The sequence below is a fragment of the Sulfitobacter sp. CW3 genome (assembly GCF_019392245.1).
Taxonomy (GTDB): domain Bacteria; phylum Pseudomonadota; class Alphaproteobacteria; order Rhodobacterales; family Rhodobacteraceae; genus Sulfitobacter.
The window spans coordinates 1-177,839 of sequence record NZ_JAHXRL010000008.1; the positions used below are offsets into that span (position 1 = coordinate 1).

At 56.8% G+C, this 177,839-nt stretch carries 146 protein-coding genes, 3 tRNA genes and 9 pseudogenes; 71 read left to right on the forward strand and 87 right to left on the reverse strand.

Annotated features, from left to right (window positions below):
- Window positions 1-299 precede the first annotated feature (299 nt).
- Window positions 300-3,737, reverse strand: coding sequence for a YhaN family protein (locus KZZ06_RS16090; RefSeq protein WP_219581148.1), 3,438 nt, complete (start codon window positions 3,735-3,737; stop codon window positions 300-302).
- A complete protein-coding gene (locus tag KZZ06_RS16095; RefSeq protein ID WP_219581149.1) occupies window positions 3,734-4,963 on the reverse strand; it encodes a DNA repair exonuclease in 1,230 nt (409 codons plus the stop codon). Before KZZ06_RS16095 ends, KZZ06_RS16090 begins: the two co-directional genes overlap by 4 nt.
- Window positions 4,964-5,106: 143 nt before the next feature.
- Between KZZ06_RS16095 and selD the strand changes: the two genes are divergently transcribed.
- On the forward strand, window positions 5,107-7,275 hold the full coding sequence (gene selD / locus KZZ06_RS16100; RefSeq protein WP_219581277.1) for a selenide, water dikinase SelD: 2,169 nt from the start codon (window positions 5,107-5,109) through the stop codon (window positions 7,273-7,275).
- Here selD and mnmH read toward each other — a convergent pair.
- The gene (mnmH, locus tag KZZ06_RS16105; protein ID WP_219581150.1) at window positions 7,268-8,314 is read right to left on the reverse strand and encodes a tRNA 2-selenouridine(34) synthase MnmH; all 1,047 of its coding nucleotides are present in this window, start codon (window positions 8,312-8,314) and stop codon (window positions 7,268-7,270) included. The genes selD and mnmH overlap by 8 nt on opposite strands.
- Window positions 8,315-8,575: 261 nt before the next feature.
- Between mnmH and KZZ06_RS16110 the strand changes: the two are divergent.
- From KZZ06_RS16110 to KZZ06_RS16120, 3 genes and pseudogenes are all read left to right on the forward strand, one after another.
- Window positions 8,576-8,821: pseudogene (locus tag KZZ06_RS16110) on the forward strand (glucose-1-phosphate thymidylyltransferase); the annotation flags it as partial.
- A gap of 74 nt (window positions 8,822-8,895) precedes the next feature.
- Window positions 8,896-9,687, forward strand: a complete 792-nt coding sequence (locus KZZ06_RS16115; protein WP_308340029.1) for a DUF2189 domain-containing protein — start codon at window positions 8,896-8,898, stop codon at window positions 9,685-9,687.
- Between the two features lie 240 nt (window positions 9,688-9,927).
- Entirely contained in the window at window positions 9,928-10,443 is a 516-nt protein-coding gene (locus KZZ06_RS16120; protein WP_219581152.1) for a DUF421 domain-containing protein, read from the forward strand.
- A 52-nt stretch (window positions 10,444-10,495) separates the two neighbouring features.
- Here KZZ06_RS16120 and phnE (KZZ06_RS16125) read toward each other — a convergent pair whose 3' ends face one another.
- The 7 genes from phnE (KZZ06_RS16125) to KZZ06_RS16155 form a co-directional block, all read right to left on the reverse strand.
- Window positions 10,496-11,302 (reverse strand): phosphonate ABC transporter, permease protein PhnE, encoded by an 807-nt coding sequence (gene phnE / locus KZZ06_RS16125; protein WP_219581153.1) that lies wholly within the window; start codon window positions 11,300-11,302, stop codon window positions 10,496-10,498.
- A complete protein-coding gene (phnE, locus tag KZZ06_RS16130) occupies window positions 11,299-12,099 on the reverse strand; it encodes a phosphonate ABC transporter, permease protein PhnE (RefSeq protein WP_219581154.1) in 801 nt (266 codons plus the stop codon). The genes phnE (KZZ06_RS16125) and phnE (KZZ06_RS16130) overlap by 4 nt, the downstream gene beginning before the upstream one ends.
- Entirely contained in the window at window positions 12,096-12,914 is an 819-nt protein-coding gene (gene phnC, locus KZZ06_RS16135; protein ID WP_219581155.1) for a phosphonate ABC transporter ATP-binding protein, read from the reverse strand. Before phnC ends, phnE (KZZ06_RS16130) begins: the two co-directional genes overlap by 4 nt.
- A 66-nt stretch (window positions 12,915-12,980) precedes the next feature.
- Window positions 12,981-13,889, reverse strand: coding sequence for a phosphate/phosphite/phosphonate ABC transporter substrate-binding protein (gene phnD / locus KZZ06_RS16140; RefSeq protein WP_257884426.1), 909 nt, complete (start codon window positions 13,887-13,889; stop codon window positions 12,981-12,983).
- A gap of 606 nt (window positions 13,890-14,495) precedes the next feature.
- The gene (locus tag KZZ06_RS16145; RefSeq protein WP_308340030.1) at window positions 14,496-14,912 is read right to left on the reverse strand and encodes a response regulator; all 417 of its coding nucleotides are present in this window, start codon (window positions 14,910-14,912) and stop codon (window positions 14,496-14,498) included.
- A 28-nt stretch (window positions 14,913-14,940) separates the two neighbouring features.
- Window positions 14,941-16,719, reverse strand: a complete 1,779-nt coding sequence (locus KZZ06_RS16150; RefSeq protein ID WP_308340031.1) for a CHASE domain-containing protein — start codon at window positions 16,717-16,719, stop codon at window positions 14,941-14,943.
- Between the two features lie 266 nt (window positions 16,720-16,985).
- Window positions 16,986-17,483: an Lrp/AsnC family transcriptional regulator gene (locus KZZ06_RS16155; protein WP_257884410.1), complete on the reverse strand. Its 498-nt coding sequence runs from the start codon at window positions 17,481-17,483 to the stop codon at window positions 16,986-16,988.
- Window positions 17,484-17,579: 96 nt separating this feature from the next.
- Between KZZ06_RS16155 and KZZ06_RS16160 the strand changes: the two genes are divergently transcribed.
- Window positions 17,580-21,008, forward strand: coding sequence for an indolepyruvate ferredoxin oxidoreductase family protein (locus KZZ06_RS16160; protein WP_219581158.1), 3,429 nt, complete (start codon window positions 17,580-17,582; stop codon window positions 21,006-21,008).
- 61 nt (window positions 21,009-21,069) lie between these two features.
- On the opposite strand, the gene KZZ06_RS16165 is transcribed toward KZZ06_RS16160, so the two are convergent.
- A complete protein-coding gene (locus KZZ06_RS16165) occupies window positions 21,070-21,963 on the reverse strand; it encodes a DMT family transporter (protein WP_219581159.1) in 894 nt (297 codons plus the stop codon).
- A 299-nt stretch (window positions 21,964-22,262) separates the two neighbouring features.
- Here KZZ06_RS16165 and KZZ06_RS16170 point away from each other — a divergent pair, with 299 nt between their 5' ends.
- Both KZZ06_RS16170 and KZZ06_RS16175 read left to right on the forward strand, forming a co-directional pair.
- Complete coding sequence (locus KZZ06_RS16170; RefSeq protein WP_219581280.1) at window positions 22,263-23,357, forward strand: carboxynorspermidine decarboxylase; 1,095 nt, start codon at window positions 22,263-22,265, stop codon at window positions 23,355-23,357.
- Window positions 23,358-23,385: 28 nt separating this feature from the next.
- Window positions 23,386-24,627 carry a saccharopine dehydrogenase family protein gene (locus tag KZZ06_RS16175; RefSeq protein WP_219581160.1) on the forward strand — a complete coding sequence of 414 codons (1,242 nt, stop codon included), beginning with the start codon at window positions 23,386-23,388 and terminating at the stop codon, window positions 24,625-24,627.
- Window positions 24,628-24,677: 50 nt separating this feature from the next.
- On the opposite strand, the gene KZZ06_RS16180 is transcribed toward KZZ06_RS16175, so the two are convergent.
- Window positions 24,678-25,904 (reverse strand): GAF domain-containing sensor histidine kinase, encoded by a 1,227-nt coding sequence (locus KZZ06_RS16180; RefSeq protein WP_219581161.1) that lies wholly within the window; start codon window positions 25,902-25,904, stop codon window positions 24,678-24,680.
- 347 nt (window positions 25,905-26,251) lie between these two features.
- On the opposite strand from KZZ06_RS16180, the gene KZZ06_RS16185 reads away from it, so the two are divergent.
- From KZZ06_RS16185 to KZZ06_RS16195, 3 genes are read left to right on the forward strand one after another with little or no spacing between them, the layout of a single operon-like run.
- Entirely contained in the window at window positions 26,252-26,884 is a 633-nt protein-coding gene (locus KZZ06_RS16185; protein ID WP_308340032.1) for a hypothetical protein, read from the forward strand.
- Window positions 26,853-28,319, forward strand: a complete 1,467-nt coding sequence (locus KZZ06_RS16190; protein ID WP_219581162.1) for a DNA polymerase Y family protein — start codon at window positions 26,853-26,855, stop codon at window positions 28,317-28,319. Before KZZ06_RS16185 ends, KZZ06_RS16190 begins: the two co-directional genes overlap by 32 nt.
- Window positions 28,319-31,621, forward strand: a complete 3,303-nt coding sequence (locus KZZ06_RS16195) for an error-prone DNA polymerase (protein WP_219581163.1) — start codon at window positions 28,319-28,321, stop codon at window positions 31,619-31,621. Before KZZ06_RS16190 ends, KZZ06_RS16195 begins: the two co-directional genes overlap by 1 nt.
- A 64-nt stretch (window positions 31,622-31,685) precedes the next feature.
- Here KZZ06_RS16195 and KZZ06_RS16200 read toward each other — a convergent pair whose 3' ends face one another.
- The 3 genes from KZZ06_RS16200 to KZZ06_RS16210 all read right to left on the reverse strand — a co-directional run bounded on the left by KZZ06_RS16200 (window position 31,686) and on the right by KZZ06_RS16210 (window position 34,530).
- A complete protein-coding gene (locus tag KZZ06_RS16200; protein ID WP_219581164.1) occupies window positions 31,686-32,705 on the reverse strand; it encodes an LLM class flavin-dependent oxidoreductase in 1,020 nt (339 codons plus the stop codon).
- A 393-nt stretch (window positions 32,706-33,098) separates the two neighbouring features.
- On the reverse strand, window positions 33,099-33,428 hold the full coding sequence (locus tag KZZ06_RS16205; protein WP_219581165.1) for a cytochrome c: 330 nt from the start codon (window positions 33,426-33,428) through the stop codon (window positions 33,099-33,101).
- Entirely contained in the window at window positions 33,418-34,530 is a 1,113-nt protein-coding gene (locus tag KZZ06_RS16210; RefSeq protein ID WP_219581166.1) for a sorbosone dehydrogenase family protein, read from the reverse strand. Before KZZ06_RS16210 ends, KZZ06_RS16205 begins: the two co-directional genes overlap by 11 nt.
- A 1,429-nt stretch (window positions 34,531-35,959) precedes the next feature.
- On the opposite strand from KZZ06_RS16210, the gene KZZ06_RS16215 reads away from it, so the two are divergent.
- Window positions 35,960-36,343: a hypothetical protein gene (locus KZZ06_RS16215; protein ID WP_219581167.1), complete on the forward strand. Its 384-nt coding sequence runs from the start codon at window positions 35,960-35,962 to the stop codon at window positions 36,341-36,343.
- Window positions 36,344-36,384: 41 nt separating this feature from the next.
- Window positions 36,385-37,191 carry a CsgG/HfaB family protein gene (locus tag KZZ06_RS16220; protein ID WP_308340035.1) on the forward strand — a complete coding sequence of 269 codons (807 nt, stop codon included), beginning with the start codon at window positions 36,385-36,387 and terminating at the stop codon, window positions 37,189-37,191.
- Window positions 37,192-37,671: 480 nt separating this feature from the next.
- Here the strand turns inward: KZZ06_RS16220 and KZZ06_RS16225 are convergent, their stop codons facing one another.
- Both KZZ06_RS16225 and KZZ06_RS16230 read right to left on the reverse strand, forming a co-directional pair.
- Window positions 37,672-38,694: a hypothetical protein gene (locus tag KZZ06_RS16225; RefSeq protein ID WP_219581169.1), complete on the reverse strand. Its 1,023-nt coding sequence runs from the start codon at window positions 38,692-38,694 to the stop codon at window positions 37,672-37,674.
- Between the two features lie 188 nt (window positions 38,695-38,882).
- A complete protein-coding gene (locus KZZ06_RS16230) occupies window positions 38,883-40,154 on the reverse strand; it encodes a hypothetical protein (RefSeq protein ID WP_219581170.1) in 1,272 nt (423 codons plus the stop codon).
- A 528-nt stretch (window positions 40,155-40,682) separates the two neighbouring features.
- On the opposite strand from KZZ06_RS16230, the gene KZZ06_RS16235 reads away from it, so the two are divergent.
- A complete protein-coding gene (locus KZZ06_RS16235) occupies window positions 40,683-41,291 on the forward strand; it encodes a helix-turn-helix transcriptional regulator (protein WP_219581171.1) in 609 nt (202 codons plus the stop codon).
- A 39-nt stretch (window positions 41,292-41,330) separates the two neighbouring features.
- Here KZZ06_RS16235 and KZZ06_RS16240 read toward each other — a convergent pair.
- A pseudogene (locus KZZ06_RS16240) lies at window positions 41,331-41,777 on the reverse strand (IS3 family transposase); the annotation flags it as partial.
- 390 nt (window positions 41,778-42,167) lie between these two features.
- Here KZZ06_RS16240 and KZZ06_RS16245 point away from each other — a divergent pair.
- A complete protein-coding gene (locus KZZ06_RS16245) occupies window positions 42,168-42,902 on the forward strand; it encodes a TSUP family transporter (RefSeq protein ID WP_219581172.1) in 735 nt (244 codons plus the stop codon).
- Window positions 42,903-43,155: 253 nt separating this feature from the next.
- Here KZZ06_RS16245 and KZZ06_RS16250 read toward each other — a convergent pair whose 3' ends face one another.
- Window positions 43,156-43,569: a universal stress protein gene (locus KZZ06_RS16250; protein WP_219581173.1), complete on the reverse strand. Its 414-nt coding sequence runs from the start codon at window positions 43,567-43,569 to the stop codon at window positions 43,156-43,158.
- A 906-nt stretch (window positions 43,570-44,475) separates the two neighbouring features.
- Here KZZ06_RS16250 and KZZ06_RS16255 point away from each other — a divergent pair.
- The gene (locus KZZ06_RS16255; protein WP_219581174.1) at window positions 44,476-45,084 is read left to right on the forward strand and encodes an exopolysaccharide biosynthesis protein; all 609 of its coding nucleotides are present in this window, start codon (window positions 44,476-44,478) and stop codon (window positions 45,082-45,084) included.
- A 2-nt stretch (window positions 45,085-45,086) separates the two neighbouring features.
- Here the strand turns inward: KZZ06_RS16255 and KZZ06_RS16260 are convergent, their stop codons facing one another.
- The 6 genes and pseudogenes from KZZ06_RS16260 to KZZ06_RS16280 all read right to left on the reverse strand — a co-directional run.
- Window positions 45,087-45,590, reverse strand: a complete 504-nt coding sequence (locus KZZ06_RS16260; RefSeq protein WP_219581175.1) for a hypothetical protein — start codon at window positions 45,588-45,590, stop codon at window positions 45,087-45,089.
- Complete coding sequence (locus KZZ06_RS22740) at window positions 45,587-46,006, reverse strand: GTPase (RefSeq protein ID WP_219581282.1); 420 nt, start codon at window positions 46,004-46,006, stop codon at window positions 45,587-45,589. The genes KZZ06_RS16260 and KZZ06_RS22740 overlap by 4 nt, the downstream gene beginning before the upstream one ends.
- 195 nt (window positions 46,007-46,201) lie before the next feature.
- A pseudogene (locus tag KZZ06_RS16270) lies at window positions 46,202-46,890 on the reverse strand (IS3 family transposase); the annotation flags it as partial.
- 9 nt (window positions 46,891-46,899) lie between these two features.
- Entirely contained in the window at window positions 46,900-47,754 is an 855-nt protein-coding gene (locus tag KZZ06_RS22670; protein ID WP_308340033.1) for a transposase, read from the reverse strand.
- On the reverse strand, window positions 47,747-48,259 hold the full coding sequence (locus KZZ06_RS22555; protein ID WP_257884413.1) for a transposase: 513 nt from the start codon (window positions 48,257-48,259) through the stop codon (window positions 47,747-47,749). The genes KZZ06_RS22670 and KZZ06_RS22555 overlap by 8 nt, the downstream gene beginning before the upstream one ends.
- Before the next feature lie 242 nt (window positions 48,260-48,501).
- Window positions 48,502-48,744: pseudogene (locus KZZ06_RS16280) on the reverse strand (transposase); the annotation flags it as partial.
- A 172-nt stretch (window positions 48,745-48,916) separates the two neighbouring features.
- On the opposite strand from KZZ06_RS16280, the gene KZZ06_RS16285 reads away from it, so the two are divergent.
- The 6 genes and pseudogenes from KZZ06_RS16285 (at window position 48,917) to KZZ06_RS16310 (ending at window position 57,547) form a co-directional block, all read left to right on the forward strand.
- Window positions 48,917-49,624 carry an ABC transporter ATP-binding protein gene (locus tag KZZ06_RS16285; RefSeq protein ID WP_219581177.1) on the forward strand — a complete coding sequence of 236 codons (708 nt, stop codon included), beginning with the start codon at window positions 48,917-48,919 and terminating at the stop codon, window positions 49,622-49,624.
- A gap of 5 nt (window positions 49,625-49,629) precedes the next feature.
- The gene (locus tag KZZ06_RS16290; protein WP_219581178.1) at window positions 49,630-51,993 is read left to right on the forward strand and encodes an ABC transporter permease; all 2,364 of its coding nucleotides are present in this window, start codon (window positions 49,630-49,632) and stop codon (window positions 51,991-51,993) included.
- A 4-nt stretch (window positions 51,994-51,997) separates the two neighbouring features.
- Window positions 51,998-53,209, forward strand: a complete 1,212-nt coding sequence (locus KZZ06_RS16295; protein ID WP_219581179.1) for an efflux RND transporter periplasmic adaptor subunit — start codon at window positions 51,998-52,000, stop codon at window positions 53,207-53,209.
- Window positions 53,206-53,331, forward strand: a pseudogene (locus tag KZZ06_RS22745) (poly-beta-hydroxybutyrate polymerase N-terminal domain-containing protein); the annotation flags it as partial. The gene KZZ06_RS16295 and the pseudogene KZZ06_RS22745, both read left to right, overlap by 4 nt.
- Window positions 53,332-53,453: 122 nt before the next feature.
- Window positions 53,454-54,857: pseudogene (locus KZZ06_RS16305) on the forward strand (PHA/PHB synthase family protein); the annotation flags it as partial.
- A 113-nt stretch (window positions 54,858-54,970) separates the two neighbouring features.
- On the forward strand, window positions 54,971-57,547 hold the full coding sequence (locus KZZ06_RS16310) for a cation-transporting P-type ATPase (RefSeq protein ID WP_219581181.1): 2,577 nt from the start codon (window positions 54,971-54,973) through the stop codon (window positions 57,545-57,547).
- Here the strand turns inward: KZZ06_RS16310 and KZZ06_RS16315 are convergent.
- On the reverse strand, window positions 57,535-58,539 hold the full coding sequence (locus KZZ06_RS16315; RefSeq protein WP_219581182.1) for a sodium:calcium antiporter: 1,005 nt from the start codon (window positions 58,537-58,539) through the stop codon (window positions 57,535-57,537). The two genes, KZZ06_RS16310 and KZZ06_RS16315, sit on opposite strands and share 13 nt — an antisense overlap.
- Before the next feature lie 331 nt (window positions 58,540-58,870).
- Between KZZ06_RS16315 and KZZ06_RS16320 the strand changes: the two are divergent.
- Window positions 58,871-59,876 (forward strand): annotated as a pseudogene (locus KZZ06_RS16320) (IS3 family transposase).
- 182 nt (window positions 59,877-60,058) lie between these two features.
- Here KZZ06_RS16320 and KZZ06_RS16325 read toward each other — a convergent pair.
- Together KZZ06_RS16325 and KZZ06_RS16330 are read right to left on the reverse strand one after the other, a co-directional pair.
- The gene (locus KZZ06_RS16325) at window positions 60,059-60,490 is read right to left on the reverse strand and encodes a DUF2267 domain-containing protein (protein ID WP_219581183.1); all 432 of its coding nucleotides are present in this window, start codon (window positions 60,488-60,490) and stop codon (window positions 60,059-60,061) included.
- Between the two features lie 20 nt (window positions 60,491-60,510).
- Complete coding sequence (locus KZZ06_RS16330) at window positions 60,511-61,692, reverse strand: hypothetical protein (RefSeq protein ID WP_219581184.1); 1,182 nt, start codon at window positions 61,690-61,692, stop codon at window positions 60,511-60,513.
- A 144-nt stretch (window positions 61,693-61,836) separates the two neighbouring features.
- On the opposite strand from KZZ06_RS16330, the gene KZZ06_RS16335 reads away from it, so the two are divergent.
- A complete protein-coding gene (locus KZZ06_RS16335; protein ID WP_219581185.1) occupies window positions 61,837-62,676 on the forward strand; it encodes a universal stress protein in 840 nt (279 codons plus the stop codon).
- A gap of 75 nt (window positions 62,677-62,751) precedes the next feature.
- A complete protein-coding gene (locus KZZ06_RS16340) occupies window positions 62,752-63,189 on the forward strand; it encodes a hypothetical protein (protein WP_257884432.1) in 438 nt (145 codons plus the stop codon).
- Window positions 63,190-63,570: 381 nt separating this feature from the next.
- Here KZZ06_RS16340 and trxC read toward each other — a convergent pair whose 3' ends face one another.
- Window positions 63,571-64,005, reverse strand: a complete 435-nt coding sequence (gene trxC, locus KZZ06_RS16345; protein ID WP_219581187.1) for a thioredoxin TrxC — start codon at window positions 64,003-64,005, stop codon at window positions 63,571-63,573.
- 325 nt (window positions 64,006-64,330) lie between these two features.
- Here trxC and KZZ06_RS16350 point away from each other — a divergent pair, with 325 nt between their 5' ends.
- The 6 genes from KZZ06_RS16350 (at window position 64,331) to KZZ06_RS16375 (ending at window position 71,994) form a co-directional block, all read left to right on the forward strand.
- Window positions 64,331-66,793: a Lon protease family protein gene (locus tag KZZ06_RS16350; RefSeq protein WP_219581188.1), complete on the forward strand. Its 2,463-nt coding sequence runs from the start codon at window positions 64,331-64,333 to the stop codon at window positions 66,791-66,793.
- A complete protein-coding gene (locus tag KZZ06_RS16355; protein ID WP_219581189.1) occupies window positions 66,790-67,584 on the forward strand; it encodes a hypothetical protein in 795 nt (264 codons plus the stop codon). Before KZZ06_RS16350 ends, KZZ06_RS16355 begins: the two co-directional genes overlap by 4 nt.
- Complete coding sequence (locus tag KZZ06_RS16360; protein ID WP_219581190.1) at window positions 67,574-68,824, forward strand: APC family permease; 1,251 nt, start codon at window positions 67,574-67,576, stop codon at window positions 68,822-68,824. Before KZZ06_RS16355 ends, KZZ06_RS16360 begins: the two co-directional genes overlap by 11 nt.
- A gap of 102 nt (window positions 68,825-68,926) precedes the next feature.
- A complete protein-coding gene (locus tag KZZ06_RS16365; RefSeq protein WP_219581191.1) occupies window positions 68,927-69,793 on the forward strand; it encodes a helix-hairpin-helix domain-containing protein in 867 nt (288 codons plus the stop codon).
- A gap of 16 nt (window positions 69,794-69,809) precedes the next feature.
- Window positions 69,810-70,520: a L,D-transpeptidase family protein gene (locus KZZ06_RS16370; RefSeq protein WP_219581192.1), complete on the forward strand. Its 711-nt coding sequence runs from the start codon at window positions 69,810-69,812 to the stop codon at window positions 70,518-70,520.
- 76 nt (window positions 70,521-70,596) lie between these two features.
- Window positions 70,597-71,994 carry an MBL fold metallo-hydrolase RNA specificity domain-containing protein gene (locus KZZ06_RS16375; RefSeq protein ID WP_219581193.1) on the forward strand — a complete coding sequence of 466 codons (1,398 nt, stop codon included), beginning with the start codon at window positions 70,597-70,599 and terminating at the stop codon, window positions 71,992-71,994.
- 294 nt (window positions 71,995-72,288) lie between these two features.
- Here KZZ06_RS16375 and KZZ06_RS16380 read toward each other — a convergent pair.
- The 3 genes and pseudogenes from KZZ06_RS16380 to KZZ06_RS16390 all read right to left on the reverse strand — a co-directional run.
- Window positions 72,289-72,489 (reverse strand): annotated as a pseudogene (locus tag KZZ06_RS16380) (ATP-binding protein); the annotation flags it as partial.
- 22 nt (window positions 72,490-72,511) lie between these two features.
- Window positions 72,512-72,721 (reverse strand): annotated as a pseudogene (locus KZZ06_RS16385) (IS3 family transposase); the annotation flags it as partial.
- A gap of 75 nt (window positions 72,722-72,796) precedes the next feature.
- Window positions 72,797-73,926, reverse strand: a protein-coding gene (locus KZZ06_RS16390; RefSeq protein WP_219581194.1) for an IS3 family transposase whose coding sequence is annotated in 2 segments (ribosomal slippage) — window positions 72,797-73,653 and window positions 73,653-73,926 — 1,131 coding nt in all. Because the reading frame shifts where the segments join, the coding sequence is not laid out codon by codon here.
- A gap of 99 nt (window positions 73,927-74,025) precedes the next feature.
- Between KZZ06_RS16390 and KZZ06_RS16395 the strand changes: the two genes are divergently transcribed.
- Window positions 74,026-74,166 carry a hypothetical protein gene (locus tag KZZ06_RS16395; protein WP_219581195.1) on the forward strand — a complete coding sequence of 47 codons (141 nt, stop codon included), beginning with the start codon at window positions 74,026-74,028 and terminating at the stop codon, window positions 74,164-74,166.
- A gap of 3 nt (window positions 74,167-74,169) precedes the next feature.
- Here KZZ06_RS16395 and KZZ06_RS16400 read toward each other — a convergent pair.
- The 3 genes from KZZ06_RS16400 to KZZ06_RS16410 form a co-directional block, all read right to left on the reverse strand.
- Window positions 74,170-74,246: transfer RNA gene (locus tag KZZ06_RS16400), tRNA-Met, on the reverse strand.
- Between the two features lie 198 nt (window positions 74,247-74,444).
- Entirely contained in the window at window positions 74,445-75,548 is a 1,104-nt protein-coding gene (locus KZZ06_RS16405; protein WP_219581196.1) for a mandelate racemase/muconate lactonizing enzyme family protein, read from the reverse strand.
- Window positions 75,549-75,559: 11 nt separating this feature from the next.
- Window positions 75,560-77,176, reverse strand: coding sequence for a GMC family oxidoreductase (locus KZZ06_RS16410; RefSeq protein WP_219581197.1), 1,617 nt, complete (start codon window positions 77,174-77,176; stop codon window positions 75,560-75,562).
- A gap of 270 nt (window positions 77,177-77,446) precedes the next feature.
- Between KZZ06_RS16410 and KZZ06_RS16415 the strand changes: the two genes are divergently transcribed.
- The 5 genes from KZZ06_RS16415 to KZZ06_RS16435 are packed head-to-tail and all read left to right on the forward strand — an operon-like array spanning window position 77,447 to window position 82,762.
- A complete protein-coding gene (locus KZZ06_RS16415) occupies window positions 77,447-78,895 on the forward strand; it encodes an amidase (protein WP_219581198.1) in 1,449 nt (482 codons plus the stop codon).
- Between the two features lie 46 nt (window positions 78,896-78,941).
- Window positions 78,942-79,997 (forward strand): ABC transporter ATP-binding protein, encoded by a 1,056-nt coding sequence (locus tag KZZ06_RS16420; RefSeq protein ID WP_219581199.1) that lies wholly within the window; start codon window positions 78,942-78,944, stop codon window positions 79,995-79,997.
- Entirely contained in the window at window positions 79,994-80,908 is a 915-nt protein-coding gene (locus KZZ06_RS16425) for an ABC transporter permease (protein WP_219581200.1), read from the forward strand. The genes KZZ06_RS16420 and KZZ06_RS16425 overlap by 4 nt, the downstream gene beginning before the upstream one ends.
- Window positions 80,901-81,707 carry an ABC transporter permease gene (locus tag KZZ06_RS16430; protein ID WP_219581201.1) on the forward strand — a complete coding sequence of 269 codons (807 nt, stop codon included), beginning with the start codon at window positions 80,901-80,903 and terminating at the stop codon, window positions 81,705-81,707. The genes KZZ06_RS16425 and KZZ06_RS16430 overlap by 8 nt, the downstream gene beginning before the upstream one ends.
- A gap of 29 nt (window positions 81,708-81,736) precedes the next feature.
- Window positions 81,737-82,762, forward strand: coding sequence for an extracellular solute-binding protein (locus KZZ06_RS16435; protein WP_219581202.1), 1,026 nt, complete (start codon window positions 81,737-81,739; stop codon window positions 82,760-82,762).
- A gap of 70 nt (window positions 82,763-82,832) precedes the next feature.
- On the opposite strand, the gene KZZ06_RS16440 is transcribed toward KZZ06_RS16435, so the two are convergent.
- The 8 genes from KZZ06_RS16440 to KZZ06_RS16475 form a co-directional block, all read right to left on the reverse strand.
- The gene (locus tag KZZ06_RS16440; RefSeq protein WP_219581203.1) at window positions 82,833-83,906 is read right to left on the reverse strand and encodes a DUF1513 domain-containing protein; all 1,074 of its coding nucleotides are present in this window, start codon (window positions 83,904-83,906) and stop codon (window positions 82,833-82,835) included.
- Window position 83,907: 1 nt separating this feature from the next.
- Window positions 83,908-84,924 carry an imelysin family protein gene (locus KZZ06_RS16445; RefSeq protein WP_219581204.1) on the reverse strand — a complete coding sequence of 339 codons (1,017 nt, stop codon included), beginning with the start codon at window positions 84,922-84,924 and terminating at the stop codon, window positions 83,908-83,910.
- Entirely contained in the window at window positions 84,921-86,423 is a 1,503-nt protein-coding gene (locus KZZ06_RS16450; RefSeq protein WP_219581284.1) for a di-heme oxidoredictase family protein, read from the reverse strand. The genes KZZ06_RS16445 and KZZ06_RS16450 overlap by 4 nt, the downstream gene beginning before the upstream one ends.
- Before the next feature lie 174 nt (window positions 86,424-86,597).
- Window positions 86,598-87,605 (reverse strand): hypothetical protein, encoded by a 1,008-nt coding sequence (locus tag KZZ06_RS16455; RefSeq protein WP_219581205.1) that lies wholly within the window; start codon window positions 87,603-87,605, stop codon window positions 86,598-86,600.
- A 60-nt stretch (window positions 87,606-87,665) separates the two neighbouring features.
- On the reverse strand, window positions 87,666-88,928 hold the full coding sequence (locus KZZ06_RS16460; protein ID WP_219581206.1) for an imelysin family protein: 1,263 nt from the start codon (window positions 88,926-88,928) through the stop codon (window positions 87,666-87,668).
- 12 nt (window positions 88,929-88,940) lie between these two features.
- On the reverse strand, window positions 88,941-89,411 hold the full coding sequence (locus KZZ06_RS16465; protein WP_219581207.1) for a hypothetical protein: 471 nt from the start codon (window positions 89,409-89,411) through the stop codon (window positions 88,941-88,943).
- Window positions 89,408-89,575 (reverse strand): hemin uptake protein HemP, encoded by a 168-nt coding sequence (gene hemP, locus KZZ06_RS16470; protein WP_219581208.1) that lies wholly within the window; start codon window positions 89,573-89,575, stop codon window positions 89,408-89,410. Before hemP ends, KZZ06_RS16465 begins: the two co-directional genes overlap by 4 nt.
- Before the next feature lie 262 nt (window positions 89,576-89,837).
- The gene (locus KZZ06_RS16475) at window positions 89,838-90,440 is read right to left on the reverse strand and encodes a TetR/AcrR family transcriptional regulator (RefSeq protein WP_219581209.1); all 603 of its coding nucleotides are present in this window, start codon (window positions 90,438-90,440) and stop codon (window positions 89,838-89,840) included.
- Window positions 90,441-90,552: 112 nt separating this feature from the next.
- Between KZZ06_RS16475 and KZZ06_RS16480 the strand changes: the two genes are divergently transcribed.
- The 7 genes from KZZ06_RS16480 to KZZ06_RS16510 all read left to right on the forward strand — a co-directional run bounded on the left by KZZ06_RS16480 (window position 90,553) and on the right by KZZ06_RS16510 (window position 102,391).
- Window positions 90,553-91,629 (forward strand): efflux RND transporter periplasmic adaptor subunit, encoded by a 1,077-nt coding sequence (locus KZZ06_RS16480; RefSeq protein WP_257884414.1) that lies wholly within the window; start codon window positions 90,553-90,555, stop codon window positions 91,627-91,629.
- 4 nt (window positions 91,630-91,633) lie between these two features.
- A complete protein-coding gene (locus KZZ06_RS16485; protein ID WP_219581210.1) occupies window positions 91,634-94,684 on the forward strand; it encodes an efflux RND transporter permease subunit in 3,051 nt (1,016 codons plus the stop codon).
- Window positions 94,685-95,021: 337 nt separating this feature from the next.
- On the forward strand, window positions 95,022-95,267 hold the full coding sequence (locus tag KZZ06_RS16490; protein WP_219581211.1) for a YdcH family protein: 246 nt from the start codon (window positions 95,022-95,024) through the stop codon (window positions 95,265-95,267).
- A gap of 329 nt (window positions 95,268-95,596) precedes the next feature.
- A complete protein-coding gene (locus tag KZZ06_RS16495; protein ID WP_219581212.1) occupies window positions 95,597-96,898 on the forward strand; it encodes a cytochrome c in 1,302 nt (433 codons plus the stop codon).
- Window positions 96,899-96,914: 16 nt separating this feature from the next.
- On the forward strand, window positions 96,915-97,388 hold the full coding sequence (locus KZZ06_RS16500; protein WP_219581213.1) for a (2Fe-2S)-binding protein: 474 nt from the start codon (window positions 96,915-96,917) through the stop codon (window positions 97,386-97,388).
- Window positions 97,381-99,702: a xanthine dehydrogenase family protein molybdopterin-binding subunit gene (locus KZZ06_RS16505; protein ID WP_219581214.1), complete on the forward strand. Its 2,322-nt coding sequence runs from the start codon at window positions 97,381-97,383 to the stop codon at window positions 99,700-99,702. Before KZZ06_RS16500 ends, KZZ06_RS16505 begins: the two co-directional genes overlap by 8 nt.
- A 247-nt stretch (window positions 99,703-99,949) precedes the next feature.
- Complete coding sequence (locus KZZ06_RS16510) at window positions 99,950-102,391, forward strand: mechanosensitive ion channel domain-containing protein (RefSeq protein ID WP_219581215.1); 2,442 nt, start codon at window positions 99,950-99,952, stop codon at window positions 102,389-102,391.
- Window positions 102,392-102,465: 74 nt separating this feature from the next.
- Here KZZ06_RS16510 and KZZ06_RS16515 read toward each other — a convergent pair whose 3' ends face one another.
- From KZZ06_RS16515 to KZZ06_RS16535, 5 genes are all read right to left on the reverse strand, one after another.
- Window positions 102,466-104,034: an acetolactate synthase large subunit gene (locus KZZ06_RS16515; protein WP_308340034.1), complete on the reverse strand. Its 1,569-nt coding sequence runs from the start codon at window positions 104,032-104,034 to the stop codon at window positions 102,466-102,468.
- 16 nt (window positions 104,035-104,050) lie between these two features.
- Entirely contained in the window at window positions 104,051-105,619 is a 1,569-nt protein-coding gene (locus KZZ06_RS16520; protein WP_219581216.1) for a class I adenylate-forming enzyme family protein, read from the reverse strand.
- A 105-nt stretch (window positions 105,620-105,724) separates the two neighbouring features.
- A complete protein-coding gene (locus KZZ06_RS16525) occupies window positions 105,725-107,446 on the reverse strand; it encodes a SulP family inorganic anion transporter (protein ID WP_219581217.1) in 1,722 nt (573 codons plus the stop codon).
- 92 nt (window positions 107,447-107,538) lie between these two features.
- Window positions 107,539-109,218: a bifunctional protein tyrosine phosphatase family protein/NAD(P)/FAD-dependent oxidoreductase gene (locus KZZ06_RS16530; protein WP_219581218.1), complete on the reverse strand. Its 1,680-nt coding sequence runs from the start codon at window positions 109,216-109,218 to the stop codon at window positions 107,539-107,541.
- A gap of 15 nt (window positions 109,219-109,233) precedes the next feature.
- Entirely contained in the window at window positions 109,234-110,118 is an 885-nt protein-coding gene (locus KZZ06_RS16535; RefSeq protein WP_219581219.1) for an MBL fold metallo-hydrolase, read from the reverse strand.
- A gap of 109 nt (window positions 110,119-110,227) precedes the next feature.
- On the opposite strand from KZZ06_RS16535, the gene KZZ06_RS16540 reads away from it, so the two are divergent.
- Together KZZ06_RS16540 and KZZ06_RS16545 are read left to right on the forward strand one after the other, a co-directional pair.
- Complete coding sequence (locus tag KZZ06_RS16540) at window positions 110,228-111,139, forward strand: MBL fold metallo-hydrolase (RefSeq protein ID WP_219581220.1); 912 nt, start codon at window positions 110,228-110,230, stop codon at window positions 111,137-111,139.
- Window positions 111,140-111,141: 2 nt separating this feature from the next.
- Entirely contained in the window at window positions 111,142-112,086 is a 945-nt protein-coding gene (locus KZZ06_RS16545) for an MBL fold metallo-hydrolase (RefSeq protein ID WP_219581287.1), read from the forward strand.
- Between the two features lie 3 nt (window positions 112,087-112,089).
- On the opposite strand, the gene KZZ06_RS16550 is transcribed toward KZZ06_RS16545, so the two are convergent.
- The 10 genes from KZZ06_RS16550 to KZZ06_RS16595 form a co-directional block, all read right to left on the reverse strand.
- Window positions 112,090-112,527 carry a DUF302 domain-containing protein gene (locus KZZ06_RS16550; RefSeq protein ID WP_219581221.1) on the reverse strand — a complete coding sequence of 146 codons (438 nt, stop codon included), beginning with the start codon at window positions 112,525-112,527 and terminating at the stop codon, window positions 112,090-112,092.
- 163 nt (window positions 112,528-112,690) lie between these two features.
- Window positions 112,691-113,749 carry a c-type cytochrome gene (locus KZZ06_RS16555; protein WP_219581222.1) on the reverse strand — a complete coding sequence of 353 codons (1,059 nt, stop codon included), beginning with the start codon at window positions 113,747-113,749 and terminating at the stop codon, window positions 112,691-112,693.
- A complete protein-coding gene (soxC, locus tag KZZ06_RS16560) occupies window positions 113,733-115,004 on the reverse strand; it encodes a sulfite dehydrogenase (RefSeq protein WP_219581223.1) in 1,272 nt (423 codons plus the stop codon). Before soxC ends, KZZ06_RS16555 begins: the two co-directional genes overlap by 17 nt.
- Before the next feature lie 32 nt (window positions 115,005-115,036).
- Entirely contained in the window at window positions 115,037-116,740 is a 1,704-nt protein-coding gene (gene soxB / locus KZZ06_RS16565; RefSeq protein WP_219581224.1) for a thiosulfohydrolase SoxB, read from the reverse strand.
- 97 nt (window positions 116,741-116,837) lie between these two features.
- Entirely contained in the window at window positions 116,838-117,692 is an 855-nt protein-coding gene (gene soxA, locus KZZ06_RS16570) for a sulfur oxidation c-type cytochrome SoxA (RefSeq protein ID WP_219581225.1), read from the reverse strand.
- A 27-nt stretch (window positions 117,693-117,719) separates the two neighbouring features.
- Complete coding sequence (gene soxZ / locus KZZ06_RS16575; RefSeq protein ID WP_219581226.1) at window positions 117,720-118,049, reverse strand: thiosulfate oxidation carrier complex protein SoxZ; 330 nt, start codon at window positions 118,047-118,049, stop codon at window positions 117,720-117,722.
- Between the two features lie 22 nt (window positions 118,050-118,071).
- Entirely contained in the window at window positions 118,072-118,491 is a 420-nt protein-coding gene (gene soxY / locus KZZ06_RS16580; RefSeq protein ID WP_219581227.1) for a thiosulfate oxidation carrier protein SoxY, read from the reverse strand.
- Between the two features lie 37 nt (window positions 118,492-118,528).
- Window positions 118,529-119,002: a sulfur oxidation c-type cytochrome SoxX gene (gene soxX / locus KZZ06_RS16585; RefSeq protein WP_219581228.1), complete on the reverse strand. Its 474-nt coding sequence runs from the start codon at window positions 119,000-119,002 to the stop codon at window positions 118,529-118,531.
- A 139-nt stretch (window positions 119,003-119,141) separates the two neighbouring features.
- Window positions 119,142-119,699 carry a thioredoxin family protein gene (locus tag KZZ06_RS16590; RefSeq protein ID WP_219581229.1) on the reverse strand — a complete coding sequence of 186 codons (558 nt, stop codon included), beginning with the start codon at window positions 119,697-119,699 and terminating at the stop codon, window positions 119,142-119,144.
- A 25-nt stretch (window positions 119,700-119,724) separates the two neighbouring features.
- Window positions 119,725-120,465: a cytochrome c biogenesis CcdA family protein gene (locus KZZ06_RS16595; RefSeq protein ID WP_219581230.1), complete on the reverse strand. Its 741-nt coding sequence runs from the start codon at window positions 120,463-120,465 to the stop codon at window positions 119,725-119,727.
- A gap of 71 nt (window positions 120,466-120,536) precedes the next feature.
- Between KZZ06_RS16595 and KZZ06_RS16600 the strand changes: the two genes are divergently transcribed.
- The 6 genes from KZZ06_RS16600 (at window position 120,537) to rpe (ending at window position 127,513) form a co-directional block, all read left to right on the forward strand.
- Window positions 120,537-120,914 carry a hypothetical protein gene (locus KZZ06_RS16600; RefSeq protein WP_219581288.1) on the forward strand — a complete coding sequence of 126 codons (378 nt, stop codon included), beginning with the start codon at window positions 120,537-120,539 and terminating at the stop codon, window positions 120,912-120,914.
- Between the two features lie 69 nt (window positions 120,915-120,983).
- On the forward strand, window positions 120,984-121,319 hold the full coding sequence (locus tag KZZ06_RS16605; RefSeq protein WP_219581231.1) for a helix-turn-helix transcriptional regulator: 336 nt from the start codon (window positions 120,984-120,986) through the stop codon (window positions 121,317-121,319).
- 6 nt (window positions 121,320-121,325) lie between these two features.
- Window positions 121,326-122,402, forward strand: coding sequence for a YeeE/YedE family protein (locus KZZ06_RS16610; protein ID WP_257884418.1), 1,077 nt, complete (start codon window positions 121,326-121,328; stop codon window positions 122,400-122,402).
- A gap of 113 nt (window positions 122,403-122,515) precedes the next feature.
- A complete protein-coding gene (locus tag KZZ06_RS16615; RefSeq protein ID WP_219581232.1) occupies window positions 122,516-125,719 on the forward strand; it encodes a 4Fe-4S double cluster binding domain-containing protein in 3,204 nt (1,067 codons plus the stop codon).
- Window positions 125,716-126,717 carry an NAD-dependent epimerase/dehydratase family protein gene (locus tag KZZ06_RS16620; RefSeq protein WP_219581233.1) on the forward strand — a complete coding sequence of 334 codons (1,002 nt, stop codon included), beginning with the start codon at window positions 125,716-125,718 and terminating at the stop codon, window positions 126,715-126,717. Before KZZ06_RS16615 ends, KZZ06_RS16620 begins: the two co-directional genes overlap by 4 nt.
- Before the next feature lie 106 nt (window positions 126,718-126,823).
- The gene (gene rpe / locus KZZ06_RS16625) at window positions 126,824-127,513 is read left to right on the forward strand and encodes a ribulose-phosphate 3-epimerase (protein WP_219581234.1); all 690 of its coding nucleotides are present in this window, start codon (window positions 126,824-126,826) and stop codon (window positions 127,511-127,513) included.
- Window positions 127,514-127,591: 78 nt separating this feature from the next.
- Here the strand turns inward: rpe and KZZ06_RS16630 are convergent, their stop codons facing one another.
- From KZZ06_RS16630 to KZZ06_RS16680, 11 genes are all read right to left on the reverse strand, one after another.
- Window positions 127,592-129,085, reverse strand: a complete 1,494-nt coding sequence (locus KZZ06_RS16630) for a class I adenylate-forming enzyme family protein (RefSeq protein WP_219581235.1) — start codon at window positions 129,083-129,085, stop codon at window positions 127,592-127,594.
- 77 nt (window positions 129,086-129,162) lie between these two features.
- Window positions 129,163-129,936, reverse strand: a complete 774-nt coding sequence (locus tag KZZ06_RS16635; protein WP_219581236.1) for an oxepin-CoA hydrolase, alternative type — start codon at window positions 129,934-129,936, stop codon at window positions 129,163-129,165.
- A complete protein-coding gene (locus KZZ06_RS16640) occupies window positions 129,933-130,361 on the reverse strand; it encodes a PaaI family thioesterase (protein ID WP_219581237.1) in 429 nt (142 codons plus the stop codon). The genes KZZ06_RS16635 and KZZ06_RS16640 overlap by 4 nt, the downstream gene beginning before the upstream one ends.
- On the reverse strand, window positions 130,342-131,475 hold the full coding sequence (locus KZZ06_RS16645) for an acyl-CoA dehydrogenase family protein (RefSeq protein WP_219581238.1): 1,134 nt from the start codon (window positions 131,473-131,475) through the stop codon (window positions 130,342-130,344). The genes KZZ06_RS16640 and KZZ06_RS16645 overlap by 20 nt, the downstream gene beginning before the upstream one ends.
- Window positions 131,472-132,677, reverse strand: coding sequence for an acyl-CoA dehydrogenase family protein (locus KZZ06_RS16650; protein WP_219581239.1), 1,206 nt, complete (start codon window positions 132,675-132,677; stop codon window positions 131,472-131,474). The genes KZZ06_RS16645 and KZZ06_RS16650 overlap by 4 nt, the downstream gene beginning before the upstream one ends.
- Window positions 132,678-132,725: 48 nt before the next feature.
- Entirely contained in the window at window positions 132,726-134,822 is a 2,097-nt protein-coding gene (locus tag KZZ06_RS16655; RefSeq protein ID WP_219581240.1) for an FAD-dependent oxidoreductase, read from the reverse strand.
- Between the two features lie 24 nt (window positions 134,823-134,846).
- Window positions 134,847-135,623 carry an IclR family transcriptional regulator gene (locus KZZ06_RS16660; protein WP_219581241.1) on the reverse strand — a complete coding sequence of 259 codons (777 nt, stop codon included), beginning with the start codon at window positions 135,621-135,623 and terminating at the stop codon, window positions 134,847-134,849.
- Window positions 135,620-136,960 carry a TRAP transporter large permease gene (locus tag KZZ06_RS16665; RefSeq protein ID WP_219581242.1) on the reverse strand — a complete coding sequence of 447 codons (1,341 nt, stop codon included), beginning with the start codon at window positions 136,958-136,960 and terminating at the stop codon, window positions 135,620-135,622. Before KZZ06_RS16665 ends, KZZ06_RS16660 begins: the two co-directional genes overlap by 4 nt.
- On the reverse strand, window positions 136,960-137,493 hold the full coding sequence (locus tag KZZ06_RS16670; RefSeq protein WP_219581243.1) for a TRAP transporter small permease: 534 nt from the start codon (window positions 137,491-137,493) through the stop codon (window positions 136,960-136,962). The genes KZZ06_RS16665 and KZZ06_RS16670 overlap by 1 nt, the downstream gene beginning before the upstream one ends.
- Before the next feature lie 28 nt (window positions 137,494-137,521).
- Complete coding sequence (locus tag KZZ06_RS16675; protein WP_219581244.1) at window positions 137,522-138,577, reverse strand: C4-dicarboxylate TRAP transporter substrate-binding protein; 1,056 nt, start codon at window positions 138,575-138,577, stop codon at window positions 137,522-137,524.
- A 174-nt stretch (window positions 138,578-138,751) separates the two neighbouring features.
- Complete coding sequence (locus tag KZZ06_RS16680) at window positions 138,752-139,240, reverse strand: class I SAM-dependent methyltransferase (RefSeq protein ID WP_219581245.1); 489 nt, start codon at window positions 139,238-139,240, stop codon at window positions 138,752-138,754.
- A 160-nt stretch (window positions 139,241-139,400) separates the two neighbouring features.
- Here KZZ06_RS16680 and KZZ06_RS16685 point away from each other — a divergent pair, with 160 nt between their 5' ends.
- The 4 genes from KZZ06_RS16685 to KZZ06_RS16700 are packed head-to-tail and all read left to right on the forward strand — an operon-like array spanning window position 139,401 to window position 145,258.
- A complete protein-coding gene (locus tag KZZ06_RS16685; RefSeq protein ID WP_219581246.1) occupies window positions 139,401-141,170 on the forward strand; it encodes an ABC transporter ATP-binding protein in 1,770 nt (589 codons plus the stop codon).
- Window positions 141,163-143,082: an ABC transporter substrate-binding protein gene (locus tag KZZ06_RS16690; protein ID WP_219581247.1), complete on the forward strand. Its 1,920-nt coding sequence runs from the start codon at window positions 141,163-141,165 to the stop codon at window positions 143,080-143,082. The genes KZZ06_RS16685 and KZZ06_RS16690 overlap by 8 nt, the downstream gene beginning before the upstream one ends.
- On the forward strand, window positions 143,079-144,104 hold the full coding sequence (locus tag KZZ06_RS16695) for an ABC transporter permease (RefSeq protein ID WP_219581248.1): 1,026 nt from the start codon (window positions 143,079-143,081) through the stop codon (window positions 144,102-144,104). The genes KZZ06_RS16690 and KZZ06_RS16695 overlap by 4 nt, the downstream gene beginning before the upstream one ends.
- Window positions 144,104-145,258 carry an ABC transporter permease gene (locus KZZ06_RS16700; RefSeq protein ID WP_219581249.1) on the forward strand — a complete coding sequence of 385 codons (1,155 nt, stop codon included), beginning with the start codon at window positions 144,104-144,106 and terminating at the stop codon, window positions 145,256-145,258. Before KZZ06_RS16695 ends, KZZ06_RS16700 begins: the two co-directional genes overlap by 1 nt.
- A 92-nt stretch (window positions 145,259-145,350) precedes the next feature.
- Here KZZ06_RS16700 and KZZ06_RS16705 read toward each other — a convergent pair whose 3' ends face one another.
- The 3 genes from KZZ06_RS16705 to KZZ06_RS22565 form a co-directional block, all read right to left on the reverse strand.
- On the reverse strand, window positions 145,351-146,121 hold the full coding sequence (locus KZZ06_RS16705) for an MBL fold metallo-hydrolase (protein WP_219581250.1): 771 nt from the start codon (window positions 146,119-146,121) through the stop codon (window positions 145,351-145,353).
- 77 nt (window positions 146,122-146,198) lie between these two features.
- Window positions 146,199-148,643, reverse strand: a complete 2,445-nt coding sequence (locus tag KZZ06_RS16710; RefSeq protein WP_219581251.1) for a mechanosensitive ion channel family protein — start codon at window positions 148,641-148,643, stop codon at window positions 146,199-146,201.
- A 200-nt stretch (window positions 148,644-148,843) separates the two neighbouring features.
- Entirely contained in the window at window positions 148,844-148,966 is a 123-nt protein-coding gene (locus tag KZZ06_RS22565) for a hypothetical protein (RefSeq protein ID WP_257884419.1), read from the reverse strand.
- A gap of 70 nt (window positions 148,967-149,036) precedes the next feature.
- Here KZZ06_RS22565 and KZZ06_RS16715 point away from each other — a divergent pair, with 70 nt between their 5' ends.
- From KZZ06_RS16715 to KZZ06_RS16740, 6 genes are all read left to right on the forward strand, one after another.
- Window positions 149,037-150,242, forward strand: coding sequence for a glycosyltransferase family protein (locus tag KZZ06_RS16715; protein WP_219581252.1), 1,206 nt, complete (start codon window positions 149,037-149,039; stop codon window positions 150,240-150,242).
- A complete protein-coding gene (locus tag KZZ06_RS16720) occupies window positions 150,239-151,480 on the forward strand; it encodes a glycosyltransferase family 4 protein (protein WP_219581253.1) in 1,242 nt (413 codons plus the stop codon). The genes KZZ06_RS16715 and KZZ06_RS16720 overlap by 4 nt, the downstream gene beginning before the upstream one ends.
- A 65-nt stretch (window positions 151,481-151,545) precedes the next feature.
- Window positions 151,546-152,556, forward strand: coding sequence for a glycosyltransferase family 4 protein (locus tag KZZ06_RS16725; protein ID WP_219581254.1), 1,011 nt, complete (start codon window positions 151,546-151,548; stop codon window positions 152,554-152,556).
- On the forward strand, window positions 152,553-153,134 hold the full coding sequence (locus KZZ06_RS16730) for a histidine phosphatase family protein (protein ID WP_219581255.1): 582 nt from the start codon (window positions 152,553-152,555) through the stop codon (window positions 153,132-153,134). The genes KZZ06_RS16725 and KZZ06_RS16730 overlap by 4 nt, the downstream gene beginning before the upstream one ends.
- Window positions 153,131-154,279, forward strand: a complete 1,149-nt coding sequence (locus KZZ06_RS16735) for a glycosyltransferase family protein (protein WP_219581256.1) — start codon at window positions 153,131-153,133, stop codon at window positions 154,277-154,279. The genes KZZ06_RS16730 and KZZ06_RS16735 overlap by 4 nt, the downstream gene beginning before the upstream one ends.
- Complete coding sequence (locus KZZ06_RS16740; protein WP_219581257.1) at window positions 154,270-155,019, forward strand: polysaccharide deacetylase family protein; 750 nt, start codon at window positions 154,270-154,272, stop codon at window positions 155,017-155,019. Before KZZ06_RS16735 ends, KZZ06_RS16740 begins: the two co-directional genes overlap by 10 nt.
- Window positions 155,020-155,025: 6 nt before the next feature.
- Here KZZ06_RS16740 and KZZ06_RS16745 read toward each other — a convergent pair whose 3' ends face one another.
- Window positions 155,026-155,523: an alkylphosphonate utilization protein gene (locus tag KZZ06_RS16745; RefSeq protein WP_219581258.1), complete on the reverse strand. Its 498-nt coding sequence runs from the start codon at window positions 155,521-155,523 to the stop codon at window positions 155,026-155,028.
- 708 nt (window positions 155,524-156,231) lie between these two features.
- Between KZZ06_RS16745 and KZZ06_RS16750 the strand changes: the two genes are divergently transcribed.
- A complete protein-coding gene (locus KZZ06_RS16750; RefSeq protein ID WP_219581259.1) occupies window positions 156,232-156,822 on the forward strand; it encodes a hypothetical protein in 591 nt (196 codons plus the stop codon).
- Window positions 156,823-156,945: 123 nt separating this feature from the next.
- Here KZZ06_RS16750 and lepA read toward each other — a convergent pair whose 3' ends face one another.
- Window positions 156,946-158,745: a translation elongation factor 4 gene (gene lepA, locus KZZ06_RS16755; protein ID WP_219581260.1), complete on the reverse strand. Its 1,800-nt coding sequence runs from the start codon at window positions 158,743-158,745 to the stop codon at window positions 156,946-156,948.
- A gap of 356 nt (window positions 158,746-159,101) precedes the next feature.
- Between lepA and KZZ06_RS22570 the strand changes: the two genes are divergently transcribed.
- From KZZ06_RS22570 to KZZ06_RS16765, 3 genes are all read left to right on the forward strand, one after another.
- Window positions 159,102-159,356: a porin gene (locus KZZ06_RS22570; RefSeq protein WP_257884420.1), complete on the forward strand. Its 255-nt coding sequence runs from the start codon at window positions 159,102-159,104 to the stop codon at window positions 159,354-159,356.
- On the forward strand, window positions 159,322-160,200 hold the full coding sequence (locus KZZ06_RS16760) for a porin (RefSeq protein WP_257884421.1): 879 nt from the start codon (window positions 159,322-159,324) through the stop codon (window positions 160,198-160,200). The genes KZZ06_RS22570 and KZZ06_RS16760 overlap by 35 nt, the downstream gene beginning before the upstream one ends.
- Before the next feature lie 159 nt (window positions 160,201-160,359).
- Window positions 160,360-160,719: a hypothetical protein gene (locus tag KZZ06_RS16765; RefSeq protein WP_257884422.1), complete on the forward strand. Its 360-nt coding sequence runs from the start codon at window positions 160,360-160,362 to the stop codon at window positions 160,717-160,719.
- Window positions 160,720-160,736: 17 nt separating this feature from the next.
- Here the strand turns inward: KZZ06_RS16765 and KZZ06_RS16770 are convergent, their stop codons facing one another.
- The 6 genes from KZZ06_RS16770 to KZZ06_RS16795 form a co-directional block, all read right to left on the reverse strand.
- The gene (locus tag KZZ06_RS16770; RefSeq protein WP_219581261.1) at window positions 160,737-161,201 is read right to left on the reverse strand and encodes a low molecular weight phosphatase family protein; all 465 of its coding nucleotides are present in this window, start codon (window positions 161,199-161,201) and stop codon (window positions 160,737-160,739) included.
- Complete coding sequence (locus tag KZZ06_RS16775) at window positions 161,202-161,681, reverse strand: UPF0262 family protein (RefSeq protein ID WP_219581262.1); 480 nt, start codon at window positions 161,679-161,681, stop codon at window positions 161,202-161,204. It lies immediately after the preceding gene.
- A gap of 74 nt (window positions 161,682-161,755) precedes the next feature.
- Window positions 161,756-163,057: a histidinol dehydrogenase gene (gene hisD, locus KZZ06_RS16780; protein ID WP_219581263.1), complete on the reverse strand. Its 1,302-nt coding sequence runs from the start codon at window positions 163,055-163,057 to the stop codon at window positions 161,756-161,758.
- Between the two features lie 96 nt (window positions 163,058-163,153).
- Window positions 163,154-163,624 (reverse strand): DUF2948 family protein, encoded by a 471-nt coding sequence (locus KZZ06_RS16785; RefSeq protein WP_219581264.1) that lies wholly within the window; start codon window positions 163,622-163,624, stop codon window positions 163,154-163,156.
- On the reverse strand, window positions 163,621-164,892 hold the full coding sequence (murA, locus tag KZZ06_RS16790) for a UDP-N-acetylglucosamine 1-carboxyvinyltransferase (protein WP_219581265.1): 1,272 nt from the start codon (window positions 164,890-164,892) through the stop codon (window positions 163,621-163,623). Before murA ends, KZZ06_RS16785 begins: the two co-directional genes overlap by 4 nt.
- 3 nt (window positions 164,893-164,895) lie before the next feature.
- Entirely contained in the window at window positions 164,896-165,066 is a 171-nt protein-coding gene (locus KZZ06_RS16795; RefSeq protein WP_219581266.1) for a hypothetical protein, read from the reverse strand.
- Window positions 165,067-165,150: 84 nt separating this feature from the next.
- On the opposite strand from KZZ06_RS16795, the gene KZZ06_RS16800 reads away from it, so the two are divergent.
- Window positions 165,151-165,225 (forward strand) — tRNA-Thr (locus KZZ06_RS16800).
- 52 nt (window positions 165,226-165,277) lie between these two features.
- On the opposite strand, the gene KZZ06_RS16805 is transcribed toward KZZ06_RS16800, so the two are convergent.
- A complete protein-coding gene (locus KZZ06_RS16805; RefSeq protein ID WP_219581267.1) occupies window positions 165,278-165,553 on the reverse strand; it encodes a hypothetical protein in 276 nt (91 codons plus the stop codon).
- A gap of 23 nt (window positions 165,554-165,576) precedes the next feature.
- Here KZZ06_RS16805 and KZZ06_RS16810 point away from each other — a divergent pair, with 23 nt between their 5' ends.
- From KZZ06_RS16810 to KZZ06_RS16825, 4 genes are read left to right on the forward strand one after another with little or no spacing between them, the layout of a single operon-like run.
- Window positions 165,577-166,590 carry an Ldh family oxidoreductase gene (locus KZZ06_RS16810; RefSeq protein ID WP_219581268.1) on the forward strand — a complete coding sequence of 338 codons (1,014 nt, stop codon included), beginning with the start codon at window positions 165,577-165,579 and terminating at the stop codon, window positions 166,588-166,590.
- Window positions 166,587-167,567, forward strand: coding sequence for a membrane dipeptidase (locus tag KZZ06_RS16815; RefSeq protein WP_219581269.1), 981 nt, complete (start codon window positions 166,587-166,589; stop codon window positions 167,565-167,567). Before KZZ06_RS16810 ends, KZZ06_RS16815 begins: the two co-directional genes overlap by 4 nt.
- Window positions 167,564-169,243 (forward strand): hypothetical protein, encoded by a 1,680-nt coding sequence (locus tag KZZ06_RS16820; protein WP_257884423.1) that lies wholly within the window; start codon window positions 167,564-167,566, stop codon window positions 169,241-169,243. Before KZZ06_RS16815 ends, KZZ06_RS16820 begins: the two co-directional genes overlap by 4 nt.
- 26 nt (window positions 169,244-169,269) lie before the next feature.
- The gene (locus KZZ06_RS16825; protein WP_219581270.1) at window positions 169,270-169,893 is read left to right on the forward strand and encodes a DUF3726 domain-containing protein; all 624 of its coding nucleotides are present in this window, start codon (window positions 169,270-169,272) and stop codon (window positions 169,891-169,893) included.
- Between the two features lie 10 nt (window positions 169,894-169,903).
- Here KZZ06_RS16825 and urtE read toward each other — a convergent pair whose 3' ends face one another.
- From urtE to KZZ06_RS16855, 6 genes are all read right to left on the reverse strand, one after another.
- On the reverse strand, window positions 169,904-170,599 hold the full coding sequence (gene urtE / locus KZZ06_RS16830; protein WP_219581271.1) for an urea ABC transporter ATP-binding subunit UrtE: 696 nt from the start codon (window positions 170,597-170,599) through the stop codon (window positions 169,904-169,906).
- The gene (gene urtD, locus KZZ06_RS16835; protein WP_219581272.1) at window positions 170,592-171,344 is read right to left on the reverse strand and encodes an urea ABC transporter ATP-binding protein UrtD; all 753 of its coding nucleotides are present in this window, start codon (window positions 171,342-171,344) and stop codon (window positions 170,592-170,594) included. The genes urtE and urtD overlap by 8 nt, the downstream gene beginning before the upstream one ends.
- Window positions 171,341-172,507, reverse strand: a complete 1,167-nt coding sequence (urtC, locus tag KZZ06_RS16840) for an urea ABC transporter permease subunit UrtC (protein WP_219581273.1) — start codon at window positions 172,505-172,507, stop codon at window positions 171,341-171,343. Before urtC ends, urtD begins: the two co-directional genes overlap by 4 nt.
- Window positions 172,508-172,510: 3 nt before the next feature.
- Window positions 172,511-174,445 (reverse strand): urea ABC transporter permease subunit UrtB, encoded by a 1,935-nt coding sequence (urtB, locus tag KZZ06_RS16845; protein WP_219581274.1) that lies wholly within the window; start codon window positions 174,443-174,445, stop codon window positions 172,511-172,513.
- Window positions 174,446-174,506: 61 nt separating this feature from the next.
- Window positions 174,507-175,796 (reverse strand): urea ABC transporter substrate-binding protein, encoded by a 1,290-nt coding sequence (gene urtA / locus KZZ06_RS16850; protein WP_219581275.1) that lies wholly within the window; start codon window positions 175,794-175,796, stop codon window positions 174,507-174,509.
- 475 nt (window positions 175,797-176,271) lie between these two features.
- On the reverse strand, window positions 176,272-177,078 hold the full coding sequence (locus KZZ06_RS16855; RefSeq protein ID WP_219581276.1) for a crotonase/enoyl-CoA hydratase family protein: 807 nt from the start codon (window positions 177,076-177,078) through the stop codon (window positions 176,272-176,274).
- A gap of 460 nt (window positions 177,079-177,538) precedes the next feature.
- Between KZZ06_RS16855 and KZZ06_RS16860 the strand changes: the two genes are divergently transcribed.
- Window positions 177,539-177,613: transfer RNA gene (locus tag KZZ06_RS16860), tRNA-Phe, on the forward strand.
- Window positions 177,614-177,839 lie beyond the last annotated feature (226 nt).

The window sequence follows — 177,839 nt, forward strand, 5'->3', positions numbered from 1 at the left end:
GTGTCTGCTTGTCTGCGTCTCCGGTAAGGGGGGTTCTAAGGTTTGTTCCAAATACCCGCAACCCCTTTTTTCGGTTTTTTCGTCTTTAGTCAAAAAACCTTCACAAAAGCCTGTTTTACTGGCGTTTCAGGCATTCGATTTCTTGCTGTGCCACGCAAGCCAGCAGCCGGAAACTCCATTTTTCAATCATTTCGGGTGTTTTGGTGGTGTGAAGCGATTCACATTCGGTGGAATCGCACCGGAATCGGCGACTCGTTCACAGAATTTGGCAGGAATCAGGTCCCTGCCCTATATGCGCCCTATAATTGATGGACGCGCAGCTGATCACCGCAGGTTTTGCGCGCTATATCCACGACGTGCTGGTGATGGGTCAGATAGATCGCCTGCCCGGTCTGCCCAACACGCTGCATCAGCATACAAGCCGCGCGGGTTCGGGCCTCATCAAAGGTTTCGAACACGTCGTCACAAAAGAACGGCAGGATGCGTCCGTTCTGCGCCATCTGATCATAGGCCGCGGCACGCAATGCCAGATACAGCTGGAACCGTGTCCCCTTGGACATGTCGGCGGCCTCTTTCAGCGTCATGTCGGATGTCTGCACAGCTTGCAGAATATCCCCGTTCCGCGTCGGCACTGTTTTCAGTTGCCCATAGGCCCCGTTTGTCAGTTCCTTAAATGCCTGCTCGGTCGCTGCCAGCATTCCGCTTCTGTGGGCATCACGATACCGGCGGATCGCTTCTTCCGCGAGGATATGACCAAAGCGCCCCTCAAGGTATCGCAGCACCGCGTCTTCCATCTGTGCCTCGATTGTCCGCTTTTGCGCGACAAGCGATGCAACCGCGTTATCAGCCCCCACACCATTCAGGGCTATTTGCGCAGCCATTCGTGTTTCAATCGCCCGTTCCAATGAAGTGCGGCTTCGCAGCAAGTCTTGGGTGACAGTACCCAGCGCGACCTCGGACGCATCAGCTGGGTGACTATCTAACAACGCGGTGGCCGCTTCGGATGATGATACACCCAAGACCGACAATAGTGTGGTCAGCGTATCTTGTACCTTGGCCCGCAGATCGATCGCATTTCGGGCAACGGTTGTCGCGGTGCGCAGGTCTTCTAGGGTTTGCGTCGGAATCGCCGCATCAAACACCTGCGCGATCAGCTGCACCTGTTCATCCAGCACCTTGATCTGCTGCGCCGCTTCCTTTGCTGCAGTCTGGTGATGGGCATGTCGTGTTTCCAGCTCTCGGCTTTGGCGGGCAAGCTCCTTGGCCTCGGCAATCTGCGCTTGATAAGCGGCATAGCGTTCCAGGCCGGTTTTGCCGGTGTCACTCTCCAGCTTGATCTCATCCAGGCCGCGCTCGAACTCGGTGATATTGGCGGACATGGTTTCGACCTGACGGCGCAGCTTGCGGATGGTTTTGTCGGTCTGTGCAATCTCGCGCAGGGCGCGGGTTCCGTCCCATGTCAGCGGGTCCGTTTTTAGGTCTGGTATATAGTGTGTGACCGCATCTGCCCAATTGCGCCGCGCCGCATCTCTTGTGCTTTGGTTTTTTTCCTCGGCAGCACTGCGGCGGTCGGCTTCGGCTTTGGCGGATCTTGCGCCTGTTTGGGCAGATGCCAGCGCTTGTTTATGGGCCTCGTCCCCCGCCAGCTGTGCCTTGGCCAGTTTCAGCACGCCAGCAAGTGATCCGCTATCCACACCTAGTATAGTGTATAGGGTCTCTTTCAGGCGCTGCACCTGCGCACGCAAATCTGCTTGTCCGGTCTCAAGCGTGACAAGCTGGGCGGCGGCCTCGCCCGTTTGGTAGGCGTCACTTACCCAACGTGCGAAATCATCTGCATCTAGGGCAAGGGGCAACCCGTGCTGTTCTAGATAGCCGCCCAACTGCGCGTTCAGCTTTTCCACGGTCTCCAGCGCCGCATCATGCCGGGCCTTGGCCTGCTCATGTTCCTCGCGCGCCTCGATCTCGTGGCGCTGCGCCTGACGGGTTTCGGCGATCTCTTTGCTTTGGGTGGCGCGCAGCTTGGTCTGGGCATCATCTGTCTGCATCGCCGTCTCGAACGCATTGGCCGATGCGGCGTCCAGCTTGGCCTTGTGGACCTGCCACAAGCCGTCGCGGGTTTCGCGTGTGGCAGCGGCTGTTGCGTCATCAATCAAATCGGGCAGTGCTTGCGACAGCTTGACCTGCGTTCGCGCGTGATCCCACCGCGTCTGCGTCGCCGCCCGCTGTTGCGCGGTGGTGTCGGCAGCCCGCTGTGCCTGCGCCAACTCCGCGTTTAGCTGGGCAGCTTGGGCCGGGGTCACCTGTATCTCGGGCAGCGTATCGAATTTCACACCGGGTCGGGCCAACTTGCGCAAAGCATCAACATGCGCCTGCGTTGCTGTTGCAAGCCTATGCTCGGCCTCGCCGTGCCGCGCCAAAATGTCTTCAGCATCTGCTGTCGCGATCACCCGATCCAAGCTCGGATCGCCCGTCACGTTCAGGCCAGCCTCTTCGACTTGGCGCATGGCCTCTTGCAGCTTGGCTTGCGCGTCCTGTGCTTCTTGGCGGGCGGTGGCAAATGCCTTGTCCGCATCGGTCAGTTCTGCCTTTAGCCGCTCCATCGTCGCGAGATCAGCTTCGCCTAGAACATAGCGGCCCAAATCACCCGTGGTGGGCAACAAGGTTCCGGACAACTGCGCACGTAACTCTGCCTGTTCGTGGTCAAGCTCGGCCTGACGCCGTGGCAAATCCAGCAATCCAGTTTGCGCACGGCTTTTCAGTTCTTCCAGCGCGCCAAGCTGATCCGCCGCATCCAGCGCATTCGGATCAACAACCACACCGCCGCGCTGCGCAGTAATCGCTTCTATCTCGTGAACCGCCTGATCATATGCCGCCGTCAGCGCCACGCGCTTGGTCATCAGATCAAGCAACTGCTCAGGATCGATATCCAATGCGGTTGGGTAATGGGCGATGGGTTTCAACTGCGCCTCAAGCTCGCGCAACTGTGCTGCCAAAGGATGCGCTTTTAGCAGGTTTTCCAGCTCTAGCTTGCGCAGGGCCAGATCTTTCTCTTCGCCCCGCAATCCGGTCTCAAGCGTTTGGGCATTCTCAAGGTCACTGCGCAAGGCACGGTAAGCGGATGCGCTGACATCTTGGTCTTTTATCTGCTGATTGACCTCGGCCAATTCCGCCTTCAGCGCCGCGAATTCTGATTTCGTGCCACCTTTGCGATAAATCTCAAGTGATCTGGCGTTCACATCTTCCAACACCTGCGACAGATCACTGATCCCCGCCGCCGCCGAAAACAACAGCTTGCCGATATCACCTTTGCTTTTGGTGATCTCCTCGCCGCCGGCCTCGATGGTTTCATCGTCCAGACACAACAGCTTGCGATATTCATCGACCGACAGATCGCGCAGCGCATTCGTTAGTACAGTATCAGGAGTAACCTGCCCTTGCGCGTCCAGTAAATTCGGTTCGCGTTTGGACAGCCGGGTAAAGCTGTGTGCGGCCCCATCAATTTCGACCACACCGCCAACACGCAGATTGGCACGCTGATGCTTGAACGCATAAGGATCATTTTTCGGAAAGCCGAAGAGAAGACGCAGATAGCCTTCCATCAACGTGGTTTTACCCGCCTCGTTGGGGCCAAAAACGATGTGAAAATCCGATCCGCCTGCCGGTGCTTCGCCAAAATCGATCTTGCGGTCGGTGAAGTGACCAAAGGCGTCCAGATCCAGCTGGCGCAAGCGCATCATTCGCCCTGCCCCCGCATCTTGGCGACCATCGACAGGATGGCATCATCCGTCAGGCGGGCCAGCAACGCGTCTTGCGCCGCTTCATCTGGTACCAGATCGCGGCGGCGGTCGGCGGGTAACAGCGCCAACATCTGATCCAGCTCTTTGCCCAGATTATCCCGCGATGCAGGCGATGTGGCAACGTCATGCATCAGGTGCTCGACTTCGCCCACAGCACTGTCTGCGCGCGCCGAGGATGGCGGCGATACATCTAATAAAAGCTTCTCAAGCCACAGCCCGCCGATGTTTTCGGCCATCTGCGCGATTTCAGCCTGCCAGAAATCCGCAAGCTGCCGGACACGCCAAGCCATCGTGGTTTGCCCCGTCAACCGCAGCCGCAAGATCGCAGCGCCCCTGCCCGCCTCGGCCTTTAAACAGTGCCGCAAGGCATCGCGCACGTCGTCATCTGTTTCAGCGCCCTCGACCACACAGGCGCAGGCGCGAAATTCCAATAGGGATGTGGGCAATTCCGATACGTCGATTTTCCCGTCCTGCACTGTCAGGATGGTGGCGGATTTCGGACCAGCCTCGCCGATGTCGCGCCCTTGGGGCATGCCCGGCATCACGATCCAGGGGTTCTGCCCATGCACCTGCCGTTTATGCACATGCCCAAGCGCCCAATAGTCAAAATCGGTCTGCGCCAGTTCCGCCACCGAACAGGGCGCATAAGGATCATGGCCCGCCGCCCCCATCAGCGACGTATGCATCATTGCGATGTTCACCGCCCCCGGCACCGGGGCCTTGTATTTGGGCAGCAAACTTTCGGGCGCATGGCGGCCCCGAAAACTGACGCCATGTATATAGACAGGATGATCGCCCAACTGGACCATGCCCCCCTTGCCATCAAACACATGCACATTGGCGGGCAATGCAATTTCGCCAGCAACGGGGTTTTCCGCGTCGTGGTTCCCTTTGATATAGAACACCTGCACATCCGCATCCGCCAGCCGCTGCATTTGCCCAGCGAGATAGGCGGCGGTTTTGGCGCTGCGTTCCTGACCGTCGTACAGATCACCCGCAATCAAGAACGCCGCGACGCCTTCGTCGATACAGTACTGCACCATCGTTTCCAGCGCATGACGGCTGGCACCTCGCACCTGCGCGGCAAGGCGGTCATCCTTTAACGCCAAGCTGCGCAAAGGCGAATCCAGATGCAGGTCGGCAGTGTGCAGAATGCGAAGTGTCAAAAAGATCGGCCTTATCGCAGGAAAAAGTGCTGTGCATTCTTTGTCACGCAGTTCACTTTCGGTTGCAACCACTGGCTGCTGCTTTGATCCTTGGGGATCAACGCGATATGACAACCGCAGCCCTGATCCAGAAAGCGCGCAACATGAATACGCCTGATGTCCCCCTGACCCAAGACCTTCTGTTGGTTGGGGGCGGACATGCCCATGCTTTGGTGCTGCGAAAATGGGGGATGAACCCGCTGCCCGGTGCGCGGCTGACGGTGATCAACCCCGGCCCGACCGCGCCCTATACCGGCATGTTGCCCGGCCATGTGGCGGGTCATTACAGCCGTGACACCCTCGAGATTGATCTCGTGCAGCTGTGCCGTTTCGCTGGGGCGCGGCTGATTTTGGCACATGCCACAGATATTGACCGCACCGCCCGCCTGATCACAGTCGAGGGACAAGGCCCGATCGCCTATGATGTCGCGTCGATCGACATTGGCATCACGGCGGAAATGTCGATACCCGGCTTTGCCGATCATGCCGTCGGGGCCAAGCCGCTGGATGTCTACGCGCAGCGCTGGCGTGATTTTGTCACGGCTGCAAAGGATGGGTCCGTCGCCCCCACAGTTGCCGTTATCGGCGGCGGGGTTGCAGGATGCGAACTGGCGCTCGCGATGTCGCACGCGTTGCAGCAAGCGGGCGTCGAACCCGCGGTTACGGTGATCGAGGCGGGGCCGCAGATATCAGGGGTCGGCGACATTGCACGGCGCAAATTGATACGCGCAATGGCACAGGCCGGCATTACCCTGCGCACCGACGCGCGGGTCACTGCTATTGAGCCATCGCAGGTCCTGTTGAACGGCCAAGACCCGGTACAAGCTGCATTGACAGTGGGTGCTGCGGGCGCATTTCCGCACCGGTGGCTGGCCGATACTGACCTGCCCCTCATCGACGGGTTTATTGAGACAACACCCGATCTGAGCATCAAGGGGGATACATCCATTTTTGCGGTCGGCGACTGTGCGGCGATGCCCTTTGCGCCGCGCCCCAAGGCCGGTGTTTTTGCCGTGCGCGCAGCCCCCGTGTTGCACCACAACCTGCGCGCGGCATTGACGGGTGGCCCCCGCAGGACATTCCAACCGCAAAAGAACTACCTCAAGCTGATTTCCCTTGGCGGTAAATCTGCGATGGCGGAAAAATTCGGGCTAGCGTTTTCCGGTCCGCTGCTGTGGCGCTGGAAGGACCGTATTGACCGCGCGTTTATGGACAAGCTTGATCACCTGCCCCACATGAAACCCGCCCGGCTCCCCGACGCAGTAGCCCTTGGCGCGCGCGAGATCATGCAAGAAAAACCCCTGTGCGGTGGCTGCGGGGCCAAGGTGGGCGGGGCGCTATTGGCCGATGCCCTGTCGACCCTCGATATACGCACAAACCCGCAGGTGGTGACAGGCGTGGGCGACGATGCCGCCGTCGTCAAACTGCCGGGCGGCGGGTTTCAGGTGCTCAGCACGGACCACCTGCGCGCCATGATCCACGACCCCGTTCAGATGACCCGCATCGCGGCTGTTCATGCTTTGGGCGATGTCTGGGCAATGGGGGCCGCACCACAGGTTGCCCTGTCCAGCCTGATTTTACCGCGCATGTCCCCACCCCTTCAGGCTCGCAGCCTGCGCGAGATTACAGATACAGCCCGCGCAGTCTTTGACGCCGCGGGGGCCACGTTGGTTGGTGGGCATACAACGATGGGGGCTGAACTGACAATTGGTTTTACCGTCACCGGCACGCGCGACACGATGCCCATCACTATTTCCGGCGCGCAGCCCGATGATGTCTTGCTGCTGACCCGCCCGATCGGATCTGGCGTCATGATGGCGGCGCATATGGACGGAACAGCCCGTGGGCGCGATGTTGCCAGCACCTTGGCGATTATGGAGCAACCGCAATCACAGCAAGCCGAAATCCTGCGCGATGCCCACGCCATGACAGATGTGACCGGATTTGGTTTGGCAGGCCATGTGCTGGCGATGTGCAAAGCGTCAGGTTTGCGCGCAACCCTACGCCAAGCGGATATTCCGGTTTATCAGGGTGCGCGCGCCTTGTCCGACGCCGGTGTCGCTTCCTCGCTTTTGCAGGCAAACCGCGAAAATGCGCCGACCCAAGGGATTGATGATCCGTTGATCCATGACCCTCAGACGGCTGGTGGGCTGCTCGCAGCGCTCCCCCAAAAGGCGGCCGAAAATGCCCTAAGGCAGCTTGAAAGCAAGGGATTGCATGGTTGGATTATCGGCACGCTTCAAGACGGTACGCCTTCTGTAACCCTCAAGTAACGCGCCGCGCCAAATCCTGTGCCGCTTGCGCCAGGGTGCTTTCGTCCAGATCATCCAGCGCGATCACCTGATCCGCCGTGACGGACCGCGCCATGGATTTGGCATAGCGGGGGTCGTAATGCGCTTGCATCAATCCGGCGGCCAATTCTTCCCACGCGCCCTCATCCGCTAACGCATGCCACGCCGCGATGACATCGGCAGCGTGATACGGGCGCAGCATATCAATCTGATCATGCAACCGTCCGCTGTTATTCGTCAAATCCGCATAGGCAGTGGCCAAAAACCGGGCACGCGCGGCAATCGGGGCCTGCACTTCGATCCGGGGGGCATCGCGCATCGCGTGCCACAGGGCCGATGGCACCACCCGCGCCCCGATCTTACTGCTTTCCGCCTCGATCCACGTCATGCGGGTCGGGTCCATATTCTCTAATTGCGCTGCAAGCCGCGTCTCGAACATCTTTTGCGACGGCTGCCCACCATCGCGCGCACCGAACAATGACCCCCGATGGTTCGCTAGCCCCTCAAGGTCGATGACCTGCGCCCCGGCTTGGGCAAGATGATGCAGCAGCCGCGTTTTTGCGGTGCCCGTTCCACCTTCGATCAGGGTCAGCTTGTGGGGCAGCGGGGTGTCGTACATCTTATCAACCACCAACCGCCGATAGCTGCGATATCCGCCCTGCAACAACTGCACCCGCCAGCCGATCTGATCCAGAATCGTGGCGAAGGACCCCGACCGTTGCCCGCCGCGCCAGCAATAGACCAACGGCTGCCAGCCTCCGGGTTTGTCCGCTAGCGGCCCCATTAAATGCCGCGCCGCGTTCTGCGCCACCAAAGCCGCGCCAATCTTGCGCGCCATAAAGCTGCTGTCCTGTTTGTATATCGTGCCGACCTTTGCACGTTCCGCATCCGACAGAACCGGCAGATTGATCGCGCCGGGAATGTGATCTTGGGCAAATTCAGCGGGGGATCGCACATCAATGATCGTATCCGCCCCGCAAGAGGCGATATCAGGCAGATGATTTAGGCGAAGAAGGTTCATTGCACGCTTTCACAGCTGGGAAGCTTCAGTTTTAACTTGTCCGTTAGGAACGTCCAGCGTCTTGCAGCCGACAAATGCGCGTTGGCCAAGCATGGCATTGCCATTCCCTTTGTGCAGGACAAACATTCACTGTCAATGACGCCGGGGGGGGGGCTTTGTCACCCGCGCCCGAGGCCAAGATTATCAATAAATGTTCCGACTATTACGCCCGGTCCATCAAGGGCGCGTGCCCGGGACGATCCGGATATCGTGATCGGCTGGCGCATGGGCCGCGGCTATGCCTGGCTCGATACCGGCACCCACGGCAGCCTGCTGGACGCGGGGAATTTTGTCCGCACGCTGGAAACCCGCCCGGGCCTGCAAACCGGCAGCCCCGACGAAATCGCATTCAACCAAGGCTGGATTAGCGCAGCAGAACTGCAAGAACGCGTAAAGCTGTTCGCTAAGAACGACTATGGGAACTATCTTGAGGGGTTGTTAACACAGCCAAATCACGGCCGGTTTTAGGTTGATCCACGTCAAGGACCCGCGCGCAAATCATGTCATTGTGGCACCACCGAAACTGGGGGAGCGTGCCAGCCGTGACAGAAACCGCAAGTAATCGAACGCCGGCCCTAGGTGCGCCACAGTTTCGCGCTGTCACCGTCGCAGACCTGTTGCAGGCGCTCAAACTTGGATGGGCGGACTTGCGGCGCGCGCCGTTATTTGGGCTTGGGTTTGCCGCGGTTTACGTGATCGGCGCTTGGGCGATGGCGTGGATCACCTGGCAAACTGGAACGACCTTCTGGCTGGTTCTCGCCGTGTTCGGCTTTCCGCTACTTGGTCCCTTTATCGCTGTCGGCCTCTACGAAGTGTCGCGCAAATTACAGGCAGGGCAGCGGCCCGGCGTATCGGAAGTTTTGGGCGTTGTCATGTTACAGCGTAAACGGTCTCTTCCCATGATCGGGGCCATCAGCATTGTGATTTTTTTGTTCTGGTTCTTTCTGGGCCATATGATCTTTGCGCTGTTTCTGGGCCTCTCGCCGATGTCCAACATTTCATCCTCGGCCGAGGTGTTTTTGACCCCCAACGGGCTGGCTATGTTGACAGTCGGCACCATCGTAGGGGCGATATTCGCGCTTCTTTTATATATGATCACGGTTCTGGCCATCCCCATGGTGCTGGACCGAGAGGTCGATTTCGTCACTGCAATGGCGACCAGTTTTAGCTATGTCGCACGCAATCCGGTCGTCATGCTCGGTTGGGCTGTTTTCATCGCCACGCTGACTTTGGTATCGCTAGCGCCACTGTTTCTAGGGCTTTTTGTCGTGCTGCCGCTGCTGGGCCACGCCACGTGGCATCTATACCACCTGCTGATCGTTCAGCCGGAATAACTGGCCAAACCATCACGCAACGTAAGCTCCGCAAGCCCAACCATAGGCTGCCCTTCCTTTGACACTGCAAGGCCTCTGCATCGGAAAAAATCCCGGCTTGCACGATAGTTTTGGATGTCTCTCTGGCGGGCTTGGCTGATTGCCCTACATCGAGACGTGCAGGGCGCGTTGCCGTGCAGCGGCTTTCAGCCCCTCAGTGACGCGGCCCATGAGGCCCTATGCCAAACAAGGAGTAGACACGTGTTTTTTGACAATTCCATGCTTGATGCCATCGCCCGCGGCGGATTTTTGAGTGTTTTCGCCCTGTGCTGGATCATTCTTTTGGTGCGCATCGTCGGTTTGCGATCGTTTTCCAAGATGACGAATTTTGATTTCGTCATGACGGTTGCAATGGGGTCACTTTTGGCCGGCGCATCCCAAGCCAGCGACTGGACAGGGCTTGTCCAAATTCTAACCGCGATGGTCAGCCTTTTTGCAGTGCAGTTCGTGGCATCCATTCTTCGTCAGCGTAACGAAATGATCGCTAATATATTGGAAAATACACCTGTCTTTCTGATGCGTGACGGTGTGATCTTACATGACGCATTACGCGCAACCCGTGTGTCGGAAAGCGATCTGATCGCCAAGCTTCGCAATGCGAACGCGTTGGACCTGTCCACCATCCACGCCGCCATTTTGGAAACCACGGGCGACGTATCAATTCTGCACGGTGACAAGATGGATCAGATTATTATCAAAAATGTGGTCAACGCTTAGGTAGGGCGGATATCTCAGGTGGCGGGTTTGCCCCGCCACCTGAGATCGCGGATTAGATAATAGCCTTGCGTACCTGCGCGGAAATCCATTCGCTAAGCACCACAGTCGCAAGGATAAGCAGCAGGATTACGAACACCTGATCCCACGCCAAGATGGCTAGTGATGCGTTCATCTTAAGGCCCAGCCCGCCCGCGCCGACCAGCCCCAGAATGGCGCTTTCGCGAATGTTGATATCCCAACGAAAGACAGAGATGCTCCAGAATGCGGGCAGGATTTGGGGGACGATCCCATAGGTCAGAACTTGCGCAGGCCCTGCCCCGGTTGCTGTGATCGCTTCGATCTGGCGGGGGTCTGTTTCCTCGATCGCCTCGTATAGCAGTTTGCCCACAAAGCCGATCGACCGCAGCGCGATGGCAATGATCCCCGCCAACAAGCCGGGCCCGATAATCGCCACCAACAGCAACGCCCAGATCAACGAATTGATCGACCGCGAGGTCACGATGATAAACAACGCAACGGGCCGCAGGAACGTGGTTGAGGGTGTCGTGTTCCGCGCGGCCAGAAAGGCGACCGGAATCGCGATAAGAACACCACCAACAGTGCCCAAAGTCGCGATATTCAACGTATCCCACAGCGGTTTCATCAATTGCGGCAGGTAGGCCCATTTGGGCGGCATCATGCGGCTGCCGATATCTAGGGCCTGATCGGGGGCATCCCACACAAAGGCCCAGATCGTGTCTTTGGACATGATCTGCCAGCACCATACAAACAGCGCCACAAGAGCAAACCAACCCAGCCACAGGATCGCCCGCTGGGCGGGGGCGCGGTGCGCCCATTCACGAGGTAATGTTTGGGTCATTGCAGGAACTTCCGCAGATAGCTTGAACTATATTCCGCCACCATCACGATGGCGATGATGATCAGCAAGATTGCCCCGGCGCTGTCATATTCGTACCGGTCAATCGCAGTATTCAGCGTCGCACCAATGCCGCCTGCACCAACAATTCCGATCACCGCGCTTTCGCGGAAATTGATATCCAGACGGTACAGCGACAACCCGATCAGACGCGGCATAATCTGCGGCTGGATCGCGTAATTCAGCATTTGCAGCCAAGACGCACCGGTGGACCGGATCGCCTCGACCTGCGCTTCGTCGATCTCTTCGATCTCGTCGGCCAACAGCTTTCCAATGAAACCGATGGTCGCGAATGAAAGCGTCAGAAAGCCCGCAAAGGGACCAAAGCCGAACATCGCCACCAGAAAAATCGCCACAATCAATTCCTGCAACGACCGGCTGATCGCAATGACGGCGCGGCAAAACACATAAATCTGGCGCGGAACGATATTGCGCGAGGCGCCGATGCCAAACGGGATCGACACCAGCACCCCCACGACGGTTGACGTCAACGTCATCGTCAGGCTTTCGGTCAACCCTTGGCTGATGTCCTTCCAACGGCTGCTGAAATCAGGCTGCAGGAACCCCATGATAAACCTTTGCCCGCGTTCCAAACCTTCGGAAACGCGTTGCCAGTTCACCTCGACCGACCCAAGCGCCAGCACCAGATACACCAAGACGCCCAATTGCAGGGCAAGGCGAACACGCTTGTCCGACACAATTTGTGGTGGGCGCCGCCATGTGCCGGGATAGCTGCTCATGCCATGACCTCAGCGGCGTCTTGGATATCCAAAGGGACGCTTGCGTCGTCGTCATCTTCGCGGCGCATCGTGTTCCAGTCTTCGGCACCGTAAATTTCGGTCAACGCAGCTTCGCTCAGATCGGTTGGTGGTCCGTCAAATACCACCGTGCCTGCGCGCAGACCGACAATGCGTTCCATAAAGGATTGCGCCAAAGGCACATCGTGAATGTTGACGATGGCGGGCAACCCCCGCTCGGCGCAAATCTCGGTCAGCAGACGCATGATCTGACGGCTGGTTTTCGGGTCCAGGCTGGCTGTCGGTTCGTCCACCAGCAGCAGATCGGGTGTTTGCATCAGGGCGCGGGCAATGCCGACCCGTTGGCGCTGGCCACCAGACAACGCATCGGCGCGTTTATTGGCATGCTGTAACAGCCCCACGCGGTCCAGCAGCTCATACGCGCGGCGAATATCCTCTGCCTCGAAACGGCGCAACCAACTGCGCCAAAACGGAACATATCCCAGCCGCCCGGACAGAACATTTTCCATCACGGTCAAGCGTTCAACCAAGGCATATTCCTGAAAGATCATCCCGATCCGGCGGCGCTGGTGGCGCAGATCCGCGCGGCCCAGCTGGGCAAGGTCGACATCTCCCAGCCATACCTCGCCCGAGGTCGGTTCAACCAACCGGTTGATGCATCGGATCAGCGTCGATTTACCGGCCCCCGATGGGCCGATCAGCCCCACGAGCTGGCCTTTGTCGATCTCGAGCGTCACATCGCTCAGGGCTGTGTCACCCGTCTTGTAGGTTTTCGACAGGTTTTTCAATTTCAGCATTCTGAGCGCTCCGAAATGCAACAGGCGGGCTGTATTGCCCGCCTGTTTTGGTTAGTTCTGAGAAAGTTACTGGCAGTTATAAACGACGCCGTTCGCATCGTCGATTTTGCGGATCACTTCCCAGTCTTTTTTGAACGAGATTTCGATGAACTGCGCTTCGCCGCTTTTGCCGAACTCTTCTTCCAAGGCAGACCCTTCCCAATCGAACGAGAAGAAAGCCTCTTTCACTTTGGCTTGCAGGTCGGGCGTCAGGTTATGGGCCACGCCATAGCCCGTGGTCGGGAATGTTTGCGAGGTGTAAAGGGTGGTAAGCTGGTCGTTGCTGACCACGTCACGTTCCACCATCCGCGCTCGGACAGAGTTCGCGATGGCCGCGGCGGGATAGTCTTTGTTCGCAACGCCCAGGATCGAATTGTCGTGCTTGCCCGAAAAGACAGGTTCGAAATCACGGCCCGCTTCCATTTCGAAATCCGCCTTGAGGATCGCTGATGGTGCTTTGAAACCCGAATTCGATGTCTCGGAGGTAAAGGCGAGCTTGTTGCCTTTAATGTCTTCGATTTTTTCGATGCCGGAACCGGGGTACGAGATAATTTCCATCTCGTAGCCAAACGACCCGTCTTCGGCCGCCATCATAGCAAAAGGACGCAGACCGCCACAGGCCACAGCCAACGGGTTTGACCCTGTGTTAAAGCCCGCGACGTGCAAACGACCAGCGCGCATCGCCTCAATCTGGGCGGCATTGGATTGAACCGGGAAGAACTGAACTTTTTTGCCGGTTACTTCGCTCATGTGGTCCAGAAAACCGGCCCAGACTTCGGCGTAGACCGCAGGGTCTTCGACAGGGGTATAGGCGAAAATCAGCGTCGACGGATCAATTTGATCAGCGGCATCTGCCGGAATGTCTGCGATCAGATCACCATCGGTATCGGAGTAACGATCACTTAGCTTGAATTCGGCAAAAGCGGGTGCTGCCATGGTCGCGAGCAGCGCAACAGCAGAGGCAGCCTGTTTGAAGTATGTCATTGTATCTCCCTAAAAATATTCATCCTAATGCCCTGACAGAGCTTGATATTTCCGGCCATGTTTCAAGGGTAATGCCCTTGCTTCCAATGCCCTCCACATCGATACCTGTCACGCATCCAACGCCTAATTCCCTACATCCGCCGCCGAATTTATGTCAAACGCAAACGTTACTTAAATCATTGATTTTACAAAACTTTCACATTTCTCGACTGGGGTTATTAGCCGCGATCCTTGCTGCCATTCGGACATTAGTCAACGAAAAATCACGCAGGCAGCGGGGCCGCCGATCGAAACACCGTGCAATCGCAGGCTCTGGCGCAACGCCACGCAACGGCGGGTCAAGCAAGCACAAACCCCAACTTGGCGACCAAGTCCGGAGAGGGTGAAATTCCGTAAATTGGCTGGGCCGCCAGACAATACCTGAAACAGGCGCGCTTGTTCGGGCAGCGTGGTATCGGCCGGAAGAGTGGTGTGTGGCCCAGACCCCATTTGAACCGGCGCCTGTACCCGCGAACATATCCCGACAAACCTATCACCGATGGGAATGGGTTTACCGGTTCACGCTAAAAATAGGCTTTGTTCGTTTGGCCCGCATGGCAGTTCGCAAGTCGTCCAATAGCTTTGCAAGGTTTGCAGGACAGACTTCATGCCTTCTTTATTGTGGCGCTTCACAATATAGCCGTTCACTCTTTCAGCATAGGCTTTCTCGATATCTTGCGCGCTATCTGACGTTGTGAACATGAAAACGATGCTGCTGGACGCGCCGCTGTTCGATCGAAGCTCTTTCAGAAACTCGTGCCCGTTCATCCGAGGCATATTGATGTCCAGCAAAACCATAAACGGGATCGGCAGCGTCCCAGAGTTAATAACCTCCAACGCCTCTATTCCGTCTTCCGCCCGCTCGATAAAGGTACCCGGCGCAATTTTTGAAATGGTCCGCTCGACAATCATTGCATCAAGCGGGTTATCCTCCACCAACAAGATATTCATCTGTCGCGCCATGTTAAGCAACTTCGCTCAACTTAGGGTCTTCGGATGATTGAGTGTTCGGCCAGAAAAACGTGAATTCAGCACCTTCTTTTTCGGATGATGATACTCCGATATTATAGCCGTGCCGCTGTACTGCCTTTTTAACGATGGCCAATCCGATACCGGTGCTTTCCGGCTCTTCTCCTTTGCGAAGTGTCTGGAAAACGTCGAATATTCTGGCATGGAACTCCGGTGAAATACCGTTTCCGTTATCCCTGACGGAAACTTTCAGCCGGCTGCCCTGATCTTCTATGTTCACGTCAATCTGCGCTGCCGCAGGATCGGGGTGGTACTTGAATGCATTCGTAATCAAACTTTCGACGACACGGCGGAAGTTATGGCTGTCGCATGTTATTTTATCGACCTCTGAGGAAAGCCGTATCTGAGACCGATCAACACCGATATCTACCACGAAATCTTCGATCAACTCCTCAAGAGGCATGACGGGTGGTGCCTCGGCTTCATAGTTGCCGATGCGGGAGAATTCCATAATTCCCCTGGTAAGATCATTCATCCGGTTTACCCGCTCGCGGATCATCTTGAACTGGGCTTTAATTTCGACCTGGTCATCAAGGGGGCCGTAAATTTCCTCGAGGTCCTCCTCGATCACGTCAGCCAAATAGCCTATTCCTCGTACCGGTGTCCTCAGATCGTGCGATGCGATATACACGAATTGTTCGATTTCAGCGTTAGCTTGTTCAAGGTGTTTGGTTTTTGCGCGCAAATCCACCGTAAGCTGGCGCGCATAGCTTTGTGCGCGACGGTTGGAACGCGCGAGCATCACCAGCAAGGAAAACACCAAGATTTCGATGATCAACCCACCAATCAGGATCAGCGTAGGTTGTTCTGAACCGTTTTGTTGCCGAAAGGCCTTGTTCGTGCGGATATCAAGGATCCAGTTACGCCCATACATATCAAGGGTAACGGTGTCGGAGAACATCGGATTATCGTCTCGCAAAGGATCATCGCCGCTGTGTTCATCATAAATCACTTTATCACCGTCGCGAATGCTGAACCGGACCTCGCGCAGGCCTTTTGACAACAGCCCCTCGACCAATTTGGGCACAACGAATGCCGCATATACGACACCGGCAAAGCGTTCCTGCCTCGCCTGAACCGTTTGTGGCTTCCCGCCGCGATAAAAAGGCGTGTAAAATAGAAAACCCGGAGTGTGACCGGTGTCTTGCATCAGGACAATCGGCCCCGTGATCTGGGCGTTGCCACTGTCGCGAATGGCCAGCACGCCCTCCCTGCGATTTGTCTCATGGGCCACATCAAAGCCGACCACCGCGGTGTGTAACTCTTCGGGTTCAATATAGGTAATCGGCAGCATGAAATCTTGATCATGTTCCGGATGGGCCGCAAAGTCGGGCCCTTCCGCAGATCGCGCAGCCTGAAACTCTGGATAATCATCCCTTTCAACATAAGAGATTACGCCAAAGGTATTCGCGCCGGGATACCGCTGTCGTATTTTCAAAGAGTTGGCAAAGGCCTTCCAATCCAGACGGGTGGTCTGACCGTTGAGGGCATCGACATGTGCCACACCGGACCACAACGCGTCTTCGTATCGGGACATCCGATCAACGATCAGGCCAACGGTACGATCCTTGGCCGCGTGAAACCGGTTTTCAACCTGTATATCAATTTGATGCCTTGAGTAGAGATATGCACCAACCGTCATTGCCAAAGACATCAGAACGATGGTGATGTGCAAAATGGAAACTCCCCCCATATGCGGTTCTGAAGACTTCACAGTGGGCACCCTTTGAAAAAGTCGAAACGACTAGATTTGACAGGGTATTCATCCGGCATACGTGTTAACTTTTGGTGAAAATGCGGCATCCCGACATCGCATTCATCAGGGTTTGACCCCTAAAATTACCATCAAAAGCAGATAGAAAATTGCGCGGCGCCTTTTGCCCGTTGATTGCCGACGGGCTACAGACGCGCCCTGCCGGGAACCGCACGAACCGTTTCGTTGATGACGGGGTCGCCAAGCTGACGGCGTAAATTACCGTTTTAAACGGGAATTTTGCTCGTGTGCTTTATCCGGCGCAACGCGAACAAGGTCGAGGTGCCCGCGACGCAATCAAGATCAAGCAAGCGGCGCATCAATACGTCTTCGAAATCGGCGATATCCTGCACCACCATATGCAGCATATAATCCCAATCCCCGGTGACCGAATACGCCTCAATGATTGCGGGTTCCGCGTCGATTGCCTGCTGAAAGGCAGCGCGCGCTTGGGCGTCCTGAGACTTCATCCGCACTTGGCAATACACGTCCATTCCGCGCCCGACTTTGGCCGGATCGACAAGGCGCACGGGCGGGCCAATGATACCGTGTTCTTCCAGACTGCGGATGCGTCGCCAGATCGTGGCGGCAGAACTGTTCGTCGCCTCGGCAAGGTCCGCGACGCTCATCGAGGCATCCTCTTGCAGGATCGAAAGCAGCTTCGACTCGATTGAACTAAGCGACGCCATATCGTTCATAAACTCACCATATTTGAAATGATTCATTCATCAGTATCGCCATCATACCCACCATTGAACGGTATTTTCAATGCGGACGATGTATTTAAATCATAACCAATCCACACCGATGCGAGGCTGCCCGTGACCGATCAAACCCCAATCCTGAAAGACTACGAACTTAGCGACAGATATACGCGGACCACGGGCCGGGTGTTCATGACCGGAACCCAAGCCATTGTGCGTATGGCGCTGGATCAGGCGCGCCGCGACCAGGGCAACGGGCTGGACACGCGCGGCTATATCTCTGGCTATCGCGGATCGCCGGTGGGGGGGATCGATCTGGAAATCGGGCGCAATGCTGAAATTGTCAAACAGGCTGGCGTGACTTTTCTGCCCGCTGTGAACGAAGAATTTGGCGCGACGCAGATGATCGGCACGCAACAAATTGAAAGCGACCCCGACAAGCAATGCCTTGGGGTGTTCGGCCTGTGGTACGGCAAGGGGCCCGGCGTGGACCGCGCTGGTGATGCACTGAAACACGGCAATGCCTATGGGTCGTCGCCCCATGGCGGCGTGTTGGTGGTCGCCGGCGATGATCATGGCTGCGTATCGTCTTCCATGTCTCATCAATCCGACGTGGCATTTATGAACTTTTTCATGCCAACGCTGAACCCGGCCAACGTGGCAGAATTCCTGCCCTTTGCCGAATGGGGTTATGCGCTCTCGCGGTTTTCGGGGATGTGGGTGGGGTTCAAAGCCATCTCTGAGACCGTCGAATCCGGCATGTCCTTTGATCTTTTACCCCGGCGAGAGTTCACATCACCCGATGACTTTACCCCGCCTCCCGAGGGGCTGCATTACCGCTGGCCCGACCTGCCCGGCCCCCAGATCGAGGCGCGGCTTGAGCATAAAAAGGCAGCCGTTCTGGCATTCACCCGCGCCAACCCGATTGATCGGGCCGAATGGGACCATCCTGCGCGGTTCGGCATCGTCACAACCGGCAAGGCACATCTGGACGTGCTAGAGGCCCTGCGCCTGCTGGACATTGACCAGACCCGCGCCGCCGAGCTGGGCATTGATCTGTACAAAGTCGGCATGGTCTGGCCGCTAGAGCATGAAGGCGCGTTGGCCTTTGCCCAAGACAAGGATGAACTGCTGGTTATCGAGGAAAAGCGAGGCATTATCGAAAGCCAGCTGAAAGAGCATTTCTATGACTTCCCCGGCCGCAAACCGCGCCGTATGGTCGGCAAGCGCGATGAAAATGGCGACCGGCTGATCCCGTGGACGCAGGAATTGGGCCCGGTCATGCTGGCGCGCCACATCGCCAACCGGTTAGAGCGTAATTTTCCCGACCTTGACCTGACCAGCGTCACTGACAAGGCCAGCGCCACGCCCAACCCGATTCAAATCCCCGGCGCGACCCGCACGCCCTATTTCTGTTCGGGTTGTCCCCATAACACATCCACCAAAGTCCCCGAGGGCAGTCAGGCCCTTGCGGGCATCGGGTGTCATTTCATGGCAAGCTGGATGGGCCGGAACACAACGTCGCTGATCCAGATGGGCGGCGAAGGTGTGAACTGGGTGGCCCGGTCGCAGTTTAACGGCAATCGTCATATTTTTCAGAACCTTGGCGAAGGTACCTATTATCATTCGGGGTCACTGGCCATTCGCCAAGCCATCGCAGCGGGCACCAACATCACCTATAAGATCCTGTTCAATGATGCCGTCGCCATGACCGGCGGACAGTCGGTGGACGGCCCCATTTCGGTCGAGGCAATTGCCACTTCGGTTCTGGCCGAGGGGGCCAAGAAAGTGGTGATCGTTTCCGATCAGCCCGACCGTTTTCATCGTGCCGATCTGCCGCGCGCCGTCACAGTGCATCACCGCCGCGAACTGGACCGCATCCAGCGCGAATTGCGCGACGTTCCCGGCACCACAGTTCTGATCTATCAGCAGACCTGCGCCACCGAAAAACGCCGCTTGCGCAAACGTGGCAAGATGGAGGACCCTAAGAAATTCGCCGTCATCAACCCGCTGGTGTGTGAGGGCTGCGGTGATTGTTCCGTTGAATCCAACTGCCTGAGCGTTGAACCGCTGGAAACCGAATTTGGCCGCAAACGCAAAATCAACCTGAACACCTGCAACAAGGACTTCACCTGCGTCAACGGTTTCTGCCCCAGTTTCGTCACCGTCGAAGGTGGCACGCTGAAACGCGGCGAAGCCCGTGGCACGGCGGCGTTTGACCGACTATCGAAAACCTTGAAAGACCCGGTGCAACCCGATCTGTCAAAGCCTTGGGATATCGTCGTGACGGGTGTCGGCGGCACCGGGGTCGTGACCGTCGGGCAATTGGTCGCCATGGCCGCCAACCTTGAGGGGAAAGGCGCGTCGGTGCTGGATTTCATGGGGTTTGCCCAAAAATTCGGCCCGGTCATCAGCTATATCCGCATGGCCAACAGCGCTGCGCAGGTCAATCAGGTGCGGGTCGAACCCGGCTCTGCCGATGCGTTAATCGGCTGCGATATCGTGGTCAGTTCATCCCCCAAGGCCTCAACGACCTATCACGCGGGGACGCGCGCTGTGGTGAATACCGCCGTAATGCCAACCGGCGATTTGGTGCAAAACCGCGATGCGGACCTGAACGCCGATACCCGCCTAATGGCCATATCCAAGGGTGTTGACGGCGCGCAGTTGCACACGCTTGATGCCAACGCCCTGTCCGAGGCCTTGCTGGGTGACACGGTGTTTGCCAACGTCATGATGCTGGGGGCCGCGTGGCAAGCCGGATTGGTCCCGCTATCGCTGGTGGCGCTGATGAAAGCCATTGATCTGAATGGCGTCAAACCGGACCAGAACAAGCGTGCCTTTGGCTGGGGGCGGTTGGTGGTGCAGGACCGTGCAGGGGTAGAGGCCGCCGCGACCCTGCCGATCAGCGCGGTTCAGACGCTGGACCAAATGATCGAACGTCGGGCGGCATTTCTGGCCGAATATCAAAATGCAGCATGGGCAGACACCTTCCGTGATGCGGTCGCAGACGTCCGCGCCGCTGAAACCGCCGCCACCGGAGCGGCAGGCCCGCTGACCGAAGCAGCCACAAAGGGGTTGTTCAAGCTTATGTCCTATAAGGACGAGTACGAGGTCGCCCGCCTGCACAGCCAGACGGGATTCATTGAGGGGCTGAAAGACAGGTTCGATGGCGACATCACCATCCGTCACCACCTTGCCCCGCCCATGCTATCGGGTGCGAAAGACGCCCGTGGACGCCCGGTCAAGCGCAGTTTCGGCCCATGGATGCAGGTTGCATTTACCCAACTGGCGCGGATGAAACGCCTGCGTGGCACCCGCCTGGACCCCTTTGGCTATACCGAAGAACGCCGGATGGAACGCGCCTTGATCGCTGAATATCGAACGGTTCTGAAAACGCTTGCTGTAGGCCTGAACGCCAGCAACGCCAAGGAAGCAGCCCGCATCGCAGCCATGGTCATGGATATCCGCGGTTTTGGCCCCGTCAAAGCCGAAGCTGCGGCGCGTGTACGTGGCCAAATTACGGAAAGTTTGCAGGCGTTTTGAAAGGCCCGCTAGCAACTGCGGTGGGCATCACAACATATGCGCCGCTGCCGGCCTGACCTGATCAGGCCGGCAGCGGTTTGCGTTTGCGAACACTGATCAACAATCCGATCGTCAGCACCACAAGCGCGAAAATACCGACCAGGCTTAGGCTTTCGCCCAAAATCAGGGCACCCAATATGGCCCCGCCACCCGGCACCGCCGCAAGGATGAAAGACGTGTTTCCGTTGCCGATTGTCCGCGAGGCATAGGCGATAAAGAGAAGACCGATCAGGTTCGGCACAAAGCCTTGATAGATGGCTTGCAGCACCAGCGGCCCCATGGGTGCCGTGGCTATGCCGGACGGCAGCCAAAGCGCCCAGATCGGCAGATAAAGGACCGCATTCACGATCGTTCCGCAGAAAATAATCTGCATCGCGCCAAGCTGCCACCGCTCGGACAGGATGACGTAGGACGAGAAAAACAGCGCACCAATCAGAAACAATATGTCACCAATCCATGCGTTTTCCCCACTGCTGGCGCTGGCGTCAAAGGACAGCGCGACCGCGGAAACAAGGATCAGACCCGCCCCAATCATTTGCCGAAAGCTGGGCCGCATCTGCGTTATAAAGACGGCGAAAATGATGCTGATCAGCGGCAGTAGCCCGTTCATGAAAATCCCGCCATGCGCGGCGGGCGCGTATTTAAAGCCGGAAAAGACAGTGAGGATATAGATCGGGCCCAAGATAAACGAGACAACGGCGATCTTTTTCAGGCTCAGCCCCCGCCACGGTTTATAGTACAAGCAAAGCGGCACAGCCACCAGCGACGCCAGACCATAGCGGAACGCAGCCAAATCATAGATCGTCAGCCCGCTGTTATTGGCAACCCGGCTGACGATCAGCCAGAATGACCAAACAAATACGATGCTCCACGCGGCGGCATAACCGGTGAGGTTGCTGGGAAGGTTGATTGGCATATGCGAAGTGTTTGACCTGATGGGGAAATAATGGGCCGTGGCCCTAGCAGTAGGTTTAGGCCACCCCATAAGCAAGGGCATGCCCGCAGAAAAGACAAGCAGCGCCAGGTGTATGGGTCAACCTGTTATGGATTTCGAACAGTTTTCAGCGTTGCCTTGTTCAGGCAGAGCCGCTAAACGCCCCTTTCGAAAAAGCGGCAGACGACGTACCATATCGCCACATCATTGAAATGATGTTCCAATATTTCCTTAGGGTCAGCGCGCAGGCGCACGACATGGACCCAATGAAAGGTTTTGCTGTGCAGACCCCCTATTACCTGATCGACAAATCCCATCTCCTTGGCAATCTTGAAAAGATCGCACAGCTGCGCGCGGCCTCCGGGGTCAAATGTTTGCTCGCGCTGAAATGTTTTGCGACGTGGTCGGTCTTTGATTTTATGTCTGAGTATATGGACGGCTCGACGTCGTCGTCACTCTACGAGGTTCGGTTGGGCCGCGAAAAGTTCCCGGGCGAAACCCATGCCTATTCAGTCGCTTATGCGGATCACGAGATTGATCAGGTGCTGGCCCATTCCGACAAGATCATTTTCAATTCCATCGGCCAGCTGTCGAAATTCGATCGCGCGTCCCAAGGGCATGTACGCGGGTTGCGGGTCAATCCGGGCGTGTCCACGTCCGAGTTCGACCTGGCCGATCCTGCCCGCCCCTTTAGCCGCTTGGGCGAACATGACCCGTCCGAGATCGCCAAGGTTGCCGATCAGATCAGCGGTTTGATGTTTCACAACAATTGCGAAAACGACAGCTTTGACCGTTTCGACGAGATGCTGACGTTGATCGAGGACCGCTTTGGCGCGTTGATCCACGACATGGACTGGATCAGCTTGGGCGGCGGCGTTCACTTTACCGGCGAAGGGTATCCGCTGGACCGTCTTGCCGCGCGCCTGAAAGCATTTGCCCAGACCTATGGCGTGCAGGTTTACCTTGAGCCGGGCGAAGCGGCGATTACCGGCGCAGCAACGCTTGAGGTGACGGTGCTGGATACGATGCATAACGGCAAAAACCTTGCCATCGTCGACAGCTCGATCGAGGCGCATATGCTTGACCTGCTGATTTACCGCGAGCCTGCAAAGATCGCCCCGAATGTGGGGGAGCACGAGTGGATGATCTGCGGTAAATCCTGCCTTGCTGGCGATATCTTTGGCGAATTCCGCTTTGACGCACCGCTCAAGGCCGGGGATCGCATTTCGTTTCAGGACGCTGCCGGATATACCATGGTCAAGAAAAATTGGTTCAACGGCGTCAAGATGCCCAGCATCGCAATCCGCGAGCTTGATGGAACCACACGCATGGTGCGCGACTTTGACTATGACGACTTTGCCGCAGCACTGTCCTGAACACACTAAAAAGAGGTCTTTTGAATATATGAAACGCAATGTTCTGATCATCGGCGCAGGCGGTGTTGCACAGGTTGTAGCCCATAAATGCGCACAAAATAATGATGTCTTGGGCGACCTGCATATCGCAAGCCGAACCCTGTCAAAATGCCAAGAGATCATTCAAAGCGTCCACGACAAGGCGGCGATGAAACAGGACGGCGTTTTTGATGCGCATCAGGTTGACGGCATGGACAGTGCGGCGGTCGCGGCACTGATCACCAAAACCGGCGCGCAGATTGTGATCAATGTGGGATCCCCCTTTGTGAACATGACAGTGCTTGAGGCCTGCATTCAAACCGGTGCCGCCTATATCGACACCGCCATTCACGAAGACCCGACAAAGATCTGCGAAACCCCGCCATGGTATGGCAACTATGAATGGAAGCGGCGCAATGACTGTGCTGCTGCTGGCGTAACTGCGATCTTGGGGGCCGGTTTTGATCCCGGCATGGTCAATGCCTTTGCCCGCTTTGCCGTGGACGAGTTCATGGACGAAGTGACCTCGATCGACATTGTGGACATCAACGCTGGTAGCCACGGTAAATATTTTTCGACCAACTTTGACCCCGAGATCAATTTCCGCGAATTCACCGGTACCGTTTACAGCTGGCAGCAAGGCGCGTGGCAAGAGAACAAGATGTTCGAGGTTGGCCGCGAATGGGATCTTCCTGTTGTCGGCAAACAAAAGGCCTATATGTCCGGCCACGACGAGGTTCATTCCCTCGCCGCGAACTATCCTGAGGCCGATATCCGGTTCTGGATGGGCTTTGGCGATCATTACATCAACGTCTTTACTGTCCTGCAAAACCTTGGGCTGTTGTCCGAACAGCCGGTCGTGACAGCAGAGGGCCTCGAGGTTGTGCCCCTCAAGCTGGTCAAGGCCGTGCTGCCGGACCCGTCCAGCCTTGCGCCGAATTACACTGGTAAAACCTGCATCGGTGATCTGGTCAAAGGTATCAAAGACGGCAAAGAAGTCGAAGTGTTCGTCTACAACGTGGCTGACCACAAGGACGCCTATAACGAGGTCGGCAGTCAGGGTATTTCATACACGGCGGGCGTGCCTCCGGTGGCCGTTGCGATGCTGATCGCCGATGGCACCTATGACCAAGGCACCATGATGAACGTAGAGGAGCTGGACCCCAAACCGCTCTTTTCCTTGCTTGATAAGATTGGCCTGCCGACACGCGTCAAAGACGCCAAGGGCGACAGGGAATGGGATCGCGCCTAACCACCCCTGCCCCTGCGCGGGCTTTTGAACACCGTTGCCGGTGCGGCGTGCTAATATGGCAGCTGCACCGAAAACACCGTGCTGGCACCGTGGCTGTCGACTGTGATCAGCCCGCCATGGGCCCGCGCAATGGTCGACGCAATATGCAAGCCAAGACCAAGGCCCTCACCCTCTGAACTCCGGCCCCGCTGGAACGGACGAAACAGGTTGTCTCTTAGCTCGGCCGGGATTTCTTGGCCGTGATTGGCGACGCTGATGATGACCTGACCCGCACTACATTCGCCGGCGACTTTGATCGGGGTTCCGGGTGTGCCATGCGACATTGCATTTGACAGCAGGTTCGAAACGGCTTGCGCGATGCGCGATGCGTCACATGTGATCGGGCGGTCAAAGCGCAGGTCCAGCTCGATCTGCCGTTCAGGTGCCACGGCGCGTATTTCGTCAACCACTTCGGTTACGGCGACAGCCAATGGTGCATCTTCGGTCGTACGGATATTGATCCCACCGCCGAGCCGCGATTTCGCGTGCAGCATCAGGTTATCGATCAGCTCGTTCATGCGGTGCAACGGCGCGCGCATCAGGTTCAGCGTTGAACGTGCCTTTTCAGGCATCGGTTCTTTGCCCAAAAGCCGCAGACCTGACGCAAATGCAGCGACCGGGTTGCGCAAATCATGCCCCAATATCGCGACGAATTCCTCTTGGATATGCACCAGCTTGCGCTCGTGTTCCAACTGCACTTCCTGTGCCTCTATCCGTTCCTCGGCTGACAGACTGCGCCCGATCAAATTGGCAAACATCTTGAGCATTGCATGGGCACGCAGTCCGGCCAGATCACGCGGTTCGGTATCGATTGCACATAGCGTCCCGAAAAAGCTGCCGTCATTGCGGTAAATCGGTATGGAAGCGTAGCTGACGATGCCGAATTTCGCCGCGATCGGATCGTCGCAATAGACTTTATCTGTAGCGACATCGTTAAAGATGACTTCGCTGCCTGTGTCCCTGACGGTTTGGCAAAACGTCGATTGAATTTCGATTTCGTCACCTTCGGCGATGCCGAAATTCACCTCGTCCACCGAACGGCACGCGACCCAGCGGTCGTTTGTGACACGCGCAACAGCTGCAAACCGCGCATTCGTCGCCAACATCACCGTCTCTAGGATTATTCGAACAAGATCACTCTGAACCAACCGTTCAATATCAACCTGAAAATCATGTGTGCCGGCTAGATATGCTTGGTGATCTTGGATCACGGACATTTGTGATGGCTGTTCGCTCATTTATGACCCTCGCAAATATAACGGCTGTATGGCCCGTCAACTTAGTTCGCGACGAAAATATGTGGGAAAATACGTGGATGCCAGCGAAATCTTAACACCTTTCTCAGGGCCGCTGGCTGGCCTCGGATCAGGGAAGTGGTCAGATTGGTCCTTGTCTGTTTCCAGAATAAAATCCGCCGTAAAAACTGGCCAAAGCCTAATGGGCATTACAATTTGCGCGCACGCCCTGCCCGATCACAAGTTGCCAACACCCCCACATCTGAATTAGAACATACCATGAACATGTGGAATCATCTGTGTCGTGCAAACCTACAAATATAAGAAAGCTCAGCAACAGGCCCGTTTCGGTGCCTGCACAGACGCAATCGCATACTTTGTCGGAAATTTTCCCGACAGCCGTAACGGATACAGCCGGTTTGGGCTTTCTATTGGCCAAGCTTCCCCCCAGCACCGCGCCTGTTTTCTGGGTCCAAGACCGGCTTTCGCGGCAGGAAACGGGGCACCCCTATCTGCCGGGTTTACCGGATCGGCCCATCATCCGTATCGATGTGAACCGTCCCGTCGATGTCCTGTGGGCGATGGAGGAAGGGTTAAGATGCACGTCCCTCGCTGCGGTAATCGGCGAGGTATGGGGCAATCCAAAAGTACTGGATTTCACCGCCAGCAAGCGGTTGGTGCTGCGGGCGGAACGCTACGGGATACCCTGCTGGCTGGTACGGCGCGCCGCGTCGCCCGATCTGAGTGCTGCGCGAAACAGGTGGCGTGTGACATCGCTGCCATCCTTGCCACATCCCGACGATCCAAAGGCCCCCGGCGACCCGCGCTGGCAGGTCGAACTGTTCCGCGCGCGCCATACGCAGCCCGGCACATGGATAGCGACCCATGACCGAACGGCGGATCGTGTCGATATATCTGCCTCAGTTCGCGATGGACCGATGGCAAAGAGCGATGGAAAGGCACAACACCGCGCCGCCCGATGACTTGGCCATTGTTCTGACCTGCGAGGGGCAGCATGGTCCGGTCATCCACGCGGTCAACCGTCCGGCACGCCTTGCGCGGGTCAACGTCGGGGCGCGCGTCGTCGATGTGAAAGCCGCCTGCCCCGATCTGCGCGTTGAATACGCCGATCTGGCCGGAGACGAGATTGCCCTGAACCGCCTGATGCTCTGGGCGCGGCGCTGGTGCCCCTGGACTGTCGTGGATGGTGCGGACGGATTGATACTGGATACAACAGGGGCCGATCATCTGCTGGGCGGCGAGGCGACGATGTTGATCGAGATGGAACAGCGTCTGTCCCTTTTGGGTCTCACCTCTAGGGTGGCTGTTGCGCCGACATGGGGGGCCGCATGGGCGCTGGCGCGATACGGTCCGGTTAGGGCAATTTGCCCACCCGCGCAATTGGCGGCACAGCTTGCGCCACTGCCAGTTTCCGCGCTGCGTCTGGACGAGGCAACCCTGATCTTGCTGCGCCGTCTTGGCCTCAAGACCATCGGAGCCCTCGCCGATGTGCCGCGCCTGTCCTTGACCCGCCGTTTTGCACGCGAGACCCTGCGCGCGAACCCACTGCTCAGGCTTGATCAGGCCATGGGGCATCTGGCCGAACCCGTCGCAAGCAAGGAAACGCGCCCAAGGATCAAGGCACAGGCCCAACTGGCCGAACCGATCCAAGACCCAACAGCCTATCTGCCTGATCTTTGCGAGGATCTTTGCAACCGGCTGACCCATCACGGGTTGGGCTGTCGCCGCCTATCCCTAAGCGTTTACCGCACCGATGGCGAGGTCAGCACGATCACAGCGGCCATTACAGCCCCCAGTCGCGACCCCGTTCACCTTAGCCGTCTTTTTGATGACAAGCTGGAGCGGATCAAACCAGGCTTCGGGTTCGACCTGATCACGCTCGAGGCAGAAACGGTAGAGCAAATAGCCATTGTTCAGAACCGGTTTGATGGCGGATCGGACGAGGAACTGCACCTTTCGCAACTCATTGATCGTCTGGTGGCCCGCTTAGGTGAACGGTCGGTCAAGCGCCCTGTGCGTTTGGCCAGTCACCTGCCCGAGCGCGCCGAGGGCATGGCCGGCGCGTTGAGCGACGCGCAGGGCATGATCGCCACCTTGACCCGCGAACGCCCTATCCGCCTGCTGTCATCACCAGAAGAGGTGCGCGTTGTCTATGCCGTCCCGGAAGGGCCGCCCGCCCAATTCATCTGGCGGCGACAAACCCATACGGTCGCCCGTTATGTCGGCCCCGAACGCATTGCACCGGAATGGTGGAAGGACCGCCCCGGCACACGGTTGCGCGACTATTTCAAGATTGAGGACCAGCTCGGCAAACGCCTTTGGCTTTACCGGGAAGGGCTGCATGGGGACGGGCGTGGCGGCACCCCCCGCTGGTTCGTGCACGGGATGTTTGCGTAATGCCCGAGATGGACCATCAGCACCCACGGCGCACGCTTGACACAGATGGGTTCACCCCTAATCCACCCGCCGCCTTTGTTGAGCTGGGCGTTACCACCTGTTTTTCGTTCCTGCGCGGTGCATCGGATGCAGTGGATTTATGCGCGACCGCTTGGGCGCAGCGGCATGACGCGCTTGGCGTGGCTGATTTAAACACAATGGCAGGCGTTGTTCGTCTTCATGCCGAAGCGCGAAAATCCTGCCTGCGGCCCATTATAGGCACCCGTCTGAAGCTCGTGACCGGCGAGGAATTTCTAGCCTACCCACGGGATCGCGACGCCTACGGGCGGCTTTGCGAATTGTTATCGCGTGGCAAGATGCGCGACGAAAGCGGCGATTGGCAAGCAAAGGGCGTATGCGACATCAGCCTTAAGGATTTGGCAGCACAAGCGGACGGCATCCAATTGATCATTCTGCCGGATGAAGACCTTGGCCGGTTTGCCGCCCGACTACGCCACCTAACCCAAACCTTGCCCACGCTGCGCCATGTTGCTGCAAGCCATCTTTATCGCGGCGACGATCGGGCCCGTATCAATCGGTTGGATCATCTGGCAAAAGAACATGGCCTGTCGATCCTGGCCACGAATGACGTGCATTATCATACCCCCGACCGCCGCCCCTTGCAGGACGTGATGACCTGCATCCTGAACAAAACAACCATTACCAAGGCGGGTTTTCTCTTGGCGGCCAACGCGGAACGGCATCTAAAATCGCCCGCGCAGATGGTCGAACTTTTTGCCGAATGGCCCCATGCGATCCGCGCCACCCGCAAGGTTGCCGATGCCTGCACATTCGACTTGCGCCAACTGTCCTATGAATATCCGCAAGAAACGATCCCGGCGGGCCGCACACCGCAGGAATATCTGTCTGAACTGACGTGGAAAGGTGCCGCCGAACGCTATCCGGATGGCACCCCCGATAAGGTGCGCGCAAGCCTGCAAAAGGAACTGACCCTGATCGGCAAGCTCGACATCGCGCAATATTTCCTAACGATATACGACATCATCCAATTTGCACGGCACGAGGTCAGCCCGCCAATTCTGTGTCAGGGACGTGGCTCTGCCGCCAATTCTGCCGTGTGCTATGTACTGGGTATCACTGCGGTCGACCCGGACAAGAACGACCTGCTGTTCGAACGCTTCATCAGCGAGGAACGGATTGAACCACCCGATATCGACGTCGATTTCGAACACGAGCGGCGCGAGGAGGTGATCCAGCATATCTACAACAAATACGGGCGCGACCGGGCCGGTCTCTGCGCCACTGTCATCCATTATCGCCCTCGTATGGCCCTGCGCGAAGTGGGCAAGGTGATGGGTCTGTCAGAGGACATCACCTCGGCCTTGGCCAAGACGATCTGGGGCAGTTGGGGCCGAGAGGTTGGTGTAAAAGAGGCGACAGAGGCCGGGCTTGACCTGCGCGATCCGCTGATTGCGCGCACGATCAAGCTGGCTGATATGATGATCGGCATGCCACGGCATTTAGGGCAGCATGTCGGTGGTTTTATCCTGACAGAAACCCCACTGACCCGCACCGTGCCCATCGGCAACGGTGCCATGAAGGACCGCAGTTTTATTGAGTGGGACAAAGATGACATCGACGAGCTGCGCATTCTCAAGGTCGATGTTCTGGCGTTGGGGATGCTCACCTGTATCCGCAAAGCGTTCGACCTGATCGCAGCGCACCACGGCAAGCGGTTTGATTTGGCCACGGTCCCAAAGGAGGACCCCAAAGTCTACGATATGCTGTGCAAGGGCGACAGCGTCGGCACATTCCAAGTCGAAAGCCGGGCGCAAATGAACATGCTACCCCGCCTGAAACCGCGCCAATTTTACGATCTGGTCGTTCAGGTCGCCATTGTGCGACCGGGGCCAATTCAGGGCAACATGGTGCATCCTTTCTTGCGACGGCGCAGCGGCAAGGAAGCGGTGGAATACCCATCCCCCGGCCCCGAACACGATCCGGACGAGCTGCAAAATATTCTGGGCCGAACGCTAGGCGTTCCGATCTTTCAGGAACAGGCTATGAAGATTGCGATGGTAGCTGCCGAGTTTTCCCCCAAGGAAGCAAATGAGCTACGCAAGGCGATGGCAACTTTCCGGTCCCGTGGCACGATTGGCGAGCTGGAGGATAAAATGGTCGGGCGCATGATCGGCCGCGGCTATGATCCCGAATTTGCAAATAGGTGCTTCAACCAGATCAAGGGGTTCGGGGATTATGGCTTTCCCGAAAGCCATGCAGCAAGCTTTGCCCTGCTGGTCTATATATCGAGCTGGATCAAGTGCCACTATCCGGATGTGTTCTGCGCCGCTCTGCTGAACGCGCAACCAATGGGGTTCTATGCCCCAGCCCAACTCGTACGTGACGCGCGCGAACACAGTGTCGAGGTCCGGGCACCCGATGTGAATTTCAGCGACTGGGACACCACGCTCGAACCCGTGGGGCCTGCAAAATTTGCCGTACGTCTGGGCCTGCGGCAGATCGATGGCATGTCGCAAGCCATGGCGGAACGTTTGATGAAAACACGCTGGATGCCATTTCGCACCCTTAAAGAGGTCAAGACCCTCGCGCGGCTGGATGCGGGCACGATCCGCAAACTCGCCGCCGCAGATACGTTCCGGTCGATGGACCTTGATCGCAGGCAGGCGCTTTGGGATGCACGCGCCTTGCGCGACGCGCCTGACCTTCCCCTGTTTCGCGACACTCAAGACGAAGGGGCCGAGATGGCGTTCGCATTGCCCCAGATGCCCACCTGCGAACATGTCGTTGCAGATTACCAGACGATGCGATTATCCCTCAAAACCCATCCGATGGCATTTTTCCGGCGCAGCATGGCACGACAAGGATATGTTTCCGCCTCTGATCTGCCACGGATGCGCAACGGACAGCATGTCTCGCTCGCCGGTATCGTGCTGATCCGCCAGCGCCCCGGCAGTGCCAAGGGGGTATGTTTCATCACACTGGAGGATGAAACCGGCGTCGCCAACCTTGTTGTCTGGCCCAAGGTGATGGATTTGTTTCGCAAAGTCATCATGCAATCCCGGCTGATCAACATATCCGGAATGCTACAACGCAGCGATGAGGTAATCCATGTCGTAGCCCACCAACTGACGGATCGCAGCGATGCGCTTGATCGGCTTTCAAACGACGTTCTCGACGTTCCGCTTGCGCGTGCCGACGAGGTGCGCAAGCCGCTTCCAAGCGGCACGCACACGCACCCCCGAAACGCGCGGATCATCCCAAAGTCGCGGGATTTCCACTGACGCCTCAGCCCTGCCGTTGGCACGAAAGTAAACTCCGCCAAGGTCGGGGTACGACCGCCTGATCTTAGCGCCAGCCCAAAGCCGGCGCGACTTGGGTCAGGATGCTTTCGATGATGTGAGCGTTGTAATCGACACCCAGCGTGTTCGGGACCGTCAAAAGCAGTGTATCGGCCTCGGCAATCGCCTCATCCTGGCGCAGTTGCTCGATCAGTTTGTCAGGTGCGTCGGCATAGCCGCGGCCAAACACCGCGCGGGTCTGGTCGATAATCCCGAACTGATCGCCTTCCGTGCCGCCACGCCCGAAATACATCCGGTCGCGGTCATCCATCAGCGGAAAGATCGACCGGCTGACCGAGACGCGCGGGGTGCGCGCATGGCCCGCCGCATCCCATGCCGCCCGATAGGTGCGGATCTGTTTCGCCTGCTGAACGTGAAATGGCTCGCCAGTTTCGTCAAACTTCAGGGTCGAGCTTTGCAAATTCATCCCCATTCCGGCCGCCCATTCCGCTGTGGCGTCGGACGCTGCACCCCACCAGATGCGATCCCGCAACCCTTCGGAATGCGGTTCCAACCGCAAAAGGCCCGGCGGGTTCGGAAACATCGGCTGTGGGTTCGGTTGGGCAAAGCCCTTGCCCTCCAGCATTTGCAAGAACACCGTCGCGTGCCGACGCGCCATGTCAGCCTGGGTCTCACCCTCGGCTGGCGCATAGCCGAAATGCTGCCAGCCATCGATCACCTGTTCGGGCGACCCGCGGCTGATGCCAAGTTGCAAGCGCCCACCGGCGATAAGATCGGCAGAGCCTGCATCCTCGACCATATAGAGCGGATTTTCGTAGCGCATGTCGATGACGCCAGTGCCGATCTCGATCTTCGAGGTCCGCGCGCCGATGGCCGCCAACAATGGGAAAGGCGAGGCAAGTTGCCGTGCATAATGGTGTACCCGGAAATAGGCACCATCAAGGCCCAACTCTTCTGCCGCAACAGCAAGCTCAATCGATTGTAGCAGCACATCGGCGGCCGACCGCACCTGAGAATTAGCCCCGGCGCTCCAATGGCCGAAACTGAGGAACCCTATATTTTTCATTGCAGACCTCGTTGATCAGGCCAGCAGTAGCAGACCCAGTTGAACCCAAGCTATGCGCCGCATCAGGCCACCACAATAGCGCCCCCCTGCGCGCTGCCGCGCAGAGCCTGTGCACAAACCCGTTCCGCCAACGACATATATACGAATACTGCAAGGGCGGATGATGGTCGAAACGAGAGCCGATCAGCCTTGGGAAGGGTTGAAACTGGCTGGCCGTCTCGGATCCACGCCCGTTGTGTTCTTGTATGGCCTCTCGGGCCGAAAAGCCGAAAATCCGAATGACGGGCCTCACCGCAGCGTCAGGTTGTAGTTGCGAACGGCGACTCTGGGCCGTGAACCATCGTTGCCAACTTCTGATCAATGCAAAACGATGGCCCGGCCCACGAACATATCTCAGTCCAATTCCGGTGCCGTTACCTCGATCTTAATTTTGGCGAACCATGCCGAGAGATCGGCAATGTCCTCGTCCGTCAATCCGGACGCGATGATCGTCATCTGATGATGTTCCCGCTTGCCGTCCCGGAACGCCTTGAGCTGCGCCGCGACATAAGACGCATTTTCACCTGCGAGGTTTGGCGCGTTGGGCACTTTCGCGATCCCCAACTCACCGTGGCACAGGCTGCATTGCTGCGCTTTGTCCCGCCCTGCTTTGGCATCCTGCGCCAAAGCCAGAGCGGTAGAGGCGAGCACCAGCCCGCCTGCAAGGAACAACTTAGCGATCATAGCTGATCCGGTAGACGACATTCGCAAAATCGTCGGAGACCAGCAATGATCCGTCTGCCATTTCCGCGATGTCCGTCACACGGCCCACAGCGCTTTCGCCTTGTAACCAGCCGTCGGCAAAGACTTCTTTGCCCACTGCGTTCCCCGCGTCATCGAACTTGATCCGCATGATCTGATAGCCGACAGGTGACGTGCGGTTCCACGACCCGTGCTGGGCGACAAAGGCGTCGTTCTGGTACTCGGACGGGAACATGGAGCCGTTGTAGAATTCAATCCCAAGATTGGCAGAATGCGCCTGAAATTCAATCACGGCAGGAGTGACGGCCATGCTGGGCTCTTTCTCTTCATAGCCCGTGATCTTGGTCTCCTTGCCGCCAAAATACGGAAAGCCGAAATGCGCGCCCTCGGTCGTCACGCGGTTCAGCTCATCCGGGGGCGTGTCATCGCCCATGCCGTCCGCGCCATTGTCAGTGAACCACAACTCGCCTGTAACGGGATGCCAGTCAAAGCCAACGGAATTGCGCACGCCGTCCGCGACAACCTCAACGTCTGAGCCATCGGCGTTCATGCGAATGATCTTGCCGGTGTTGTCGGCCAAATCGCAGATGTTGCAAGGCGCGCCGAGGGAGACATAGAGCTTCCGGTCCGGCCCGAATTTGATGTAGCGCCAGCCGTGCAGGAATCCGGAATCTATATTCTCATGGACGCTCACCAGAGGATCAAGCGGTAAAGCGGTGTCAAATTCTGCTGGAATTGGCCACATTGCAATGCGGTCCTGCATACCAACAAAAAGCATCCCATCCTGCATCGCAACGCCATTGGGTACATTCAAGTCGGTGACACGTTCGCTGACTTCATCGGCCACACCGTCGCGGTTGGAATCCACCATCGAATAGATGTTGCCGTGCCGCGAGCCGACGTAGACAACACCGTTCGGCTTGCCCACCACAATGGACCGGGCTTTGGGCATTTCAGCGAAAACTTCGATCTTGAAGCCGTCAGGCAGATTAATCTTGTCAAGAACCCCTGAAAAGTCTGTTTCGGCCAAAGCCGGAATTCCAGCAGCGGCCAAAGCAATCGCGGCGCATGCAGTCTTTCTCATATTATCCTCCCAGATATCTCGCCCTTGGTAGGGGCAGGAAGGAAAGGCTATCGGAATTGAGGCTTTTTTCAACTTATTCGTGCGTCAAGCTACAACCCTGAGCCATTGACGATGCTAATTGGCCTTAGATTTTTGTTACTCCAAAGCATAAATAATAGTGGCTGAAGCGACAAATGCAGATCGTTGCGGCTTCAGCAAAGGCGTCATTGGTGAACAGTAGTTGACCAAACATAGCATGCCAGCGTCTTCGCCAATCAATAGCGTGCTGTCGTTCAGCGTGACAACGCTGTCGGGGTTTGCAGACAGGTCCGCATCGCAACGGCCTTTGGTCGACAACATCCAGGTCCAATCGGGTGATTGTTATAACCGCCCCCGATTGTAGCAGAATAGGTAACGCCGTAGGCTTCAGCATTAAATGCAGTGTGACCACCATTGGCGGAGCCGATCTTTATGGCCCGAGCTTTTATTCACAGTAAAAGAAATCACATAAACACAGATGTGGTTGCCGTGAAAGGTCACAACTCCGACTTCTGCGTTTTTGTGTGAAACGTTCGTTGCCGATACTTCAAGACTTACACTCTGTCATTACCAAAAGACGAAAGTGTTGCATCGACCGATTGAAGCCAGACCTCAGGACCGCGATATTGCTGCGCGATGAGCGAATTGCGGCTTTGGGAAAGCTGCACTGCAGAGGTCGAGTCCAACACCAGCGTCCGCTAATGGGCCGGAACCGTCAGTCTGGGCGAGGTCGAATATCACTTTTCCATTTAGCTAGCCCGCTGCTAAAGTATTTTAGTAAACTAGGGGTCGGTCTTCTTGTAACCTCTTGTAAAACAACGCGCCGACAAAAGTGGAAATCTCTTCCTTCGCGTCCGCCATTGCGCCTTAGATTAATAATTATAGATAACTATATTTGTGCGTATTACATTTATGCCGCCCCTAATTTGCCCCTCATTCGAAATGTTTGCCATGGACCGCATGGTTAGATGTATCGAGTTTCCTAAACGCCTGCTTTTTTCCGTATCCACAAAAGGCCTGACACACGGCTGCATCTGATCAAATGTTCCAAGGCACTCTGAAAAAAATTGTATTACAATGGGCATTCACACACGGATTTTACAGTCCATGATTGCCGTCATTTAACTTTGGCTAGACAACCCCACCGCAGTCCAACGAAAGTGGCAAAAAGGAGGACCTATAGCGGCATAAAACTGGGGTTTGGCCAGTCGGGTTCAGTAGGGAATTTTACCCCAGACATCGTGCTGGGCCCGCTCAACCGGGTGTACTGAGCTATTAACGCTCAATTTTCTTGCTAATGTCATCTGACCTGTGCATATTTTAACTTTAAGAGTAAATTTTCGGTCCACTCCATTGTTCTCGTTGAATTGTGGCTTTTTTCGGACATCACTTTATTGGGTTGGAGTAATTGATGTTAAAATATCTAATGTGTTTCACGTTGTTTGCTGGCACCGCATCAGCAAATGGGTTGAGCGAGTCTGGATCATGGCAATTTAGGACGCCGTCGGAGCGCCAAATTCTGCTGAGCGGCGAGCAAACGCGTCTAAATTTCAAAATTTATGAGCGTTCTCTGACAGCAGCGGGTGCTGCCGCGGGAGGCCAAACCGGGAACTTGCTTTCGATTACGATTAACGGGAATGGCGACAACACCATTGACACTGGACAAGACAACAACGGCAATCAAACGATTCAAGAAGCGAGTGGGGAAGCCAACGCTACAATCACTGATGACACTTCGGCCGCAGTTGATGACGCAGCCAGCCGTCTCTCCAGTATCGGGAGTACGGAAAATTGAGTCCTATTAAATACACGGTCGGGGTCTTGGTCTCCGCTTTGGTGTCCGGATGCGAAGGCCTGCCGCCACAACTGGTTCAACCCGAAGCTCCATATAATGGCGCAATACCAGTTACGATTGACACGCCCGCTGATCAAGCGCTCGAGTGTCTCGCGGGGTCTTCTGCAGTAAAGCGGAGCCGTACAGTTTTTGCCGTTCATTCAATCAGCGATTTGACCCAGAAATTTTCGGTAGACGAGGACGGACCCTACGTCCCACGCGACACGGCTGGTATGCTGGTGACGGCGCTATCCAAAGCCGGTGTGAAACAGGTTAACCGGGTAAACACCGTCGTTACCGAGTTCGAAATCGCCCGGGCACGTGAACAAATACTCGGCGACGGCCAAGACGCGGTGGTCGAGGGGGAACGGCTTCCTTATCGCCCGCTCGAACGAGGCGCATTGCTTGGGTCCGATCTGGTGATCGACGGTGCGGTAACACAACTTGATTTCAATACATATTCAGGGGGCACCGAAGCATCTTTGTTTGGCATTGGCGGCGGCAACCGTAAGTTCGCCCTGACCGTTGGTGCGGACATTCGGGTCACCGACACGAGATCAACAGAGTTGGTTATGGCCGAGGCATACTCAAAGCAAGCTGTGGGTGTCGAAGTGTACGGTTCGATTTTCCGGTTTTTCGACAGTGAGCTTTTTGATGTAAAAATTGGATCGAAGAGCCAAGAAGGTCTTCATTCAGGCATTAGATGGATGCTCGCCGAGGCTGCATACAATATTGTGTCAACCACCCTGAAGCATGATGGAAGCTGTGATCGTTTGCTGCCCAAGAACTACGTAGAGGTTGCGGGATGAGGCTCACACGGTGTTTCGCGCTTTCATACGGGTTGCTGGCGGGCTTTTCAGGCATCGCCACAGCACAAGAAGCCGGGAGTGCGGCTGCCGGGAACGACGTTTACGACCCTAAAGTTTTTCTTGAATCGATGGTGAGTTATCGGTCTTTGGCATTGACCTGCGAGGATGTCATTCCTGGCTCTCCGATGTCGGATTCCGGTGAGGTTCTGACCTTCTTTACTGCTTTAGGGATGGCGGAGCCTTTGGCAATTGACCAAAAGATGCGGCGCATCACCACCAGATTGGTGAGGGCGCAGAGTGCGTCTATCTGTACTGAAAAACTGCAAGATCGTGCCGTAAGGTACGGAGAACTGGCGGTTGAATATACGACGAAAAGACCAAAGTCCTGGCCCGAAGCACCCCGGATATTGTCGGGGCCTTGGTGCCGGTCGGAATCCTGTTCTGAATTGTCCTATTAATTCTACATCAATTGCGCTCAGGTTATCTGATGATTGATGTAGAATTACCAATTTGCGAATGCGTTCCGTTGTTGCTTTGAACGCGTTGCGGTTGGTTGGCTGTCTGGGTCGCGCTTATCGTCGTGTTTTTAATCATGACATGATCCGACGATGTCGGCTCATTCACTTCCAGCAGGTTTACGACGCTTGTGCTCGAGTAGCTGTGGTCGGTCACGCGATTGTTTATTTCCGCCAACGAATGGTCATCGCCCGAGTTTTCAACGATTTGGGTGCCGTCGGAAACCTGCGAAAGCCCGTCAACTCTGGTCGCGCTTACAAAGTTTGCAATGTTCAAACCAGTTTGCGTTAGGCGAATTGGTACGTTTCCTTGGGGATAGGTCACAATATTCCTGACGGTCTGGGTGCCGCTAAACACTCTCGTCACATTCTTGACCTCATCTGCGACGAGAACGTTGCCGATGTTGGCCCCTGACTGAACGATATCAAAAGCGTTCCCCAAGGGATTGATAACAGCCACTCTGTTTTCAATCAGTTGCGACGTGTCGCGGGGGAAGTATTGTCCGCCAGATCCGATCGATATCTCGGCGGTTGCAACGTTTGCTGTGTTCCTACCGATTTGGCTCACACTCCCAAGTGCCGCCCCTGCGCTGCGCAGATTATTAAACACGCCTTGGGCGGCTCCAGGGCCAAAAGATTGAGTGACGTTGTCAATGCGATTGGCAATCACGATGTTTGAAAGGTTTTCGCCAGTCTGAACCGAAACGAGGGGAACATCAAAATTATAATTCTCAGCGGTATTGGTCGCAATCTGGTTACCCTGCATGGATTGACGAATGCTATCCACGTTGGTTCCCGTCGCCAAAAGAATGTTTGCTGCGTTCAAAATAGATTGGCTGAGTTCTTGGGACGTCAACGAAACTGGAGCCAGCTCGTAAACAGCATCTCGCCCGAAAGCCTGATTTGGAGTAGCTTCTGTCGGGCTCCCATTCAGTATAGATGACCGCCGGTTGTTGAGGTAATTCAACGAGGTTTGGTCACCAGCCATGCTTTGGTTCGTAATAAGTTTTGGGTCGAACCCTGTCTGCGCATTAGCGGATGTGGAAATACTGAAAAAGGCCAAGACGGATAAGCATTTGCGTATGGAGCGTACCATATTCTTATCACCTGACTGGCCGAATTAATTTAGTTCGGAGCGGCAAGATCCTCGCCGCCCCGTGTGCAAAATTGCTTCGCTTACAGCCCGCTGACCGAGTTGATGACGTTTGTTGCAGCTTGCGTAACTGCGCTCAGATCATCAGCACCGATCATACCGTTCTGCGCCATTTGGAAGCCCGAGAAGTTCTGAGACACTTCCGTCATGCCTGACAGATCAGGCAAAGCACCCGCCGAAAGAATGTTACCGACGTTGGTAGCGCTTTGATCAAAGTTGGTGATGTCTGCGCCCCAGCCCACGCCGACACCCTGTGCGTTGTTCATCGCTTGCTGATCAACATGTTTCGCAGATTGGGAAATGGTCCAGCCAACATCAGTGACAGTCGCCAAGTTGATGGCGTTCAGAGCTGACTGGTCGATGTAGTCATTACTGCTGGTCGCGACCGGTCCGGTTACGCCTCCGGTGCTGAATTTCACCAAGTTGCTAGCAAGTTGACCACTTCCATAGCCCTTGTAAACTTGCGTAATGGAAGCCCCGTACTCTGAACCACCATGTGTGCTGTTTCCACCAACATCCAAACTGTTTGCGATGTTAACCGCACTTTGCATCAAGTTTTCGATCGAAGCCCCGATTTCGGTATCAAATGCACTGTTGGTGGCAGACTGCGGGCTGTACTCAACGATTTGGAAAGAATCACCTTTCAGATCATCCTCAACCTCGGCGAGGTTCATTACGTTGACAGCGTCCTGAGCAATATTTTCTACGCCAAGATCGATGTCAAACTTGTTGCTCGCCTTTTGAGAGCTGTCATCGACCGTCTGTAGAAGGTCTGGGCCCCAAGAATCGTCACGCAGGTCATCCATCGCTGCCATGTTCATCACGTTGGTAGCGTCTTGATCGATGTCAATGCTCGTGCCATTGCGAATATCAATGTCGTTGACTGCTTTTTGACTTGCATCATCGATTTTCTGGGACAGTCGGTTAATATCGTAGCTTGGACCCCCATCAGTGGTCAGGTCGATGCTGTTCAGAACGTTGGTTCCCGACTGGCTGACGTCGCTCAGCATAGCGTTATTGTAAAAAGTGCCCTGGGTTTCGAAGTCATTGACCGAAACCTGCTTCATCCAGTCTTCCGAAAGTTGCTCCACGTCATCGAGCGACCCAAAGTCGATTGAGATGATATTTGCCGCGTTGATCCCGGCTTGCGATACGCCTGAAGCATCGTCGCTGATATCAATTGAGTTTAGTGCTAATTGTAGAGCTTTTACCGTTTGCGATATATCGGTTTGCTCTGCCATAGCAGGCATCGCGAGAATCGTGGCAATCGCTGTTGTTGTAAGGAACTTAGTCATAATGGCCTCCAGTTGCATTGGACCCCGTTGCGGGACAATTTATTCGGATAGATTCCAAGCATGCCTGCAATCTACTATTCCGTTGGGAAAGCTTTTAAACCTATAGTTGAAAATAACTATATATGCCTTGGTGCCAGTAGAATCAGAAATGATGGCGTAAAGGACTTAGTGATTAGATTCGGATTTAAAAGCTTCATTTGGAATACTAAGAAGCATGGAGCAGCGATAAAAAATCATAAAGTCAGGAAAAACCCTACAAGATCGGTGACGCTTGAATTTTTGAATGATACTTATGTATCAGTGACTTATTCGATATTGCGCTTGAGATCCAAGTCGTGAATCCGTTAGGGCTTGTAGATTTCGTTAACCTTCCTCATAATGAGGCACATTGTTGACACATTCTTATAAGGTGCGGCAAACGCCCCATTTTAATTGGTTAGTTCTTACATTTTGGAAGAGCAGCACACACATTTGATAGAACCACCCTACAGGCATTGAAGATCTCGATAGTTTATGAGGTAGCGAAAGATGTCTAATTTTTATAACGAACTTCCAAAGATCACATTCCAGAAATTTCGGCTGGGTGTATTTTTATTTACCGAAAACGAATTTATTAGAACGCGCGTAAGAAAAGCTGTTTCCATTTTGGATAACAGAGTAAATACAACGCCCTGCAACAAGCGAGCCTTCCCACAACCTAAAGTGGAAAAAAAACTATATATTGTGGACCCCAGTATTATTAGGGAAAAAGAACATGATATTGAATGCCTTTTGAATAGTGATAAATTTTCTGTTCTTTTGTATGGCGGACCTGCGGGTGATCTGGTTCACGCGCAATCCGTCCGATATGTTGCCTCCAATGAGGTCGACTCGAAAGAACTTGCAAACATAATCGCTGATGTAGTGGGTATAAAACACCTTAATCGCGCGCCAAAGCTTAGCCAGCGAGAAAGGGAAATATTACAATATTACGGTCGGGGATATACCCTCAAGGCAATTGGATACGAGCTTGGCATCAGTCCAAAATCTGCTGAAACCTATAAATCTCGCGCCTGCCGTAAGCTTGGTTTGACCGGGCGGGCGGCCGTACTCAATTTCATTGATCCGAGGCTGCAGAAGACAAGTGTAATTCACTAGCATATTATATTCGTCTTTGTTTCACAGACCGGTTGCATGGCGCGCTTTCTCACGTCCACGGCGGCTTAACGGGTTCTTAATCCCTGCACAGAACCCACTGGGATGGATGTTGAGGCAGTGGCACACCCTGCGCACCGAAAAGATAGGGCGGTGCTCAGCGACAAACGCGCACTTCACCTTGCATCCTTTGCGAAGTGAGCGGATTTTTTTTTAGGATATCGCGTTCCTCGGTCTTCCGCGACAGCTCACGCTTGAGCCTGCGGTTCTCAACCTCGTGGTCCACAGATGATGCTTGTAACGCCGCCTTGGCGTAAAGCTCCATCCATTTGTAAAGCGATTAGGTGGTGAAGCCCAATCGCTCCAAAGCCTCACGAACTGGATATCCGCGTACCATGATCCCCCTTTCATCGATATTGCTTATCGACTGCCGGGCAGCGGATGCACAGCATCACGCTTGAAATCTTCACTGAAATTTAACTTCCCCATAACGTCCTCCTTGCCTCAAAATTATGAAAGAAAGCGTCTACGATACTAGGGGCTTGGCGCAAAAAAGAACACCCGCAGCGTTTCAGCTGCGGGTGTTCGGTAAATCTGGTTGCGGGAGGGCGCAACCATCGTTGCCGAACTAAGCTTACGTGCAGGCTTGTCTAACTGTAAAATCAGCAGAGCGCGCTGGGAGCGGTCATCTGCCCTGTTATCCGTGAAGGTCCGCAGTGGCCGTCCTTTATGGTGATGTAACCATGTGGCATGGCGGATGCTGCATTGCCTCCGATGGCCGCGAAGAGCCCATTTTTCCGGATGCTGAATTGTGGATAAATGGCCGCTATCGCGTTATTGTCTAACGCGCAGCCAATAGCCAAAAGAAAGCCTCACTTTATGCCAGCAACATTATTGCCTGAATTGGGGCCGTGGCTGGTCTGCGCCATAACGGTGTTGGTTGGCACCCTAGTTCAGCGATTATCAGGCGCGGGTTATGGCATGTTTGCTGCACCCGTGATGGCGTTGGTTGCGCCCGAGTGGCTGCCAGGAACAGTTGTTCTGGTCGGCTTTGTCATCGGTGCTGGCTCCCTGTTGAACGCTCGCGATGCCGTGGAATGGCGAGACCTGCCGCCCGGATTTGCTGGTCGCATCCTTGGCGCAGGGATAGCCGCCTACATAGCGGCGGCGGTGGTTGGAACGGACGCATTGGCCATTATCGTTGGGTTTGTGGTTCTGTTTGCGGTGGCTCTGACCGTGCTTGGTCTGACATTTCCGATCTCTGGTGGCTCACTCTTCGTCGCAGGAGGTATCGGAGGCGTCATGGGAACCCTGACAGGGATCGGGGCACCACCGATGGCAATTCTATACTCGAATATCGAGCCGCGCAGAGCGGCAGCCACGCAGAACGCATTCTATGGCTTCGGGGCGTTTGTAGCGATTATCGCTCTTGCAATTGCTGGTGTTCTCACGCTTCCGCAAGTTGCTTTTGCGGTCTCTCTAGCGCCCTTAGTACCGTTTGCATTGTTGGCGTCCCGCCCTCTTGCAATTCGATTTGAACGTGGTGCAATTCGCCCTTGGGCGCTTGGGATGGCAACCATTTCGGCGCTGGTTTTGCTGAGCCGGAGCATTTGACTGCGCTGCAATTTCTTAACTTCATCGCACAGGCCTAGCTCGAAGCGGACATAGAAATATCAGATATCAATGCCCGCAAAGTCCGCACTGACCGACGATTGGGCCGACAAAATGCTGCACGATGCACGAACGGCAGCAATGCGAAAGAATATCCTGAAGTCGATCTTCTCGTGCATCGCCACAAGTCGGCTCGGAGCCCTTACCGGCCAGAATAGGGTTTATCCTACACGCACGCGATCGCTTCATGCGTTTGTCAGCGTATGACGAAGACGGACACTTTCGCGTGCGACGCAAGATGGCCAGCGTTTGAGGCAAAAAAGTGCTCAGCAATCCCAGGAATATGGCTTGCCATAATGATGAGATCGATCCCGACTGTATCCGCAAACCGTTTCAATACGTCGTCAAGATCGATTGATGGATCATGACCGATTTCGGCGTGTGGTTCGAATATGACCCCAAATTCCTTAGAACGATCCGCGGCAAAGGCCGCAAGCTTTTCGGCATATTCTTCAGGAGCGCGCGCAACTTCATTCGGAGCTGTCTGGACGACGCCGACAATATGCGTTTTCGCCCCATACAGTTTCGCAATATCAGCCGCCACCGACAGGGCTTTGTCCAGTCGGTCTGTATGCCGAAGATCCACTGGGATCATGATGTTCGAATACATGTTTTCCTCCTTGCCATTGCCAGATAAGTTAACTGACGTGGCATGCGCGCGCCTTGCGTTAGATCAAGTCCGGCTCCAAAACTTTTGCCTCACGCCGCTCAGATTTTTCCCCGGACAACATCACGCACGGAGCAATATCGAATGACGGGTCTGTTCGCACCGTGTGAATTCGCTGATTGCCGGATTTCACTCCTGCAGCGAATGGCCGGTTCGACGGGCCGCGTCGAAGCATAGCGCCGTATCGCTGAAGGGCAGCTGTGGGCCGTCCAAGATTGCAGCATAAGGAACCCGCTGGACGATTTTCTGCGACTGATCTAACGGCCGCTCAGAGCCCTCATTACCAAATGCCGTACCGCAACATTTCGCATGAGCATAAAATCAAGCTGTTACTGTCGGCCCATTCCGACCTTTCACCGACCGGTCAAGATGCTGCGGTCGCGCCCGCATTACGGTCATTCGCTGCGGCCGCGAAATCACCAAAGTCGCGAACTGACAGTCTGCGGACAAAGAGGGCCTTCGCTGCGTTCACACCAAGGGCTGATTTTGTGGAAACGGTCAGTCAACGGTCGTTCTTGGTAGCGCAGGTCAGAACATATGGTTCCAAATATCTGATGTGAAAAGTAGTCCTTGCACTCAATCACAAACCATCTGAACATGCGATGCGGCAGGCCGCAGTATTACTTGCAGAAAAATAAAACGCCGCGGTGCCTTGACAACGAGTCGCTCCATAAGCGCTTCCATCATTCTGATGGCTATAATCCATGTCTATCTTCTGGGAACCTACACTTTACTTTTCAGCGATTGAAGCAAAGGATGATGCAGATTTCAGAGATGCAATTTGGGATGCAGGCTATCGTGATCGTCACTTACTGATGCCTAATACTGACCGAACCAGAGGCCGAAGATTTGGAAAATGATCCACCATCGGACGCGCACGAAACTGGTTTTGCGGCGCTTATCCAGGTGTTGGATGAAAACGGCCAATTGAGCGGCTATGTGACGCTAGGCGAGGTGATCGACCTAGCCAGCACACGTATACATGGGATTGCAATCCTTTTGATGGCGCTACCAGAATGCGTTCCCTTGCCAATACCTAGCGCTGGGGCGATTTTGGGTATACCTCTCATTGCTGTTTCCGCACATTTGGCGATTTTTGGCGAGCGGGGCGACTTACCTGCGCGTGCCCGCGAACTCAAAATTCCGCACCGCGTGATCGCAATGATCTCGCGCCATTTGATCCGGCCGCTTCGCTATGTTGAACGTATGAGTCGCGACCGACCGTCAGTGCTGGGGCGGAGTGAAAGGTTGGTCGGCGTCTTTTGCCTGCTGATGTCGCTTCTTTTACTGCTGCCGATCCCTTTGGTGAATGGTCCGCCCGCTGTTGCCCTAGCGTGTCTTTCGTGGGGGCTCATACAGCGCGACGGGCGTTTTATCGGTTTGGGCATCTTTCTGTCGGCAGCCGTCGTATTCCTCATTTTAACCATAGCGGATCTGGCCGTATCGTTCGTCACGTAACCTCAAGAGCCAGCGCTGGAGGAGTTTTCCGACGCTGAAAGCCTGTTCTTAGTAAGCCCCCCCGTATTTGACTGATTTTGAAATGTCGGGACAGTTGCTCTTCGAAACGTTTCAACACCTAAACAAGCCAAGTTGTCTGCTTGGGTATCATCATCTTTCTTACCCGAAGTACGAGGTCCGAAAGCAGCAATCGCTTGGCTTATGCCGCGGCGCACGCGAGGCGTTTCATTCAGAAGCCCTGTCTTTTGATTTTCGACGCGCAGGCGATTACGCTGGGTCATCAGCGCCTCGCCGACATAGCTATCGACACGCTCGCGCAATGTTGCAACGTTCCAGTCAGACTCTGTAAGGGCGACGGGAATTGGATGTACGCTGGGTTGACTGATTTCACCCGCAACTGCTGCCACGACTTCAGTGACTTGAACCATTGCCTCATCGGTCAGGAAGTTTTCGGGCAAAGGCCAGTCGCGGAGGATTTCATCGATACAGGTGATGACGAAAATCATCGGTGGCATACGCCGCTTGGTTGATCTTCGAAAAACTGATAGAACTGCGCAATACTGGCCCGATCAACCTCTCGTGCAGGCCGGTTCGCGCGGATTGTCCAGATCACAAGATCCGCGCGCTGCAACTCTGCGAGGACCGTATCAGTGACCCTTGTGGAGCCGTCGAGCCCTTGCATATCCACAAGCACGCTCGCGACGCCATTGAAATCTGCAAGGTAAGTCTTTGGCCGGTCTGTTGTCGGGACGACATCGGTCTCCGCCACGTTGGAGGCGACAAGCGCAATAACACGGCTAGATTTTCCAGCGCTGATTTCCGCCCAACAGCAATCCGGAGCAGACCATCCGCAGTTGCGCGGCGTGCGAGCTCCTCTTGTCCGGAGGCGAGCCCCAGTTAAAGAAGTTCTGCGTCTGAAAATTGAAGGTTTCTGGAATAGAGATCAACCGCCGCGGCCGCCACTTCGTCGAGTAACAAAGTCTGCAAAACTGCAGTCCCTTCGCCTGTGACAAAGGACGAATGCCCTTCAGCAATTGCCCCCTCAATCTCCCGCAATACTGCAATAGGAAGGGATTTTATCAGCCGCAGAACCCGCACTATGAATAGCCCCTATTTTTTAGACGCCTTGCAGCTTCCGTTGTTGCTGTCTTTCAAAGTCCGCTGGTGACAGCATCCCATTTCTAGCGTGCTTGCGCCTCGGGTTGTAGAACATCTCGATGTAGTCGAACACGTCAGATCTAGCGTCGTCTCTGGTTTGATATGTTCTGCGACGGATGCGTTCGCGTTTAAGCAGGTTGAAGAAGCTCTCGGCCACGGCATTATCATGACAATTCCCACGGCGGCTCATGCTGTGTTCCAGATTGTGGTGCTTGAGAAACGACGCCCAATCAATGCTTGTGAACTGTGAATCTTGGTCAGAATGTACAAGAACTTTGTCCGTTAGTTTGCGCCTCGAAACAGCCATCAGCAGCGCCTGCAATACGAGGTCTGTTGGTTGTCGGCATTGCATCGACCATCCCACGATACGCCGTGAAAAGAGATCGATCACAACCGCCAGATATGAGAACCCTTCATGTGTTTTAACGTAGGTAATATCTGTTACCCAGGCGCTGTTGGGGGCTTGGACATCGAATTGACGATCCAAAGTATTATCGACGACGACTGATGGCTTAACGGATTTTTAACCCACGCATAAAATCCACTTGGATGCAGGCACAGGCAACGACACATCGCGCGAACCGAAAACAACGGACGATGCTCGACGATAAACGCGTACCTCACTTTGCATCCCTGGCGAAGTACGCGGTGCCCTTCCTAAGAAATAGTCATGTTGGTCTGTGCAGGTAATTCTTGTAAATCATACCCGAATGACTTGGCCCGTCGCTTGAGATTGCCGAGCACGCGATTGCGGTATCTTTCCTCATAATGGGACGCGCCGGGGTCCTGATAGGTCATGCCGTGGCGCGGGGTGTTGTAGAACAGGACCGCCATCTTGCGTGCTGTGGATGTGACTGCTTTGGCCTTACCCGCGCGCGCGGCCAGTCGGCGGTAGAATGCGCCCAAAGCAATGTCACTCCGCCCAATCGTGACGGCTGCCAATCGCAAGAGAGCTGCGGCGCGGCTGGATGATCGCCGTGTTCGGGATGATAACACCTTTCCTCCAGATATCTTGTTGCCCGGTGCCAGACAGAGCAATGACGTGAAGTGTTTAGCACTTAGCCATGCGCGCAAATCAGTGCCGCATTCGCCAACCAACTTGAGCGACAGAGACGGGCCCATCCCATGGATTTGCGTCAAATCAACGCCGAGAACGCCAAACAGCGCGGCCCGCACGTCAAACGAAGGCGTACTGACCTGCTTGGTCTTGGTGCGCGGGCGCGGCAACTTGCTGTGATCATATTCAGTGTCCGAGCCTAATACCGCCAGTGTAGCCTCAAGATGACGATCACATTCCAGCACCTTGGCCTGATAGAAGTCATAGAGTTCGAGCGACTGGGTCAGCGCGAAGATGTGTTCGGGACGATCATTTCCATTGAGTGCAGCTTTGATTGTCTCAGTTGAAGCCTTGCAACGCACGTCACGATAGGAGGCCAACACGTCCAAATCCCGTTCGCCGGCGACGATGCTGCGGATGATCTTCATCCCCGTAATGCCCGTGATGTCAGACACAACATGACGCAGTTGGAGGTTCATCTCCATCAGTGCTTTTCTGCATGTGTTGAATGTGGGCCGCTGCATATTCCACCAACCGTTCACGCTGGCGCAGATAGGCTCGCAAGGTCGCAATCTCGGCCGTTGGTCGAAAGCTGCCGCGTAGCAAGCCGTAGGAATGCAATTGTCGAAGCCAGCTGGCAGCGCTGACGTCGGTCTTCCGGCCGGGCACGTTCTTGGCGTAGCGAGCGTTGACCAGAATGACCTCAAAGCCGTGCTGCTCAAGTATCTCGTAAGCTGGGATCCCGGTGGATTCCTTCGCAACGCTGGTCACACCGTGTGATTTAAACCAATCGGCCAAATCGTGCAGATCATGCGTGAACGTGCCAAACGCACGCACCGGTGCATCCGTCACCTCTGGGTTTACAGCCGCCATGTGTTCGCGTGAACCGATGTCAACGGCGGCAGCGCCAATGTTCACAGTCTCAATCGTCGGGATCTTGTGGGTCTTTTGCTTCGCCATCTTCTGTCCTCCTGTTGGCAACAGAAGGGCGTGGGCTATGCAAATCCGTCATCTTCCTAACCGGGATCACCGCAAGGCGGTGTCACCACTCTCAAGTTCGCATCAACCCATGGACCACGTTTTTTAACGGGGTTCTGCCCAAAGACAGACCACCAATAAGCGAACGGCCGCTGCCCTTCATAGCGCAACACTAGCAAAGGCTGTTTCTACCGCGCGCAGGCGGGCCACAACCCGGAACGGTTTTTTAAGATATCGCGCTCCTCAGATACGCGGGCCAGTTCCTTCTTCAAGCGTCTGCTCTCCGCAGCCTGTTCGGCGGTCTCGTTGATCTGCTTGCGCGGCTGCGAAAAATGCGCCTTCCACGTGTACAGTGATTTGGTGCTGATCCCTAATCGCTCCGACACCTCAGCTACTGAATATCCGCGATCCACCACTTGGGCGACCGCATCACGCTTGAACTCATCCGTAAATCTAATCCCTGACATCACTGTCTCCTTGCTTCCAAAATTAACAAGCAAGGCGTCTACAAATCTAGGGGCTATTCACTTTTCCGGTGCAGGAAAATTTCTGATACCCAAAGCTTTCGGCCTTTGAATTGAGATCAATCAATCCGGTTCCAGCACGGATGTCTATCTAGGACCCACCTAGGAGGCGCATGTGGCAGAAGTCGTTTTTAAAACTGAAGGTGTTACCAAGGTTTACGAAACCGGTGACGTAAAGGTTTACGCGTTGGCTGGCGTCGATCTTGAACTGTTCAAAGGTGAGTTGACGGTTCTGCTTGGCCCTTCTGGCAGCGGTAAATCAACGCTTTTGAATATTCTTGGCGGACTGGATCATGCGACGGACGGGCGTGTTTGGTTCGATGGTACCGAACTGACCGACATGTCGGATCGTGGGTTGACCAAATACCGGCGTGATCACGTGGGCTTTGTTTTCCAATTCTACAATCTGGTGCCCAGCCTGACAGCGCGCGAGAATGTGCAACTGGTCACCGATGTTTCCCCCGACCCCATGCCCGCCGAAGAAGCCCTGACGCTGGTCGGTCTGGGCAACCGGATGGATCATTTCCCGTCCGAGATGTCGGGGGGTGAACAGCAACGTGTTGCCATTGCGCGGGCCATCGCAAAGCGCCCGCAGATCCTGTTATGTGACGAACCGACAGGGGCGCTGGACAGCAGCACAGGTGTGCAAGTGCTCGAGGTTTTACGCGATATCAACGAGCGCTTTGGCACCACCACCGTTGTCATCACCCACAACGCCGAAATCCAGCGCATGGCGCATCGGGTGATCTTTTTCCAAGACGGTAAAATCAGCGAAACGCGGGTCAACAAGACACGAGTCGCCCCCTCAGAGATCGTCTGGTAGGTCCGATGCAGGCAATAGACATCAAATTACTGCGTGATTTCAGGCGGCTTTGGCTACAGGCGGTTGCGATTGCTTTGGTGTTGGCCTGCGGCGTGGCGATCCTTTTGACGTCTGTCGGGATGTACAAGGCGCTGTCTGAAACGCGCACTGCCTATTACGAGCGCAACCGCTTTGCCGATATTTTTGCCCAAACCAGACGTGCGCCTTTGTCACTGCTGGCCGAAATTGCCCGCATCGATGGCGTGATGAGCGTCGAGACGCGGATTACTGGCGCTGCAACTTTGGATATTCCCGGGCGAACCAGAACGGCTGTTGGAAAAGTTCTTTCCTACCCCGAAGACTCTGACCCGCTATTAAACCTTCCTTTTCTGGTAAAGGGTCGTTTTCCCGACCCTATCAGCACCAAAGAAATTGTGGTGAATGAACCCTTTGCAATCGCAAATGGTTTCAAGCTGGGTGACAGCTTTAGCGCCAATCTCAGAGGGCAAAAACGCACCCTGACGATCGTTGGCACCGCATTGTCGCCCGAGTTTGTCTATACTATCGGGCCCGGTGCATTGATGCCCGACAACGAGGCCTTTGGCATCATCTGGATGCCTGAACGCGCAGCGGCTGCGGCGTATGATATGACGGGCGCGTTTAACGATGTCTCAATTGCGGTGGCATCCGGCATGACGACCGCGCCCGTGATTGACGCGCTTGACACGCTGCTGGAGCCTTTCGGCGGGCTGGGTGCCTATGACCGCACGACGCAGCAATCTGATGCGTTTCTGGACGCCGAGATCAAACAGCTGAAAGGAATGGCTGCGATCTTGCCGCCGATCTTTTTCTTGATCTCGGGTTTTCTGGTCAGCATGGTAATGAGCCGGATCATCATGCTGGAACGCAGCGAGATCGGGCTGCTCAAGGCCATCGGATATTCAAACACCGAAATTTGCCTTCACTATCTGATGCTCGCCGCCTTGATTGCTGTTGTGGGCGTGGGTGTCGGATGGGTGGCCGGAACAATGCTGGCGCGGACAATGGCCTGGCAATATGCACAGTTCTTCGACTTCCCGTTTTTGATTTTCCGCGTGTCTTATTGGGTCTATGCCGCGTCAGGATTGGCAGCCCTGCTGACCACCAGTCTTGGAGCAACGCAAGCAGCCCTCAAGGCCGCAAGGCTGGCCCCCGCGATCGCCATGCAACCCCCCGCCCCGCCCCGGTTCAAGCGGTCGTTCATCGACGACGCGATGGCACATATGCGGCTGTCGCAATCCACTGTCATGATCTTGCGTTCGCTCTTGCGCTGGCCGCTGCGCAGTTTTTTGACATCCTTGGGTCTGGCGCTGGCTGTTGCGTCGGTCGTCTCGTCGACCTTTATCAACGACGCCCTTACCGAGATCGTCGATATGGCGTTTTACCAAACCAACCGGCAAGACGCGATGCTGCTGTTTGCCGATGACCTACCCGAAGCGGTTCTGGAAGACGTGCGCCACCTACCAGGTGTATTGCAGGCAGAAAGCCAGCAGTTTCACGCCGCTATTTTGCGCAACGGCCATCTGACCAAGCGTGTGCCGGTTGAATCGCGGCGCCCCGGTAATGATCTGAGCAGGGTGCTGGATGCAGATGGCAACCCGCTGGATGTGCCCGCAAACGGCGTTGTCTTGTCAAAACGGCTTGCAACCCACCTTGATGTGAAGCCCGGTGAAAACGTCGATATAGAATTCCTGACAGGCCGTCGCGAGACATTTAGCGTCACAGTCACTGCACTGGTCGAACAGCACTTCGGCTTGGGGGCATATATGAACCTCGAGTATCTGAACGCGCTTTTCAGGCAGGCACCACGTGTTTCCACGGTGAACATCACGCTGGACACGGATCAATCAGACGCGCTCCATGCTGCGGTCAAAAACACGCCGCACATCGCCGGCATCGTCGAGATGAACGAAAACCGCCGGTCGTTCGAGAACACGATCGAGGAAAACATAGTTGTCATGAACACGATCTACATCGTGGTGGCCGTGCTGATCACAATCGGAGTGACCTATAACGCGGCCCGCATCCAGCTGTCGGAGCGCGCGCGCGAACTGGCCAGCCTGCGCATCCTTGGCTTTGGGCGCGGCGAGGTCTCCTATATTCTGGTGGGTGAAATGATGCTAATCGCATTGGTGGCGCAGCCCTTTGGCTGGCTGATTGGTGCGGGGATCGCCCAGCTGATGACCAGCGCCTTTACCAGCGATCTTTATGCAATCCCGCTGGTTCTGGAACCGTCGACATTCGCACTTGCCAGTCTTGTTGTGTTGGGTGCCGCGCTTGCGTCCGTGATGATCGTACGCCGTCGGCTGGACCGGCTTGATCTGGTTTCTGTCATGAAAACGAGGGAATGAACAAATGGCCCATTCAACACGTACACTTGTACTGATCGGCATCGGGGTCACGCTTGTGGCCGGGCTGTCTTATTTCAGTTTCCGCACCGATCCCGTTGCTGTCGATCTGGCAACGGTCACCCGAGGGCCGCTTGAGGTGACCATAAATGCGGATGGCCAGACGCAGGTGCGTGATCTGTTCGAGGTCGCCTCGCCGATCATAGGGACAGCGATGCGGTCACCCGTCGCCGAGGGGGATAGCGTGCGCAAAGGCGAAACTGTCGTTGCGATTGTAAAGCCGTCTTCGGCGGGGTTGCTGGACGCGCGGGCACAGCTTCAGGCAGAGGCCGCGTTGCAAGAGGCAACAGCCGCGCGGCTGGTTGCCCAAGCCGATCTGAAACAGGCCGAGGAAACAGCGCATTTTGCACAGTCGCAATTTGAAAGAACGCAGGCGCTGGTGACACGCGGCGTTGCCTCTGTCACCCGGTTGGAAGATGCCACCCAAAGTCTGGCCGTCGCGAATGCCACGATTGAGGCGGCTCAAGCACGGATCGAGATGGCAGATGGCGCAATTGAACGGGCGCGCGCCAGTCTGTTGCCCCCTGAAAGTAGAAACGTCACCCCGGATAGCTGCTGTGTTCAGTTGACAGCCCCTGCGGACGGGGTTGTTTTATCGGTTGCTGCCATCAGCGAACGGCCCGTGTCCATCGGGACGCCTTTGGTTGGCATTGGCGATCCTGGCCAGCTTGAACTGGTGGCCGACATTTTGTCGAATGATGCCGTGCGCCTTAAACCCGGTGCCTTGGCCTATGTCGAGCGTTGGGGCGGCGAAGAGGTGTTGGAGGCAAGGCTTGACCGGATCGACCCCAAAGCGCGCACAAAGATTTCAGCGCTTGGGATCGAAGAACAGCGTGTTGATGCGTATTTCCAGCTGGTCAGCCCCATAGAAAACCGTCCTAGCCTTGGGGACGGGTTTTCGGTCTTTCTGCGGGTTGTTGAATGGCGTGCCGAGGATGTCTTGCAAATTCCGCTAAGCGCCGCCTTTAGAAATGACACGGGCTGGGCGGTGTTTGTGGATTTGGACGGGGTCGCTGAAAAGCGGGCCGTTACATTGGGCCGGCGCAACGACCGCATGGTCGAGGTGATACAGGGGTTGGAGTTCTCCGAACATGTTGTCACGCACCCCAGCGACGCGATTGCCGCCGGTGTGGCACTGGTGGAAAGGTCGCAGCTATGAGCACCGAACAAGTCGACCCGCGCGGGCTCGATGCATATTGGCACTCAACACTTGGGCGGTTAACGTGTGGCCTGTCCTCTGCGGCCCTGACCACGGCATATGTCGATTGGTTGATGCACATGGCGGGGTCCCCGAGAAGCGATTTCAACTGGCCAGACAAGTCATGGCGCACAAGGCCCCGGCCGAGGTGGGACCCGACCCGAGGTTCTCTGACGCGGCGTGAAATCGTTTCTCGTTCAACGTCTATGCACAACAGTTTCTGGCAGCACAAAACTGGTGGGACCTTGCGACGACGGATGTCCCCGGTCTTGAGGTCAAACATGCGCAGATCGTCAATTTTGCCGCACGGCAGTGGATTGATATGATGTCGCCCTCAAACTTTGCCATGACGAACCCACAGGTGCAGGTGCGCACACGGGAGGAGCTTGGGCAGAACCTGATGCGCGGTGACCGCTATTGGATCGAGGATTTCAACCGGTTGCTAACCAAGCAGCCGCGCAAAACAAGTGAATATACCGTCGGCCAAGACTTGGCGGCGACTCCCGGCGATGTCATTTTACGAAATGAACCAATCGAATTGATCCAATACCGGCCGACAACCGCCAAACTGCGTCCCGAACCGATCCTGATCGTTCCTGCCTGGATCATGAAATATTACGTGCTGGACCTGACCGCGCAGCAGTCGCTGGTGACATATCTGCGAGATCAGGGTTTCGAAGTCTTCATCATATCGTGGAAGAACCCCGATAATGGCGACGCGGAATTGTCGATGCAGGACGATGTCGAGCTAGGGATGCGTGCCGCCATCACCAAGATCAAGCAACTGGGGCATGACCGGCTTCATACAGCATGCTATTGTCTGGGCGATACTCTTTTGGCCATCGTCGCGGCTGCAATGGCACGGGATCACGATGACAGCCTTGCAAGCATCAGCCTGATTGCGGCCCACGTGGATTTTTCCGAACCCGGCGAGTTGGGGTTGTTCATCAACGAAAGCCAGGTGGCCTTTCTGGAAGACATGATGGCGACGCAACGGTATCTCAAGGCGGACCAGATGGCCGGGGCATTCCAGTTGCTGCGCTCGAACGACCTGATCTGGAGCCGCGTCATCCGCCATTACCTGCTGGGCGAACGCACACATGCCAACCCGCTGATGGCATGGAACGCTGACGCCACCCGCATGCCGGCGGGGATGCAGTCGCAATACCTGCGGCACTTGTTCTTGGGAAACGAGCTGGCCAAGGGGCAGTTCAAAGTGGACGGTACCACCATCGCGCTAAGCGACATCCGCGCCAAGATATACTGTCTGGCCACCGAAACGGATCACGTATCACCGTGGAAATCTGTTTACCGGCTGTCATTGCTGACAGACACGGATGTGACGTTTGTTTTGACGAACGGCGGGCATAACGGTGGCATCTTGTCGGAACCCGGCCATGCGGGTCGGCATTTTCGCTGCGGGCACAAGGCCGAAGGCAACGCGCATACCGCAGCATTGGACTGGTTTGAAAAGCACCAACCCCGCGATGGTTCGTGGTGGCAAAATTGGGTGCAGTGGTTAAACAAACGCAGTAGTCCAGCCAGAAATCCGCGGGCTGCCGATTTTGATGTATTAGATGCCGCGCCCGGTCGCTATGTCATGGGCTGAGGTCAGGTGAGTTACGCCATGCTGAAATTTCACCACGGGATTGGTCGCGCTCAGGCGGCCACCAGACGTCTGCCGGATGCCAGACCCCAAACCCTGATAGTTGAGGCAAACCAGTGACCGAAATTGCGCGACAGACCGGTTTAACAGCGCAAGAGGCCCTTGCCGCGCGGCAAATCCACGGCTGGAATGAACTGCCTGTGGTGGCGCGATCCGGTCCGTTTCGGGTATGGTTGCGCCAATTCTCCAGTTTCCTTGTACTGATCCTGATTATCGCCGCCGCCATCGCGCTTGCCTTGGGTGAAAGGGTCGATGCGATCACAATCGGTCTTGTGGTCATGTTAAACGCCGCATTGGGATTTGTTCAGGAATGGAAGGCAGAAACCGCCCTCGCATCCTTGCGAAAAATGCTGTCCCCCCAAGCAATGGTGCTGCGCGATGGTCAGGAACAAATGATCCCGGCCCGCGACATTGTACCCGGCGATATCCTTGTGCTCGCGCCCGGTGCAAAGGTGGCAGCCGACGGGGTCGTGGTTCGCGCTGCGGAACTACAGGTCGATGAAAGTGTCCTGACCGGTGAATCCGTGCCAGTTGCCAAGGATGGCACGGAAAGCGGGCGGGACCTATTTGCCGGAACGTCTGTCATCGCCGGGCGGGCAGAAGCGCGGGTTACAGCCACCGGTGCAAATACCGAATTCGGCAAGATTGCACATCTGACAGGATCGGTTGGGCCAAAGGCAACGAATCTGCAAAACAAGCTGGGCCAACTCGCCCGTCAACTGGGTGCCGCCGCGCTGCTTGTTGCAGCCGCGGTCACAGGGCTGGGCTTGCTGCTGGGGCGTGATCTGACCGAAATGGTGATGATGGGGCTTTCTTTGTCTGTCGCAATGGTGCCCGAAGGTCTGCCCGCGGTGGTCACGATCACACTTGCACTTGGGGCCGCAGCAATGGTGCGCCGGAACGCCTTGGCGCGCCATTTGCAGGCCGTCGAAACGCTGGGTGCTGCTTCGGTCATTTGTACGGACAAGACCGGCACGCTGACCGAAAACAAGATGACCGCGACGCAGGTCTGGACGATGGATCGCACCTATGACGTCACCGGAACAGGCTATGATCCCGCCGGACATATCGCAGTTGACGGGGCACGTTTGCGCGCAGCGGATGATCCTGTGCTTGCCGCGCTTTTGCAAGTTGGGCTTTATTGCAGCCATGCCCATCTGAAACACGAAGGTGATCACTGGCAAATGACTGGTGCCCCTACCGAAGGGGCGCTGATTACCCTTGGCTACAAAGGTTGGTGCGACCTGCCCAATGAACGCGGCTTGCTGGCTGAAATCCCGTTCAGCAGCGCGCGCAAGCGGATGTCGGTGTTGTATCAATCGGAAAACGAGACATCGGTATTGACCAAAGGCGCGCCCGAACAAGTGCTTGAAGTGTGTACTCAGGTCATGACCCAAACCGGTGTGCGACCACTGCAACCCGCAGATCATGACACTATTTCACAAGCCTTTCAGCACCTCGCAGAAAAAGGGTTGAGGGTAATCGGCCTTGCCCGCCGGGTCGCAACCACGCAGCAGATGACCGAGGAAGGGCTGACATTTCTAGGTTTGGTCGGCTTGATCGACCCCCCAAGATCCGAGGTGCGCGACGCAATTTCGCTCGCAAGGGCGGCGGGGATCAAAGTCATCATGATCACCGGCGACAGCCCCATCACGGCGGGTGCGATCGCGAACCAGTTGTCGTTGAACGTAACCCGGCACTTGACCGGCGCTGATCTTGATAAACTGGACGACGCCGAGCTTGATGATCTGTTGCAAGGCGAGGTCCTGTTCGCACGTACCAAGCCCGAACAGAAGATGCGCATCGTTTCCGCGCTGCAAGCGCAGGGTCAGATCGTTGCAATGACCGGCGACGGGGTGAACGACGCCCCCGCCCTGAAACAGGCCGACATTGGCGTGTCGATGGGGATCAGAGGAACCGACGTGGCCCGTGACGCCTCTGATCTGGTGCTACTGGACGACAATTTCGCAACCATCGTCCGCGCCATCGGCGAAGGTCGGCGCCAGTTCGCCAATGTTCAGAAATTCGTCCGCTATCTGTTGTCATCCAATGCCGGCGAAGTCGTCGCCTTGGTCGTCAACATTGCGATTGGTGGCCCGCTTGTATTCCTTGCCACGCAAATTTTGTGGATGAATCTTGTTACCGACGGCGTGACAGCGGTGGCACTGGGGTTGGAAAAATCGGAACCCGACCAGATGCGTCAAAGACCCCGTCGCAAAGATACCCCGATCCTTGGCGTCAGCGGCGTCGTGACCATCCTTGTTTTGGGAACCTATACCGGCCTGTCGAGCCTCTGGATATTTTTTCATCTGATGGATCTCGGGGTCGAACTGGCGCGGACTACAGGCTTCACTGGCATGGTGGTTTTTGAAAAAGTTAGCGTTTTTGCCTTCCGTTCTTTGCGTCTGCCTAGCTGGAAAATTGGGTTGTTCAGCAACCCGTTTTTGTTGCTGGCGCTGACCGTTACATTGGGCGCTCAGGTACTGGCCATCTACTGGCCTCCCTTGCAAACGCTTTTACACACCGTCCCGATGGGGCGCGACGAATGGGCTTTGATTGCCATATTTGCGCTTCCTATCCTTGTGGTGCCCGAAGTGTTCAAGGCTTTGGGGCTCGGGCTTCAACGCACGTAATAATATGCGACAAGGCTTGCGAGGAACGTGATCAGCACAAGGATTGAATCCAGCCCGAACACGCCAATCCGCAGCTTGCGCCGGACAATCAATCCGATCAGGTAAATCGCTGTCACAGTCAGGCCGAACCCCAACGCAAGGCTGACCATACGGGATGTATTTTGCAATATCGGCCCCGAACGAAAAAGGATGTCGGCAGGGAAAACCAGAACCAACATGATCAGATTGCTGCCAAATATGTTCGAGATGGCCAAAGTATAGGCCCCGATACGCACCGCCGCGATGCTGGTGCTTAGTTCGGGAAGCGACGTCGCCGCAGCCAGTAACGTAACCCCGATGAAGCCCGTGCCAAGACCGGATCGATCAGCAATGCGTTCGGCAAACAAGACCAGCAACAGTCCGAAAACCAAAATCGCGATACACGCAGCAATGGCTTGCCAGATCAGGCTTTTGTTTGCTGTCTGCGCCAGACCTGAGGGGGCCGGAAAGGCAAGCGGATCAGGGTCGGGCAGATCAACGGGGACCCAATCACTGTTATCATCATAGCGGCGCAATAGCCAAATCGCCCCGACGTAGACCACAGCAATGGCTATACTGCCAAAGCCCACGCCTGAAATGACAAATGTCTCGCCCAGATTGGTGATGACCAAGGTCACGGACAGCAGTAGCACCAGCAATGTGGCCTCTAGCGCGTGGTTTGCCTTGCGCGGATAATTTGTAATCGGCCCGCGTGCCCCGAAATCTGCCATCGCCAAAATCGCCGTCTGAAGCGCAATGCCTCCGAAAAGGTTGTTCAAAACCAGGTCACGAGATTGTTGTACCGCAGCGGAAAGCGTCGTCGCGACCTCTGGCAGGGATGTTGCCAGTGACAAAAGCAATAGGCCGACAATAGATTTGGCCAGCTTGAACCGGTCTGACAGGGCATCTGCCAGATAAGCCAGCCGCGCACCCGCAATCCAAACGCAACCCGCGCTTAGTGTGAATAAAATCAAGCTTTGTATCAGGGACGTGACCGGGATTTGCATCACTGCTATCTAGCAAATTATCGCATCTTTGCTTTGACATGGCTCAATCCCAATAAGGTGTGGGGGGCAAGCTTGAAGGCCCTTTTTGAGCGATGCCAATTCGCCGCGACGCTTTCGCGTTAGGTTCAAAGCAAATTAGGAGCCTGCTATGTTCTCAAATGCTGTGAAGCTATTTTCCATCAATGGGTTCGACATCAAGGTCGATCCCAGCTGGCTAATTGAGCTTCCCCTGAAATTCGGACACTGACGTAAGCTACGATTTGTTGTCTGCTGACCTTCAACACGAAGGAGATCAGAAATGTCGAAACGGAAGCAACATCATCCAGAGTTCAAGGCCAAGGTCGCGTGAGGGCTTTGAAAGGGGAGGAGACGGTCAGCGAACTGGCAAGTCGGTTTAGGGTGCATCCCACGATGATCCACCAATGGAAACGGACTTTGCTGGAAGGCGCGTCAGGCGTATTTGAGCGTGGCGGTCGCAAGGCACCAGAAGTCGATGAGGAGCAAGATAAAGACCTGCACGCCAAGATCGGAGAGCTGGCCGTCACCAATGATTTTTGGCCAGAAAGCTTAAACGCTGGACCGGCAAGTGAGGCGCAAGATGATCGAACGCGCCAATACCAACCTGTCCGTCGGGAAGCAGTGCAAGCTGTTGTCGATCTCGCGGTCATCATTTTACTACGAGCCCAAGGGTGAAAGTGAGATGAACCTCGTCCTGATGCGCGTGATTGATAGGCAGTTTCTGGAAACCCCGTTTTACGGCGTGCGTCAGATGACCTGGCACCTGCGCAATGACGACCACCCCGTTAACGAAAAGAGGATCAGACGCCTGATGCGGCTGATGGGATTGATGCCGATCTATCAAAAGCCAAATACCAGCAAGGCTGCAAAGCGACACAAGATTTACCCTTACTTACTGCGTGGCCATCGTGTGGACCGTCCCAATCAGGTCTGGTGCGCGGACCTCACCTACCTGCCAATGCGGCGCGGCTTTCTATATCTCGTGGCCATCATGGACTGGCACACCCGCAAGGTTCTGGCGTGGCGTATCTCGATTGACGGAAAAAGGCCGCTTTCTCCCCTCTCGGGATCGTGCGGCGCATAACCCTGCCGGGCAACGGATCAACATCTTTGTTGAGCGACTGTGGCGGTCGCTATAATATGAATGCCTCTACTTACACGCCTGGGAAACCGGAACGGAGGCAAAGGATGGCGTTAGAAAATGGATCGAGTTCTACAATCACAAACGGCCACATTCCGCTCTTGGTGGGCAATCAACTGCCGTAGTCTATTGGCAATACAAATGAAGCTCCAAACCCCGATCAGCAGGTGCAAAAAGTAGCTTAATTTACGTCAGAACCTGTCCAATAAAGGGGGAGTAGCTCAGTTGGGGCTGTCACTGGGTGATCGCGACTAATATCGCTTCACAGCCATCGCAAAAACAATCAAACGCCACGATGATATCAAGCTAGTGGCGTTTTCTTTGGCCTTATGGTTGGGGCCAGAGGTCGCGGATCTTTTCTGACAGGGTGGCGCGAACATCTTCAACTTCACCAATGCTAAGACGGTTGTTCAACACATCGAAAACGCATTTGATATCCTCGCGCCCCCGGAATTCGGCTGTTTCGCTCATCTCGGCTGCGATGAAGGCCACGAATTCTTCGGCACTGCGTTCTTTGACCGGGGTTTTCTTTGGCACCCACCCTTCAAAAAAGAACCCCCGTATCAGCACAGGTAATTGCGCAGAAAACTGTGCCAGTTCGTCAACCACCAGATGATCCCGCAAGTGGTGCAGTGTCACTCGCAAAAGGCGCAGTACGCTGCGTTTTGAAGACCAATCAAGTCGATCTGCCAATTCATTGATCCATTCGTGAGTCACATGAACGCTGTTGTCGATTACTTCCAAACCTTGGGCCGTCATTTATCTTCTCCTAATTTGGGTCAGTTGCTGAGTGGTTTCTGATCGGCATCCAATGCAGCGCCGGAATTGCCGAGCAGTGAATGCAAAACCGGGCGCGCCATTGCCCCGATGCCAAGTAAAACCAACGTGAAATTTGCCGCCCAGCCGATGAAGGGAATAAAATTCAGCAGGCCAACAAAGAGCAGCGCAGCCGCGAAAACCAGCAAGCGCGTAATATTATTGGGGTCGGTTGCACCGCCGAAACCCATCAAAAGCCGCATTGTGATGCTATAGGCACCCAACGCATAGCCCAACGTCCAGACGACGATGATCGCCAGCAGTACGACAGGAACAAAGGGAATGCCCACGATGGTCATGGCAGTGATCGGCACCATGCCGAACAACACCGACAAACCAAGCACGCCCAGTAGAAAGATTTTGCCAGGGGCCTCTGTCACACTGCGGCGCATTTTCGACAAGCGGTTGGGCATAAATCCCAACATCAAGGCACCAAGCACCAGGAAGAAAAGGATCGAGATCACGAAGGCAAAAATAACGGACATGAATGTTGGGAAAGCGGGCATGTCTTTGCCCATATCCTGCCATTCCTCCCAGACATGGCCGTTTGAAATTTTCTCATATGACACGCGTTCAGCAGCGGCGACCCGATCGGGAATAGTGATCTTTTCCTTGGTGCTATACGTCAACGTGCCAGAGATGACTGCATCGGGTCCAAACGACAGCGTTTGCGCCAGAATACGTGCATCGCCATTGATCGCAGCATTCAAGATGACGTCACTCCCTATCACGGACAACGCACCCTCAACCGGTCCTTCAATCGTAACCGTGTTGCCCAGAAGGCGGGCGTTCCCTTGTGTCAAAGAGCCGGTCTCGGTTCGTAAGGAAAACCCCGCGGCAGTCAGATCCTGCGCGACGGTGCTGCGGATCACCACGGCACCACCCAAAGCATAAAGATCCGCGAACACATCCGTGCCGACCGAAACATCAAACCCTGCAACATGCAGGTCACCCTGCGAGGCCCCGTTCACCTTGACCGCGCGTGCCGCCATAAAGGTGTCACCCGCTGTATCCACCGCTTGACTAAGCTGTGATCCGGCAAAAAATGTATCCTTACCGTTTCTGATAGAAACTGTATCTGCCAAACAGGCCGTAGAAAGCCCGAGCGCAGTAATCGCCGCCAATACGTTTGTGAAAGTGAACATGAAAAAGTTCCTTCAAAGGGTTCTGATTACCCCATTGGATAATTGAAAACCCGAAAACCCGATTGACTGGGATCAATTCAATCTTTCGAAGCTCCGCTAAAGTTTATTCGAGGATAGAATTTTCAAACAAAAAGGAGTGAACGCATGGGACTGAAGACAATATTGGTCTGTCTAACCACCCTGGAGAATACCGAAACACTGTTGAAGGTAGCAGTCCCTTTGGCGCGCAAACACAATGCACATCTGATCGGATTACACACGGTCGAAGCGTTGTTGGTTTATCCAGGCATCGCCATGCATATCCCCGAACCGGCATTTGCCACGTTTAACGCGAGTCAGAAAAAAGTATCCGAAGCGATAAAAAAGGTCTTTGCCAAATACACGACGCCAGAAGATTTCGTGAGCGAGTTCCGGTTGGTCCGGGCCGAATCCTCATCTGCCGGCGAACGGATGATTGAATGCGCCCGTGCGGCTGATCTGGTGATCATGGCGCATGAAGACAAGGAAAACGATCGGTATGACCAGCGGCATGTCCAGACTGAGGTGATCCGCGAAAGCGGTCGGCCCGTTGTGATCGTTCCGTTGAATTACGATGGCCCCGAGATCGGGAAAAACCTCCTGCTGGGCTGGAGCGACACGAGAGAAGCGACCCGCGCCGCCCATGATTTGCTGGGGCTGGCTGATTCCGGTGCAAACCTGACAGTCTTGCGCGTTGGTAAGGCCCGCCAAGACCCTTTGAAGGACGGGGACGCCATTGATGTCGTCGAAATGTTTGCACGTCATGGTCTGAAATCCACGCTGGAGTATCGTGAACAATCGGGTAGCAGCGTTGCCGATATCCTGAACAAGGCGGCTTTTGAGAATGGGGCAGACCTTATTGTGACCGGTGCTTTTGGCCACTCTCGGACCTATGATTTTGTCATTGGTGCAACCACCTATGCGCTGCTGCGTGATCAAAAAGTGCCGATCATGTTCAGCAAATAGCCGCAGCGAAAAGATTATCGGGCCATCTTGTTAGATGGTCCGATGCCCTCCGTGTAGCTGGCCGCTTACACAATCCTGCTTGTCCTTATTATCGCAATGGCAGCCCTGACGTGGATCGTACCCGCCGGGGAGTATGAACGCGCACCCAATAGCGCAATTGGCAAGGACGTTCCCGTTCCGGGCACCTATGCAGCCGTCGATCCCGCCCCGCAGGGCCCGTTCGACATCCTGATGGCCCCGATCTGTGGTTTTTACGATCCGTCATCCTATACGGCCAATGCCATTGACGTGTCGCTGTTTGTTCTCGTGGTTGGTGGTTTTCTGGACGTTGTCACCGCTACAGGTGCGATCAATACCGGCGTGGCCCAAGCGATGCGGCGGCTAAAGGGTCGTGAAAAATTGATGATCCCGATCATGATGGCGCTTTTTGCTGCCGGGGGGACAACTTATGGCATGGCCGAGGAAACGCTGGCGTTCTACGACCAGCACGATCCGGATCTTCTCTTCGGATGAGTAATGCTTGCGCGTGGCCCGTTTGACATCTTTGACGATCTTCTCGCCAGGACTTTTGCGTGTTCCGGTTGTGTGTCTCATCTTCCACTCCTCAGTGGTTACGATGAGCCCAGAACACTCTCTTATCAAATAGCGCTATTTGGCCCCATAGGCGCTGACGTCAGACAGTCCTTAGGCTGCGGATTTTCCGGCATATCGGGATGCCGTTTGGGATCAACTGGCATGGGGGCTTCTTTTGGCGGATCGTCTGGTGCTGAATGAACCATGGCTCGTCTTTTGCTTGGCGTCACGCCTGAGTACCGCATGTACAAAGAATTGAATTGATCGTCGTCAATGGATGCAGCCTTTGACGCCGGAAAAATGCAACCGTCAAAGATCGACCTAGAGATGCTGGCGCACAAATCCTTCGATGTCAGCGGCAGGGCGTGCGCCTGACAGTCGTGCGACTTCCTTGCCCTTGGCATACAGGATCAAAAGCGGAATACCCCTGATTTGCAGCCGCTGCGAGATTGCCGGAAATTGTTCGGTGTCGATCTTGGCAAAGCGGGTTTTGAACCGCAGCGCCTTTGCCGCTTTGGCAAATTCGGGTGCCATTGTCCTGCACGGCCCGCACCACGGTGCCCAATAATCGATAATCAGGGGCAGATCATCGGTCTGCGTTGCCTTGTCATGTTGCTTGATACCGATCTCGGCGACATCGCCGCTTGCCAGCAACGCACCACATTTCGCGCATTTTGGGCCAGCCTCAAGCTTTGCTTTGGGAAAGCGGTTGGCCTGCCCACAGGACAGGCAATACAGTTTCAGTGCGTCTTCCATCTTCGCGCTTCCTTTTCATCATCTAGCAGAGTGCCCAAGCCGTGCGGGCATTGCTATCACAATCAACACCAGAGCCCAGACTCGAACCTCCGCGTCCTCCGGCGCATTTTTCCACGTCGATTCACAACATAATTGATACGCATCAATCAGCGACGGTTCCAAAGCTGCGAAAACAAAAGGGCAAGAGCGACAGGAGCACCGCCATGATACATTTCCCTCCCATGATCCTGCTCTTACTGCTGCCTTTGGCCTTGGGGGGCGCGGTTTCACAATCCGCCCGCTGCGCTGCCCCTCTTCGCCGCGCATCGGCTTAGGGGTATTTGACGTGGCCGCGAAAACACCTAAAAAATCGGCCATCCCAAGTGGCCTGCCCTACGACCGATTGCGCGTGGAGTGCGATCCTAAAACGCTTGGGTTTACCACCACTGCGTCGTTGAAACCGGCGCGCGGGCTTGTTGGCCAAAAACGTGCGATCGACGCCATCAAGCTGTCGGCGGGCATAGACCACAAAGATTTCAATCTATACGTTCTGGGCCTCGAAGGCACAGGGCGGCACACGGCAGTTGCACAATTGCTATCCAAAGCGGCAGCCGCGCGCCCGCTCCCTTGCGACTGGGTATATGTCAACAACTTTGGCGCGCCGCACAAACCCCATGCGATGAAGCTGACCCCCGGAACATCGGCAACCTTGAAACTGGCGATGCAACGTCTTGTCGATGATTTGGCCAACGACATACCTGCATTGTTTGACTCCGAAGAATACCAAACCCAACGCCGCGTGATCGAAGAAGAGCTGGGCCAAAAGCACGAAGAACCCATTGCTGAATTTTCCGAACGTGCACATGCGCAAAACGTTGCATTACTCAGAACCCCGATGGGTTTCATGTTGTCGGCCTTGGTGGATGGCAAACCGATCAAACCAGAGGTCTACGAGGCATTGCCGCCAGACCAGCGCCAAGAGGTCGATGCCAAAATCGATGACCTGCAAGAGCAGTTGACAGAAATCCTGAAGCAAGCTCCGCAGCTGGAAAAGGAACATCGGGAGAAAATCGAAGACCTGCATGCCACAATGGCCGAGCAGGCCGTTTCAATGAGAATTGAGGAAGTCGAAGCACAGTTTTCCGAGGCCGAAAACGTTCTTGCCTATCTGGAGACCGTGCGCGTCGATATGATTTCCAACGCAGAGCTGTTTTTGATGTCTGCGACTGACGCAAATGATGGTCCGTTTCCCGATGTGATCCGCAAATACCATCAGGACCCGCATTTTGACAGATATGCCGTCAATATCATGGTTTCACACGACGCGGGCCCGCCCGCCGCGCCGATTGTGACCGAAGATATGCCTTCGCTTGGGCATCTGACCGGACACATCGAACATATTTCGGAAATGGGCACACTTTCGACCAACTTTACGCTGATCAAACCTGGTGCGCTGCACCGTGCGAATGGCGGATATCTGGTTATGGATGCCACCCGGATTCTCTCTGAACCCTATGCATGGGATACGCTCAAGCGCTGCCTGCAAAGCCAGTCCATATCAATAATATCGCTTGCGGAACGCATGAGCCTGTCCTCGACCGTGACGCTAGAGCCCGACCCCATTCCACTAGATATCCGGATTATCTTGGTGGGTGACAGGCGGCTTCATATGTTGTTGCAGAAACTGGACCCCGAATTTGGCAAACTATTCAAATTGCAGGCTGATTTCGAAGACGAACTGCCACGCACTGCCAAAAACACCCGTGCGCTGGCAAGGATTGTGGCGGGCTATGCGATCACGGAAAATCTAAAGCCACTAACCGCCGCTGCCGTGGCCGCCTTGCTTGATCAAGCTGTCCGTTTTGCAGGCGACAGTACAAAACTTACTCTCGAGTTGGCCAAGTTGACTGATGTCATGCGCGAGGCAGATTATTACGCCGCAGGCCACAAACGCGACCTGATTTCCGAGGATGACATCGAACAGGCGATCCAACAGTCCATCCGACGCGGGTCGCGCATCAAGGGACTTATGCAAGAGGCTGTTGCGCGCAAAACCATCCTGATTGACACAAAAGGCGAGACGATAGGCCAGATAAACGGGCTGGCTGTTGCGGGTGTCGGCAATGATTATTTCGGACGTCCATCGCGGATTACAGCCCGCGTGCGCATGGGGACTGGCGAACTGGTCGATATCGAACGCGAGGTCGAACTCGGCGGGCCGCTGCATTCAAAGGGCGTGCTTATTCTGGGCAGCTATCTTGCCTCGCATTACGCATTGGATGTCCCGATGTCATTACACGCAAGTTTGGTGTTCGAACAAAGCTATGGCGGTATCGAAGGGGACAGCGCGTCGTCAGCCGAGCTTTATACCCTGCTATCGGCATTGGCCGGCATGCCAATTCGCCAAGGCATCGCGGTCACCGGCTCTGTGAACCAGAACGGCGAAGTTCAGGCCATCGGGGGTGTGAACGAAAAGATCGAAGGATTCTTTGACACCTGCATGGCGCAAGGGCTTACGGGCGATCAGGGCGTTCTTATTCCCGCGTCAAACATTGACCATCTTATGTTGCGCCGGGACGTCGTCGAGGCCGTCAAAGCGGGGGATTTCCGCGTCATTCCGGTTAAAACGATAAACCAGGGCATTGAGGTGCTGACAGGGGTGTCTGCGGGGCGTCGCGTCCGCGGCGGACAGTTTCCGGCAAACAGCATCAACGGCAAAGTCGAAGCCCAGCTGCGCGATTATGCCCAAACCCTTCGTAAATTCAGTGCACCAATCAGCGAGGGCCCTGACAAAGGCCCTAAGCAATGAACAGCAGCCATGCCCCCGGCCTGCGCATTCTTGTCGGTGCCGGTTCTTTTGCTGATGCCGCAGCGGGTTTCCGTATAATCGAGCAATTGCCAAGCGGTTTTTGTGCGGGGCTCGGGGGGATTTTGGTCGAAGAGGCGGCTTTGCTTGCAACCTCTGAAATCCCTGACCGTCGCGTCATTCTATCGAGCGGCAAAACAACATCAGCGCCCAGTCAATCGCAACTTCGTATGCTCTGGAAGGCCGATGCGCGGGCCTTTCGGAAACTTCTGGCGCATGTGTCTGGCCCCTACGACACCCAGTGGGTTTTCATGCAAGACAAAGGTGAACTTGTCAGAACCGCGCTACGCGCCGCTTTAGATTGGGATGTACTGGTTCTGGGCTACCGGCAAATTCACAGGGTACCGGGCAAAGTTATTCATCTTCAACTGTCCGGCCCCGCTGGCGATCAAGAAGACGCATCCAGCCGTTTTTCCCACCTGCTGGCCACCGAACCTGTTATATTTTCGATCAACGAAACTCTTGATGAACCCCTTGGGGGCCAAGCCTCGAAATCCTTCCATTTCAAGTCGCTTGACGACGCGCTTGCCGCCCTTGCGCGAACAAATGCACAAGCCGTGTTGGTGGATTTCGGGCGCGGCCCCATTCAGGGGCAGGATGATCTGTTGCGCATTCTTGAAGCCGCCCGATGCCCCGTCATTGTGTCTGACGCGTCGCAGCCACCATCGTTGCTAGAACATAGCACGCAAATTCCGCCCCACCCAGCAAATGCAGACCCCCAGAATGCAGGCTAAAGGCGCGCCTTCGCAAAACACTCCGCCAGCGGTGCTTCGGCGCGCGATTACGCTACCGCTTTTGATATTTTACGGACTGGGTGTCACGATCGGTGCCGGTATCTATGTCCTTGTCGGCGCGACGGCAGCGCAGGCAGGGATCTATGCGCCCGCATCATTTCTGGTGGCCGCAGTGGTCATGCTCTTTAGCGCAGGCAGTTTCAGCGAACTCTCAGGGCGCTTTCCCCAAAGCGCCGGAGAAGCCGCCTATGTCGAAGCTGCGTTCAAAACGCCATCACTGACCGTTCTGACAGGTGCCTTGTTGCTTCTTGCGGGAACGGTTTCGGCGGCGGCCATTACGATTGGCTGCGCAGGATATATCGCGACGCTCTTACCGCTGCCGCTGTGGATGATCATCGTGCTGTCGGTTGCCATTTCAGGGGCGGTTGCCGCATGGGGGATTCTTGAATCGGTCAGATTTGCCGCAGTTCTGACGTTGGTTGAAGTCTTGGGTCTCGTTATTGTCGTAACCGCCGGCATCTGGCACCAACCAACCATTATCTTCGCATTACCTTCTGTGTTTCCCGATCCGTCAGATACCGCGGCACTGGGTGCAATCGCACTGACAAGCCTCGTTGCATTCTTTGCCTTCATCGGCTTCGACGGAATGGTAAACATCATTGAAGAAACCGAGAACCCTGCCCGCAATATGCCCCTGGGCATCTTCATCACCCTCATGATTTCGACCTTACTCTACTTTTCGGTTGCCGCAGTCGCTGTCTTGCTCCTCCCTCTAGAAGACCTCAGCACTTCCACAGCGCCGATCAGCCTCTTGTTTGAAAGACTCACAGGGGTGTCGCCTTTGGCCATCACCCTTATCGCTATTGCCGCCACGTTTAACGGCATCGTCATTCAGACCATTCTAAGCTCTCGTATCATTTACGGAATGGCAAAAGTCGGCCGCTTGCCCAAGGGTCTGGCACTGTTGAATACCCGCACTCGCACGCCTTTGATTGCAACGGTGCTTGTGACCGCATCCACCCTGATATTCGCCTTGTTTTTCCCGATCGGCATTCTGGCAGAACGCACCTCCCAGCTGGTGCTTGTGGTGTTCATCCTGATCAACCTGTCGCTGCTGCGGATCAAGTGGCGCAGCGACCCTGCACCCGACGGAATATTCATCGCACCCGTTGTTGTTCCTATTGTCGGTTTGATCACCTGTATCGCCATGCTTGCAGGCCCCTTCATAGCCATCCTTTGAAGCTTTCGGTTGGCCTGCTTTGACAATGATCAAATCGGGGCGGCCCGGCTCACCTATGGTGTCGGGAACATGTTGACAAACCATGCAGATAAGGACGCGCCCATGCCAGAGCTGAAAAACCCTAAGGTCCGGTCGGGTGAGAACCTGTTTATCGCGGAAAAGCTGAGCGAGGTCGCAGATTATCTTGAACGGCAAGGTGCAACGCAATTTCGCGTTGCGGCCTATCGGGACGCTGCCACCTATGTTGCGGCGCTGTCCGAACCGATCCGCCTTGTCTATCGCAACAGCGGCAAGCGCGGACTGGAAGCCTTGCCGACAATCGGCGCGTCCATAGCGGCTGCTATCGCTGAACTTCTGGAAACCGACGCCTTGGGCATTCTGGACCGTCTGCGCGGGTCGGCTGACCCTGAAAAACTGTTTCAGACTGTTCCGATGATTGGCCCGTCTCTGGCACGAGAAATCCATGAAACCCTGCATATCGAAACCCTCGAAGCGCTTGAGGAAGCTGCGATTGACGGCCGGCTTGCACAGGTCAAAGGGATCGGCAAACGTCGCATCGAAAGCATCAGCCATTCGTTGAACGATATGCTGGCGCGGCGCAGGCCATCCCCATTGCACAAGGCAATGCCCGGACCGCCCGTCGCCGATATTCTGGCTGTCGATCAGTTGTATCGTGACGGTGCTGACAGCCTGCCCACGGTCAAACCACGTCGTTTTAACGAGACCGGAGAACGCCGCATCCCCATTTTGCATACCGAACGCGGACCTTGGGAGTTTACCGCGCTTTATTCAAACTCGGCGGCGGCAAATAAATACGGCAGAACCCACGACTGGGTGGTGATCTACTATGAAAAGGAAGGGCAGCCTGACGGGCAGTCGACCGTCGTGACACAACATGACGGGCCCCTTGATGGCCGCCGCATTGTTCGCGGCCAAGAAAGCGCCTGTGCCCGGCATTACGGGCTTTAGGAAAGGACCGAAGTTAATGCTGATGGCCCTTTTCCCCAAAAGTGTGAGGCTCTTGTTTATTTTGTTGGTCATGTTGCTTGGTGATGCGGCAAGCGCCTGGCCCTGGGATTTTCAGGCGCGTCTGGATCGGGCAGGAATTGCATATCAGGTGCCACAGTCGGGCAAGGCGATACTGGTAAACATCCCCGCTTTCGAACTGATTGCCTTTCAAGATGGAAAACCGGTATTGCGCAGCCGCGTCATTGTCGGCGCACCGTGGCACCGGACCCCGCGCCTGCAGACATATGTAACAACGGTAAGGTTTCGCCCGACATGGCGGCCTACCCCCTCGATGATTGCCAGCGGCGAATACCGCGACAGGGTCATACCGCCGGGAATTAACAACCCCCTAGGGCTGGCCGCCGTCCGGTTAGGGGCGGGAATGTTGGTCTATTTGCACGATACCAACCGACGCGAATTGTTCGCAAACGAGAACCGCGCCCTGTCGCATGGCTGCGTTCGCGTGCAACGCTGGGACGATCTGGTGGCTTTTGTGCTGGATATGGACATCGCCCGCGTTCATGAACTTGCAAATGGCCGCCGGACATTTGATGCCCCTGCCCCGCCTATTCCCGTCACCTTGGGGTATTTCACAAAGTTCCCCGACGCGTCGGGGCAGATCATTACCTATCCCGATATCTATCACCTTGTTGCGCCGTCCGCGTTGTCAGGCAAAGCCGGCAATTGACAGGCGTCAAATCGAGAAAGCCACAAGCTGGTAGCATTTATTGATAAGCGTCACTTTCGATTGAGGAACCAACTTTATGAAACTTTCATTCCACGGTGCTGCCCAAGGTGTTACCGGCTCGTGCCACCTGCTTCAGGCGGGTGGATTGCGGATCCTCATTGATTGCGGCATGTTCCAAGGGGCACGCCATGCGGACGAAGAGAACGCAGGCGATTTCGGCTTTGAGCCCTCGGAAATTGATTTCCTGCTTTTGACCCATGCGCATCTTGATCACTGCGGCCGCATTCCGTTGTTGGTCAAGCGCGGATTCGCCGGAACGATCATCACAACAGCCGCGACGCGCGAACTGTCAAAGCTGATCATGATGGATTCAGCCCATATTCAGGAAGAAGACGCCGCGCGCGCCTCGCGTCACAACCGGCGCGGCGGCAAGGACGATATCCGCCCGCTTTATGACCAGATCGATGTGCTGTTCGCGCTGGATTTCTTTGGGCGCAATGTCAGCTACGACGAAGATGTTGCATTGAACGATGCTGTTAAAATCCGTTTTATCAACGCGGGCCATATCTTGGGATCTGCTTCTGTGGTTGTCGAAGCGACCGAAAACGAAGCCACCCGACGCATTGTATTTTCGGGCGATCTGGGCAGCCCGAACCATGCGATCTTGTCGAATTCGACCCCGCCGCCGGAATGTGACTATGTTGTCATGGAAACGACCTATGGCGGCCGGATGCACAAGGATCGTGAAGCCTCGAACGCCGAGCTTAACGAAGTGATTGCAAATACCATCGCCCGAGGCGGCAATGTCGTGATCCCGACCTTTGCGATGGAACGCACACAAGAGCTTCTGTTTCATCTGAAAAACGCGATTGACAGCAAAAACCTTCCCGGATCATTGGCCATCTTTCTGGACAGTCCAATGGCGATTTCTGCAACAGAGATTTTCAAACGTCACGCGAACGGTTTCAGCCCCGAGGTCCGCGATGCCATGTTGTCGGGCAAGAACCCTTTTCATCCGCGGGGCTTGCGTTTTACCCGTCAGGTCGAAGAGTCCAAGGCGATCAACCGCATAAGGGGCGGTGCGGTTATCATGGCCGGGTCGGGCATGTGTACAGGCGGGCGGGTGCGCCAACATTTGAAGCACAACATCTGGCGTCCCGATTGCAGCATTGTTTTTGTTGGCTTTGCTGCCGAAGGAACGCTAGCGCGCCAGATCGTTGACGGGGCAAAACACATCAAAATTTCTGGTGAAGACATTCAGGTCAAAGCCGATATTCACACGATCAACGGGTTTTCTGCCCACGCGGACCAAAGAGAGCTTTTGTATTGGGTGTCTCACACAGGGCGGCCCAAAACTGTTTTCCTTGTTCACGGAGACTTTGACAGGGGCATGTCTGAGATGAAAGCCGAGTTGGAGAAAAAAGGTCTAACCGTCGAATGCCCGACGCTGCATTCTGCCGTCGAACTGGAGTGACGCGCGTTGCTAATTATCCAGCCTTTCGGTCTTTAGATTGCGTCGCATGGACCGCTGGTAAAGCTTGGGCGACACACGCATCAGCAATGAAGCAAGCAGCGTCACACGGCCGACCGGAATGAATTTCTGCCCTTTGCGCGCGCCGCGAAGGATCACTTTAGTCAACGGCGGCGTAATGTCCTGCCGCTGGGGCGGAGCAAAAGTCGGCCAATTGTTGGCGCGCCTTGGGGCGTGATGCCTTCAAGTAGCAAGCACGTTCCAAGGTGCATTGGCCGTTAGGCCAATCTCAGATGTTTAGGTTTTGGCGTGGCGGGATTTGCTCTGATTGAGCCGATAGCTTTCGCCGTTCACCTCAAGGATATTTACGTGGTGCGTCAGCCTATCGAGTAGCGCGCCAGTCAGTCGTTCTGATCCGAAGGCTTCGGTCCATTCCTCGAACGGTAGGTTACTTGTAATTAGGGTGGAACCGCGTTCGTACCGCTGCGAGATCAGTTCGACCTGAGGTGCCCCTAGTTTGCTAGACACCTGCTTTGTTCATTTTCCTTTGTTTGATTTCATAGTGAACTGGCGACAGCATGCCGTTGTTGGTGTGCTTGCGTGTCGGATTGTAGAACATCTCAATATATTCGAACACGTCCTGCCTTGCTGCGTCGCGTGTGAGGTATGTCCGCCGCCTGACCCGTTCTCGTTTCAACAACTGAAAGAAGCTTTCCGCGACAGCATTGTCCGTTGTCCGCCAGCTGAAGTGGTCCCACTATTTAGGACAGTTTTACGGCTTAGCTAAGATGTAATCTGGTTGGTTTCATGCCGCCTTCTGGGATCGTTCTGTGTCAAAGAATGCGTCGTCAGGGGTTCGCTTGTCGAGAGCCGTGTGAGGCCGCTCGGTGTTGTAGAAGTTGATCCAGTCTTTGATCACGCGCTTGGCTTGGAAGCCGTCCTGCAATTCATGCAGATAGACGGCCTCCTGCTTCAGTGACCGCCACAGCCGTTCGATGAAGATGTTATCGAGGTATCGACCCCGCCCATCCATCGAGATTTTGACATCAATCTCGGTCAAGGACGTGATCCAGGCTGCACCCGTGAACTGCGATCCTTGGTCCGTGTTCATAATCTCGGGTTTGCCGTATTTTGCGATGGCCTCGTTTAAGGCATCGACACAGAAGCTGGCGTCCAGCGTGTTCGACAGCCGCCACGCCAGCACCTTGCGCGTTGCCCAATCCATGATTGCTACCAGATACAAGAACCCACGCCGCACAGGGATGTAGGTAATATCACTGCACCAAACATGGTTTGGACGCGTGATCGGCAGCTTCCGTAGTAAATATGGGTAAATAGGATGCTGTGGGTGCTTCTTGCTGGTGTTGGGCCCTTTGTAGATGGCCTGCAGCCCCATGATACCCATCAGATGACGCACACGATGACGACCTGCGTGGAACCCATTTCTCGGTAAGTAGGCCGCAATCTGACGGCTGCCGAAGAACGGGTATTTGGTGAACACTCGGTCAATCTCGTTCATCAGTTTTAGATTCTCAGCGTTCACACCAACTGGCGTGTAATACAGCGACGACCGGCTAATCTTCAGCAACTTGCACTGCTTGGTCAGGCTGAGATCCGTGCGATCCCGATTGACCAGCGCCTTGCGGTCGGACGGGCTCATCGCTTCAGCCCTTGTGACAAAAAATCGTTTTCGACCGCCAGCTTCCCGATCTTCGCGTGAAGCTCTTTGACCTCAGCCTCGTTGTCCTCGGCTCGCCTGACCTTGTCTGAAAACACCCCCGTCAGTCCATCAATTGCCTGTCGTTTCCACGTCGTTACCTGCGTCGGATGGACTTTGTGCTTAGCGGCAATCTCTTGTGCTGTGCGATCTCCACGAAGCGCCTCAAGCGCCACCGTAGCTTTAAATTTGTCAGAAAAACTGCGTCTCTTGGTCATTTGTGTATCCTGTCTTCAAGGTTGGATACATCTTAGCACGCTGTTCAGTTTTGCCGGACCACTTCAGTTTCTGAGACGAAGGCCGAAGCAGCTGAATTGATGCGCAGCCTACTGTCAGAGATCCGGCTCACACCAGAAAGTGGTGAACTGTGCATTGATTTGGTTGGGGAGCTGGCGGGCTTGCTGGGGCTTGGCACAAACAAGAACACCCGCAGCGTTTCAGCTGCGGGTGTTCTGTAAATCTGGTTGCGGGAGTAGGATTTGAACCTACGACCTTCAGGTTATGAGCCTGACGAGCTACCGGACTGCTCCATCCCGCAGGGGTGTGCTACCTTTGTTGAGCGCGGGCCGCAAGGCGGTTTTGTCGGATTCTTTCAAAATTGTTACATTAATTTGCAAAACCGTTTTTTCACCGGCTTTTGCGGCGGCTTGTCGCCGGTTCCCCTCTGATTTTATTGACTAAATCTTAAGGAATTGAAGGAGAGCCTGCAGATTGCACCCATACGATTGACGTTGCGCTATTCCAGCTCGCTGATCTGATAGGCGGACCGGGCGAGCCATTCTGGCGAGATTTCAACTCCCCAACCCGGCGCATCTGTCACACAGGCCTGCCCGTCCTTGATGTCATAGGGGCTTTCGACGAACAGATCATACTGCCACGGATAGTAATCGGGCCCTTCAATCGAAAATTCCAGATACTTGCCCGCATTCGGAATCGCCCGCAGCAGATGCATCGTGAACAACGTGACCAACGACCAGTTCGCGCAATGCGGAGTGACGGGCAATCCGGCAGCGGCGGCCATCTTGGCGACCCGCAATGTGCGGCTGATCCCGCCCAGATACAGGATATCGGGCTGCACAATGTCGACGGCCCGCATATCTATCATGCGTTTCCACGTCGGCAGGTCGCAATCCTGCTCTCCTCCGGTCACGTCGATATCAAGGGCATCGGTAACTTGCTTGGTTTGCTCCAACTCCCAATAGGGGCACGGTTCCTCGAAATGTGTGAAGCCGTTGTCTTGCAGCATATGCCCGACCTCGATCGCGCGGTCGGGGGAATAGCAACTGTTGGCGTCAATCAGCAAATCAACATCATCGCCCAGCGCGCGACGGATTGTCGGGATGATTTCTTCGGTGCGGCCGGGCCATTCGTCCTTGTTGCGGCCGACTTCGGCACCGGCACGTACCTTAAAGGCATCGAACCCTTGGGTGTCCCGCAGATGCTTTAGACGGGCGGCCTCGTCCTTGGGGGTGATATCGCGCTTCATCGACGACGCATAGGCGCGGATCAAGCCCGGCGTGCCGCCCAGCAATTCAGCGACCGATTTGCCCTGCTGTTTACCGCGCAGATCCCAGATTGCCGTGTCCACCCCAGCCATCGCGCGGCGCAGGTACGAGCCGGGGAATTTATGTTCACGCTCGGCCACGATATCCAACAGGTCATCCAGATCGGTCGTGTCCTGACCAAGGACATGCGGTGCGACCTGCCGGTGCAAAACCTGACAGGTGATATCTGAATGATAGGTCGATACCTGCCCCCAGCCTTGCGATCCATCCTCGGCTGTGACGCGCACAAAGCCGACATCGGGGGTGGTGAATGTTTCAATCGATTTCAGCTTCATCTGGTGCCCTTTTATCGCTGTGCATCCGAGAGAATAATATCCGATGCTTTTTCCCCCACCATGATGGCAGGCGCGTTGGTATTGCCGGTTGGAATTGTTGGAAAGATCGACGCATCCGCGACCCGCAGCCCCTGAATGCCGTGCACCCTAAGGCGCGGATCAACAACGGATGTGGCGGGATCACTGCCCATGCGGCAGGTCGAACATTGGTGGAAAACGGTCCACGATTTCTGTCGGATATATGTCAGGATATCTGCGTCGCTGACCACGTCCGGCCCCGGATAAAGCTCGCTTTCGATGACCGCTTTCATCGCGGCGGTTCCGGCAATCTGGCGCATCAGTTTGGTGCCCGCCAGCATCATCGCGCGGTCATGATCGGTGTCCAGATAGTTAGGGTGCATTTCGGGCGCATCCATGGGATCGGGTGATTTGATCTGCAGATGCCCGACGCTGGTGGGCTTGCAAGGATTAAAGCCCATTAGAAAACCTGCAAACGGATCGGGGTTCATCAACGGGCGTACCCCGACGGGCGCGCGGGTATAGCTGACGGGTGAAAAATACAGCTGCAAATCAGGCCCGTCCGAGGTTTCCGAGACACGCACGAAACCACCGCCCTGATTAAGGCTAAGAGACAGCGGACCCTTGCGCGAAATCGCATAGTGCAACGCCGCTTTCACCTTGCCCAGCAGCGGACCCAGTTCTTGGTTCAGGCTGGGCACCCGCGACATATACAGGTTATCGCTGCCCAAATGATCCAGGAGGTTACGGCCCACCTGCGACGCGTCGGACACAACGTCGATCCCATGCTCTTGCAGCACAGACCCCGGCCCGATCCCGGAAAGCTGTAGCAGTTGCGGAGAATTGATAGCACCACCGCATAGGATAACCTCGGCCCTTGCCTGTACTTTGTGCGTTTGACCGCCCCGCCGGTATTCAACGCCCACGGCACGTGTGCCATCCAGCAAGACCCGCGTGACATGGGCCTTGGTGCGCAGTTCAAGATTACGACGCCTTTTGGCGGGGTTCAGATAGCTGCGCGACGCCGAGGCGCGGTAGCCGCCTTTGGTCGTGATCTGATAGCAAGCAGCCCCATCCATGTCGGGGCCGTTATAGTCGCGGTTGGTCGGGATACCGGCCTGCGCCGCACCCTCAAGATAGGTGCGCGTCAGCGTATGCACCTCGTCTGACACGTCATGGACCGCGAGGGGGCCACCGACCCCACGTGCGGCATTTTGCGGGCCGTCCCAGTCCTCCATACGGCGAAAAACGGGGGCGATGTCATCCCATCCCCAACCGGGGGCCACCGCATTCCATTCTTCGTAATCACGGGGGTGCCCACGCACATAGACCATTGCATTGATCGAACTCGATCCGCCCAGCACCTTGCCACGCGGCCAATAGGATCGCTGATGATCAAGGCCGGGCACGGGTTCGGTCGTGTATTTCCAGTTCACCCGCTTGTCGTAATACACTTTGCCATAGCCGATGGGCATCTGGACCCAGGGATTCAAATCTGATCCGCCCGCCTCAAGCAGTAGCACGCTGAACTTGCCGCAATGTGTCAGCCGGTTGGCTAAAACGGACCCAGCCGACCCCGCGCCGACAATTATATAGTCAAACTCATCCAAGCGATTTCTCCGAAGGCGGGGCGCTGCGTCTGCGTAGTGATCATCCATTCACCACGATTCTCGAGAGGGCTGCAATAGGGAGGGCCGATACGGGGCGCGATTTCAAGTTTGTGCCCCCTTTTCGAGCATGACACCAATAACGGTTTCAGCAGCACTGCTCAGATCCCAAAACGTGTATTGTGTTTAGCTTCCATCATCTTAAGCTAACCTTACTTATCCAGCGATGGGGGCCGCCTCACTGCTGAACTGCGCGCCAAAGGACACTGCCACATGGAAACGAACATTCAAGAAGACGCAACATTTCTGGCCAAACAAGTCGCCACGGGTGCCGCGTCTGCGGATGAACTGCTTGACGATGCATTAGCGCGGGTTGCATCTTTTAATCCGCAGTTGAATGCCGTTGTCTTGCTGCAAGAAGAAACAGCGCGCCAAGCCATCAAGGCAGGCCTGCCCGACGGGCCGTTTAAGGGTGTGCCGTTCTTGATGAAAGACCTTGGGGCAGAGGCCAAAGATTTCCCGTCGCATAGCGGGTCCAATCTGCTGAAAGACACGGACTATTCCTATGACAGCACGATTTTCGACCGTATGCGCAGCACAGGCGTCGTGACATTCGGGCGTACCACTTCGCCCGAGGGCGGGATTGGCCCGGTGACTGAATCCAGCGTCTACGGCGGGCCGACGCGCAATCCGTGGAACCTGTCGCACACGTCTGGCGGATCATCCGGTGGGTCGGGCGCTGCGGTGGCGGCGGGCATCGTGCCAATGGCGCACGGGTCGGATGGCGGCGGTTCGGTACGCATCCCCGCGTCAAGCTGCGGCTTGTTCGGTTTCAAGGCCACGCGCGCCCGGTTTCCAGACGGTCCGGCCTCGGGCGAGGGTTGGGGCGGTATGGCGATTGACGGGTTTCTGTCCCGTTCGGTACGTGACAATGCCACGATGATGGATGCCTGCGCAGGCCCCGACGCTGGTGCCCCCTATGCGGCCCCCGCGATGGAGATGTCGTATAGCCAAGCCATCACACGCCCGCCGCGCCGCCTGCGCATTGCGCTGTGTGACACGACATTTACAGGCGGTGCTATTGACCCGGCCTGCAAGGAAGCCGTGCAAAAGACCGCACAGATATTGGAAAGCCTAGGCCACCACGTGACCCCCGGCTGCCCCCAAGCTGACCACGAAGGCATGATGCACGCCTGGACCAAGATCGTCGCCTGCGGCACCGCGCTTTGGATCGAAAACACGCTCAAGGCCAAGGGGCGCGATTTGCAGCAGGGCGACATTCAGGGCGTCGCCCGTGGGGCATTGAAATATGCCAGCGAAATCTCGGGGGCGGCGTATCTGGGGGCGGTCAATAAAATCCACGCCTATGGCCGCCAGATGGCTGCGGCATTTGACGGTGTTGATATCATCCTGTCCGCAACCTTGGCGGAACCCCCTGCCCGTGTTGGCAGGTTCACCCATGAACGCGAAGACTATGAAAATTACCGCGTCGGTCCGGGGGGCGTTTTCGAATATTCACCATTCTGCGCGGCGTTCAATGCAAGCGGCCAACCCGCAGCATCGGTGCCCCTGCATTGGACAGATGACGGCCTGCCCGTAGGCATTCATCTGGCCGCCCCCTTTGGCGATGACGCGACACTGATCGCGCTTTGTGCAGAACTTGAGCAGGCAGCACCTTGGGCGCATCAAACACCGAAAATGCTTGCAGAATATCTTGCTTAGTGACGGCGCGCGACGCAGGGTGAAGGCCGAAACAAAGGAAATATACGTGAACACAGATATCGCAATTGATGCCCGCCATGTCGGCAAGATTTACGGAACCGGCGCAAGCGCTGTTACCGCCCTTGGCGATGTTTCGATCAGCATTAAAAAGGGTGAGTTTTTTACGCTGCTTGGGCCATCGGGATGCGGCAAAACCACGTTGCTACGCTGCATCGCAGGGTTCGAGACGCCCACCAAAGGCTCCATCCATCTGTCCGGCACAGACATTACCTATGACCCGCCCTATCAGCGCCCGGTTAATACGGTGTTCCAGTCTTATGCATTGTTTCCCCATTTGACCGTCGCGCAGAATGTTGCCTTTGGTTTGAAAATGCGCGGGGCGTCCTCGGCGGATGTGGCACGGGCGGTGGACCGCGTGCTGGCTCTGGTCAAGCTTGAGGATTTCGCAAATCGTCTGCCGCAACAATTATCCGGTGGGCAGCAACAGCGTGTGGCCCTTGCCCGCGCCCTTGCGCCTGAACCGCAGGTGCTTTTGCTGGATGAACCGCTGTCGGCGCTGGATCTGAAACTGCGCAAGGAAATGCAAAGCGAATTGAAGCGGCTGCAATCTGAGACCGGGATTACCTTTATCTTTGTGACTCACGACCAAGAAGAAGCGTTAACCATGTCGGACCGGATCGGCGTCATGTCAGCTGGCGCGCTTTTGCAAGTTGGCACACCGCACGATATCTATGACCGCCCCGCCACCCGATTTGTGGCCGATTTCATTGGCGAGACGAATTTCCTGAACGGCACCGTCGAGGGCGATCAAGTGCGGATCGGCACCGGTGATCTGCTGGCCGTGCCGCTGGATGGTGAAACAGGTGCCGTGACCCTGGCCATTCGGCCCGAACAGGTCAGCGTGACATCGGCACCAGCCGAACTAAGCGGCAAGATCATCGACGCAACTTATATGGGCACCGACACCCACTATACGATCGAGCTGAAAGACGGCAGCCCGCTGGTGGCCCGCATTCAGTCGAATTCGACGGGTGCGTTTGGGGTGGGTGATGCCGTGGGCGTCGCAATCGACGCACGTGCCGTACAGGTTCTGAAATCATGAGCACCCCCGAAACCAAACGCAAAGCCCCGCGCAGCAAAGGCGTCAATGGCTGGCTTTTGTCGGCACCGGCCCTGATCCTTCTGCTCGTCGCAGCAAGCGGCCCGTTGCTGATCGTCGCGTTTTATTCCGTGCTCGAAAAAGGCGACTATTCGGGCGTTCGCTGGGTTCTTTCCGGCGAAGGCTGGTTCCGCGTTCTGTTCGAAAAGGACATCTTTGACCAGACGATCAGCCTTGCTGATGCCAACCTGTCGATCTTTTGGCGGTCCATCAAACTCTCCGTCGCCACAACCATCATCACCTTTGGTTTTGGCCTGCCCACCGCGTGGTTTATTGCCACCCGCCCCGCAAAATCGCGGGCATTCTGGCTGTTTTTGATCACGATCCCGTTTTGGACAAACCTGCTGATCCGCACCTTTGCGATCATGGAGGTCATCCGGAACCAAGGGATCCTGAACACGTTCCTCATCCACTTTGGCCTGATCTCTGAGCCAATCCAGATTTTGTACACCGACACGGCCGTTCTGATCGGGATGACCTATGTCTATCTGCCGCTGATGGTTCTACCGCTTTATGCCGCCATCGACCGCTTCGATTTTCGCCTGATCGAGGCGGGGTATGATCTTTATGCCTCGCGGTGGCAGGTCTTGCGCGGGGTGATCCTGCCCATCATCAAACCGGGCATCGTTGCCGGGTCCATTCTTGTGTTTATCCCAAGCCTTGGTGCCTACGTCACACCCCGTGTTCTGGGCGGGGGCAAGAACATGATGATCGGTAACTTTATCGAATTGCAATTTGGCCAAGGGCAAAACTGGCCTTTGGGGGCGGCGCTTTCGACCTTGTTGCTGCTGGTCGTGCTGGTGTCGCTGATTGTCTACACACGGGCCTCGTCAAAGGATAACTCCAATGGGTAAAACACGCGCTTTCGACGTCACCACCCTGCCCGGGTTTACCTTTATCGCGATCCTTGCGTTTGTGTTGCTTTATGCGCCGATCATAACGCTGGTTATCTATTCGTTTAACGGTGGTAATTCGGTCAACCAATGGGGCGGGTTTTCGCTGGAATGGTATGCGGTCGCCGCCCAAAACGAAGCCGTGCAAGACGCCACAGCGCGTTCGCTGATCATTGCGGTGTGGGCGTCGGTCATATCAACGGCTGTGGCGACAATGGCCGCCCTTGGCACCACACGGCGTGGTAAATTCACCGGGCAAACGGTGATCTATGTGATTATCAACCAGCCCTTGATGGTGCCTGAAATCGTGACGGCCGTTGCCCTGCTGATCTTCTTTTCTTCGGTCAAGGTTGCGACGGGGTACAGCGGGTTGGGCTATCTGATTTTGGCGCATTCGGCGTTTTGCATCCCCTTTGCCTATTTGCCGATCAAGGCGCGGCTTGAAGGGATGGACACCACCATGGAAACCGCCGCCGCCGATTTGTACGCGACACCATGGCAGACGTTTCGCTATGTCACGCTGCCGCTGCTGTTGCCGGGGGTTATCGCGGGGGCAATGCTGGCGTTTATTATCTCGCTTGATAACGTCATCATCACCGAATTTGTAAAATCCGCCGGACAGGATACGCTGCCAACCTATATGTTGGGCCAATTGCGCCGCGCGCTAACGCCAGAGGTAAACGCGATATCGACCGCACTGCTTGCCCTGACGATCCTGATCCTGACGGTATTCGTTTTCGTCACCAAAAAGCGGGACTAACCCGCAAATCATCAACACTGGAGAACTACATGAGAACCATTTTAATCGCGACCACAGCTTTGATAAGCAGCACAATCGGTGCCTATGCCGAAGGTGAGCTGAACCTGTTTAACTGGGGTAACTATACCAGCCCCGAAATGATCGAAAAGTTCACCGCGCAAACCGGTATTACTGTCACGGTCACCGACTATGACAGCAACACAACCGCCCTCACCAAGGTCGAGGCAGGCGGTTCGGGTTTCGATCTGGTCGTGCCATCGGCCAACTATATTCCCGTCTATGTCCGCAAAGGTCTGATCGCCGAGTTGGATCATTCCAAGATCCCGAACATCGGCAACATCGCCGCCGAATGGAAAGACGTGCCATGGGATCAGGGCCGCACGCATTCCGTGCCATGGCAGTGGGGATCTGTTGGTATTGCGGTTAACACATCCGTCTATGGCGGCGACGTGAACACATCTGAATTGTTCATGGACCCACCCGAGGAACTGGTTGGCAAGATCAACGTCGTTCCCGAAATGACCGACGTGATCAACATGGCGATCTTTAACCAGGGCGGCGAGGCCTGCACCGAAGACCTCGAGCTGCTGAAAAAGGTCCGCGACAAGATGATGGCCGCCAAACCAAAGTGGCTATCGATGGATTACGGCACCACAGACAAACTGTCGTCGGGTGACTATGCGGCATCCGTAAACTGGAACGGGTCCACCATGCGGGCGCGGATCAACAACCCCGACATCGTTTATGGCTATCCCAAAGAAGGCTATCCATTGTTCATGGATTCGGTCGCCCTGCTGTCCGACGCCAAGAACGTGGACGAGGCATACCAGTTCATCAACTTTATCCTCGAGCCTGAAAATGCCGCGATGATTTCCAGCTTTGCGCGCTATGCAAACGGTGTTGCCGGGTCGGAAGAGTTCATGCCCGAAGACATGAAAACCGCACCCGAGATCGTGGCACCAGCCGAGCTGGCGGCTGCTGGTAAGTTCATTCCCACATGTCCTCAATCTGCAACGGATCTGTACACTGCGATCTGGACTGAATTGCTGAAGTAAGACCCATCTGGCGGGGCCGCGCATGGCCCCGCCAATTCTTTAGATGATGACTATTTTCGGTCGCAGCGGGTTAAACCTCGACCAGATGGTTATCCCACCGCAGCGCATCTGATTGCACAAAGGCCGGGCCATCGCTGCCCAAGCCGCCGATGTCCCCCCTGCCCGATGTAATCGCAAAACCGCGATCTTGAGGGGCGACGCCGCAGACATCTTGCAGCTCGAACACCTGATCAAGCGTCAGATCGTTCGCATCATATTGGTGCAACACCCCCCCTTTGGGCGATGTCACTGCAATCTTTTTGCCGTTCCGTGAATAGGCTATACTGCCGATATATCCGCCCAATCTGCGGGCTTCATCCTCGTCCGCGCCGATCAGTTGAATGGCCTGCCCCTGCCGGTGCTGCCCGATCAGGTCAGACATCTGGCCATCGCCCTGCCATTGCATCCCAAACGCCACCTGACCGCTTGGCCCGATCGCCAAATGGCGGATAGAATTTTTATGCATTTCAGGCGGCAGCTCCGCGACCTCGATGATCTGTCCTTGGTCGAGATAGGTCAGATTCGGCTGCATTGTGGCGATGTTCAGTTTCACGCGCCCTGAATCGGGATGCGTGTCGATCCCACCATTTGCAACAACCAGAACATCCGACCCCGGAAGCCGCTTGATATCATGCGGCCCGACACCGCCACTGTTAAATTCTCCGACGCGAACATACCCCTTGCCCACGTCCCAGACGCCAATGCGTCCTTGCCCCTTCTCATAATCATTCTCAGGCGTGAACAACCAATCGCCGTCTTGGGAAAACGCCCCGTGGCCGTAAAAATGCCGGCCCTCGGGCGAATGTAGCTGCGCTTTGACGGCCCCCGAAACGCAATCGATCACGATGGCAAAGGTGCCCGGACGCCGCGCGAATGCAACGGCTTGGGGGCGTATCGGGTGCGCAGCAGCAGCATGGCCGCGCGCGGGCAGTGGAATTTCAAACGTGATGTCCAGCGCCTTGCCGATCCCGCACAGGGCGAATGACCCGTCAGGCTTGGCCGCTGCGGCCAGATAGGCCGGGCCGCCCGCATCTGCCCATGTCGGTTTCGGGATCAGACCGGCGGCCAACAATCCCCCTAGAAATCGCCGTCGGTTGGCCTGCATATCAATCCCCGTCCAACGCGTTAAAGCCCGCAGCCACACCTAATGTCGGCCCAAGCTCCTGCCGGGCAATATCACGGATGGCGTCGACGGATTGCTGCACGACTTCGACCTTCAGCCGCGACTGCGGCGCGGCGACCCCTGCAAAAACCGGATCGTTCAAGGCACCAAGTTCCGCCAACGTGGTCTCGAATGCGTGCTGTGATCGCGCGGCCAGATCGGCATTATCGCCCGCCAAAAGCATCATCAAGTTTTCAAGGCTCTCGAGGCTGATCATGACATGGCGCGCAGAACGGCCCGAACGCCAAACCTCGGCACGGATCGGGCGCGGCTTGTCAAAGCTGCCCAAGGGCCGCCCCAAACGCGTGTCGGACGTAAATTCCAACCCTGTGGTCAACGCCTTGAACAGCTCTTGTACGGTTTCCTCTTGGGTGCGGTAGGTGCCGTCTGGGCCGGGGTTCAGCAAGCGGGCAGCATAGTCACCCTGCCAGTCTGTCAAAATCTCGGCTGTTGTGGCCGCGATGTCTGCTGCGACCGCCTGCACCAATGCGCAGTGATAGGCGGCGGGGCCGGCCGTGCTCAGCGCATCGTCATACAGCAGAAACTCCATCCCATAGAACCCACGCCCGGCGATCGATACTTGGGAAAATTCCTGTGGCGTTGCGATAATCGGATCTTGGTCCGCGATCAACGTGCCAAGCGTGCGGGGCGTCACGCCACGGCTGTCCGGCCAGAACGCCAGTGCAAAGGCGCGGTCATTGATTTCAGTCGGGCCAAAGCGCAAATGACTGACCGCCACCCACGAATCGAACGCATCGCCATAGGCCGCCCGCAAGGTTTCAGAATCTGGCGTGCACTCCGTCATGGCCGCGTCTGCCAACCGATCAGAGGTTTCCGCCAATGTCTCGAACCTTGGCAGGATATGTGTGTCGATCACTTTGGCCACCAAAGGATCAGCGGTTTGCGCCGAAGCCACGCAAGGCGCGGCGACTGCCAAAGCGATCAATAGAATGCGTTTCATAGGCTCTCCAGATAGGTGATCAGCGCGTACCGGTCCTTGGTCGGCATCTCGATCACTGCGTCACGTTGGGTTTGCGCCTCGCCGCCATGCCACAAGACGGCCTCGAGGATCGATCGCGCACGACCGTCATGCAGAAAATACGTGTGCCCGCTGACCTGCTGTGTCAAGCCGATGCCCCACAACGGCGCTGTGCGCCATTCGCTGCCTGATGCCCGCGCCTCGGGGCGGTTGTCGGCTAGGCCCGGCCCCATGTCGTGCAGCAATAGGTCGGTGAACGGCCAGATCAGCTGAAAGCTTTGTTCTGGTTGGTCTTGCAGTCGGTGGGTCACAAAGCTGGGCGTGTGGCATGAGGTGCAGCCGGTTTCGTAAAACAGTTTCTTGCCGCGCAAGATCTGTGGGTCATCCGCGCCCCGCCGCGCCGGAACGCCCAAGTTGCGGCTATAGAACGCAACCAGATCCAGCCCTTCGGCGTCGACTTCGTAAATGCGGTCGTCACCGTCACCGTGAATGGCGTCTTGGCAATCGGTCTGCGCATCGGTGCATTCCCCGGCCCCCGACGGGTGCAGCGGCGACGAAATGCCAATGTCACCGGCAAACGCCGCTGCCGACTGTTCCAACACCGTGGGTGCCCCCGCCTTGAGCCCAAACCGACCTAGCATCGGCTGTTGATACACACCCGACATCACGACATTGGGACGGCCCGAAATGCCATCCCCATCCAGATCATCAGGGTCCGCACCGCCCAGAATATCTTGCGCCGGGATCGCCTCAAGCAGGCCAAGGCCGATCATCTGCGGCGCGACCCGTGGGCTTAGCATCGCGTCAGGGTGCAACGGGCCATAGCCCAGATTATCAGCGGTGTAGGTTGGTGCCCGCAAGCTGACGATTGTGCCGTCCGCCAATTCAACAGGCTGCTCTTGATAGCTGATTCCGAGGCTGTATTCAGCCTTGTATCCCTGCACCGCGAAATCCTGCAATTGTGTGCCATAGGTGGGGTCAGGCAGGGTCGCAAAATACCCGTTAATGTCGGCCATTGCATCGTCTGGGGTGCCGGGGATCGACACCCGCAAGAAAATCGAAATCGCGTTGTCGGCGGTGTTTTCCGGCGGATGGCCGCGCCCGTCTTTCAGATGACAACGCTGGCACGACCGCGCATTAAACAGCGGGCCAAGCCCGTCAGACGCCAAGGTCGAAGACGGCGCAGACACCCATAGCTTGCGGAACAATCCATTGCCCACTTTGAACGTCAGTTCGTCTTCAAAACTGATATTCCCCGACGGCTGCGAGAACGCATCGGCATCCTTGCGCGCGCGCACTGTGGCTGCACCCGCCGGTTTGTCTTCAAAACGCTGTGCTTTGGAAAAATCCTGCGTCGGCGTCGTCACATCCGCGATACGTGCGGCTTCTTGTGGCGTTCTGGGGACGACATTCAAATGCGGATCGCCCAGATCCCACGGTCTTTCACCGGAAATGGCGGAGGTTCCAAGAACCACCGCCATCATCACCCCACTTACGATCATTATTAAACTATGAACTTTTAAGTGAGGCATCTGGTCTTTCACTGCTCTTATCTAGGGTAACAATTGCTTGCCCATTGACAGCTCACCCATGGGGCCATCTTGGCTGGGCAGGGTTTGGCATGTTTAAGGGGCACAAACAATTGTCAAAGCTTTCTAGAACGATACCACTGCCGCCAGACCGGCGGAAGTCGATTTGACCCCATCCACATCAAAACGGGCCAGACCAAAGTTGATCTCGGAGTTTTCGGTCAGGGCGCGGTCAACACCCGGTGCGATCATGCTGTCTGTACCAGATTGCGTATCAACAAGCGTTCCCGTCGACGAGAACGTCCAGTCGCCCAAGCCATAAGCGCCGCCCAATGTGGCATATGTCGCGTTTTCATCTTTGCCGCCCGCACCGCTGAAATGCGCCACCTCAAAGATCGTGTCAAAACCATTGCCAAAATCATGCGCCAGACCTGCGATAATGCTGTTTTCGTCAGACACATCGCCCGTCCCTGCCGACAATTGCCGCGCGCCGACCCATCCGGTGGTTGCACCAAATTCTTGGGTGTACTGGATCGCAAAGTTGTTCAGCTTGCTTGTGTTGCCAACGCCGCCTGCCGCCACAGAATTGCGGCCACGCTTTGTCCCGACGCTGTTGCTTAGGCCGGTATCATCCGCGTAAAATACCGCAAAGGACAACACACCGCCCGTGCTGGCCAATGTCGTCTCGGCGGTCAGGCCGATCATCTCGGCCAGTTCGTAATCCTCGGCCAGTGAGGTGCCATAGAACCCCGGTGCTGCGTCCCATGCGACGCCGAATACTGGGCTGATCTTACCTGCAGAAACGGTCGCTCCGCCCAGATCAAACCGCAAACCCAATTCGCTGACGTAAAGGCCCAGATCATCAAGCTGGCGGCTTTCTACTGCGTCCGAAACGGATTCGAATGTCAGCCCACCAAAGGCGGTAATGCGATTGGTTAATGCCGCCTCGAACGCGGCTGAGATTGTCACATAGGTGTCGGTCAGCTCGGCCGATGCATCATCCGATGATAGGGTGCTATCAACGCCGATCTCGGCGGTGCCTTCCCATTCAAACCCTGTCTCTTGGGCTGATACGGCCGTGGCACCCGTGATGCTGACGGCGCAAAGCGCCGCCACAAATACTGTCGTCTTCATCGTTATCGTCCTGATTTTTAATTGTTATAGATCAGCCCCCCTTGGGGCCGACCGATCCGCTTATTGGAATACGGCGTTCGGATCATCAAGGCTGTCTGAACCCTCAAACGCGATTTGATCAAGGCCAAGGGTTTTCACCACCCGTTCAATCGACCGTGTCTGATCAATCAGGCCATTCACACCGCCCATAACCAGCGCTTCGCCAGCTTGGTTGCCGCGCGCAAGCATCTGATCATAGGAAAAACCGGTCTCGGCTGCGGATTTGATGCGGCCCAGTGCCATCATTGTGGTGCTCAGCTTGCCCTGCATTTCGGCATCAAGGTCGGCGTCGGTTTCAGCAACCATATCAGACAGTGACGCCCCTGAAATCAGCGTTCCGTCAACGCGCACATATTCGCCAAGATAGACGTTTTGCACGCCCATTCCATCGTAGTAATGGCTGTTATGTGTGTTGTCCGAGAAGCAGTCATGCTCTTCTTCTGGGTCATTCAACATAAGCCCAAGACGCATGCGTTCGCCGGCCTGCTCACCATAGGACAAAGACCCCATACCTGTCAGCATTGCCGCGAGGCCTGCGTCCTCGTCACCCAAAAGCGTCGTCCGCGCGGCACCGTCGTCGGCCCATTGTGCGGCCATCCATTCCAGATCGGACACCAGCAGATCGGTGGCCGCCTTTAGATATGCACCGCGGCGGTCGCAGTTGTCGTTCGTGCAGGCATCACCCGCCGCATAATCTGTCCAAGAACGTTCACCCGCGCCGTGGTCATTGCCATTCAGATCCTGGCCCCACAGCATGAATTCAATCGCGTGATAGCCCGTGGCCACGTTGGATTCGACACCATCCGCCTCGTGGAGCGTATCTGACAACAGCGCTGGCGTGATCGCGGTGGCGTCAATTTCCTTGCCGGACAACGTGAACGTGGGGCTTGCCACGACGTTCAGAATCGCAAACTCGTTCTCGTCCGATGCGCCGCCATAGGACGCATCAACATAGTCGATCAGCCCCTCATCCAGCGGCCACGCATTCACCTTGCCCTCCCAGTCGTCAACGATGGCATTCCCAAAACGGTACACCTCGGTTTGCTGATAGGGGACGCGCGCCTGAAGCCAAGCAGTACGGGCCGCAGTCAGGTTTTCAGCTGACGGGGCATCGACCAATGCGTTGACGGCCGCTTGCAAGCGTTGCGCAGTGATCAAGCTGTCTTGGTAATTGGCTTGCGCGATTGTGACGTAAGTATTCAGCACCTCGGCCTTTTCCACCGCCAATGCCGGTGTCGCAAGCGCCAGTACGGCTACCGTCGTCATATATGTCATACGCTTCATTTGTTCGTCCTCTTAATGTAATGTCGTTGGATAAGGTGTCGGGCTTGGCGCGGTCGCCAAATGCATCCGCTTAAGGGCCAGCCCGAAATCGGCAGCGCAGGATACGATGAGCGGTGCGACGTCGGCCCGCACGAGTAAAGTCGCGATCAGCATGGCGTCCTCGTGGTCGCCATCTGCAGCTGATGTCACGAAAGTCGCAAAACAGGATTCGTCAGCGCCAAGGCATTTGCATTCAACCGAATGCCGCATCAATGGCCTGCGTCCGTGGCGGGCACAAAGGCTGCACAACTGTTCAAAAGATTGCAGCGCCTTGCGCCCCCTGACCGGGCCCAGCGCCGATGACAGATCTTTCCAGACCTTTGCCTGCGCATCTGCACCATCTGACCAAAGCCGCAAAAATATGACCGATGCCGCGCCGATATGATCAAGCTCGGTCACATAGCCGACAGGTGCGCCGCCGCGATTTTGCCTGGGCTGCGTCATTTGGTTAAAATCAACTTGCCGGCGCGCGTGATCCGCAGCGTATAAGTCTGGTCTTCCAAAACGATCTGCGCCAATTCACCGCTTTTGGTCAGATCACGGGCATCATAGGTCGGCAAAGCGGATTGATGTGATGTCATCTGAGGCGGGGATTGTTGGAGGCTCATGAGCCTGCTCCAACACGGGCTTTGGGTTTGCTCGGCGCGTGTCCTTGTGCGCCAAAGCTCATGGATACCAGTGGTGCGATAAATAACATTCTAAAAAGACCTCGCGTGTCGAATCTGTCGCCAGCACCGCAATCGGAATCGGGATGGCTTGCACGAGGTCTTTCCTGATTTATTTAGTAAGGTATGTCAATCCGACAAGTTTAGTCAGATTAAAGAAGTTCCCGATTTCCACGATAACCGCCGCTTTGCAGGGCATGGGGTATCACCGCTGCGCCCCGTATACCGTCATAATAGTATGCACCGCGCGATCGACATTGCGGTCCATACGATCATAAGGGATGTCACAAACGCCCAGCATCGCACGTTTCATGCCCGACCCCGTGAACAGCGCCATCAGGTCTTCGGCAATGTCCTGCGGCGTTTCCGTCAAGAGTAATAGCCCGTTATCGGCGGCTTCTTGGATGATCCGCGCAAGGGCATTGTTCGTTTTGCCATAGGCAGCCAGAAAGAACGCTTGCCCCATATCGGGATTCTTGCGCGCTTCCTCGTGGATGACGCGGCTAAATTCAATTGTGTCACTAGAGTTCAAAAAAGTGAGCAGACGCATACCAAATTGCGTTAACGCGTTTTGCAGATCATCGCGCGTTTCAATTTTGGGCTGATCCGAACCGCTAATTTTGGCTGTTTCAAGCTCGGTCAGGCGGCGCAAAATGTCCGTCATATTGGTGAAATGCCTATATATCGTGGCCTTTGACACCGCCGCCTCACGCGCCAGCATATCCGTAGACACACCAGAAAACCCGTGCTCAAAAAACAGATCACGGGCCGCGTTCAGAATTCTCGTCTCTGCTGAAAACATACTCATAACTACACCAGATTGGATTTTTATCGAACAGAAAGTACTAATCAGTACTTAGTTGCCTTGCGCCTGATGTCAAACAGCTTAAGTACCAGCCAGTACTCACCAGGAGCCCGGCATGATCAAACCTGTTTTAACCGCAATCATCTGTCTTTTACCACTGGCAAGCGTCGCCCAAGACACGGCTGTTTTGACGCCTTCCGGCGATTTAGCGCCGATGCGAGCCGTAAAGCTGATCACGCCAAGCGGATCGACACAGCCAGACAAGCGGGTCTTTTTCGGGCAGATCGTGGCCAAGGAAACCGTGGATGTATCGTTCGAGGTCGGCGGCCGGCTGGTTTCATTCGATGCCCAAGAGGGTGAGTTCATGGAGGCTGGCACGCAGATTGCAGCCTTGGATCATGCCCCCTTTGAACGCGCAGTCGAACGCGCGCGCCTGCAGCTGGCACAGTCAGAGCGTGATTTCGTGCGCTTGCAAAAGCTGGCCCAGTCCAACACCGTCGCAGAAACGCAGGTCGAGGATGCCAAAACCGGTCGTGACCTTGCAGCGGTTGCCCTGCAAGAAGCTCAGGACGCGCTGGATGATGCCACATTACATGTTCCGTTCCGCGCGCTTGTCGCATCGCGGCTGACGCCCAACTTTGCCAACGTATCCCCCGGTCAGGCCATTGTTCGCCTGCATGACATGTCCGAGGTCCGCGTCGAAATTGACGTGCCTGAACGGTTGTTCCAGCAGCGCGATGCCACGGGTGGTCTGACCTTTACCGGTTCATCGCCCCTGTTCCCCATCGAGGTGCCGCTTGAGCTGCGCGAATTCAACGCCGAAACCCAAAACATCGGCCAAAGCTACCGCGTCACATTCGCGCTGCCAGCCGATATGGTCAGCCCCGCGATCATTCCCGGCGCATCGATGACGGTAACCGCCACGATGCACTCAGCAACGGCCCCCGTCGCGATCGTGCCGCCGTCTGCCGTGACAATCGACAGCGGCACCACAAAAGTGATGGTTTATACGCCAAACGCAGATGCCAAAACGGGCACCGTTGATTGGCAAGCCGTCGATGTCGGATCAGCAACGGGGACTGACATCACCGTGTCCGGTCTGGACCCTGACGCGCAAATTGTGGCCGCTGGGGCGCATTTGCTAAGGGCTGGCGACGCCGTGCGCCCCTATGCCGGGCTAAGCGTGGATTGATCTGATGAAAATTGCACGTTTTTCGATCCAGTATCCAATCTACACTTGGATATTCATTCTGTTTTCACTGTTTGGTGGCGCGTTTGGCTATCTCTCTGTTGGCAAGCTGGAAGACCCTAGTTTCACCCTGAAAAGCGCGCTGGTGATTACACCCTACCCCGGCGCGAACGCGGCTGAAGTATCGACCGAAGTATCCGAGGTGCTGGAAGCAGAAATCCAGCAAATGGATGAGATTAAACAGGTCACATCCCGCAACACCCAAGGTCTGTCGGTGATCGAGGTAGAAGTCCAAGATACATACGGCGGGGATGAGCTCATTCAGGTCTGGGACGATCTGCGTGACCGCGTATCGGATGCGCGGGCTGACCTGCCTGACGGGGCCCTGACATCTATTGTGAATGATGACTTTGGCGACGTTTACGGCATTCTATACGGCGTATCAGCCCCCGGCTTCACAGACGCCGAAATCTGGGAAATCTCGACCTATCTGCGCCGCAATCTGTTGACCGTCGAAGGCGTTGCGAACGTCCAGATACAGGGCCTGCCCGAAGAGGCGATATTCGTTGAACCGTCCTCGCAGATCCTGTCATCGCTTGGCGTTGATCCTACCTTGATCATCGGGGCAATCAGCGCATCCACCGAAGTCAACGCAACCGGTTTTGTCACAAACGGCACGAGCAATCTGCGCGTCTCGGCCCCGTCGGCCCAAGACAGTGTAAGCGAGATCAGCGGCCTTACATTTGGGTTTCAGGGCGAGGTAATGAACCTGCTTGATATCGCCGACGTCAGCCGTGGTCGTGTCGACGAACCCGAACATATATTGCGCCACAATGGTCAGGAAATATTTACCATGGGCGTGTCGGGCCTGTCGTCCGAAAACATCGTGGCGGTCGGCCACCGGGTCGAGGCCGAACTGGAAACACTGCAAACGCTTTTGCCCATCGGCGTTACGATCGAGCCGATTTACGAACAACATCGCGTCGTTGAGGAATCCAACGGTGCCTTCCTCGTCTCGCTTGCGCTTTCTGTCGGTGTGGTGATTGCCGTTCTGGCCATTTTCATGGGGCCACGCGCGGCAGTTGTTGTCGGGGTTTCCTTGTTACTGACCGTTCTGGCGACGTTCTTTTTCATGTATCTGTTCGAGGTCAAAGTCGAACGGATCAGTCTGGGTGCCTTGATCATTGCGATGGGGATGCTGGTGGATAATGCCATCGTGATCGCCGAAGGAATGCAACAAGACATGCGCAAGGGCATGTCGTCAAAAGACGCCGCCGACAGTGCTGCAAACAAGACGCAAATACCGCTGCTGGGTGCAACTGTGATCGGTGTCATGGCCTTTGCCGGGATCGGGCTTTCGCCGGATGCGTCGGGTGAATTCATGTTCTCGCTGTTTGCCGTGATCACCATTTCGCTGATGCTGTCGTGGTTGGTCGCTGTGACGATCACGCCGTTGCTGGGACATTATATGTTCAAGATCGGCGGATTGGCCGCAGATGACAGCGGCTATGACGGGCCGGTTTTCCGCACCTACGGCTGGGTTGTTCGGTCGGCGTTGAAAATTCGCTGGCTGGTGATTGCCGCATTGATTGGCACCACCGTCGCCAGCGTCATCGCATTTGGCAGCGTTAAACAGCAGTTTTTCCCGCCTGCCACCACGCCCCTGTTCTATCTTGAATACAAAGGCGTGCAGGGCACCTCGATCGAGACGACATCCCGTGATGTTAAAATCGTCGAGGACTGGCTGGCCGAGCGCGACGATGTCGAGGCCGTGACGGCCACGATTGGCAAAGGGCTTAGCCGCTTTATGCTGACCTATGCCGCACCGGATTCCGACAGTTCGTTTGCGCAATTGGTGATCCGTGCCAAAGCCAAGGAAGACATCCCCGCCTTGCGTGCCGATCTGGATCAATTCGTAATCAACACCCTGCCTTGGGCGGAATTGCAGTCAAAACGGATCATCTTTGGCCCGCCTGTCAGTTCCGATATCGCAGCGCGGTTTTCCGGGCCCGATGCGGATGTCTTGCGTGATCTGGCCAATCAGGCCAAAGAAATCCTGATCACTGCAACCCCGAATCTGCACAGCGAATATATCGATTGGCGCGAACAAGAGATCGTGACCCGGCCGCTTTACGCAGAAGATCGCGCGCAGGCGGCGGGCATTTCACGCAGCGATGTTGCCAACGCCATTGCCTTGGCGACCAACGGTATTCCTGCGGGCACCTACCGCGAACGCGACCGTCTGATCGACATCATTGTGCGCACCCCGCGCAGTGAAACCGCCCGTGATGGTCAGCTGTTGGACCAGATCGTTTATTCAAGTGCCATTCAGGATTATCTTCCGCTGATGCAGCTGATCGACGGCTTCGAGGTCTTGACCCAGAACCCCGTCGTCGAGCGGCGCAATAGGGTCCAGACGATCACCGTAAACGCCAATGTTATCGACGGGCTGACCGCGCCAAGCGTATTCCCCGAGGTCCGTGCACAAATCGAGGCCATTGAGCTGCCGCCCGGCTATGTGATGGAATGGGGCGGCGAATTCGAGAGCGCCGGCGATGCGCAGCAATCGCTGGGCAAACAAATGCCGCTCAGCTTCGGAACAATGCTGCTGATCACGATTCTGCTGTTTGGCAAGCTGCGTCAGACGGCTGTAATCTGGACGATTGTTCCGATGTCGATCATCGGCGTGTCGCTCGGCCTGCTGTTCACGGGGTTGGCGTTCAGCTTTACCGCCTTGCTGGGGCTGCTCGCGCTGTCGGGGATGCTGATCAAGAACGCGATTGTTCTGGTCGAGGAAATCGACGTGCAAAAGGCCGAAGGGCTGCCTCAGAAAGAGGCGATCATAACGGCCAGCGTGTCGCGACTGCGGCCTGTGATCTTGGCCGCTGGCACGACGATCCTGGGCATGATCCCGCTGCTATATGACGGGTTCTTTGCCGCGATGGCTGTGACGATCATGGGCGGTCTTGGCTTTGCCTCTGTGCTGACCCTGATCGGTGTGCCCGTCTTGTACCACACCTATCTGCGCAAGGAACGCGTCGCCGAGGCGCAAGCCTGATAAAGCGCGGGGCATTCGTATGATGCGCAATGCCCCGCACGCCCCCGGGTAACAAAGCCCCCCATCCGGTTTCGCCACCTTTTTGCGCGGGGTCGGGCATAATTGATCTAGGTCAACGCGGCCTGCCCCGAGCTATGGCACCTTTTCTAAAGCAAGATAAGGTAAGTGGACGCGTGGCAACTATCTCCCAAAGACAATGCAAACCCCATCGCGGTCGAAAGACCGGCAATGCATTATGCGTGGCCGCCGTCACTTACCACTTGCACATTAAGCCCGTGTTCCCTGCGCGCCCCTGAAACAGCCGGGCGCGCCCCAATACCCATATGAAGGACAGATAATGTCGAATACCCCACATAAACTGGCAGCCGAATTCCCCGAACATGTCAGCCGCATGCACGAGCTTTGTGTCTCTGACGCGCATTTTGAGAAGCTGCACGATGCGTACCATGTCGCCAATCGCGCGGTGCATGCCGCCGAAACCAACGTAAAGCCGACATCGGACGAGCACCTGACCGAATTGCGCAAGGAACGGATGCTGCTCAAGGATCAGGTCTATGCCTATCTGACCGCCGACAAAGTTTAAAATGACCGCCTGAAACTGCAGGCGATTATCCGTCATCAACGGATTAAAGCGGACCTTATACCAAGGTCTGCTTTTTTGCATTTTTACCGCTCATCAATCATGCGGTCCCGCGTCTGACCCCAAGCGATCCCGTTTGGCATATGTATTCTGTGCTCTGCACTAATCCGTCAGCAGGAGGTTCATGTGGCACCTCACCCCACGCCATACTGCTTTGGATAATTTATTGGCAATCTTTGGAACTGTTCGCGCCGTCCCTTCGTTGGATCATGAGGTGTCAATTTACGGCACCCTTCCACACGCCTGCGTGCATACTGATCAAGGATATCCCAATGCTGAAAAAAATCTTCCTCGGAGCTGTGGCCTTGGGGGTCATCGGCGCATTGGGTTTTGGCGTCTACGCGTATAAATCACCAATCGATCCGATCAGCGCCGATCAGCGCGATGCATTTGATCCTGATGTTATCGAAAAGGGCCGCATTCTGGCCGCCGCCGGATATTGCGCCACCTGCCATACAGCTGCCGATGGCCCGGCATATGCGGGCAACTACGCGATGGATACCGGGTTTGGTACGATCTATTCCACCAACCTGACGCCCGACATGGACAGCGGCATCGGGTCATATTCCCCCGCTGCATTCCGCCGCGCCATGCACGAAGGCGTCGACCGCGAAGGCCGTCATTTGTTCCCCGCCTTCCCCTATGATCACTTTACCAAAATGACCGACGAAGATGTGGATGCGATCTATGCCTACATCATGACCGAGGTCGAGCCGGTCAAAACGGTTCAGAAAGAGAACGAGCTGCCATTCCCGCTGGACCAACGGTTCTTGCAAGCCGGATGGAAGCTGCTGTTCGCCGATTTTGGTCAATACGAGCCTGACCCGACCCATTCGGCTGCGTGGAACCGTGGTGCCTATCTGGCCGAGGGCCTGACCCACTGTGGGGCCTGTCACACACCGCGCAACCTGCTTGGCGCGGAAAAAGCATCACAGCAATACGCCGGTGCCGAGATCGACCGCTGGAGCGCACCTGCCCTGACGGCGGCCAACGCGTCTGCCGTGCCTTGGACAGCGGCTGAATTCAAAACATATCTCATTGACGGCACAACGACCTATCACGGCGTCGCGGCTGGCCCGATGGGCCCCGTGGTCCACGAAGGTGTGCGCGAATTGCCGCAAAGCGATATGGACGCATTGGCCGTGTATCTGGCCGACAAGGTCGGTGCGACAGATGATGACCCGGCCCAAAGCAAGGTCGTCTTGGCCAGCTTGCAACGCAACCAGCCCGACCCGCAGTATCGCCGCGACTTGGGCGAACGGCTGTATGCGACGGCCTGCGCATCGTGCCACTACAACGCCGAACAAATCCGCCAGGGGCGTCCCGACTTGGGCATCAACTCTGCCACCAACCTGGAACAACCCAACAACCTGATCCATGTCATGCTGGACGGCGTCAACGGCCCCGAGGGTATTCCGGGCGTGGTCATGCCGGGGTTTCGTGGCGCGTTGAACGACGATGAAATTACCGCGATTGCCGCCTATTTGCGCAGCAACCGTGCAGGCAAACCGGCCTGGCCAAATCTGGCGGATACGGTTGCCGATATCCGTGTGAACGGTCCCACCGCACACTAATCTAAAGGAAGACAAGATGATAAAATTTCAGATCAACGGACGCGATGTCAGCGTCGACGCAGATCCTGATACGCCACTGCTGTGGGCCATCCGCGACGAAGTCGGCTTGACCGGTACAAAATTCGGCTGTGGCATTGGCATGTGCGGGGCGTGCACCGTTCACGTTGGCGGCCGCGCCACGCGGTCCTGTATCACGACGCTGTCCGATGTCGCCGGCACCAGCGTGACCACGATCGAAGGCTTGGACGAACAATCCAACCACCCGGTTCAAGAGGCATGGCGCAATTTGCGTGTGCCCCAATGTGGTTACTGCCAGTCAGGTCAAATCATGCAAGCCGCCGCGTTGCTGCAAGACATCCCTGACCCCACCGACGACGACATCGATGCCGTCATGACCGGCAACCTTTGCCGCTGCATGACCTATCCGCGCATTCGCCAAGCCGTCCGCGAAGCCGCGACCGCAATGACAGGAGCGCAAGATAATGGGTAATAAATTGCTTTCACGCCTCACTAATTCCGCCAAACCGGCCCATCTTAGCCGTCGTGGTTTCCTTGTGTCGATGACTGCCGCGGGCGTTGCATTCGGGTTCCCCCGCGCGTCGCTTGCCGCGATGGACCCTGCCGCCTCTGACGGTGTGCCGGTCACGCCCACAGGCGACACGTTCGAGCCGACCTTGTGGTACTGGATCGACAGCGAAGGCAAGGTAAACGTCAACATCACCCGCGCCGAGATGGGTCAGCACGTCGGCACCGCCATCGCGCGTATCCTCGCGGACGAGCTTGAGGTCGCATGGGAAGACGTCAACATCACCCATGTGGATACGGCTGAAAAATGGGGCACCATGGTCACGGGCGGCAGTTGGTCAATCTGGCAAAGCTGGCCGGTTTACCGCCAAGCCGGGGCCGCGGGACGCGTCGCACTGATCGAAGCTGCCGCTGAAAAATGGGGCGTCGATGCAAGTGCGTGCCAAGCGCGCGACGGGTCTGTCACCGATGGCACAAACACCATCACCTATGCAGAGCTGGTCAGCGCTGGTTTGACCCGCAGCTTTACCGAGGACGAGCTAAAGGCGTTGCCGCTCAAGCCGCATTCCGAACTGCGTCTGGTCGGCAAGGATGTAACCGCGCTGGACATCGGGACCAAGACCAACGGTCAGGCAATCTATGGTCTGGACGCCAAGGTTGACGGGATGGTTTACGGTGTCCCGCTGTTGCCGCCCACCCGTCTGGGATCGTCGGTTACATCCGTTGATGACAGTGCGGCCAAGGATGTCAAAGGCTACCTGCAAACGCTGACGCTGGATGATCCATCGGGCACCGTGCCGGGCTGGGTCGTTGTGTTGGGTGAAACGCTGATGGCGGCCAAATGGGCGTCGCAGGCGATCACGGTTGAATGGGCCGCTGGCGAAACCGCTAACGTATCCGAGGCCGATATCAACGCGCGGTCCCGCGAATTGATCGACGATGCATCCACCGGGGCCATTCTGCACACCGAAACGCCTGATACCAGTGCCGCCTTTGACGGCGCGGCAAATGTGATCGAGGCTGAATATACGACGCAGACCGTGCTGCATTTCCAGCTTGAGCCGGTGAACGCGACGGCCTTTCAGAACCAAGACGGCATTTGGGAAATCCATACGGGCAACCAATGGCAATCGCTTATTCTGCCCACGCTGTCGGCTGCATTGGATGCGCCTGCCGACAAAATCGTGATGCGCACCTATATGTTGGGCGGCGGTTTTGGCCGACGTCTGAACGGGGATTATACAGTGCCAGCGGCGCTTGCGTCTAAGGCGCTTGGCGGCAAACCGGTGAAACTGGTGTTCTTCCGCGAGGATGACGCCCAGTTCGACAGCCCCCGTTCGCCCAGCGTTCAGAAACTGCGCATGGCCTTTGACGGTGATCAACAGGTCGTCGGCATGGAACATCACGCCGCGGCGGGCTGGCCCACTGGTGTCATGGTACCGTCATTTATGCCCAAGGGCGTGAACGGTGAACCCTATGATCCCTTTGCCATTGATGGTGCGGATCATTGGTATTCGGTGGGCGCGCACAAGGTGCGGGCAATCTCGAACGATCTGGCCAACCAGACCTTCCGCCCCGGTTGGCTGCGGTCTGTCGGGCCGGGCTGGACCAACTTTGCCGTAGAAAGCTTTATGGACGAGGCGGCCCACCAGATCAAAGCCGACCCGTTGGCGTTCCGTCTTCAGCACCTCAAGGCCCAAGGGTATAACGCAGGGTCTGCCCCTAACGCTGTGGGCGGCGCATCACGTCAGGCGGCTGTCTTGCAAAAGGTCGCCGAAATGTCCGGCTATGGGTCAACCGATCTGCCTGCGGATACCGCGATCGGGATTGCGACCACGTTTGGCCAGTCGCGCAGCATGCCAACATGGACCGCAGGTGCCGTAAAGCTGCACATCGACCGCGCAACCGGCGAGATTGACGTGCAGAAGATGTGGCTGGCGTTTGATTGCGGAACGGTCGTCGACCCTGATAGCGCACGCGCCCAATGCGAGGGTGCAGCGCTGTGGGGCCTGTCGATGGCGCTGTACGAAGGGACATTGTTTGAAGACGGCAATGTCGTCGACCGCAACCTTGGCACCTATACGCCGCTGCGCATGATCGACACGCCAGACATGGAAATCGCATTCGTTGACAGCACCGAAGTGCCTGTTGGCCTAGGTGAACCCGGCACGACGGTAATTGCCCCCGCGATTGCCAATGCGATCTACAATGCGGTTGGTGCACGTATGCGCCAGTTGCCGATCCGCCCGGACGACATTCTGGCCGCGATCAAGGCATAAATCTCACTCAGGTGTCCGGGCAACCGGGCACCTGCACCCTGCGGTGCCGTCCACGGCCAGAGTTGCCCCAGTTGCGCGGCCCCTAGCATCGCAAAGGATATCGGCAGCCCTTTAGACCACGCAAATGGTCGACTTTTGTTCAGAACAACCTACTTTTCTTTACAGCCCGCTGCCCCCATAAGGCACCAGCCCATTCGGCGGGCGCGGCACACCATGTGTGATCAATCGGTCTGAAAAGAGAGTAACTATGAAGAACCTTTCCAATACAGCTGCCACGCCCGGCAAAATATTCCTGCTTATTGCGGCGGCTGTTATGTTCAGTCTGTTCACACTTTTGCCCGTCTCGACACAGGCGCAATCGCTGTTCCCCGGTGCCGGGGGATCCACCGCAAGTGACACAAGTTCAGATGCCGCAGCCGAGGGTGATCAAACCCCGTTGGCGACGCTGCTTGAGGTTCTGAAAGACGATGACGCCCGCGCCGAACTGATCGCCGATCTGGAGCGAACAGTCGCGCCGCAAAACGAAGACGCGCAAGCGACTGGCGATGAAACCAGCCCGGCCACCACTGGCAAGGAAGACATGTCTATTGTCGGCCAGATCGCAGCAACGACCCAACATTTCGTCGAAACCTCTGCCGCCACGGTGACCACGTTTTGGGCATCCCTCACCGGCGGCGTCACAGGCGGCGAGGGTGTCCTGTCGGGCCTAAGCGGAACCGAGCTGTCTGTACTGCTGGACGCACTTCCGGGCCTGTTGGCGGTGATCGTGATCACCTTCACCATCTTCTTGGTACTGCGCTATTTTGCCCGCAACCGTTATGCACGGATGGGCGAAAAGGCCGAAAATGTCGGTATTTTCCGGTCGATAGCACTGTTCGTCCGGTCAAACCTTCTTGATGCGTTGATCGTCATTGTGGCATGGGCTGCGGGGTATTTGATCACCCTCTTTGCCGTCGGAGAAGCCGGAGAGATCGGCATCAGGCAATCCCTGTACCTGAACGCATTCTTGCTGGTCGAAATGACCAAAGTCGTGATCCGCGCGTTCCTTTCGCCTGCTACATCCGGCTTGCGCATTGTCCCGGTCAGCGATTTCGCAGCGCGGGCTTTGAACCGCTACCTCAACATTGTGGTGAGCGTGCTGGGCTATGGCCAACTGCTGATCGTACCGATCATCAACCAAAACATAAATGCCGCCGCTGCATCTGGCGTATCTGCGCTGCTGTCGGTGATTGTGCTGCTATATTTGGTCTATGTCGTGCTGCGCCGTCGCAAGGACGTGGCCCGCTGGTTGCAAGATGACACTGCGCCAGAACTGTCCGGCAGCGCGGCTGATCCAGCCCCCGTACAAGAACGCAAAGACAGCGTGGCCATGCGGGTTTTACGCGCGCTGGCCGGGGTCTGGCACTGGGTGGTGTTGGGATATATCGCCGCGATGTTCATCGTTGTGATGACCCAATCTGGCGACGTCACCTGGAACGCCATCGAAGGATCGGGCAAAGTTCTGGCCGCGATCATCGTTGCCGCGCTGTTGTCTGGTGTGCTGACCCGTGCGGTTCACCGTGGCATTTCACTGCCACAAGATATCAATGAAAAGCTGCCTCTGCTGGAACGTCGGATCAACGCCTTTGTTCCACGGGCGTTCAGCGCATTGCGGTTGATCCTTTTGATCTGCGTGCTGATGTTCGCGCTGGACGTGATCGGAATGATCGACATGAAAGGCTGGCTGGAAAGCAAGTTCGGCCTGGCGGTTACAACGGCGCTGGTCTCGGTCGGGGTAATCCTGACCGTTGCTTTTGGCATCTGGTTGGCCCTGACATCCTTTGTCGACTATAAACTGAACCCTGAATACGGGGCGGTGCCGACGTCCCGCGAGACGACATTGTGGGGCCTGATGCGCAATGCCGCAACGATTGCATTGGCGGTGCTGACGTTGATGTTCGTGCTAAGCGAAATTGGCCTGGATATCGGCCCGCTGCTGGCGTCGGCCGGGGTGTTGGGTCTGGCGATCGGTTTTGGTGCGCAAAAGATGGTCCAAGACATTATCACCGGCATTTTCATCCAGTTTGAAAACGTCATCAACGTCGGTGACGTGATTACAGTGGGCGGCACCACTGGGACGGTCGAAAAGCTGTCTGTGCGGTCGGTATCCCTGCGCGACGTCCAAGGCGCGTTCCACATGATCCCGTTTTCGACGGTGGATATGGTCAGCAATTACATGCGCGGGTTTGCCTATACTGTGACCGACATGGGCATCGCGTACCGCGAGAATATCGAAGAGGCCAAGCAAGCCATGTTCGAGGCCTTTGATCGGATGATGAAAAACGAGCCCGAGATTGCAGATGAAATCATCAGCGAACTGGAATGGTTCGGAGTGCAATCCTTGGGCGACAGCGCCGTTGTTCTGCGGACGCGGATGAAGACCAAACCCGGCAAACAATGGGGCATTGGCCGGATGTTCAACGGCTATCTCAAGATGGTGTTCGACGAGCGCGGCATTGAAATTCCGTTCCCGCAACAAACCATCTGGCTGGGCGAAAACAAGGACGGCACCACGCAGCCGTTCAAGATCGAAGGCCCCAAGAAAACCGAAACGTCACCCGCCCAAAAGAGCGAGACCAAGCAGATCAAACGGGACGACGTGCCCGACAGTGATGATGCGGATGATGCAGAGGGCAGCGCAGACCGCTAACCCCGCGCGGCAGACAAAAAAGCCCCCCGCTTCACATCGAGGCGGGGGGCTTTTTCTTGCTCAGTTATGATCGATTAAAGGACGGCTTCGATCAAATACGGGCCTTTGGTTGCCAGCCCGGTTTCAATCGCCAGCTCCAGTGCCTCGCAATCGGTGACCTGCGTCGCCTCGACCCCCATCGACTGCGCCATCTCGACAAATTTCAGCGTCGGTTGATCCAAAGACAGCATATCCATCGCTTTGGGGCCTGCATTGGTGACACCCACATTCGTCAACTCTCCGCGCAGGATTTTGTAAACGCGGTTGGCGAAAATGACGATCGTCACGTCCAGCTGTTCGCGCGCCATCGTCCACAATGCCTGAATGGTATACATCGCGCTGCCGTCTCCGACCAAGGCCAAGACCTTGCGATCTGGGCAGGCCACCGCTGCGCCGATTGCGACAGGCAAGCCATAGCCGATGGAACCGCCGCAGTTGTTCAGCCAGGTGTGTTTCGGCGCACCTGCCGTGACAGGAAAAAAGGCGCGGCCCGTGGTAATCGCCTCGTCTACGACGATAGCGTTTTCAGGTGTCACGCGGCCCAGAACCGATGCGATGCCGTCAGGGTCCAGCGGGCCCGTTGGTTTATCCGGTACAACGGATTGGGCGATCTTCGCGGGTGCGGTATCTTGCGCATCTGCGCCCTTGCACAGTGCATCCAGCGCGCCCGTGATGTCTTGGGATGTCTGGCACAGCTCGATGATGTCAGTGCCCGGTGCGGTCAGGATCGCAGGTTTGCCGGGATAGGCGAAGAACCCGATAGGTGCGCGGGCACCGACAAGAACGATGCGTTTGAACGGGGCAAGCGCCTCGAGCGCCTGATCAATAGGATAGGGGACGCGGTTTATAATGACCCGCCCTGCCCCGCGCTCAAGCTTGGAGTTCGCCCATTCGCACAGCAGTTTGCAGCCGGTTTTCGCGGCAATGCGCCCAGCTGTCTCCAGTGTTGCTTCGTCAAGCGCGGCACCGCCCAAAAGCAGCAGGCTGTCAGGGCCGGCCAACGCCGCGATGGCGTTTTCCAGTGCGTCGTGGTCATAGCTGGGCCGTGGGTTCGCTGGGATTGCTTCGGCCACTTGGCCGCCGTCATTCCACGCCGTGTCACTGGGCAGCATCAGCGTGGCCACCTGCCCCGGTGCCACATTGGCCGCATGCACGGCCTTTGCCGCATCTGCGCCTACGTCAGTGGCCGATAGCGATGTGTGCACCCAATGCGATACCGGTCTTGCGATGCCTTCGATGTCTGACGTTAGCGGCGCGTCGAGTTCAATATGGCTGACCGCGTGTTCGCCGACAATGTTCACCACGCCTGAACCGGCCTTTTTGGCGTTGTGCAGGTTCGATAACCCGTTGGCGAGACCCGGCCCAAGATGCAGCAACGTGCAGGCCGGTTTGCCAGCCATGCGGAAATACCCGTCGGCAGCACCTGTGGCGACATCCTCTTGCAGCACAAGGATCGACCGCATGCCGGGCACATGGTCAAGGGCCGCAACAAAGTGCATCTCGGAGGTGCCGGGGTTGGTAAAACACGTATCCAGCCCACTATCGAGCAGGGTTTTCACAAGGCTTTCAGCACCGTTCATTGGCGTATCGTCTGGAGTACTCACGTTAAATTCCTTTGGCTCAGGTGTTCGCATTTTCCCAAAACGGGATGCGGAGTTCTTTTTTCAGGATTTTCCCGATGGAGCTACGCGGCAAGACTTCGCGTGCCTCGACCGCTGACAAGCGCTGGCTTTTGCCCAGCTTTGCGTTGGCATCGGCGCAGATCTGATCTGCGGTGCGGGATGCCCCGTCGCGCAGAACGACCAAGCCGTATGGCGTCTCGCCCCACGCATCAGACGGCACCCCGATCACGGCGGCATCGGTCACGTCGTGGTCAGCCAGCAGCACCAGTTCAAGGTCATCCGCATAGATGTTCAAACCACCCGAAATGATCATGTCTTTCTTCCGGTCTGACAGGATCAGAAACCCATCATCGTCAAAGCGGCCCATGTCACCGGAGCGGAAAAACACATTACCCTCGGCATCGCGCCAGATGTAATCGGCGGTCAGATCATCGCGCCCGAAATAGCCCGCCATCATGGTGGGGCCGCGGCCGCAAATCTCTCCGACCTGACCTTTGGGGACCTCGTTACCTGCCTCGTCGATCAGGCGGATGTCATTGCCGGGGGCCGGTTGCCCGACCGTATGCAGCTTGTCAGGGTGTTCGGCCGAGTTCAGAACAGTGACACCGCCGCCTTCGGTCAAGCCGTAATATTCCAGCAGTTTTCCGGGGAAACGGGCAAGCACATCGGCCTTGAGTGCGGCGCGCAACGGTGCCGAGGTTGAAAATTTGACCTTCATGGAAGACAGATCAAAGCTGTCAAAACCGGGGATATCCATGATGCGTTTATACTGCACCGGCACCAGCATTGTGTGGGTGATCATTTCGCGCTGCACGATCTCAAGGTATCCGCGCGCGTCGAATTTCGGCATCAGATAGACCGTCGATCCGCCATAAAGCGTGGGCAGGAACGACACGATTGTGGTGTTTGAATAAAGCGGCGTCGACAACAGCGTGCGCGCGTCGTCATCATAGCCGTTGGGCGTCACACGGTCCATCTGCGCAACCCGCATCCCGTGATTGTGCAATATCCCTTTGGGGGTGCCGGTGGTCCCCGACGAATAAATCAAGTTGAACGCATCCGACATGTCCAGCGCGATGTTGGGGTCGGTATCATCCGCCGCCTCGACGGCTGCCTCGTAAGCATCAAATGCAGCATGGTCGAAATCAATCGCAAAGCGGGCGATATCCAGATCGGTTACGAAACCATCCACCAGATCAAGATACTGCTGTGCGACAAAAATCGCCCGCGCGCCGCAATCGATCAGCATTTTTTGCAGTGCAGCCGGCGATGCCATTGTCGATAGCGGTGTCACGCAGGCCCCTGCCCGCAAAATACCCATGAACAGTTCAGCATAAGGGATCGAGTTGGGCGAAATGATCGCGATATTATCGCCCTTCTTCACCCCCATCGACAGGACAAGATTGGCGATTTTATTGATCCGCGTGTTGAACGCACCCCATGTCACCTGCTGCCCCTCGCAGACCAGCGCCAGCTTGGCAGGATGCGCAAGCGCGTTGGCGCGCACGGCTTCGACAATGGTGTTGGTTGGCATGCTAGTTGGTGTGGGCGGGTTGATCGTTATCATCGGTTATTCCTGACTTGGCTCCTCCGCCGGCTGCGGAACACTGTTTCGCAACCGGCCCTCGAGACCGTTGTAACGATCAGAAATAAACTTGCAAATGGATGTAACTTACGGTGCAGATTTTTTTAGCGCGTCAAACGCCGCATGCTGGGACAGATACACATTGCCCGTCAGGTCTGCGATGAAATGATGTTTTTGTAGCCGGTCCATCACAGGGCCTTTGACCTCGGACATGTGCAGCTTGATCCCCATATCCTTGAGGCGGGCATTGATTGCCTCAAGCGATTCCAGGGCGCTGAAATCGATCTCGTTGATAGCAGAACACATCAGCACGACATGCTTGATCGCCTTATCACCGGCAAGCCTGTCATAGATGTAATCCTCAAGAAAACGCGCATTGGCGAAATACAGGCTTTCATCGATGCGCAACGTCAAGATCTCGGGGTCGGTTTCGACGCTGTGGCGGTTGATGTTGCGGAAATGCTCGGTTCCGGGCACCAACCCGACCTCGGCGATATGCGGTCTGGTGGTTTTGTAGAGGTGCAGAAAGATCGACAGCACCACACCGCAGGTCACACCCAATTCAACACCACTGCCCAAGGTGACCAACATCGTGGCAAGAACCGCCGCGAAATCCGCTTTGGAATAGCCCCATGATTTCTTGAGGATGCTGAAATCAACCAGCGTCAGCACCGCCACGATGATGGTTGCAGCAAGCGTTGCCTGCGGCAGGAAAAACACCAGCGGCGTTAGCGCAAGCGCGGCAATGGCCAGACCAACAGCGGTGAATGCCCCCGCAGCGGGGGTTTCTGCGCCTGCGTCAAAATTCACGACAGATCGGGAAAACCCACCCGTTACCGGAAAACCACCCGTAAACGCCGCGCCCAAGTTGGCGGTACCCAAACCGATCAGCTCTTGGTCGGGGTCAATGCGCTGTCGCTTTTTCGCGGCCAAGGTCTGTGCAACCGAGATTGATTCAACAAACCCGATGACCGAAATCAGGATCGCAGGTAGCAACAGCGCCCCCATCAGATCGAATGAAAAATCAGGCAGCGTTAGCGGAGGCAGGCTTTGCGGTACGGCACCCACGATGCGCACACCGTGATCGGACAGACCGAACAGCCAGACAATGACGGTCGTCAGCACGACAGCCGCCACAGGTCCGGCTTTGGTCGCGACATCTGCCGCCCCTGCGCTGACCCCTTTTGATTTCAAAAACGGCTTGAGCCCCTTGCGGACCCAGAACAGGAACCCCGTCGCCGACACACCGATGATCAACGTGATCCAATTCGTCTCACCCAGATGGATCAGGATAGAATGGAGCAACTCGATCAGGTTTTCACCCGACGCGCTGATGCCCAAAATATGTTTGATCTGGCTGGCGGCAATAATGACACCTGACGCGGTGATAAAGCCTGCGATCACCGGATGGGACAGGAAGTTGGCCAAAAACCCCAGCTTGAACACCCCCATCGCCAGCAAAATCGCCCCCGATAGGAACGCCAGCGTCAGGGCGGCAACGGCGTAGCCCATCGTGCCTTGATCGGCGATATTGCCCAAGGCCGCCGCCGTCATCAGCGACACGACCGCAACCGGCCCCACGGCCAAGGCGCGGCTGGTTCCGAAAATGGCATAGAGAATGATGGGGACAATCGACGCATAAAGCCCCGCCTCGGGGGGCAAGCCCGCCAACAACGCATAGGCCAAGGATTGCGGGATCAGCATGATCGTCACGATCACAGCCGCCATCAAATCGTTGGACAGCGCCGTTTTGTTGTAGCTGCGGCCCCAATCAAGGATTGGCAGATATTTGGTCAGGTTCTGGGGCATTATCACGCTGGCTTTCGTTATGATGTGGCAGGCGGGGCTAGACACCCCGCCTGTTAAACTTGTCCCCTGATCGGGGCCTGTCGCGCTTGATATTAATCAACCTTGGCAGACAGGGCCTCGGGTTTGGCCAGCCATTCGCGGCCTTTTAGCATCCCCTGCCAATAGATCGGTGGCAGCAAATGTTCCTTTAGAAACCATGCCGCGCGGCTGGGTTTGGTGCCGTCGATCAGCGCCCTAGGGAAGCTGGGCAAAAGCACGCCGCCATACCCGAATTCGGCCAGCACGATCTTGCCGCGTTCTACCGTCAGGGGGCAGGAACCATAGCCGTCATATTGGCTGGTGGCTGATTTGCCGTTCATATCAGCGACCATGTTGTTGGCAACAACCGGTGCCTGTTTGCGCGCAGCCGCCATTGTTTTGGCATTCGGCGCGTTCATCACATCCCCCAATGCCCAGACGTTATCAAAGCTTTTGTGGCGTAATGTCGCCTGATCAACATCGACCCAACCGGCCGCATCCGCCAATGGCGAAACGCGAATGAAATCGGGTGCCGATTGCGGCGGGCACACATGCATCATATCGAAATCCATCTCGATACGCTCTATCGGGGTGTCAGGCTTGGCCACATCGAACCACGCCTTTTTGGCAGGGCCATCAACCGCGACGAGGTTGTGAAAGAAATTCAGATGCGCGTTATACTTCTGAACATAGTCCATCAACGCAGGCACGTAATCCTTGACGCCGAACAACACGCCGCCCGCGTTGTTGAACTGGATATCGATGTCTTTTAACACGCCACGGCGATGCCAGGCGTCGCCTGACAGATACATCGCCTTTTGCGGGGCACCGGCGCATTTGATCGGCATCGGCGGCTGCGTAAAAATCGCGCGGCCCGACGTCATCGTGCTAACCAGTTCCCACGTATAGGGGGCCAGATCATAGCGGTAGTTCGAGGTAACGCCGTTTTGGCCCAACGTTTCGTTCAACCCTTCGATCTTGCCCCAATCCAGCTTGAGACCCGGACAGACGACCAGCCGCTTATATTTCACCACACGACATCCATCGAGGATGATCGCGTTGTTCTTTGGCTCAAACGCGGCGACGGCAGCCTTGATCCAATGCACATCTTGCGGGATCAGTGATGCCATCGTCTTGGCTGTTTCGGAGGCGTCGAAAACGCCACCGCCCACCATTGTCCAGCCGGGTTGATAGTAATGCACATCGGCAGGATCGATGATGGCGATTTCAAGGTCGGGTTTGCGCGCCTTTAGGCTGGCTGCCGTAGCGATACCACCCGCACCGGCCCCCACGATCACGACCTCATAGGTCACGTCGCCCGTGTCTGTAGGGGTTTTGCCACCATTGGCAATGCGCCGCACCACGCCTGACATATCGTATCCGGCGGCTTTGGTCTTGGACAGAATATCGGCCAGATCGGTCTTGCCCGCCTGCGAAAGCGACCACAGCGTGGCCGACCGCATGCCCGAGCGGCAATAGGCCAGAACCGGGGCGGGCAATGTTTCCATCGCCGCGCCAAAGGCATCAGCCTCGGTATCCACGACCTTGCCAGACACCACGGGGATATACACCGCCTCGAGCCCGTGCTTTTTCGCAGCCGTCTCGATCTCGGTAAAGGTGGGTTGATCGGTGCCCTCGCCATCAGGACGGTTGCAGATAATGGCGCGGAAACCCTGTGCTTTGAGTTCGGCCATATCATCAGCCAAAATCTGAGGGCTTACCGATACACGCTCCGTGAGTTTTTTGGTTTCCACGATTTCAACTCTTTCCTATAGGCCGTTAACTGGCACTTTGAGCATTGTATTACCGTCTTTGTCTTTGGGGATGTGGCCAGCGCGCATGTTGACCTGAAGCGACGGGATAATCAGCTTGGGCATATCCAGTTGCGCGTCACGTTCGGTGCGGAAGGCGATGAATTCCTCGCGGGTTTTGCCGCCGCCCACATGGATGTTATGGGCTTTTTCCTCGCCTACTGTGGTTTCCCACTGAATATCGCGGCCGTTGGGGCCATAGTCATGGCACATGAACAGGCGCATATCGTCCGGCAGGCTCAGCACTTTTTGGATACTGTCGTATAATTCGCCAGCGTCCCCACCGGGGAAATCCGCGCGCGCCGATCCGCCATCGGGCATGAACAGCGTGTCACCGGTAAAGGCCGCGTTGCCCATCACATGCACCATACACGCGGGCGTATGACCCGGTGTGTACATGGCAAAGCAGGTCATGCCGCCGATTTTGTAGGTGTCGCCATCCTTGAACAAGGCATCAAACTGCGAACCGTCCCGCTGGAATTCGGTGCCCTCGTTGAACACTTTGCCAAAAGTATCCTGAACCACCATGATTTTTTCGCCGACGCCGATTTTGCCGCCCAGCTTTTGCTGGATGTAGGGCGCGGCGGACAGGTGATCAGCGTGAACATGGGTCTCGATGATCCACTCAAGCTTCAAGCCTTTATTCTCAATCTCGGCGATCAGATTGTCGGCGTGGTCATAGGTGATGCGGCCCGCTGCATAATCAATGTCCATGACCGAGTCGACAATCGCGCAGGACGTCGAATTGGGGTCACGCACGATATAGCTGATCGTGTTGGTTGCAGGGTCAAAATGGCCCGAAACTTCAGGCGTTACGCTCATATCAACAGGATAGTCGGTCATCGCTAAATGCTCCTTTTCAGACATTCAAAAGCGCCGTGAACAATGCTTGCACTAACGCTGTCGTTCATACATATTCATACTATGGAATTTTTAAAGAGGGAAGTGGATTATGGCAACGACGAGACGTGACTTCATGTTGCAAGGTGTCGCAGCCAGCGCTTTGATGGGGATGCCCGGTTTGCTGCATGCACAAATGCCCATCGGGAATATGACGCTGGATGTGGTAAGCGATGGCTACCTGACACTGCCGGGCGATTTCATCTTTGGCCCCATGCCACAGGACGAATTGATGCCGGTCCTGAACCGACTTGGCCAAGAATATGACCAACTTACACCGCCTTGTAACCTAAGCCTGCTGCGTGGCGACGGGCGTGTGGTGCTGTTTGATGCGGGATCGGGATCGGAATTCATGCCCACCGCCGGCAAGATGATGGATGCGCTGGATGCTTTGGGTGTCGCGCCGGAAGACATCACCGATTTGGTTTTCACCCACGGCCACCCCGACCACCTATGGGGGGTGCTGGACGATTTCGGCGATGCCCTGTTTACCAACGCGACCCATTATATCGGGCAGACCGAATGGGATTATTGGACCGACCCGAATACCGTGAACACCATCGACAGCGGGCGTCAGACCTTTGCGATAGGGGCCGCGCGGCGATTGGGTGTTGTGGCTGAACGGATGCAGTTCTTTCACGATGGCGACGAGGTCTTGCCCGGCGTCGGTGCGCGCATGACCCCGGGGCACACCCCCGGCCATATGGCGTTCGAAGTACGTGCCGGAAACACGGCCGCGATGATTGTGGGCGACAGCATCGGCAATGATCACGTGGCCTTGGCGCGCCCCGCATGGGAATCCGGATCGGACCAAGATATGGTATTAGGGGCAAAAACACGGGTTGGTTTGATCAATGATCTGGCCACAGCAAACATGCCCATCGTCGGGTTCCACCTTGGCCATGGCGGGCTAGGGCGGATCGAAAAAACCACCGATGGTTTCACATTCAGGACAGAGCTATGAACATGCGCGCGCTGACGGCTGCCCTTGCCCTTCTCGCGCTGCCCGCCTTTGCCAGCGAAGATATCGCTGATCAATATCCGGCTTCGGTGCTGTATTCCAAACCGGTGGAATTCATCCCGCATGTGTTTTCCGCCATCGGGGCGACCGCGCCGCCCACCTATGAAAACGCAGGGCATAACAACAATCTCAGCTTTATCGTGACCGGTGACGGCGTCATCGTGATTAACAGCGGTGGCTCGTACCAACTGGCCAAGGCCCTGCACGACGAGATCAAGACCGTCACCGACCAACCTGTCAAACTGGTTTTCAATGAAAACGGCCAAGGTCACGCGATGTTGGGCAATACCTATTGGGCCGAACAGGGCGTCAAGATTGTCGCCCAGATCGAGGGTGCAGAGGCGTTTGAAGAAGAAGGCCCCGGATCGCTGCGCGCGGCGCAAGCGCGGTTGAAGGAACGTGCTGACGGCACCGAGCTCACCCCGCCCACGGAAACCTTTGACGATGAATATATCGTCGATATGGGCGATTTTCATATCGAGGCGCTGCATCTTGGCCCTTCGCACAGCCCCGGTGATATCGTGATCTGGCTGCCCGAACAAAGCCTCGTAATTGCCGGCGACATGGCATTTCACGAACGGATGCTGCCAATCTTTCCCGACACATTGACCGACGAATGGCTGGAAACCTGGGATGGCCCGTTCGAGGCACTAGGTGCGACCTATGTCATTCCCGGACATGGCCACCCCACGAATATGGCGCAGGTGCGACGTTACACCAAAGGGTATCTGGAATATCTGCGGGGCAAAATCAGGGATCATCTGGATGCAGGCGGATCATTGGCCGACGCATATTACGTCGACCAAACGCCCTATACCCATCTGGACACATTCGAAGAACTGGCCACCAAAAACGCAGGCCGTGTGTTCGAACAGATGGAGTTTGAATAGGGTTTAGAACCCGTCGATTGCGCTTTGTGTAAGCTCGTTCAGAAACGCCTGAACCTCTTGCATCGGACCTTCGGGATAGGTGGGGTAGCCAACAGCAACCTCACCATCAATCTCGGTCACAAAAATGCTATAGGGGCAATGGGCGATGTTCATCGGATCGACCTCCATCACTTTGCGTGACAACACGGCCGAGCAGAACAAGAACACATCTGCGCCTTTATAAATTTCGACATCGCTGCCCACATCAGCACCCGTGCGGTTCAGCATGTCGCCAACGTGGCTGACGTGATCAATGACCAGCCCCTGACCGATGATTGCGTTTTCGACGGCGAATGTCGCATCGTCAAAACTGCCATCATAGGGGAAAGTGATCGCCTGATCTTGAGCCGCTACAGGCGCGGCAACAAGGCAAAGTAAAAGGGCACCAAAAGTTAGTTTCATCTTACGTATCCTTTCAGGGTTGGGCACGGCGGAACCGGTACAGCCCCGCCTGATACCCTACGTAATCATAGCCATGATAGCGGTCGAATACCAACACCCAGATTTCGTGCCGTTGGTATGAATGGTCGCGCGGGCTGTCCCCGCGCGACCATCAATCGGTCAATTATTCCCCCGAAAAGGTCGAGAGATAGGCGATCACAGCCTCGATATCCGAGTCTTTCTTAAGACCGGCAAACCCCATTTTTGTGCCTTTGATGTATTTTTTGGGGCCAGCCAAGAATTCGGCAAGGGTTTCATCGGTCCAGACCAAACCTTCTTCGGCCTGTGTTTTCAGGGCCTTGGAATATTTGAAGCCATCGATATGGCCAGCAGCCGCACCAATCACACCGTTCAGGATCGGGCCGGAACGGTTTTTGGCATCATCGCCAACCTGATGGCATGCCTTACACTTGCGGAATACCTTTTCACCATCCTCGATCAAGGCCGGATCAACGGCAGCGACCTCAGGCTCTGGCGCGGTTTCTTCTTGTGCTTCAACTACGGCAGGCTCGGCTGTGGCGGCAGGTGCTTCGACTGCGGCTTCGGTTGTTTCCTCTTCCGGGGTCACGTCCAATACCAATGCGCGCATGGTGACTTCGACGGTGTCTTTGCAGTCGGTCATGCACGGCTCGCCCGACCAGATCGCAACCTCGGTTTCCACGCGGTCGTCCAGAATGAACCCGTCGGCATTGGGCATTTCGACATCAAGGAACGTGTCCTTGGACAGAACGAAATCGTCTTCGATCAGGTCGTTGGAATACAGGATGTAAGCCACAATCGCATAGGTTTCATCTGCCGTCAGCGTGCCCGCATTGCCGTAAGGCATCGAACGGCGGATGTAGTCAAAGCTGGTCGATAGATAAGGCCAGTAGGACCCAACCGTTTTCAAAGGGTCCTTGTGGTCAAGCGTATCCATACCGCCCGCAAGTTTCGGCCAGTTATCAATGCCTTCGGCAAAGTCACCGTGGCAAGCGGCGCATTTGGCGGCAAAGATTTCTTCACCGATGATCGCGTCCCCCTGACCTTCGGGCAGGCCCGTGCCGTCGGGATGGACGTCCAGATTCCAGGCCGCGATTTCCTCGGGCAGTGCTGCACGGCCCAAACCATATGTCTGTGCGACCGCTGGCATCGCCAGCATGGTGGCAACGGCACCGACAGAGATTGATTTAAGAAACTTCGACATTTTCGGCCTCCCCATTGGGGCGGACCCACCAGGTTTGAATACAGTTGTTGTGATAGATCGAATTCAGCCCACGCACGTCGCGCAGTTGCGTCTTGGTCGGCTGGACATATCCGGTGTCATCCATCGCGCGGCTTTGCAGGTACATGTCCTCGCCGTCCCAATCGGTGTCGAGATAAAAGCGGGTGAGCGCCATTTTCTCGCCGGGTTTGGCAAGCCGCGCGGTTTCCCATGTCTTGCCACCATCCTTGGACACATCAACGCGGGTGATCGCGCCACGCCCGGACCATGCAAGGCCGGTGATAACCAGCGGCCCTTTGCCGTGGGTGATCGGCGATTGCGGGCTGGGCGAGGTGACGACGGATTTCGCGTCCATCTCCCATGTCCATTTGCGGCTGACGCCATTGGCCAGCGTGTCGGTATATTTGCTGGTCTCTTCGCGGCTTTCCACAGGGGCATCGGTGACTTCGATACGGCGGATCCACTTGACCCACATGTTGCCTTCCCAACCGGGCACGACAAGACGCACAGGGTAACCATGCTCTTTGCGCAGCGCTTCGCCGTTGGCTTTGAAGGCGACCAAGACATCGTCGAGCGCCTTTTCCATCGGGATCGAGCGCCCGTTCGACGATGCATCGGCACCTTCGACATAGACCCATTTGCCCGCAGTGTCATAGCCCGCTTCTTCCAGCAGGGTGCGCAGCGGCACGCCGGTATATTCCATGTTGTGGATCATGCCGTGGGTGAACTGCGCGCCATTCAACTGCGCGCCGGCCCATTCCATGCCTGTGTTGGCAGCACATTCCAGAAAATAGGTGTGGTTTTCACGTGGGAACCGCTCAAGATCAGCGTAGGTAAAGACCAGCGGACGGTCGACCAAGCCGTTGATCATCAGTCGGTAATCTTCTTTCTTCAGTTCGATCGCACCGGAATGGTGACGCTCGAACGCGCAGCCTTGGGGCGTGATCGTGCCATCCAGCGCGTGGATCGGCGTAAAGTTGATCGAACTGACGGTATCGGCTGTCAGCCATTCCACATTGCGGCGGACCACATCACCTTCGAACTGGATCGGCAGACCGTAAGGTGTGGCATCGACGCCATCACCAAAGGACTGGGCCCATTCTTGCGTTTCGGTGATCAGCGGATCGGGTGTTTCAGCGCGCGCAGCGCCGGCGGCAAATGCGCCAACCCCTGCGGTTGCGGCACCGCGCAAGAACGCACGGCGGTTTGGTTTTTTAGCTTCAAAGGTGTCTGACATAACAAACGCCTCCCTTTTTATTGATGTCGGCGTTAGACGCCGTCGACGGTTACACTGGTATTTTCGGCAAGCGACACGGTGCCCAATTTGCGGATGTGGCTTTCGACCACGTCCCAGATTGGCGGACCTTCGGTGCCTTCGTTCACGCTGGCCCAGCCGGCAATCTGATAGGTCTTGGCCGGGTCAATCAGCTCGCCTGTTTTCAGAAGGGTCATTTCGGTGATCCGGCTGCCTTGCGGCTTGGTCACGTCAATCCGGTAGCCAAGGCCCCCGGTGCGCACCATGTCGCCACCCTGTTGGTAATAGGGGTCGGGGTTGAACAGGTTATCGGCCACGTCTTCCAGCACGACATGCAGGAATTCACCCGTCATTTCGGTACGGTACGCTTCGGGATAGGTCATCGATGTGACGTTCCAGATGTCTTCGCGTGTGATGTCCTGACCGGGCAGGATCGACGGACCCCACCGCACGCCGGGGCTTAGCGCGATATCGGCCTCGCGTTCAGACAGCAGCGCGTCGCAGATCAGATCATCCCACGAGCCGTTGAAATTGCCGCGGCGGTACAACAGCGTATCATCAGCCGTTGTGCCAATAACTTCGCTAAGCTGCTCCGCATAAGGTGCGCGCTGTTCGTCGATCAGGGTGGTGATCGCCTTGTCCGGCGTGATCACATCCGAGAAAATCGGGATCAGCTTGTGCCTAAAGCCCATCATGCGGCCATTCTGTACGTCCAGGTCAACGCGGCTCACAAATTTACCGTTCGACCCGGATGCAACGATGATGGTTTCGCCGACCAGCACAGGTTCGGGCAGCGCGTCATGGGTGTGCCCCGAAAGGATCACATCGATACCCGTCACAACGCCCGCCATCTGTTTATCAACGTCAAAGCCGTTGTGGCTGAGGCAGACAACCAGCTCGGCCCCTTTGGCCCGGACTTCGTCGACCATTTCCTGCATCCGTTCGTCACGGATACCAAAGGTGTATTCAGGGAACATCCAACCGGGGTTGGCGATCGGCATATACGGGAATGCCTGACCGATCACAGCGACCTTAACGCCACCGGATTCAAAGAACTTGTAGGGTGGGAACAGTTCGGTCGGTTCGTCCCATTCGGCGTCAAAGATGTTCTGGCCAAGGGCGGCAAAGGGCAACCCTTCGACGATTTCGTTCACGCGGTCAGAGCCGAGCGTAAATTCCCAGTGGAATGTCATCGCGTCGGGCTTGAGCGCGTTCATGACGTTCACCATGTCCTGACCTTGGGTCTGGTAGCAGGTATAGCTGCCATGCCATGTATCGCCGCCATCCAGCAGCAATGCATCGGGGCGGTCGGCGCGGATCTGGTTGATGACAGTGGACACGCGATCTAGACCGCCCATCTTGCCATATCCCTGAGCCAGCGCCGAGAAATCATTATAGGTCAGCGCATAGGCAGAATGGCTGCCGTCATCGATGCCATAAAGCTTGCGGAAATCGGCACCCGTGACGTGAGGCACGGCACCCTTGTTGCCGCCCACACCGATATTGATCGATGGTTCACGGAAATAGATCGGCTTGAGCTGCGCGTGAATGTCGGTGATGTGGATCAGGCTGACATTGCCGAAGGTATCAAATTCAAGCAGCTTGTCTTGGGTCAGCGCCTGCTGCGCGGCCAGCTTGCCCCAATTGCCAAAAGACGATGCCCCGTAAAGGGCGGTTGCAGCCATGCTGGCTTGAAGAAAATCACGACGAGAAATCATGCGACTGGCCTTAATTTCACGCATTCACATGCGCATGTTTGAATAAGTAATAGGCGAAAAACCCCGCCCCACAAATGTGGGACGGGGCCTTGATTGTTTAGTTGCGGACGGACGGGCCTTCGACAGACAGACCGTTGCCGCGCGAACCGACATACAGTTCCAGTGCCACGAATTCGGGGCTACCTGGGTTGAATGTTTCGGCGCGTGTATCACGTACACACCCTTTGAAACGGGCATGTGCCGAATTCAGCTTGGTGTTTTTCAGACGGTAGGTTGGGAAACCGTTGATCTGACCTTGGCTCAGGTGGTCTGCGCGGATCATGTTGCCATAGTTGTCTTCGTGGCAATTCGCACAGGACAGCTCGAGCTGACCAAAACGGGTGTAATAGATTTCCTTGCCTTGTTCCCATGTGGATTGCGCAGGACCGTCGATGGCGACGTCCACAGGCATGCCACGGGAAACCGATGCCAGCAGCGCTGTCATGTTAACCATGTCACCGCCAGTGTACTTCCACTTTTCGGCACCCATGCGGTTTTCACGACAATCGTTGATCTGCATTTCCAAGGTACGTACTTCGCCAGCGGCTTCGACGTATTTTGGATATACCGGACGGACGCCAGCCATGTCGCTGGATGCGCCATGGCAATCCGCACAGGATTTACCTTCGGAACCGTCAGCAGCGTTCCAAGTGTCTTCGGCCTGTTCCACAAAGATCATGCCGGGGTTGTCGAAATCATCCCGTTCCATGTCACGGGTTTCCGTGCCGCGAAACAGCCAACCCGACATGACCTCGTCCATTGCATCGGAAAGATGCGCAGGCGCGGCTGTGCGGGTGACGATTTCGATGTCTTCGTTGATGACCAGATTATCGTCTGCTGGTTCGGCCATAGCACCTGATGCCACGATAATCGCGGTCATGCAGGCCCCTAACCCTTTGGTGAACTTATTCATTATTATTCCTCCCGAGAATGCAGACGCTTAACCGATTGCGATGTCTTTGGTGTCTTCATAGACGTCGCCATCATCGTCATACCAAGTAAAGGTGAACGTCCCGGCCTCAGGCACGAGAGCGTCGAATTCAAGGTATGGGTTGGTCGAGATCGCCGGCTGCAGCGTGAAGTCCACAACATTCTGACCATTAAAATCGCAGGTAAAGCGGTTGATGATCGAACGTGGAATTACATTGCCGTCGCCGTCTTTGCGCTGGCCGGATTCCATTTTGTGGCTGATCAGCGTCTTGATGGTGATTGATTCACCTGCTGCAGCGGATTTTGGTACTTTGACGCGGGGTTTTACACCAGATGCCATTTCATTAATTCCTTATAAAGCCTTAGCCGCCGCAGCCGCCGATTGTCACTTTTACCGTGCTCGATGCTTTCGCAAAGGAGCCGTCAGCCAGTTTGGCGATTGCCACCACGTCTTGTGTACCCGCCAGGCGAATACGTGTGGACGCGTGCTGCGATCCGGCGAGCGGACCAAAACCAAAGGTCGCAACGCCGGGTGTCGGGTTGCCCATGGCCAGAACCAAAATCTCTGTCGCGCCGGGGGCGTCAACTTCGATTGGCACTGTGTTGCCGTTTTCAGCGATCTCAGGCGCGGTAAGTGTCACACCTGTGTCAGCCAGTTCTGCACCACCGGTAAAGGCAGCAATTGCATCTTCGCCCGCGGCCGCGATGGCCAGCTTTGGAAGCGCCAGCGCGGCAAAGGCGCTTGCACCCATGACGATCGCACTACGTCTTGTGAATTCCATTGTCATACTCCTGAACAAACCCTTTTAGCGGGGCTTTTTAGTCTTTCAGCGTGGCGAGATACGCCACTACATCTTCGATTTGCTGTGCCGACAAAAGCGGCCCTAGCGTGTCATCGGCGGCTTTGCCTGTATAGGCGTTGCCGGGGCGGATATATCCGGTGTCCTTGTAAAAGGACGGCATCATCGTGCCCTCGAACATGATTTTCGCATTCGCCACGATCCCGCGCAGCTCTGCTTCGCTCCACCGATCGCCAGCACCGTCAAGTGCGGGGCCAATCAGGCCTTGGAACGCAATATCTGGCAAAGCGCTTACTTCGTGGCACGCCACGCAGTTGCCCAGCTTTTTGCTGCCAACGATTTTTGCACCCTCTTCAGCATTGCCCGCCACACCGGTCAAAGACATTTCGACAGCACCGTCAGTATAGCTGACGGCGGTCGGTGCGACTTCTGCTGCGAATGCGCTGGTGGTGACAGCAACGGACGCCACCAAGGCGTATATTGAAACTCTCATGTGTCCTCCCAAAGACTCTTATTTGTATACCAGCGTAGACCCACCGCCATACTGACGCAACTATAAATTCGCTTTTGTGAATTTTAAATTGGTTTTAAACTGGCGACGCATGGCGTCTCTTGCTGGCAGGTCGGTTATTCTACTCGGCCATTTTCCGGGCAAGATATTTTTGAAACGGCTCGTCGCCCTCGTATTCTTTGTCGACAACCCATTGTAACATGTTGAAAGTCGTGCCCGGACCAAAGGCCCCCGGCACCGTTGCGACGGCCGCCTGAGCTGCGGTTTGGCCCTCGGCCACGTCCTCGGGCAAGAACACCAGCGTCGGGGTGAACATCATCCCCCACTTACGCACCATGTCTTTTTCAGGCAGGGATTCGCCGTCGAAATCTGTCACTTCGACGTCACCGAACATGTTGATCTGCACGACAAAGTAATGCTCTTTCAGATAGCTGTCGATGTTGGGAAGCGGGAACACTTCTTGGTGCATTTTGGTACAGTAAATGCAGCCGCGCTGTTCCACCGTCAGCATCAGACGTTTACCTTCGGCATTGGCTTCGGCCAGATCCTCGCGCAGATCCTTGAAGGTGTCGCGCATCCAGTCGGTTTTGTGCAGACCGTCATCGCCCAATTCCACGGCATAAGCCGATCCGGCTAGCGCCAGCGACACAACGGTCAGACCGATTTTCAAAAGTTTCATCTTGGATACTCCTGTTTATTCAAACTCACCCGATGCCGCCGAAAACCGGAAAGGTTTCAAGCATCCATTGGGCGATATAATTCATTGAATTTGTGGCGATCAGCACCCCAAAGAGGATCAGCAATGCGCCCATGACTTTTTCCACCGTTCCCAGATGCTGGCGAAACCGTGCCATCCACCGCATGAACGGCCCGATGAACATCGCGGCCACAACAAAGGGGGCTGTCATCCCGACCCCATAGGTAAACAGCAACAGCGCACCATTGGCCGCAGTATCCGTGCCTGCTGCGGTGAACAAGATCGCCGCCAGCACCGGCCCGACGCAGGGCGTCCAGCCGAAAGCAAAGGCAAGGCCAATGACATAAGCCCCTATCAGGCTCGTCGCCTTGGTATCGCCGGCATCAGCGCGAAACTGACGGTACAAAAAGCCGATGCGGATCACACCCAGAAAGTGCAGGCCCATGGCGATGATAATCGCGGCAGCGATCCAGCGCAGATAATCAAAATATTCGCGGACAACTTGCCCAAAGCTCGATGCCGCAGCCCCCAAGCCCATGAAAATCGTGATCACCCCGGCGGCAAAAAACAGCGAGGCCAGAACCGCGCGGCGGCGCACGGATGGATCAACGGGGCCGTCTGCGGTGATCTGGTTCATCCCGACACCCGCCAGATAGCTAAGGTAGAACGGAACAATGGGTAGAATACAGGGCGACAGGAAGGATAATAATCCAGCGATAGCAGCGCCGACGAACGTAATTTCAAGCATTTTGGGTGCCTTTATCTTGTACCATGCACATATTCGCATTATGTTATGCGAAATCAATAGGTCTTTTAATGATACGTATCCGCGCGTTCCTTTTTGCTTTTGTTGCCCTGATCACCTTGTCAGGACACGCCATGGCCGATGTGTCATTGATCATGGTCGAGGAAAAAGGGTGCGTTTGGTGCGCCCGTTGGAACGAAGAAATCGCGCCGATCTATCCCAAGACCCAAGCCGGTAAAACCGCCCCTCTGCGCCGCATCGATATCAAGGCCGAGACGCCATCAGATCTTAGCTTTAAACGCAGCCTGAGGTTCACGCCGACCTTTGTGTTGATGGTGGATGGCAAGGAAATTTCGCGCATCGAAGGTTACCCCGGCGAGGATTTCTTTTGGGGAGTCTTGGAAAAAATGATGTTTGATGCCAAACTGATGGTGCCACCAAACGGAAGCTAAGGCCCGGCCACTGCGTTGGATCGACCAAGGCAGTTTTGAATTTGACTAAAATACTAAGGAAACCATCCTGTGGGTCTACCCGTTTTTGACAAGAATATGTGTGCTGAAGACCTCGACAAGATGGCTTCGAATGCAGTGAAAGCATCCAACTTTCTGAAGGCGATCAGCCATGAAGGCCGTTTGATGATCCTGTGCCATCTGGCATCGGGTGAAAAATCCGTGACTGAACTGGAAGAACTGCTTTCCGCTCGGCAGGCCGCCGTGTCCCAACAGCTTTCGCGCCTCCGGCTTGAAGGTTTGGTGATACCGCGCAGGGATGGAAAAACCATTTACTACCGCCTTGCCGATGATCGGCCCAAGCAGATCATGGAAGTCGTCTATGATCTGTTCTGCCGCGCTGATTGATCTAAGATGAGCGGTATCGGCGCGATGCTGTTGGATCGTTTTTCCGAACCGACACTGATGGCCTGTGCCGGATTGTTTGGCGGTATCCTACTGGGCCTCGCCGCGCGCCTTGGCCGTTTTTGCACCTTGGGTGCCATCGAAGATTTGTATTACGGTGCCACCTCTACCCGCTTTGCAATGTGGGGTATTGCCCTTGGCGTCGCGCTGATCGGTACATTCGGGCTGTCCGCTGTCGGCCTGCTGAACATGGCCGACACCCTGTATCTGGCGATGGCGTGGAACCCGTGGGCCAGCATCGTCGGCGGCTTGGTTTTTGGCTACGGCATGGCGATTGCGGGCAACTGCGGCTATGGCGCGCTGGCGCGTATGGGTTGCGGGGATTTGCGGTCATTCATGATTGTGATCGTCATGGGCGTGTCCGCCTATGTGGCGCTTGGCGGGCCGCTTTCTACCCTGCGGCTGGCGCTGTTCCCCACCGCCGAAGCCGGCGCAACGCCGCCGGGACTTGCCCATCTGATCGCCCGGCATCTGCCTGTCGATCTGCATCTGGTCGGCATCGTGGCGGGCTGTTTGCTGATCGCCGCAACCCTTATGCACAGGGGGCTTCGCGAGAACCCGACGTCCATCTTGTGGGGCGTGGTCGTGGGCGTCGCCATCGTTTCGGGCTGGGCAGGCACGCAATGGATCACCGCAAACGGTTTTGACCGCAGCATCATCATTTCCCATACCTTTACCGCCCCCGTCGGAGAGACATTGCTGTATCTCATGACATCGTCGGGCAACACGATCAGCTTTGGCACCGGATCGGTTGTGGGGGTGATTTTGGGCGCGCTCGCCGGGTGCCTGATCAAAGGCCACATGCGGTGGGAAGCCTGCGAAGACCCCCGCGAATTGCGCCGTCAGATTGGCGGGGCCGTCCTCATGGGCTTTGGTGCCGTGGTCGCGGTTGGGTGCAGCGTTGGTCAGGGATTATCAGCGTTTTCTGTCTTGGCCTACAGCGCGCCCGTGACGCTGGCCTGCATCGTGTTGGGGGCCGTGATCGGCCTGCGCCAACTGGTCGAAGGCTTTGCCGGAATTGACTAGGCGCATCAGCAAGCTGTGATGCCCGCCAGACCGGTTCGCGGCAGTTCAAACTCAAGCGTTTGTGCGATCTTTTGCACTGTCCTTTCGCCGATCCCGATGCCACAAACACACGCATGAAGATATTTTCCGGCAAATCCCGTCCCGTTCATCTCGGCCCCTACCCGCTTGAGCGGCTGCGCAGGGAGGTTACGCCGCATACGGCCTTGCCTGACATGCCGTTTCCGGCAGTCTCGTTTTCAGCGCCGCAAAGACCCGAAAGCATCATCAACGCGATGGGGCCGTTTCAGGCGATGATGGATGCGCTGCGATCCGGTGCGGTGAACAATACCAAAGCCGACATTCCTGATGATCCGCTGGAACGGGCGCAGCATCTCAAGGCGTTTGGTTATTACAATGACGCGTCGATGATGGGTGTCTGCGCCCTGCCCAAAGGCGCAATTCTGACCGCCCCGCGAACGAACCCTGACGTTGCCGCATTGGTGGACGATCTGAAGCATCGCCAAACCACAACCCTTGCCACCGGGATTGATGCAATCATGGCCGACCTGCGCGATACTGCGGGTGCTGATGCGGGTACGATTACGCACCATACCCATGCAATTGTTGTGCTGGTCGCCTATCCCCGCGATCCGTCCACGGACGAACCCGGATACGACTGGATCGCCGATGCACAGGCACAACGGGCGTCCCTGCGGGCTGCGGAAAATGCGACGGTACTGGCCGAATATATTCGCATCCTGGGCTTTGACGCCCGCGCCCATTCGGTAACTTCCAGCGATGTGCATTTACCCAAGCTGGGGCTGGCGGCGGGGCTGACCACGATGCAAGGCGATGCCCCCTGCGCGCCATGGCTGGGCCAGCGCTATGGCCTTGCGGCGATCACGACCGACATGGCGATGACACCTGACCTGCCGCTGTGCCCGCTTGCGCAGCAACCCGCATCGGTCTTGCGCGGTCATGTCTGGCAGCTTGGCACCCACGGCGGGGCCACGGCCCGCAATCACGACCCCTACGCCAAGCGCGACTTTGTTAATGGCCCGCATCCGTTCGAAACCCTCAAGCGCGTTGACAACCCCACCACCTATATCGATGCCGCGAATGTGCCGCGCATCCCCAAGCGCACGGACATGTTTGCACGCGGCCAATTCGGTGACATGGGCCCCAAGGTGCAGGACGCCATGAAAGGCGGGCAACATATCGTCAAATCGGCCCCCGCTTCGGCACAACGCAGATTGCTGGGCGCGCTGATCTTGCTGCAAAAAGGCACCCCTGCCCCGACCGCACGGGACGCAGGGCCACTGCGCAATGCGGCCAACCTGAAAGCCGCCGCATATTTTCTTGGCGTCGATGCGGCTGGGTCCTCTGCCTGTCCGGATTGGACATGGTACAGCCATGACGCCACCGGCACGCCCATCACCCCGCCCCACGACCAGTCACTTAGCGTTGTGATCGATCAGGGCTTTGAAACGATGGAAGGCGCATCCGGCGATGACTGGATCAGCACTGCCCAATCCATGCGCGCCTATCTGCGGTTTTCGGTTCTGGGCGGCATTCTGGCGCAGCATTTGCGCAACCTTGGTTTCGACGCCAAGGCACATACGGTGATGGATGGCGATGTGTTGCAGCCGCCGCTTTTGCTGCTGTCAGGCCTGGGCGAGGTCAGCCGCATTGGCGAGGTGATCCTGAACCCGTTCCTTGGCCCCCGTCTGAAATCCGGCATTGTCACCCACACGATGCCCGTAGCCCATGACAAACCCATCGATTTCGGCCTGCAAAAATTCTGCGAGGCCTGTAATAAATGCGCCCGTGAATGCCCGTCGGGTGCGATCACCGCAGGCCCCAAAAAGATGTTCAACGGCTACGAGATCTGGAAATCCGACAGCCAGAAATGTGCCACCTACCGGATCACCAACAAGGGCGGGTCGATGTGCGGGCGTTGTATGAAAACCTGCCCTTGGAACCTCGAAGGGCTGTTCGCCGAAGCCCCGTTTCGCTGGGCCGCCAGCACAATCCCCGCCGCAGCACCGCTGTTGGCACGGTTGGATGATACCCTGGGGCGCGGCGGGCTGAACCCGGTCAAGAAATGGTGGTGGGACATCGAACGCCAGCGTAGTGGCGTTGTGACCGCCCCAACCCATCCGGTAAACACCCGCGATCTTCAGCCTGATCTGAAACTGCGGGCCGAAGATCAGACATTGGCCGTCTACCCTGCCCCGCTTGCACCCCATCCGTGGCCCTATCCAGACCCGATGAACCGCGAGGCGGGGATCAAGGCGCATGCCGCCCTGCTCACCGCTGACGAACACCGCGCCCGTAATGCCACCGGGGCAACCGATCACCTGCACCTCTATGAAGTGGGCACAGATACGCCGGTGCTGGATCTGCGGATCGCCCGGGTTGTCCCTCTTAGCAACACGGTCAGTCTCTATGATCTGGTCCATCCCGAGGGCGATGACCTGCCAGAATGGACGGCAGGTGCCCACCTTGATCTCGTCGTGGCCCCTGAATATTTGCGCCCCTATTCGCTGCTGGGCGACCCCGCCGATCGGTCATGCTACCGCATTGCGGTCCTGCGCGAAGACGAAGGCCGCGGTGGGTCGGCACTGCTGCACCGTATCTTCACCCAAGGGCGCCGCGTGTTCGTTTCGGCCCCGATCAACCATTTCGAGCTGGTCGAAGACGCCCCCCACAGCCTGCTGTTCGGCGGCGGTATCGGCGTGACGCCAATGATCGCATTTGCCCACCGCCTGAATGCAATTGGCCGACCCTTTGATCTGCATTACTCTGCACCGTCCCGTTCGGCGGCCCCGTTTATCGACATGCTTGCGCGCGTCCCATGGGCAGACCGCGTTCACATACATCTCAGCGCGGAACACACCCGCGCCAATATGCCGGCCCTCACAGCTCAGGCGGTCAAAGGCACCCAAGTCTACACCTGCGGCCCAGACGCTTATATGCTAGCCGTGATGGATGCTGGCAGGGCAAGCGGCCTGCCCGATGACAATCTGCATCTGGAATATTTCGCGCCCCCCACGATGCCTGAATATGTCAACCATCCCTTCACCCTGCGCCTGAGCGATGGCCGATTGATCCCCGTCACCGCCGATCAATCGGCCAGCGACGCGCTGATCGCGGCGGATATCAAGCTGGACATAAAATGCGCCGATGGCATATGCGGTGTGTGCAAATGCACCCTGCTATCCGGCACAGCCGAGCACCGCGATTTCGTTTTGTCTGCCAAGCAACGAGAGACCGAGATCATCCTCTGCCAATCCCGCGCCGCAGACCCGAACGGCGTATTGGAGATCGATTTATGACCCGCACAGCCCTCGTCACTGGCTCTTCTGGATTTATCGGATATTTCACCAGCCTCACGCTACTAGAGGCAGGCTGGAACGTTATCGGGCTGGATAGCCTGTCTGATTATTACGATGTCGGTCTTAAGGAACGCCGCCAAACAATGTTGAATCAACATGCAGGGTTCAGCGTCATCAACGACCGCTTGGAAACCCCCGGCATCCTAATGGCATTGTTCGAAAAGTATCGCCCCGATGCTGTTGTTCATCTCGCGGCCCAAGCAGGCGTGCGCCACTCCATTGATGCGCCACGCGACTACGTCGAGGCAAACCTGATCGGGACATTCGAACTCTTGGAAGCTGCACGGCATTTCCCCCCCGCGCATATGCTGCTTGCGTCAACGTCATCAGTTTATGGCGCCAATACCGAAATGCCCTATGCCGAAACCCAAAAGGCCGACATGCAAATGTCGTTCTATGCGGCGACCAAAAAGGCAACGGAAAGCATGGCCCACAGCTATGCGCATCTCTATCATCTGCCAATCACCATGTTCCGGTTCTTTACCGTCTATGGTCCATGGGGCCGCCCCGATATGGCACATTTCAAATTCACCAAGGCGATCCTGAACGGCGACCCGATCGACATTTACAACCACGGCGACATGAAGCGTGATTTCACCTATATCGACGATCTGACCGCATCGATCCTCGCCCTGATCGACACCGTGCCCGGTGATACGCCTGTTGAAAATGACAGCCTGTCCAGCGTCGCGCCCTTCCGCGTTGTGAATATCGGCAATGACAGCCCTGTGCCGCTGATGGAATTCATTGCCGCGATCGAGAAAGCTTGCGGGCGCAAAGCCATCAAAACCTACCACGATATGCAGCCCGGCGATGTCCCTGCCACTTGGGCCGATGCCACACTACTCCAGAACCTCACAGGCCAGCGTCCGGTCACCCCGATTGAAACCGGTTTGCAAAACTTCGTCGACTGGTACCGCGACTATTACAAAGTCTGACCTTGATTTCCAAATGGTCTAAAATCCTCGCCGAAGGCTCCGCCGATTGCCACCAGCGCTGCCAGCCCTTATATGGCCGCTAACCCTCCCAATAAGGCCCAGAAACATGACATTCGACCGCTCTATCAAAATCGCCCCCTCTATCCTTGCCGCTGATTTCGCCAATTTCGGTGCCGAATGCGAAGCCATCGAAGCGCAAGGTGCCGATTGGGTCCATGTTGATGTGATGGATGGCCATTTCGTGCCCAATATCAGCTTTGGCCCGACCACCTGTGCCGCGATCCGCCCGCATATCAAGGGCATCATGGACGTGCATCTGATGATCGCCCCCGTCGATCCCTATATCGAAGCTTTTGCAAATGCCGGTGCCGATTTTATCACCGCCCATGTCGAGGCCGGGGCCCATATCCACCGCACCTTGCAGGCTATCCGTGGCGCGGGCGCAAAGGCGGGTGTGGCGCTGAACCCGGGCACGCCGGCCTCGGCTGTCGAACACCTGCTCGATATCACCGATCTGGTTTGCGTGATGACCGTGAATCCCGGCTTTGGCGGCCAAAAATTCATCGACATGTCAGACAAGATCAAAACGCTGCGCGCGATGATTGGTGATCGTCCGATCCATATCGAAATTGATGGCGGTGTGGATGTGAACACAGCCCCCACAGTCGCGCAGGCCGGTGCCGATGTTTTGGTTGCAGGGTCTGCCGTGTTCCGGGGTGGATCGGTGTCGAACCCCGGCCCCTACGGCGATAACATCCGCGCCATCCGCGAAGCGGTTTCCGGTGTGTACGTCTAGAACAATAAACCCATAGTAATACGAATAAAAAGGCCGGTACCCCACGGCGGGGGTCCGGCCTTTTTTGTGCATCTAGGCTTATGCCAGCTGATCTTTGAACGTCTCCATCAGCTTGTGCTTTAGGATTTTGCCCGTCGGTGCTGCAGGCAGAGCCGTGCCAATGATGAAGTGCTTTGGCCGCTTGTACCCTGTTAGTCGCTCTTTTACGAAGGCGCGCAGGTCGTCGGGGTTCAGGCTGTCACCTTCCGCGATTTGCACAAAGGCCAGCACTTCTTCGTCACCGTCTTTGCGGCGTCCGATCACGGCGGATTGGATCACTTGCGGATGGTCGTTGATCGCGGCTTCGACTTCGGGTGGATAAACGTTGAACCCGCCATGAATGATCAGCTCTTTTGAGCGTCCCAGAATGTGCAGGAAACCGTTCTCGTCCAGTTTGCCCAGATCGCCGGTGCGCAGCCAACCGTCCGCGTCGACCACTTTTGCGGTCTCGGTAGGGTTTTTGTAATAGCCTTTCATGATATGCGGGCCACGGGTCATCACTTCGCCTGCGCCCACACCACCGCCTTCGACAGTGTCATCAATCTTGACCTCGATCCCGGCCAGCGGCGGGCCGACGGATACATCGGGCGATCCGATGGGGTTCGAGGTCGCAGATGTACCGGCAGCGGTTTCGGTCATGCCATAGCCGTTCTGGATGGCAACGCCATAAAACCCTTCGGCCTTGCGTTTCCACGCCGGATCAAGCGGCGCAGCACCGGACGAGACATAGCGCAGCGTCTTCGAGTTCAGCTGCGTCAGGCCTTTTTCCTTGGTGTATTGCATCAAAAGCGCGTGCATCTGCGGCACTGCGGACAGGAAATTCACACCGGAGATCAAGGCGTTATACAGCTTTTCAGCCGAAAAACGCGCCTCGAGCCGGACTTCGGCACCGATATAGCACGATGCCGTCAGCACCGAACACAGGCCGAAAACATGGGTCAGGGGCAGCACGCCATAAACGACGTCGCCGGGTGTCATGCCGCGCAGGTTGGCAGATGTCATACCGCCAAAGCGCACGTTGGCATGGGTCAGCATCACGCCTTTGGGGTCGCCCGTCGTGCCGGTGGTGTACAGCAAAACCGCAACGTCGCTTAGGTCAGCGTCGGGGTTGCTGGGCGTGGGCGTGGCCAGATGCAACGACCCGAATGCGCCGGTAATTTCCTTTGCACCCATGTTCTGCGCGTGCTTGTCGGCATCAGGCGATGCCCCTGTTGTCATCAAAATAGCCGCCGGTGTCGCGTGATCCAGAATGCGTTTTACTTCGCCTTCGGATTGGCGCGCGTTGACGGGGATGATCACCGCACCCGCCTTCCAAGTGCCAAAGATCGTGGCCACGGCAGCGCCGCAGTTTTCAGACAGCAGCAACACGCGGTCGTTGGGTTTGACGCCTGCGGCCTTGAGCGCCTCCGCGATCGCGTCAGACGCTTCGCCAAGATCGTTGAAGGTCCAGCTGGTCCCGACGCTGTCCGTTAGCGCCTGAGCATCGCCTCGTGATGTGATTTGTTGTGCAAGATATTCCTCTACACGCGCCATAAGCTCTGCCTCCTCGCAGGTATTTTCGGCCTTTGGTCATGTCAGATCCAAAAGCAAATGGTCACTTTGGCCGCTTTTCAGCCGCCATAATTTGGTTTGCGTTTTTCCAAGAATGCGGCGATGCCTTCGGCGGCCTCGTCTGCGCCAGCCGCATGGGCCATGGCGTTGCGTTCTGCATCCAGTTGCGCGGCCTCGGTAACGTCATAGCCTTGCGCCACCAGCCCCCGGATCACCGATTGCGCCTGACGCGGGCCTTGGGCCAGCCGGTCGGCATAGGCCATAGCCCCCGCCATCGCAGCACCCGGTTCGGACAGGGCATTTACGACGCCCAGATCATACATCCGGTCAACAGTGACGGGCAGCGCCAGCAGGCACATTTCCATGGACAGCTGCCGTGGCAACGCCCGCGCCAACGACGCAGTCAGCCCGCCATCGGGGACCAAGCCCGCTTTGACATAGGCGGCGGTGAATTTGGCGCCCTTCGCGGCAACAATCAGATCACAGGCCAGCGCAAAGGACAGGCCCGCACCAGCGGCACCGCCTTCGACAGCGGCAATCACGGGAACTGGACAGCCACGGATCGCCCGCACCACATCATGCAGTTCGTCGATCTTGCCGCGACGCTCGTCCTCGGCTAGATCACGACGCGCGATCAATACGTTCAGGTCACCGCCAGCGCAGAAAAAATCCCCCTCAGAGGTCAGGATCACAGCGCGCACGCGCGGTTCATGCGCCAGTTCAACCGCTTGATTGATGCAGGCATATAATTCCGGCGACAGCGCCCCGCGTTTGTGGGCATTGCCGTTCCAGACGATGATCCGGTCGCCCTTATCCTCGATCCGTGCGCTCATGTCAGTTTCTCCTGCGGGACACGTTTGAACACGCCCGTCGATGTGGCAATCACGGTGCCATCTTCGTGGACCAGTTCGGCGTCGATATACAGCAAGCTGCGACCGCCGCCCTTGATATGACCCGTGGCCGTAACCCGCCCCGGTTTGCCGGCCGCTAGGAATTGCGTGGTCAGCGAGATCGTCAAAAACGGGTTTCTGCCGGATGGGTCGACGCTAAGCGATCCGGTCATGCCGCAGGCATTGTCCAGCAACGTTGCCGCGATACCGCCATGAAGAACCCCGTGGCGGTTCAGGTGCTCTGGACCCAGATCAAGATAACAGCGCCCGTGGGCCGGATCGGATATGTCAACGACATACCCGACCAGCGTTTGAGTACCTGTCTCGTCCCGGATCAGCAGGCTTTCGTCAGGCTGCTGCAATGGCAATGTATCGCTCCAGATGGTGGTCTGTGTCGCCAAAGCGGTGGTCTGACATGATGATACGTTTGGCGATATGGGCCAGTTCGTATTCTTGCGTCATGGCAATACCGCCATGCATCTGAATGCTGTCTTCGGCAACCAGACGGCCCGCGCGGCCCAGCAGGTTTTTCGCAGCAGAAACATGGCTTTCGCGGCTTTTGTAACCGGCTTCCAGATGGCCCGCAGCGACGATCACGGCAGAGCGTGCTTGCTCCATCTCGATCAACAGGTCGGACATGCGGTGTGCAAGCGCCTGGAACGTGCCAATCGGTTTGCCGAACTGTTTACGCGTCATCAGATAGTCGCGCGTCAGACGGCAAGCGGTTTCCATCGCACCCAACGTTTCGGCGCAGATCGCGACGTTCGCAGCCGCGACGCGCGCTTCGATTGCTTTGAACGCCTTGCCTGCTTCACCCAAACGGGCCGAGCTTGGCACAGTCACGTCATCCAGCGTGATTTCCGCAGCACGGCCACCGGCCAGCAGGGCGTAACCTTGCAATGTGATGCCTTTGGCGTCTGCCGGAACAAGGAACAGCGAAATGCCGTCTTCATCGCCAGCATCGCCGCTTTCACGGGCCGAAACCACCAACATGTCCGCGTTTTCAGCGTTTACAACAACGGCCTTGCGACCGTTCAGCACGACGTTGTCGCCATCAACCTTGGCCGTTGTGGTAACGCGGTTGGTGTCATAGCGGCTGGCGGGTTCGCCGTGGGCAAATGCCACTTGCAACGCGCCGCCGATGATTTCCTCGACATGGGCCTTTTGGTCGTCATTGCCCAAATCGGCAATCAGACCGCCGCCCAGAACGGCGGTATCCAAGAACGGTTCAACCACGCCTGCGCGGCCCAATTCTTCGAACACTACGGCGATGTCGAAACCAGCGCCGCCAAAGCCGCCCTGATCTTCGGTGAACAGCGCGCCGATCACGCCCAGTTCGGCAAGGCCGTTCCAGATATCAGCAGAAAAGCCGGTGTCGCTTTCGAGGATCTTGTTGCGTGTGGCGGTATCGTATTTGTCACGCAAGAAACGGCGCAAGCTGTCTTGCAGCATTTGGCGTTCTTCTGTCAGGTCGAAGTTCATGCTCCACCTCCCATCGTTGTTTTGGCAATGATCTGGCGCTGGATTTCGTTCGAGCCACCAAAGATCGACAGTTTACGGTTGTTGAAATATTGCGCGGCCACGGGGCCAGCATTCAACGGATCAGGTAGGGCAAGGTTGGAACCCTCAATCGCTTCGGATGCGAATGGCATCGCGTAGGCACCAGCCGCGCGGCGGGCCAGATCGTTGATTTCCTGACGGATAATCGTGCCTTTGACCTTGAGCATGGACGATTCAACACCCGGTGCTGCACCTGCCGCCGCCTTGGAGACGATGCGCAGGTTGGTCGTGCTCATCGCCAGCAGGTCGATTTCAACCCGTGCAACACGTGCTGCAAAGTGGGGGTTTTCCATCAACGGCTTGCCGCCAGCCATTTCGGCGCGCGCAATGCGTTTGACCGCTGTCAGACCAGCCTGAGAGAACCCGACGCCTGCAATGTTAGTACGTTCGTGGGTCAGCAGATACTTGGCATAGGTCCAGCCTTTGTTCTCTTCGCCGACCAGATTTTCAACCGGCACTTTGCAGTCGGTGAACCAAACTTCGTTCACCTCGTGGGTGCCATCCAGCAGGATGATCGGGCGCACTTCGACGCCGGGGGTGTCCATGTCGATCAACAGAAAGGAAATACCTTCTTGCTGTTTTACCGCCTTGTCGGTGCGCACAAGGCAGAAAATCATGTTTGCGTGCTGGCCAAGGGTCGTCCATGTTTTCTGACCGTTGACGATGTAATGCGTGCCCTCTTCGTTCAGCACGGCCTCGGTCTTGAGCGAGGCAAGGTCGGACCCGGCACCCGGCTCGGAATAGCCCTGACACCACCAGTCTTCGCCCGACAGGATGCGGGGCAGCCAGTAGTCGTTCTGCTCTTGGGAGCCGAATTTTTGCAGTACGGGGGCCAACATGGACAGGCCGAACGGCACAATGCGCGGCGCGTAATGTGCGGCGGCTTCTTCCTCGAAGATGTGGCGCTGAACGGCGTTCCATTCGGCACCGCCAAATTTCTGCGGCCAGTTCGGGGCCAACCAGCCCTGCTTGTTCAGAATGGCGTGCCATTCTTCCTGTCCCGCTTTGCCCAGCTCTTCGCCCTTGCGAATTTTATCGCTCATTTCCTTGGGCAGCTTTTCTTCAAGAAAGGCGCGCACTTCGGCGCGGAATGCCTTTTCTTCGTCGCTATAGCTCAGATCCATTAATCGTTCCTCCGGTTTATATCGTTCGGGCATTGCGCCCTTGTTCATTTATTTTGCGGCGTCTTTGTTCAGGTCATCAAAGCTGCGGCCCTCTGCGACCAGTTGTTTCAGCAGCGGCGCGGGTTCCCAGAACCACGCGTCGTCCTTGGCGTAGGTTTCGATATCGGCCAGCAGTGCGGGTAGGCCCTGCAGATCGGCCCATTTCATCGGACCGCCCCAATAACGCGGGAAGCCGTAGCCGAACAGCAGCACCATATCGATATCAAGCGGGCGTTTCGCGATGCCCTCGCCCAGCAATTTGGCGGCCTCGTTCACCATCGCGGCCATGTAGCGGCGCGTGATCTCGGCGTCTGTGAAATCACGCGGTGTGATGCCCAGCTCGGCACGTTCCGCGTCAATCAGAACGGGCACTTCGGGGTTCGGGATGCCGCCACGGGTGCCAGCCTCGTAGACATAGAACCCCTTGCCAGTCTTCTGGCCAAAGTTACCGCCTTCGCAGATTTTATCGGGGTAGGTCGGCACACGTTCGGCGGGGTGACGGGTGGCCGCCTTGCGTTTGCGGGTGGCCCAACCGATATCAAGCCCCGCCAGATCGCCCACGGCGAACGGCCCCATGGCAAAGCCGAAATCGACCAGTGCCTTGTCGATCTGATAGGGCGATGCGCCGTCCAGTACCATGTGATCGGCGGCGGTGCGGTAGGTCGCCAGAATGCGGTTCCCGATAAAGCCGTCACAAACGCCAGCGCGAACGGAGATTTTGTTCAGCGCCTTACCAAGCGCAAAGCCTGTGGCAACCACATCGGGCGCGGTTTTGTCTGCGACAACCACTTCGAGCAATTTCATAATATGCGCAGGCGAGAAGAAGTGCAGCCCGATCACATCCGCAGGGCGCGACGTGCTGGCAGCGATTTCATCGATATCCAGATAGGATGTGTTCGACGCCAAAATCGCACCGGGTTTGCATACGGCGTCCAGCTTGCCGAACACGTCTTTCTTGACGTCCATGTCTTCGAACACGGCTTCGATCACCAGATCAACAGACGACAGGCTGTCATAGTTAATCGACACCTCAAGGGCGATGGTGGTCATCGCGTCGTATTTCATCTGGGTGATCTTGCCACGCTTTAGGGCCCCCGACAGGTTGCCCGCGATACGGCCACGCGCCGCTTCGGCGGCCTCAAGCTTCATCTCGATCAGGACGACATTGAAACCGGCCAGCAGGGCAGCCGTGGCAATGCCCGCGCCCATTGTGCCACCGCCGATGATGCCGATGGATTGCAGCGCGCGCGGTTCGACGCCTTTCAGCTCGGGCAGGTTACCGACAGCGCGTTCGGAAAAGAACGCGTGGATCATGCCTTGGCGTTGATCGGTTTCCATCAGGTCCATGAACATCTTGCGCTCGGCCAGCATGCCCTGATCAAACGGCAATTCCGATGCAGCCTGAACCGCACGCACCGCTTGGGCGGGTGATATCTGGCCACGGCCCTTTCTTAGCGTCCCGTCATAGGCCGCGTCCCAATCGATGGCAGCAGGTGCCGGCATTTCGCTGACCGCACGGCGCGGTGCGGCGTCGGCAATCAGGCGCTCAGCATAGGCCAGACCAACCTCTTCGGGGTCGCCCTCGACCACCTTGTCGACGATGCCCAGTTGCAATGCTTCGTCCGCTTTGACCTGACGGCCCGTGGTGATCAGATCAAGCGATGCGTCGACACCGACAAGGCGCGGCAAACGCTGGGTGGCACCGGCACCGGGGATCAGGCCAAGGTGGACCTCAGGCAGGCCGACGCGGGCGGATGGCTGCGCGATGCGGTAATGCGCGGATAACGCGATTTCAAGACCGCCGCCCAGGGACACACCGTGCATCGACGCGACAACGATCAGCGGCGATGCTTCGATGCATTTACAAACGTCGGGCAGATAGGGTTCCAGCGGGGTTTTGCCAAATTCAGTGATGTCCGCACCGGCGATAAAGGCGCGACCTTCGCCAACGATCAGCACCGCTTTGACACCTGCGTCAGCCTCGGCTTGGGCCATGCCCGCAACCAGACCTTCGCGCACGGCATGTGACAGCGCATTTACCGGTGGGTTCTGAATACGCAGCACGGCGATGTCGCCTTTGCGGGTGTATTTGATTTTATCACTCATCAGTCAAAATCCTGTCTGTTCTTTTTAATCGCGACGGCTAAGCGCCGGGGTCCGGCCCGTACGTTGTTCAAGCGCGCGTACAAGTTCGCGCAATGCGGGGCCGACCTCGTCCCGGATCCGTTCATCGGACAGGTCACTTGGCATTGCCCCACAGGTAAACGCGACCGGTTCGCCGAATTCCTCGGCGAAATAGGGAACGCTTACGGCATTTATGGTGCTGGCATAGCGCGTACCCTTGGGTGCGTATGTGAAACCTTGCCCGATCAATTGCGAATATCCCTCCGAGCGGAACTCTCGCATATCCTTTTCAGGCGTCAACTGCCCAAAGCGTTCTTCGCCAAGTGACGCCACGACGGCCATGCCAGAGGACGACCCAAACACCGGAATCCGGTGCCCCGGCTCCAGCCAGATGGTTGACGCATTGCGGGGGCGCCATGTGCGCACTAGCAGCATTTTAGAATCGTCGCGCACCGCCACCAGCGCCAGCGTGCCCGTGTCATCGGCCAATTGCTGCATCGCATCGGACGCCAGATCAAGGAAATTGACCGCAACGGATGCAACAGACCCGAGGGCGATGGCCGACGGCCCCAAGCGGAACCTGTCATTGCGCCCCCCGTGGCTAAGATAGCCCAGTTCGCACAAGGTATAGGTCAGCCGCGAAACCGTCGGCTTTGGCAGGCCCGTCCGTTCGGATATCTGCGCATGGGTCAGCCCGCTATCGCTTGCCCGAAAGGCACGCAGAACGGCCAATCCACGGGCAAGCGTGTTCGCAAACTTGCGGTCTGTTCCGTCTGTCGTCATCGCGCGCCCAAGGGGATCAGCAATGAGATCATCGGGAAAGACATGATCAGGACAAGCACGATAAAGTCCACGCTGAGGAACCGCGTGATCCCGGCAAAGATCTTGTCGATCGGGGCGTCTTTACCGACGACGTTGGCGATCACGAATACGTTCAGGCCGACGGGCGGGGTAATCAGGCCGATCTCAAGCAGCTTGATCACCACAACGCCGAACCAGATCAGGTTCAGGTCATAGCTTTCGACCAGCGGGATCATCAGCGGCAGGGTCAGAACCATGATGCCGATGGGATCAAGGAACATGCCCAGAACCAGATAGATCACGGCAATCGCGATCAACAAGGCCACGACCGAAAGCTGTGCATCAGACACGACGTTCACAATCATCGGGGCCACATTGGTCAGCGCGATGAACGCCACGAAAATTTTGGCACCCGCCGCGATGAAAAAGATGGCAGAGGTCTGAATACAGGTTTCCTTGACCGCATCCCACAACCCTTGCAGGTTCAGTTTCCCTTGGGCAAAGCCGATCAATGTGGCCGCGACCACACACACCGCCGCCGCTTCGGTCGCGGTAAAGATACCGCCGTAGATGCCGCCGATGATCAGGACGAACAGCATGACCGCCGGCCAGCTTTCTAGTGCCGCCTGCAAGCGTTCCTTTGGGGAATAGCGCACATCGGTTGGTGGTGCGATTTCCGGTGAATACCAGACCCAGACAGCGATCACGAGGATGAAGCCAGCCAGCGTCAACAAGCCCGGCAAGACACCGGCAAGAAACAGCGACGAGATCGAGGTTTCGGTGAAGATACCGTAGATGATGAACAAGACCGATGGCGGGATCAGCGACCCCAATGTGCCACCTGCCGCCACCGACGCAGTTGCCAGACGCGAGTCATAGCCCATGCGCAACATTTCAGGCGTGCAAATCCGGCCCATCGTCGACGCACATGCGATCGAGCTGCCAGTGATGGCCGAAAAGCCGCCGCAACCCATGACCGATGCCATTGCAACACCACCGGGCAAGCGTGTCAGCCAGACCTTGGCGGCGTGGTAAATCTTGGTCGTAATGTCGGCGCGATAGGCGATATGGCCCAGCGCCACAAAAAGCGGGATCATCGACAGATCATAGGAATGGATCAGATCGAAGGAATTCGAAAACACCATCGATGTGGTGGCGCGGATCGCGCGTTCGGGCATGAATGTGCCCGTGCGAAACGCAAAGATAAAGAAGGTGCCGACTGTCGCCACCGACGCCAAAGAAAAGGCGATCGGCACGCGCATTGCCAGCAAGAAAAGGACCGCGCCGAACGCGATCAAACCAATGGTTGCAGCATCCATTACAGCGTCTCCTGTTCGGCAAGGGCATCAATTGTGTGATTTTGTTCGTCCGACACGATGTTGCCCGACAGGATTGTGCGGGTGTCGCGGATAGCCAGTTCAGCCAGACGCAACCAACAGGCCCCGATGCCAATGATAAACAACAGACGTCCGGGCCATTTTGGCAGGTTCAGATCACCGTAGAAAAAGCTGCCTTTTTCCCAAACGCTTAGAAATTCGCGGGTACCTGCATAAAGCAGCGCGGCCAGGGCTATCAGCCCCATGACCGACCCCATCACAATCAGCCAGGACCGCAACCGCGGCCCAAACTGATCCGAGACAAACGCCACACTGATATGTGCGCGGTTGGCCGTCGCGGCACCAAGGGGCAGAAGGATGGCCGCAACCATCAATTCCCGCACCATGGTGACGCTGTCAGGCACGCTTGAGGAAAAGACAGCACGTGCGACCACATTGGTTGTAATCAAGACCCCCAGCAGGATGACCGCAATCGCGCCCAGCCCCAGCAGGATTTTCTCTAATGGTACCAACATGGTCCCGTCCCTCCCTCAAGGTATGTGCTTAGTTACCGGACTTTTCCCAAGGATAGCCGTTGGTGTCACGCTCTTGCGTGTATTTGGCGATCAATGCGGTGTAGTCTTCCAGCATCTTATCACCCGGAAGGCCGGATGCATTGGCTGTTTCGACCCAAGCAGCCAAGAACTTTTGACCGCCCTCAACCAGCTTTTCACGCTCTTCTGCGGGCAGCTCGATGATTTCGACGCCTTGTTCTTTCATCGAAGCAATGGCGTTGTCGTTGGCGATGGTGATCATACGGCCAAATTCGTCAGCCATGTCTGCGCCGGATGTGGTCAGAACGTTTTGCTGTTCGGATGTCAGGGAATCGTACATGTCTTTGTTCATAAAGATGCCCACGCCGCCAACTTGGCCCCAGTTCAACATCGTGTAGTTGTCCATCACTTCGGCCTGCTTCAGCGCGGCAACCGCATAGGAATAGCCCTGACTACAATCGATCAGGCCCGTGTCCAGACCTTGGTAGGCGTCATAGATCGACATGTTGACCATGTTCGCGCCTTCTTCGCCGAACACTTTGCCGTATGCGCCCACACCGCGCACTTTCTTGCCTGCGATGTCCGCAACGGAACGGATCGCATCGCCTTTGCAGCCGATGTTGACCTGGCTGGTGGTCCATGTGCCGATATAAACAAGGTTCTTGTCGGCAAGGTTGTCAGCGATGGCGGGGTTTGTGCGCATCAATTCGTCCGTGGCGCGCATGCCAACCCAAGCGTCAGGGTTGTTCACGGGCAGATCGGAAATACCGTAGGCGGCCATCTCTTGCGGGTAGTAAACAGCAATAACCGACCCGGTGTCGGCAACACCATCCGCAAGGGATTGCACGGCAGCGTTCGCTTTGAACAATGCGCCACCCCATTGGATGTCCATGCGCAGATCGCCTGCTGAACGCTCGGCAACTTGGTCGGCGAACCACTGCAACGCATCTGCGCGCGCGCCACGGTTTGGCCCTGCTTCACCATGGATCAACACGGTTTCAGCGCCCGCAACCGATGCGGCAAAGCCCATGGCGGCGGCGAAAGATAGGTTTTTGATAAAGGACATTAATTTCCCTCCCAAGAAATTGTTTTACTATGCGAAACTTGGTTTCACTATGTCACGGCGGAACCTAGAACCGGAGATCAGAACGCGCAAGCGGATATTGCGCCCCACACTGCATTTACGTGTGGGGCGCTAATATAGACTGAATTTTCAAATGGTTAGTTGGCCTACCGGCTATCAGCCGCGCTGATAAAGGAAGCAACGCCCCTCGACCGCGCCTTGGGGCAAAGGAATCTCTTTCAGGTGATCGAAATACATCCGATCGCTGGATACCATGACGCCGCCATGATCCAGCAGCGGTTCTATATAGGGCGATAACGATCTGGCAAAAGCATCGTTTTTCGCCAGATCATGACCACCCAAATCGGCGTGAATCAGTCGCGCCGTTGGGCCAAACCGTTTCAGCGCCGCAGGAAGCGTTTCATACACATCCCCCAGAAACACCTGATCGTCGGTCGGTGTGCTGTCCGGATTTGACGCGATGGCCCGTTCGAAAACAAAAATATCTCGTTCAGGCATGATCTCTCGCATGTGGTGAAAAGTGCGGCCATTCCCCAACCCCAGCTCGAACACTGGGCCCGGCTGGCCCGCTGTGATTGCAGCCGCATGATCAAGACAGGCGCGCTGCGACACCATACGGTCGATAAATAGATCCAGACGACTCATTTTTAGGCTCACTTTCTCTTTTCTTTTTCCACTTGGGCGCTTGCAGCTCCGTCTTTCATAGGTAGTGCCCCTAGGTTAAAGACCAAGGCCACTAGACGCAGAACATTTTATCGGCTTCACTCAAACGTGAGACAACATGTTTTAACGCTTTTGGATCCAAATGACTGTCCTGTTGGAAGTTAATGACCTGGCAATCGGGTTTGACGATGCCGCTTCGATTGTGGATGGCGTCAGCTTTTGCGTGAACGCAGGCGAAACGCTCGCCCTCGTCGGTGAAAGCGGGTCGGGTAAAACGCTGACCTGTCGATCGGTCCTGCGCATTTTACCTGATGCTGCACAGTTACGCCGAGGGTCCATTCATTTTCACGGGGCGAACAGATCAGCCGACCTGATGTCTTTATCGGAAAAGACAATGCGCGACATTCGTGGCGACTGCATTTCAATGATCTTCCAAGAACCAATGCGCGCGCTTTCCCCGCTGCACCGCTTGGGCAATCAGGTGGCCGAGGTCTTGTGGTTGCACCGGAACATGGGCCGGGCCGAGGCCAAGCGCCGCGTGCTGGAACAATTCGAACAGGTCGGGTTTGCCGATCCTGAACGGGCATGGTGCAGTTATCCCTTCGAGATGTCAGGCGGCATGCGTCAACGTGCGATGATCGCCATGGCAATGATCGCGAAACCCGAATTGCTGATCGCTGACGAACCGACGACCGCGCTGGACGTGACCACGCAGGCACAGGTTTTGGGCCTGATCCGCAGTTTGCAAAAAGAAACCGGCATGGGCGTCATCCTTGTTACGCATGATTTGGGTGTGGTCGCCAATATGGCGCAGCAGGTTGTTGTCATGAACAAGGGCCGCGTCATGGAAAGCGGCCTTGCGAAAGACGTGCTTGGTGCCCCCGCGCATCCCTATACGGCCAAGTTGTTTGCCGCCGCACCGATGATCCCGCAGGTCGCGACACCGGCGCGCGCGCCCAGCCATGATGACGTCATCCTTGATCTACGCAACGTGTCAAAAACCTATACCATGCGGGCCGCCGGATGGCGCAAACCGATCAGCATTCCAGCCTGTCAGAACGTTGACCTGCAGGTCGAGCGGGGCAAAACCCTTGCCATTGTCGGTGAAAGCGGCTCAGGCAAAACCACCTGCGCGCGGATCGCCATGGGTGCCGAAACGCCCGATCTGGGTGGCGAGGTGTTGTTTCGGCCAGCCAAAAATGCCGACGCCATACCGGTTCACACCATGAACAGCGCCGAACGCACATCGTTCCAGCGCCAGGCGCAAATGGTGTTTCAAGACCCCTATTCATCGCTTAGCCCACGAATGCGTATCCAAGACGCGCTGACCGAGCCCATGGAAATTCACGGCATCGGGTCAAAATCCGACCGCCGCGATAAGGCCGCCGAGATGTTAAGCTGGGTCGGCCTAGACGCAAACATGATGCGCCGCTTTCCGCACGCGTTTTCGGGTGGGCAACGTCAACGTTTGTCGATTGCACGGGCTTTGACGCTGGACCCCAAGTTGCTGATCTGTGACGAACCGACCTCGGCGCTGGATGTATCGGTGCAGGATCAGATCCTGTCGCTGCTCGAAGACATCCGCGAACGTGCCAATCTAAGCTATCTTTTCATCAGCCATGATCTTGCTGTCGTCGCGCGGATCGCAGACGAGGTCGCAGTGATGCGCGCGGGCGTCATTGTCGAACAGGCCGCGCCCGATACATTGTTCTACAACCCGCAGCACCCTTATACCAAAGCGCTGATTGCCGCCCAGCCAGAGCCTGACATCGGCCGTCCGATCGACCTTGATCTGGTGGCAAAAGGGGCCGGTTCTCCACGGCTGTGGCCCGAGGCGTTCCGCTTTGAAGGGTTGCAAGCGCCCGCGCTGCGCGAACTGGAACCCGGTCACAAAGTCAGATGCCATGCGTAAGCTCGCCCTTGCCTTTTCGCTCCTCACCTCTCCGCTTTGGGCGCAACCCGCGTTGCCGTCCCTGCAAGAAAGTTCGTTCTGGGGGCAAGAGGTCGACAGCGGCAACATGCCCCCGATTGAAGCCCGCCTGCCCCGCGAACCGCTGGTCGTTGATCTGGAGGCGAAGGGCCGGAGTTTTGGCAAACAAGGCGGCACCTTGCGGACCTTGGTATCGCGCTCCAAAGACGTGCGGCAGATGGTTGTCTATGGCTATGCGCGGCTGGTCGGGTATCAACCCGACTATTCGCTGGCACCCGACATTCTAAAAGCAGTCGATGTTGAAAAGGGGCGCAAATACACGCTGCATCTGCGCGACGGCCACCGCTGGTCGGACGGCGCACCCTTTACATCGGATGACTTCAAATATTGGTGGGAAAACATCGTTAACAACGCCGAGATCACCCCCAGCGGCCCGCCCGATTTCATGTTCGTCGAGGAAAAGCTGGGCCGTGTCACCTTCCCTGATCCGCTGACGGTCGTCTTTGAATGGGATGATCCGAACCCCGATTTCCTGCCGCTTCTTGCGCAGGCCAGCCCGCCCTTTATCTATCGTCCGGCGCATTACCTGAAACAGTTTCACGTCGATTTCGCCGACCCCGACACCCTGCTCCAAGAGGTCGTTGACGCCCGGGTCAAAAGCTGGGCCGCGCTGCACAACAAGCGCGATAACATGTATAAATTTGACAACCCCCAGCAGCCGACCTTGCAGCCGTGGATTAACACCAGCGACAGTGACGCATCACGCCAGTTGTTTGTAAAGAACCCGTATTACCACCGCATCGACAGTCGCGGCGTCCAGCTGCCTTATATCGACGTGGTGAATATGGACGTTGTGGGCGGCGGGCTGATCGCAGCCAAAGCCAACGCAGGCGAGGTTGATCTTCAGGCCCGCGGATTGGACTTTCCCGACATTTCGATCCTGAAGAAAGGCGAGGTAGACGGCGGCAAATACAAGGTGTTTTTATGGGCCAATGGCGCAGCCAGCCAGATCGCGATTTACCCCAACCTGAATTTTGCCGACCCCGTCTGGCGCGACGTCATGCGCGACGTGCGGTTTCGCCGCGCGCTCAGCCTTGGCGTCGACCGCCGGATGATTAACCGCGCACTGTATTTCGGCCTCGCGAAAGAGGGCGGAATGACAGCGCTGTCCCAAAGTCCACTGTACAACGAGGCCGATTTACACGCCTGGGCCGATTTCGACATCGAATCCGCAAATGCCCTGCTAGATGATATGGGTTTGACCGAACGCATGCCCTCGGGTTTGCGTAAACTACCTGATGGTCGGCCTATGGAATTCGTGGTGGAAACCGCTGGCGAACGCAGCGAGGAAGAAAACGCACTGGCGATCATCACAGATACGTGGCGCGACCTTGGCATCCGTCTGATCATGCGCCCGCTAGACCGTGATATCCTGCGCAATCGCATCTACGCAGGTACGACAATGGCCGCCGTCTGGTTCGGTTGGGATAACGGCCTCCCCGGTCCGGCAACATCGCCCAAATATCTGGCCCCCACCAATCAGGAATTTTTTGCCTGGCCCATGTGGGGGCAATATTATCAGACAATGGGCCAATCCGGCGAGGCCCCCGATATGCAACCCGCCCAAGAGCTGATGGATCTGGCGAATGACTGGACCCGCACCGATGACGCCCAAGAACGCGCGGCCATCTGGGAACGCATGCTTGCGATCCACGCCGAGCAGCAATTCGCCATCGGCATCTTGTCTGAGGCTCCGCAACCGGTTGTCGTCTCAAACCGTCTGATGAACGTCCCGCAGGAGGCCGTCTGGGCCTATGACCCCGGCGCACATTTCGGCATCCACCGCATCGACGAATTCTATTTCACAGACCCCCTCGTACAGGTGAGCCGATGATTTTTCTCAGATACGCAGTCTGGCGTTTTATCACCATGCTCCTGACCCTCGCGGTTGTGTCGGTTCTGGTCTTTGTCATCATCAACCTGCCGCCGGGTGATTATCTGTCGAACCAGATCGCGGAATTGCGCGCGACAGGTCAGGCCGAAGGCGTGGCAAAAGCCGAATTTCTACGCCACGAGTATTCTCTGGATCAGCCGATCTGGAAGCAATATTTGATCTGGGCCGGTGCCGCCCCCGGCCCGCAGGGATACGCAGGGCTGCTGCAAGGCAATTTCGGCTGGTCGTTTGAATTTGACCGCCCCGTCGGTGAAATCGTGGGCGATGCGCTGTGGATGACGGTATTGGTCAATCTTGCTGCGGTGTTGTTTGTGTATCTCATCGCCTTGCCTCTGGGGGTTCTGGCGGCGGCCAAGTCCGAAACATGGGTCGACTATACCGCCGGTTTTATCGGCTACCTTGGCCTCGCCACGCCCAACTTCTTGCTGGCGCTGATCCTGTTCTACTACGGGCACCGTTATTTCGACCTGCCCATTGGCGGCCTGATGGCCCCCGAGCTTGAGGGCGAACCGATGTCCTGGGCCAAGGTCCAGTCGATCCTGCTGCATCTGATTGTCCCGACCTTTGTCATCGGTACTGCCGGTGCTGCCGCGATGATGCAGCGGCTCCGCGCGAACATGCTGGACGAGCTGGACAAACCCTATGTCGATACCGCCAAGGCCAAAGGGCTGGGCCCCGCGCGGCTGCTGGCGAAATATCCGCTGCGCATGGCGTTCAACCCCTTTGTTGCCGACATTGGTAACCTGCTGCCTGCGATGATCTCGGGCTCGGTTCTTGTGTCGGTCGTCTTGGGCTTGCAAACCATCGGCCCGGCTCTGCTGATCGCGCTCAAGTCCCAAGACCAGTTCCTTGCCGCCTTTATCCTGATGTTCGTCGCCTTGCTGACGCTGATCGGGACGATGATCTCGGACATGCTGCTGGTCCTGCTTGATCCGCGCATCCGTTATGGGGCGCGTGGATAATGGCCATACAACCGGACAACCGTTTTATCGATACAACCCCGTGGACGGATGTTGTTGATCTGTCTGCGCCTGAACGCTCGGATATGGATGCCTCGGTCGCACGGCTGATGTGGCGCAAATTCCGGCGTCACAAGCTGGCGCTGGTGTCAGGGCTATTTCTGGCCTTTTGCTATCTGATCCTGCCGATTGCCGGTTTCATTGCGCCCTACACCCCCAACGAACGCAACGCCGAACATCTCTACTCCCCACCGCAAAGCATCAATCTCTGGCACAAGGGCACCTTCATCGGCCCCTACGTCTACGAGACGACAGGCACCGCCGATCTGGTGAACTTTCGCTGGGTCTATGAAACCGACGAAACCAAACCGCGCCCGCTTGAATATTTCTGCAAAGGCGAGACCTATCATATCTTCGCCCTGATCCCCTCTGACACCCACCTGTTCTGCGCCTCCGAAGGCGCGACCGTGTTTCTGTGGGGGTCCGACCGTCTGGGCCGCGATGTGTTCAGCCGTATCCTGTATGGCGCTCAGCTATCACTGACCGTCGGCCTGATCGGGATCACCGTCTCATTCGCATTGGGCATCTTCTTTGGATCGCTGGCCGGTTATTTCGGCGGCAAAACCGACTGGGTCGTCAACCGCATGATCGAGGTTCTGCGCTCGCTCCCCGAACTGCCGCTCTGGCTGGCGCTGTCAGCAGCGGTGCCATCCAACTGGGGGCCGGTCTCGGTCTTCTTCATCATATCGATCATCTTGGGCATTCTGGATTGGCCCGGCCTCGCCCGCGCTGTCCGCTCCAAATTCCTAAGCCTGCGCGAAGAGGAGTATGTAAAAGCCGCTGAAATGATGGGGGCCAAACCAACCCGTGTTATTTGCAGACATCTACTACCCAACTTTATGTCCCACCTGATCGCCAGTGCGACCCTGTCCATTCCTGCAATGATCCTTGGCGAAACGGCTCTCAGCTTTCTGGGTCTCGGCCTGCGCGCACCGGCTGTCAGCTGGGGCGTCATGCTGAACGATGCGCAAAATCTGGCCAGCATCGAAATCTACTGGTGGACGGCCATCCCGATGCTGCCCATCATCGTTGTGGTTCTGGCGTTCAACTTCCTTGGGGACGGTTTGCGCGCCTGCCTGGACCCTTACAAAACCTAAATCATCTTCTCTGGCTTATAAATATCCCGGGGGGTGCGGGGGGCTGGCCCCCCGCGTCGGTCCGGTTGCCAAAAGCAACCGGAAACCAAAACTCAGTACCAGCCCGCGATCTTCACTTCGGTACCTGTCGCAACCATCTTGGCAAACTCGGCCGGGTCCTGCGTCCCACCGTCACGCCCACGGAAATGGTAGGGGTACACAAACGACGGCTTGAACTCTGACACGGCGGCGGCGGCGGCTTCCGCGTCCATGGTAAAGGGCAAGTTCATGCACACAAATGCCAGATCGATGTCTTTCAACGCGCGCATCTCTGGCGTGCCTTCGGTATCGCCCGAAATATAGACCCGGAAATCTGGCAGGTTCAGGACATAGCCATTGTCACGGCCCATGGGGTGAAACTTTTGCCGGTCTGGGGTGGTGTTATAGGCTGGGATTGCCTCGATGCTCAGGTCTTTGAACATCGCAGTTTCACCATTGGCGACCATGCTTGCCTTGGCCTTCAACGCCTCGGGCAGCATCTCGTACACCGCCGGGTTCGTGATAATCTGTGTGTTTTCACCAACCACAGCCGCCAGCGTATCTGCGTTGTAGTGGTCCCCATGTTCATGGGTGATCAACACCAGATCAGGGGTCGCAAAACCGGCGTAGTTTGCAGCATCGCCTACTGGATCATTGTAGATCACCCCGATTGGGGTCTCCATCACAAAGGACGCGTGATCGACAGGGTGCACGATGATGTCGCCGCCCTTGACCGGAAAGGTGTTGCCGCCATGGGCCGCGGCCTGTGCGGCATAAGGCAACATGGTAATCACACCAACAGTGGCGGCAGAAGTGGTTAGAAACATACGTCTGGACTGTGTCATTGGAAGCTCCTGTTAAACTACGATTTCAGATAGCACACACTAACCCCATTTCAATTTCGGACCCTATCACACCCCCGTCATCGATCGTCGCCATTTGTTTCAGGCGCGTCCAACTGGTCTTCCTCAAGGGATGCTTGTGCGGCGGCGGTGACGGCTTTGCGTTCTTGGTCGCTTAGATCATCCACTTTTCCATCCGCCAAACGCACGGTGACCTCGCGGTGGGCAAAGCGTATCCCTTCGCGTTCAAACAAGGATCGAATTTCCTCATAGACCCGTTTGCGTATCAACCATTGATCCCCCGGTTTGGTCATGAATTTAACCCGGATGATCATCGCTGAATCCTGCATTTCAATCACGCCTTGCGATTTCAGCGGCTGGATAAAGTTGGCACCAATCACCGGGTCGTCCAAAAGTTCGACGCCAAGCTTCTTGATCAGTTTTCGCACCTTTTCCACATCGGTGTCATAGGTCACCCGCAAGGGCAGTTTCATGATCACCCAATCGCGGGAATAGTTTGTCATGACCTGCAATTCCCCAAACGGAATGGTGTGCAACGGCCCCAGATGGTGACGCAATTGAAAGGACCGTACCGATATTTTCTCGACCGTGCCTTTGACCCCGCCGACATCCAGATATTCACCCTTCCGAAACGCATCATCGAACAGGAAAAACGCACCCGCAAAAATGTCGCGCACCAGCGCTTGAGACCCGAACCCAACCGCAACGCCGACGATACCGGCACCCGCAAACAACGGCCCCACGTTGATGCCGAATTCCATCAGAACAATCAGCGCGATCGTGACCACAACGATGATCAGAACAAAGTTCCGGAACAGCGGAAGCAACGTCGCAAGGCGGCTGGCGGAGGATGCCCCACTGCCCTCGTCGCCCAGCTCTGCCGCGGGTTGATCGCCGGATTCCGCTTCGATCTTGGTATCAATCCAAATCCGAAAGGCGTGATAGATGATATAGCCGATAAAGATGATGACCATGACATCCAGCAGCCGATCGCCCAGACTTTCGACAATCCGGGCGCTTTCATTGTCCCAGATGAAAAAGAACGCATAGGCCCCCGCCACAAAGGCCAGAATAGCCGCAACCCGTCTGGCAAGTGCCTCAAAGGTGTTCAATGTACGCCGCGGCGCGATCAGTGCGCGGGCGTGTTCTTCGGCTTCCAGCAGGCGCTCTGCGTCTGGCACATCCCCCGTGCCATCGGTCGCGTGCGCCACCGGCCCCGCGTCGCCCGCTGCGCCATGTGCGGCCGCTTGTTCATCCCGGATTTCATTCAGCCGTCGCATGTGCCGCGCCCGTGCAAAGCCGCGTTCGATGGCAAAGTTAATCGCCCCGTAAACCACAATGATCGACACCAGAATCCCGTAGGCCCCCGCAATCAGCGGGATGGAACTGGGGTTGGCCAGCACCAGATCATAGGTCAGTTCAATCCATGCAAAAATAACATAGACGATGACCGCCGGTGCCCATATCTGGGATAATATCCGCGCAACGACGCTGACTTCTTCGACGGGTTTGCCGTGGCGCAGCGCATTCGAAATGGCGCGCTTGTTCACCAACACCATCAAGATATTGGCCAAAACGATTGTCGCCGACAGCAGCGAGGATATGAAAGCATAGACGTCATAGTTCAGGCCCAGTTCACCGATCCACAAGCCGAACAGAATGGCGCAAGTATCAAGACTGGCCAAAATCCACAGCCAGCGGTGCAGGCGTTTTGCGTCTTTGTCGCTAAAGACAGGTATGCGGTATTGCGACAGAAATGGTGACAGGATCATCCGCCAAAGCACCGCAAAGAAGCGGCACACAAAATAGCCCAGATTGATCAGGGTGACGGTGAACTGCATCGCCGTGTCTTCCAGCCCGCCCATAAGGGTCACACCCAGCAGATAGGCCACGGCCATCGACACCAGAATGCCGACGACACCCGTGAAAAACCGAAGCACCAGAAATGGCATTTTCTCGCCATAGCCGACCGGATTATCCATAACCCGCGCCATGACAAACTGCTTTGCGAACCGCTTGGCAAAAACCTGTGCCTCGACGACCACGCCGATGGCAAACAGCAGCAGCGAATACAGCAGCGCCTTGCCAAACGCCCACAACGTTCCGTCGGGGCTGGCGGCGCGCAGAATATAAAGGACCTCGTTGATCGCATCCGGCAGTTGCACGATGCGTTGGATCAGGGCTTTGCGAAACCCGTTCGTCTGCTCCTGGAGCGCCATCAGCGCAGAATGGTTCTGCTCCGCTTCGAGGTCGCTTTCGGCCGCAGCATCAGGCGGTATCGCACTGATATCGGTCTGGTTCAGCAGGTTGCCTTTGCTGTCGATGACCACCACGCCAACGCCATTTTCCGCAGCCTGTTTCATGATCTCTGCGACGCGGGCATCATCGTCACTGGTGTCAGTTTCCGCCGACGGGAAAAGGGTTTGCAGCCCTTGCGCATCGCCCTGGCCTGCAATGGGGATCAAAAACAGGGACAGCAAGAAAACTAAAAAAATGTGCCGCATACTGCCTCGCTGTCGCCAAAATACCTCAACAGAGGCTAAGCTAGCACCGCACCCATTGCAATCGCGCCATAGGGGACTAACTGGCGGACGCAGGCACGCGACTTGCCTGACTGCCTTAGACTTATTCAAACGTGCCAATCGAGCACATTAATGTTAACTTATATGAATGCGTTCGCCTCGCAGACCGTGACAAAGGACCCTCATATGATCAGCCTTGCATCACGCAGCAGCACCCAGCCAATGCCCACGTTGGCTGCATCTGCTGAAAAGCTGAACATAAGACCGTGCAGTTTTGCCCCCATCAGCAAAGTTGTTTTTGACATTTAAGGGTTCTTTCGCAACACAGGATGTGACCTGTGACGTAAGGCTTCCAGACCAAGTTAGGATCGGCGCATGAGCCAATTGCCCACGAGACCAAGCCGCAAGGGGCAGCCTTCGCACCGCATCATGTTCTACAGCCATGATACGTTCGGGCTGGGCCATTTGCGCAGGTCACGGGCTTTGGCGACCGCGCTGACCCAAGGCGATGAAACGGCATCCGCCATTATTCTGACCGGATCCCCCGTTGCCGGGCGTTTCACCTTTCCCGAACGTGTTGACCACATCCGCCTGCCCGGTGTGACCAAGCTGGCGGATGGCAGCTATGTGTCGCAAACCTTGGGGCTGGATATTGACGAAATCACATCGCTGCGGTCCGGTCTGATCAAAACCGCCATCGAGAAATACGAACCCGATCTGTTGATCGTCGACAAAGAACCGTCTGGCTTTCGCGGTGAATTGCTTCCCAGTCTTGAATGGTTGCGCGACCATGGCACGACGAAAACCGTGCTGGGTCTGCGTGATGTCTTGGACGAACCCAAGGTTCTGGCCGCCGAATGGGCGCGCAAAAACGCGATCGAGGCGACGGAAGAATTCTATGATGAAATTTGGGTCTATGGGGACCGCGACATTTATGACCCGACCAAGGGGTTGAACCTGTCCGACAAAACCCGAGACCGGATGCACTGGACAGGATACTTGCGCCGCGAAACCACAGACGAGGTTGACCTGCCCGAACACCCATATGTTCTGATCACCCCCGGTGGCGGTGGTGACGGTGCCGCGATGGTATCGCTGGTGCTTGAGGCGTATGAAAAAGACCCCGATTTGGCACCGAACGCCGTTTTGATCTATGGCCCTTTCCTGTCCGGCGACACACGCGAAGCGTTTGATGCGCGGGTGGAAAAGCTGAACGGGCGGGTCACGGCCGTTGGATTTGACAGCCGGATCGAAGCGTTGTTTGTCGGGGCCGAAGGCGTTGTTTGCATGGGCGGATACAACACCTTTTGCGAGGTGCTGTCCTTTGACAAACGTGCGGTGATCGTCCCGCGCACAGTGCCCCGGCTTGAGCAGTGGATCAGGGCCAGCCGCGCCGAGGAATTGGGCCTTGTGCGGATGTTGGATGAGAACCGCGATGGTATGACCGCGGATGCGATGATCGCCGCGATACGTCACCTGCCCCACCAAAACAAACCGTCCCAAGCCGGATCAGATGGCATTTTGGACGGGCTGAAAGTGGTGATTGAACGTGGCACGGCATTGATGGATGCCGCGAAATGACCGACGCCCCCCTTGCCGTTGTGGTCAAAGGCTGGCCGCGCCTGTCAGAGACCTTTATCGCACAGGAACTTGTCGCACTTGAGGAAGCTGGCCTGCGGTTTGACATCTGGTCGCTGCGCCATCCGACCGACACGAAAACCCACCCGTTGCATGATCGCCTAAACGCGCAAGTCCGGTATCTGCCCGAATATTTGCGCGACGATCCGCCCCGCGTTTCTGCCGCACGCGAAGCCGCACAAGCGATGCCGGGCTACGGCGAAGCGCTGGACGCCTTTGAACGAGATCTGGCGCGCGATGACACGCCCAACCGCCGCCGCCGTTTTGGTCAGGCCTGTGTCATGGCCCATGAACTCCCCGCCGACACCCGTGGCATCTATGCCCATTTCCTGCACACGCCATCATCGGTGGCGCGCTATGCCGCGATCTTGCGCGGCCTACCGTGGAGCTTTTCTGCCCATGCCAAGGATATCTGGACATCGCCCGAGTGGGAATTGCGCGAAAAGCTGAACCCCGCCACACATGGGGCTGCCTTCGGGGCCACATGCACGGCGTTCGGGGCGAAACATCTGCGCGATCTGGCCGCCGATCCCAAGCGAATTGATCTGGTGTATCATGGTCTTGATTTGTCACGCTTTCCCGACGCGCCCGCCCGTCGCTTGCGCGCGCCGTCCGATACCTTTGAAATGATGTCGGTCGGGCGCATGGTCGAAAAAAAGGGGTTTGATAATCTGATCGATGCGCTGGCGCTTTTGCCCACGACGCTTGATTGGCGCTGGACCCATATCGGTGGCGGCGCATTGTCAGACGCGATGAAAACCCGCGCCCAAGACCATGGCATCAACGATCGTATCATCTGGCGCGGTGCCTGTGACCAACCCGAGGTGATTGCCGAAATGCGCAAGGCCGATCTGTTCGTGCTGCCCTCGCGGATCGCCAAGGACGGGGACCGCGACGGTTTGCCCAATGTGCTGATGGAAGCCGCGAGCCAGAAGCTTCCGATCCTGAGCACACCTGTGTCCGCGATCCCCGAATTTATCGACAACGGCGTCAGCGGTATTCTAAGCGACGATGCCCCCGCCGCACTGGCCAAGGCCATGCAAGATTTCGCCGCCGATCCAGAGCTAGGCCCGCGACTGGCCGAGACCGCCCATAAGCGCCTGCACGCCGAATTCACCATGGCACCCGGCATTCGCCAGCTTTACCAGCGACTTGGGGCGATGTTGTCCCTCGCGGTCTGATGCATCTTGGGTTTTACGCGCCCCTAAAGGCACCCGATCATCCGAACCCGTCGGGGGATCGCGCGATGGCGCGCGCCCTGATTGCGGCGTTGGAATATGGCGGAGCGACTGTCACCTTGGCCAGCTCCCTGCGATCCCGCGACGGCACGGGGGATGCTACCTTGCAAACCCGGATTTTCGATCAAGCGCAGGGTGAAATCACCCGCCTGTGCCGGCTTGGCCGCGCCGAGGGCTGGCAGGCGTGGGTCACATATCACAACTACTACAAAGCGCCTGATCTGATCGGGCCATCCGTCGCGCGCGCCTTGGGTATTCCCTATCTGCTAATCGAAGCATCCCGCGCCCGCAAGCGCCTGACCGGACCTTGGGCCCGTTTTGCCCAAGCGGCAGAAACCGCCAGTGACGCCGCAGATGTCATCTTCTATTTCACCCACCGCGACGCCGAAACGCTTGAACGAGACCGCGCCGGAACCCAACAGCTGATCCACCTGCCCCCGTTTCTGATGCGCGACAGCGTCGATGCGGCGGCAACACCCGATGGCCCCATGCTGGCCGTTGGCATGCTGCGCGCGGGGGACAAGCTCGCCTCGTATCAGATCATCGCCGATACATTGGCGCAACTGCCGGACACCGGCTGGTCGCTGCGCATTGCAGGGGACGGGGCCGCGCGCGACAAGGTTACCGCGTTGATGGCCCCCTTTGGCCAAGCGGTGCAATTCTTGGGTCAATTGGATGCCGACGCACTCACTGACGTCTACCGCACCTCTTCACTGTTGTTCTGGCCCGGTGTGAACGAAGCCTTTGGCCTTGCCTATCTTGAGGCGCAAGCTGCCGGTTTGCCCGTGGTGGCCCAAGACAGGCCCGGTGTGCGCGACGTGCTGGCCCCCGGCGATTACCCCAAGCCCGAAGACGGCATTGCCCCCCTCGCCGCGCGTCTGCAAGGGTTGCTGTCCGATCCGGCACGTCGGCAACGTCTTGGCACGCAAGCGCAGGCCCATGTAGTAGCGCACCACCTGTTGCCCGCTGCCTCGGAAACCTTGTTCGCCGCCCTTGCAACATGCGGAGTTGACCGATGATCCAGCTTGCCCTTTTGCGCCACGGCCATACCGATTGGAACCGCGCAGGCCGCATTCAAGGACGTACCGATGTTCCGCTGGATGATGATGCGCGCGCGCAGCTTGCGGGCCTTTGTCTGCCCGTGCCATGGGACAGCGCCGATCTGGTGTCCAGCCCGCTGGCCCGTGCAGTACAGACCGCCGTACTGGTCGCAGGTAGACCGCCCCGAACCAGCCCGGCCTTGATGGAAATGGACTGGGGCACATGGGAAGGTCAGCGTGGCATTGACCTGAAAGCGGACCCGTCGAGCGGGTTTCGTGACATCGAATATTGGGGCTGGGATTTCACGCCCCCCGGCGGCGAAAGCCCCGCTGATCTGCGCGCCCGGCTGGTCCCTTGGGCCAATGGCTTGACCCGTGATACGATTGCCATATGCCACATTGGCGTCATGCGGGTTCTGCTGGCCCACGCAATGGGCTGGGATTTCAAGGGCGATCCCCCCTTTCAGGTCAAACGAAACCGCCTGTATCTGATCCAGATCGATCCCGCCGAATGGCAGGCATCCCCCGACCAAATCCGACTGGAACACCGCGTATGAAAGTTTGCATCGTCGTCACGCATCTGCTGGGAACCGGCCATTTGGCCCGCGCCCTGACGCTGGCGCGCGCCTATAAGGACGCAGGGCACGACGCCGTTGTAATCTCGGGCGGGATGGACGCGCCGCAGCTGTCAAAAGATGGCGTTGAGATGGTGCAGCTTCCGCCGCTTCGGTCCGATGGGGTGAATTTCGCGCGGCTGCTGGACGGCGATGGTACGGAGGCTGATGCCGCCCTGTTTGACGCCCGAACAAGGATGTTGATCGACACGGTTCAATCCCAGCAACCCGATGTTCTGATCACCGAACTGTTCCCTTTTGGCAGACGTATCCTTGGCCCCGAATTCACAGCCCTGCTGAACGCGGCACATGCCCTGCCCCGTCGCCCGCTGATCTGCGCGTCGGTGCGCGATATCCTTGCACCACCATCCAAGCCCGCCAAAGCGACCCTTGCCGATGATCTGGTTGCCCGGTTCTATGACGCGGTGCTGGTTCATTCAGATGCAGACGTTACCCCCCTTTCGCTCAGCTGGCCCGTATCGGATGCCTTGGCCCGCAAGCTGCGCTATACGGGATTTGTGGCCCCACCCGCCGCCGCGCCGCATGCTGATGGTCTGGGCACAGGCGAAATCATCGTCAGCGCTGGCGGTGGCGATGTGGGGCAACATGTGTTTGACACGGCCCTAGCCGCCGCGAAACTGGACCCTGAAAAACGACAATGGCGGCTGTTGCTGGGCGGGCAAGACGCCGCACAGCGCAGCGCTGATCTGATGCGTAGCGCGCCCGCAAATGTCATCATCGAACCGGCGCGGCCCGAGTTCCGGCAGATGCTATATCACGCCGCCGCATCGGTATCTTTGTGCGGCTACAATACCGCCTTGGACATCTTGCAAAGCGGCGTGCGCGCGGTGTTCATCCCCTTTGACGCGGGCAGCGAGGTCGAACAAGGCTTGCGTGCGGATGCCTTGGCGCAGTTAGATGGTATCAGTGTTCTGCGGAATGCGGCGCTGTCTGCGCAATCATTGCTGAATAACGTGACTGCGGTGCTAAAAGCCCCTGACCGCGCACCGCGCACAGACGGATTTGATGGCGCAACACAAACCGTGCAGATCACCCGGGAAATGCGCGAGGCCCAGCCATGCGGATAGATTGGACACCACTGACCGCAGAGCTGTCACTATGGCGGGCAGAACAACGCCTGCTGCCCATATGGTGGCGCGATGACGACGCAATTGAACCGACCCCGGCGCTGGACCGGCTGACCGACATGGCCGAGGCATTGCACCTGCCCGTCCACCTGGCCGTCATCCCGAAACACGCGCAAGACACCTTGCCGCTGTTTTGCGCCGATCACGACATGGTTGTGCCGCTTGTCCACGGCTGGCAACACCTCAGCCACGCCCCCGAAGGACAGAAGAAAGCCGAATTCGGCCACCCCCGCGACACCGCCCTGGCCGACGCCGAGCGTGCGCTGAAACGGATGAACGACCTTTTCGCGGATCGTTTCCTGCCCGTCTTTGTGCCGCCTTGGAACCGTTTGGACCCCGCATTATTGCCCGAATTTGCGCCGCTGGGTTATACCGCTGTATCGACATATCTGCCGCGCAAAAACAAATGGGCGGCACCCGGCCTTGCGCAGATCAACACCCATATTGATCCGATATTCTGGCGCGGAGGGCGCGGCCTTGTGCCGCCGGACGACCTGATCGCGCATATCGTGCAGCTGTTACAGGACCGCAGGCAAGGGATCACCGATGCGACCGAACCGATGGGGTTTCTCACCCATCATTTGGTGCATACCCAAGACATCTGGGATTTCACGCAAAGCTGCCTTGCAACGCTTTTGGACGGTGGCGCGACGCCCGCGAATTTGGCCGCTGGCACCTGACTACGGTTAGCGTTTTTTCACGAACTCGGTCAGGATGACGATCCGCTGGCCCTCGACGCGCCCCTCGATATGGGCGGGATTGTCCTGCACCAGTGAAATGCGGTGTACCGCCGTGCCACGCTTCGCCGTAAAGCCGCCGCCTTTGACGGGCAAATCCTTGATCAAAACGACAGTATCGCCCTGACTAAGCGGCACCCCGTTGCTGTCTTTGTGATCGGTCGGGGCGGCCACATTATCCGCCCAAGCTTGGGTTTCGTCATCAAGATACAGCTGGTCCAGCAAATCGCGCGACCAATCAGTGTCCAACCGCTTGAGCGTCCGCGCGGCATAGACCTGCAGCGCCGCATCCTCGGTCCACATTGTCGACGCGATGGGACGGAAGTGATCGGCAGGCGTTTGCGGGTCAGCGCACAGGGCGCAAATGTCGATGCACGCATCCGCAGGGCCGCCAGAGACAGGGACGGAGACGAGCGGGGCATCTGTTGTGCAAAGGGGGCATGTCATGGGGGTGGTTTAGGGTGAGCACCCAACACTGGCAATCATTTGTTTACCATGATCGAACAATATCAAAGCATGAGCAGATACCGCCGCATGTACGTGCCCGGAGGCACCTATTTCTTCACCGTTAACTTGGCAGACCGTGGATCAGACTTACTGATACGTGAAGTTGCGCTTTTGCGATCCGCATATGCATCCGTCGTAGCGGAACATCCGGTGACATGCGACGCAATGGTCGTGTTGCCGGACCACATACACGCAGTGTGGACACTTCCAGATGGAGATGCAGATTTTTCGATCCGGTGGAAGAAGATCAAATCGACCTTCACGCGCCACTGTTCACACTCCGCACATGTAAGTGCCAGCAAGGCACGAAAAGGCGAATGTGGCATTTGGCAGCGGCGGTTTTGGGAGCATTGCATCCGAGACGAGGCGGATTTCGCCGCCCATGTCGATTATTGCCATTGGAACCCCGTGAAACACGGGCTTGTCGAGCGGCCCGACGCGTGGCCCTATTCAACGGTTCATCGTGCACTCCGGCGTAGTGCGTTGGTGGCGTAGGGTGGGTGAAACCCACGCGTGGTGCACGGTTGAAATGTGGTTACGCGTGGGTTTCACCCACCCTACGGTTGTTAATTCCGACCCATCGACTTCTTGCAAACTATTAGGGGAAATGGAAACGTGCTTCCGAAATCACTTTTTTGGAAGCTAGAAATGAAATTTGTTTTTTCGTTGTCGTTATCGCTACTTTTTTGCTGTCACGTAGCCGCCGATACTATACCAACTTATACCTTGTTCGGAGTGGATATTCAGCTTGCTCAGATGAGGAAAGATACAGCTATTTCAGTTGTAACTAGCGATCAGGTCTCAGATGGCTGTTGGACCTCTGGTCAAGCTTCAGAATTCGCGCTTCAGCGAGAGTTAATTGACGCGGGATATACAAATATTACTGAAGCATCGCCATTTGGGGCAAGCGTCTTTATTACCGCAATCGGCTACTCCTCTAACGAATATTCCTGTGCTGTGTCAGTGACACTGAGCTTGTGGCTCGCCAACATCGAAAGGAGAGAGTTCGGCAACGCCCTATTTTTTTCGTTCGGTAGGAAAAATGCACTTGAATATACCTCAATACTCACAGGCCCCAAAACGGACATGTCCGATCGAATTAAGGAAACTGTCCGAGACTACGCCGATCAATTGATCGTTGACATTCAGAAGCACAAGAATTTTGCACAGGAGCAAATTGGAACATTGGATGCTACCCAAGCAGAGAAACACTCACTCTTGGACACAATCGTAGACTAGCCTCTCCCGTCGATCCTAAGCGTTGAAATAATCCCAGCTCTCCACCCGCACCGTGTGGGGCCGCGCCCCGCTGCGCGGGTCTCTCACCCCACCGTCTTTCATCCGCGCTGAAATGGTCGGCTTTTAGCCGTCCATTTTCAGTGCGCTGATGAAAGCTTCCTGAGGGATATCCACCTTACCGAACTGGCGCATCTTCTTCTTACCGGCCTTCTGCTTGTCCAGCAGCTTGCGTTTCCGAGACGCATCGCCACCGTAACACTTCGCCGTCACGTCCTTGCGCATCGCAGACAATGTCTCGCGGGCGATGACTTTGCCCCCGATGGCCGCTTGGATCGGGATTTTGAACATGTGGCGCGGGATCAGGTCTTTTAGCTTTTCAACCATGGCACGGCCCCGCATTTCGGCGCGGTCGCGGTGAACCATGGTGGACAGGGCATCGACAGGTTCATCGTTCACAAGGATCGACATTTTCACCAGATTGTCCTGACGGTAGCCGATCATCTGATAGTCAAAGGACGCATAGCCCTTGGTCACCGATTTCAGGCGGTCGTAGAAGTCGAACACCACTTCGTTCAGCGGCAGGTCATAGACCACCATCGCGCGGCTGCCCGCATAGGTCAGGTCCATCTGGATGCCACGACGGTCCTGGCACAGCTTCAGCACGTCGCCCAGATAATCATCGGGGACAAGGATCGTCGCCTTGATGCGCGGCTCTTCGATGTGGTCCACGAATGTCAGATCGACCATGTCCGCAGGGTTGTGCAACTGCGTGACGGTGCCGTCTTTCATGTGGATGTCATAGATTACCGACGGGGCCGTGGTGATCAGGTCGATGTCATATTCACGCTCGATCCGGTCGCGGATGACCTCGAGGTGCAGCAGCCCCAGGAAGCCACAGCGGAAGCCGAAACCAAGTGCCGCCGAGGTTTCCATCTCGAAGCTAAAGCTCGCATCATTCAGCGCCAGTTTTTCGATGCTGTCGCGCAGGTCTTCGAATTCGGCAGCGTCCACGGGGAACAGGCCACAGAAAACCACGGGCTGCGCAGGCTTAAAGCCCGGCAATGCCTTGTCGCAGCCTTTTTTCTCGTGGGTGATGGTATCACCAACGCGGGTGTCGCGGACCTGTTTGATCGACGCGGTCAGGAACCCGATATCGCCCGGGCCAAGTACGTCAATTTCGGTCATCGCGGGGCGGAATACGCCGATGCGGTCAACGTGATGCACGGACCCGTTTTGCATCATGCGGATGCGGTCGCCCTTTTTCAGCTGACCGTCCATGATGCGCACCAGAACGATCACGCCCAGATAGCTGTCGTACCAACTGTCCACCAGCATCGCCTTGAGCGGCGCATCCAGCGTGCCCTTGGGGGCAGGCAAACGGTGCACGACGGCCTCAAGGGTTTCGATGATGCCTTGGCCGGTCTTGGCCGACACGCGGATCGCATCGGACGCATCAATACCGATTACGTCTTCGATCTGTTCGGCTACGCGGTCGCAATCGGTGGCGGGCAAGTCGATCTTGTTCAGAACCGGCACGATCTCGTGATCCGCGTCCAGCGCATGATAGACGTTGGCCAATGTCTGCGCTTCGACGCCTTGGGTACTGTCCACAACCAGCAGCGATCCTTCGACCGCGCGCATGGACCGGGACACCTCATAGGCAAAGTCGACGTGGCCGGGGGTGTCGATCAGGTTGAGAACGTAATTCTCGCCATTGAGCGCAGTATAGTCGATCCGCACGGTCTGTGCTTTGATCGTGATGCCGCGTTCGCGCTCGATGTCCATGCTGTCTAGCATTTGCTCTTTCATATCGCGCAAGGCGACTGTGTTCGTCTCTTGGATAAGACGATCAGCGAGCGTGGATTTACCATGGTCGATATGCGCGACGATGGAGAAATTGCGGATGTGTGAAAGTGCTGTCATGGGTAGGGATATGGTGCGGTTTTAATCGCTGGTCAATGGGTCCGATTGCCTGTTGTAATTGACGATTACACTATGGTTCGGGGGATACAGGCGCTTTGCCGCGCAATATCGTGGATTGCCGCCGCCTGAATACAAGTGTCTGGATCGGGAATCACCTATGCAAAAACCGCATATCACCTGAAAATGCTTTGAAAACATGGCTGGCGTGCGTTCTCACTTTTGCTTGAGTAGAGCCTTCGTGCAACACTTCTTTTTAGTTCGCCTACCTTACGGTTCTAAGCCCCGCCTGAGGCTCCTAAATCCAAGTTCTCTAATGGCCTGCGACGGCGCGGGCCGGGTGAAAAAGGAACTCAGAGATGAAGATCAAACAACAGCTTGCACCTGTAGCAGCCGCTGCCTTTGGCCTAGCGTTTGTACCAGCATTGGCACAGGCCCAATCTGCCGGGCCAGTTTGGGACTTTTACGGGCAATTGAACTTGGGCGTCGTCAGCGTTGATGATGGCGTTGACAGCAATTCTGCCTTCACTGACAACGACAACTCCAACAGCCGCATCGGCCTGTCCATGACGCATGGCAATGCAAAACGGTTCCGAAGTAAAGCTGACCTTTGAGACCGCTTTGGGTCTGACCGGGTCGTCCAGCCTGAACGGCGACGACAACGACTTTGACGCCGAATACCACCGCACCGAACTGCGCAAGTTCGATCTGGCATACAAAACGCCCACATACGGGACGTTCTCTTTGGGTCAGGGCAGCACGTCGACCGACGGCTCCGCCGAGGCTGATTTCTCGGGTACGGGCGTTGCCGCATATGTTGGGATCAGCGACATCGCAGGCAGCCAGCTGCTGCGCTTTGCCGACGGCACGCTTTCAACTGTAAGCATCGGTGGCACAAACAGCTCGTTCGATGGTGGCCGTCGTTTCCGCGTCCGCTATGATACGCCAGTATACAACGGTTTCTCGGCGTCGATCTCGGCTGGCCAAGAAGTTCTGAGATCGGGTGACGACAACGACTATTACGATGTTGGCACACGCTATGCGACTGACTATGGCGATTACAAAATCGACACCCGTCTGGGCTATTCGTTCCGCGACAGCACGAACGATCTGGTCATGGGCTCGGCTGCCGTTCTGCACGCGCCAACCGGTCTGAACCTTGCTGTGTCAGCGGGCCGCCAAGTCGCCGGTGACTCCGATTACGCCTACATCAAAGCGGGTTTGACGCGCGATTACTGGGCCATCGGTTCGACATCGCTTTCGATCGACTACTACGACGGTAACGATTTCGTTGTCGCAGGGTCCAGCACTTCGTCTGTTGGCTTGGCGGTTGTGCAACGTCTTGACCAGTACAACACCGAACTTTACGCAACCTACCGCACCTACGAATTTGACAGTGCTTCTGCGTCTTACCAAGACATGGATGTCACCTTTGTCGGTGCCCGCTGGAAGTTCTAAACCACGACCACATCAACGCCTTTGCCCGATCACTTTGGGCAAAGGCACGTCAATTTGCATTATCGTGAATTGCCCAACCGCAGATTATGCGGCATAGTTCGCCAAAGCAGATGGTGCAGCAAACGGGATCAACCCGGCGCGCCGAAGACGAGGCAATACATGTTACGAATTTTTACAATGATCTGCGCGTTGTCAGCATTGGCCGCTTGTGGCGGCGGGCGTGGCTATAACCCCAGTGGTGGATACCGCAGCGCGCCTATTTTGTTCGCGACGGGACCGATCCAATCGGCCTGCATGGCGGCGGGGCGCAAGCAGGCCAGCCGTTCACGCTGTGGCTGCATCCAAGCGGTCGCTGATCGTTCGCTTTCCGCGTCCGAGCAACGGCGCGGCGTTCAGGTGTTCAAAGACCCCCACCTTCTGCAAGAGGCCCGCCAATCCGACCGTTCAAGCGACAACGCGTTCTGGAGCACATGGAAAGCCTACGGCAACACCGCGCAAACCTTGTGCAGCGCGGCCTGACACCCTGACAGGGACGATCAGATTTGCGGGCGGGTCGGTTCTCCGAAACGGTCAATCAACCGCTCTTTGATCTGATCACGGGCGGCGCGGTATTGCGCCATCTTGGCCTCGCGGGTTTCGCCCAGCCCCGTCGGGTCAAGGATGGGCCAGTATTCGACGGTCAGGTGATAAAACCGCGTCAGCTCCAACGCCCGGCGCTGGCTGGCCGGGCTTAGGGCGATGATCAGATCGAACGAGCTAAGATCGTCGCCCCAGTTTTCCATCTCGTCAAAACTGCGCGACCGGTGGCGCGACAGCTCGACATCCAGTTCCTGACATACAGCAATGGAAAAGCCGTCAATCTCGAGATCGTTCATGACGCCGACGGACTGGACATAGGTGCCCGTGCCGTAGAACTTTTTCATCAACCCTTCGGCCATGGGGGAACGCACTGCGTTGTGATCGCAGCAAAACAGCACCGATTGGGGCAGCTTTTCGTTCATCTATCCGCCGTAATGCAAGACGCAGATCAGGGTGAAAAGACGTCGTGCCGTGTCTGTGTCGATCTCGGCCTTGCCTTCCAGACGCTCTTGCAGCACCCGCGACCCTTCGTTGTGGATGCCACGACGGGCCATGTCGATCGTCTCGATCTGGGCGGGCGCGGATTTTTTGACCGCCTCGAAATAGGATTCACAAATCTGAAAATAGTCTTTCACGACCTGACGGAACGGCCCCAGCGACAAATGGAATTCCGCCGCCTTTTCATCGTTTTCAGTGTTCACATCGAACACCAGACGCTTGTCGCGGATCGATAGCCCCAGATGATAGGGGCCTTGCGGCACGGGCCGGTCATCGCGGGCGGGCAGCGTGAACACGTTGTCTTCGAGCAGGTCAAATAACGCGACTTTGCGTTCTTGTTCGATTTCAGGCGTGGGCGGCGGCAGATTTGCATCGTCAAGCACGATATGCGTGATCCGAGACATGGGCTTCTCAATTCATACTTAGGGTCGCACGACCATAGGCCACGCGATGAGGTTGTTCAATCTTGGTCGCCACGTCACTCGTTCAGCTTGCCCAACCGGGCCGTGACCGACAATCCGTGCGCCTCAAGGCTTTCTGAGCGGGCAAGCCGCGCGGCTGAGGGGCCGATTGCACGCAACGCTTGGGGCGACATGCGGGCAAGGGTCGTGCGCTTCATGAAATCAAGCACCGACAGCCCCGAGGAAAACCGCGCCGAGCGCGCAGTAGGCAGAACGTGGTTCGGACCGCCGATATAATCGCCGATGGCCTCTGGCGTCCATTGGCCAAGGAAAATCGCGCCCGCATGGGTGATCCGCGCGCTAAGGGCGTCCACGTCCGCGACGCATAGTTCAAGATGTTCCGGCGCCACCCGATTGCTAAGCTCGGCGGCGATGGCCAGATCGGGTACGGTGATGATTGCGCCGTTGTCACGCCAGCTTGCCCCGGCGATCTTGCGCCGCTCGAGCGTTTCGAGCCGTTTTTCAACGGCCGCTGCAACGGCCTGACCAAAGGCGGCGTCGGTGGTGACGAGAATGGACTGCGCGCTTTCGTCATGTTCCGCCTGCGACAGCAGATCAAGGGCGATCCAGTCGGGGTCGTTATCGCCATCCGCAATCACAAGGATTTCCGACGGGCCCGCGATCATGTCGATGCCGACCTTGCCGAACACACGGCGTTTGGCGGCGGCGACAAATGCGTTCCCCGGCCCGGTAATCTTATCAACCGGCGGGATTGTCGCCGTGCCATAAGCCAAAGCAGCAACAGCCTGCGCGCCACCAATGCGGTAGATTTCATCGACACCAGCGATCCGGGCAGCAAGCAACACCAGCGGATTAAGGACCCCGTCAGGTGTCGGCACAACCATGGCCAGACGCTCAACACCAGCGACTTTGGCCGGAATTGCGTTCATCAAGACAGAGGATGGATAACTTGCAAGCCCGCCCGGTACATAAAGACCGGCCGCGGAAACGGCCGTCCAACGCCACCCCAAGGTCGCGCCGGCATCATCCGTCCATTCAGCATCTTCGGGCAATTGGCGGGCGTGGTAATCACGAATGCGGGTGGCGGCCAGTTCCAGTGCCGCGCGGTCCTCGGCCGAGACTTGTGCCACGGCGACATCGACCTCGGCTGCGGTGATACGTAAGGTTTCAGGCGTCAGCGCGATGCGGTCGAATTTCTGGGTCAATGCGATCACAGCAGCATCGCCGCTTTTCCGCACCTGAGCGATAATATCCGCAACGGTGTCGTCGACATCCGTGCTTTCTTCGCGCTTGGCAGACAGCAGGGCCGCAAAGGCTGCTTCGAAATCAGGCTGTGAATAGTCTAGGAACTGGGGCATTTAAGATCCCTTTCCGCCATGTGCCCGATAACGGGCGGGGCGATGCAAGGTGATGTTGAATTTGGATATTTAGGAGCCAGAGAGGAAGGTAAGGGATCAGGCCGGATGTTCTGGCAACTTATGTGAAGGTGCGACATAGGGCTTGGTCACGTCTTTTAGGGTGACCTCCAGCGCTTCGACGGTAAGACGGATCGCGCCGTCACCGGCCAGGGTCAAAATAACATCGCCCGACGGCGCATCCGTTTCGTTGAATTCGATCTGCAGCAGTGACAGGATCGTATCGCTGTCCCCCTTGGTGACACCTTGGGTCGATACGCGCTGAACATTGTTGAACATCAAGACCGATTGAACACGTTCCGCCGCATGGCGGGTTTTACCCGCGTCTTCCCAACGTACGCGGTTCAAAAGCAGCGCAAATCGCGCGCCTTTTTGATGCCAGCGCATTTCCGATGCGGGGAAAACCGCGTCTTGAACCAAAGACGAGATCACCTTGAGGTCATCCGCTTCCAAAGCGCCAAGGTTCAGGGGGGCCTCGCGACCGTCTTCGAAACGTGCGTCCTGGGTCATTGTTCTTTGATCCGTTCAATATTTGCGCCCACGCCGCGCAGTTTGGCCACCACATGTTCATAGCCGCGATCCAGATGATAGACGCGGCTGACTTTGGTTTCGCCCTCGGCAGCCATCGCCGCAAGGATCAACGAGACAGAGGCGCGCAGATCCGTCGCCATGACAGGCGCGCCTTTCAGTTTTTTGACGCCGGTTACGGTCGCCGTGCCGCCGTGCACGTCAATGTCAGCCCCCATGCGGATCAGTTCGGGCGCATGCATAAAGCGGTTCTCAAAGATCTTTTCCTCGAGCACCGATGTGCCTTCGGCAGTACACAGCAGCGCCATCATCTGCGCCTGTAGATCGGTGGGAAAGCCGGGGAAAGGTTCGGTTGTCACATCCACCGCTTGGATCATCCCATTGCGACGGGCCACTTTCAGCCCCTTGTCGGTTTCCGTCACGTCGATACCTGCGGCATCCAGTTTTTCACAGAAGGCTTGCAGCAGGTTGATCCGACCGCCCAGCAATTCGACCTCGCCGCCGCAAATGGCAGGGGCCAGCATATAGGTGCCAAGTTCGATCCGGTCGGTCACAACGCGGTGCGTGGCACCGTGCAGCCCGTCAACGCCTTGAATTTCGATGCGGCTGGTGCCGTCACCGTCGATTTGTGCGCCCATGGCGCGCAGGCAATCGGCAAGATCGACAATCTCTGGTTCGCGGGCCGCGTTGTTGATAACGGTGGTGCCCTTGGCCAAGGTCGCGGCCATCATGATGTTTTCTGTCGCGCCCACGGATGCAAACGGGAAATCGATTACGGCACCTTTGAGTTTGCCACCGTCTGCCTTGGCATGGAGATAGCCGTCGCGCAGATCAATCTCCGCGCCCATAAGTACCAAGCTGTCGGTGTGAATATCCATCGGGCGGGCACCAATGGCGCAACCGCCGGGCAGCGACACTTCTGCGTGGCCTTCGCGAGCAAGCAACGGGCCCAATACCAAGTTCGACGCCCGCATTTTGCGAACGATATCATATTCGGCACGGGTGTTGATTTCGCCGTGGCATGACATCGCCAGTACTTGGCCGTCCTGCATTGACGTGACTTCGGCCCCAAGCGAGCGCAACAATTCGGTCATGGTGCGAATGTCCGACAGGCGGGGCGCATTGGTCAGCGTCAGGGGTTCTTCTGACAGCAGACAGGCGGGCATCAGGGTGAGGCAAGCATTTTTGGCCCCAGCGATTGGTATTTGTCCCGACAGCGTACCGCCGCCTTTGACCACAATCGAATCCATCGTTCAGCCTTCCGTGTCTTGGCCAGATTGGCCGTTGTCTGTCTTAGTCTCTGCCTTGCGCGCGCGGGCTTGCGCCTTGCGCCGGCCCATATTTGCCTTCAGCGCCGCCTTTAGCCGATCTTCGCGGATGGCTTTGGCGTTCTTGGGCTTTTGAGGGGCGGTACCTTGTGACATGTCGATTGTCTAGCGCAGCGGGCAGTCAGGGTCCAGATAGCCCTTGCACCATATTGCGAATGCGTCTAATCAGCCGGCCAACGTGCTGGAGTAGCTCAGTGGTAGAGCGCGTCATTGGTAATGACGAGGTCGGGAGTTCAATCCTCCCCTTCAGCACCATTTCCCAACACCGATGACTTATTTGCCTATAGTACTGAATACTATAAATATTTCAGTCGCTTAGGGTGTATTTTCGCGCAGCAGAGTAGAGCCGGTTTTTGTCCATTCCCTCAGGCGAATCTGGTCGCGTCTTTTTTGATTTTTTCAGCACTTCCAATGTCTTGAGCTGACTTTTGGCATTGTCATTATAGAAAACCAGCGAATCTAGATACCGGCGCAGTTTTAATGCGCGTTCCAATTCGTCTTCGTCCGTCGATTTGGCACCTGATGCAGGCCACACGCTGTGCCCCGACCAAAATTTTATTGATCCATACAGATATGCCGTCATTATCCTTGTAACGAGGAGAGACCATGCAGCAGAAAATGACGCTCGACGCCGTAGAAGACCTAGCCCGTGACACATTGATCGCAGCGGGGGCGACAAAATCCGCAGCCAGTTCCGTAGCGCGGTCAACCCGCCTTGCCGAACGTGACGGGATACGCAGCCACGGGTTGTTATATGTGCCGATTTACGCCGAACATCTGCTGTGTGGCAAAGTATCACCATCCGCAATTCCGTCGGTAACCATCCCGCGCCCCGGTGCCGTGCGGGTGGATGCAGACCACGGTTTTGCCCATGCTGCGATCGATGCGGGCTGGGACAGTTTTACAGCAGCCGCAAGGACGAATGGCATCGCGGCAATGAGCATCCATAATTCGTATAATTGCGGGGTGCTGGGCCATCACGCGGAACGCCTTGCCCAAGACGGGTTGATCGGGCTGTGTTTTACCCACGCGCCCGCGTCGATTGCACCGCCCGGTGGCAGTAAACCTGTTGTGGGGACAAACCCGTTTTCCATTGCCGTGCCAGACGGATCAGGCGGGGCGATGCTGGTGATTGACCAATCTGCCAGCGCAATTGCCAAGTCCGAGATTCTGCTGCGCAGCCGCGAGGGCAAGGCGATTGAACCCGGTTGGGCGCTGGATGCCGATGGGAATGAGACATTGGATGCGGATGCCGCACTGGCGGGGTCTATGGTGCCCTCGGGCGGGTACAAGGGGTTCGGCGTTGGTCTGTTGGTCGAAATTCTGGCCGCCGCCCTGTCGGGTGCAAACCTAAGCACCGAGGCCAGCCCCTTTTCCGGTACCAAAGGCGGGCCGCCCGGCACCGGACAGTTCTTTATCGCGATTGATCCTGCGGGTTTTGGTGGGGACGGGTTTCATGCGGCGATGCTGCGCCTTGCCACGTCGATCACCGATCAGGACGGTGCCCGCCTGCCCGGCCAGCGCCGCGCCGATAACCGCGCCCGGATCGAAGCCGAAGGCGTCAATGTTGACGATGCCTTGCTTGCCCGGATCAAAGCCGCAGGAACCCCCGCCACATGAGCCCGGTCATCGACGGGCTGCAATACGCGAACTGGTCCGAAAAGATATTCCGCGAGATGCGCGCAGGCGGTGTTGATGCCGTTCATGCCACCATAACCTATCACGAAAACTTCCGCGAAACGGTACTGAACATCGAGGCATGGAACCGTCATTTTGAACGCCACCCCGATCTGATCTTTCAGGGGTTTACTGCCGGCGATATCACTTTGGCGCGCGAAACGGGGCGCACGGCGATTTTCTTTGGCGCGCAAAACCCGTCCTGTATTGAGGACGACATCGGCCTTGTCGAGGTGCTGCACCGTCTTGGCCTGCGCTTTATGCAGTTGACGTATAACAACCAATCCCTGCTGGCGACGGGCTGTTACGAGGATGACGACACCGGCCTGACCCGCATGGGCCGCGAGGTCGTTGCAGAAATGAACCGCGTCGGGCTGGTCATCGACATGAGCCATTCGGGCGAACGATCAACCCTTGAGGCGATCGACCATTCCACCCGTCCCATTGCCATCACCCATGCCAACCCCGCTGACTGGCACGCGGCACTGCGCAACAAATCCGACACCGTCTTGCGGGCCTTGTCGGGCACGGACGGCATGCTGGGTTTTTCGATCTATCCGCATCACCTGAAAAATGGCGGTGCCTGCACGCTGTCCGCATTCTGCGAAATGATCGCACGCGCCGCCGACAGCTATGGCATCGACAATCTGGGGATCGGGTCGGACCTGTGTCAGGATCAACCCGACAGCATCGTTGAATGGATGCGCACCGGGCGCTGGACCAAACGTATCGATTATGGCGAGGGCAGCGCGGATGCGCCGGGGTTTCCGCCCATGCCGGACTGGTTCGGTGGCAACGCGGATATGCCCAATCTGACCGCTGGCCTGCGCGATATCGGTTTTTCTAACGAGGACACCGCCGCGCTGATGGGCGGCAACTGGGCCCGGTTCTTTCGCGATAGTTTTGGCAGGGCTGTATGACCCGCGCGCCGCTGTCCCCTGCCCGGATGGCGGCGCTGTTTCACCGCGATCCCGCACAAGTCATGCAACTGGCGCGCCTTGGTCTGGCCCATCCGACCCGCCTGTCGTTTCTGCGAATTTTGTTGCGCCGGATGCAGCGCGAAAACTGGCGCTTTGATCGACCCGTGTTTGATATCGACGCCAATGGTGTGGGCCGTGCCGTGTACCGCGCCATCGGGCCTGAACGGACCTATAGCCTCGTTGCCTTTGCCCATGACCTGCCTGCTGATATGCGGTCGGACCGGGTCATTGCCACCGCGTGGGATGCAACGTTTGCACTGTGTGACGGGACACCGGATGCCGCTGAGCTTGACCGGTTGGCCGCAAATGTTCCGCTGCAAGAAGCCGGGCGCGTCACGCAAAAAGAGCTGACACTAAGCCGCGCGAACCGGTCTGTGCGCCTGTTCGAGCATGTGATCCAATGTCTATCCGAGGGCCGCCAGCCCGGTGCGGATGATCTGGCTGCCACGGGATATCTGATGCGCACCACGGCCGTCTATGGATCGGGGAAATTCGGTGCCGCAACCCATCACAGCCTGAACGACCGCCCCGAAACCGCCGCCCCGTTTCAGGCAGAGATGTTGACCGTCTGGATGATCCGTACCTTTACCGTTGATCTGGTAAACCACTTGGCCCGCATGCGCGATGCTGCGGCGGCAGTTCCGCTTGATCGCAGCCTGCGGCGTAACCTTGGGGTGGGCAATTCAACGGGGCTTGGCATGGCCCCGTTTCTGGTGCGCCACCCGATATTGCTGAACAACTGGATGATGGCCCGCGAAGAGGCCCTTGCCCGTGTACGCGCGCAGCAAACCGCCGCGCCAGACAAGATCAAACGCTTTGTTCAGGCGCTCAGGGCCGCACAAAAAAACGCCGTAGTCTGGACCAGCGCACACCCGCTGCAACAAGAGCGGCTAGCGGCCTTGCGCGCCGGACTTGACCGGATCGCGGCCTATGTCGGCGTGGGCTGGGATCAGCGGGCAGACTATCCGTGGGACGCGCTATGGCACTGGGGGCAAGCGCATTTGGACACAGAGGCGCAAGAGGCATTGCTGTCGCTTATGCTTGAACCCCACGGGGGGCTAATCGACGAGCTCGAAGCCTATCTGAGCGCGGATGGGACAACCGCATTTGCCATTGACGGGGGCCAGCAGATTGGCGCGTTGAAAGCCTTGCTGGCAAAAAATTACGGCTGGGCGCTTGAGGTTGATTATGATGATCGCAAAGCTGCCGGCCGGTTCTGGTATGTGTCCGAAGACAAGCTTGAGCCGCGATTGGGCGAGCGTTTTGAGGAACCGGGAAGCGACCGCGAGCTGCCCCTTGATATCGCACGGCAGGCCGCCGCGCTGTTCGAAACGCTAATGGATTTTCCCGATACAGACCCGGTGGCGCGACTGCTGCTGGCGCATCCCCAGCATCGGGCAATGGTGCGCCGGGTGCAGCTGACGGCCACGCGGCCCTTTGCCGAAATCCGCGACAACCTGATCGACGCCGACATGCTGCCCATCGACATGCTGCGCTGCAAGCTGGCGTGTTTCGGGGCGTCGCGCTTTGACCCCAGATCGGACCGTTGGGTACGTATCAGCCTGTTTCAAAACGCCCCCTACCCTAACGATTTGCATACGGAGCCGGACCTTTGATCGGGGCGGATCAGGCCCGATTGACGATGCCAGAAATCAGCGCCCTATGCCTGCGCGCCGCGCGCGGTGCGGGGTTAAGCTGGGGCATGGCCGAGGAATGCGCCCATGCCGCGACATGGTTAGCTGCGCGTGATTTTGATTGGGCAGACGCGGTCTTGTATCAGCTTGAAGCGTCTGGCGGACGGCAGGTCACCCCCCGCGTGGCAAGATGGGAGGCCGATGCCCCCGGTTGTGCGTTGCACGTTGGCGTGGCGCTGTCGGATTTTGCAACCCTGCCCGAGGGGCCGCAACCAGACGGCGTATGGTTGGGCATGGTCACGGGGCCATTGATGTTGCTGCCCTTTGCGGCACGGGCATCAGCACTGCTGGGTACGGCGCTAGAAATCACCTTGGACGGCTCGCCCTGGCTGCGGGTGTCTGGTGATAACGCCCGAATTCTGGGCACAGAATTGATGCGAACAAAGATGGCCGAGGTATCGGTATCCCCCACCCGTCTTGATGCCACGTGCCCCCTCCAAGCAACTGCCCAAAGCGCGCTCATCTTTCGCGAACAGTTGCTTCGGCTCGATGGTTTGGCGCTGAATATGACGGTCCCGTCATCGGCGCAATCGGCCAAAGGGGCCGGTGCACAGGGGCTGGATGACGACTAAGCCAGTCGTGTCACAGCGCAAGATCAGCGATCAGATCCGCCTTTGTGTAATCGGCCTTGAGCTTGCGCGGGCTGTTCCGGCCGCCTTCGACCACGATGAAACTGTCACCCAACGCATATGCGAAATCCGCGTTTTGTTCGACAAGCAATATCGCCATCTCGCCCTTGCTGCGCAGCAACCGCAAAGCGTCGCCGATCTGTTCAATCACATTGGGCTGGATGCCTTCGGTCGGTTCATCCAGCAACAGCACGCGGGGCTTGGTGATCAGTGCGCGGGCAATGGCCAGTTGCTGCTGTTGGCCGCCCGACAAATCACCGCCACGCCGCGATTGCATTTCGCGCAGAACAGGGAACAGGTCGAACACCTCGTCTGGAATGAAATGTTCGGATTTTGGCAGGCAGGCAAATCCGGTCTCAAGGTTTTCATGCACCGTCATCATCGGGAATACTTCGCGCCCCTGCGGCACATAGGCGATGCCCGCCTTGGCCGCCTGAAACGCAGTGTTCAGACGCACGGGTTTGCCATCAACCTTGATCGTGCCGCCCGATGCCGCATGCCGCCCTGCAATAGCCTTGAGTGTGCTGGTTTTACCCACGCCGTTGTTGCCCACCATCGTGGTGATCTGGCCCTGCGGCGCGGTAAATGACACCTCGTAGAGGATGCGGCTTTGACCATAGTGCAGATCAAGGTTTTCAACGTTAAGCATGACCACGCCCCAAATAGACTTCAATCACTGTCGGGTTGGATGTCACGTGGTCCAAGCTGCCTTCGGCCAGCACCGACCCCTCGTGCAGCACAGTCACCTTGCAGCCCAGCCGGCGCACAAATTCCATGTCATGTTCCACCACCACGACGGCACGGGTTTGGGCCGCACGTTTCAGAATGTCGGTCGTCTTTTCGCGTTCCTCGACCGTCATGCCTGCGGCAGGTTCATCGACCAGCAACAGCCGCGGTTCTTGCGCCAGCAACATGCCAATCTCCAACCATTGCTTTTGCCCGTGGCTAAGTTCGCCCGCGATGCGGGGCAAGCTGTCGGACAGACCGATTTCTTCGGCAATCGCTTCGATCCGCGCGGCATTTCCGGGCGTCTTGCGATGCAGCAAAACGGCCAAGGGCCCGCGCGGGTTTTTCAACGCCATGGCAAGGTTCTGCCGTACGGTTTGCGCCTCGAATACCGTGGGTTTCTGGAACTTGCGCCCGATGCCTGCGTTGGCGATATCCGCCTCGGACATCCCCAGCAGCGAGATATTGCGTTCGCCCCAGATCACCACGCCCTCGTCGGGTTTGGTCTTGCCGGTGATGATATCCATAAAGGTGGTTTTACCCGCACCGTTCGGCCCGATGATGGCGCGCAATTCAGGTTCGGCAATCTGGATTGACAGGCTGTTGATCGCCTTGAACCCGTCAAAGGACACAGACACGCCCGACACTTCTAACAAGGTGTTGTTCATGATGGTTTCCTTACCAGATAGTCAAACAGGCCCCCGATGCCCTTGGGGAAAAACAACGTCACGCACACGAACGACACGCCCAGCAGCACTAGCCACCAATCGGTCCACAGGATGGTATAGAACCCCAGATCGATTGCAGGCGCGCCGCCGCCGGTGAACCAGCTCGACAGCAGCGACACAAACGCCGCCCCGATGACCGCGCCGTACAGCCGCCCGCGCCCGCCAATGGCGACCCAAACCGCCAGATAAATGGATGCGATGGGGGCAAGCTCGGCGGGGTTGATGATGCCTGCCTGCGGATAATACAGCGCCCCTGCGATGCCCGAAACCACAGCTGTGAGCGTAAAGATGAACAGTTTGTAGCCCTCAACACGGTAGCCCAAGAAACGCACGCGCGCCTCGTTGTCGCGAATGCCTTGGACGACGCTGCCCATCTTGCCCGAGACAACCCACGCAAACAAAAGATAGCCCAGCGCCAAGGCAAGAGCCGAACCAAGGAAGAACGCGAGGCTGATCGCTGCTTGGGATGATCCTTCGAAACCCGGTATGTTTTGCAGACCGGACAGCCCGTTGTTACCACGCAAGCCACTGTCGTTCTGGAACAGCCACAGCGAAAGCGCGAGGGTCATCGCTTGGGTCAGGATAGACAGGTAAACGCCTGTGACGCGGCTGCGGAATGCGAGCCAGCCGAACACCAGCGCCAGCAGGCCGGGTACGACGACAACCATCAAAAGCTGCAGGAACAGATTGTCGGCAAAGGCCCAGAGCCACGGAAAGTCAGAGCTGCCAACCACGCCAAATATCTGGTTGCCGATGGCATCTGAAATCTCTTGGGCAGTCGACGGGATCGCCTGACCGGACAGGCTGCTGAGCACGATGCCTTCGGTACGGGCATACATCAGCCACATGCCGATGGCATAGCCGCCGATGCCAAAGAACGCGAAATGGCCCAGCGACAGGATACCGCAATAGCCCCAGACCACATCCATCGCGATGGCGATCAGGCACAGGCATAGCGTCTTGCCCAATGTCTTGACCATCGAGGTCGAGATCAGGCCGGTGCCGAATGCTTCGGACCCGACGGTAACCGCAAGGGTGAACAGCCCCAGCAGGGCGATGAACCAAAGGACAGACGGGTTTTGTGAGATGAAAGTTTTATGCATGGGTCAATCCGCCGCCGCCCGGCCTTTTTGGGCGACGATACCCTTGGGCCGGAATTGAATGAACAGGATGATGAACAGCACCATATAGGTTTGCGCCGCCAGCGTGTTGGACGGGTTGAACCATTCGATGCCCTTTTGCAGGAAACCGATCAGCGACGCGCCCGCAAGCGTGCCCCAGACGTTGCCAACCCCGCCGACCACGACCGTCATGAAGGATTGCACGATGTAATCGGCCCCCATTTCAGATGTCACCTTGGCGTACAGACCAATCGCCACGCCGGCGATGCCCGCAATGCCCGACCCAAGGCCAAAGGTCAGCATATTGATGCGATCCGGGTTGATGCCCATGCTGGCCGCCATGCCGGGGTTCTGCGTGACCGCACGGACCTCAAGCCCCAAGCGGGTGCGTTTGAGAACAAACAGGATCAGCGCCAAAAACATCAGCGCAATCACGAAAATAGCGATGCGGATATAGCTGATCTGGATCACATCCGACACGACCCACGCGCCATCCAGCCACCCCGGAGAGGTAAGCGGACGGGCTTGGGTGCCAAAGATATTCTTGGCCAATTGCTGTAGGGCGACCGAGATACCAAATGTCGCCAACAGCGTTTCAAGCGGACGGTGGTACAGATGGCGGATCACCAAGCGTTCCATCGCCACGCCAGCGGCAAATGTCACGGCAAAGGCAAGCGGCAGTGCGACAATGATCGACAGGGTATAATCGGGCACGAATTGCTGCACGACATAGCCGGTATAGGCCCCCATCATGATGAATTCGCCATGCGCCATGTTGATCACGCCCATCACACCAAAGGTGATCGCCAGCCCGATTGCCGCCAGAAAATAGATCGACGCGAGCGATAGCGCATCCAGTGTCAGATCAACGGCCTGTGCAGCGCCAACGCGGGTTTCGATGCTATCCAGCGCCGCGCGTGCGGCATCCGTGACTGCGGGGTCTTTCTCATCATAGACCTCGTAGAATGAATGCGTTTCGACCGCATTTGTCTGTTCCGCTTGTGTGACCAGCGGAGGCACGATCCCTTGGCCTGCAAGCGCTGCATAGGCAGTTTCGCGCATCGGTTGGTTATCAAGCTGCGCAGTTGGGATGCCCCCCACGCGACCGCCATCAATATTGGCCGTCAGTGCGTCACGAATGGCTGCCGGTGAAACCGTTGGCGGGGCAAGTTTTGCGGCAACTAATTGGGCATAGGCGTCGTCTTGGCTCAGGTCGGGGCCAAGTTTCAGAACGCGTGCGACATTGCCTTTCGGGGCGTCCGGCGAAACGACAGCTTTGACCGATAAAAGCTGGTTCAACGCGGCCCGCGCCTCGATCGAGGTGTCGCTGGACATTGAATTGATCGCTGCGATTTTGTCGTCCGTATCGGGGGCAAAGCTGGCGGACATGAAATTCGCAAGCTGGATTTTGCGCGCTTTCAACGTGGCATCTGTTTCGGGATCGATGGATTTCAGCAAAGGTGCCAACTGGCTGGCGTTCGGCCTGCGGGCGATTGATTCAATCGCCGATGTGCGCCGCGCCAGATCAGGGTCGGTCAGCTGGAACTGTACCAATGCGGTGCCGATCAAGCGCCGCACCCCGCCGTTTGGTTTCAACTGTGAAAAGCCCGCTTTGGGTGCCGTCGTTTCTGCGACTGTATCAATATCGCGCAAGGTCAGGGCATCGCCATCTTCGGTTGCGAAGAAGAAAACGCCATCCGCGTCCCGCTGCCAGACGCCTTTGTCCTGCCACTGCTCAAGAAAATCGCTGGTTTTCGGGGCACCTGACGCAACCAGATCATCCAACGCGACAGAAACAGAGCTGCGCGACGGTTTGGCAATTTCATCTGCATGGGTTTGCAGCACCGGCTGCAGGTCTTGGGCAAAGGTCATCCCCGCAAGCCCGAGCCAAATAAAGATAGTCAAAAATTGGCGCAGCATGGGATACCCTTGATCAAGAAAACAGACGGGCGCAGGAGAATTTCTGCGCCCGTCATCGGTTTTAGTAGTTGGATGTCAGCTGAACGCAGGTCTTGGTTTCAGTGTTGTACATCCCGCAGCCCAGCTCTTTCCAATCGGATGTGAGAACAGCGCTTTCGGGCAGGAAGTCTGTCCATGCATCGCCCGCAACCGGATCGGTCTGGCTGATAATGTCGAACTGGCCGTCTGCTGTGATTTCACCGATCAGGACCGGCTTGGTCAGGTGGTGGTTTGGCAGCATTTCAGCGATGCCACCGGTCAGGTTCGGGAAGGTTTGGCCGTACATTGCAGTGCGCACGGCATCGACATCCGTGGTGCCTGCCTGTTCGACCGCATTCACCCACATGTTAAAGCCGATGTAATGTGCCTCCATCGGGTCATTGGTCACACGGTCTGTGCTGCCGATAAAGTCTTGCCATGTCTTGATGAACTCAGCATTCGCAGGCGTGTCGGCGGACATGAAATAGTTCCAAGCGGCCAGGTGACCGACAAGGTTCGTGGTATCCAGACCGGATAGTTCTTCCTCGCCCACCGAAAACGCGACGACGGGAATGTCATCGGCAGATACATCTGCGGCGGCCAGTTCTTTGTAGAAACCGATGTTTGCGTCGCCGTTAATTGTCGAGATCACGCCGACCTGTTTGCCGTCTTCGCCAAGCGCCACAACATCGCCCACAATCGTCGCCCAGTCAGAGTGACCGAAAGGCGTGTAGTTCACAAAGATATCTTCCTCGGCGATGCCCTTGGACATGAGGTAGGATTTCAGGATGTTGTTGGTCGTGCGCGGATACACATAGTCGGTACCCAGCAGCGCGAATTTCTCAACGCCCAACTCTTCGAGGTAATAATCAACCGCTGGAATGGCCTGCTGGTTTGGCGCGGCACCGGTGTAAAATACGTTTTTGGAGGATTCTTCACCCTCGTACTGTACCGGATAGAACATCAAACCGTTCAGTTCTTCCAACACAGGCAGCACAGATTTGCGCGACACCGACGTCCACGAGCCAAAGATCACATCGACCTCGTTCACGCTCAAAAGCTCCCGGCCTTTTTCAGCAAACAGAGGCCAGTCAGATGCCGGATCGACAACAACTGCTTCGATCTCACAACCCAGAACGCCGCCCTTTTTGTTTTGTGCATCCACCAGCATCAGCATGGTGTCTTTCAATGTCGTCTCGGAAATTGCCATTGTGCCGGACAACGAGTGCAACACGCCGATTTTGACCGGATCGGCACAATCTGCCATCACCAGTGACGTGGAGCCCAGCAAGGCTGTCATCGCGCAAGCAGCTATTTTTGTTGAATATTTCATTTCGTATCCCCTGTTGTTGCTACGCGCTTGGGTGCGGAAAACGCACTTTCGCAAAAGCCCTGAACAAGATATCTAGGGGCCGCAGCAGTATTGTTGTGGTCGTCGCACGGGGGGAAGTATCTTCCAGGATCGCCCTCTGTGCGCCGATGCAGCCGTTTCGGCCTGAAGATAAGATGTGTCTGTAATTCCCGAATTTGCCAGATAGAATGCCCGGTTGCTGGGCCTGCCTACGCTGGGCCGCCTATTATTTCGGCATACACAAACGTGATCGCCTCATTTTTAGCCACTCCGTTAAGGTTTTGAATTCGCCCAAGCCGCGTGCATCGTCAAAAGGCATTCAAATCCGCCCGCGATGCATTTTTACGCAGGTTACATAGTGACAGAATCGCAAGATGCCGCGCACTTAAGCATTAAGCGCGCGGCATCTTGTAGGGTGGCATTAGGTGGCGCTACGTAAACCGCCTTGGCTTACGCCTTAGTCATTGCGTCTGACACGGGCCGCCGTTTTGTCGGCAAAGGCCGCAAGCCGCGCACGAGCATCGGGTTGTGTGTTCACAACCCCTGCGACCACCGCCTCGGCATAGGCGGCATCCATCGCCGACATATTCTGCATGTGGCTGACGGCCGAACAGATCGCAAAGTTGGAAAGCGGCAGGTTCTGCGCAGCCTTTCGTGCCAGCTCGAGCGCGGCATCATAGCTGGACCCTTCGACGATATATTGCGCAAGCCCGACATCCATCGCCTCGTCGCCTTGATAGACGCGCCCGGTCAGCATCATGTCGATCATGCGCGACTTACCAACCAGATCGGTCACGCGGATCGTGGCACCACCGCCAGTGAACAGACCGCGCTGCCCCTCTGGCAATGCGAAATAGGTCGTTTCGTTCATCACGCGCACATGGGCCGAACTGGCCAGCTCAAGCCCGCCACCCACAACAGCGCCTTGCAAGGCGGCAATGATCGGCACGCCGCCATATTCCATCTTGTTGAATGCCTCGTGCCAGCGCAGGCAAACATGCATGAAATCGGCGGGGCTGCGGTCTTCGTCGTGGTGTTCAATCAGGTCAAGGCCGGCGCAAAAGTGATCGCCTTCGCCTGCTAGAACCACCGCACGCACCCCTGCCCGCGGTGCGACAGAAAAGAAATCGACCAACTCTTCGATCGTCGCGATATCCAGCGCATTGCGTTTTGCCGCCCGGTTCAGCGTAACGCCCCACACACCGTCACCGTGGTCTTCAACTTTAAGATTGGTGAAACTGGCGATATCGATAGAAAGAGCCATTTTGTAATCCTTAGCAATTGTCGAGGCGGCGAAAAGACCACCAAATTTTCGCTACAGTATGCAGCAAAACCGACAAAGCCCAGTGGCGATCTGATCGTCCTTTTCACGGCGGCAGCATCAGACCGTTTTAGATATTTGCGCATCGTTGTTCTGCGTTGAGCTTCATGCCCGTTTTATCCGTCAACTGCTATCAAAGCGGCACGACGCGCCGCTGTTGGCGGTATCGATACCGACGCGGAACAGGCCCATAACGCGTAATTCCTAAATGTTTGCCCCTTCATGGAAAAACTGCTCCGGGTCCTCTTGACACCTGCCTTCGTATGTAAGATTAGCTGCGACTGAGTTGAACGACGTTTGGTGGTCACACCCCGACCACAACATGCAGCGACAAAAGCGCTATCTAGATAGCTGGATGTCACTTCATTAAGTTTAGCTTAGAAGCCTTTGGTTTCATTGGCGTGCCCGGGTAGCTCAGGGGTAGAGCAGTGGATTGAAAATCCTCGTGTCGGTGGTTCGATTCCGCCCCTGGGCACCATTTTTACAAATAGAAACAATAACTTAGTCGCGCGACTTGCGGATTGCCCACCCTTGCATATTGCTTTGGGTGTCAATTGGGTGTCTCAGTGCCACTCGAGCAATTCCAACCAGCGTCTGGCCTTAGCGTCAATTGCACCCACTTTGGTTGCGAGAGATGGCCATGAACGCGGTCGCGGGGCACGGCGTCAGCGTTGCGTTGGCGTGCAGGACGTTCGAGATCAGCG

What these genes read in the sequence shown, in the direction of transcription:
- soxY (WP_219581227.1), bottom strand. Translation starts at nt 118,491, where the DNA reads ATGGAATTCACAAGACGTAGTGCGATCGTCATGGGTGCAAGCGCCTTT.
- KZZ06_RS16770 (WP_219581261.1), bottom strand. Translation starts at nt 161,201, where the DNA reads ATGAACGAAAAGCTGCCCCAATCGGTGCTGTTTTGCTGCGATCACAAC.
- KZZ06_RS16090 (WP_219581148.1), bottom strand. Translation starts at nt 3,737, where the DNA reads ATGATGCGCTTGCGCCAGCTGGATCTGGACGCCTTTGGTCACTTCACC.
- KZZ06_RS16155 (WP_257884410.1), bottom strand. Translation starts at nt 17,483, where the DNA reads ATGAATCATTTCAAATATGGTGAGTTTATGAACGATATGGCGTCGCTT.
- KZZ06_RS16230 (WP_219581170.1), bottom strand. Translation starts at nt 40,154, where the DNA reads ATGACTAAGTTCCTTACAACAACAGCGATTGCCACGATTCTCGCGATG.
- KZZ06_RS16455 (WP_219581205.1), bottom strand. Translation starts at nt 87,605, where the DNA reads ATGAAGACGACAGTATTTGTGGCGGCGCTTTGCGCCGTCAGCATCACG.
- KZZ06_RS16510 (WP_219581215.1), top strand. Translation starts at nt 99,950, where the DNA reads ATGAAGAACCTTTCCAATACAGCTGCCACGCCCGGCAAAATATTCCTG.
- KZZ06_RS16245 (WP_219581172.1), top strand. Translation starts at nt 42,168, where the DNA reads ATGCCAGCAACATTATTGCCTGAATTGGGGCCGTGGCTGGTCTGCGCC.
- KZZ06_RS16825 (WP_219581270.1), top strand. Translation starts at nt 169,270, where the DNA reads ATGCCAGAAATCAGCGCCCTATGCCTGCGCGCCGCGCGCGGTGCGGGG.
- KZZ06_RS16535 (WP_219581219.1), bottom strand. Translation starts at nt 110,118, where the DNA reads ATGACCGACTATCCTGTTGATATGAGCGTAACGCCTGAAGTTTCGGGC.
- KZZ06_RS22570 (WP_257884420.1), top strand. Translation starts at nt 159,102, where the DNA reads ATGAAGATCAAACAACAGCTTGCACCTGTAGCAGCCGCTGCCTTTGGC.
- KZZ06_RS16360 (WP_219581190.1), top strand. Translation starts at nt 67,574, where the DNA reads ATGCAGGCTAAAGGCGCGCCTTCGCAAAACACTCCGCCAGCGGTGCTT.
- KZZ06_RS16735 (WP_219581256.1), top strand. Translation starts at nt 153,131, where the DNA reads ATGAAAGTTTGCATCGTCGTCACGCATCTGCTGGGAACCGGCCATTTG.
- KZZ06_RS22555 (WP_257884413.1), bottom strand. Translation starts at nt 48,259, where the DNA reads ATGGCGAAGCAAAAGACCCACAAGATCCCGACGATTGAGACTGTGAAC.
- KZZ06_RS16695 (WP_219581248.1), top strand. Translation starts at nt 143,079, where the DNA reads ATGATTTTTCTCAGATACGCAGTCTGGCGTTTTATCACCATGCTCCTG.
- KZZ06_RS16440 (WP_219581203.1), bottom strand. Translation starts at nt 83,906, where the DNA reads ATGCAGGCCAACCGACGGCGATTTCTAGGGGGATTGTTGGCCGCCGGT.
- KZZ06_RS16710 (WP_219581251.1), bottom strand. Translation starts at nt 148,643, where the DNA reads ATGCGGCACATTTTTTTAGTTTTCTTGCTGTCCCTGTTTTTGATCCCC.
- KZZ06_RS16805 (WP_219581267.1), bottom strand. Translation starts at nt 165,553, where the DNA reads ATGACGGCATATCTGTATGGATCAATAAAATTTTGGTCGGGGCACAGC.
- KZZ06_RS16740 (WP_219581257.1), top strand. Translation starts at nt 154,270, where the DNA reads ATGCGGATAGATTGGACACCACTGACCGCAGAGCTGTCACTATGGCGG.
- murA (WP_219581265.1), bottom strand. Translation starts at nt 164,892, where the DNA reads ATGGATTCGATTGTGGTCAAAGGCGGCGGTACGCTGTCGGGACAAATA.
- phnC (WP_219581155.1), bottom strand. Translation starts at nt 12,914, where the DNA reads ATGCTGAAATTGAAAAACCTGTCGAAAACCTACAAGACGGGTGACACA.
- KZZ06_RS16460 (WP_219581206.1), bottom strand. Translation starts at nt 88,928, where the DNA reads ATGAAGCGTATGACATATATGACGACGGTAGCCGTACTGGCGCTTGCG.
- KZZ06_RS16375 (WP_219581193.1), top strand. Translation starts at nt 70,597, where the DNA reads ATGAAACTTTCATTCCACGGTGCTGCCCAAGGTGTTACCGGCTCGTGC.
- KZZ06_RS16545 (WP_219581287.1), top strand. Translation starts at nt 111,142, where the DNA reads ATGCGCGCGCTGACGGCTGCCCTTGCCCTTCTCGCGCTGCCCGCCTTT.
- KZZ06_RS16765 (WP_257884422.1), top strand. Translation starts at nt 160,360, where the DNA reads ATGTTACGAATTTTTACAATGATCTGCGCGTTGTCAGCATTGGCCGCT.
- KZZ06_RS16405 (WP_219581196.1), bottom strand. Translation starts at nt 75,548, where the DNA reads ATGAAGCTGAAATCGATTGAAACATTCACCACCCCCGATGTCGGCTTT.
- urtA (WP_219581275.1), bottom strand. Translation starts at nt 175,796, where the DNA reads ATGAAATATTCAACAAAAATAGCTGCTTGCGCGATGACAGCCTTGCTG.
- KZZ06_RS16370 (WP_219581192.1), top strand. Translation starts at nt 69,810, where the DNA reads ATGCTGATGGCCCTTTTCCCCAAAAGTGTGAGGCTCTTGTTTATTTTG.
- phnE (WP_219581153.1), bottom strand. Translation starts at nt 11,302, where the DNA reads ATGACCCAAACATTACCTCGTGAATGGGCGCACCGCGCCCCCGCCCAG.
- mnmH (WP_219581150.1), bottom strand. Translation starts at nt 8,314, where the DNA reads ATGAACCTTCTTCGCCTAAATCATCTGCCTGATATCGCCTCTTGCGGG.
- KZZ06_RS16540 (WP_219581220.1), top strand. Translation starts at nt 110,228, where the DNA reads ATGGCAACGACGAGACGTGACTTCATGTTGCAAGGTGTCGCAGCCAGC.
- KZZ06_RS16415 (WP_219581198.1), top strand. Translation starts at nt 77,447, where the DNA reads ATGGAAACGAACATTCAAGAAGACGCAACATTTCTGGCCAAACAAGTC.
- KZZ06_RS16760 (WP_257884421.1), top strand. Translation starts at nt 159,322, where the DNA reads ATGCAAAACGGTTCCGAAGTAAAGCTGACCTTTGAGACCGCTTTGGGT.
- KZZ06_RS16180 (WP_219581161.1), bottom strand. Translation starts at nt 25,904, where the DNA reads ATGAGCGAACAGCCATCACAAATGTCCGTGATCCAAGATCACCAAGCA.
- KZZ06_RS16195 (WP_219581163.1), top strand. Translation starts at nt 28,319, where the DNA reads ATGCCCGAGATGGACCATCAGCACCCACGGCGCACGCTTGACACAGAT.
- KZZ06_RS16620 (WP_219581233.1), top strand. Translation starts at nt 125,716, where the DNA reads ATGACCCGCACAGCCCTCGTCACTGGCTCTTCTGGATTTATCGGATAT.
- KZZ06_RS16365 (WP_219581191.1), top strand. Translation starts at nt 68,927, where the DNA reads ATGCCAGAGCTGAAAAACCCTAAGGTCCGGTCGGGTGAGAACCTGTTT.
- KZZ06_RS16355 (WP_219581189.1), top strand. Translation starts at nt 66,790, where the DNA reads ATGAACAGCAGCCATGCCCCCGGCCTGCGCATTCTTGTCGGTGCCGGT.
- KZZ06_RS22565 (WP_257884419.1), bottom strand. Translation starts at nt 148,966, where the DNA reads ATGTCAAAAACAACTTTGCTGATGGGGGCAAAACTGCACGGTCTTATG.
- KZZ06_RS16330 (WP_219581184.1), bottom strand. Translation starts at nt 61,692, where the DNA reads ATGTTCACTTTCACAAACGTATTGGCGGCGATTACTGCGCTCGGGCTT.
- KZZ06_RS16435 (WP_219581202.1), top strand. Translation starts at nt 81,737, where the DNA reads ATGAGAACCATTTTAATCGCGACCACAGCTTTGATAAGCAGCACAATC.
- selD (WP_219581277.1), top strand. Translation starts at nt 5,107, where the DNA reads ATGAATACGCCTGATGTCCCCCTGACCCAAGACCTTCTGTTGGTTGGG.
- KZZ06_RS16720 (WP_219581253.1), top strand. Translation starts at nt 150,239, where the DNA reads ATGACCGACGCCCCCCTTGCCGTTGTGGTCAAAGGCTGGCCGCGCCTG.
- KZZ06_RS16520 (WP_219581216.1), bottom strand. Translation starts at nt 105,619, where the DNA reads ATGATAACGATCAACCCGCCCACACCAACTAGCATGCCAACCAACACC.
- KZZ06_RS16175 (WP_219581160.1), top strand. Translation starts at nt 23,386, where the DNA reads ATGAAACGCAATGTTCTGATCATCGGCGCAGGCGGTGTTGCACAGGTT.
- KZZ06_RS16715 (WP_219581252.1), top strand. Translation starts at nt 149,037, where the DNA reads ATGAGCCAATTGCCCACGAGACCAAGCCGCAAGGGGCAGCCTTCGCAC.
- KZZ06_RS16495 (WP_219581212.1), top strand. Translation starts at nt 95,597, where the DNA reads ATGCTGAAAAAAATCTTCCTCGGAGCTGTGGCCTTGGGGGTCATCGGC.
- KZZ06_RS16475 (WP_219581209.1), bottom strand. Translation starts at nt 90,440, where the DNA reads ATGAGTATGTTTTCAGCAGAGACGAGAATTCTGAACGCGGCCCGTGAT.
- KZZ06_RS16810 (WP_219581268.1), top strand. Translation starts at nt 165,577, where the DNA reads ATGCAGCAGAAAATGACGCTCGACGCCGTAGAAGACCTAGCCCGTGAC.
- KZZ06_RS16465 (WP_219581207.1), bottom strand. Translation starts at nt 89,411, where the DNA reads ATGACGCAGCCCAGGCAAAATCGCGGCGGCGCACCTGTCGGCTATGTG.
- KZZ06_RS16260 (WP_219581175.1), bottom strand. Translation starts at nt 45,590, where the DNA reads ATGATTTTCGTCATCACCTGTATCGATGAAATCCTCCGCGACTGGCCT.
- lepA (WP_219581260.1), bottom strand. Translation starts at nt 158,745, where the DNA reads ATGACAGCACTTTCACACATCCGCAATTTCTCCATCGTCGCGCATATC.
- KZZ06_RS16335 (WP_219581185.1), top strand. Translation starts at nt 61,837, where the DNA reads ATGGGACTGAAGACAATATTGGTCTGTCTAACCACCCTGGAGAATACC.
- soxC (WP_219581223.1), bottom strand. Translation starts at nt 115,004, where the DNA reads ATGTCAGACACCTTTGAAGCTAAAAAACCAAACCGCCGTGCGTTCTTG.
- KZZ06_RS16660 (WP_219581241.1), bottom strand. Translation starts at nt 135,623, where the DNA reads ATGACGACAGACGGAACAGACCGCAAGTTTGCGAACACGCTTGCCCGT.
- KZZ06_RS16550 (WP_219581221.1), bottom strand. Translation starts at nt 112,527, where the DNA reads ATGAAACTAACTTTTGGTGCCCTTTTACTTTGCCTTGTTGCCGCGCCT.
- KZZ06_RS16590 (WP_219581229.1), bottom strand. Translation starts at nt 119,699, where the DNA reads ATGAAACTTTTGAAAATCGGTCTGACCGTTGTGTCGCTGGCGCTAGCC.
- KZZ06_RS16290 (WP_219581178.1), top strand. Translation starts at nt 49,630, where the DNA reads ATGCAGGCAATAGACATCAAATTACTGCGTGATTTCAGGCGGCTTTGG.
- KZZ06_RS16480 (WP_257884414.1), top strand. Translation starts at nt 90,553, where the DNA reads ATGATCAAACCTGTTTTAACCGCAATCATCTGTCTTTTACCACTGGCA.
- KZZ06_RS16795 (WP_219581266.1), bottom strand. Translation starts at nt 165,066, where the DNA reads ATGTCACAAGGTACCGCCCCTCAAAAGCCCAAGAACGCCAAAGCCATC.
- urtB (WP_219581274.1), bottom strand. Translation starts at nt 174,445, where the DNA reads ATGCTGCGCCAATTTTTGACTATCTTTATTTGGCTCGGGCTTGCGGGG.
- urtD (WP_219581272.1), bottom strand. Translation starts at nt 171,344, where the DNA reads ATGAACAACACCTTGTTAGAAGTGTCGGGCGTGTCTGTGTCCTTTGAC.
- KZZ06_RS16555 (WP_219581222.1), bottom strand. Translation starts at nt 113,749, where the DNA reads ATGTCGAAGTTTCTTAAATCAATCTCTGTCGGTGCCGTTGCCACCATG.
- KZZ06_RS16250 (WP_219581173.1), bottom strand. Translation starts at nt 43,569, where the DNA reads ATGTATTCGAACATCATGATCCCAGTGGATCTTCGGCATACAGACCGA.
- KZZ06_RS16705 (WP_219581250.1), bottom strand. Translation starts at nt 146,121, where the DNA reads ATGACACAGTCCAGACGTATGTTTCTAACCACTTCTGCCGCCACTGTT.
- phnD (WP_257884426.1), bottom strand. Translation starts at nt 13,889, where the DNA reads ATGGCAGCACCCGCTTTTGCCGAATTCAAGCTAAGTGATCGTTACTCC.
- KZZ06_RS16215 (WP_219581167.1), top strand. Translation starts at nt 35,960, where the DNA reads ATGTTAAAATATCTAATGTGTTTCACGTTGTTTGCTGGCACCGCATCA.
- KZZ06_RS16595 (WP_219581230.1), bottom strand. Translation starts at nt 120,465, where the DNA reads ATGCTTGAAATTACGTTCGTCGGCGCTGCTATCGCTGGATTATTATCC.
- KZZ06_RS16610 (WP_257884418.1), top strand. Translation starts at nt 121,326, where the DNA reads ATGAGCGGTATCGGCGCGATGCTGTTGGATCGTTTTTCCGAACCGACA.
- soxZ (WP_219581226.1), bottom strand. Translation starts at nt 118,049, where the DNA reads ATGGCATCTGGTGTAAAACCCCGCGTCAAAGTACCAAAATCCGCTGCA.
- KZZ06_RS16630 (WP_219581235.1), bottom strand. Translation starts at nt 129,085, where the DNA reads ATGGCGCGTGTAGAGGAATATCTTGCACAACAAATCACATCACGAGGC.
- KZZ06_RS16815 (WP_219581269.1), top strand. Translation starts at nt 166,587, where the DNA reads ATGAGCCCGGTCATCGACGGGCTGCAATACGCGAACTGGTCCGAAAAG.
- KZZ06_RS16395 (WP_219581195.1), top strand. Translation starts at nt 74,026, where the DNA reads ATGCGCAGCCTACTGTCAGAGATCCGGCTCACACCAGAAAGTGGTGAA.
- KZZ06_RS16775 (WP_219581262.1), bottom strand. Translation starts at nt 161,681, where the DNA reads ATGTCTCGGATCACGCATATCGTGCTTGACGATGCAAATCTGCCGCCG.
- KZZ06_RS16820 (WP_257884423.1), top strand. Translation starts at nt 167,564, where the DNA reads ATGACCCGCGCGCCGCTGTCCCCTGCCCGGATGGCGGCGCTGTTTCAC.
- phnE (WP_219581154.1), bottom strand. Translation starts at nt 12,099, where the DNA reads ATGAGCAGCTATCCCGGCACATGGCGGCGCCCACCACAAATTGTGTCG.
- KZZ06_RS16445 (WP_219581204.1), bottom strand. Translation starts at nt 84,924, where the DNA reads ATGAAACGCATTCTATTGATCGCTTTGGCAGTCGCCGCGCCTTGCGTG.
- KZZ06_RS16685 (WP_219581246.1), top strand. Translation starts at nt 139,401, where the DNA reads ATGACTGTCCTGTTGGAAGTTAATGACCTGGCAATCGGGTTTGACGAT.
- KZZ06_RS16675 (WP_219581244.1), bottom strand. Translation starts at nt 138,577, where the DNA reads ATGTCCTTTATCAAAAACCTATCTTTCGCCGCCGCCATGGGCTTTGCC.
- rpe (WP_219581234.1), top strand. Translation starts at nt 126,824, where the DNA reads ATGACATTCGACCGCTCTATCAAAATCGCCCCCTCTATCCTTGCCGCT.
- KZZ06_RS16235 (WP_219581171.1), top strand. Translation starts at nt 40,683, where the DNA reads ATGTCTAATTTTTATAACGAACTTCCAAAGATCACATTCCAGAAATTT.
- KZZ06_RS16425 (WP_219581200.1), top strand. Translation starts at nt 79,994, where the DNA reads ATGAGCACCCCCGAAACCAAACGCAAAGCCCCGCGCAGCAAAGGCGTC.
- hemP (WP_219581208.1), bottom strand. Translation starts at nt 89,575, where the DNA reads ATGAGCCTCCAACAATCCCCGCCTCAGATGACATCACATCAATCCGCT.
- KZZ06_RS16785 (WP_219581264.1), bottom strand. Translation starts at nt 163,624, where the DNA reads ATGACCCAGGACGCACGTTTCGAAGACGGTCGCGAGGCCCCCCTGAAC.
- KZZ06_RS16700 (WP_219581249.1), top strand. Translation starts at nt 144,104, where the DNA reads ATGGCCATACAACCGGACAACCGTTTTATCGATACAACCCCGTGGACG.
- soxB (WP_219581224.1), bottom strand. Translation starts at nt 116,740, where the DNA reads ATGATTTCTCGTCGTGATTTTCTTCAAGCCAGCATGGCTGCAACCGCC.
- KZZ06_RS16325 (WP_219581183.1), bottom strand. Translation starts at nt 60,490, where the DNA reads ATGACGGCCCAAGGTTTGGAAGTAATCGACAACAGCGTTCATGTGACT.
- soxX (WP_219581228.1), bottom strand. Translation starts at nt 119,002, where the DNA reads ATGAGAGTTTCAATATACGCCTTGGTGGCGTCCGTTGCTGTCACCACC.
- KZZ06_RS16725 (WP_219581254.1), top strand. Translation starts at nt 151,546, where the DNA reads ATGGCGCGCGCCCTGATTGCGGCGTTGGAATATGGCGGAGCGACTGTC.
- KZZ06_RS16615 (WP_219581232.1), top strand. Translation starts at nt 122,516, where the DNA reads ATGAAGATATTTTCCGGCAAATCCCGTCCCGTTCATCTCGGCCCCTAC.
- KZZ06_RS16430 (WP_219581201.1), top strand. Translation starts at nt 80,901, where the DNA reads ATGGGTAAAACACGCGCTTTCGACGTCACCACCCTGCCCGGGTTTACC.
- KZZ06_RS16190 (WP_219581162.1), top strand. Translation starts at nt 26,853, where the DNA reads ATGGAAAGGCACAACACCGCGCCGCCCGATGACTTGGCCATTGTTCTG.
- KZZ06_RS16500 (WP_219581213.1), top strand. Translation starts at nt 96,915, where the DNA reads ATGATAAAATTTCAGATCAACGGACGCGATGTCAGCGTCGACGCAGAT.
- KZZ06_RS16745 (WP_219581258.1), bottom strand. Translation starts at nt 155,523, where the DNA reads ATGACATGCCCCCTTTGCACAACAGATGCCCCGCTCGTCTCCGTCCCT.
- KZZ06_RS16200 (WP_219581164.1), bottom strand. Translation starts at nt 32,705, where the DNA reads ATGAAAAATATAGGGTTCCTCAGTTTCGGCCATTGGAGCGCCGGGGCT.
- KZZ06_RS16655 (WP_219581240.1), bottom strand. Translation starts at nt 134,822, where the DNA reads ATGAGTGATAAAATCAAATACACCCGCAAAGGCGACATCGCCGTGCTG.
- urtE (WP_219581271.1), bottom strand. Translation starts at nt 170,599, where the DNA reads ATGCTTAACGTTGAAAACCTTGATCTGCACTATGGTCAAAGCCGCATC.
- KZZ06_RS16505 (WP_219581214.1), top strand. Translation starts at nt 97,381, where the DNA reads ATGGGTAATAAATTGCTTTCACGCCTCACTAATTCCGCCAAACCGGCC.
- KZZ06_RS16670 (WP_219581243.1), bottom strand. Translation starts at nt 137,493, where the DNA reads ATGTTGGTACCATTAGAGAAAATCCTGCTGGGGCTGGGCGCGATTGCG.
- hisD (WP_219581263.1), bottom strand. Translation starts at nt 163,057, where the DNA reads ATGCCCCAGTTCCTAGACTATTCACAGCCTGATTTCGAAGCAGCCTTT.
- KZZ06_RS16645 (WP_219581238.1), bottom strand. Translation starts at nt 131,475, where the DNA reads ATGAACTTCGACCTGACAGAAGAACGCCAAATGCTGCAAGACAGCTTG.
- KZZ06_RS16750 (WP_219581259.1), top strand. Translation starts at nt 156,232, where the DNA reads ATGAAATTTGTTTTTTCGTTGTCGTTATCGCTACTTTTTTGCTGTCAC.
- KZZ06_RS16855 (WP_219581276.1), bottom strand. Translation starts at nt 177,078, where the DNA reads ATGGCTCTTTCTATCGATATCGCCAGTTTCACCAATCTTAAAGTTGAA.
- KZZ06_RS16490 (WP_219581211.1), top strand. Translation starts at nt 95,022, where the DNA reads ATGTCGAATACCCCACATAAACTGGCAGCCGAATTCCCCGAACATGTC.
- KZZ06_RS16525 (WP_219581217.1), bottom strand. Translation starts at nt 107,446, where the DNA reads ATGCCCCAGAACCTGACCAAATATCTGCCAATCCTTGATTGGGGCCGC.
- KZZ06_RS16165 (WP_219581159.1), bottom strand. Translation starts at nt 21,963, where the DNA reads ATGCCAATCAACCTTCCCAGCAACCTCACCGGTTATGCCGCCGCGTGG.
- trxC (WP_219581187.1), bottom strand. Translation starts at nt 64,005, where the DNA reads ATGGAAGACGCACTGAAACTGTATTGCCTGTCCTGTGGGCAGGCCAAC.
- soxA (WP_219581225.1), bottom strand. Translation starts at nt 117,692, where the DNA reads ATGAATAAGTTCACCAAAGGGTTAGGGGCCTGCATGACCGCGATTATC.
- KZZ06_RS16730 (WP_219581255.1), top strand. Translation starts at nt 152,553, where the DNA reads ATGATCCAGCTTGCCCTTTTGCGCCACGGCCATACCGATTGGAACCGC.
- KZZ06_RS16225 (WP_219581169.1), bottom strand. Translation starts at nt 38,694, where the DNA reads ATGGCTGGTGACCAAACCTCGTTGAATTACCTCAACAACCGGCGGTCA.
- KZZ06_RS16650 (WP_219581239.1), bottom strand. Translation starts at nt 132,677, where the DNA reads ATGGATCTGAGCTATAGCGACGAAGAAAAGGCATTCCGCGCCGAAGTG.
- KZZ06_RS16635 (WP_219581236.1), bottom strand. Translation starts at nt 129,936, where the DNA reads ATGAGCGCACGGATCGAGGATAAGGGCGACCGGATCATCGTCTGGAAC.
- KZZ06_RS16205 (WP_219581165.1), bottom strand. Translation starts at nt 33,428, where the DNA reads ATGATCGCTAAGTTGTTCCTTGCAGGCGGGCTGGTGCTCGCCTCTACC.
- KZZ06_RS16295 (WP_219581179.1), top strand. Translation starts at nt 51,998, where the DNA reads ATGGCCCATTCAACACGTACACTTGTACTGATCGGCATCGGGGTCACG.
- KZZ06_RS16665 (WP_219581242.1), bottom strand. Translation starts at nt 136,960, where the DNA reads ATGGATGCTGCAACCATTGGTTTGATCGCGTTCGGCGCGGTCCTTTTC.
- KZZ06_RS16450 (WP_219581284.1), bottom strand. Translation starts at nt 86,423, where the DNA reads ATGGCGGTGGTTCTTGGAACCTCCGCCATTTCCGGTGAAAGACCGTGG.
- KZZ06_RS16680 (WP_219581245.1), bottom strand. Translation starts at nt 139,240, where the DNA reads ATGAGTCGTCTGGATCTATTTATCGACCGTATGGTGTCGCAGCGCGCC.
- KZZ06_RS16210 (WP_219581166.1), bottom strand. Translation starts at nt 34,530, where the DNA reads ATGAGAAAGACTGCATGCGCCGCGATTGCTTTGGCCGCTGCTGGAATT.
- KZZ06_RS16485 (WP_219581210.1), top strand. Translation starts at nt 91,634, where the DNA reads ATGAAAATTGCACGTTTTTCGATCCAGTATCCAATCTACACTTGGATA.
- urtC (WP_219581273.1), bottom strand. Translation starts at nt 172,507, where the DNA reads ATGCATAAAACTTTCATCTCACAAAACCCGTCTGTCCTTTGGTTCATC.
- KZZ06_RS16690 (WP_219581247.1), top strand. Translation starts at nt 141,163, where the DNA reads ATGCGTAAGCTCGCCCTTGCCTTTTCGCTCCTCACCTCTCCGCTTTGG.